Here is a 220701-nt window from a genome sequence, read left to right as displayed (position 1 = left end):
GGCGGAGTGGCTGTTCGAGCCGGCGGATGTGCCCGACCTGCAGGCCTTCCTGCGCGATCTTCCGTCCGACGTGCCGGTGATGGCGCTCGGCCTGGGGTCCAACCTGATCGTTCGCGATGGCGGTGTGCCCGGCGTCGTCGTCCGGCTCGGCAAGCCATTCGCGACGGTCGAGCGGGTCGATGACGTGACCCTGCGCTGCGGCGGCGGCGCGTCGGGAATCCTGGTCAGCTCGACCGCGCGGGATGCCGGGATCAGCGGGGTCGAGTTCCTTCGCTCCATCCCGGGAACGGTCGGCGGGTTCGTCCGGATGAATGGCGGTGCCTATGGGCGCGAGGTCAAGGACGTGCTGGTCGAGGCGGACGTAGTACTTCGCTCAGGCGAGCGGGTGACGCTGTCCAATGCCGACCTTGGCTATACCTACCGTCATTCCGACCTGCCGGAGCAGGCGGTCGTTGTCTCTGCCACCTTCAAGGGAGCGCCCGGCGAGCCTGAAGCGATCCAGGCCGAGATGGACCGGATCGCCGCCAGCCGCGAAGCGTCCCAGCCGCTGCGCAGCCGCACCGGCGGCTCGACTTTCAAGAACCCGCTGCCGCACAAGGCATGGGAGGTGATCGACGCCGCTGGTTGCCGTGGCCTGACGCGTGGCGGAGCGCAGGTCTCGGAAAAGCATTGCAACTTCCTCCTCAACCTCGGTAGCGCGACCAGTGCCGACATCGAGCAGCTGGGCGAGGACGTGCGGACACGCGTTCGCGACCACAGCGGTGTCGAGCTCGAATGGGAAATCCAGCGCGTGGGAGTGGCTGAGTGAATAGGGACCTCCACGTCGTCGTGTTGATGGGCGGCTGGTCGAGTGAGCGCGAAGTGTCGCTCATGAGCGGCAAGGGTGTCGCCAATGCCCTGCGGGAGCGGGGCTGGAGTCGGATCAGCGAGCTCGACATGGGCCGCGACGTCGCCGAGCGGCTGAACCAGCTGAAGCCCGACGTCGTGTTCAATGCGCTGCACGGCCATCCGGGTGAGGACGGCACGGTTCAGGGCATGCTTGAATTGATGGGCATCCCCTACACCCACTCTGGCGTCACGACCTCCGCCATCGCGATCGACAAGGAGCTGACCAAGCTGCTGCTGGTGCCCGCCGGCGTGCGGATGCCCAAGGGCGTGATGGTCAGGAGCGAGACCCTGCACGAGCGCGATCCCCTGCCGCGCCCCTATGTGCTGAAGCCGGTGAACGAGGGGTCCTCCGTCGGCGTGGCGATCGTCACCGACGAGAGCAATTATGGCCAGCCGATCGCTCGGGAATCAAAAGGACCGTGGCAGGAATTCGAGGAACTGCTGGCCGAACCCTTCATCGCCGGTCACGAACTTACCGTGGCGGTGCTGGGCGATGAGGCGCTGTGCGTGACCGAACTGAAGCCCAAGGTCGGCTTCTACGATTTCGACAGCAAATATACCGACGGGCTGACCGAGCATGTCTGCCCGGCCCAGGTGCCCGACGAGATTGCCCAATCCATGCTCGACATGGCGCTGACCGCTCACCGGGCGCTCGGCTGCAAGGGCGCGAGCCGGTCCGACTTCCGCTGGGACGATGCCCAAGGCGAGGCGGGTGTCTATGTGCTGGAGGTCAACACCCAGCCGGGGATGACGCCCTTGAGCCTGGTGCCCGAGCAGGCGCGGCAGCGCGGAATAGACTATGGCGAGCTGGTCGAGCGGCTGATCGCGGAGGCGTTGCCATGAACGCACAGACGGTCCGGCGTGGCGGGAACGGGGCTCGCAAGGGCGGCCGCAAGCCCGCGCGCCAGGCCGCCGCGTCGGCCAGGGCCAAGCGCGAGATCGGGAAGCTCGCCGGATGGGGCATCGGACTGTTCGTCGCGGCGTTGCTGGTCGGGGTCGGCTTCGCGCTCGACCTGCCGGCGAGGATCGGCCGGGCGGCCGGCGAAGCGACCGGGGCCGCGGGTTTTTCCGTCGCCGGCTATCAGATCGTGGGCATCAAGCGGATGGATCGCCGGCTTGTCGATGAGGTGGTGACCGGCGAGCTTCACCGCGCCGCCGAGCTGTCGGAACGGGAGGATCGGCCTGCGCAGGCACTGGTGAGCGCAAGCGCGATCCGCGACCAGCTGATGCAATATGGCTGGGTCCGCGATGCGCGCGTCTCGCGGCGGTTGCCCGACCAGCTGGTGATCGACATCGTCGAGCGCAAGCCGGCGGCCGTGTGGCAGAACAAGGGTCAGTTGAGCCTGGTCGATTCCGAAGGCGTGGTGCTGGCTCCGGTCCCTCTCGACAAGATGCCGGACCTGCCGCTGATCATCGGCCAGGGCGCGAACGCCCATTCGACCGAGCTTGCCGACCTGATGAAGGACGTGCCGACCCTGAAGCCGCAGCTCGCCTCGGCGACCTGGATCGGGGGTCGGCGGTGGGACCTGGCCTTCACCTCGGGCGAGACGCTGGCGCTCCCGGAAGGGGCGGGTGATGCGGCGACCGCGCTCAAGCGCTTCGCCAAGCGGGACCGCACGCAGGGCCTGCTCGGCCGCGGGTTCAAGCGCTTCGACCTGCGCGTACCGGGCAAGATGATCGTCCGCCTCCCCGAGCCGCTGCCCGCCCCTGAGAAAACCCCGGAACAGCCGAGCTGATGGCCGCCCCGCAAACGACCCCGCTGATCGGGGCCCTCGATATCGGTTCGTCCAAGGTGTCCGCGCTGATCTGTACCAGCGACGCGGACGGACGGCTGCGCGTGCTCGGCACCGGGCAGCGTGAGAGCCGGGGGGTGAAGCGCGGCTTCATCACCGACATGGAGGCCAGCGAGGTCGCGGTGCGCGAGGCGGTCGAGCAGGCTGAGCGGATGGCGGGGCAATCGATCGACGACGTGTGGGCCAGCTTCGGCGCCGGCGGGCTGACCAGTGACCTTGCCATGGTCGAGGTGTCGCTGGGCGGTCACCAGGTCGAGCAGTCGGACGTCGAGGAACTGCTGGCCGCGGGGCGGCAGGCGGTCGATCGGCAGGGGCAGATCGTGCTCCACGCCAATCCGGCGCTCTACACGCTGGACGATGTTCAAGGGGTCAAGCACCCGGTTGGCCTGCATGCCGAGCGGATGGGCGTCGACATCAACGTCATTGCCGCCAACGCCGGTCCGCTTCGGAATGTCGACCTGACCATTCGCCAGGCGCACCTGGGCGTGAAGGCGATCGTCGCGGCTCCCGTCGCCACCGGCCTTGCGGTGCTGAGCCAGGAGGAGCGCGACCTGGGTGTGGCGCTGGTCGAGCTGGGCGCCGAGACGACCAACGTATCGCTTCACGCCGGCGGGATGCTGGTCGGCCTTCGTTCCATTCCGCTGGGTGCGCGCGACATCACCGACGACATTGCCTGCGCCTTCGGGGTCAGCCGCCGTGATGCCGAGCGGATGAAGTGCTTCCATGGCTCGGCGATGACGTCCCCGCGCGACAATCACGAGATGATCGAAGCGCGCGGGCAGGGCGGCGACGAACACGCCGAGCCGATGCGCATCAGCCGCGCGCAGTTGATGACGGTCATCCGCCAGCGGGTCGAAGAGATCACGGGCGAGATAGAGAAGAGCCTGAAGGAGCTGGGCTTCACCGGTCCGGTCGGCCGGCAGGTGGTGCTGACTGGCGGCGGCGCGGAGCTCAAGAACATTGCCGACTACATGCAGGGCGTGCTCGGCCGCGCGGTTCGGGTCGGGCGGCCCAAGCAGATCACCGGCCTGCCCGACGCGCATTCGGGGCCGGGCTTCTCGACCCTGGTGGGCCTGGCGCTGATCGGCCACGGCGGGCCCAACGACATTCGCGACATCGCGCTGGGGCAGGTCGGGCAGCGCCGCAAGGCCGCGAGCGGGGGCATGTTCAGCCGGCTGATCGCCGCGATGAAGGGCGATTCCGCCTGAACCCTGTGCCGTTCTGAATCAGGTTGAGTCCGTTCGGCCACATTCCGCCTTCTTTTCGTCGGACTGGTTAACTTTTCCGCTTGTGCGCGGGACTCCGGCGATTCATAGATTCGGGTTGAGGGTTCAACGCGCTAGGCAGCGCCACTGGGGGACATCCGAATGAGCATCGACTTCATCCGTCCGGCCGTCGACGAGCTTCGTCCCCGGATCACGGTGATCGGCGTCGGCGGTGCGGGCGGCAACGCCATCGCCAACATGATCCGCCGCGACGTTCAGGGTGTCGACTTCCTGGTCGCCAACACGGACGCGCAGGCGCTCAACCACAGCCTGGCCGACCGCCGGGTGCAGCTGGGGCCGAAGATCACGCAGGGCCTGGGGGCGGGATCACGGCCGGAGATCGGCCGGGCCGCGGCTGAAGAAACGCTCGACGAGCTCGACCGCCTGCTCGAGGGCGCGCACATGTGCTTCATCGCGGCCGGCATGGGCGGCGGCACCGGTACCGGTGCGGCGCCGGTCATCGCCAAGGCAGCGCGCGACCGCGGCATCCTTACCGTTGGCGTGGTAACCAAGCCGTTCGCGTTCGAAGGTGCGCGCCGCGCCCGTGCAGCGGAGGCCGGCATCAATGAGCTGCAGGCCCATGTCGACACGCTGATCGTCATCCCGAACCAGAATTTGTTCCGCCTCGCCAACTCGGACACGACCTTCAAGGAAGCGTTCGAAATGGCGGACGAGGTGCTGCAGCAGGGCGTCCGCGGGATCACCGACCTGATGGTCATGCCGGGCCTCATCAACCTCGACTTCGCCGACGTTCGTGCGGTGATGGGCGAAATGGGCAAGGCGATGATGGGCACCGGCGAAGCGTCGGGCGAGAATCGCGCCATCGAGGCGGCCGAGAAGGCGATCAGCAACCCGCTGCTGGACGGCGTCAGCATGAAGGGCGCCAAAGGCGTCATCGTGTCGATCGTCGGCGGCGAGGACATGCGCCTGATGGAAGTCGACGAGGCCGCCAGCCACATCAAGGAACTGGTCGACGCCGACGCCAACATCATCTGGGGCTCGGCCTTCAACAACGATCTGGACGGCAAGATCCGGGTCTCGGTGGTCGCCACCGGGATCGAGGCGGAGGAGGCGTCCAAGCCGACCACGACCTCGACCACCACCAGCAGCACGGCGCCGACCAAGGTGTTCAGCTTCCCCGGTGCCGGCCGGAACGCCAGCGCCACCGCCGCTGCGCCGGCCGCCACGCCCGCTCCGGCCGCCGCGCCCCAGGCCTCGGTCGAGCCGCTCGACCTGGGCGCCGACGAGGATTCGGACGAGTTGCTGCTCGACAGCGACGACATCCTGACATCGCCGGTCGGAGCCCCGCCGGTTCCGCCGCCCGCCGCCGAAGTGGAGGAGCCCGCCCGGCCCAAGCTCCAGCGCGACAGCGGCACGCTGTTCGAGCGGATGAGCAACATCGCGCGCGGCGCCGGCAAGATCGATGAAGAGCCGGCCCCGACCATTCGCCGTGAGCCGCTGGACATCCCGCGTTTCCTCAACCGGCAGAACAATCAGTAAGCGCCATCGGCGGCTTTGCTGACGACGAAGAACCCCGGCCTCGGTCGGGGTTCTTTTCGTTCAACTCACCTGCTCCTCACCACGCCCCGTCGCTCGGCCCCCTTCCGGCAAGCTGCGGGCAAGCTAACCCCTTCCACAGGGTGGGAATGATCCGGATCAGCGTGCTTGGAGCGTGTGCGGCGGCGATGGTGCTGCCGGGATCGGCGCGTGCGCAATATATCGGTGGCAACGCGCCGCCGCCGCCGGCCGCGCCTCTACCCGGACAAGTGGAGACGCCGGGTGCCGCGCTGGCGCGAAACATCCGGATACTCGCTGGTGACCCGCGCAATTATCAGGCGCTGCTCGGCGCCGGGCAGGCCGCCCTGGCCAGCGGCGATGCCGAAGCGGCGATCGGCTTCTTCGGCCGGGCCAGCGAAGTGAATGCCGCCAGCTGGGTTCCCAAGGTCGGCCAAGGCGCGTCGCTGGTCCAGCTGATGGATCCCAATGCAGCGATGCAGGCATTTGCCGAAGCGCAGCGGCTTGGCGCCAGTCAGGGCGCGATCGCACTGGACCGGGGCCTGGCCTATGACCTGCTGGGCGATCAGGCTCGGGCGCAATCGGACTATCGCGTTGCCCTGAGCGGGACCGACCCCAACGAAGCGCGGCGGCGGCTGGCGCTCAGCCTGGCGGTGAGCGGGCGGCGCGCCGAAGCGCTGGCGGCACTTGATCCCTTGCTGGCGCGGCGTGATCCGGGAGCCTTGCGGGCACGGGCGTTCGTCCTTGCGCTGACCGGCGACACCGGCGGTGCGCTCAGTGCCGTGAATGCCGCGCTTCCAGGTCTTGCGGGGAGCATGGATCCTTTCCTCCGCCGCCTCTCGACACTTCAGCCAGCGGAGAAGATCGCGGCGGTTCACTTCGGCGTGATGCCGGGCAATGGCGTCAGCGGCGGCCCTGCTGCGCGGATTGCGCAGGCGCCGGTCGAGGACCGGCTCGGCGACATCGATCGCTTGCTGCATCCGGCCGAGCCGCAAGCGGCCGCTGCGCCACAGCCCGGACCCATTCCCGCTGGTCCTCCTGCCGGGCGGCTTTCACCGGTTCCGACGGTGGTGCCCGGCGGGCCGGCCGTGCCCGCCGTGTCGCAGCCCGTTCCGGCCGCAGCGGTCCAGCGCTCGCGCATCTGGCTCCAACTCGCCAGCGGCACCGATCCCAACGCCTTGCCCGAGCAGTTCCGGCGGCTGGTGAACCGCAACCGCGACCTGTTCGAGAACATCAGCGGCTATGTGGCCGAGGAGAATGGCCGTAGCCGCTTGCTCATCGGCCCCTTCAAGAGCACGGCGGACGCCCAGACCTTCGCCGAGGACCTTTCAAGCGTGAACATCGACAGTTTCAGCTGGACCAGCGCGCCCGGCCAGGTGGTTCGCAAGCTGCCGCAATGAGCGCGTTCGCGGCGCTCGCCGCTCGGCCCGACCAGTCACGGGGGCGGCTGTTCGCCGAACCCGACCAGGGCCCGCGCGGTCCGCGTGACCTGTTCCAGCGCGACCGCGACCGGATCGTCCATTCCGTCAGCTTCCGCCGTCTGCGCCACAAGACGCAGGTGTTCGTCGCGCCCGACGGCGACCATTACCGGGTCCGGCTGACCCACTCGATCGAGGTCGCCCAGATCGGGCGGACCATCGCCCGAGCGCTGGGCCTAAACGAGGACCTGACCGAGACTTTGTGCCTGGCGCATGACCTTGGCCATCCGCCGTTCGGCCATGCCGGCGAGGACGCTCTCAATGCCGCGTTGAAGGAGTGGGGCGGGTTCGATCACAACGGCCACACGCTTCGATTGGTGACCTGCCTGGAGGCGCCCTATCCGGAGTTCGACGGGCTCAACCTCAGCTGGGAAGCACTCGAGGGTCTGGCCAAGCATAATGGCCCGATCGCGGAGCCGCAGTGGGCGCTGGCGGAGGTCGACCGCGCGGTGGGGCTGGAGCTGGCGAGCTGGCCGAGCCTCGAAGCGCAGGTCGCGGCGCTCGCCGACGACATCGCCTATGACAATCACGACATCGACGATGGGTTGCGCGCCGGGTTGCTCAGCCTTGAGGCGCTACTCGAACAGCCGTTCGTCCGGCGGCATTGGGAGGCGATCGAGCGGCGCCATCCCGACCTTGCGATCGACCGCAAGCTCAAGGCGCTGGTGCGCGACCAGATCGGCACCATGGTGGGCGACCTGATGAGCGAGACACGGCGGCGGATCGTAGCCGCGGGGGTCGAGACCATCGCCGATGTTCGCGCCGCCGGGCAGCCGCTGGTCGCCCTCTCCGACGAGCTGGCGGCGGACGAGCGGTCGCTCAAGCGCTTCCTCTACGCCAACCTCTACAATGCACCGCCGCTGCAGCCGGTGCGGCGCGAGGCCCAGCGCGTGGTGGGCAATCTGGCGCGGGCCTACTTGGCAGACCCTCGATTGCTGCCGGACAGCTGGGCAAGAGGGGAGGAAGACGCCACCGCGAGGGCCCGCACGGTGGCCGATTACGTGGCCGGGATGACCGATCCATTCGCGATCCGCCGCCACCAGGAGCTGTGCGGCAAAGTTCATCTTCCAGACCGCTTCTAGTCAGTCAGCGTTCAGTCGGATTGGCGGATTTCCGCTGCCACCAGACTGACGGGAGCGGCGTTAGATGACGGATCTTGCCTTTGCCATGAACCGCTTCGGCCTTGGGCCACGCGGGGATCAGCCGGTGGCCGGGCGCGACGGCCGCGAGTGGGTGGAGGCGCAGCTTACCCAGAAGCTCGCTGCTCTGCCGAACGTTCCGAGCCGGGCCGAGGCAGCGGAGGCGCTGACCGCTTATCGAACGGAGCGGCGCGACGTGAAGGCCGGCGGAATGATGATGCCGGCCAGCATGCCGATGGCGCCCGCCACTTCGCCGCCGCCGGCGGCTGACGACAAGGCCATGCGACGGGCGGCCCGGCCGCCCGAACTGGTCGAGGCGCTGAAGGATCAGCGCGCATTGTACCTGCGGGCGGTGGACGCACGGATGAGCGCGGCACTGTCGACGCCAACGCCGTTCCTGGAGCGGATGGCACATTTCTGGGCCAACCATTTCGCGGTGGGTGCGACCAAGGCGACCACCGTCGGCTATGCCGGGCTGCTCGAACTGGACGCCATCCGGCCCAACTTGACCGGCCGCTTTACCGACCTGCTGCTGGCGGTGGAGCGGCATCCGGCAATGCTGCTCTACCTCGACCAGGCGCAGTCGGTGGGACCGAACAGCATGGCCGGCCAGCGCGCGGGTGCTCGCGGCCGCAACATCGGTTTGAACGAGAACCTCGCGCGGGAGATCATGGAGCTGCACACGCTGGGTGTGCGAACCGGCTACAGCCAGGCCGACGTGACCGAGTTCGCGCGGGCGCTGACCGGCTGGACCGTGGCAGGGCTGGGACGCGGGCCGATGCAGCGGTTCCTGACCGGTCCGCCGGGAGACTTCGCCTTTGCCGAGGTACTGCATGAGCCAGGCACCCGGACGATCTTGGGCAAGCGCTACGGCATGGATGGCGAAGCGCAGGCGCGCGCGGTCCTCATGGATCTTTCGGTGCATCCGGCGACCGCGCGGCATATCGCCACCAAGTTGACCCGCCACTTTGTCGCCGACGATCCGCCGCCGGCGGTGGTCGCCAAGGTCGAACATGCCTTTATCGGCAGCGGCGGTGACCTGCCGACCGTCTATCGCGCGCTGATCGCCTCACCCGAGGCGTGGCAGCCGGACAGTCCGAAATTCCGCAATCCGTGGGATTGGACCGTGGCGAGCCTGCGCGCGCTGGACGTACCAGCGCCGCCGGCGCAGCGCACGGTTGGACTGCTTCAGGAGCTTGGAATGCCAGTCTGGCGGCCGACGTCGCCGGCCGGCTTCGACGACATCGCCGCCAGCTGGGCCGGACCCGATGCCCTGGTGCGAAGGGTGGAGGCGGCGCAGCGCTTTGCCACTGCGGCCGGGCAGGGAAAGGACGCACGGGCGCTTGCCCCGAGGGTGCTTGGCGCTCGCCTAACTGACGCCACCGCCACTGCCATCAGCCGGGCCGAAAGCCCTGCGACGGGACTAGCGCTGCTGCTGGTGTCCCCCGAATTTCTGAGGAGGTAGTCATGGACCGCCGCACCTTCCTGTCGACCGGCGCCGTTGGCATCGCCGCCACCACCTTCGCTCCGCGCCTGGCCTTCGCGAAGGCGGCGACGGACCGCCGCTTCCTGTTCGTGATCCAGCGCGGCGCCGCCGACGGGCTGGCGATCCTCGCGCCTACGGGCGATCCGAATTACGCGCGCCTCCGCCCGCAGCTGAGCGCGGATGTGGCCGGCGGCACGAAGCTCGATCCCATGTTCACGCTACATCCCGCGCTGAAGCAGGTGGCGGCGATGACAGCCGCCAGGCAGGCGCTGCTGGTCCATGCGGTCGCGTCGCCCTACCGCGACCGCTCGCATTTCGACGGCCAGAATGTGCTCGAGACCGGCGGCGCGCTGCCGTACCGGCTGCAGGACGGGTGGATGAACCGGCTGCTCCGGACCATGCCGGACGATCCGCAAGCCATCGCCTTCGCGCCGACGGTTCCGCCGGCCTTGCGCGGTCCGGCGCAGGTGGCGTCCTATGCGCCGTCCAACCTGCCGCAGGCGGGCGACGACCTGATGATCCGAGTTGGGGACCTTTATGCCCGCGATGCCCAGCTCGGGCAGCTGTGGAACGAAGCACTGCAGGCGCGGAGCACGGCCGGCGATCTCGCCGGAGGCAAGGGCGCGGCGGCCGCCGGCGCTCTGGCCGCGCGGATGATGAAGGGGCCGGCCGGTGCCCGCATCGGGATGATCGAGACCGACGGCTGGGATACGCACACGGCGCAGAAGGGGCGGCTGAACGCGCAGCTCAACGGCCTGGACGCGATGCTTGGCGCCTATCGCGATGGTCTAGGTGAGGATTGGAAGAACACGCTGGTGCTGGTTGCGACCGAGTTTGGCCGGACGGCGAAGGAGAATGGCACGGGCGGCACCGACCATGGCACCGGCTCGACCGCCTTCCTGCTCGGCGGCGCCGTCAACGGGGGCAGGGTGCTGAGCGATTGGCCAGGCCTCGCCGACGCCGCGCTTTACGACGGGCGCGACCTCAAGCCGACGATCAGCCTGGATGCGCTTGTCGCGACGGCCCTGGCCCAGCATTTCGGGCAGGACCCGGCGCGAATGGCGGGGATCCTGTTCCCGGATACGGGTTCCGCGCCACTTCGGCAGACGCTCGCCATTGCGTGAAGCGAGCAGCCAGCATCGAAGCTGGACTTGCGCGGCGGTCGTGGCAAGCTGCCCGGACCTGCAGACACCGGGGGATTGAACATGGATGGATTGTCGAGGTTCGCTGGACCGGCGCACGCCTTGCTGCGGATCATGGCCGGGCTGCTGTTTCTCGAGCACGGGATGCAGAAGTTCCTGTCCTTTCCACCCGGAGAATATTCGGGAGCGGGCTGGGCGCTGAACAATCCGATCGCCTTTGCGGGCGTAGTCGAGCTGATCTGCGGCTTCCTGATCACCATTGGCCTGCTGACCCGGCCGGCGGCATTCATCGCCTCGGGCACCATGGCTGTCGGCTACTTCATGGTTCACGCACCGAAGAACTTCTTTCCGCTGAACAATGGCGGGGACGCGGCGGTACTCTACTGCTTCGTCTTCCTGTTTCTGGCGGCAGCCGGCGCGGGTCCTTGGAGCATCGACGGTCGCCGGCGCACGGTCGTCAGCGACGTTCGCGACACTGCGGGCTGAGGGCATGAATAAGGGCCCGGCGCCATCAAGCGCCGGGCCCTCCTTCAGACCGCTATGCGATTAGTAGCGGTTGTGGATCACCCGCAGCACGCGGCCGTTGCGGGCATTCACCAGCAGCAGGTCGTCGCCGTAGCGCACCCAGCGCTGGTTCACGCCCGGACGGGCGAGGTTCCAGCGGCCATAATCGTTGACAACGTAGCGGTTGCCCCAGAAGGCCGGACGCAGCTGGTAGCCGACCACGACCGGGCGATAGCGCCAGCCCGCATAGGGTGCGACATAGGCCGAGCGGCGGTCGCGGCGCATCTCGCGCTGGTCACGGCGCAGTTCGCGGCGGTCCTGACGAAGCTCGCGGCGATCCTCGCGGACCTCGCGCCGGTCGTGGCGGATTTCCTGACGCGCCTGAGCGTTGGCAACGGTCGGAACGGCGGTGGCCGCCATCAGTCCGAGCAAGATCAATTTACGCATGACATTCTCCTCTTTCATGCCCCAAGGCCGCCGAAACGGCCCCGCAATGGACAGGCACTACGAGCGGGCGGGTGAATTGTGCCGGAACGCGCCGTTCATCGGGCGACAAGCGGTTGGGCGAAAAGGGTGACGCGTGGGCCGGTGCGCGCTAGACGCGCGGCATGTCCTTGTTTGCCCGCTTCTCCGATCACCTGACCACCATCCTTGACGCCATGACGGCAGCGGGGGAGCTTCCGGCCGACCTCAATCGCAAGGCGGTGGCGGTCGAGCCGCCGCGCGATCCGAGCCACGGCGATCTCTCGACCAATGCGGCCATGGTGCTGGCCAAGCCCGCGGGCACCAATCCGCGCGCGCTGGCCGGGCTGCTCGCCCCTCGCCTGGAACAGGTGCCGGGGGTGACCGCCGTCGAAGTCGCGGGGCCGGGGTTCATCAACCTTCGCCTCGATCCCCGTCTCTGGCGCGAGGAACTGGACACGATCTTGCGCGAGGGCGACGGATACGGCCGTCGCGACCTCGGCCAGGGCAGCCGGGTCAACGTCGAATATGTCTCGGCCAACCCGACCGGGCCGATGCACATGGGCCATTGCCGGGGCGCGGTAGTCGGCGATGCGCTGGCCAGCCTGCTCGAGGCCGCGGGGTTCGTGGTCACCCGCGAATATTACGTCAACGACGCCGGCAGCCAGGTCGACACGCTCGCCCGCTCGGCCCACCTGCGCTACCGCGAGGCGCTCGGCGAAGAGATCGGCGACATTCCCGAGGGCCTGTATCCGGGCGATTACCTCATGCCGGTGGGAACCCTGCTGGCGGCCGAGTTCGGCAGCCAGTATGTCGATCGGCCCGAAGCCGAATGGCTGCCCATCTTCAAGCAGAAGACGGTCGCCGCGATGATGGATCTCATCCGTCACGACCTCGCGCTGCTCGGCATCCACCACGACAAGTTCAGTTCGGAGGCCGAGCTTCAGGCGAGCGGCGCGCCGCAGCGGGCGATGCAGGTGCTGCGGGACAAGGGCCTCGTCTACGAAGGCGAGCTGGAACGGCCCAAGAGCCTGGACGAGCATGACGAGTGGGAGCCGATGGAGCTGACGCTGTTCCGTTCCACCCAGTTCGGCGACGACCAGGACCGGCCGATGAAGAAGTCGGACGGCAGCTGGACCTACTTCGGCGCCGACGCCGCCTACCACCTGCAAAAGGCGGAGAGCGCCGATCACCTGGTCAACATCTGGGGCGCCGATCACGCGGGCACCGTCAAGCGGATCAAGGCGGCGGTGACTGCCCTGACCGACGGCAAGGTCGATCTGGACGTCAAGCTGGTGCAGATGGTTCAGCTGCTCCGCGCCGGCGAGCCGATCAAGATGAGCAAGCGGGCCGGCAATTTCGTCACCCTGGCCGACGTGGTTGGCGAGGTTGGCAAGGACGTGGTCCGCTTCATGATGCTGACCAAGCGGGCGGACACGCCGCTCGATTTCGATTTCGCGAAGGTGGTCGAGGCGTCCAAGGACAATCCCGTCTTCTACGTGCAATATGCCCATGCGCGGATCGCGTCGCTCGGCCGCAAGGCCGTAGAAGCGGGGATCGCGCGTGACAGTGCCGCCAATCTCGACCTGCTCGATGCGGAAGAACTGGCGCTGGTGCGTCAGGCCGCGCAATATCCCCGGGTAATCGAAGGCGCCGCCCTTGCCCATGAACCGCACCGCGTCGCATTCTACCTTTATGAGCTGGCGGCGCAGTTCCATGCCCTGTGGAATCGAGGCAACGACGATCCCGGCCGGCGCTTCCTGCTCGAGGACCAGCCGGAGCTCAGCCGGGCACGGCTTGAGCTGGCGCGGGGCGTGCAGCAGGTGATCAGATCGGGCCTCAAGATGATGGGCGTCGAAGCGGCGGAGGAGTTGCGGTAGCGATGGCCGAGCCGGCGCGACAGACTGACGACCGGCTCCCGTGGGTCACTGGTGCGCCGCAAGACGCACCGCCGCCCCCAAGCCCCGCGCGCAAGCCGCGTTTGCCGCTGTTGGCGGTTCTGCTCGGTGCCGCATTCGCGCTGATCGCGATCGGCGCATACTGGCTCGGTTCGCGACCGGGCACCGGGTCGGCCTCGGGCGAGGCGGAGACCGAGCGTCCGGGCATGTCCGCGCAGGTTGCCACGCTGGCCGAAGCGGAGGCGCAGGAACAGGAGCAGGCGCGGGAGAATGCCTCCCGCTCAGGCGAGGGCGACACTGGTGCGCCGGCAGTCGAGAGGCAAGGCGCGCCTTCCACGACCGACGCCCGTTCCTCGGCTCCCGAGCGCTCGCGCGTGGTCGAGCAAGCGTCGCGGCAGCCGATCGCTTCGTCTCGGCGGAAGTCGCTGCGGAGGAAATCGACTGGCGAGGGCGCCAGCGAGCTGGCGCCGATGTCGCTGCAGCCGGTCGTTCGCGGGCGGCTCATCCAGACCGGCGCCTTCCCAAGCCGGGATGAAGCCGAGCGCGCATGGGCGGTGATGGTTCGCAGATGGCCTTACCTGGCGACCAAGCCGCGGCTGATCTCACCGCTAGAGGTGCGTTCGACCGATGGGCGGGCGACACAGATGTTCCGGGTGCAGCTCGCGACCGCTTCGCAAGCCCAATCGGTTGTCATATGCCAGCGGCTGGTAGCGGCGAAACAAAGTTGCGTGGTGGTGTACTGAGATGGCGGCGCAGGAACAGAATTTCCCCTGGCTCGAAGCGGTCGACGACGAGGACGACGGGCCTCGCTGGTCCGCCGGGCGGATGCTCATGGCAGTGGTGCTGGCGCTACTCGCGGCCGCGCTGATCGCCGGCTCGATGTTCTGGCTTGGCCGGCGCAATGCGGAAGGTGCGGGCCCACCCGAGCTGATCAAGGCCGACCCGCGCCCCTACAAGGTCAAGCCGGCCGATCCGGGCGGGCTCGACATCACCGGTGAAAGCGGCACGGCCTACGCGACCAGCGCCGGTGAGCAACCCGACGCGCAACTGGACCTGAACGCGGTGCCGGAAGAGCCGGTCGCCCGACCGAGCAAGGCGGCTCCCGCTGCGCCGCCGCAAGAGGCTGCGAGCACACCGGCCAAGCCGGAGCCTGCCGCGCCCGCGGGGCCGGCGGGGAGCACCATTCAGCTTGGCTTCTTCCCGAGCCAGGCGTCCGCCAGCAAGGTCTGGGATTCGCTGTCAGGTCGTTTTCCGGCAGTGGCCGGTGCGACCAAGCTGATCGTGCCCTATCAGCAGGGCTTCCGCCTGCGCGCCAGCTATCCGTCCGCTGCCGAGGCAGGGCAGGCGTGCCAGCTGCTCAAGGTCGCGGGCGAAGCCTGCTTCGTGGTCCGCTAGGATGCAGGCTGCCATCTATTCCCTGGCAGGGCCGGCACTCAGCGCCGACGAACGGGCGTTTTTCGCCGACGTCGATCCTGCCGGCTACATCCTGTTCCGTCGCAATTGCGAGAACCGCGCGCAGCTGAAGGCGTTGACCGACAGCCTGCGCGAGATCCACGGCCGGCCCGAGCTGCCGATCCTGATCGACCAGGAAGGCGGCCGGGTGGCACGGATGCGGCCGCCGGAATGGCCGTCCTTTCCGAGCGGCGAGGCATTCGACAAGCTTTACCAGTTGGCGCCGTCTTCGGCGATCGAGGCGGCGCGGATGAACGCCCGCGCAATCGCGCTGGTGCTCGCCGAATGCGGGGTCAATGTGAACTGCCTGCCGATGCTCGACGTCCGGCAGCCAGGCGCGACCGACATTGTCGGGGACCGTGCTTATGGCGGCGAGCCGATGCAGGTGGCGGCGCTCGGTCGTGCGGTGCTTGACGGCATGGCGACGGCCGGGGTGCTGGGTGTGCTCAAGCACATGCCCGGTCACGGTCGCGCGCTGGTCGACAGCCACAAGGAACTGCCGATCGTCACCGCCTCGGACGAAGCCTTGGCTGTCGACCTGGAGCCGTTCGAGCGGCTGGCGGCGGCGCCCATGGGCATGGTCGCCCATATCGTGTTCACCGCCTGGGACGCCGAGCGCCCATCGAGCCAGTCGCCGACGGTGATCGAGCGGATCATTCGTCAGCGGATCGGCTTTGGCGGCTTCCTGATGACGGACGACATCGGCATGGAAGCGCTGCAGGGCACGCCCGGCGAGCGCTCGGCGGTGGCCATCGCGGCGGGTTGCGACGCCACCCTGCATTGTTCCGGCAAGCTGGAGGAGATGCTCGACGTCGCCGCCCGTGTCGGTGCGCTGACGGCGGAGGCCGACGCTCGGCTGGCGAGGGCGATGGCCGGGTTGATGCTGGAAGGCGAGGGACCCGACCTTGCGGAAGTCACCGCCAAGCGCGACGAGCTGCTGGCCCTGGTGTGACCGCCGAACTCCCCCTGCGCCATGACGATGAGCTGACCCTCAGCCTTGGCGCGTGGGAGGGGCCGCTGGACCTGCTGCTGAACCTCGCGCGGACGCAGAAGGTGGACCTGGCACAAATTTCCATCCTGGCGCTGGTGGAGCAATATCTCAGCTATTTGAACGGGGCGCGGGCCCTGAGGCTGGAAATCGCCGCCGACTATCTCGTGATGGCGGCGTGGCTGGCCTATCTGAAATCCTGCCTGCTCCTGCCCAAGGACCCGCAGGCCGACCCGAGCCCCGAGGAACTCGCGGCCCGGCTGCAGCTGCGGCTTCAGCGTCTCGACGCCATGCGGGAGGCGGGAGCGCGGCTGATGGGCGGCGACCGCATCGGCCGGGACGTGTTCCTGCGCGGGGCGCCCGAAGGCCTGCGGCTGGTCCGCAAGGCGGCGTGGCAGGCGACCGCTTTCGACCTGTACGCGGCCTATGGCGCCATTCGCGCCCGGTCCGCGCCGGTCGTGCACATGATCGCTCGGCGCGCAGTGCTGACGTTGGAGGAAGCGATCGAGCGGGTTTCGGCCCTGGTCGGGGCCCGGCTGGAGTGGAGCCAGTTGGAAAGCTTCCTGCCGGCCACACAGGATCCCGTGTTCCGCCGGAGCGCGCTGGCCTCCTCCTTTGCAGCGACACTGGAGCTGGCGAAGAAAGGGCAGATCGAACTGCAGCAGGGCGGACCGTTCGAACCGCTGATGGTGCGCGCGCGGGCGGCGAACAGCTGATGATCGACGAATTCCTCCGAGCGGTCGAGGCGACCCTGTTCGCCGCCGAAACGCCGCTGACGCTGGACGACATCGCCGTCCAGGTCGGCGAGGGCGACGTGAAGGCGGCGCTGGCTGAACTGGCCGACCATTATGCCGGCCGTGGCGTCCAGCTGGTAGAGCGCGGCGAGCGTTGGCACTTCCAGACCGCGCCGGACCTCGCGCACCTACTTCGCCGCACCCGCGAGGAGCCGCGCCGCCTAAGCCGCGCGGCCACCGAGACGCTGGCCATCATCGCCTATCACGAGCCGGTCAGCAGGGCCGAGATCGAAGCAATCCGCGGAGTGCAGATATCGAAGGGCACGCTCGACGTGCTGATGGAGGCGGGCTGGGTCAGGCCGGCCGGACGGCGCGAAGCACCCGGCCGACCGCTGCTCTATGCCACCACCGCCGAGTTCCTCGGGCACTTCGGTCTGGGCTCCCGTCGTGACCTGCCGGGGATCGACGACCTGCGGGCGGCCGGGCTGCTCGACCCGGTCGACCTCACCGTGAACCAACTGCAACTGGAAAGCGCCGAGGAAGAAGACTAGATAGCCCCCAGATTAGGAGTAGTTGGTCATGGGCGGCTTCAGTTTCTGGCACATTCTTCTGTTCGCGCTGCTGGTGCTGCTGCTGTTTGGCGGCAATCGCTTTTCCGCGATGATGGGAGACGTCGCCAAGGGCCTCAAGAACTTCAAGGCCGGCATGGCCGACGACGAGGAGGACCAGCGCCGCCGCCACGAGCAGCAGCAGCGGGATCAGAGCCGGCTGGGTAGCCCGGAGCGCCCGATCGACGTGACCGCTCATCCGCGTGCGGCCGATCCTGTCGCCCCGCCGCCCCCGCCGCCGCCGGCGCAGGACCCGCGCGTTTAAGCGCCAGGGCACGCGCCGATGTTCGGCGTCGACAGCAGCGAACTCTTCATCGTCGCCGTTCTGGCGCTGATCTTCATCGGCCCCAAGGAACTGCCGGCCACCATGCGCACGGTCGGGCGCCTGGTGGGCAAGGTGCGCGCCCATGCCCGGCACTTCACCGCGGGCATCGAGAACATCATGCGCGAAGCCGAGCTGGAGGAGATGGAGAAGCGCTGGAGGGAAGAGAATGAGCGGATCATGCGGCAATTCCCGGTCGATCCACTCGGCTTGACGGCGACTCCGCAGGACATTCCCGGGCCGGTAATGACTTCGCTTCCACCACCCGCGGAACCGCCGCTGCCGTCGCCGGAGACGCCCGCCGACGAGCCACGATTGCCGCTGGGCGAACCCGACCATACGGGACGCCCGCTGCCGTGAAGGACATCGACGACACCAAGCAACCGCTTCTCGAACATCTGATCGAGCTTCGACGGCGGCTGCTGATCAGCCTGGTGACGCTGATCGCCGCTTTCTTCCTGTGCATGTATTTCGCCCGGCCGATCTACTCCGTGCTGTTGCAGCCACTGGCCCGCGCCGGGCAGGCCAAACTCATCTACACCGACGTGTTCGAAGCGTTCTTCTCCGAAGTGAAGGTAGCGCTGTTCGCGGCCCTGATGCTCTGCTTCCCGGTATTCGCGACACAGGCGTGGCGGTTCATCGCGCCGGGCCTTTATGTGAAGGAGAAGAAGGCCTTCTTGCCCTTCCTCCTCATGACGCCCTTTTTCTTCGCCGCCGGGGCACTGTTCGCTTTTTACGTGGCGATGCCGTGGGCGCTGAAGTTCCTGCTGGGCTTCGACGGGCAGATCGGCGGGGTGCAGCAGGAGGCGCTGCCCGGCGTCGGCAATTACCTCAATTTCGTCACCCGTTTCCTGTTCGGCTTTGGCGTCGCCTTTCTCACGCCTGTGCTGCTGATGATCCTGGAGCGGGCGGGCATCGTCACCCGCGAGCAGCTGGCCAGCCGCCGGCGGCACGCGATCGTCGTCTGTGCCGCGGTCGCCGCCGTACTGACGCCGCCGGACGCCGTGTCCATGCTGCTGCTGCTGGTGCCGCTCTACGCGCTGTATGAATTCGCGCTGCTGGCGATCCGGATCACGCACTGGCGCGCCGCCCGCAAGGCCGCTGCCGCGCCGGATCCTGCCGCCTGAATTTCTCTGATTTCTGCTGCCCCAGACACAAGTGGGCCCGGAAGCGCTACCGGGGGGGGGGAGGGTAAGCGGTTCCGGGCCCATGTAAGCGGACAGCGAGAGCGGGGGGGCAAAAGGTCGCTATCCGAAGAGTAGAACGACAATCCCGGAGGCTTGTTCCGGCGCACCTCAACTTTTTTCGGGCAGCACCGATTTTTCTTCTTCCCGGTAATCGCGCGGCGGAAACACGGGACAGATCACGCTGTAACTGCCGGGCTCGCGTTCGAGCGGCGAGCGCAATTGCTTGGCGAGCCCGCTGATGATCCGTTCGAACTGGGGGCGTTCGTCGACGGTCGCCGGGTCCAGCAGGGTGGCCGCGATGGTATAGCGCGCCGACAGGTCGTTGATCCGCTCAAGGGTAAGGCGGACCGCGTCGTTCGGGTGCGTCAGCATCGCGCATTCAACCACTTCGGTGGTGAAAAAGGCGAGTGCGACGGCGGAGTCCTGGGTGGTGTTGAGTGTGTCCAGCTGCAGGTCGATGTTGAAGCGCCGGGCACTGTCCGGTGCGCTTCCACGCAAGCTGGAGGCAAGCTCGCTGATCAGCGGACGTAGCGAGATGCCGCGATTTTCCTCGAGCTCGGCATAATGATTGCGGTGGACAACGGCGAGCGCATCCACCCGGCGGCCGATCGATGCATACGCATCGCGCGCCTCCGGGGCGGCGGTGGTTCGACTGTGGATGTTGAGCAGCGAGGCGATGACCTGCAGGTTGTTCTTCACGCGGTGATGAACTTCACGAACCAGGCGGCGCTGCCCTTCGAGGGCCACGGCCATGTCTTTTTCCGACTGCTCGATCCGGACAACCGCGCGGCTGAAGCTGGCGGCGAGTTCCTGGATCTCCGTCGCAGAGCCGAGCCGTTCTGGCAGCTTGAGGTCACCGCTGCCGGGTTCATAACTGCTGACCGCGCGCTGCACCCGGCGAAGCGGGCGGATGAGGAAGCGGCTGACCATCAGCCAGCTGAGCAGGGCGGCGAGGATCCACATCACCAGCGGAAGCAGGATCACGCTGCGCTCGCCCGCCGTAATCCGGCGCACATAGGCCGCGGTGTGAACCGACAGCTGGTTGCCAGCGATCGTCCAGTCACGATCGATCAGCTGGAGGTCGGCGTCATGGCGAGGAAGTTCGACGGGCGGGTCCGCAGCCGCGTTTTCGTCGTCGATCAGGGTGGCAGTGGTCTGACGGTCGGAGATGGTGAGCCGACGCAGCGTGTCGGTGGAGGTCAGCGCGGCATCGCGCAATTCTTCCCGGGAGAGGGTTCCGGTGCCGATCCCGCCAAGCACGCCGACGCGATAGTAGAGCACGTTTCCGCTCGGTGAGAGCCACAAGCGGACCTTGCCGGGGGCGATAAGCGCACCCTCATTCGGTAGCTGGATGGTGCCCACCGTGCAGAGCAGTTGGCCGTTCGCATCCTGCAGGGCGAAGCTTCCCGCTACATTGGGCGAAACGCTGAGCGAGCGCTTGGCAAGTGCGCAGGCGTCGTCGCCCGGGGTGCGGAGCGCCGCAGTGGCAGCGATTCGCAGCGCCAGGACATTGCGCGACAGCAGGCTTTCAACCGCGCGACTGGCGCCGCGGCTGCGGGTTTCCGTCTCGGAAATGAGCGCCTGATTGGCGCGGTTGATACTGGTTGTTGCCGCCCAGACCAGGACCAGGCCCAGCGGAAGAATGGCCGCGGACAGGATGATCAGCAGCTTGCCAGGGGTGGGCAGGCGACGGAACCAGCCGAGCAGTCCGTTCATGCCGCTACGCCAATGGCGCGAGAACGGTCAGCTGAGCTTGCCGAGAAGGTCGAGGAAGTCGTTGGGCACTTCTTCACGGAGAGTGTCGTCATAGACGGTCTTGAGCGCGCGCCCGACCGAACCCGGCGGATCGGTGCGGCGGCGCTTCTTCGGCGCCTCGCTCCGCTCTCTTGGGGGAGGGCGGTTTTCCGCATCGTTGTTCGCACTCAACCTTTCGTCCCCCGTAACGCCGACATTGCCATGGCGCAAAATACTCGTGATCTCATCTGGAAAGCGCAGAGACTGCACGAAACGCCCCCCTAGAAGTCGAGCAGCCGCCTCGTCAACGAGATGCGGTCAGCCTCGGCACGGAAACCTTATTGCCCGCTGTTTGTTCCGGGCTCGCGATAAGAAAAATGCGCCCTGTGCCGCAGGGTTGCACATTGCCGTTGCGGCTTCCAATAGGGGGCCAAATGTCGATCATGGAGAATTAGCCGAATATGTCGCTGGGCCAGGAACTCGCTCCGCATCTGCCATTTCTGCGCCGGTATGCCCGTGCGCTGACCGGCAGCCAGACTCATGGCGACGCGTTCGTCCGCGCAACGCTGGAGGCGATCGTTGCCGCCCCGGACAGTTTTCCGCGCGACGTCGAACCGCGGCTTGGCCTTTACAAGACATTCCACGCCATCTGGTCGACCGCCAACATCGAGGAAGGCGAGGACGGCTTTGCAGGCGACCTCGGCAATCCGGAGAGCATCGCACAGGCACGCCTGTCGCGGGTCACTCCGCTGTCGCGCCAGGCACTGCTGCTGACCGCGCTTGAAGGCTTCTCGTCCAACGATGCCGGTTACTTGATCGGCGCCAGTCCGGACGAGGTCGAGAACCTCGTGTCCGAAGCGATGGAGGAAATCGAGCGGCAGACCCATGCCGACGTGCTCATCATCGAGGACGAGCCGATCATCGCGATGGACATCGAGACGATCGTTCGCGACCTCGGCCACAATGTCACCGGCGTTGCGGTGACCCGCGACGAGGCGGTGGCGCAGGCTCGCGCGCACCCGCCGGGCCTGGTGCTGGCCGACATCCAGCTGGCCGATGACAGCAGCGGAATTGACGCAGTGCGCGACATCCTGGTGGAATTCGCGGTGCCGGTGATCTTCATCACGGCCTTCCCGGAGCGGCTGCTCACCGGTACCCGTCCGGAGCCGACCTTCCTCATCACCAAGCCGTTCCAGCGCGCCACGGTGAAGGCGGCGATCGCGCAGGCCCTGTTCTTCGACGCGGCGACGGTTCCGGCAGGTTAATCCGCCGAACCGAGGGAACTCCGGTTCCCAGCGTTGCGTTGGCTTATCAAACGCATCGTCGGGGAACGTAGCATCATGGAACAGGATCGGCCGGAACATCTGACCGGAACGGAGGCGCGCGCGGGTACCACGCCGCACATGGCGCGGGTGGCGCTGTTCGGTGGCCTGGGTCTGGTAATCCTGATCTTCGCCATCATTATATGGGTAGGCGGCCGTTAAGGCCGTGGACTGTTTGTCTCAGCCAAAGCTGTCTAATGAGGTTCCGGCCGCGCAACGCGCCGGTAGTGGCGAGTGGGGGAATTTGAGCGCTCACGAAGATATCGACGACTTGGACGAAGTGGAGGCCCCCAAGCCGGAGCCGATTCCCCTTTCCGATCCAGAGTTCAAGGACCAGCTGGCGCAGGTCATTCCGCACCTTCGCGCCTTCGGCCGCTCGCTTTCTGGCAGCCGTGACCTGGCCGATGACCTTGTCCAGGAAACCCTGCTCAAGGCCTGGGCAGCACGCAAGCGCTTCCAGGCCGGCACCAACATGCGCGCCTGGACCTTCATCATTTTGCGCAACCTGTTCCTGAGCCAGATGCGCCGAGCTCGGTTCAAGGGCGAGTGGGACGAATTGACCGCCTCCAAGTTGCTCGCGGCACCGGCCAGCCAGGACAGGCACGTGGAACTGGGCGACATGCAGCGGGCGCTGATGCACCTGCCGCAGCCGCAGCGCGAAGCGCTGATCCTCGTCGGTGCCGGCGGTTTCGCCTATGAAGAGGCGGCCGAGATCTGCGGCTGCGCGGTCGGCACCATCAAGAGCCGCGTGGCGCGTGGGCGAGTGGCGCTGGAGCAGCTGCTGTCAGGCGGAAAGCTGCCGAGCCGGCGTCAGCACAAGACCGATCCGAACGTTTCCGCATTGTCGCAGATCATGGGCGAAGTCGACGAGCTCGCGCGCGACCGGGACTGACGAACCCCAAGAGAATCACAGCGAAGCGGGCCAGTGTCTCTCAAGGAGGCACTGGCCCGCTGCTTTTGTGTGGGACGCGGGCTCAGCCCAGGCGCGCGAGGAGGTCGTCGAACTGGCGGTCCTCGCCGGTAGTCGACGCTTGTGCGAACGCGCGCCGCAAAGCGGCGGTCACACCGGCATGGGCGGGCGGAAGCTCGACACGAATGACTCGTCGATCCATGTTGCGCTCACTTAGACCCGCCGCCTTCTTGGCAGTTTCTGAAACCATTTGTTTCTTCAACGCGGTAAGTGGCGTGGAGTTTCGTCGGACCAGCCATTGGAACGGTCAGTGATCATGCAAGGCGCTTCGGAGTTGCTTATCCGCGACACTGCACTGCAGCGCGCGCGAAGCTGCTCGCCGTTCCTTGGTGAGGCGATCGAGCGCTGTGCGGACGTGGTTGGCGACTTTCGCGAGCACGGACCGGAAGCGGCAGTCGCCACAGCGTTGCGGATCGGCGCTGACCTTCCGCTCGCGGAACGGCTTCGCCGTCAGCGCCTGCGGCTGGCGCTGGCGACCGCCCTTGGTGACCTGTCCAGCGAGTTCGCCCTCGAGCAGGTGACCGCCGCACTGTCCGACTTCGCCGACGGTGCGATCGATGCAGCGCTTCGGCAGGCGGTGACCGAGCGGATGGGTGACGAGGTACCCTTCGCCGGATTGACGGTGCTTGCACTAGGCAAGCTCGGCAGCCGTGAGCTCAACTACAGCTCGGATGTGGACCTCATCCTGCTGTTCGATCCGGACACGCTGCCTCGGCGCGGGCGCGACGATCCAGGGGAGGCGGCTGTACGGTATGGCCAGCGGCTGATCGAGCTGCTCCAGCGCCGCGACGAGCATGGTTATGTGGTGCGGGTCGACCTGCGACTGCGGCCGTCTCCCGAGGTGACCCCGATCGCCCTGTCGGTGGGCGCGGCCATCTCTTATTACGAGAGTTCGGCGCTGCCGTGGGAACGGGCAGCGTTCATCCGGGCGCGCGCCTGCGCTGGCGACATAGACCTCGCCCGCTCCTTCCTTGGCGCGATCCAGCCGTTCGTCTGGCGACGGAGCCTGGACTTCGGCGTGGTGGACGAGATCCGGGCGATCTCGACCCGCATTCGTGACCATTACAGCCAAGGGCAGGAACTTGGTCCGGGGTACGACCTGAAGCGCGGCCGCGGCGGCATTCGCGAGGTCGAGTTCTTCGCCCAGATCCAGCAATTGATCCACGCCGGTCGTGAGCCGGCACTGCGGACGCCGGCAACGCTCGACGCGCTTGGCGCGCTGCGAGACGCGGGAAAGCTCAGCGAAGCGGATGCGAACGCGCTTTCCAGCGCCTACCGGGCACTTCGCACCGCCGAACACCGGGTGCAAATGATCGCGGACGCGCAAACGCATCTGCTTCCCGCGGCGGGCGCTCCGCTAGACCAGGTGGCGACTTTGCACGGGCTCGCCGATGGCGCGGCGCTGCTCGCGTGGCTGCGCCCGCACGTGAGCGCGACCGAGCGATTGTTCGGAGAACTCGCCGACGATCGGGGCGGCCGGCTCAGCAACGATCCGCAGATTCTCGGCGACGAGCTGAAGCGCATGGGGTTCGTGGACCCCCAGCTGCCCGCGCGGCATGTGGCGGACTGGCGATCGGGCAGGGCACGTTCGCTGCGCTCGGCGACAGCACGCGATGCTTTCGAGGCCATGCTGCCGGCCCTGCTCGGTGCCATCGCGCAAGGGCCAGACCCGGCCGCGGCGCTCAACCGGCTCGCGGATCTGGTCGAACGGCTATCAAGCGGAGTGAATTTCTACCGGCTGATCGCGGCGCAACCGGAGTTGGGGGCGCTGCTCGCCACCATCCTCAGCCATGCGCCGGCGCTCGCCGCGCAGCTGGGGCGGCGACCGGAGCTGCTCGACGGGCTGCTCGATGCCTCCAGCTTCGCGCTCCCCCCCTCCGCGGGGGAGTTCGCCGAGCGGCTGTCCCGGGCCGTCGCTGGACTGCCGTACGACGCGGCGCTCGACCGGGCGCGGGCGGTGGTCGGCGAGCGGCGCTTCGGGCTTGGCGTGCAATTGGTCAGCGGGCACCGCGATCCGATCGCGATCGCCGAAGGGTATAGCGATGTCGCCGAAGGAACGGTGATCGCGCTGGCGGCACTGGCGCAGGCCGATTTCGAGCAGAGCCATGGCACGGTGCCCGGCGGCGAGCTGGTCGTGCTGGCCCTTGGCCGGCTGGGCGGGCGGGCGCTGACCCATGCCTCCGACCTCGATCTCATCTTCATCTACGACGCCCCGGACGGCGCGCAGAGCGACCACGCCAAGCCGCTTACCCCGGCCGATTATTACAACCGGCTAGCACGCCGGGTCGTCGCGGCGCTCAGCGTGCCCACGGCCGCGGGACCGCTTTACGAAGTCGACACAAGGCTTCGGCCGCAGGGCGAGCAGGGCATGCTGGCGGTCAGTCTGCAGGCATTCGAGGCTTATCAGCGCGGTGAGGCGTGGACCTGGGAGCATATGGCGCTGTGCCGCGCGCGTCCGCTGACCGGCTCGCCAGCCGCGCGGGAGGCGGTGACGGGGGCGATCCGTGACGTTCTCGCCATGCCCCGCGATCCCGCCAAGGTGCGCGCGGATTCAGCGGCTATGCGAGCGGACATGAGCCGCCACAAGCCGGCGTGGGGACCGCTGGACGTCAAGCTTGGAGACGGCGGGCTGGTCGACCTGGAGTTCGCGGTGCACACGCTGCAGCTGTCGACTGCGCGAGGGCTCGATGCGCGCCTTGAGGTCGCCATCGAGGAGCTTGGGGAGGCCGGGTTGCTCGACGCGCCCCAGGTCGATGCCGACCTCCGCCTGCTGTCCCGAATCCTCGTCTGCCTGCGGCTCCTCGCGCCCGGGCAGGTCAAGCTTACGCCGCCAACCCAGACCCTGCTTGCACGGCTTTGCGGACAGGGTGACTTCCCCGCGTTGCTTGCGGCAATGAGCGCCGCGCGGCAGAGGATCGCGGCTTTATGGGCACGGGTGAAGGAGGGACAATGATCGAGGAAGGGCAGCGCGCACCGGCGCTTGGCGTGACAACGACGGATGGCGCCAGCGTGGACCTAGCCGCGCCGGGGAAGAAGATCGTGCTGTATTTCTATCCCAAGGACGACACCTCGGGGTGCACCAAGGAAGCGCAGGATTTCACCGCCCTGGCGGACGAGTTTGCAGCCGCCGGAGCAAAAGTCATCGGCGTGTCCCGCGACAGCGAGAAGAGCCATGAGAAATTCATCGGGAAATATGAGCTGAAGGTACCGCTGGCGACCGACGATGGCGCCATCAGTGAAGCGTTCGGCACCTGGGTCGAGAAGTCGATGTACGGCCGCAAGTATATGGGAATGGAGCGGGCGACGTTTCTGATCGGTGCCGATGGAACGGTCATCAGGGCATGGCGCAAGGTCAAGGTGCCCGGCCATGCGGCCGCCGTGCTCGAGGCCGTCCGGGAGCCTTGAGTGCTACCGACCTAAGTCCCGGCTGCTCCGGGCTTTTCTTTGGCCCTCCGCGCGCCTAAGTCGCCCCCAAGCTTCACGAGGATTTCATGGCCGAGTTCACGCTTCCGAAGAACAGCGTCATCAGCAAGAAGGGCAAGAGCTTCAAGGCTCCGCCCGGCGCCAACCGCGTGAAGTCGTTCAAGGTCTATCGCTACGACCCGGACACGGGGCAGAACCCGCGCTACGACACCTATGAGGTGAACCTTGACGAGTGCGGGCCGATGGTTCTCGACGCGCTCATCAAGATCAAGAACGAGGTCGATCCGACCCTGACGTTCCGGCGGTCGTGCCGCGAGGGAATCTGCGGCAGCTGTTCGATGAACATCGCGGGTCGCAATGGCCTCGCCTGCACCACCGCCATCGAGGACGTGAAGGGCGAGGTGCGCATCACCCCGCTGCCGCACTGCGACGTGATCAAGGATCTGGTCCCCGACTTCACCCACCTTTACGCCCAATATGCTTCCATCCAGCCGTGGCTGAAGACCGCGACACCGGACCCGAGCGGCAAGGAGCGCCTGCAGAGCCCCGAGGATCGGGAAAAGCTCAACGGGCTGTACGAGTGCATCCTGTGCTTCTGCTGCTCGACCAGCTGCCCAAGCTACTGGTGGAACGGCGATCGCTTCCTCGGGCCGGCGATCCTGCTCCAGGCTTATCGCTGGCTGGCGGACAGCCGCGACGAGATGACCGGCGAGCGTCTGGACCAGCTGGAGGATCCGTTCCGGCTGTATCGCTGCCACACGATCATGAACTGCGCCAACGTCTGCCCGAAGGGGTTGAACCCGGCCAAGGCGATCGCGGAAACCAAGAAGCTGATCGCCGAGCGCGCGGCCTAAGCGGGCGGCTTTCGCGCCGGTGGCCGCCGGCGCATATGTTGCACCCGCTCACAACGGCGGTTAACCCCCGCGGCGATGGACGCACCTGAAGATCTGCCAAACCGCCCTTCCGGCGCGCGCGAGGACCCCGAGCATCCCGGCTGGTACAGCTGGGTCGACCTGCCGCCCGACAGTTTTGCGGCCCAGGTCGGCAAGATGATCTTCCGTCCCGATGGCGAGGGCCGGGCGGTGGTGCGGATGTTCCCGACAGAGAAGCACCTCAACCTCGGCGGCTCGCTTCACGGCGGCATGGTGATGAGTTTCATCGACATGGCATTGTTCGGCGGCGGACGTTGCGCCGGAATGGCGCGCGCCCATTATGTGACGCTGGACCTCACCACCCATTTCCTCGCGCGGGGCGAAGCGGGCAAGCCGCTCGACTGCCATGTCGAACTTATCCGGCAGACTCGCGGTCTGGCCTTTCTGCAAGGCGTGGTGCGGCAGGACGGAGACGCTTGCTACAGCTTCACCGGAACGTTGAAGAAGTTGCGCGAGCGGACATGACCGGTCCGGTTGCGGCCGCGTACAGGGCTCTGCTGACCGCTGGTGAACTGAAGGCCGACCCCGACCAGGCGCGCGCTGTCGCCGCGCTGGACCGGCTGGCGGCCGACCTGCAGCAGCCAGCGCCAGGTCTATTGTCCCGGCTGTTCAAGCGGCAACAGCAACCAGCCTGTGGCGTCTACCTGTGGGGCGGCGTGGGGCGCGGCAAGTCGATGCTGATGGACCTCGCCTTCGAGCATGTGCCGGTCAGTCCGAAGCGCCGGGTCCATTTTCACGCCTTCATGCTCGACGTGCACCAGCGCATTCGCCGCTCCCGCGAGGAGCAGCCAGGTGATCCGATCCCGCCGGTCGCCGCCAGCATCGCTTCCGAGGCCAAGCTGCTCTGCTTCGACGAGATGGTGATCAACAACACCGCGGACGCGATGATCCTCTCGCGGCTTTTCACGGCCTTGCTGGAACAGGGCGTGGCGGTGGTCACAACGTCGAACCGGCCTCCTCAGGACCTCTACAAGGATGGGCTCAATCGCGAGCTGTTCCTGCCGTTCATCGATCTTGTCGAGCAGCGGATGCAGGTCGTCCCGCTCAATGGCCCCGTCGATTACCGGCTCGACCGGCTGGAAGGGGTCGAGACATGGCATGTGCCAAACGGGCCGGCGGCAACCGCCGCGCTCAGCCGCGCCTTCTTTCAGCTGACGGACTATCCCGTCGAGGATCGCGCCAAGGTCCCGACCGAGGAACTGGACGTTGGCGGCGCTCGGACCCTGCACGTGCCCAAGAGCCTGAAGGGGGTGGCGGTTTTCTCGTTCAAGCGGCTGTGCGGCGAAGCGCGGGGCGCGGCGGACTATCTCGCGGTGGCGCAGCGGTTCCACACGGTGATCATCGTCGGCATTCCGGTCATGGGTCCCGACAAGCGCAACGAGGCAGCGCGGTTCGTTACGCTGATCGACACGCTGTACGAGCACAAGGTCAAGCTGCTCGCCGCAGCCGATGCGGAGCCAGAGGAGCTTTATACGGCGGGAACGGGTGCATTCGAATTCCAGCGCACCGTCAGCCGTCTTCAGGAGATGCGCTCGGCGGAGTATCTGGCCCAAGGACACGGGATCAGCTGAGCGGCACAAATTGACGGCGGCGGCGATGGTTGGGCGAATGACTCTCAACAATGAGGCATTCGCCCAACCAGCGCAGCCGCCGACGCTCTGCTCACCGAGGCCAAGAGCCTGGTCGAGCAGGCGCGAACGTGCAAGTGGGACCGGCGAGCCCGCGACATCCCGGTGGCGGTGGACCGGCGTGGGAATAAGGGACGCACCGACAACGGCAGCGCCTGGACCAGTCAGCCGCACCTCGTTGCGGCCGAGTAGGCGAACGCCGGCGGCTCAGCCTGTTCACAAGGGCGTGCGACAGGCGTTGAGGCTTGCTCCGGGGGGATGGAGCCGCCACTTGAGTCCGGATGCCCCGCAAAACCACTGCCCCCGGACTGCCTAGCCGCCAGCAGATCCTCGTCTTCATCACCTCGTCCGGACAGCCCGCCGGAAAGCGTGAGATCGCGCGGGCCTTCGGGCTCCACGGGCACGACAAGATCCTGCTCAAGGCGCTGCTCAAGGACATGGCCGACGAGGGGCTGATCGACTCGGCACCAGGGCGCGCCTTCCATAAGTCAGGCGGGGTGCCCAAGGTCACCGTGCTTCGGGTGGTCGAAGTGGGCGACGGCGCCGTGGCCGTACCGGACAACTGGCAGGGAGATGGACCGCCGCCGAAGCTGCGGGTGCTGCAGCAGGGGCGGCGCTCGGCGCTGGCGCTGAACGACCGGATCCTGGCGCGCACCGAGGAGCGCGGAAACGGGCATGTCGCACATCTGATGAAGAAGCTGCAGCGCTCGGCTGACCTGATCCTGGGCGTGGTGCATGAGGATGAGGACGGAAGGCGCTGGTTGAAGCCGGTCGACAAGCGCGAGAGGCGCGAGCTGCCGATCAGTGAATTGGGCGAGGCGCAGACGGGCGACCTGGTGCTTGCGGAGCCGAGCGGGCGGCCGCCGCGCGTGTCGGCACGGGTGGATGCGGTGCTGGGCGATCCCTTCGCTCCGCGCAGCTTCAGCCTGATCGCGATCCACAAGCACGGGCTGCCGCACGAATTTCGGGATGAGACCATCGCCGAAGCGCGCCAGGTTTCGACCCTGGCGCTGGGACAGGATCGAGAGGACCTGCGGCATCTGCCGATCGTCGCGATCGATCCGGCGGACGCGCGCGATCACGACGACGCGATCTGGGCTGCCCCCCGCGAAAGCGGCGGGTGGGACGCGATCGTCGCCATCGCGGACGTCAGCTTTTACGTTCGACCGGGCAGCAGCCTCGACCGCGAGGCGCGGCGACGCGGCAACAGCGTCTACTTTCCCGATCGCGTTGTCCCGATGCTGCCGCACGAACTGTCGAGTGACATCTGCTCGCTGAAAGAAGGCGCGGACCGGGCGGCGCTTGCCTGTCACCTGCAGGTCGCTGCGGACGGTAGCTTGCGCACGTGGCGGTTCAGCCGGGCGGTGATCCGGGTCGCGGCGAACATTGCCTATGAGGATGCGCAGGCCGCCATCGATGCTTCGGGCGAACAGCGGGTGGAGGTCAGTTCGTCACCCTGCTCCATGCCGGAGGTGGAGGGCGCCGTTCCGGCCGAGCTGGTGCGGACGGCGTTGCGACCACTGTGGGCCTGCTGGCGAGCATTGCTGGCGGCGCGGGAGCGACGTGAACCGCTGGAGCTGGACCTGCCCGAGCGGCAGGTTGTGCTTGATGAGAAGGGACGGATCGCGTCGGTGGCACCACGCGAGCGGCTCGACGCGCACCGGTTGGTCGAGGACTTCATGATCGCGGCGAACGTCGCGGCGGCGAAAGCGCTCGAGGCCAAGAAGGCACCCGTCATGTACCGTGTGCACGAGACGCCCAGCCGCGAGAAGCTGATTGCGTTGAAGGACTATCTCAAGACGTTCGACCTGGAGTTCGCGCTTGGCCAGGTGGTGCGACCGGCGACCTTCAATCGGGTAATCGAGCGCGTGGGGGACAGCGACGCCCGACCGGAGATCATGGAGCAGCTGCTGCGCACGCAGATGCAGGCCCGCTACGCGCCGGACAATCTTGGCCACTTCGGGCTGTCGCTGGGCAGCTACGCCCACTTCACTTCCCCGATCCGCCGCTATGCCGACCTGCTGGTGCACCGAAGCTTGGTGCGGGCCTATGGCTTGGGCGAGGGGGCGCTGCCAGCGGACGACGTCGAGCGGTTCAGCGAGATCGGCGAGCAGATCTCGATGCTGGAGCGGCGGGCGATGGAGGCGGAGCGCGAAACCATCGATCGCTATGTCGCGGCTTATCTCTCGGACCATGTGGGGCAGCTGCTCGACTGCCGGATCACCGGCGTGCAGCCGTTTGGATTCTTCGCGACGGTTGATGGGCTCGGTGGGGACGGCCTGGTCCCGGCGGCTCAGCTGGGGACGGAATATTACCGCTACCAGGAGGATGCGCGGCAGCTGATCGGCGAGGAGAGCAGGGAAACCTACCGGGTCGGACAGCGGCTGCAGCTGCGGCTGGCGGAAGCGAACCCGGTGAGTGGCGCGCTCAAGTTCGAGTTGCCGGAAGGGAACTATGGGCGTGGTCCCGGGCCGCGCAAGGATCGGGTGCGGCGGCCGCCGCCAATGGGGAGGCGCGGGCGGCCGGCCAACATTCGGCATCAGGGTCGCAAGAAGCGCTGACCTTGCCGAGCGCGGCTGCGCGCGCGATAGCTTGCTGCAGCGAACAGGAGACGAGATTTGGCCAAGGAAAAGAAGAGCGGAAAGGCCAAGGCCCCGAAGGCGGCCAAGGGCGCCAGGAAGAACGATCGGCTTGAAGTGGTCGACGGCGGTGACGGCAAGAAGAAGGGCAAGAAGCACAAGGGCGGCGAGCACGGGCTGGAGGCGATTGCATCCAAGGTGCTCGATCACCCGCTTGTGAGCGATCTGCTTGCCGTGGGTGCGCTGGCGGCGGTGGCGGCCATTGCCGAGAGCGGAAAGGCCGATCCGGCCAAGGCCAAGAGCAAGGATGCGGTCAAAGCGGCGGGCAAGGCCGCGGCCGCAGCGATCGGAACCAGGCTGCTGAAGGAAGTGACCGGCGGCGGCGCCAAGAAGGCTTAAGCTGGCCGCCGCAGCAAGGTCAGGCGAGCGCGGCCGGTGTCGCGCTCCCCCAGGAGTTCATACTGGCTCGCGTCCACCGAGTCCCCGCGCTGCGTTTCGATCGCCAATATTCCTCCTTGGGCAAGCCACCCGCCCGCAGTGACGGCGTGCGCGACTTTCGTGCCCGAACCTTCGCCATAAGGAGGGTCCGCGAGGACGAGGTCGAAAGGTTGCCGCGGCGGTAGGCGCTCGGCGGAAGTCGCCAGCAGTTCGATGCTGACGCTGAACGTCTGGCTGTTACGTTCAATGGCCTTTCGCGCGGCGCTGTCCGTCTCGACGAACAGCGCGGTCGCTGCACCCCGCGACAGCGCCTCGAAGCCGAGCGCGCCAGAACCCGCATAAAGGTCCGCGACGCGCAGATCGTCGAAGCTCCCGAGCCTGCTCGTCAGCATGCTGAACAGGGTTTCGCGAGTCCGGTCGGCGGTCGGGCGGGTCGTGGCGCCCGCTGGTGCGAGCAGCGGGCGTCCGCGCCACTTGCCAGCGATGATCCTCACTTCAGCGAGGCGCGGAAGCGGAACAGGTCCTCACGCGGTACTTCAGCGACCTGGCCCGGCTCCAACTCATCGAGCGCGAGTGGACCGTAGCTGGTTCGGATCAGCCGGGAGACCTGCATTCCGAGCCAGGCCAGGACGTTGCGAACCTCCCGGTTCTTTCCTTCGGTCAGAGCCATCTCGATCCACACGTTGGCGCCGGTGCGCCGCTCCAAATTGGCGTCGATGCTGCCGTAGCGGACCCCCTCGATCTCGACGCCTTCGCTCAACCCTTCGAGCTGTTCCTGCGTCACGTCGCCAAACGCGCGGGCGCGGTAGCGGCGGACGACGCCGGTCTTCGGGAGTTCGAGCTGGCGCTTGAGCTCACCGTCGTTGGTAAGCAGCAGCAGTCCCTCGGTCATGAAATCGAGCCGGCCAACCGGCATCACTCGCGGCAGCCCGGGTGGGAGGCGGTCGTAGATCGTCGGGCGTCCCTTGGGATCGTTGGCGGCGGTCAGGCAGCCCGCGGGCTTGTAGAATCGCCACAGCCGCGCGCTCTCCGGTGGGCGGACGGGCTTGCCGTCGACGGTCACGCCGTCCAGCGCTTCGAGGATCGTGGCAGGTGTATTCAGCACGTTGCCGTCCAGCGCGATTCGCCCTTCCGCAATCATCCGTTCGATTTCCCGGCGAGAGGCGACCCCTGCGCGAGCGAGCAGCTTGGCGATGCGTTGCGGTCCGGCACTCGGGACGGACGGCTTGCCGCTGGGCCCAGCGGCTGCCGAACCGCCCTTTTTCTGTGTCCGCTTTTGCGGCACAGGTGCGGCTCTCGTTCGTTCCGGGGGCAAGTTCAATTCCTTGAGACAGGGGTGCCTGGGTGCTGTTCAGCAAGCGCAAGCGGATCGTCAAGCGCATCCTCATCGTCGAGGACGAGCCGCTGGTCGCGTTCGACAACGAAACAATGGTGACGGACGCCGGTTACGACGTAGTCGCGACCATTGATACGCATGCCGAGGTGCTGCGGGTCCTCGACAGCGAGTCCGAGCGGCTTCCGTCGGGCGGCGACGAGGACGAGGACCCGCGCGGCGTCGACCTGATCCTTACGGACATCAGCCTGGCAGGCGACCAGGATGGCTATGCTGTCGCGCGCGAAGCCCGCAAGCGCGGCATTCCGGTGCTGTTCGTCAGTGCCACGCCGCCCGAAGGCGCGGAGGAGATCGCGCTTGGCTATATGCTGAAGCCCTATCAGGAGCGAACACTGCGGGCTGCGCTTCGCGAAATCGAAAAGCGGCTTGCCGGCGAGCGCACCAAGAAGGTCGATGGAATGGTGCTCTACGACGCGGCGCCGGGGCCGGTTTAGTCGAGCGCCTCGTCAAGCAGGCGGTGGAAGTCCGCAATGCCGGACTCGAGCGTGCCGAGCGTCACCTCCTGGATCAGCCCCGATGCGAGGCCTTGGTGGCATAGCGCGGCCGCGCGAAAGTCCTCGGCCCCGAAGGTGCCGCCATCGAGCAGGTCCCAGCTCTTGCGCCAGTGCGCCTCGGCTTCGTTGGTCTGCGGTGGCTCCGGAATCAGCATGAGATCCTCGACCCGCGTGTGCCCGACGTCCTGCGGATAGCAGAGCAGGACGTTGATGTAGTCGGGCGAGACGATGATCACGCTGTTCGGGAAGAGGTGGTAGGTAAAGGTCGCGGCGCGGCGGATCTGCGCCCAGTCGTCCGGGTCGAGGCGCGCGAGATAGTCGGTGCGGCCGACGACGGCGCGCTGGTGGCGACCGATCCGGTCGGCCACCGTGATTCCGTCGGCGAAGAAGGTCGCGATGGTTGCGGCGTGAAGACGCTGGACATGGTAGCTTTCGAGGAAGGCGTCGATCACCAGCTTCCAGTTGGCGGCGACCTCATGCGTGCGTCGCTGGTAGAGGTGCAGGCCGGACAGCCCGAAGGCCTCCATGTCCGCCTCGAGCACGCTCACTCCGGAGAAATCGCAATCAGGATTGCGCGAGAACCAGATCAGGCCGCCGCTTTCCATCGCGGCGAAGCGGGCGAGTGGCATCGTTTCCTTGACCAGCCCCGGGAAGCAGTCCGGGCGAGGCACGGCGGCAAGGCGGCCGTCGGCGCGATACGCCCAAGCATGATAAGGGCAGACGATACGGGCGGCGGGGACCGGTTCGTCGGCTTCCAGCAGGCGCGTGCCGCGATGCCGGCAGACGTTGGCGAGCACGTGCACCTGTCCGTCACCGTCACGGCTGACGATCAGCGGAAGGCCGTAGTCGTCATGGGTGACCGCCATGTTGGCACGCGGCAACAGCGCCGAGGGACCTAGCAGCAGAGGCTCGTTTGCGAAGACGGTGGACTGCTCGCGCCGGAAGCGGTCAGCGTCGGTATAAAGGCTGGCCGGAAGACGCTTGACGCCAGCGCCGAGCATGGCCTCCCCGCGAGCGAGCTGGCCCACCAAGTCGTGCTGGCCGGCGGTCGGCCGCGATGAACGGAGCGGTGCATCCATCGCAACGGACAGTGCGCCTGTTGCACGGCCCATGCAAGCGGGTAGGGTCGGAGCCGATTTTTCGGGAGGTGACTGTGGCGGGTGCGGCAACAACGGCGGACGGGAAGCCGGAGAGGCCAAAGGGCTGGCGACTGCTCAAGATCGCGCTGTCCAATCGCAAGTCCGCCACCATGCTGGTGTTCGGCTTTTCCTCCGGCCTTCCCTTTGCCCTGTTGATCGGGACGCTGAATGCCTGGCTTGGTGAAGTCGGAGTCAAACTGGCGACGATCGGCGTGCTCTCGTGGATCGGGCTGAGCTATTCGTTCAAGTTCCTCTGGTCGCCGCTCGTAGACCGCTTTCCGCTGCCGGGGCTTGATCGGCTGGGGCAGCGCAAGAGCTGGATCCTGCTCTGCCAAATCCTGCTGGTGCTGTCCTTCGGGGGGCTGTCGCTGACCGACCCGACGACGGCGATCGGCAACTTTGCCCTGTTCGCCTTCATGGGGGCGCTCGCTTCAGCGACGCAGGACATTGCCATCGACGCCTGGCGGATCGACCAGGCGGACGAGGAAAGCCCGATCGAGTTGATGTCCGCGCTGAACCAGTTCGGTTTTCGCACGGCGTCGATCGTCGGCGGAGCCATCGCACTGGTGCTGGCCGCGCGGATGAGCTGGCCGAGCGTCTATCTGGTCATGGCGGGCCTGCTGCTGCTCGCGGCCTTCGTCACACTGCGCGCTCCCGACAAGCAACGTTCCGAGCGTTCGGCCATGTATGCCGCCCTTGCGGAGCCGGGCGCGCTGAGCCCCGCCATGCGCGGCCTGGCCATCGGTATCGTCGGGGTCAGCTGGGCCTGGGCGATCCTGTCGGTGGTCCGTTTCATGGTCTCGATGTTGAGCACGCCCGCGGGGACAACGCCCCCGTCTGTGTCCGACTTCACCAAGGCTTATGGCCCGTGGATCATTGTTGCCACAGTGTTCGTGCCGCTGCTCGTCGCCGCGACCAACAACTGGATGAAGGCAAACAGCCGCGGGGTCCTGACCAGCGCGGACACCCGGACCGGCCCCGGTCGAACCGTCGCCAACCACCTCTACTCGGCGCTGGTCGCGCCGCTGGCGGAACTGTCAGGCCGGCTTGGCATGGGCACCCTGATCATCATCGGGTTCATCCTGACCTACGCCCTTTGCTACAACATCTGGGCGAGCTTCGCTTACCCCTTCTACCTCGATCACCTCCACTACACGAAGGATGAGGTGGCGTTCGCGTCCAAGATCTTCGGCATCGTCATGACGATGCTGGGCATCGCGCTGGGCGGCGTTCTGTTCGCGCGCATCGGCCGATTCCCCACCGTCTTTCTGGGCGCGCTACTGCCGCCGTTGGGCAACCTGCTTTATGCCGATCTGGCCGAAGGCAGCCCGATGATCGATGCTTTCTCCCGCCTCGTCGGGCTCGATGCGCTTGCGGTGGCGCTGGGCAGTAATGAGCGAATGGTGCAGCTGCTGGTCGCGATCTGCTACGAGAACGTGACCACCGGCTTGGCCCTGACTGCGTTCGTCGCTTACGTGTCGAGCATCGTCAGCAAGGAATATGCGGCGGTGCAGTACGCCCTGCTATCCTCCCTGCTGTCGCTGGTGGGCACCTTGGGTCGCGGCGTGACTGGGGAAGCGTTCGACCGCTTCGGCTATCCGCTGGTATTCCGCTGGACCGCGGCCACGGCAGTTCTGTCGGTGCTCTTCGTGGTGCTCGAATGGGCGCGGGTCAGCGCGCGCGAGCGTCGGGAGCGGGCCGAGCTGCAAGGTGACGAAGGCACGAAAGCGACCGAGGCGCTTGGCGAAACGGGGGAGCCTGCCCGTTAGTCGGGAAGTTCTCCGTTGAGTGCGAGTACTTCGCCAGCGAGGTAGAGGGAGCCGGCAATCAGGATCGGCTCATCGGCAGGAATCGACGCGATCGCAGCGGTGACGTTCGGGAATGCTTTGGCAGCAAGACCCAGATCGCGGGCAATGGTGGCGAGCACCTCCGGATCCTGAGCCAACGGGTGGCTGAAACCGACGCTGTGCACGGCCACTGCCACCTCACGAAGAGGTGAGAGCAGGCCAGCCGCGTCCTTGGTGCTCAGCACTCCGGTAATGAGGTGAAGCGGCCGACCGGCCGTCAGACCGGCCATGCTGGTCGCCAGCACTTGTGCCGCCTGCGGGTTGTGACCGCCGTCGAGCCAGACCTCGCGGGTGCCGATCAACGGGCCTGGAGCCAGGAGCTGGAGCCGCGCCGGCCATCGTGTGTCCCGCATGGCGGAGGCGAGCGCGTTGTCGTCGATCCGAAGGCGGCGCTGGTGCCGGAGCAGCGCGATCGCCAGTCCAGCGTTCATCAATTGATGTTCGCCCGCCATAGTGGGCAGCGGCAAGGTCAGTGAACCGGCGCCGTCGCGGTAATGCAGTAGCTCAGCCTCAACCCCGATGTGCCAGGCCTCACCTTGGGCCAGCACCGGCGCGCCCGCGGAGCGCGCGACGGCGGCGATGCGCTCACGGACGGGTGCATCGTAGGCAAGCGTCACCAGCGGCACGTCCTTTTTGGCGATGCCTGCTTTTTCGCCCGCGATATCTGCCAGCTTGTCGCCCAGCCATTGCTGATGGTCGAAGCCGAGGGCGGCGATGCCCGTGATCAGCGGATGGCCTATCAGGTTGGTGGCATCGAGCCTGCCGCCCATCCCGACCTCCAGCACGAGCGCGTCAGCTTGTGTCCGAGCGAAGGCGAGGAAGGCGGCGGCGGTGGTCACCTCGAAGAAGCTCGGCTCAATGCCCTGGCTCGCGTCCAGCACCTCGGCGAGCAGCGCCGCCAGAGCGGCGTCTTCGATCAGCTTTCCAGCCAGTCGGATGCGCTCGTTGAACCTGACCAGATGAGGCGAGGTGAAGACGTGGGTGCGATGCCCCGCCGCTTCCAAGGCTGTGCGGAGGAAGGCGCAGGTCGAACCCTTGCCGTTGGTGCCTGCGACATGGAAAACGGGTGGCAACCGGTCCTGCGGGCGCCCAAGACGGTCGAGGAGGGCGCTGATCCGCTCCAGGCCGAGGCGGTCGCCGCCGGGGCTGAGCGCCGCCAGCCGATCTAGCTGCGCCTGCACGCCCGGATGGTCCGAGCGGGCACCGTCGGCCATCAGGCGGCTTCCTGCTCCGGTGCCAGATAGGTGATGAGCCTGGCGACGGTGTCGCGCAGTTCGCCACGCGGCACGACCATGTCGACCATGCCGTGATCCCGCAAATATTCGGCGCGCTGGAAGCCTTCCGGCAATTTTTCGCGGATGGTCTGTTCGATCACTCGCTGGCCGGCGAAGCCGATCAGAGCGCCGGGCTCTGCCAGCTGGACGTCTCCGAGCATCGCATAGCTGGCGGTGACTCCACCGGTGGTGGGGTCGGTCAGCACGACGATGTACGGCAGGCCGGCCTCTCGCAATTGAGCGAGCGCGACCGTGGTGCGCGGCATCTGCATCAGGCTCAGGATGCCCTCCTGCATGCGCGCACCGCCGGCGGCGGTGAACATGACGTAGGGCGCGCGCGCCTGAAGCGCGGCTTTGACGCCGGCAACGAAGGCCGACCCTACGGCGACACCCATCGACCCGCCCATGAAGGCGAAGTCCTGCACGCCGACGATGGCCTCACGCCCGCCGATTGAGCCGCGGGCGTTGAGCAGCGCGTCCCGCTCGTCGGTCGACGTGCGGGCGGCCTTGAGCCGATCGACATAGCGCTTGGTGTCGCGGAACTTGAGAGGGTCCTCGCGCACCTCAGGGGAAGGGAGAAGCTCATACTCTCCATCGTCGAACAGGATGGAAAAGCGCTGGTTGGCGCGGATTCGATCGTGGTGATCGCAGCGCGGACATACCCAGAGATTGTCCTCCCACTCCTTGATGAAGACCATCGTCCCGCAGGTCTTGCACTTGTGCCACAGGTTCTCGGCCGCCTGCCGCTTGGGCAGGAAGGAGATGCTGTTGCGGACGCGGGTGAGCCAACTCATGGGCAAAATCTCTGTTTCAACGGTTGCGGCGGACTAACGCCGCTGGGGGTTAGAGGGAAGCGGCGATCGCCTTGGCGGCGGCGCCGGGATCAGTCGCTCCAGTGATCGGACGGCCGATGACAAGCATCGACGCTCCGGCGGCAAGCGCATCGGCCGGGGTCATGACCCGCTTCTGGTCGCCCGTGTCGCTGCCCACTGGACGGACGCCTGGAACGACGAAAAAGCCGCTCGGCCAGGCCGCGCGTGCTGCGGCGACCTCGGCCCCGGAGCAGACGATCCCGTCGCAACCGGCCGCCCGGGTAAGCTCCGCCAGGCGGCGGACCTGCTCGCCCGGTACACCGTCGACCCCGATGGAGGTGAGATCGCCTTCATCGAGGCTGGTGAGGACGGTAACCGCAACCACCTTGGTGTCAGCCGGAGCTGCGGCCCGGGCGGCCTCGAGCATCGCCTTGCCACCGGCCGCGTGCACGGTGAGCACGGCTGGGCGCAGCGGCGCGAGTGCCTCGACTGCCTTGGCGACGGTGTTGGGAATGTCGTGCAGCTTGAGGTCGAGGAAGATGGGGAGCCCCTCGACAGCAAGACCCCGCACGCCGCCGGGCCCGTTCGCAGCAAAGAATTCGAGGCCGAGCTTGATGCCGCCGACGTGCGGACGGGCAGAGCAGGCAATGCGCTGGGCACGTGCAAGGTCGGGCGTGTCGACCGCGACGAAAATCGGGCTGGTCATGCTGCGGTGAGGTCGTCGGTGGTGCCGGGGGCGGGCGGGTTGACGATTGTCTCGGGTGGACGTTGGGCGACGGCGATCCGCCGCTTCAGCGCCCAGATGCGGCCGCGCAGGACCAAGAATGTTGGAAGGAAGCCGATGAGGAAGGTGATCAGGATCAGCAGCGGGATCTTGATGTCCGCCTGAAACGGTCCCCACAGGTTGAGGGTGACGTCCGACCAGTTGTTTCGTCCGAGGATCGCCAGGAACACGGCGACGACCACCCAGAATAGCGTGCGCAGGAACTGCATGGCTTGGCTTCCTAGGACAGCCGTGGGGTCTTTTCCAGCTTCAGTGCGTTCGTCGCTGCAACCTGTCGCCCTGCCGCAGCCGTGCGGCGGGCCCGTTGAGCGTTTCCCACCTGACCGCCAAGAGATTGGTTCCGGGGAGGAATATACACTGAAGAAGACTAGCCTGCTGGGGGCGAGTGCGGTGCTGCTGGTCGGCGCCGCCATCGCCAGTGTCCGGGTCGTTGACAATGGCGCGGCGGCGCACGGGCGCGGCTCGCCGCCGGTTGCCGCGGCGAATCTGGCGCTCGCCAAGGTCTCGCCGGAGGCGCGGCGCGACATCAATTACGCGCAGCTGGATGCGCGACTGAAGCAGTTGGTGACCAAGCCTGGCATGGTCGGGCTGGCGGTCGGAATTGTTGAGAATGGCCGCATCACCTTCGTGAACGGCTATGGCGAGACCCAGGCGGGCACTGGCGACAAGGTCACTCCGCAGACCGTCTTCCGCTGGGCGTCGTGCAGCAAGGGCGTTGCCGCCACGATGGTCGCCAAGCTGGCCGAGCAGGGCAAGGTCAAGCTGGACGCGCCGGTCGTCAACTATGCGCCAGGGCTCAAGCTGCCCGCCGCCGCCGAATATCGGGCGACCGTCAGCGACCTGCTCAGCCACCGGCTCGGACTGCCCAAGCACAGCTTCGATAACAAGCTGGAAGAAGGCGAGCCGGTGCCGATGCTCAAGGCGCAGCTTGCGACCATCGGCCTTGGTTGTGCGCCGCACAGCTGTTGGAGCTACCAGAATGTCGCTTACGACGGCGCCAGCGACATTGTCGCGCGGGCGACTGGCAAGTCTTATCAAGAGACGGTTCGCGAGCAATTGTTCGGACCGATCGGAATGACCTCGGCCAGCATGACTCGTGAAGGGCTGATGTCCTCGCCCAGCTGGGCCCGGCCGCACAGCATCGGCCGCCGGCCGCTAGAGGTGACCGAACCTTACTATGACGTGCCCTCAGCAGGCGGGGTCAACAGCAACATCAAGGACATGGCGCTGTGGATGATCGCCCAGACGGGCGCGATGCCCAGCGTATTGTCGCCGCGGGTGCTGAACGCGCTGCACGCGCCGCTGGTCAAGACGCCGGGTGAGCGCGCGCGAATGCGCAAGTTTCTGGAGCGGCTGGGCGATGCCTATTACGGCCTAGGCTGGCGCAGCTATGACTATGCCGGGCACAATATCGTCGGGCACCGGGGCGGCATCAACGGTTATCGCTCCCTGATCCTGTTCGATCCGGCCAAGAAGAGCGGCGTCGTGGCGCTGTGGAACAGCAACACCAACCAGCCCGGCGGCCTCGAATTCGAGGTCATGGACATGCTCTACCACCTGCCGTTCCGCGACTGGCTGGAGCTCAGCAAGACACGCAGCCGATTGGTCGAACCGACGGACGACACCGAGGACAGCGGCAGCACGCAGGTGGCGTCGCGCAGTGGCGGCGGTCTCAGCCGGAGCCGCTGAGCCTCAGCGACCAGTTTGCTCTTGTAGTCGCTGGATCTGCGCACGCTGCCGGCGGCTCTCGATCCACCGCAGCAGCATGCCGACGATCGAGGCTGCCATTCCCGCGATCAGGGCTGGACGATGCCAGGAGGGGTCATTGGGCTTGGGCCAGGCGACCAGGCCCAGCAGGATCACGCTGACGATGGAGATAAGGTAGCCGATGCCGCGCATTGCTGCTCCCAATGTGACATCCATGTGAAAGGTTCGTCAGCGGAACAAGCGAGCGTGGGCGCCGGTTTCAACGGCTCGTATTCCAAGGAGGCCTGAATGCCCGACGCCGTCACCCTGCTCAAAGAAGATCACCGCAAGGTCGAGGATCTGTTCAAGCAATTCGAGGAAGCCAAGGGCGACGGCCGCAAGCGCAAGATCGCCGAACAAATTGCCGCCGAGCTGATCGTCCACACTCAGATCGAGGAAGAAATCTTCTATCCCGCGTGCGAGGGGAAGGTCGAGGACGCCGACATCAAGGAGGCCTATGTCGAGCACGATGCGGCCAAGGTCCTGGTCGCGGAGATCATCGCCGGCGGTCCGGATGACGACTATTACGAATCCAAGGTGCACGTGCTGCAGGAAGAGATCGAGCACCACGTGAAGGATGAGGAGCGCTGGCTGACCGGCGTGTTCAGCCAGGCCAAGCGGCACGGCGTAGACATGGACAAGCTCGGCGACGAGCTCGCGGCCCGCAAGGCCGATTTGATGGGCGGAATCGAGAAGAACGGCCTGCCCGAGATCAAGCTGTCGACGATGGAAGACGTCAAAGTCTAGTCGACGGGGTCGAGGTCAGGTTGCTGAACAGATAGGCGAGCGGCACGGCCAGGTAGGTGGCGGCGAGCGGCAGGAGCAATACCTGCCCGCCCGCTGCGATCATCATCACCAGCGGTGGAATGCACAGCAGCAGCAACATAGTCAGGACCAGCGGCCCGGACCCTTCGCGAATGGTGTCGGACAGACGCTCGCGCTCTCTGAACAGCCGGGTCAGCAGTGCGACCATGCAGCTGGTCGACCGACGGCAGAAAGCCGGAACCATGGCATGGATCAGGCAGGCAATGGCCGCCGCGAGCAGCAAAACGGACACGAGCGCCGCAAAGCGGAGGTGCTGGAAGTAGCTTTCACCGGCCTCTTGCAGGTGCTCGCGACTGATTACGACAACAGGAACACGGTCGCTCATTCCGCAATGCAATGCGGAAGACGGTGCCCGGGCAAGCCTCTGGGCGACAAGCGGGCGCAGCAACTCTCCCGAATGAAGCCGGCGCCGCGCGGGGGAGCGCGGCGCCGGCGGGTCGCGGCGGCAAGGGGGAGGGCCGTCGCTTAAGCTGCATCAGGCGCCGATAAGAACGGGCGTCCCGACGCTGGTCACCTGATAAAGCTTGGCCGCGAACGCGCTCGGCAGACGCACGCAGCCGTGGCTGGCGGGTTCGCCCGGGTTGCGGCCAGCGTGCAGTGCAATTCCGTAGGTATCGATCCGCTGCATGAACGGCATGGCGGCGTTGTCGTACTTCTTGCTGCGGTACATCGGCTGTTTTTCCAGCACGTTGAAGATGCCGGTCGGGGTGTCCTTGCCGGGCTTGCCGCTCGAGATGGTGGTGACTCCGACCAGGCGATCACCGCGATATACATATGCCATCTGGTCGGTCAGGCTGACGACCACGCGGGCGGGCCCGCTGCCAGGGTCGTTCGCCCAGACATATTGCCCGGGCTTGAGGACCTTGGGTCCGAAGGTGTCCATCATGTCCATTCGAGCGGTGTCGGCCGCACTGGCCGCCGCCATCTTAGCTTCTTCCGTTTCCATCGAGGCCGAGGCGGCAGTGGGAATTGAAAGGGCGAGCATCCCCGACGCCGCCAGCGCAATCGCTAGCTTGTTCATCTTTACACCTGCAAAATTCAGTTGACTTCTTTTGAAAGTAGAACGGAGCAGGTGCGCGACTGTTCCTGTGATGACGCTTGCGGAACGGAGATTCTCGTTGGAATGCAAGGAAAAGCCCCGCTTCCAAAGGGTGGAAGCGGGGCTTTTGAGAAACCAGTGCCGATTCGGATCAGACGTGGGCGCTCAGGAACTTCTCCAGCTCGGCACTGCCGCCGATCTGCTCTCCATCGACCCAGATCAGCGGTGTGGTTGCGACACCGTGCTCCTGCTTGAAGTCCTCGACCTCCTCACGGCTGGAAAGGATATGCTCTTCGACGTCGAACCCGTTCTCGTCGAGCAACTCCTTGGCGCGACGACCGAACGGACATTCGTGGTCAGGCAGGATCATTCGGTAAATGACGGCGGACGGCATAACGGGCTCCTTGATGGATTATCCCTATGCAGCGCGTCATCGCCGCCGCGGTTCCGTCAGCCCACGCTGACGAAGCTGTCGAGCACGCGCTTGCGGCCGGCGTGCTCGAAATCGATCTCGAGCTTGTTTCCTTCAATGAGCGCAATGGTCCCGTAGCCAAACTTGCCGTGGAACACGCGCTGGCCCAGCGAAAGGTCGTCGCGTCCCTTGTTGCCGAGGCTGACGGCGCTCGCGCGGACCTCCACGGGCGGTCGGACCACCCCCGCGCGGTGCGCTGGACGCCCAGTGCGGTCGTCGAGCTGGGCACGGAAATCCGACGCAGCGCGCTGGAAGCCCGGGCCCCGCGAGCTTGCACGGGCGACATGGGCGAACGGGTCGCCATACTCGCTCCACTGCGCCCGCCAGAGTGACTCACCGCCAGTCATGGTGGTTTCCTGCTCGACATGATCGGCCGGCAATTCGCTGATGAAACGGCTGGGGATGGAACTGGTCCATTGGCCATAGATGCGGCGGTTCGCGGCGTGGAAGATGGTCGCCTGGCGCCGCGCCCTGGTGATCGCGACGTAGGCAAGGCGTCGCTCCTCCTCCAGGCTGGCGAGGCCGCCCTCGTCAACGGCGCGCTGAGACGGGAAGACGCCTTCTTCCCAGCCAGCGAGATAGACGATCGGGAATTCCAGGCCCTTGGCGGCGTGGATGGTCATCACAGTCACCTTTTCACCGCCGCGGTTGGAGTCGTTGTCCATCACCAGGCTGACGTGTTCGAGGAAAGCGGAGAGATTTTCATATTCCTCCATCGCGCGGGCAAGCTCGGCGAGGTTTTCGAGCCTGCCCGCAGCTTCGGCGGAACGTTCTGCTTGAAGCATGGCGGTGTAGCCGGATTCCTCGAGCATCAGGCGGGCGAGTTCCGCATGCGGGGCTGAGCGGTTGGCGTGGGGTTCGGCCGGCACGTTTGCGCCGTCCGTCGCCGTGGAGAGATGCATTTGCCGCCAGCGCGCGAAGTCACCAACGAACCTGCCAAGACTGCGGCGCGCCTGCGGGGTCATTTCGTCGGAGTCGAGCATCTGCGCGGCGGCGAGCAGCAGCGGAAGGCCCGCGCCTCGGGCGTGGCGATGGATGGCGGCTACCGCCTTGTCGCCCAGCCCGCGCTTGGGTGTGTTGACGATCCGCTCGAACGCAAGGTCGTCGGCGGGCGACTGGATCAGTCGCAGATAAGCGAGCGCGTCGCGAATCTCGGCGCGCTCATAGAAACGGAAGCCGCCGACGATCTGGTAGGGGAGGCCGATGGCGATGAAACGCTCCTCGAATTCGCGGGTCTGAAAGGACGCGCGGACGAGGATGGCGACATCGTCGGGACTGCCGCCCGAACGCTGGTGGGCCTCGACGTCCTCGCCGACGCGGCGGGCTTCTTCCGGGCCGTCCCAGACGCCCACCACCTTCACCTTGTCGCCGGCGTCGACCTCGGTCCACAGGGTCTTGCCGAGGCGGCCGCTATTGTGGGCGATAAGGCCGCTGGCGGCACCCAGGATGTGCGGGGTCGAGCGATAGTTCTGCTCAAGTCGGATCACCGCCGCTCCGGGGAAATCCTGCTCGAACCGCAGGATGTTGGCGACCTCCGCGCCGCGCCAGCTGTAGATCGACTGGTCGTCATCGCCGACGCAGCAGAGGTTCCGCCGCGGTTCGGCCAGCATCTTCAGCCACTCATACTGGACGGCGTTGGTGTCCTGATATTCGTCGACCAGTATGTAGCGAAAACGCTCCCGATACTGCTCGAGCACGTCCGCATGGGTGCGGAACACCGTCAACATGTGCAGCAAGAGGTCGCCGAAGTCGCAGGCGTTGAGCGTTTTCAAGCGCTCCTGGTACTGGGCGTAGAGCTCACCGCCGCGACCATTGGCGAACGCCTCACTTTCGCCCGCGTCCACGTCGGCGGGGACGAGGCCCTTGTTCTTCCAGCGGTCGATGCAGGAGGCGAGCTGGCGGGCAGGCCAGCGCTTCTCGTCGAGGTTCGCAGCCGTGATGAGCTGTTTCAGCAGCCGCAGCTGATCGTCTGTGTCGAGGATGGTGAAGTTGCTCTGCAGCCCAGCCAGTTCGGCATGGATGCGCAGCATCTTGGCGCCGATCGAATGGAAAGTGCCGAGCCAGGGCATGCCCTCGATCGCGCCCCCACTGATACGGCTGACCCGCTCCTTCATCTCGCGGGCGGCCTTGTTGGTGAAGGTAACGGCAAGAATCTGGCTCGGCCAGGCGCGGCGCGTGGCGATCAGGTGCGCGAGGCGGGCGGTCAGCGCTGCCGTCTTGCCGGTGCCCGCCCCGGCGAGGACCAGCACTGGACCATCGGTGGTCAGCACGGCCTCACGCTGCGGCGCGTTCAGGCCTTGCAGGTAACCAGGCTCGGGTTGAGCGGCGGGAGCGAGTACGGGTTCGGACACTTTGCCGAGGTAGGGCGCGCGGAACGAAACGGCAACTTGCGAGAAAGTTATGGGAGCGGCATGTTACGCCCAATTTCCCCGTTATCCACAGCCTTGGCGCTTTCGATTCCGCTTTGCGCGACTCGGAAAGAGGGTCATCTTACAAGGGTGATCGGGGGCAGCAGCCCCGGCCGGAAGGGCCCGGAACCGCAAGGAACCGGAAACAACTGGAAGGGGACCAAGCATCCGATCTCCGCCGGCGAAGGCGCCGGAGTGGAATTCACGGGCACGAAGGCTTCCCCAGGATGCCGCCGGTCCCGAGGAGGATCTCCGGAGAGCGATGTCGGCAAGAGGCGCCGGAAGAGATGGTCTTCTTCGCTTCGCACGAATGACCGGTCTTCGGATCGAACAGGACGGCGAGACGAGCGATCATCCCAAGAAGGGCCGCGGAACGACAGGCGATGGTCTGGTGGTCGCAAGACGCCAGGCTCGGTCCGAGGCTCCGGCAAGTCTGGGTTGGACACCGCAAGGTCGAAGATCCGGACGGCAGGAGATGAAGACAGCCGAAGCGAAGTCACCACGCCGCAAGGAGAGGTGGCCGCAAGAAGGGCTTTCGCAAGGAAGCCTGGTAGGCGAGCGACGGCAGAACCGATTTCGACAGGGCAGCCTTTCGCAAGGGGGGCAGGCCAGTCGGGGCGGGGAGAAGGGCTTCCGATGAGGAAGCGACGCTTGAAACGAACGCGACGCCTGAGCTGGTATGCAAGGATCGTGAAAGGGGAGGGTCCCAAGGCCCAACCGCGAAGCGAACACCGGCTGATCCAAGACTCGGCGCAGTGGGGGCTGGCAGCGATGCCGGCCCCCATTTCGCGTTGTGGGTCCCCGCAGGCGGATGAGCGCGGTCGAAGTCGTGATAGCGCGAGCAACTACAGCCCGCAGGAGAGCCGGAATCTTGGGCGGCACTAACGATAAGGGCGGCGGCATCGCTGCCACCGCCCTCACCACACGCTTAATTTGACGAGGACCTAGTCCAACATGCTTTGCGGCACCTTGCCGCCATTGGCAGCGAGCTGCTTCATTGTTGCCTTGTGCAGCCAGATGTTCATCTCGGCACTGCCGTCGAGCTGGCCGGTGTAGCCGAGCTCCTTCGCCAGTTCCTTGCGGTTATCGAGGCTGGAATCGATGCCGAGCAGCTTCATCAGGTCGACGATCGACGTCTTGTAGTTGAGCTGCGGATTGCCCTTCTCCTGGGAAATCTGCTGCAACACCTGGTCGACATCGACCTGCTGTTGCTGCGGCTGCTGTGCCGTCGCGACTCCACCCTGCTGCTGCTGCTGCTGCGCCGGGGGGCCGCCAGCCATGCCGGCGGGGATCTGCGGACGCTCGGTCGGGGCGGCCGCCTTGTGACCGAAGATGGCGTCCTTGATCTTGCCAAAGAGGCTCATGGCTCAGGCCTCCATGCCGTGCTTGAGCGAGCTGACCTTGTCATGGCCCTGGCGCACCGACTGATAGGCGCGCTCGATCGCTGAGCGGCTTTCGGTTGGAAGATCGTCACTTTTGAGAGCGGCTTCGAACTTCTCCTTAAGATAGTCCTCGCCGCGCTCGACCTCGTTGATGATCGCCTTGTCGTCGCGTCCGGTGACGGCGGCCTTCAGGTCCAGGAAGCGCTGGTGGGTCGAGCCAAGAAAGCTGCCGTCGTCGGGCGGGTTGCCGCCAAGCCGTCGGATCTCCGAACGCAGGTTTTCGACGACCTGGCTGCGATCATCGGCCATCGAGCGGAACAGCTGCTGGAAGTTGCTGGACTCCGCGTTGCTCGCCGCATCGCGATAGCCGTTGATGGAGTCGATGAGGGTGGTGGTGAGGGTCTCGAGGGTCGTGGTACCGGTCTCGGCCATCATTATTCTCCTTACGTGAGTGATTGGCCTGCAAACGCACGGTACCCCCGTGGGGTTCGGCTGCCCTGGATTAAAAGCGATGGGGTGCCTGAGAGGCGCGGTGAGGCCGAGCCTTCCGAGCAAGTGGCAGGGCCGCGGCGGGCGTGCCACAATCATCCTGGCGAGTTGAAGGGCAGGGCTCGGGTTCGTCGCGACATTCGCTGTTCCTTCTGGCGGCGAGTGGCGCCGTGCTGCAGCCGGCCTTCAATTGGCTGGCCGGCGGGACATGCTGGAAGGTTGCTGGCTACCGGGCTAGGCAAGGGACAATAGGGAGGAATATTCGATGCGCAGTTTTCGATTGCTGACAGCCGCGGCCTTGCTTGGCGGATTGGCGATGGCGCCGCTTGCTGCCGCTCCGAACCCGACCATCGCCCAAGCCGTGGCGGCGACCGCCAACCGCAGCGCCGACAATGTCGCGCTCGACGCCGGTCGCAAGCCTGCCGAGTTGCTCAGCTTCTTTGGCGTTCGACGCGGAATGCGTATCCTCGATATGTTCGGGCTCAACGGATATTGGGCCGAGATCAATGCGCCGGTCGTCGGCCCACGGGGCCTGGTCACGGTCTGGCAGCCAACCCAATTTTATACCCAGCACGGGCTCGACACCTGGCAAAAGGGTGCCGGGCGCCTGAGCAACGTGGCAGTGATCGTCAGCCCCTTCGAAGCGCCGGTATGGCCAGATCGGGCTTACGACTTCGCGCTGATCAACCTGGATTACCACGACACCTACTGGCAGAGCGCCCAGCGCGGTATTCCGCGGATGGACCCGAACGCCTTCGTCCAGAAGCTGTTCGCGGCGATAAAGCCCGGCGGAGTGGTCGGCGTTGTCGACCATGTCGCCGTGGCTGGCAGCGATCCACGCCAGAGCGTCGAGGCGCTGCACCGAATCGATCCGGCGATCATCCGTGCCGATTTCGAGCGGGCGGGGTTCAAGCTGGAGGCGGAGAGCCCGTTGCTCCGCAATCCGGCCGACGATCACAGCAAGCTGGTGTTCGACAAGAGCATCCGCGGGCAGACCGATCGCGTCGTCTACAAGTTTCGCAAGCCGCGATGAGCGTCGCGCCGCGCGCCGCAGGAAGTGAGTTGGCGCCAGCCAGCAGCAGCCGGGGTGCTTGGCTGATCCTTGGGGCATTGTTGGTCGGGCTGGTGCTGGGCGTGCTGGTGGGCAAGTCCGGCGATGGCTGGCGCGAGCCGGTGGTACAGGTCGCCAGCCTGGTCGGCGGATTGTGGCTCGACGGGTTGCGGATGACGGTCATTCCGCTGGTCATCGCCTTGCTGGTGAACGGCATCGTCGGCAGCGCGGACGCCGCCCGCGCCGGTGGCATCACGGCCAAGGCCATCGCCTGGTTCATGGGCTTTTACATCTTTTCCTCCGCGGTGGGCGGCTTCGGCATGAAGCTGCTCACCGACCTGTTTCCCTTGCCCGCGCAGGGCGCAGCGGCGCTCAGGGCAGGGCTGGCCGGGATCGACCAGAGCCAGACCGCGAACGCGGTGCCGACGGTTGCCGACTTCTTCAAGTCGATTATCCCGCCGAACCCCGTGGCAGCGGCGGCAAACGACCAGATCCTGCCGCTGGTCGTGTTCACGGTGATCTTTGCCTTCGCGCTGGCGAAGGTCGGCAGCGACAATCGTCGAGTGGCCCTGTCCTTCTTCCAGGCGATTGGCGATGCGATGCTGCGCGTGATCGGCTGGGTCCTGTGGCTCGCGCCCGCCGGTGTGCTGGCGCTGGCGTTCACCGTTGGGGCGGGGGCCGGTGGTTCGGCGTTGGGCGCGGTGGCGCATTATGTGGTGCTCGTGTCCTTGCTGGGCGTGGTGGTGACTCTGGCCGCGCTGGCAGTAGGGTTGCTGCTCGCACGCGTGCCGCCTGGGCGCTTGCTGAGCGCCATGGTCGGCCCGGCCGCGGTCGCTATTTCGACCCGATCGTCACTTGCCTCCCTGCCCGCCATGCTCGAGGCCGCGCGCCGGCTTGGGGTGGACGAGGGCAAGGCGGACATCCTGCTGCCAATGGCCGTGGCGCTGCTGCGGGCGACCGGGCCGGCCATGAACGTTGGCGTGGCCGTCTATGTCGCGCACTGGTTCGGCATTGCCCTGCCGCTGCCAGCGTTGATCGCAGGCATTGCCATTGGTGCGCTGGCCTCGATCGGTGCGGTGAGCCTTCCGGGACAGCTTAGCTTCTACACCTCGATCGCGCCGATCAGCCTGGCGATGGGGGTGCCGATCGAGCCGCTGGCACTGCTGATCGCGGTCGAGACCATTCCCGACATTTTCCGGACATTGGGCAACGTCATCGCTGACGTGTCGGTCACCGCCGCCATTGCCCGGTCGGAGGGCGATGACCTAACTGCCGAGCGGCCGTTGGACGATGGAGGAACGCCGTTGGTCGACCTGCCGAGCGTATCCGAAGGCCGGTAGAGTCGCGGTTCGGCTTGCAGCGGCCCGATGCTAGCTCGTCAGTGACGGAGCGAGGGCAGGACCCTGCTCAGGTCTTCTGACCGGCAGGGACTCGTTCCGTCACCTCTTTCCCGAGGGTATCCAAGTCGGTCGCCGATCCACCCGGATCAGCGGCCGGCGATGGCGCGCACGCTGTCCGCGTAAAGGCGCCCGACGGCTTGCTCCGTCCCGTCTGCAAGGCGGGCGATCCACCGGCCGGAGGGATTGCGCAGGAACCCGGTGATGAAGTCCCGCCGAACGATGGCGGAGCGATGAAGCCGTACGAACAGCTCGGGGTCGAGCCCATCCTCCAGCGCCGCCATGCTGTGATGGATGAGCCAGCTGCGTGGACCGACGTGCAACCGCATGTAGTCCCGCTCGGCCGAGACGCGGTCAATGTCCTTCACGGCAATGCGGACCAGGCCGCTCAGGTCGGAGGCCCAGAATTCCTCCAGGTAACGGCCCCGGTCAGCGGCTTCCTGGCCTGCATGCGGCGCGGCAGCGATACGGCGGACGTGGTCTCGCGCGCGGTCCAGCGCCCGCTCAAGGCGAGCAGGGTCAACCGGCTTCATCAGATAGTCGACCGCCTCAACCTCAAAGGCGGCCACCGCGAACTGGTCAAAGGCGGTGACAAAGACGACGGCCGGGGCGGGCCGTCGCTCGGCCAGCGCTCGAGCAACGTCGATGCCGTCCAGCCCGGGCATGGCGATGTCCAGCAGCAGAAGGTCGGGCGCAAGCGCCTCGCTCATCCGCACTGCGCCCTCCCCGTCGGAGGCGGTGCCGACGAGGTCGACGCCATCGCAGCGGGCGAGCAGCAGTTGCAGGCGTTCGGTGGCGAGCGGCTCGTCGTCGACGACGAGCACTCTCAGGGCTTGGTCATCCATCCTTGCCGGAATCATTCGTCATCGGGAGGGTCATCACTACTCGATAGCCACCTTCGGCCAAGGGGCCAAATACGCAGCGGGCTTCAGACCCGAACCGAACGGCGAGCCGCTGGCTGACGTTGGTCAGACCCACACCGGTGCCATCGGGCTGGGTCCGCTGGCGCGGTGATTTGAGGGCCACGCCGCCCCGATTGGTGATCTCGATCTGCAGCTGGCCTGGCTTCGGCTCGGTTGCGGCGATGCGCAACGTCACCTTGTCGCGGGTCGCCGAGACGCCATACTTGATCGCATTCTCGACGACCGGCTGCAGGATCAGGGCCGGCAGCAGGGCATGGCTGAGCTGCGCGGGGACGTCGATGTCGACCTTCAAACGGCGCGGAAAGCGGGTCTTCTCGATGTCGAGATATAGCCGCTGGAGCTCAATCTCCTCCGCTAGCGTGACGTCGGCGGTCGGATTAAGCGACAAGCTGGTTCGGAAGAAGGTCGATAGCTTGAGGATCATCGACTCCGCTTCCTGCGCCCGCCCGGCCATGACCAGCGAGGACAAGCTGTTCAGCGTGTTGAACAGAAAGTGCGGATTGACCTGATAACGAAGCGCCCGGACCTGCGCCGACTGCGCCGCGCTTTCGGCCTGAGCGGCGCGGCGTGACAAGGCCAGCGCCTGCCGCTGGCTCACCGAGGCGAGATAAAAGGCGCTCCAGGCGATGAAGAAGAACAGCCAGACGACGGTCGTGTCGGCCGTGAACCGCAGGCGGTCGCGTTCGCTCAGCTCGTTCATGCGCGGCGCGGTCAGAATGACCGGGTCGGTGGCGCGGCGTTCGATGCGGACCTGATCGCCTTTCTGCACAACCACGAAGCCTTCGCGGGTCTGGAAGCGGGTCTCCTCCTTGCTGCTCTTCAGATGGCCCTCCGTCGCGACCAGCAGCGTGGCAAGGGCGGCGGCGGCAAGCACGGAGCCGAGTAGCGCCACCACCGCCTTGCGGCCGAGGCCAGGACCCGGCGCGAAGAACTGGATGGCGCAGTAGACCGTGAAGGTCAGGACCATGCCGGCGGCCAGGGTAACCAGCTTGTTCTCGAGCACGGTTAGCGGATCGTCGCCAAGGAAGGCCCGCGCGACCACCGTCAGCGCATAGGCCAGCCAGAAACCGACAATCAGGAGGATCGCGCGCTTGAGGTCGCCAAAGCGGCGGGCGCCCGGTGGATCGAGCGATTCGATCGGAATGTCGACGGCGGAGAGCATGTTCATCGCCCGGCAATCTGCGCTTGCCTTGCGGGCCATGCAACGCCCGCTCGTCCGCCTGCCGAAATGAGGGGCCGACTGGTCGAACGGAACGGCGGTGCGCACGCGTTCGTTACGGTTGCAAAATTCCAGGAGAAGAGCGGATGTCCAACAACCAGCAGACGAGCACGCCTCCCGCCACTCTGTCCGGCGACCCGGAGCGAGAACTCGAGCGGAAGCTGCGCAAGAACCCCGACGACCTCGACGCCAAGGCCGATGTTGGCAGCGATGAATCGATGGACGCGTCCGATCCGCCGGCCGCGGCGCAGCCGGGACAGAATGATGATCCGGTGCCCTCGTCCGGTTTTCCCGGGTGAGAAGGTGGTCAAGGTGAAGTGCTGACGCGTTGCATTTGAGTGACGGTTCCACGGCTTGCGATGAGCTGCTGCGATCGCTCCTTGATGAAGACCCATGCCTCTGATTCAATGTGAGTGGGGATGGGATCTTGGTTAAGCATTGCGCAACCAGATGTGCCGCAAGGTCCCGACAGGCGTAAAGGAGTCGGGGTGATGAGCACGCGGAACAGCCAACCTGCTGGCGGTGCGCTGCTGTTGAGCGAGATCAAGGAGTTCGCCGCCTTTCCAAAGGCGACGCAGCGCTACGTACGCCGTTCGCTCGATGTGGCTTACGGCCGCCGTGACGCGCTTGGGTGCTGGGCCCGGGATGAGGGCGAAGCCGCTTCGATCCGTGCCCAGAGCTGCATCTACAAGCAGCTCGAAGCGCTCCGCCTCCAGATTCCTGATGACAGCGGTCTCGATACGATCGACCCGTTCATGGGCGCGCTGATCACGGTTGCGGCATTCGACCTCGGCCAGGATCGCCTGCTCAATTTCGCGGCATTCCGCTTCCTCTATGAGCGCTTGCTCGGCGCGAGCGTTCGGCCGTGGCTGCCCGCAGCCTTCTGCGCGGCCGCAGCGCTGCCGCACCTCCATCCCGACCGGCGCCGCAGCCTGCTGCAGTCGATCAGCGAAAGTGCGGCCACTGCGCCGGGCTGGTCGAACCGCGAGCCGGTGTTCTGGCCGGAGTGGGTCGAGAAGATCGACATCGCCGCCGCGGCCTGAGCTCAGGCGGGCATCTCAATCGACGGGTAGAAGCGGGCGAGCTCTCCAAGGCTCGTCCGCGCGTTTGTGTGGTGGATGAAGATGCCGCCGGCATCCTCCCACTTGGCACGGTGCCGCAGCGTGTCGTCGACCAGAATGTCGGCGCCGGTCATGTGACGGTACTTGTCACGAGCCATGCAGGTGATGATGGGCACGCCGGGAAAATGCTCGGCGGCCCAGGCGACCTTCTGCGGCGCCGCCCAGTTGCCGAGCGGCAGGCCGGTGAGAATGGTGGGCTTGAGATGCTTCACCGCATCGAACAGCAGCATGGCGTCCGGCATCAGTGGCAGCGTTGCGTAGAAGTCGGGCGTCTTCGCCAGCCGGCCCCAGAAGCGATTGGGACCGTATCGCCGCTCATAGGACTTGAGGTCCATGCCCAACGCCTCGCACGCACCGGCCTCGAAATCGGCCAGGACGCCATCGCAATCCAAAAACAGGTGCGGTTCCGCCATCAGAAGCGCGCGGGCGTGAGTGTCACCGGAATGGGATGGTCCAGTTCCTTCCAGCCCCGCTCCTTCAGGACGTCATTGCTTTCGCGCGCATCGCGCCCGTCGGCCAGCGACCAGGTGATGTGGTAGATGGACCCGTCCGGACGGTCGACGCTGCCGTCGATCGCGACCACCATTGCCTCAACGCCGCTCTCGTCGTCGATTCGGCCAACAATCGATGCCTTCACCTCGTGCGGGGCGAGGTTGAACGGCTTGAGAGTGACGTGGTCAGCCACCGCCTTGGCGTAACGCGGCGGGTGCTCCGCCAAGAGCCGCTCACGTTCGGTTCGATCGAGTTTCCACCCTGATATCCTCATGCGGGCACAATCAGGAGCGCGCGGCGAGGTTCCCGACAAGGTCGGCGGCGAATTCGCTGAGCGTGTCATCGCGAGCACCAAGGATGGCGATCGTGTCGCCGTTGCGGGCTTCGGCCAGCAGCCGTGCGGCAATGTCGGGTCGCGCCGCGATGTGCTCCGCTTCGCCGCCCGCCCTTCGGATGGCTTCGGCAAGCCAGTCCGATCCGCGCGTCCGGTCGACGGTGCCGCCCTGGTAGACGGGGTCGCTCAGGATCAGCAGGTCGCCAGCACCAAGGCCCTGTGCGAATGTCGCGGCCAGTTCGTCGCCCATCTTCGCCAGCGGACCGTATCCGTGCGGCTGGAAGACGACCAGCTTGCGCCCCGAACGCGACGCGAGAGTCGCGAGGGTGGCGGCGATCTTGTCGGGATTGTGGGCGAAATCGTCGATCACGGTCACGCCCCCGCCGGTTCCGACCGTCTCCAGACGCCGCTTCAGCCCCGCGAAACGGCCGATGACCTCCGCGGCCTCGGCGAGCGGGACACCGAGCGCGCGCACGGCCGCCAGCGCCGCCAGGGCATTGGAGGCATTGTGCCGCCCAGGCACGGACAGCTGCACTGGCCAGCGCTGGCCGTCCGCCTCGACCATGAAGGTCGAGCCATCGGAGCCAAGCTGAAGGTCGCGCCCGATTACAGCCGCGCCAGGGCTGTCGAAGCCGTACCCCGAAGCATTGCCGAGCTGCTCGCCAAGCATCCGCGATTCCGGATCATCAAGGTTGACCACGGCGACCCGGGCCCGGTGAAGGAACCCGCCGAAGAGATGGCGCAGCTCGTCCATTTCCTTGTGGTCGAGGCTGACGTTGTTGAGGACGGCGACCTCGGGCCGATAAAGAGCGATGGAGCCGTCGCTTTCGTCGACCTCGCTGACGAACAGCTCTGGATCGCCGACCAGCGCGCTGGCGAAGGGAGCTGAAGGGGCAACGAAGTTCTTCATCACCGCACCGTTCATGACGGTTGGTTGACGGTTGAGCGCGAACAGGATCCAGCCGATCATGCCGGTGACGGTCGACTTTCCGCTGGTTCCGCCCACCGCGACGCTGCGCTGGGCGGCGTTCAGCAACTGGGCGAGCAGCTGAGGCCGGGTGAGGTGCGCAAGGCCAAGCTCCCGGGCGCGGATCACGTCGGGAATGGTTTCTTCCACGGCGGCTGAGGTGACGAGGATCATGCCTTCGGTGAGGCCCGAGCCGTCCTGGCGGAACAGCTGGATGCCGAGCGAACGCAGGAAGTCGAACTTGGGCGCAAGTCGACCGGCATCAAGCGCGCGGTCCGAGCCTGCGACGCGGTGACCCTGAGCGCGAACGATGCAGGCGAGCGGCAACATGCCGCTGCCCCCGACCCCACAGAAGAAGTAGCTGGATTGACTCATGTCCGCAGCCCTATTGGTGAGGGCGTCGCAAGACAAAGGAAAAGCCATGCGGATCGCGCTGGTCGCGCCGAGTTGCCCATTGAAGCGAGAAGCGGCCGAGCGCGTCAGCGCGCTTGCGGCTGCGCGCGGCGATTGCGAGCTGCTGATCCATCCGCAATGCTTCCTGACCGACGGTCATTTTGCCGGCTCCGACTCTGAACGGCTGGAGGCCGTGCGCGAGGTGATGGCTAACCCCGCGGTCGATGCCGTGTGGTTCGCGCGCGGAGGATACGGTTCCAATCGGATCGCTGCCGCCGCCGTTCGCGACCTTCCGGTTGAGGCCCGGTCCAAGGAATTCCTCGGATATAGCGATGCGGGCTTCATGCTCGCGGCGCTCCACCGCGCCGGATGCCAGGTGGCGCATGGGCCAATGGCGCAGGACGTGCTGCGGGTGGGGGGCGAGGCGGCGATCACGCGGGCGCTCGACTGGCTGGTGCGGGACGACCCATCGTCTCTCGAGCCGGGGCTCTCCCGACCAAGCATGGCGTTCAACCTCACGGTTCTCTCCTGCCTGCTTGGCACAGCGGTCGAGCCGTCCTTCACGGGCCGGGACATCCTCATCGAGGAAGTGGACGAAGAGCATTACCGCATCGACCGGATGATGTTCCACGTCACCTCTTCCCAGACGGTGCGAAGCTGCGGCGGAATCCGCCTCGGCCGCTGCGCCGTACCGGAAAATGATCGGCCGTTCGGAGCAGAGGAGGAGGCGATCGTTCGCGACTGGTGCGGGCGCTCCGGCATTCCTTACCTTGGCCGTGCGGACATCGGTCATGATGCCGACAACAAGGTCGTCCCGTTTCCAGTCGCGGGACGCTGATTTCCCCTCTTGTGAACAGCTATTGCGCGGCGCTTCGCTTTGCGCTCTACCGAGAGAGGAACAACAGGAGGGCCTCATGGCTAAAGAAGCGAGCGGGACTGGGCGTAAAGCGGGGGGCGGCCTGGCTCGCCCGGTAACACCGTCGAAGGATCTGGCGGAAATCGTCGGCAGCAACCCGCTGCCGCGCAGCGAAGTTGTCTCGAAGGTGTGGGATCACATCCGGAAGAACAATCTGCAGAACCCGCAGAACAAGCGCGAGATCGTCGCCGACGACAAGCTGAAGAAGATCTTCGGCAAGGATCGCTGCACCATGTTCGAAATGAACAAGCACTTGTCCAAGCATCTGTCGTAAGACAGACCGGCGTATTCGAACAAGGGACCTGCCCGGGGCCGGGCAGGTCCCTTTTCTTTTGCGCGGCTTAGGGCACGCGGGGCGCTATTCAGGCTGATTTCAGCCTCGCATGGCCGAACTCAACCGCTCCCGAGTTACCGGATAGCCAAGGTGATCCGGGATTCGCAGCCACTGCTCACCCTCCGCATCCTCGATCCAGGGACTGATCGTTTGCACCGGGTGCGCCGCGGCGTGGGCGGCTGCTTCATCGAAGGATCCGAACTGCGCCAGCCGCTCGAGATTGCGGATGGTCGGGAAGATGGCGGCGGCACGGCCCGCCGCCACCCGTTCCAGCACCTGCGCTGCGCTGACCCATTCGGCACTCTCGCACTCGCCGGCCTGGGGGCGAAGGTCGCCCACCTCTGCGGGCGCGCGGGCAAGGAAGAACAAGGTGTCAAACCGGCGAGTGTGTTTGAAGGTCGGCTTCCACCGCGCGAACGGCACAAGCGCCTGAAGGTCGAGCCCGACACCATGCTGGTTCAGCAGCGCTGAGAAAGGCCTGCCGGCGTGAAGCTCATCCTGCAGCGAGTCCGGCGGGTTGTCGACAAGGCCGACGTGCACCCCGGTCTCCTCGATCGTCTCGCGGATGGCGCAAACCCGGGCGGCATCCTCATGAGAGTCGGCCAGCTCGCGGTCCGCGGCGTCGATCCGGCCACCTGGAAAGACCATGGCGCCGGCGGCGAACGCCATGCGGCTGGTCCGCGTGACCATCAGCAGCTCGGGCGGCCCGCTCGCCATGTCGCGCATCACCACCAGGGTGGCGGCCGGGATCGCGTCGTCTTCCATCGCATCCGACGTAGACCCCCGATCCCCAAAGAAAAAGGCCGGCCCGCGAGCGGACCGGCCTTTCCATCTGTCGCCGAGGCGACGGATTACATCGCGTTGACGGCCGCAGCGGCTTCGGCGCTGTTCTGCGCGTTCACGTCGGCATCGTCGATCGCGTCCGCCTTACGGTCACCCTCGGCCTTGAGCGCGTCGGCCTGGTTGTGCAGCGAGTCGGCCGCATTCGCGTCGGCGGTGTTGTCCGCCATCATGTCGAGGTTCTCGGCGGCGTTGTCGTAATTGGCCTGAACGTTGTCGCCCAGCTTGTCGTCACCCTTGCCACCGCAGGCGGCGAGCGCGAGCGCGGCGGCGCCGACAACGGCGAAAGTCAGCTTCTTCATGGAAATAGTCCCCTTCGTATCTGCTCGTTAAGCGGAGTGCTCTTACCCGCTTGGCGCGGCACAACGCCAGACCGTCCGCGCGGTTCCGCTCAAGCTTATTCACTGCCGTGCTTGAGAAGCGGGCGCCAAAGGCCTACATATGAGGGGCCGGGCAACCGGCTATGCTGGTAGATCGCCTTCTGGAATAGGCACTTCGGACCCGGGGGGCAGTACCCCGGCGCCTCCACCACCAGCGACGGGAAACGTCGTTGCTGATGGGGGCGAAACAGGATCGACGGGTGCAATAAAGATTGGGCTGCCAGTCGGCGTGAGCGAGCCGTAAAACCGTTCTTCACACAAGTGCCAACGATAACGAGGCTCTTGCGATTGCCGCGTAACAAGGTCTCAACGGACTAAGTTACAAGGACAAAAGCGCGGTTGGACCCCACCGGGCAACAGAAGGGGATTCCAGCGGCACGGGAGGCGCCGGGCAACAGAAGCCTCCCACCTTCCCTAAACGGCGGATAGCTGCCACTCTTCGCTTCATCTCAAGGGGGATGAAGCGATGGTGAAGAAGCTTGTTTGCGCACTGCTGCTGGCGGGCGTCTCGGTCACGGCCTCCGCCGCTCCGGCGACCAAGGACCAGTTGCTGGTTCCCCCGCCGACCGCGCGCCATTTCACTATCTCTTCCAAGGCCGGCAAGCACGGCGACAATTGGGTCTGGACACTGCCGGACGGACGCATTGCCTCGCGCATGTCGATGTCGCTGCGTGGCTGGATCACCGAGGTGGACGAGGTCACGACCTTGGGGCCCGACGGCCGGCCGGTGGCGATCGACGTTCGCGGCTACACCGACTCCGGTGACGCGACCGAACATTTCAGCGTCGATCCCGCGGGCATCGCGCACTGGCAAACCTCCGTCGACAGCGGCTCCGCACCCTTCGGGACCAAGCGCTACAGCAGCTACGGTGGCCCCTGGTTCGATGGGGTCGATGACGCCTCGGCACTGCTCGCCGCCGGTGAGCGTGGGGTCGAGCTGCTGCCGGGCGGAAAGGGCCGGCTGCGGATCGTGCGCTCGGTGGAAATCACCGGCCCCAAGGGACCGGAGACGATCAAGCTTGGCTTCACCGAAGGGTTCGGTTTCGCGCCGCGACCCTATTGGTTGACGGCCGACAACAAGTTCTTCGGTTCGGCCGGGCAGATCAGCCTGCTGCCAGAAGGATATGAGGGCAATGCCGAGCGGCTGAAGGCAATCGGCGAGGAGGAGACCGCCAAGCTGGTGCGTGACGTTTCTCACCGGTTCCTGGCCTCGGCCAATGCCGCCCCGACCCTGTTCGACCACGTGAAGCTGTTCGATTCGGTGGGCGGACGATACCTCCCCGACCGCGCCGTGCTGGTGACCGGCGGGAAGGTGGCGGCGGTCGGAGCGGGCGGGTCGCTCCGTGCTCCCGCAGGCGCACGCGTGATCGATGGGCGCGGGAAGACCCTGCTTCCGGGCCTGTGGGATTCGCATCGCCATGTCGGTGGTGACGACTTCGAGCTCATCCAGAATGTCGCCACCGGGATCACCAATTACCGCAGCCCCGGATCGCTGATCGAGGACGCGCAGAGCATCTTCAAGCGGCGGGCGGCCGGAGACCTGCTGGCGCCCGACGGCAAGGTGTCGGTGATCGTCGATCGCAAGGATCCGCTGGCGGCGCAGGGCGCGCTGACGGTCAACAGCGCGGAGGAGACGATCGCCGCGGTGCGCAAGATCAAGGCCGCGGGCATGTGGGGCGTGAAATTCTACACCTCGATGAATCCGGCGTGGATCGCTCCGGGCGCTGCCGAGGCCCACAAGCTGGGTCTCCACGTCCACGGCCACGTACCGGCCGGCATGCGGCCGCTCGATGCGGTGCGCGCCGGTTATGACGAGGTCACCCACATCAACTTCATCATGATGCAGGCCATGCCGCAGTCGGTGGTCGACAAGGCCAACACCGCCGCAAGGCTGGAGGGGCCAGCCCAGTATGGCAAGGATGTCGATCTCGACTCGCCGGCGATGAAGGCCTTCTACGCGGAACTGGCGAAGCGGAAGACCATCGTCGATCCCACGCTCACCGTGTGGGAGCCGCTGATGACCTCGGACGGCAGCGCCATCTCGCCCGAATATGCCCCTTATGCCCCGGTCGCTCCGCCGGCCGTGGCGCGTGGCTGGAAGATCTCCGGCTATCCTCTGTTCGCCAACCTCACCCGCGACGATTTCCGCAAGAGCTTCGCCAAGATGGTCGGCCTGGTGGGGCGGCTTCACCAGGCGGGCGTCCGGGTCGTCGCCGGCACCGACGGTTATGGCCTGGAGATTGTCCGTGAGCTTGAGCTCTATCAGCAGGCCGGCCTCACCAACGCCGAAGCGCTGCAGACCGCGACCATCATCCCCGCACGGATGACCGGCATGGATGGCCGGGTCGGCTCGGTGGCGCCCGGGAAGACCGCCGATCTCATCCTGGTCGATGGCGACGCGGAGGCGAACCTCGGTGCGCTGCGGCAGGTCGACAAGGTGGTGCTAGACGGGGTGCTGATGGACGGCGACGCGCTTCGGGAAGCGGCGGGCTTCAGCGGACGACCGGTCGTCGCCAATTGAAAGCGCAAAGTGTGTCATCTATCTAAGGCACCTTGGAAGTTTCAGGGGACCATGGACAGATGACCGCACTTCGCCGCTTCGGCCTTGCCGCGCCGCTCGCCGCGCTGACCCTCTCGGCATGCGGATTGAACTCGATCCCGACGTCGGAAGAGAAGGTCAACGCCAAGTGGGCCGACCTTCAGGCTGACTATCAGCGCCGTTCGGACCTGATCGGCAATCTGGTCTCCACCGTGAAGGCCGCCGCCAAGCAGGAAAGCACCGTGCTGATCGGCGTCAGCGAAGCGCGGGCGAAGGCGACCAGCGTGAACCTCAGCCCGCAGGACCTGTCCGACCCGCAGAAGGTGCGCGCGTTCGACGCGGCGCAGGCGCAGGTCACGGCCGCCGTTCGGCCGCTGCTCGGCCCGATGATCCAGGAGCGTTACCCCGAACTGAAGAGCCTGCAGAACTTCACGGACCTGCAGACCCAGCTGGAAGGGACCGAGAACCGGATCGACTTCGCCCGGCGCGATTATAACGAAGCGGTGCGCCAGTATAACACGACGATCCGCACCTTCCCCGACGCGATCGGCGCCAAGATTTTCTACGGTGCCAAGCCGAAGGTGCCGTTCGAGGCATCGGCTGGCGCCCAGAACGCGCCCAAGGTCGACTTCGGCGCCTGATCGTCCGCCCGTGCCGCTGACGGCACCTTTGCGGCGCTGGTTCGCCCTCCTGTTGCTGGCGCTGCTCGCGGCACCGGCGCTGGCGCAGTCTTACCCCAAGCAGACGGGGTGGGTGACCGATGAGGCCAACCTCCTGTCACCCGCCGACGAGCAGGCGCTCACGGCGCAGCTTTACCAGCTCAAGCAGCAGACCGGGCGGCAGCTGGCGGTCGCGACCGTCAACAGTCTCGGCGGGCAGGACATCGACACCTATGCACCCCTGTTGTTCCGCGAGTGGAAGCTTGGCAGCAGCGAGGCTGACGACGGCGTCCTGCTGCTGGTGGCGCCCAACGAGCGGCGGGTGCGCATCACTACCGGTTATGGAGCGGGTGGCTTTCTCACCGACCTCGTGGCGGGGCGGATCATCCGTGAGCAGATCACGCCGCGCTTCAAGGGCAACGACTATCCTGGCGGCATCAAGGCGGGCGTCGGCGCGATCGCCCAGTTCATGCAGTTGTCGCCGGAAGAGCAGCAGCGGCAGGCGGCCACGATTGCCCAAGAGCAACGGCAGCAGCAGAGCACTCCGCAAGCGGGTGACTTGGCGCCGCTGGTTGTGTGGGGAATGGTCATCCTGTTCGTGCTGCTGTCCTTCACCCGCCGGCTCGGTGGCCGCCGCTATCGTGGCCGCAGCGGCGGCGGGATCAGCCCATGGGTGGTGCTGTGGGGGCTGGATGCCCTGAGCCGGGGCTCGCGAGGCGGCGGCTGGGGTGGCGGTGGCGGCTGGGGCGGCGGAGGCGGCTTCGGCGGTGGCGGCGGCTTCGGTGGTTGGGGCGGCGGCGGCGGCTCGACCGGCGGCGGCGGAGCGAGCGGTTCATGGTAAGCATTGCCATCAGCGAGGCCGACCGGGAACGCGTCAGCGCCGCGGTGACCGCCGCCGAGGGAGCAAGCGCGGGCGAGATCGTCACGGTCGTGACCGAGCAGTCCGACCCTTATCATGACGTCGCCCTGCAATGGGCGGTGCTGACGCTGGTCCTGGTGCTGGCCTGGGCGGCCGCTTTCCCTAATTGGCTGCTGTGGTGGCGCGAGACGTTGCTTGGGAGCGACTGGACAGGCACGCCGAGCCTTCGGGCGACGCTGTTCTTCCTCATGGCGCTGTGTCTGCTGAAGTTCACCGCGGTGCTGCTGATCCTGCGCTGGCGACCACTGCGGCTGGCGCTGACGCCGGGCGTGACCAAGCATCGACGGGTCCGGCGCCGCGCCGTGGCGCTGTTCAAGGCCTCGGCCGAGCGGCGCACCGAAGGTCGCACCGGCATTCTCATCTACCTGTCGGTGGCGGAGCGACGGGCCGAGATCGTCGCCGACGAAGCGATTATGGCGGTGACTACGCCCGAGACCTGGGGCGAGACGATGACGGCGCTTACCGCCGAGATCCGGCAAGGGCGGCCCGCCGACGGGCTGATCAAAGCGGTGGAGCTGGTCGGCGGGGTGCTTTCCGCGCATTTCCCGCGTTCGGCCGATGATCACAACGAGATACCCGACAAACTGATCGAGCTTTGACCGACCCCGATTACACCGCGCCGCTGGAGGTCCAGTGGAAGGGCCGCTTCGTCCAGGCCTGCACCCGCGGCAAGTGGGAGTTCGCCGGCCGGGTCGGCGGCATCCGCGCCGTCGTCATCCATGCCGAGATCGATGGCCAGCTGATCCTGGTCGAGCAATATCGCGTTGCGGTCGGCGGCCCGTGCCTGGAGCTGCCGGCCGGGCTGGTCGGCGATCATGACCCCAACGCCACGGTGGAAAGCACCGCTGTCGCCGAGCTTGAGGAGGAGACGGGCTTTACCGCGGGCCGGATCGAGCGACTGGGCGACTTCCATGCGTCGCCCGGAATGCTCAGCGAGAGTTTTACCCTGGTCCGCGCGCATGACGTGCGCCGGGTCGGGCAGGGTGGGGGCGTCGCCGGCGAGGAGGACATCACCGTTCGGCTGGTACCCAGGCACGAGCTGGCAGCGTTCGTCGCCGCTCGCCGCGCCGCCGGCGTGGCGATGGACGTCAAGCTGCTCCTGCCGCTGGCAGACGCCCTGCTGGGCGGCGCCTAGGCTAGTTGGCGGCGTAGGCCGTGGTGGTGCTCAGCGCGTCGAGCTGGGTCATGCAGCCGTTCTGGATCAGCGTGCTGCCAAGGTCCGCGAAACTGGCGCCGGCGGCGATCTGCTTCATCACCGTTTCGGCGGTTCCAATCCGGTAGCGATTGCCACTCACCAGTGGGACCGCCGACGGCCACTCCACAATCTGCTGCGCTGCAGCGAACCGCACTGGGGCAGTCTTGCCGGTTGCAAGGTCCGACACAGTAATCGTCTTCGCGTCAGCGATGTTTTCGCGCCGGATGAGCACGCCGCTGGGACTGACGAAGCAGAAGGTCTCCGACTTGTCGCTGCTGGCCTGCCAGAGCTGGCGTGGCTGGGGCGGCGGGCGAACCGCTCCAACTCTGCCGCGGCGCCCGCTGGCCGAGGCCATCAGTGCGCTGAAGCTGCTGACGCCAGCGCCGCTGCCGTTCGCGGCAGCCGGGAAGATGCCGGGTCCCTTGAGCGTGCGGGAGCCCTTGGCATCAAGCAGAACGAGCGTGTCGCCACCCCGCAGGCGCACCGAAGCACCGTCAGGTAGCGACTTGCCGACCGGATATTGAGCGGCACTGGGTCCGACGGCGCGGACGACAATGATGGCGGCGGACGCGGACGAGGCGGCTGTCACAAGTAGCGCGCCGAGGAGTATCCTCGAGAATTTCACCCCTATTTCTCCCGCAGTTCGAAAAACCCTCCCGGGCCGGACTGAGCGAGCCGATACACGAAAAACTGGAAAGCCGCATCATCTGGATAATGCGAAGTTAATGATTGCAGTTCCTCAAGCGCGGCAAGGTCGCCGCCATCGAACCGCGACCACAGCGCGGTAAGCCTCTCGCGCTCTTCCGCCGGCATCTGGGCGGCAGGCTCCCACACTTCGAGCGGGGTTGCCCGCCCGGATAGGACGATGCGGCCCATCGGCCGGAACAGGTCACTTCCGCCGAGCGATCGGGCCTGCTCGCTGATGAGGCCACAGGTCTTGAGCGCCTTGTTCGCTGATTCCAGTCGCGCGGCGGCGTTCATTACATCGCCGAGCGCGGTATATTGAAAGCGGTCCCGCCCTCCGAAGTTGCCGACGATCGCCTCGCCATGATGAACGCCGACGCGGGTTTGGCCGAGGCGCGGCTGGTCGTCATTGCCATCGCCACCACTGAACTCGCGGGCGAAGACGACCATGTCGAGCATGGCGGCGGCGACGCGGTCGCCGTCATCCTCGCGTGCGATGGGAGCGCCCCACAGGGCAACGATGGCGTCGCCGACGAACTTGTCGATCGTGCCGCCGTGCCGCAGCACGATCTCGCACATGCCGTCGAGATAATCGTTGAGCAGCGGGGCGACCTGCTCCGCGGGAATTTGGTGGGATAGCCGGGTGAACCCCTCGAGATCGGTGAAGAGGGCGAAGATCGGCCTCTTTTCACCCGACAAAGTGAGCTTCTCGGGATCGCGCAGGATCTGCGCCGCAATGTCGCGCGGGAGGTACTTGCCCAGCGCCGCGGTCGCGAAACGGCGCTGTTCCGAGCTTAGCACCCGCACCGCCGCTTCGGTCGTGAGGAAGGCGATGAACCAGGCGACGATCCAGCCCACGGCCGGCAGGTCACGCGTATCGACGCCGATGGTCTGGAGCCAGAAGGGGGTCACCACGAAGAAGACCAGCTGTCCGACCAACACCAACCCAAGCTTCCATCCAGTCACGTCCAGCATGGCGGTGAACCCGCCCGCCAGAACCACCAGCCAGGCGAGCGCCCAGAGCGCCAGCGAACCAGTCGGAACGGGGGTGCGACCGTCGAGCCATTGCGCGAGCATGGTGGCGTGGACTTCAAGGCCAGAGATATTCTCCCGGAACTGCCGACCGAGCGCGCTGCTGGAATTGGCAAGCCGCCCCTCGGGGGTCACGAACCGGTCCGAGTCGGGCAGATCGCCGCCAATCATCACGATCCGGCCGCGCACCTGGTCCGCCATGGCGCTGGCGGTTGCCGGATCGGCGAACAGGTCGATCGGCAGGGAAAGAAATACCTGCCGTTCCGGGTCGGCCGGCATGCGGTAGCGGATGCTGCCCTGATAGGGCTGGGCGTTCGGCGTGCCGGCGAGCGCCAGCGGAAGAAACGGCGGAAGGTCGGGTGAGACGATCGGCCAGTTGCGCATGGCATTGTCGCCGTCCGCGTCGATGTGGATGCTGGCAGGACGCACCTGGGTGCCGCGCAGGCTCTTGAACAGCGCGTCGAGCCGCGTCTGTTGCCACGGCTGCATGTCGTCGCCGTTGTGCTCGGCGCTGGCGTAGGCGAGCCACGTTGGCGTGCGCAGGGTACGAAATGCGGCGAGCAGCTGAGGGTCGTCGGGTTGCGGCTGGTCGATCAGTATGTCGATGCCGATCGCCCGCGGGTGCAGGCGGTCAAGGTTGACCAGGGCCTTGGCAAGAATCGCACGGTCGAGAGGCGACCGTTTGCCCGTCGCCTCCTGAGTGGCCTGCGTATAGGGTACGAGCAGGATCCGGCTGTCCTGCTTTGCGGGATGATAGAGCGCCGCCTGCAGGGAACGGACATCGAAGGCCACCCGCTCGGCGAAGCTGGTCATCGGCAGGGTCCAGGAAAAGCGCGCCACGAGCACTGCTATTCCAAGCAGCAGTGCGGTCAGCGCCACCCGCACCACGGGTACGCGCTTCAGTGTGCGGCCGACGTCCTCCAGATTGGACGCGCTGCCAAGGGGATCGGACGAGCCACCCTGGCGAACCGCGTCCATCCGGCCCTCAGAGCCGCGCCTGCCGGGCTTGCGCCCAGGCGAGGTCGGCCAGCGGTTCCAGTGCGCGGACCGATTCTTCGGCATGCGCGCTCGACGCATTGCCGCGAACGAGGCGACCCTTGATGCCGTGGATGATGGCGGCCAACCGGAACAGCGAGAAGACCATCAGATAGTCGAATGCCGGAATGGCCTCACGGCCGGTGCGACGGCAGTAGGCTGCGACATACTCGTCCTCGCTCGGGATGCCGAGCGACGGGAGGTCGAGGCCGGCGAGGCCGGTGAACATGCCGGCGGGCATCCGGTACATCATGCAATGGTAGACAAAGTCCGCTTCCGGGTCACCGAGGGTCGACAGCTCCCAATCCAGCACCGCGCGAACTTGCGGTGCGTCCGCGGCGAAGATCATGTTGTCGCAGCGATAGTCGCCGTGAATGACCCGACTTTCCCCCCGATCGGGCGGGAGATGCTTGCCGAGCCACTCGACCAGCTTGTCCATCGCTTCAACGCGTCCCGCCTCCTCATCGCCGAGATATTGCCGGGACCAGCGCGACACCTGCCGTTCGACGAACCCGCTCGCGCGGCCGTAGTCGCCAAGTCCGATGGTCGCTGGATCATAGCTGTGCAGCCCGGCCATGGTCGCGTTCATCGCATCGAAGTGAGCGGCACGGTCGGCTGGTTCGAGGCCGGGGAAGCTGGCTTCCCAGATGATCCGCCCGGCAACCATGTCCATTACGTAGAAGGCGGTCCCGATCACGCCCTCGTCCTCACACAGGGCGTGCACGTGCGGCACGGCGAAGCCCTGTGCGCCAAGGGCGGAGAGCACCCGATACTCGCGGTCGATGGCATGGGCGCCGGGCAGCAGTTTGCCGGGCGGCTTGCGGCGGAGGACATAATCGCCGGACGCGGCGCACAGCTGATAGGTGGGATTGGACTGGCCACCCTTGAACTGCCGGACGCTCAGCGGACCGCGAAAGCCGGCCACATTCGCTTCGAGCCAGGCATTGAGCGCATCCTCGTCGAAGCGCAGCCGCTCGGTGACGTCGCGGGTACCGGAATTGGCCTGAGTACGATCCATGACGGCACTTTGCCCATGATCACCACTGAAACAAGTTCAGCATGCGGCAGTTGACTGGTGATGGCGCGTCTTGTCCACTTGTCGGACCTCCACTTCGGAGCTCACGACCCTCAGATCGTCTCCGCCGTCGAGCAGGAGGTTGACCGCGCGCGGCCGGACCTGGTGGTGGTCAGCGGAGATTTCACGCAGAGGGCGAAAACCGAACAATTTCAGGAGGCGTGCCGGTTTCTGGCGCGCCTGCGGGATGCAGGGCACGAGGTGCTGGCGGTTCCGGGCAACCACGACGTGCCGTTGTACGACGTCCTTCGCCGCTTTTTGTCGCCGCTTACCCGCTATCGCAAGTATGTCGACGAGACGCTGTGTCCCTTTCACCGCTTGCCCGGTGCTGCCGTGCTTGGCCTCAACACCGCGCGTTCGTTCACGATCAAGGACGGCCGGCTGAACCGCGAGCAGACCGAGTTCGTCTGCTCCGAATTCGGGCGGGTACCCGAGAGCGACGTCCGGATCCTGGTCACGCACCATCCGCTGTTCGCCCTTCCGGTCGACGACACGGGCCTGCTCGGCAAGCCGCTGGGCCGGCAGGAACTGGCGCTCGATGCCATTCAGGACGTGGAGGTCGACCTGCTGCTTGCGGGACATAACCATCGCGCCTCGACCCATCGCGCCAGCGACCTGGTGACCCGCGCCGGCGGCACTCTGGTCGTGCAGGCGGGCACCGCCACCTCCGTCCGGCTGCGCGAGGAGAAGCAGAGCTTCAATGTGATCGACATCGCCGAGGGCAAAATGACCTTGGCGCTGATGCGGTGGACGGGCGAGCGCTTCGAAACGGCCGTCCCGACGCAGTTCGTGCGCGATGCGGACGGGTGGAGCGAGGCGAGCCTGGATGCTGCGGAGGCCGATTCGCCGGTCTGAGCTTGTGAGCGCCGAGCCACGATCCTAACGAGGCGGCATGCTTCCTTCCGACTTTGATCTGGCTGACTTCGTGACGCGCGTCCTTGCCGAGGACCTCGGTTCTGGCGGTGACGTCACCTCGTCTGCGTGCATCGACGAGAGCGCACGCTTCCGTGCCGAGATGAATTGCCGCGAGCCGATTGCCGTCGCGGGAATCGAGATCGCGGAAGCATTCTTTCGCCGGCTTGATGCCGACGTCGGGATCGAGAGCTTCGTGCGTGATGGCCACAGGGTGGAGGCAGGAGCCATCCTCATGCGCCTGGAAGGCAATGCGCGCGCCATGCTTACGGCCGAGCGTTCCGCGCTGAACACGCTACAGCATCTGTCGGGCATTGCGACCATGGCACGGCGGTTCGTCGACGCGATCGCCGGCACGGGGGCGGTGCTACTCGACACGCGCAAGACCATTCCGGGCCTTCGTGTGCTGGAGAAATACGCGGCCCGGATGGGGGGCGCGCACAACCACCGCATGCGCCTCGACGATGGCGTGCTGATCAAGGACAATCACGTGGCGGTGAACGGAGGGGTCGCCGAGGCTGTTCGGCGGGCGAAGGCTGCGGAGGCGGGGTTGCAGATCCAGGTCGAGGTCGACCAGATCGCGCAGATCGAACCCGCCCTGGCAGCCGGTGCCGAACGCCTGTTGCTGGACAACATGACCAATGACGAGTTGCGCGAGGCAGTCCGGCTGGTCGACGGGCGGGTGCCGCTGGAAGCGTCGGGTGGGGTCAATCTGCAGACGGTCCGGGGCATTGCTGAAACCGGAGTCGACTTCATCTCGGTCGGGCGAATCACGCAGTCGGCGCCGGCAGTCGACATTGGCCTGGACTTCGCGCTGATCCCTTAACCTCAGCAAACGACGCATTCAGGACAACGTCAATGCGGGTGGTGCATTCATGGCGTCATCAGCAAGGAGTTTCCCATGTTCAAGAAAGCCTTACTCGCCGCATCGGCGCTGGCCATGGTCGCAATCCCGGGCGTCGCCGAGGCCCGCCATTACGGGTATAACGGTGGCTACAGCAGCAGCTATTATCCGCAGTACAATCCCTATTACGGGAGCGGCTACGGCTACAACCAGGGCTACAGCGGCTACGGCTACGACCGTGGCTACAGCAACTACGGTTACAATAACTACGGCTACGCGCAGCGCGGCTATTACGGCAACAGCTACTACGGCCGCAGTCGTTGCAGCGGCACCACCGGCACCATCGTCGGCGGCGCGCTGGGTGCGGTGGTCGGCAGCCAGGTCGGTCGTGGCCGCGACTATTACGGCTATCGCCGTGGCAGCGGTACCACTGGTGCGATCATCGGCGGTGCGCTGGGTGCCCTCGTCGGCAACCAGGTGGCCAAGGGCAACTGCCGCTACTAAGTCCTGACGGACGGCAAACGAGAGGGCCGCCGGTACCACCGGCGGCCCTTTTGCGTTTTGCTGGCAATTGTCGTGCTACCATCTGTATAGGCGCCGCGAACCGACAGGAGAGAGACGTTGTTCAAGGGCCTTCAGCCCATCATGTACGGCGGCAGGGAAGTTTGGCCGCTGGTCGAAGGCGGCAAGGGTGTTTCCGCCACCAATCACGCGAGCTCCGGTGCCTGGGCTGCGGCCGGCGGAATCGGCACGGTCAGTGCGGTCAACGCCGACAGCTATGATCCCGAAGGCCGCATCGTGCCGCAGGTCTATAGCGGCATGACCCGCCGCGAACGGCATGAGGAACTGATCCGATACGCGATCGACGGAGCCGTCGCGCAGGTCCGCAAGGCCTACGACATGGCGTCGGGCCGCGGGGCCATCAACATCAACGTGCTGTGGGAGATGGGCGGCGCTCAGCATGTCCTCCATGGCGTCCTCGAGCGGACCAAGGGCCTTGTGGCTGGCGTGACCTGCGGCGCCGGCATGCCGTACAAGCTGAGCGAAATCGCCGCGCAATATGGCGTCAGCTACCTGCCCATCGTAAGCTCCGGCCGAGCCTTCCGCGCGCTCTGGAAGCGCGCCTACAGCAAGGTCGCCGAGCTGCTTTCGGCGGTGGTCTATGAAGACCCGTGGCTAGCCGGCGGCCACAACGGCCTCAGCAACGCGGAGGATCCGCGCGCTCCGCAGGATCCTTATCCGCGCGTCGCCGAACTTCGTGCCGTGATGCGTGAAGGTGGTATTCCGGACACGGTTCCGATCGTCATGGCGGGCGGTGTGTGGCGGCTGGACGAGTGGGAAAACTGGATCGACAATCCCGAGCTCGGCGCCATCATGTTCCAGTTCGGCACCCGGCCGCTCCTGACCCAGGAGAGCCCGATCCCGGTGGAATGGAAGCAGCGGCTGATGACCCTCGAGGAGGGCGACGTCCTGCTGCACAAGTTCTCGCCGACCGGCTTTTACTCCTCGGCCGTCCGTAACCCGTTCCTGCGCAACCTGGAGGGCCGCAGCGAGCGGCAGATCGCCTTCACCAAGGAAAGCATCGGTGACCATGCGTTCGAGCTGGACGTCGGCATCGGCACCAAGAAGAATTACTGGGTGACGAAGGGCGACTTGCAGCACGCTCGGCAGTGGTTTGCCGAGGGCTACACCAACGCGATGAAGACGCCGGACGACACGCTCGTCTTCGTCACGCCCGAGGAAGAAAAGCTCATCCGCAAGGATCAGGCCGATTGCATGGGCTGCCTCAGCCAGTGCAGCTTCTCCAGCTGGGCGGACAATGAGAAGAACTCGACCGGGCGGCTCGCAGACCCGCGCAGCTTCTGCATTCAGAAGACACTGCAGGATATCGCGCACGGTGGGCCGGTCGAGCAGAACCTCATGTTCGCCGGCCATGCGGCGTTCCGCTTCAAGACCGACCCGTTCTACTCCAACGGGTTCGTGCCGACGGTGAAGCAGCTGGTCGACCGCATCCTTACCGGCGCCTGAGCGGGCGTCAGCGCTCGCTCGTGCGCAGGGGCCAGAAGAAGATGTCGGCGAGGCTTCGCGGCGTCTTCATCAGTCCCGTCGCCGGAAAGCCGGTCGGGCGGTGATAGGAGCCGGTCAGCACGTCGAAAATCGGGAAGAGGCTGGCGTAGTTCGAGTTGAAATGCTCGGGCTGCGACGAATGGTGGCGGCGGTGATAGGCCGGGCTATTCAGCAGCCACGACCAGCGGCCAAAGTCGATCCGCAGATTCGCGTGCACCAGATAATGGTAGATGCTGATGACGGCATAGGTCGTCGTGATGGCCGGGCTCGGGCTGGTCACCACCAGGCAGAGCGGCCAGATTGTTGCTGACTTGATCAGCGGCTCCGCCCAATAATGGCGGGAGGTGGTCGCCACGTTCATATTGGGGTCGGAATGATGCAGCGCGTGCATACGCCACAGCCAGGGAATCTTATGCTGGGCGCGGTGGAAGAGGAACTCGCCCAAATCCATCAGGATGGTGAAGGCGGCAAGGCCGAGCAGGAAGGGCCAACTTGCCAGATCAACCAGCCCGTTCGCCACGTGCGGGGCAATCAGTGGCAGCAGAATCAGGCCCGAAGCGGAGAACAGCAGGTAAGCCAGGATGTTGATGCGCAGGGATGTCTCTTCGTTCGACGCCGCCCAGCGCCGCTCACACAGCATCAACGCCAGCACGACGCACAGCGTCAGGCCCGTGTAGGTGAGGAGAGACATGGGGCGGCCCTAACCGCCGCATGGTTTAGGGCGCGTAAATTGCGGGTGCTCGCGGGCGTCTGCGTTGCTCTCGTCGCCGCGCCAGCGTCGGCGCAGGAAAAGACGCCGCCTTATTGGGCCTCCATCGCGAGCGGCCAGGCGATGATGCGAACCGGACCTGGTCGAAACTTTCCGGGCGTCTGGCTCTATCAGCGCCGCGACCTGCCCATCCGCGTGCTCAAGATCTATCCAAACTGGCGTTACATCGAGGACCCGGACGGCGTTCGCGGATGGATGCTCGTAACGCTGCTCAGTGACCGGCGCACGGCAATCGTGCGCGGCAATCAGCCGCGACCATTATATGCCAGAGCCGACGAAAGCAGCCGCCTCAAGTACAAGGTGGAGCCCGGTGTGATCGGCCGTGTCGACAAGTGCAGCGCCGGCTGGTGCCGGCTGAATGTCGCGGGTGACCGCAGTGGCTACGTGCACCTTACGGACATCTGGGGCGTGAGCGACGGCGAGGCGGTCAAATGACCTCGCCACCCCCAGCAGGCGGCTAGACCAGCTCGACGGCCACGGCGGTCGCCTCGCCGCCGCCGATGCAGAGGCTCGCGATACCGCGCTTGAGACCCTTCTGCTTGAGCGCATTGAGCAGCGTGACGATGATCCGCGTACCGCTGGCGCCGATCGGGTGACCGAGCGCGGTGGCGCCGCCGTGGACGTTGATCCGGTCGTGACTGATGCCGAGGTCCTTCATCGCGAACATGGCAACGCAGGCAAAGGCTTCGTTCACCTCGAACAGGTCGACATCCTCGACCTTCCAACCGGCCTTCTCCAGCACCTTGTGGATGGCGCCGATGGGGGCAATGGTGAACTCGGCCGGGGCTTGGGCGTGCGCTGCGGTGGCGACGATGCGGGCCACTGGCTGCAGGCCCTTCGCCTGCGCCACCGACTCACGCGTCAGCACGACGGCCGCGGCGCCGTCCGAGATGGAAGAGCTTGTGGCCGCCGTGATGGTGCCGTCCTTGGCAAAGGCGGGCTTCAGCAGGGGGATCTTGTCGGGACGGCCACGACCGGGCGCTTCATCCTTGTCGACCACCGTCTCGCCGGCACGGCTTTTCACCGTGACTGCCACGATCTCGTCGGCGAAGCCGCCATTGTCCATTGCCGCCTTCGCGCGGCTGAGGCTCTCGATGGCATAGTCGTCCATCGACTCGCGGGTCAGCTGGTAATCGTTGGCAGTGTCCTGCGCGAAAGTGCCCATCGCGCAACCTTCCTCATAGGCATCTTCCAGGCCATCCAGGAACATGTGGTCATAAGCGGTGTCGTGGCCGAGCCGAGCGCCCGACCGGTGCTTCTTGAGCAGGTAAGGCGCGTTGGTCATCGACTCCATGCCGCCAGCGACGATCAGGTCGGCGTTGCCAACGGCAAGCGCCTCGGAACCCATGATCACCGTCTGCATGCCAGAGCCGCAGACCTTATTGACGGTGGTCGCCTGCACAGAGGTCGGCAGGCCGGCCTTGATCGCCGCCTGACGCGCCGGCGCCTGGCCGAGCCCGGCCGGGAGCACGCAGCCCATGTAGATGCGGTCGATGTCCGCGCCGTTCACGCCAGCCCGCTCGACCGCTGCCTTGACCGCGGTCGCACCCAGCTCGGTGGCGGACACATCGGCCAGTGCACCCTGCATGGCACCCATCGGCGTACGGGCGTAGGAGAGGATGACGACGGGATCGGAAGCGGCAGTGGCCATGTGATGCTCCAGTGTTCGAGCGGAAGATTGTTGCAGTGCACATAGGCCCGAGGGCTGCCTTGTGGAAGATGCGCACGCTCTGCTAGCGCGGGCCCATGTCCGCACCCACCCTAGAGTTCGACCTTGGCGAGATGGCCGACACCATCCGCGATTCCACCCAGCGCTTCGCGACCGACAAGATCCAGCCCCTGGCGGTCGAGATCGACCGGGATGACCGCTTCCCGATCGAGCTCTGGCCGCAGATGGGCGAACTCGGCTTGCATGGGATCACGGTCGAGGAGGAATGGGGCGGGCTCGGGCTCGGCTACCTGGAGCATGTGGTCGCACAGGAAGAGATCGCACGGGCGTCGGCTTCCGTAGGCCTGAGCTACGGTGCCCATTCCAACCTGTGTGTGAACCAGATCCGCCGCTGGGCGAATGACGAGCAGAAGCGCAAATACCTGCCTGGCCTGATCGACGGCACCAAGGTCGGCGCGCTTGCGATGAGCGAAGCAGGGGCGGGGTCCGACGTCGTATCGATGAAGCTCCGCGCGGAGAAGAGCGGCAACGGCTATCGCCTGAACGGAACCAAGTTCTGGATCACCAACGGCGCTTATGCCGACGTGCTGGTGGTCTATGCCAAGACTGCGCCGGAAGAGGGTAGTCGGGGGATCACCACCTTCCTGATCGAGAAGGGAATGGAGGGTTTCTCCATTGGCCAGAAGATCGACAAGGTCGGAATGCGCGGTTCGCCCACCTCCGAGCTGGTGTTCGACGATTGCTTCGTTCCGGCCGAGAACATCATGGGCCCGGAGAACGGTGGCGTCGGCGTGCTGATGAGCGGCCTCGATTACGAGCGCACCGTGCTCGCCGGAATCCAGCTCGGCATCATGCAGGCGTGCCTGGACGTGGTCATCCCGTTCGTTCGAGTGCGCAAGCAGTTCGGCAAGCCGATTGGCAGCTTCCAGCTGATGCAGGCCAAGATCGCCGACATGTATGTCGCGCTCAATTCGGCGCGCGCCTATGTGTACCAAGTGGCCAAGGCATGTGACGCAGGCAAGACCACGCGGTTCGACGCGGCGGGCGCAATTCTGCTCGCCTCCGAAAGCGCCGTGAAGGTCGCGCTGGAAGCGGTGCAGGCGCTGGGCGGCGCGGGCTACACCAAAGATTGGCCGGTGGAGCGCTTCATGCGCGACGCCAAGCTGCTCGACATTGGTGCCGGCACCAACGAGGTGCGGCGGATGCTCATCGGCCGGGAGCTGATCGGCGCCTAACCGGCGGCCTGCTGCTTGCCGATGACCTTGTCGTAGGCGTGCAGCACCTTGTCGCAGGCGGACCGGACCACCGCCTCAATGCCGACACCTTCCGCTGATGCCGCGACGGCGCCAAGGTTCTCGGGTCGGACTTCGATGGAGCAGCGGAACTCGGGATTGTTGGTGCGGCTTTCCTTGACGTGTCCGATGTGGACCTCGGCGCTGGTGACCCGGCCAGCGATCCGACTGAGCCGGCGATTGACGATTTCCTCGACTTGCTCCTGCGAGGCTTCGCCCTCGCTCACCTGATTGTCTCGGTTGAATTCAACGAACACACTGGCCTCCCACTAGGCCAGGCAACGAACGCCCGCCATGTCCGCCCGGTTGCGAGCTATTTGCCGGCGAACAGAAAGGCGACGGCGCCCATCAGGCAGGCGAACGCGGCGAAGTGACGCCAGTGCAGCGGTTCGCCCAGCACCAGAATCATGAAAGCGCCGAAGACGGTCAGCGTAATCGCCTCCTGCACGATCTTGAGCTGCGCGCCGCTCCAGCCCTGCGCATAGCCGATCCGGTTGGCAGGAACGGCGAAGCAATATTCGACCAGCGCGATAGCCCAACTGATCAGGATGACCACCAATAACGGTTTGGTCATCCCGCCCTTGAGGTGCCAGTACCAAGCGACGGTCATGAAGATGTTGGAGCAGATGAGCAGCAGGACCGTCGGCATGGCGACCTGCTAACCCATCTGCCCGCCCGGGGGGAGTTACCAGATCTTCACGCGCTGATTGGGTGCGAGATAGAGCTTCTGACCCTGCTGCACTGCAAACGCCGAGTACCAGGGATCAATGTTGCGTACTGTCAACGCACGGAACTGACCGGGGGCATGGCCGTCCGTAGCAATCCGCCCGCGAAGCGCCTCTGGCCGCATCTTGGTCGCCCAGCTTTGCGCGTAGGCGATGAAGAAACGCTGATCGCCGCTATACCCGTCGATCACCGGCGCGACCTTGCCGGCAAGGGATGCGTGATAGGCATCGTATGCCGCGGCTAGGCCGCTCACGTCGGCGATGTTCTCACCGAGTGTCAGCTTGCCGTTCACGTGCAGTCCGGGCAGGGCTTCGTAGCCGTCATATTGCTTGGCCAGCGCCTGACCCGCAGCCGAGAAGCGCGCGAAGTCCTGCGGCGTCCACCAGTTGCGCATCGCGCCGGTGCTGTCGAACATCGCTCCGTTGTTGTCGAAACTATGGCTGATCTCATGGCCGATCACGGAGCCGATCGCACCATAGTTGAAGGCAGCGTCGGCCGACGGATCGAAGAAGGGCTTCTGCAGGATCGCAGCCGGGAAGTTGAGCGCATTCTGAACCGGCAGGTTCACTGCGTTCACCAGCTGCGGTGGCATCCACCATTCGCTGCGGTCCATCGGCTTGCCGATCTTTCCAATCTGGTGGCGGTATTCAGCGAGCCTGGTCTGATTGAGATTGTCGTAAGCGCTGGCACCCAGGTTGAGGGAGCCATAGTCGCGCCAGCTGTCGGGGTAGCCGACGCCGACCACGATCGTTTCGACCTTCTTGAGCGCTTCCTGCTTGGTCGAGGGCGCCATCCAGTCGATCGCCTGAACGCGCTTCGCGAACGCCGCCTTGATGTTGGTGACCATCTGCTGGACCTCCGCCTTCGCCGAGGCAGGGAAGTAGCGGTCAACATAGGCCTTGCCGACGGCGTCCTGCAGCTGACTGCTGACCGCATTGAGCGCCAGCCGGTCGCGCGAGAGCTGTTGCGGCGTGCCGTTGAGAGCCGTGCCGAAGAAGGCGAAGTTGGCGTCGCGGATCGGCTTGGGCAGGACCGACGCCTGCTGGTTCAGCGTGTGGAATGCCAGCCAGTCCTTCCAGCTTTCGAGCGGTTCGGATCCGACCAGCGCGGCGAGCTTGGGAATGGCGCCGGCGTGATAGGCTTCGAACTTTTGCGCGCCGCCGAGTTGCGCCGCCTCGAGCAAAGCTCCCCAGTCGAGGCCGGGGGCCTTCTGTTCGAGCTCGGCGCGGGTCCAGACCCCCGCGCCCTTGGTGAAGTCCTCGCTCTCTTCGCGCGTGGCGTGCGCCTGCGCGATCTTTGTCTCGAGCGCCATGATGCGGTCGGCGGACGCCTTGGGGTCGGCCGCGCCGGCCGCCTTCATGACCGTCTCGATGTAGTTGCGGTACTGCGGGCGCAGGGCCGCCATCTTCGGATCAGCGGAGAGATAATATTCGCGCTCGGGCATGCCGAGGCCGCCCTGCAGGATATAGGGCAGCGTCTCGCCCGGTGTGCTCAACCCCTGAGTCACGAAGATGCCGAATAGATTGTCGGTCTGGAACTTGGTGGCGTTCATCGGATCGACGTCGGCCCGCAGCGTCCTGCCGATCGCGGTCGCGAGCGCCTTCTTGTCGGCAATACCGGCAATCGCGGCGAGGTCCGCCTGCGCCGGTCGCATGCCCGCCTGGTCAATGGCATTGGTGTCGAGGTAGGCCTTGTAGAACGCGGCGATGCGGCCGTCGTTGGTGTTGGCCGCGGGATTGGCCTTGAGGATCTGGTCCAGCATCTCACGGGTCTGCCGCTCGCGCTGCTGGTCGGCGATGTAGAAGCCGCCTACGCTCGACCGATCAGCGGGAATCTGCGTCTGCTTCATCCAGGTGCCGTTGGCGAACTGGTAGAAGTCGTCCCCCGGCTTGACCGACTTGTCGAGCGAGCCAAGCGCGATGCCGGCGCCGGTGCCCTGAGCGGGCCTGGCGGCATTGGCCTGATTGGCATCGTTCGACGCCATGCTGCAGGCGCTCAAGGCGGCGGCGGAAACGGCAAGAAGCAAGAGGCGAGACGTCATGTGGGCCCTTTCGTTTGAGCTGCTTTGCAAGCTTTGTCGCAGCCGCTAGGCGAGCGGGAAGGCTTTTCGACGAACGGACCTGATATCCGCATGAGTGCCCCGCGCATCGACACCAAGGTTCAGCTCGACAGCGCGGAGGCCCAGGCCCGGGCGCGCCATAATCGCGCGCTTGCCGATAAATTACGGGCCGATGTCGCCCAGGCGGCGCTTGGCGGGACGGAGAAGAGTCGCGAGCGGCACGTCAGCCGGGGCAAGCTTCTACCCCGCGATCGCGTGGAGCGGTTGCTGGATCCCGGCTCACCCTTCCTTGAGATCGGGCAGCTTGCGGCCAACGACCTGTATGATGGCGAAGTGCCTGGCGCGGGCATGATTGCCGGCATTGGCCGCGTCGCCGGTCGGCAGGTGATGATCGTCTGCAACGACGCGACGGTGAAGGGCGGGACCTACTATCCGCTGACCGTCAAGAAGCACCTCCGCGCGCAAGAGATCGCGCAGGAGAACCGGCTTCCCTGCATCTACCTGGTCGACAGCGGCGGTGCGAACCTGCCGCATCAGGCCGAGGTCTTCCCTGACCGCGACCATTTCGGCCGGATCTTCTTCAATCAGGCTAATATGAGCGCGCTAGGCATTCCGCAGATCGCCTGCGTGATGGGCAGCTGCACGGCGGGCGGGGCCTATGTCCCGGCGATGAGCGACGAGAGCGTGATCGTTCGCAATCAGGGCACCATCTTCCTCGCTGGTCCGCCCCTGGTGAAAGCCGCGACCGGAGAGGAGATCAGCGCGGAGGATCTGGGCGGCGGCGACCTTCACGCGCGCAAGTCGGGCGTGGTCGATCACCTCGCTGAAAATGACGAGCACGCGCTGACCATCGTGCGCGACATCGTATCGACCCTGCCTATGCAGCAGCCCCTGCTGCAGGTGCGCGAGCCCCGCTCGCCGGCGTTCGACCCAGAAGAGCTTTACTCCATTATCCCCGAGGACGTTCGTGCGCCTTATGACGTGCACGAGGTCATCGCGCGGATCGTCGATGCCTCCGAGTTTCACGAATTCAAGCCGCTTTACGGCACCTCGCTAGTTTGCGGTTTCGCGCACATCTGGGGAATGCCGGTGGCAATTCTCGCCAACAACGGCGTCCTGTTCAGCGAAAGCGCGGTCAAGGGCGCGCACTTCATCGAGCTCGCCTGCCAGCGCCGCGTGCCGCTGCTGTTCCTGCAGAACATTTCGGGCTTCATGGTCGGCGGCAAATATGAGGCGGAGGGAATCGCCAAGCATGGCGCCAAGCTGGTCACCGCTGTCGCCACGGCGAGCGTGCCGAAGGTCACCGTGCTGATCGGCGGCAGCTTTGGCGCGGGGAATTACGGCATGGCCGGGCGGGCTTACAGCCCACGGTTTTTGTTCAGCTGGCCCAACAGCCGGATCAGCGTGATGGGCGGCGAGCAGGCGGCCAGCGTTCTCGCCACCGTTCACCGCGACGCCGACAAGTGGACGCCGCAAGAGGCCGAAGCCTTCAAGCAGCCGATCCGCGACGATTACGAAGCGCAGGGCAATCCCTGGCACGCAACCGCGCGGCTGTGGGACGACGGCATCATCGACCCCGCCCAAACGCGCGACGTTCTCGGCCTCGCCTTCGCCGCCTGCTTAAACGCACCCATTCCGGAGCGTCCGCAGTTCGGCGTGTTCCGGATGTGATCAGACCTATGCGTACCGACTGGACCCGCGCGGAAATCGCGCACCTTTTCGATCTCCCCTTCACCGACCTCGTCTTTCGAGCGGCCGAGATGCATCGCAAGCATCACGCAGCGGGCGAAGTGCAGCTGTGCACCTTGCTGTCGATCAAGACGGGCGGCTGTCCCGAGGACTGCGGTTATTGCTCGCAGTCGGCGTTCGCCCAATCCGGGCTCAAGGCCGAGAAGTTGATGGACGTGGACGCGGTGCTCGCCGCCGCTGCCGACGCCAAGGCTGCGGGCTCACAGCGCTTCTGCATGGGTGCGGCGTGGCGGGAGCCGAAGGACCGCGACATGGCCTCGGTCTGCTCGATGGTGGCGGGCGTGAAAGCGATGGGACTTGAGACCTGCATGACCCTTGGCATGCTGACCGGCGAGCAGGCGCGCGCGCTCAGGCAAGCCGGCCTCGACTATTACAATCACAACATCGACACCTCGCCCGAACATTATGGCGAGATCATCTCGACCCGGACCTTCCAGGAGCGGCTCGACACGCTGGAGGAAGTGCGCGAGGCGGGCATCAGCGTGTGCTGCGGCGGTATCGTCGGAATGGGTGAGCGGCGCGAGGATCGGGTCGGCTTCCTCCACGCACTCGCCACCCTGCCGCGCCATCCCGAGAGCGTGCCGATCAATGCGCTGGTACCGGTTAAGGGCACCGTGCTGGGTGACATGTACGCCGGTGAGCGGCTGATCGACGACATCGAGTTCGTCCGCACGGTGGCGGTGGCGCGGATCACCATGCCACGGTCGATGGTTCGGCTGTCCGCCGGCCGCGAAAGCATGAGCGAGGCGACCCAGGCGCTCTGCTTCCTGGCGGGCGCGAACAGCATCTTCACCGGTGAAAAGCTGCTCACCACGGCGAACGCCGGCGACAGCAAGGATGCTGCCCTATTCGCCAAGCTGGGGCTGCGGCCGATGCAGGCACAGGAGCCGATGCGCGCATTGGAGGCGGCGGAATGATCACGTCGCTCCTGATCGCGAACCGAGGCGAGATCGCCTGTCGCGTGATCCGCACGGCGCGCGAACTCGGCGTGCGCACGGTGGCGGTCTATTCGGATGCGGACGCTAAGGCGATGCACGTCCGAATGGCGGACGAAGCGGTGCACATCGGACCGAGCCCCGCGCGCGAGAGTTATCTCGTCGGAGAACGGATCATTGCCGCCGCGAAGGAAACGGGGGCCGAGGCGATCCACCCAGGCTACGGCTTCCTGTCGGAGAATGCGGACTTTGCAGAGGCGGTGATCGACGCCGGCCTGATCTGGGTCGGACCGAAGCCGGCGAGCATTCGCGCCATGGGGCTTAAGGACGCTGCCAAGAAGCTGATGAGCGCGGCCGGCGTGCCGGTCACGCCCGGCTACCTTGGCGAGGACCAGAGCCCTGATCGGCTGCAGGCCGAGGCAGACGCAATCGGCTATCCGGTGCTGATCAAAGCGGTCGCGGGTGGCGGCGGAAAGGGCATGCGGCGCGTCGATGCGGCGGCGGACTTTCTGGACGCCCTCGACAGTTGCAAGCGCGAGGCGGCGAGCAGCTTTGGCGACGATCGCGTGCTGCTGGAGAAGTACATACTCTCGCCTCGCCACATCGAAGTGCAGGTGTTCGGCGACGCTCACGGCAACGTCGTTCACCTGTTCGAACGCGACTGCTCGCTGCAGCGCCGCCACCAGAAGGTGATCGAGGAAGCACCCGCGCCCGGCATGGACGAGGCCACTCGAGAGGCAGTGTGCGGGGCGGCGGTGCGGGCGGCGCAGGCGGTCGATTACGAGGGCGCCGGAACCATCGAGTTCATCGCCGACGCCAGTGAAGGGCTGCGCGCCGATCGCATCTGGTTCATGGAGATGAACACCCGGCTGCAGGTGGAGCACCCCGTCACCGAGGAGATCACCGGACAGGATCTGGTCGAATGGCAGCTGCGGGTGGCCAGCGGCGAGCCGCTTCCCCTTAGCCAAGACGAGTTGGTCATCGACGGCCACGCGGTGGAGGCCCGGCTTTATGCCGAGGACCCCGCGCGCGGCTTCCTGCCGAGCACCGGCGTGCTCGAGCATTTCGATCTTGGCGAGAGTGAGCGGATCGAGACAGGCGTGGAAGAGGGCGACGCGATTTCGCCCTTCTACGATCCGATGATCGCCAAGCTAATCGCCTGGGGTGAGGATCGCGACGAGGCAATCGACCGGCTGGCGGAGGTGCTGGAGGGCGTGGAAGTCTGGCCGGTGAGAACGAACGCGGGCTTTTTGGCCAATGCCCTGCTCGACGAAGAGTTCATCGAGGCTCGGCTCGACACTGGCTTCATCGAACGCAAGCTGGACGAACTCGTGCCGACCGGCGAGGCGGACGATAGCATTCGCGGCGCGGCCGCTGTCGTCGCGTTGGCGCAGGCCGAGGCTGACCAGGACTTTTCTGGGCTCGCGGGCTTTCGGCTCAACGCCGCACCGCGCTTTCGCGTTGCGCTGGGGCAAGGCGGCACCTTTGTCGAAGCCGATCCGGCCAACGCATCAGAGCTGGTGTCGGGGTTCCGCGACGAGGAACGGATCGTCATCTTCCATGAAGGCGAGGCTCATGAGTTCGCGCTCGCCGCTCGCGGATCGGTGGGTGCGTCGGCGGGTTCGGGTGCCCTGCTTGCTCCGATGCCCGGCAAGGTCACCAGCGTCGAGGTGAGTTTCGGCGAGTCGGTGACAAAGGGTCAGCGCTTGCTCACGCTCGAGGCCATGAAGATGGAGCATGCGATGCTTGCGCCGTTCGACGGGAGAGTGACCGAACTGAATGTCGCAGCTGGGCAGCAGGTGCAGGTCGATGCGGTGCTGGCGAAGGTTGAGGCCAACGCTTGATCGCACCTCGACCGTTCGCTGACGGCGCGATGGGCTTGATCCCGGGCCCTGCAACCTTCTAGCGGCGACGGAAGATAACCAGCCGGATGCCGGACCCGTCCGGCTGACGAGGAGAGTGAGATGAATATCAACGGCATTGCGGCAGTCGTCACTGGCGGAGCATCGGGGCTTGGCGAAGCAACGGCGCGAGCGCTTGCCGCCAAAGGTGCCAAGGTCGCCATCTTCGATCGCAATGCCGAGCAGGGCGAGAAGATTGCGGCCGAGCTTGGCGGAATTTTCTGTGAGGTGGACGTCACGAACGACGAGACGGTCGCAGCGGGGTTTGAAAAAGCGCGGGCGGCTCACGGACAGGAGCGGGTGCTGGTCAATTGTGCCGGGGTCGCCAACGCGGTGAAGACGGTCGGCCGCGATCGTGAGACCAAGGCCGTGAAGAAGTATCCGCTTCATCAGTTCGAACTGGTGATCGGCATCAACTTGATCGGAACCTTCCGCTGCATTGCGCACTGCGCCGCAGGCATGGTGGATGCCGAGCCGCTGGAGGACGGGGAGAAGGGCGTCATCATCAACACCGCTTCCGTTGCAGCTGAGGACGGCCAGATCGGACAGGCGGCCTACTCGGCGTCCAAGGGCGGCGTTCTGGCGATGACCCTGCCAATCGCGCGCGACCTGATGAACGAAGGCGTCCGCGTGAACACCATCCTGCCCGGCGTCTTCAAGACGCCGATGGTCGCGATGATGCCGCCGCAGGTGCAGGATGCGCTCGGCGCCCAGGTTCCCTTTCCCAAGCGGCTTGGCCGCCCGGAAGAGTATGCGCAGCTGGCGGTCTTCATGATCGAAAGCGGCTACATGAATGCCGAGCATGTCCGGCTCGACGGCGGCATTCGCATGGCCCCGAAATAAGGTGGACAGGGGTGCGCTCCTCGACGCCCTGTGCGAGGCGGCCTGGGAGGCGGGTGAGGCAATCCGGGCCGTCCGGCGCCGCGGGTTCGAGGTGGTTCACAAGAGCGACTCTTCGCCTGTCACCGAAGCGGACCACGCGGCCGAGCGGATCATCCTCGACGCACTCGCGCGCGTCGCACCCGGCGTGCCGGTCATCGCCGAGGAAGAGGTCGCAGCCGGGAGGATCCCCGCCCACGACGACCTCTATTTCCTCGTCGACCCGCTCGACGGGACCAAGGAGTATGTTCGAGGCGGCGACGACTACACCGTCAACATTGGCCTGATCGAAGCGGGCCAGCCGACGATGGGGGTCGTTCTCGCTCCCGAGCAGGAGCGCCTCTTCGCCGGCCGGGTCGGGGAGGGCGCGTGGGTCGAGGGGCAGCGGATGGCTGTTCGTGCGCCGCTGCTGGTGCGCGCTCCAGGCGCGGAACTGTTCGCGGTCGCCTCAAAGTCGCACTTCACGCAGGACACTGCGGACTATCTGACAAGCCTGCAGCAATCCTTTCGTCAGCTATCGGTCGGGTCCAGCCTCAAATTCTGCATCGTGGCGGAGGCGGAGGCTGACATCTACCCTCGCCTCTCGCCGACCAGCGAGTGGGACACGGCCGCAGGCCATGCAGTGCTGTTGGCGGCCGGTGGTCACGTCGCCGCACCCGACGGGACGCCGCTGAGCTACGGCAAGCCCGCGTTCCTCAACAGGGGTTTTCTTGCGACCGGTGCCTGGCAAGCTCCGCCGATCCTGCCATTCATGACGCCTTTCGGTGGAGGTGGTGACCTTCCTCAAGGCGTTTGAGGTCGGAAGCAATTGCTGATGAACGCGACTGCCCTTCGAGCAGGTCGACCTCGGCCCTGATCGCCGCGAGCCGGTGCAGAAGTGCCTGCGCAGGGACCCCTACATCGGCATCGCGGCTGAGCGCGGTTGCGACTTGCTCGGCGGTTGTAATCGCGGCCCGTATTCCGCTCGCCCAAGTCCGCCGATGTACGGAATGCGATAACTGGTGTGCGTTGGTCATGCGCCATTTGGGGCTGATAGCCTTGTGCCTTTCTCCTCCAAATGTCCGTTATCGACCGAAAAAGAGGGGCTAGGCCAATCTGGCTCGGCATTGTAAGCCGTGCTTGCTCGGCACTGTGATTTGGAATTCCACCATGGCCGGAGCACCATCAGCTTACCAGAATCTGGATTATGGCGCCTCGCGTCAGCGTGTGACGCTGGTTGCGGATGGCGAGGTCGCCCTGCGGCGAGCCCGCCGCCTTCTGGAGGAGGACGACAGCTTCGCAATCCAGACCCTGCAGTTGCCGGAACTCAACTCGGTTCGGGCGTCCGGAGACCTGCTGTGGGTGGAGTTGGCGGACGCTCCGCCAGCCGAGGCCGTCGAACTTCTTGATGCAGTTCAGCAGCACGCCGCCAGTCGATCTGCAAGCAGCGTCGTGTCAGCGACTGAGGAGTGGATCGACCTCATCGCGGCGCGGATTGTTTCACCGGACGTCACTGTCCTGATAACGGCGAACGACGTTGACCGGATCGCGGCGCTCGGCTTGGCGACGGCTGTGCAGACGAGTGGGGTGCGCGACAACAGCGCCGATCGTAGCGAGGGCCGCCTCAAGCAGCTCAGCGAGGAAGTGAACCGGATCGCGATGGCGCTTGCGCGGCTGTCGGACACTCCCCTCTCGCAAGATACGATGCGTCCGGTTCAGCCTGGCGAGGGGCCCGCGGTTTCGGCTGAGCTGATCAGGTCAATCATCCGCGCCCGCCGTTTACGAGATCAGTTCATACCCGGGAATCTCTTCGCTGATCCGGCCTGGGACATTCTGCTCGACCTGCTCCAGGCGGAGATCATCCAACATCGGGTGCCGGTCTCGAGCCTCTGCATTGCATCTGCTGTGCCTGCCACGACCGCCCTGCGTTGGATCAGGACGATGACGGACCGTGGCATGCTGCTTCGCCGCGAAGACCCGCATGACGCACGCCGCGTCTTCATCGAACTGGCGGCGGAGACAAGCACCGCCATCAGGCGCTATTTCGACAAGGTTGGATCGGCGGCCGTCGTTTAAGCGGCGGGTTGCCCACTGCTGCCGAAACTGGCAGCAGGCGCAACGCGGGCGCTTAGCTCAGTTGGTAGAGCATCTCGTTTACACCGAGAGGGTCGGCGGTTCGAGCCCGTCAGCGCCCACCATTCTCCCCGTTGCGGATCGCCTCAGAGCGACCGAATGAGCCGAACGGGAAGAGCGGCCCACGCGGGATCGGTGATCACCGCCTGCCGAGACCCCGCACCAGGCGGCTGCAGATGTAGCTTTCCGCCGTCACGTGCCAGCAGGCGACCAAAGATAAAGCGGCCCGCAGGACGGGGAATGAGGATGTCGCGGTTGAGCGCACGTCCGAAGTCTTCCGGATCTAGTCGATCACACCACAACTCATCTCCGGTGCGGTAGTCGCCGACTGCTCCTGTAACCAGAATGGCGACTTGGCCGGCCGCAGGAGTTGGCGGCACAACTTGAGAATGACGACGGGGCGCGTTTGCGCCGTCGATTGAGAGGTGGGCAAGCACATCAAGATCGCTGCGATCAGGGTGGTCCACAAGGTCAGCTGCGGTCACGCCAAGCGCGTCCGCAATCCGGTTCAACCATCCTACGGAAACCGTCCTGGTTCCCGTCTCGAGGCGTCCGATAGTCTGTGGCGTTGTCGGTGGCTTACATGCACCAGCAACATCCTCAAGGGTCATCCGCTTGGCCTTCCGAACCTCCCTTATGCGCGTGATCATCGTTGCCCCCTTCCAAAATTCGAACCTCTCTAACCTAAGAGGTTACAGAGCTGTCCTACATTTTGGCGTTTATGGCAAGTGGGGTGCGACTCAGGAAAGGATCTCACATGACCGACGCACTCAGGATGATGAACGAGGTTGCACTGCCCGGAAGTGCTCCGGCGGCGAAAGGCCAGAGGGCGGCGCGCACCGTTTCGGTCAATACTGTCGAGTCACCATTGGGATGGCTGCGGGCGCGTGGTCACCTTACCCAGCGGCAATACGACGCGGGAGAACAGTTGCGCAACGACTGGGAAGCTTCGCAGCTGGCGCCGCGCGTCACCATGCGGTGGGATCCTGCTCCGATCAGGTCCGGGCTCTCCGGAGGTTCGAAGCTCGAGCCTGGGGAGCGGCAGCTGAAGGCCAAGCAACGGTTCGACGCCGCACTTGCTGCCGCCGGAACAGGGCTTTCAGACATCCTATGGCGAGTGGTCTGTGCGGGTGAGGGGATGCGGGATGCTGAAACCGCGCTTGGCTGGCCAGCCAGGGCCGGCAAGCTGGTGCTTACGATCGCGCTCGACCGGGTGGCGGATTACTATCGGATGCGCTGATAAGGGAAAGGCGCCCCCACGCTGCACGTGGACGCGCCCTTCCCCACATTCGTAATCTTTAACCTTGGCCGATTCCCGGTTCGCGACCCTGGCTACGCTCGACCTTGATGTCGTCGGTGCCTGACTGGTTCGCGCGATCGCGGCTCGCGGTCGTGGACTCACCATCCAGAGCGCCCTGACCTTGCGATGCGAAGTCCTGGTCAGCTGATCCATCCTGCTGACGCATGGAATTCGACGTGCTGGCCGATTGGCCGTCCGTCCTCGCCTGCTCAGCCGGGGAGCCGCCCTGGCTGGACGAGCCGATATCATTGGCATCAGCCTGTGAGCCGATGAAGCCGCCTGTGGCGCCCTGGCTGTTGGCTTGGCCCATGTCGCTTTCCTGGCCGAGGTCCGAACGGTTCTGGCTCTGCATCGTCCCCGATTGGCCGCTGTTGCCGTAGGAAGCTTGGCCCGTATCCGTCGCGCTCGCTTCCCCAGTGGAACTGCCGCTGGTCATGGTCGTGCCCGTACCGCCGCCACTGTCATTGCCACCAATAGGTTGACTGTTGCGCTCCTGGCCGGAAGTCTGCTGCTGGCCTTGCGGCTTGGTCGGATCTTCACTCTGGCCGTAGCCCTGCTGACCAGTCTGCTGCTTGTCGTCCATGTTGTCCTCCTCAGTCTGTCGAAGGTTCAACAGTGGGAAGGGCCGCTACGTTCCGGAGTCTTAAGGCCGTATGCGGTTGGAGCGAGGGGCGGCTGGCAAACGAAAAGGGGCCGCCGAACGTGTCGGCGACCCCCCTTTTTCGATGCTGAGTTGATCAAGCTGCGACGTCGTCGCCGGTCGTCTCGTCAGCGGGTGCTTCGGCCGTGGCGCCGGGCTCGGCGTTCGGATCATAGTCCTCGGTGAAGCCCGCATTATCACGCTCAAACATCTGAGCCATGACATCGACACCCTGCGCCTGCAGGTCAGCCTCTTCAGGCGAGCGGGCCACGTTCACCTTGACGGTCACATTGACCTCCGGGTGAAGCGAGATGCGAACCTCGTGCATGCCGATCGCCTTGATCGGGCGATCGAGGATGACCTGGCTCTTGGTCACCTTCGCGCCGTCAGCGTCGAGCGCGTCGATGATGTCGCGAGCGCTGACCGAGCCGTAGAGCTGGCCGGTGTTCGACGCCTGACGGATCAGCTGAACCGTCTTGCCATCGATGCCCTTCGAGGCTGCTTCGGCGCCAGTGCGGCGCTCGGCGTTCTCGGACTCGATGCGGGCGCGGTTCGCCTCGAACACCTTGCGGTTGGCTTCATTCGCACGAAGCGCCTTCTTGCGGGGCAAGAGATAGTTGCGGGCGAAGCCGTTCTTTACCGTGACGACATCCCCGATGCCGCCCAGCTTCTCGACACGCTCGAGCAGGATAACTTCCATGGCTCGCGCTCCTTACTTGACGACGTAGGGGAGCAGGCCGAGGTGGCGGGCGCGCTTGATCGCCTTGGCCAGCTCACGCTGCTTCTTGGTGCTCACCGCGGTTATGCGGCTCGGGACGATCTTGCCACGCTCGGACACGAAGCCCTGCAGCAGACGAACGTCCTTATAGTCGATCCGGGGGGCGTCCTTACCCGAGAACGGGCACGACTTGCGGCGACGGAAAAAAGCACGGGCCATCGGTTAGGCTCCCATCTCTTCGCGGGCACGCTCGGGGCGATCGCCCCGGCCGCCGCGGTCACCACCACGATCGCCGCGGTCACCACGATCACCGCTGCGCTCACGGTCGCGTTCCGAACGGCGCATCATCGCCGAAGGGCCTGCCTCGTGCTCGTCGACGCGGACGGTCATGAAGCGGATCACGTCCTCGTTGAGGCCGGTCTGGCGCTCGAGCTCGGCAACGGCTGCGGCGGGCGCGTCGATGTCGAGAAGGACGTAATGCGCCTTCCGGTTCTTGGCGATGCGATAGGCAAGGCCGCGAAGGCCCCAAGTTTCCGTCTTTACGACAGAACCGCCGTTGTCCGTCAAAATCTTGGTTGCGTTTTCCGCGAGTGCATCGACCTGGGCCTGCGCCAAGTCCTGCCGCGCGAGAAACACATGCTCATAAAGCGGCATGTTTAGCTCACATGTTGGCCGATCGCTGACGGGCGCCCCATGCGCACCGCCCCTCCGGCTGTCGTCTTCGTTGTGGAAGTTGAACGAGGCGAGCCCCGGATCAACTCCGCGGCGCCTATGGTCGAAACCGGCGAGAATGGCAAGTCAGACGCAGCCAGGCAAAAGATGTGACTACATCACCTAACCCATATGGAACAAAACCATTGACATCGTCACGCTCATATGGCAAAGATATGAACACTGGCCGAATCGCCGGATGAGCCCACCGGGCGAGTCTCCGGCAAGGCCAACCTCTGACATTGGAACCTAGATGAATTGGTTTGGTCGTAAGTCGGCGCCCGCGCCGGCTACGCTTCCGGCGTGGTCAACCTACGCCTGTGCGAGTGATTCAGATGCAAGTCCACGAAGCTACCAGGCCAGGATCAGCGAGGTCTTCCTGAACAACCCCGTGGGCCAGCGGTCCGTCAGACTGGTCGCCGGTACCGTGGCGGCCCTGCCGATCGACCAAACCGAGGGCAATCAACAGGCGGCCAGCCTGGCACTCAAGCCAAGGCTCCTCGAGACTATCGCAACCCACCTGCTGCTTCAGGGCAATGCCTACCTCTACTGCGTGGAAGGGCAATTCGGTCTGACCGAGCTGGTGCCGCTCCGTCCCGAGAAGGTCAGCATCACAGTTGACGAAAGAGGCTGGCCTGCTGGGTTCGTTTACCGCGGCGGAAACGGGGGTGTGGTTCGTTACACAGCGCGCGACGGGCTCGGCCGGCCGCAGATCATCCACCTTCGGGCGCTGAATCCCACAGATGATCATCTGGGTCTTGGGTGCATGGACGCTGCGATTGCTGCGGCTTGCCTGCATAATCGGGCGACGCGCTGGAATCGTTCACTGCTGGATAACGCCGCTCGTCCGTCCGGCGCCATGGTCTATGATCCACCAGACGGATCGACCCTGACGGGCGAACAGCTGAGCCGACTTCGCGAGCAGATCGATCAGCATTTCGCGGGTGGACTGAACGCGGGACGGCCACTGCTGCTTGAAGGCGGCCTCAAATGGCAGGCGCTTGGATTGTCACCGAACGACATGGACTTTGTGTCGCTGAAGGAGGCGGCCGCGCGAGACATAGCGCTGGCGTTCGGCGTGCCGCCGGTGCTGCTCGGCCTTCCTGGCGATACCGCTTATGCCAACCTGCGTGAGGCCGGACGAGCGCTGTACCGGCAGACGGTCCTGCCGCTGGCGGAACGTATGCTCGAGGCGCTTACCGAAGGGCTGCACGACTGGCTCGGTCCCATCAAGTTCGCAGTCGATCTGGATCGTGTCAGTGAGTTGACCGAAGACCGTGAGCGAATGTGGCAACGGATCGAAGCAGCGAACTTTCTTTCGCGTGCAGAGAAGCGGGAGCAACTTGGCTTCAGCCCGGACATTGCCGCGTGAACCCAGCTGCAATCACGGCCGACGCCCTCCTGACCCAGCTGCTGAGCCAGACGGACGGCCGCGTCCTGGACATGGTCACGATGCGCGCTTTGGTGGAGGAGGCAAGCCAATCTGGCGCACAGCGGGCGTTGGCCAGCCTCGGTCTCGACGACGAGAATGCGCGGCGTGACATGGGTGAGTTGCGCGAGCTGCTAAGCGCCTGGCGAGACGCCAAGCGTAGCGCATGGCAGGGCATGGTTACCTGGATCGTCAGGGTCTGCCTTGCGGGATTACTGGTCAGCATCGCCGTTCGTCTTGGACTTGCCGAGCTGGTCCATGCCGGTTCCTGACACAAGCCACGTCAAGGTCAGATTCGCGGGCTATGCGGCAGTGTTCGATCTCCTCGACCACGGAGGTGACATTGTGAAGCCGGGCGCATTCAGGCGCTCGTTAGCCGGCGGCCGCACGATCCCGCTCCTCTGGCAGCATCGAACGGGAACCGTGATCGGCAGGATCGAGCGGATCGAGGAGGACCGCCGCGGCCTGCGGGTGATTGGCTCGATCAATTGCAGCGAGAGCGGAGCCAATGCTGCCCGCCTGATAAGCTCACGCCGGATCGATGGTCTGAGTTTTGGTTATCGAGTGCAGTCTTCTGAGCAATCCGAAGGAGCGCGACTCCTCAAGGATGTGGACCTGCTGGAGGTCAGTGTCGTGACACGGCCGATGCAGCCAAAGGCAAGAATTCACGCGGTCCAGGAAAGCTGAGCCGACGCATCTGCAAAAATTTCAAAACAACAGAACGGTTCACCTTTTCGGTGGACCGCCTGTCACTGTGGGAGTTCGTTATGGAAGTGAAAGCGGATGCACTCGAACAGTCGTTCGAAAGCATGGATTACGAGGAGAATGCGATTTCGCTCAAGGAGGAACTGAACTTGCTGAAGAGCCGACTGGCGGAAACTCAGATCGCGAGCCAGCGGCCACCACTGGATGGCGTCAAGTCGGTCGAGAACTTCGCATTCGTGGACCGGTTTCTGCGGCGCGGGATCGACACTGATCTTGAAGCCAAGTCCGCCGATAATTCGTCCGGCGGAGCAGGAGGTTATGCAATCCCGCGCGACATCGACGAGCAGATTGATCGAACGCTCGTTGCGCTTTCCCCGATCCGGGCGATCGCCAACGTCGTCAAGGTTGGCAGCTCGAACTACCGCAAGCTCATCACGACGGGTGGCGCTCCTTCGGGATGGGTAGGCTTCGAGGCTAGCCGCGCGGAGACTGCCACCCCGACTTTCACGGAAGTCGTACCGGCCAGCGGAGATTTGTATGCCAATCCCGCAGCTTCACAGCATATGCTGGATGACGCCATGTTCGATGTGGAAGCGTGGCTGTCCAACGAGATCGCGGTGGAATTCGCACGGGCCGAGGGCGCAGCCTTCATCAAGGGGACCGGTGTCAACCAGCCGCTTGGCTTCCTGAATTCGCCGAACGCGGCGACTGCCGACGCGGCCCGCCCGATGGGAACGCTGCAGACCATTTCGACGGGAGTCGCCGGTGGTTTCCCGGCCGCCAATCCTGCGGACAAGCTTGTCGATCTGATCCAGAGCCTGCGGCAGCCCTACCGGCAAGGTGCCGTGTTCGTCATGAACAGCGCGACGGCGGCAACCATTCGCAAGTTCAAGACCGCCGATGGCGCTTTCATCTGGCAGCCGGGCCTCACCGCCGGCCAGCCTTCGACGCTCCTGGGTTATCCTGTGATCGAGGCTGAGGACATGCCGGACGTGTCGGCCAACAGTCTGTCGGTCGCGTTCGGTAATTTCAAGGCGGGTTACATCATCGCTGAACGGGGTGAAACGAGCATCCTGCGTGATCCCTACACCAAGAAGCCGTACGTCTACTTCTACGCAACCAAGCGAGTTGGAGGTCAGGTCGTGAACAGCGAGGCGATCAAGCTCCTCAAGTTCGCCTGATCGGCACCGAGCCTGACCAACCAAATCATCTAAAAAGGGGAAGCCATGCCGGCGGCCTTCACGCCCAGGTTCATCGACCTGGTGCGAACCACCACGACTACGCAAGGCACTGGGCCCATTGTGCCCGGCACCGCCGTGCAGGGCTTCTCCAGCTTCTCCGAGAGCCTGAGCGCCGGAGACCAATTCTATTACTGTGTCCAAGGCGTCGACAAACCCCAGGAAAGAGAGGTCGGTCGCGGAACGCTTCAAGCGAATGGGTCGATTGCTCGTCAGGCGCTTGGTGGAACGCTCACCGATTTCAGCAGCGGGCAGAAGACTGTCAGCTTGGTGACCGCCGCCGAGTGGTTCGCACAGCAGCAGGCAACAGCATCTGGTGCAATGGTCAGCGTAATCACGAGGTCGGCACTTGCCGCCGTGAGTGGTGGAACGCCCAATCACGGTGACCTGGTCTACCTTCGCGAGAGCGGTCGCGAGGGGCATTTCATCTTTGACGGCAGCGACTTGCGTGCCCTTGTCACGAGTGATCCGCGGCAGGGCTTCAGTGTTGCGCCTTCAGCGAACACAACGGGCTCGGCGGGAGCCTGGGTGCGGAAGGTCGAAGCATCGGTCAACGTTCGTTGGTTTGGCGCGGCCGCCGACTTCGTGACCGACGACCTGGGTGCTTTCACTGCCTGCCGGGATGCTATCCTGGCGCGCAAACAGGGGCCGTTCGCAGGCAACCGGACCATGCTCATTCCGGCGGGTCGATACTACCTGTCCGACCGGTTCGACACCAAGGGCCTGCGGGTCGTTGGCGAGCACAGCGGGCAACCATCCGGCATTTCGAGCCTCCTCCGTTTCGGCAAGAACAAGTCCGGGGTGCGCCTGACCAGTGGCGCCGACAATAGTGCGTCGTCACTGGAAGGGCTGCAGATCTGGGGCGGCGGCGTGAACGTTGACGCCACTGGGACGGTGACCAGTTACGCGGCTGGCGACAGCATTACTGGCAATGGCGTGGAGGTCGCCTGCGACTGGGGCTCCTGCACTGACGTCTCTGTCGCGTTTTTCGGAGGTGATGGCTTCTCGGCGAACTCGGCCGTGGGCAACTGCAACAGCTTCTTCCTCGAGCGCTGCCAGTCGCAATATCAGCGCGGCTGTGGGTACTTGATCGGCGGCACCGATGCGAACGCTGGTACGACCATCAGCTGCTCCGCCATTTCATGTGGCGGATCGGGGATCAAGGACTACAGTTTCCTCGGTAACACGCACATCCAGGCGCACGTCCGAGACTGCGGCTACCTGGACCCTACGGGCAGTAACGGACCTGTCGGCGCCTGCCAGTATGGCAGCAATCCAACCCGCTATTATTATGTGGTCGCGGGCCGCGAAGCGCAGGCCTCGACCGAGCAGCCTGGAAGTATCAGCAACGGGACGGAAGCCTGGCGCGAGTATCGCGGACCGGCGCCGAAGCGATGGTCAGCAGGCCTGACCTGGTCGAGCGCGTCGCCTTATCAGACCAATCCTTCAAACCTTAACGCCAGGAACGTCTTCGTAGGCTGCTATGCGGAGGGTAGTCAGGCTCCGTGTCAAGCAACCGCTCCATCTGTCTTCCTCGGCGGGCTACTGGACGAAGTGGGATTCGACGGAAGCAGCTCGGGTCTTTGGTTGCGCAATGAGTCACGCGGCGGACTGGTTGTCCCGGGTCTCTCTACTTGGCGGCCGGGCACGGCAACCAATCTGGTCGGAGGCGATCCGCTTCAGATCAGCGCCGTCAATCGAAAGTGGGACCCCGCTGCGCTCGGCTCGAAGCAGGGGAGCGTTCACCTGTCACACTCCGTCGCGGACGGGCAGGGGCCTGCAATCACCTTCGGCACCGCGCAAGGCGATGGTGCAGAGGCAGGCGCGGGCATCTACGTGTTGTCGAGCGCTGGCTACGGTACGCGTATGTACCTCGCCACCACGGATACCTTCGGAGCCGTCAAGAACGCTGTCAGCATCGGCGAGGGCGGAAATGTGGTCATCGAACGCGGTGCTTTGCAGGGCCACGCCCCACTGAATGTCAGGACTGTCACCGCCTACACCGCGGCAATGCAGGACCGAGATTCTTACCTGCGGTTCCTGACATCTTCAGCCGCTACGCTGACGATTCCATCGAGCCAAGACGTTAACTTCCCCATCGGAACGACGCTCACGATTGAGCAGGGGGGAGTTGGAGATGTTATTCCGACTCCAGGTAACGGCGTCACCATCAACTGCCGTGGCAACGTCACCAAGACAGCAGGTCAGTTCGCAGTGGCGTTGCTTACAAAGGTCGATGGCGACGTCTGGACCTTGACCGGCGACCTCGCGTGACGAGTTGCGCGCTGATTGCCTCTGCAAGGCGCCGTGGCAGCACTTCAGGGCCGGCCGTGTTCGGTGGCGTCGCCACGTTATTTTCAGCGCGGCAGAAAGGCGGCTACTACGACTTCACCGATCTTAGCACGCTTGCCGCAAATTCGGACGGGTCTGGTAGCGCGGTCGCGATCGGCGGTGACGCGCGCTGGTGCAGAGACTTGAGCCCCAACGGCAACCACCTTCGGAATATCATTTCCTCAGTGGTGGTCCAGCCACATGGCGTCGCAACCAGCGGGACCAACTATGGCCTGTTCAACATGCCAGGCTTCGGCAATTGGCCAATGATCGCCGAGCCAATCACTATGGTGGCTTGCTTCGAAATTCTCAGCTTCGGCGCGACTGACGACCGGCTGATCGGAAGCAGCGGTTCTGGTCAGATCCTCCAGGGCACCAGAGCCGGCTCGATCAGGCTCTTCAGCAATTACTCGCCAGAAGTTGTGCCTGGCCTAAACCGTGAAGTCGTTGTTACGGGCGTCTGGAACGGTCCGAAAAGTTCGATCGCCCTCAACCGCGATACGCCGATTACCTGGACGAGTTCCGGCGGGGCAATGAACGCGCTTTGCATCGGTAGCGCGACGGGCCCGGGTCCCTGCGCAGCGGTCAGGTTCAAGCGTCTGTTCGTGCGCGAGGGTCTCTTGAGCACGACTGACCGAGACGGCGTCCTGAGTTGGGCCGGTGCCTGATCGCCGGCCAATGCGCCCTACACTTCAAGCGGAAGGCAGCAATCGATGAGCATCGCCGCTTTTGCGGTGGCGGGAGCCACCTTGGGCCAGTCGCAGGGGGCTTCCTCGACGGCGAAAACACCGACACCTCGGATCGTGACAGCATTGGCCGATCCCAAACCTGCTCCCGAATCTCGATGAGCGCGCCAGTAGGAGAAGACCCATGTCACTGATGCTGAAAGATCCATCGGCGGTCCTAGACTACGCCATCGATTGGGGACGCCAATATCTGGATGGCGACACGCTGGTCGCAAGCGAGTGGTCGACGTCTCGGACCGACCTCGAGGTTGCAAGCTCGAGCTTCGACGATCGGATCAGTCAGGTGAAGCTAAGGGGTGGGATCGCGGGCAAGGTTTACCGCGTCAGCAACCATGTAACCACCAGCGCTGGCCGCGAAGATAGCCGGTCTTTGGTCCTGCGGGTCGAGGTTCGATGATCGGCTCTGCGGACGTCCTGCCAATTGTCTCTCTAGCGGAAGTGCAGGGCTTTGTTCGGGTGGAGACGGGAGACGAGGAGGCACTGCTTGCCGGCATGGTGAGAACTGCAAGTGCCTACTGCGAAAGGTTCCTGAACCAGGTCGTGATTGCCAGGCCATTTGCCGAGGTGATCCGCGGTGACGGTCTGTGGCAGAGACTGGAAGTGCGGCCAATCAAAGCGATCACATCCGTCCACGCTGGCGATCAGCTGCTCGCGAGCGAGCAATTCAGCATGGACGTCGATCCAGCTGGAGCAGGTTGGGTGAGAGTTCCAGCCAGCCTTCTTTGCACGGTGGCAGGACTTGCCGGCTTGGCCGGCGACGAGAATGACGTGCCCGAGCCTATTCGCCAGGGCGTGATCAGATTGACTGCCCACCTCTACAGTCATCGAGACGGTACGGCCGGCGGTGAACCGCCCGCCATCGTTACCGCACTCTGGCGTCCGTATCGGCGTCTGGTGCTGGCATGATGGATGAGTTTGCGGGCACCCTGACGCAACAGATCCAGATCGAAGCCCTCAATGAGGATCGAACCGAAAGTGGCCTGACCAGTAGCACTTGGATCCCAGTTTTCAGCTGCAGGTCGTGCGTCGTCCCTGAGGGTGCGGGCGCCGAGGCCGAGGGGATGGCTTTCAGCGGAATGCCGCGAATGCGTTTTCTGGTGAGGAGGAGCCTGGCCGTTGCTGTTCAACAGCGGGTGAGATGGCGCGGCCGCTTCTTCATGATCAGGCAAGTCTACGAGGATCCGCGTCAACCAGAACGTATCGAACTTCGCTGTGAGGAAATCCGCGCATGAAAGAGCTCGAGACTGGCGTGATGCAGAAAGTTGATGAGGCAGTGCGGGCTCGTCGAGTGCAGATTTTGGCGGCCTTTCGACGTGAACTTGGGAATGCTCGGGTCACCGAGGAAGGCGAAGATATCGTGGTAACCGGAACTGAGTTGCTGCGGGACTGGCTGATGAACGCCGAACTGCGAAGCGTGAGCGCTCCTCAATGAGCGCCGGCTACTCTCTTCAGACTGCGCTTGTTGCTCGTTTGCAAGGCGTATCCGACCTTACCGGTGTCTATGATGGGCCGCCTGCAAGGGCCGCGTATCCGTACCTCGTCGCGGACTGTGGTGCCGAGCAGGATTGGAGCGCCAAGGACTTCGTGGGCCGCGAGGTCGCAGTGGCGCTGACTTTGTGGGACGACCAACCAGCGCGTCTGCAGCGCGTCGCTAACGTGGTGGAGAAGACACTCGACACTGAGTTGCTCGTAGACGGGTGGACCATCGCAAGCTGGCGCTTCCTGCGCCGGCGCACCCTTCGTGATGTCGCCGGCCCGTGGGCCACGGCTATCGATTTTCGCGCGCGCCTGCTCGCGCAACCCTGAAAGGATCTCCCATGCCTGCTGAACGAGGAAGTGCATTCTTGTTGAAGCTTGGGTCAGGCGGCGACCCGGTCAGTTACACGACGGTTGCGGGTCTCAAGACAACCCAGGCTGCAATCAATGGCGATCCCGTTGCGATTACCAACAAGGGCAGCGACGGCTGGCGGGAATTATTGTCAGGCGCCGGAGTCCGATCGATGTCCGTGACGGCGACTGGCATTTTCACTGGCAGCGAGGCTGAGGTCGCTATGAAGGGTCTGGCACTCGACGGTCGCCTGGCCCCGTACCTTCTGACCTTCGAAGGCGGAGAGCGGATGGCGGCGCAGTTTCTGATCACCAAGCTTGAGTACGCCGGCGACTTCAATGGGGAGCGAAACTACAGCATCTCCCTTGAGAGTTCTGGCCCGGTAATCAGCGCGTGATTGCGAACGCATTGCGCGGTGAGTGCATGATACGTGTCGCTGGTCACGATGTGCTTATTCGCTCGACTTTTTCCGCCCTTGTGGCAGCAGAGGAAGAGCTTGGGTCCTTGATCAACCTGATCGACCGTGCGGGCAAATCCGAGCTCAAGCTGGCCGAAATTGCTACCCTGTTCGACCATCTTTCGACCGATCGTCAGCCGGAGATCAGTCGCGACGCCATCGGCCGTTCGATGGTTGTGATGGGTCTCAGCAAGGTGACGCCGATGCTGCGGACGATTTTTTCCCAGATATTGCAAGGCGCGGCGGATTGACGTTCGCCGAGAGTGCCCAGCGATGTTGGCGGCTCGCCGCTCATGTTCTTGGATGGTCGCCCAGCGAGTTCTGGAACTCCACTCCTGCTGAACTCGCGCAGTCGTTGCCCTTCAGCCCAATGAGTGACGTCGGCGTCTCGAAGAGCGACTTGCAGGCACTTACCGCGCGCTTTCCCGACTCTAGGAACTGATGATGCAAGACCATATTGAGCAGCTTGTCATAAGAGTTCGCGCAGATACGGCCGCTTTCTCGCGAGACGTTGATGCGATGCGCGGAGAGCTGGCGACGCCACTGACTAGCAGTGTCCTCCAACCAAGCCGAGCTATCGAAGCCGCGCTGAGCAAGGCTGTGGTCGGTACTAACGGCGGCCTTGGTGGAGGCGCCGGTGGGATGGCGGCGCTGGCGCCGGACCGTGCGCGCGGCATTGAGGGGGTGGCGAGTTCCAACTCTGTTCATGTCACCTTGAATCTTTCGGCGCCCGCAGGCGAGGAGGTCCGAGCATTGCGCCAATCCAGCAAGCAGATTGCTCGCTCGCTGCGTAAAGCCATCATGAGTGCGCAATGATACGGCACTGGTTCACACGCGCCGACGCTCCACTCACCACAGGTTTCGTAAAGCGGTTCGACCCGCGCCACTTCACAGTGGACTTCCCCAGAGGTGCGATCGCGAGCGCCGTGCTGGGGCCCCAGACCAATAGTCTCAGGGTTACTGCGGAATTTGTCCGCCGCAATGATCTGGTTGGATTGATCTACGAAAGCGATGATCACCGTGCGCACCCGGTCAACCAGCGGGAGCTCAATCGTGACTATCGTCGCTGCAGGCTGAAATTCCGCTGGAAATCGCAGGGGCTTCCCGGCCTGGACGGCGTCAATGGCGCGACGCTCACCATCGAGGGCAGGGACAGAACTGGAGCTCCACGGACCTGGTATGTCCGGCTTTGGAATTACGCGTCGGGGACTCCTGCGGACGCGGTCATTCAGCTGAATTTCGACGATCTGCGCGGTGGGTTTAATCTCGATACTGGCGCTGATCCTGTCGAGGCTCAGGCTATAGACCGAATGTTCTTCAGCCTCGTTCCCGAGGAGTATGCCGATGGCGATCACTCGTCCTTTGATCGGGTTCGTGAGGCGGTTCTGGAAATCACGGAGCTGGCGTGCGAGGGCTCCGGAAGCGTCCTGCGCGTCAACGACGCCATGGTACCGGAACACGCACTGCGGATGTGCACAGGTTACGACGATCTCTACAATCTTGTTCCTGAACGAGTGATCGAGTCTGTTGAGCGGCTCGGCTATCGCAAATTAATCAACCATTACATCGGGATGAGCCACCACCAGCGGCTCACCGGAAGCGGCCTGGTCGATCCCGGTAAGCCTTTAAATTCGGCGGCAGTCGCTTGGCACTCGGCGTTCGCCAACGCCGCGCGAAACGCCGGATTCGATGTCATATTTTCCTTATCATTCGAGATCACCGCCAGCGCTTGTCCGCAGCACTGGAAGCAGCGGACGTTTGATGACGAGGAGGCGCTTACCGCGTATGATCCGCCATCGTCGCTCATCTCTCCAGCGAACGAGGAGGCGGTTGAATATCTTTCTCGGACCGCAGTGGCACTCGCCGAGATTGCGGACAATGCGGGCCTTACACCGCGTATCCAGATCGGGGAGGCATGGTGGTGGGTCACCACAGACAACCGGCCGTGCCTGTATGACGAGGCAACTCAGGCAGCTTTGGGCACTCAGGTTGTGCGGATCGACGACGTCCGCGCGGCTGAGGGCAATCTCCAACTCGATTTTTTAGATCAGGTTGGGCGGTTGCTCTCGACAGCAACCGCCAAGATTACCGCGGCTGTGCGAAGGTTCCGAGCCGACGCTCAGTTGTTGTTGCTCGTCTACACACCAACAATCTTCGCGCCTGATCGCCCGGAGTGGCATCGGGCCAACCTTCCCGCAGGTTGGTCTTTTCCAGCGTTCGATATCCTTCAGCTGGAGGATTATGAATGGTTGACCGCGGATATGACCACGAGGTCGCAAGCAGCAGGAACCTTCGTCGATGGCCGACTGGGATATCCGAAAAGCAAGCAACACCACTTCGTTGGTTTCGCGGCTGAGGGGACGATGAAGCGGGATTGGCAGCGCATAACAAGTGGTGCTCAGCGCGCGCTCGAGAGTGGCGCTGCCGAAGTGATGGTCTGGGCACTTCCCCAGATTTTACGCGATCGGGTGACGATCTTTGACGACGGAGAAGAATGCATGGACGCCTTTGCGGACGTTCTCTTTCCGATAGAGATTGGCGCCGAAGCGAGCGTTATTCCTGGTTTCTCCACGACTGTTCTGACCAGCGCCAGTGGTCACGAATTTCGAAATGCGAACTGGAGCCAGGCCAGACTTCGCTTTGATGCCGGGCCAGGCGTTCGGGGGGACGAAGAGCTCAACGAACTCATCACCTTTTTTCGCGCCAGAAGAGGCAGTGCCCAAGCCTTTCGCTTTCGTGATCCCTACGACTTCAGCTCGCGAAAGATGAATCACGAGCCAACGATGCTTGATGAGCTGATCGGTGTTGGCGACGGTGAAACAACGACCTTCCTGCTCTCGAAGAGCTATGCGGGTGGAGAGGTCAGGAGGATCACCCGACCGGTACCAGCCAGCGTCAAGATCGCGTTGAACGGAGTCGAACAACAACTCAACTGGAAGACCGAAAGTCTCGGATCAATCGTCTTTGAACAACCGCCAGAGGCGGGCACCAGAATAACGGCAGGCTTCCTGTTTGATGTTCCGGTGAGGTTCGCAACCGACCAGATTGAGATCACTCGCGCGACCTTCCTTGCCGGGGAAGCACCAAGTGTCCCGCTCGTCGAAATTCGTGAGGAGGTGTCGTGACCACCTTCGAGGGTAACCTGACAACGATTTGCGTGTGCTGTATGCTTGAGAGATCCGACGGCACCGGATTTGCGATTACCAGTCATAATCAAGATGTGACCATGGGTTTGGAGACCTTCCGGCCTGCTGCGGGGTTTCTGCCTAATGCCCTCCAGCAGGGCGACTCCAACCATCCCACGACTGAATTCAGCAGTGCGCTGAACACGGGTTTCTTGAGGGACGAAGACCTTAAACTTGGCAGATGGGATCATGCCCGGGTGACGCTCCGCGCTGCAGACTGGGAGTCGCCTGAGCAGAACGCGGAGCTTTCCGTGGGCCAGTTTGACGAGGTGGAATTGCATGACGGCAATTTCACTGTGGAGGTTGCAGGTGCCGCACCCCTGCTCCAACAAGCAGTCTGCCCAGCGACCTCCCCGGAATGCCGAGCCTCGCTCGGCGACAAGCAGTGCCGCGTTGATCTGGCGCCGCTCAGACTAAGGGCGTCGATTACGGGAACGCGTGGATCGTGGCTTGATCTAGACAGCGCTACCGGCAGTGATTTCCAGTTCGGCAGTTTACGTTTTCTCGGAGGTTCTCTTTGCGGGCTGACGCAGACAATTGTGGATACTGCAGACCGCAGTGTCAGGGTTCGCGACGATCTCTCGTCAAAGCTGAGCGTGGGCACCGGGGTGCAACTCTTGCAAGGATGCGACAAGCGCCCTGACACTTGCCGTACACGGTTCAGGAATATGCTGAATTTTCGGGGTGAGCCTCATGTCCCCGGCGCGGACTTCCTGATGCGCTATCCAGGCGCATGAGCGATGCCACAAGACGCGCCAAAGCCCTGATCGGCACACCTTTTCGGCTTCAGGGACGCGATCCCGGCATAGCCCTGGACTGCGTCGGACTGGTGCTCTGTGCTTTTGAATTGCCACACGACACAGTGTCACGCTGCTACGGTCGTCAACGGCACGATCTTCACTTGGTCGACGTCGGCTTCGCGAAGCACTTCCGCAGAGTCTCACCGAAGGCGTCTCAAACTGGGGATGTACTCGTTTTTCGCTGCGGTCCGAACAAGCTTCACCTTGGCGTCGCTAGCGAAGGAGGGCTGATTCATGCCGATGCCGTCCTTGGCCGAACGGTTTGTCGTCCCTGGCCCACAGAATGGCCGATCGCCCGCGTCTACCGCAGGCGCAAGCGGAGAAAATAGATGGCAACGCTTCTACTCAGCGGCCTTGGCAGTGCTGTCGGCGGGGAATTTGGCGCTTTGGCAGGCGCCATGTTGGGTCGGTCAATCGACGAAAGTCTTTTCGGCCGCGGTCGATCCAGAAACAAAGAAGATCTGACGGTTCAAACCGCCACTTACGGACGAGCGATACCGAAGATCTTCGGTACTGTGAGGGTCGGCGGGTCGATAATTTGGGCCACTGACCTGCAGTCTCAGGCACAGGCGACGAGCGGTAAGCTTGGAGCCGGTGCGACGGGTTATTGGGCGCATTTCGCTGTTGCACTTTCGTCCAGAACGGCGCGGCAAGTCGGGCGCATCTGGGCTGATGGCAAGCTCATCCGCGGCGTCGAAGGCGACTTCAAGATTCCGACCAAGTTCCGCTTTTATACTGGTGACGAAGACCAATCGGCTGACCCCTTGATTTCCTCTATTGAAGGAGAGGATGCCGCACCAGCATTCCGGGGTTTAGCCGTTGCGGTCTTCGAAGAATTTCAACTGGCCGACTTCGGTAACCGAGTCCCGTTCCTCACCTTCGAAGTTCAAGCGGACGATGAACACTTTACCGTTTCTGAGATCGTCAGTGAGCTTTCTGGTGAAATTGTGCCAGTCGATCCCAGGCATGGCTCCCCTAAGGGTTTCGCTGCCTTTGGCGACAGCGTTGGCGAAGCGTTGAAGTCCCTAGCGGAAGTCTATGACTTGGAGGGAATTGGGACCGATCGCCGTCGGGGACCGAATGGCCGAACCTTTCAAATCGAAGCACACGAAATGGGCTGCACAAGCAGTGATCACGTCGGGACAGCAGATGTGCGTCGGATTGCCTCGGCGAAGCTGCCCAGCCAAGTGCGGCTGGGATACTTCGACATTGAGCAAGACCTGCAGGCTAGTGAGCAGAAAGTTGCCTGGCCAGATAGCGGTTTAGAGTCTCGCATTGAGTTGCCGGCACTTCTTACGGCCGGAGACGCCAAGACGCTCGCGCAAGCGGTTCTGGTTCGGAAGTGGGCGCAGCGAGAGCGCCGAACAGTTCGGCTCCCACAAAGATATGTCGCTTTACGACCCGGCGATCGTCTCGACGTACCGGAGGTCGGAGAGATGGTCGTTGACCAGGTCGTTATCGAAGAATTGTCCGTGGTCGCTGAGTGCCGCCGAAATCATGAAGTTGGGCCGAGTCTTCTCGCCAATCATGGCCGCAGTCTTTCGAGCTTGGATGGCCGATCATCCCCGAGTGAGGTTTTCCTCCTCGATCTCCCTGCGTTCGATGCGGCGCCCGTGATTCCAAGTCTGGTAGTTGGCGCCCGTGGAGGAGCGGAGCCCTGGCGCCGGATGCCAGTGACGCTCACAACCACGGATCGTGGAAGTGATAACATCCTTATCGAAAGTCCGGCAGTTGCTGGACTCTCGAGAACGGTCCTGGGAATTGGCTCCGCCGAGCTTGTCGATCGAAAGAACTCCGTCGTCGTAGAGCTTTGCGATGATGGCTGGCTCGAAAACTGTTCCCTTGAGGATATCCTGAACGGCGCCAACTTGGCGCTTCTTGGCGACGAGATCATTCAATTCTCGGACGTGCAGCCGTTGAGCAATAGAGTCTTCAAGTTGGGAAGTCTTCTGCGCGGCCGCTACGGTACAGAATATGCCATCAGCGCGCATTCTGAAGGCGAGCTGTTCTTTCCTTTAAACACTGGCAATCAGCGACGGATTGAACTTCCGATGGTAAGTATTGGATCGGTCATCAGGGCCGAAGGCCGAGGCTTGGGTGACCAACTCGGCGCTAGCGAAACCGAGCTCTTCTACCAGGCTGAGGCGCTTCGTCCGCCTTCACCAGCACATTTGTCTGCGCGTCAACGGCCGGACGGGTCGCTTCTGGTGACGTGGGTGCGTCGCAGTCGATGCGGGTATCACTGGTTCGATCGTGTCGATGCCCCTCTCGCCGAAGAACAAGAACGCTATGTGGTAACGGTAACCGGTAGCGCAGGGCACCTCGAAGTGCTCACCGGCGATGCAAAGTGCATCATAAGTCGCTTCCAAGTAGACACGCTTGGTCGTGGAGATACTCGTGTCGAGGTCTCGCAACTAGGAAGCGCTATGCCCTCGAGAGCCTCTTATATTCAAGTCAGGATATAGAATGACGACAGCGCGTTTTTCTCTGCCCCTACTACAAGTCGGGCAATCTCAGAAAGAAGTCACACACAACGAGAGCTTTCAGGCCCTTGAGAGTATCGTACAGCCAATCGTCGAGGGTGCGCCAAGCAATTCTCCTCCGACTGCCACACCGGACTTCGGCCGCCAATACCTTGTGGGCGCCGCACCGGAAGGCGCATTCGCCGGTTACCCCGCGAGCTTGGCTACGTGGACCGAGGCGGGCTGGCGCTTTACCCAACCTTGCGACAAGCTCACCGCGATTGATCGGCTTACAGGCCTCTCATGGACGTTCGACGGCGGCGATTGGCACGCTGGCATTATTCGGGCAGCTGAGGTTCGGGTGGGCGGATTGAAGATCCTCGGAGCCCGGCAACCGGCAGTTGCTTTGCCAAGCGGCGGTAATGTCATTGATCAGCAAGCGAGGACGGCGCTTGGCGCGATCATCAATGCATTAGCCGAGCACGGGATTATCGGAGCTAGTTAAAACTGCGGCGGGCATCACGCTTTGACCCTATGCGGATAGCTCTGTTAGCTCTAAGCTCCTTGCCGCGCGTCCCGCGCAGGTCACACGGAAAGGGGTCCCATGCGGAAGCTCGCTAGTGCCGCCCTTTTGCTCGCAACAATGGCCTCTCCGGCTTGGGCGAGTGAAGGTGCTTGGTACGCAGGTTTGGAGGGCGGTGCTCTCAAGGCTCGTAACGCTCATCTCGATTACACGCGCGGCGCGCTGCGCCAGAACAACGTCATTAACATCGATTACAAGACTGGCTTGGATGTTGACGGGCTGATCGGTTACGACTTCGGTGCGCTTCGGGCCGAGGCGGAGGTCGGGTACAAACGAGCAACCGCCGACAGCGTACTCGTGAATCTGACGGGGCCGGTCGTGATCCCTCCAGCGAGCGTGAATTACACCGGCCGGACTCGTGTCCTCTCCAGTATGTTCAATCTACTGGGTGACTTTGGCACCGAGCGCTTCAGTTTCTACGGTGGTGGTGGCATTGGGCTGGCACGGACCAAGGTCCGAGCGAACCTTTCGCCTCTCACTTTTGGGGGGCAGCCGGATCTGGTTGATGGCACCGATCGTAAATTCGCGTGGCAGCTCATTGCCGGCGTTCGTGCCGCCGTTACAGACCATGTGGATGTGGGTCTCAAGTACCGGTATTTCCGAACGAAGTATCGGTTTGAAGATCTTGCCCCAAACGCTGTTCCTGAGCAGATCGATGGGCGATTCCGCTCACACTCGTTGCTGGCAAGTCTGATCGTAAATTTCGGGACGCCTGCAGTCGTACCCCCGCCACCTCCTCCTCCTCCCCCGCCTGCGCCGCCACCACCGCCGCCGCCGGCAACACAGACTTGCCCTGATGGATCGGTGATCCTGGCGACGGATCAGTGCCCCGCGCCGCCGCCGCCGCCGCCACCGCCCCCGCCCGCACCGGAGCGCGGCTAGAAAGAGAGCGGGCTGGCGCGTAAGCGTCGGCCCGTTGCCTTTTCAACTCATTGGGACTCCGCAGAACTCGACCTCTCGTGTCCGCCTGACTAGGGCAACGCAATGCATTACCCATTGAGACTGCGCTGCAGCCGCGATGCGCTGCAGGCGAACTATCGTTGGCTCCAGTCTCAAACCGCAGCTTCAGTGGGCGCCGCGATCAAGGCGGATGGCTACGGGCTGGGAGCAAGGCAGGCAATGGAGGCGCTTGCGCCGCTCGGTTGCCGCGACTTCTTCGTTTCGACTTGGTTCGAAGCATCTCAGCTTTGTGAGCTAGGAAGCGCTTCGACCTTATCCGTACTTCACGGGGTCGGTCGCGACGACTTGCCAGCCGCGCTTGAGCTTCCGGCACGGCCCGTCCTCAACTCTGTCGAGCAGGTCGTTCGATGGAAGGAGTCCGGTCAAGGCAGAGCGTGCGACGTCATGGTCGACACCGGAATGAACCGACTAGGTCTCCGTCCTGACCAGATTTCATGCCTTGATGGGCTTGAGATTAATACCCTTCATAGTCATCTCGCATGCGCTGACGAAAACCACATATTCAACGAAAAGCAACGGAGCTGTTTCGAGACTCTAGTCGGTGCGGTTCCGGCCAGTCGCTATAGCTTGGCGAACAGCGCTGGGATCCTGCTTGGTCCCGAATATCACTTCGACTTGGTTCGCCCAGGCCTTGCCCTTTACGGTGGAATGCCAAGGGCAGAAGCTGCGGGCCACATCCACCAGGTAGCCTGGCTCGAGGCGCAAGTGGTGCAGCGCCGACTGATAGGGGCAGGGGAGAGCTGCGGTTATTCTGCGACGTTCGTTGCGCAGCGTGACGTAGAAGCCGCGGTATTAAACATCGGCTACGCCGATGGTTATTGGCGAGGTTTCTCGTCGCGAGGAGAGGCTGCGTTCGAGGGCATCGATCTTCCCGTCATCGGGCGCGTTTCGATGGATCTAGTCATCCTCGATTGCAGCGCCGCGCCGGACTTGCGGGAGGGAGATTGGGTGAACGTGGACTTTGACCTGCCGCACGCGGCAGAGCAATCTGGCATGTCGCAGTATGAATTACTGACTGGGCTCGGCCAGCGCTTCGAGCGGAAGTGGTACTGATGTCTTCGGAGCCTGGGTCTTTGGCTTAAAGCGGCAGAGGTCGCTTACAGGGCATCGCCAGCACTCCGGCTTCCTGGCCTTGCAGATGTAGCGGCCGTGCAGAATGAGCCAGTGATGAGCGTGCAGCTTGAAGAGCGCTGGAGTGACTTTCTCAAGCTTCTCTTCAACGGCAAGCGGTGTCTTGCCAGGCGCGAGCCCCGTTCGATTGCTGACACGGAAGATATGGGTGTCGACCGCAATGAACGGCTGACCGAAAGCGATATTCAGCACAACGTTGGCGGTCTTTCGTCCTACCCCGGCCAGGCGTTCCAAGGCCTCTCTATCCGCTGGCACCTCGCCATCGAATTCATCCACGAGCTGCCGCGCCATGAGGATGACGTTCTTGGCTTTGGTATTGAACAAGCCGATCGTCTTGATGAGTTCGCGAACTTTATCTTCTCCTAAAGCAAGCATCTTCACCGGCGTATCCGCAACGGCGAAGAGTTTGCGCGTGGCAATGTTGACGCTCACGTCGGTCGCCTGTGCGGAGAGGGCGACTGCAACCAGGAGCGTATATGGGTTTACCCAATCGAGTTCGCCTTGCGGCTCGGGGTTTAGCTCGGCAAGCCGACGATAAAATTCAAAAACGGCTTCTTTCTTCATGCCGTGTGGATGACGTCAGCCATCGAATAGAGGCCGGGAGCTCGCCCGACGAGAAACCGTGCGGCAGCCAAGGCGCCGCGAGCGAACACAGCACGGCTCTCCGCCCGGTGCGACAGGATCAACCGCTCTTCTTCTCCAAGGAAGTAGACATCATGATCGCCCGCAACGGTACCTCCGCGCAGCGCCGCATAACCGATCTCGCCGGTAACCCGGCTAAGCCCGGTTCCTGACCTTCCAATGTGCGCTGCTGCTGCCTGGCCCCGGCCACGAGAAACAGCGTTACCAAGGGCGAGCGCCGTTCCCGAGGGCGCGTCAGCCTTTCGCCTGTGGTGAATCTCGGCGATCTCCACATCCCACTCTGGCCCAAGCACTCGCGCAGCGCGCTCTACCAGATCATTGAGCAAGGCGATGCCGAGGCTCGTGTTGGCTGCCTCGACAATCGCGATCTCGCCAGCTGCCTCCTCAATGCACCCCTTTGCGAGTTCATCCAGACCTGTGGTTCCGATTAAAAGCGGGACCCCGGCAGTACGGGCATGGTGGAGGGTTGCCGGAAGAGCCAACGGGACTGAGAAATCGATCAGGACATCGGGGTGGTTTTGGTCGATCGTAAACGAATGGTCCTCGCCAACGACAGCAGCAATTGCGCGTCCCATTCGTCCGTTTGGCGCAACCAGGCTCAGGCGAATGGGGGCTTCAGGACGCATCCCCCGATGATGGCGCATGGGTCAGGAGCGCGCAATGCCAAGCAGGTCCTGCAAGGCAAGCGCGGCCTGAGGTGCCTTGGCCTTCGCCCCGTTGATCATGAACACAAAGGCGTCCTTGCCACCGTCTACCTGCAGTCTCGCTCTGTCGGCGAATTGACGAAGGCGGCTTGCGGAGTAGCCGGTCGGGCAGTCCCCCTTCATCCGCTGCAGCCTCGAGTAGGTGAAATCAGCCGTGTTGAGGTCGATACAGGGGAAATCATCGTCATCGCCGAAGACCACCGCGGCATTGTGGTCGCGTGCAAGTTGCTCGAAGTGTTCGTCCCGGAAGCTCTCGTGCCGAGGCTCAATGGCGTGGCGCAATGGTAGTCCGTTCAGTGATGCGGGCAGCAAGTCGAAAAAGCGCGCGATGTCCTCGCGGTCGAATGCGCGGCGAGCGGCGAACATCCACAGGATAGGTCCAAGCTTCGGACCAAGTGCGTCCAGACCCTGGTTGAGAAAGTTGAGGACGCCTTCACCCGCGTCGGCAAGCTTCGGCCGAGTGACACAGTAGCGGCTACCCTTCACCGTGAACTGAAAGCCGTCGGGCACGGACGCGGCCCACTTCTCCCAACTTGTCGAGCTCTGGCGACCGTAGAAGGTTGCGTTGATTTCGAGGGCGCCGAACGTTTGCGCCGCGAACGGCAACTCGCGGCTCTGGGCTAGCCCTTCTGGATAAAACGATCCTCGCCAAGGCGGATAGGTCCAGCCGCCGATGCCGACCCGGACCTTCCCCCGCCCGCTCACGCAGACGGCATAAAACGGCTGACGATGTCCTTGGCCAGACGGGCTGGACGCATGGAGCCCGCATCAAGGCAGCACCAGGTGCTCTTCACTTCAGCAAGGACGTCCTCGCCCCGGCGGATCACCGTCGTGAACAAGGCCCGGGCGCCCTGCACCTGTTCCGCGATCACATCGGCAACGACATTGTCCTCAAGGAATGTCGGCCGGCGAAATTCAATCTCATGTTTGAGAGCGACCCAGAGGTGCTTGGTGACGGCTTCGCTGGGCGCCACCTTCTCCCAATAGCGAACCACCGCCTCCTGAACCCACTTGAGGTAGACGCTGTTGTTGACATGACCCATGTGGTCGATGTCGTCGGGAACAATTCCAATTGCGTGGCGGTACATCGTAAGCCTCATGTCGGCAGCGTGGTCGCTGCTGACAATAGTGTCAACAATCAGGTTGCCGGATGGTTGCGTCAGCTGAACGAAACGGAGGCAACCTGGTCATCCTGACCGGCGCGGGGATCAGCGCCGATAGCGGCGTGCCAACATTTCGGGCCGCCGACGGCTTGTGGGAAGGCCATCGTGTCGAAGACGTCGCCACACCCGAAGCATTCGATCGCAATTCCGCCCTCGTTCACCAATTCTACGATGCCCGTCGCGCTCACCTGGACAATGTCGTGCCCAACGCAGCGCATGAGGCGCTGGCGCGGCTTGATGCCGAATGGCCCGGCGAGTTGCTCATCATCACCCAGAATGTTGACGACCTTCATGAGCGTGCGGGAACCAAGCGCTTGCTGCACATGCATGGCGAGCTGAAAAGCGGCTGGTGCCGACATTGCGATGGGCGCACTCGCTGGAGGGGAAAAATGGGCGTACAGGCGAAATGTCCGGCCTGCAACGCCATCGGGAAGGTCCGTCCCGACATCGTCTGGTTCGGCGAGATGCCGTACGACATGGAGCGGATCGACGCGGCCCTTCAGGAGTGCGACCTCTTCGTTTCCATCGGCACATCGGGAGCGGTCTACCCGGCAGCCGGCTTCGTCCAGACCGCCCGCTATCGTGGTGCGACCTGCCTTGAGCTCAATCTTGAGCCAAGTGCCGGCAGCATCTTCTTCGACGAGACGCGGATTGGGCGCGCCGTGGATTTGGTGCCGGCCTGGGTCGGTGAGATGGTGGGGTCCTAATCCGCCCAGTCGAGTCCTATTTCACGATAAAGGCCCCGATCCTCATCCCAGCGCGGGTTGACCTTCACGTGGAGGAAGAGGTGGACCTTGCGCTCAAGGTGCTCTCCAATCGCTGCCCGGGCGGCAGCGCCAATCTCCTTCAGTCGCGAGCCTCCCTTGCCGACGATGATGGCCTTCTGGCTGTCGCGCTCAACCAGAATCTGTTGGTGGATGACGGTTGAGCCGTCCTTGCGGTCCTCCCACTTCTCCGTTTCCACCGCCGACGAATAAGGCAGCTCCGCATGTAGCTGCAGATACAATTGCTCACGGGTCAACTCGGCCGCGACCATCCGGTCGGTGGCATCTGAAAGCTGGTCTTCAGGGTAGTGCCACGGGCCTTGCGGCATCGCCGCGGCAAGGTGGTCACGTAAATCTTGAACCCCGTCGCCATTAGTCGCCGAGATCATGAACACGGCCTCGGTCCTTAGCCGGTCAGACAGCTGCGCCGCCAAGCCGAGCAGTTCCTCCTTGCGGGCAAGATCGACCTTGTTAAGCACCAGCACCTTCGGCTCCGGGCGCTGCTCGACGCCTTCGAGTACTTGCTCGACACGCGCGCCAAGCTTGGCGGCGCTGTCCACCACGAGGAGCACCCGGTCGGCATGTTCGGCACCTTCCCAGGCTGCCTTGACCATCGCCCGATCAAGCCGCCGCCGAGGAGCGAAGATGCCCGGTGTGTCCACCAGCAGGATCTGGCTCGCGCCTGCAATGGCTATACCCATCAGCCTGGTTCGCGTAGTCTGCGCCTTGGGGCTGACGATGGCGACCTTCTGCCCAACCAGCGCGTTGACCAGCGTCGACTTGCCGGCGTTGGGTGCCCCAAGGACGGCGACCAGCCCACAGCGCTCCGTCACAAATATTTCTCCATCAATGCCGCCGCTGCGGCTGTTTCGGCGTCCTGCTTGCTAGCGCCATCCGCTTCCGCCTCGCCGAGCCCGCGAACGCTGACCTTTACCTTGAAGGTCGGCGCGTGGTGCGGGCCTGAACGCCCGACCAGTTCGTAGTCGGGTGGTCGATGGCCCTTTGCAGCGGCGAACTCCTGTAGCCGCGACTTGGGGTGTTGCGGTGCCCTCTTCTGGCTGTCGAGGTAGGGGGCCCAGAGGCGGCGGATGAATGCGTCGGCCCGATCGAGCCCTCCGTCCAGCAGCAACGCGCCAAGCAGCGCTTCCACCACATCGCCGACGACATTGTCGCTTCCGATCGCGCCGTCCTCGCGCGCCTGCTTGCCCAGGCGAATCTGCGCCGGCACGCCGATTTCGCGGCCGATTTCTGCGCAGGTCTCACGTGCCACCAGCACGTTGTAGCGCCGGCTCATCTGCCCTTCGGGCTCGTCGGGAAAGCGCTCGTATAGCCATCGGGCGATGGTCAGCCCGAGAACCCGATCACCCAGGAATTCAAGCCGTTCATAGCTTTCGCGTGCCGCACTGCCGTGCGTGATCGCTCGTTCGAACAGCTTGAGGTCGCGAGGCGCATACCCAAGCGCCTGTTGGAGCCAGCCGGTCAATCCGCCGCTCAATGCAATTCGCCGATGCGCTGTGCGCGAAGTGCGCTGAACCAGGTCCACGGCTTGACCCACTCCGCGCTGCCGTCGGTGGACCAGAAAGTCACCAGCGCTCGGCCGACCAGATGGTCGAGCGGAACGAATCCCATGCCCCCCTCGGCTGGCGAGAAGCGGCTGTCCGCGCTGTCATCCCGATTATCGCCCATCATGAAGACGGTGCCCTGCGGGACCACCACCGGACCGAAATCATCCGCTAGCGGGTTACTGACCTGGTCCAACACGACATAGCTGCGGCCATTCGGCAAGGTTTCACGGAAAGCGGGGTACCTGCACTCTGCACCAGAGACATCGGGGGCCTTGGGCGGCACGGTTCGGCAGGGAGAATTCGGCGAAAGGTGTACGGGCAGCAGGCCCAGCGCGGCTTTCGGTACTGCCCGCCCATTTAAGATCAGCACACCGTCGCTAGTCGCGATCGTATCGCCTGGCAGACCGATCACGCGCTTGATGATATCGTCTCCCTTAGGACCCTGGAACACGGCCACGTCACCGCGCTCGGGAAGACGCGAGAAGATCTTTCCTTGCATCGGAGGGAAGCCGAACAGGAAGCTCGCCCGACCATAGCCATAAGGCCATTTCGCGACGATCAGATAATCGCCGATATAAAGGCCCGGAAGCATTGACCCTGAGGGTATGCTGAAGGGCGCGATGACCAGGCTCCGCAGCAGCCAGGCGAACAGCGCCAGCCAGAGGAGGCTGCGCCAGTTCCCATTCCCTGCTTCTCTTCTGTCGGCCTTGATATCGCTCACCGGGCGCTTCTTCCGGGCAGGTGGCGCAAGGTCAAGCAATCCTTACCGATTAGTTCCGGGCCGAGGGTGGCAAAATCGGCCATGCTTATTATGAGGCTGAACATGCCTCAGCCCGCGTCTCTCCCCGACCTACGTCAGCTGTTCGCCGAGGATCCGCACCGCGCGTCGAGTCTGAGCTGGCAGCTCGGCGGCATGACCTTCGACTGGTCGAAGCTGCATCTTACCTCGGAGTGGCTCGGCACCCTTCAGTCGCAGGCTTCGGATGCCGGCTACGGCGAGGCGATCGACCGGCTGTTCGCCGGAGAGGTGATCAATACGACCGAGGGCCGAGCAGCTGAGCATCTCGCCGAACGCGGCTCGGGCTCCGACGACTCGGTTGCACTCGCCACCGCCCGCCACCGCCGCATGTTCGGTCTGATCGACGCCGTCGAAGCCGGCGCCTTCGGCGACGTGACCGGAGTCCTGCACATCGGCATCGGCGGGTCGGCACTTGGCCCGGCTTTGCTGGTGGACGCACTTGGCCGCCGCGAACGGCGCTACAAGGTTCGGGTGGTCGCCAATATCGATGGCCAAGCCCTCGATGAGGCAATCTCCGACCTCGACCCCGCAACCACCATCGTAGCGATTGCGTCCAAGACCTTCACTACTACCGAAACGCTTCGAAATGCGGACTCGGCGATCGCCTGGTTGCAGGAAAATGGTGTCGAAGACCCTTTCGGACGCCTCATAGCACTGACCGCCGCACCTCAGAAAGCGGTCGAGTTCGGGATCGACGAAACCCGCGTTCTTCCCTTCGCCGAAAGCGTTGGCGGCCGCTACTCGATGTGGTCCTCTATCGGCTTTCCCGCCGCACTCGCCCTTGGCACGGAGGCATTCACGCAGTTGCTTGAGGGGGCGGCGCTGGTCGATGCGCATGTGCGGGAGGCGACACCGGACGCCAACCTGCCGTTCATCGCTGCCGCTGCCGACCGGCTTTATGCGGAGCGATATGGCGCCGGGACGCGGGCGATCTTCGCTTATGACGAGCGCCTTCGGCTGCTCACTCCATATCTCCAGCAGCTCGTGATGGAGTCGAATGGCAAGTCGGTCAGCGTTCAGGGCGAGGCGCTGCATGTGCCTAGTTCCGCCATCCTCTGGGGCGGCACCGGTACCGACGCACAACATGCGGTGTTCCAGTTGCTGCACCAGGGTACCCACCTGAACCCGGTAGAGTTCATCGCTGTCGCCCAAGGTGCCGACGACCAGGACGCGGCCCATCATCGTGCCCTGCTTCTCAACGCCTTCGCGCAAGGGGCGGCGCTGATGGCCGGCAAGGAGAGCGACGACCCGCACCGCCGCTACTCGGGCAACCGCCCGTCAGCGACCATCCTGCTTGACCATCTCGATCCGCAAACCATCGGGGCCTTGATCGCCTTCTACGAGCATCGCACCTTCGCCGAAGCCGTTCTGATAGGCATCAACCCCTTCGACCAGTTCGGAGTGGAGCTGGGGAAGAGCATCGCGAGCGCGATCGACGATCCGGAAGGGCGCGAAGGCTTTGATCCGTCAACGCGGGCACTGATCGAGAAGGCTGGACTGTGAGCAACTTCGATTTCGACCTGTTCATCATCGGCGCGGGTTCGGGCGGTGTTCGCGCTGCTCGTATCGCCGGTGCATATGGCGCTCGCGTGGCGGTGGCCGAGGAGCATCGGGTCGGCGGCACCTGCGTCATCCGCGGCTGCGTGCCCAAGAAGCTGCTCGTCTACGGCTCGCATTTCGCCGAGGACCTCGACGACGCCGCCATGTTCGGCTGGGACGTACCGGAGAAGCGCTTCGACTGGGCAGTGTTGCGCGACAATGTTCTGGGCGAGGTCTCCCGCCTTGAAGGGCTTTACGGCGAGACACTGGGTAATCACGACGTCCAGGTCTTCAAGGATCGGGCGGTCATCACCGGTCCAAACCAGATCCGACTTGGCAGCGGTCGCACGATGACAGCGGGCAAAATCCTGGTCGCGGTCGGCGCTCGTCCGGCACTGCCTGATGTTCCGGGCGTGGAGCATGCCATCACCTCCAACGAAGTCTTCCACCTGGAACGCATGCCCCGGCGCGTGGTCATCGCGGGCGGTGGATATATTGCCAACGAGTTTGCCGGTATTTTCCACCAGTTCGGGGCTCATGTCACGCTGGTGAACCGCTCCGACACGATCCTGCGCGGCTATGACGAGCAGATCGTCGATCGCCTAGTGAAGATCAGCATCGCCAAGGGCATCGACATGCGCTTCAACTCCGCTTTCTCGGCGATCGACAAGCAGGAGGACGGCAGCCTGATCTGCCGGATGAATGGCTGTGATGACATCATCGCCGACGAGGTACTGTTTGCCATCGGTCGTACGCCCAACACCGAGGGGCTCGGGCTTCAAGAAGCCGGCGTGAAGCTGAGCGACAATGGCGCCATCATCGTGGATGATGAATATCGCTCTTCGGTTCCGACCATCTTCGCCGTTGGCGACGTGACCGATCGCATCCAGCTGACGCCGGTCGCCATCCGGGAGGGCCAGGCCTTTGCCGACACTCAATTCGGCGGCAAGAAGATTCGCGTGGACTACGGCTGCGTCCCGTCGAGCGTCTTCTCGCACCCACCCATAGCTGCAGTCGGCCTCACCGAAGGTCAGGCGAAGAACCGCCTCGGCACGGTTCGCACCTACACCTCCGATTTCCGGCCGATGAAGAATGTGCTGGCGGGCCGAAACGAGCGCTCGCTATACAAGCTGGTCGTGGATGATGGCTCCGACGAGGTAGTCGGAGTGCATCTGATCGGCCCGGACGCCCCGGAGATCATGCAGGCTGCCGCGATCGCTGTGAAAGCGCGCTTGAAGAAGGCCGATTTCGACGCCACGGTCGCGCTGCATCCCACGATGGCCGAAGAGCTGGTGTTGATGCGCTAGGCGCTTCGCGGCGCCTGTCGGGAGGGCACGTGAGTTACGACGCGATCATTATCGGGGCCGGGCATAATGGCTTGGTCTGCAGCTACTACCTTGCCCGCAAGGGCCTCAAGGTCGCGATCCTTGAGGCGCAGGGGCAGGTGGGTGGCGCGGCCGTGACCGACGAGTTCCTGCCAGGCTTCCGTAACTCGGCCGCGAGCTACACGGTCAGTCTGCTGCAGCCGAAGGTCATCCGCGACATGGCGCTTGAGCGGCACGGGCTCAAAGTGGTGCTTCGCAAGATCGACAACTTCCTTCCTGGGGACGGCAATTATCTACTCGGCGGTCGAAATGGCCTCACCCGGAACGAGATCGTTCGCCACCATGCCGCGGACGGCGATGCCTACGACCACTACATGGCCGAGCTTGAGACGGTCGTCCCGCTCATCCAGCGCTGGGTCTTGAAGGCACCGCCAGAAGCGGGCGGGGGGCTCAGCGCACTGCCGTCGATGCTCAGCCTGGCGAAGGACCTGCGGGGCCTCAGCACGAACGAAGTTCGCACCGTCCACGAATATGCGACCAAGTCGGCTGGCGACATTCTCGATCGTCACTTCAAGGGTGACCTTGCCAAGGCCCTGTTTGGCTTCGACGGAGTGGTCGGAAACTTCGCATCGCCGTACACTCCTGGCACCGCCTATGTACTTCTCCACCATCTGTTCGGAGAAGCGGCGGGCGTGCCGGGCGCCTGGGGTCATGCCATCGGCGGCATGGGTGCGATCACTCAGGCGATGGCCAAAGCCGCGCGTGAGGCCGGTGTCGACATCCTGCTGAACACTCCCGCCGAAGAGATCATCGTCGAGCGTGGCAAGGCAGTGGGCGTGGTCGCGGGCGGAAAGGCGTGGCGCAGCGGTACTGTTATCGCGGGTGTCAATCCGCACTTGCTGTTCGACAAGCTTGTTCCCCCTGGCGCGGTGCCTGAGACAGTCCAACGCCACATGGCCAACTGGTCGTGCGAAAGCGCCACCTTCAGGATGAACGTCGCGCTGTCGGAGTTGCCGCGCTTCACCGTACTCCCCAATCCGGGCGACCATCTCACCGCCGGCATTATCATGGCACCAAGCCTCGATTATATGGACCGCGCCTTTACCGACGCGAAGCGTGACGGCTTGTCGAAGCAGCCGATCATCGAAATGCTGCTGCCTTCGACCCTTGATGCCAGCCTGGCGCCCAAGGGCAAGCATGTAGCCAGCCTCTTCTGCCAGCACTTCCGCTTCAACCTGCCTGGCGGAAAGAGCTGGGACAAGGTCAAGGAAAAGGTTGCGGACCAGATCATCGCGACCGTTGACAGTCACGCGCCTGGCTTCGCCGCGTCGATCATTGGACGTCAAATCCACTCTCCGCTCGACCTGGAGCGCCGCTTCGGACTGATCGGCGGTGATATCTTCCACGGCAAGATGGGCCTCGATCAGTTGTTCAGCGCACGTCCCATGATTGGCGCCTCAAACTATCGCATGCCGTTGCCCGGCCTTTACCTTTGCGGCTCTGGTGCCCACCCGGGGGGCGGCGTGACCGGCGCCCCCGGCCACAACGCCGCCAAGGCAGTCCTCAGCGACCGCAAGGGTCTTCTGAGCCGCCTCCGTCGGTCCGCATGAAGCCGTTAGCAGGCGTAAAGGTCCTCGACCTGTCGCGTGTGCTCGCCGGACCGTGGTGCACGCAGCTGCTGGCAGACTTGGGCGCGGACGTAATCAAGATAGAGCGGCCGGGGGAAGGCGATGACACTCGCCATTGGGGGCCGCCATGGGCAGGAGAGGGCGAGGCTGAAATCGCCGCCTACTTCCTTGCAGCGAACCGTGGCAAACGCTCGGCAGCGATCGACTTCGGAAAGCCCGAGGGGGCCGCCGTGGTTCGCCAGCTTGCCGGTCGTGCGGACGTGGTGGTCGAGAACTTCAAGGTCGGCGGACTTGCAAAATTCGGACTGGATGCCGCGACCCTGCGGGCGGCGCACTCACGGCTGATCGTCGCCTCCATAACCGGCTTCGGTCAGGACGGACCCTATGCCGCCCGCGCGGGCTACGACTACATCATCCAGGGCATGAGCGGATTCATGAGCGTCACGGGCCGTCCCGACGGCGAGCCCGGTGGTGGACCGATGCGTGCGGGCGTAGCGGTGGTCGACCTTTTCACCGGCATGTACACCGCCAATGCCATCCTTGCCGCGCTGGTCCGCCGCGGAGTGAGCGGCGAGGGCGCCCACATTGACAGTGCCCTGTTCGACGTCAGCCTTGCCGTGCTCGCAAATCAGGCGAGCAACTATCTCGCCAGCGGGCGCGAGCCGGGTCGCCAGGGTGTCGGCCACCCGAACCTCGTACCTTACCAACCGTTCGAAACGGCCGACCGCCCACTGATCATCGCGGTAGGCAACGACCGCCAGTTCGCAAAGCTGGCCGAATTGCTCGGAGCACCGGAGTGGGCCGGGGATCCGCGGTTCGCCACCAATCCCGCCCGCGTCAGCAACCGCGACCTTCTTATCCCCATGATCGAGGAGCGGTTGAGCAAGCGTGACGCGCTCGAATGGTCCGCGCAACTGGACGCGGCCGGCATTCCCGCTGGCCCGATCAATGGGATAGGTCAGGCGCTTACGGACGCTCAGGCAGTTCATCGCGGGATGACCCGCGAGCTCGGCGGTTATCGAATGTCAGGCTCACCCCTCCGCCTCGATGGCGAACGGATGGAGTCCGACATGCCGCCGCCGCGGCTTGGCCAGCACACCGATGGCGTGCTTGCGGAACTGGGAGCGACCCGTGCAGAGATCGATCAGTGGCGATCGGCGGGCGTCATCGGCTGAACTACCCCACCATCGCAGTTCAGCCCAGCGCAACCCGGCTGCTGGCAAGGCGTTCGACTGATTGGAACCCGTTGGGAGTGCGTCGTCACCGCGGCGCGATGCTTGTGAAGAAGACTATTTTAGTGACCTTCGGCGGGCTCGCGCTCGCTGCTGCGATGCCCGCCAACGCTCAGAACATGCCGCGGGGAGACGAGCCCGTCGCCGTGCCGCGCACGATCAAGCAGGGAATCGACTTCGTCTACGTCGATCCTCAAATGAGCACGGTGGCGCGCCGCAAGCAGCGTCCGCAGAACTGGTTGTCGCGGATGTTCAATCCGGCTTCCAGCAGAGGCAACCAGCCGAACCCCATCTTCCTCGAGCTCGCACGCGGGCTGCAGCAGTATCAGGACACCTGGGGTCGCCTGCCACAGGTAAAGATCCCCGCCGGAGCTCCTCTGAAGCCAGGCGCGACCGGCCATCGGGTGAACATCCTTCGCTCACGCCTGGGTTTGGGGCCGGGCAGTTATGATCAGGCCTTGGTGCAGGCCGTCTCGACGTATCAGCGGGTTCATGGCCTTGGTAAGCCCGACGGAGTCGCCGGGCGCGGCACCATTGCTTCGTTGAACCGGGGCGCTGGCTATTACACCCGCATCATCGCCATCAACATGGAGCGGGCCTTCCGCCTGCCGACCACTCGCACCTTCGATCGCTATGTGGTGGTCGACAGCGGCGGTGCCGAAGCGCTGCTGTTTGATCGTGACCGCATTGCCGACGGCATGCGCGTGGTGGTCGGAAGTCCGAAGACCAAGACGCCGATGATGGCGGTGCTGATGCGGAACGCCAAGGCGAATCCTTATTGGCACGTTCCGCCAGAACTGCTGCGGACCCTCACCGCCAAGAAGGTGAAGGAGCAGGGTCTCTCCTACTTCCAGAACTTCCACTATGAGGTCCTGAGTGACTGGGGTCCCAACGCCCAGGTCGTCGATCCCAAGACGATCAACTGGAAGCAGGTTGGAGCCGGCAAACTGACGCCCATGGTCCGGCAAATGCCTGGGCCGTGGAACAGCATGGGAGCCATGAAGTTCGAGATGCCCAACGACTTCGGCATCTACCTGCACGACACGCCGCATAAGGAGCTGTTCGCAGCGGACGAGCGCCATTTGTCCAACGGCTGCGTCCGTCTGCAGGACTATCGCCGCTTCGCCGGCTGGGTCTTCGGCGGAGTGCCGCAGGCCAGCCACCCAGAGCAGGTCTTTGAGCTGCCGAAGGCCATTCCCGTCTACATGACCTACCTGACGGTCCAGGCGGGCCCCAACGGCGTACTCTTCCGGCCGGACCCTTACGGTTTTGACGCGCTGGCAATGCCGCAGATGTTCGATTCAGGTCAGCAACTCGCCTTGGCCGGTTGATTGCGCGACCCAGTCCCTGATGAGCAGCGGACACGAAGCGTGTGCGACGTTGGCCGGGGTTGCGCAGAGCCTACGGTCAGCTGGCGGGCGGCGGGCCGATTTCCTGTCCGTAGCGGGACTGAATGAAACGCCCCTGAGTTTGAAAGGCGTCGAGGTCGCGCTTGGCGAGCCGCTCGCCGATTTCCTTTAGAGCGCTACGGCTGGCCTCCAGGCTCTCGACCAAGCGCTGGTCGACGGACTTACCCTCGGCGTCGACTTCTGCCCGATAAGCCTTGGGGACGTTGGCGTAGCGCTCAACGAGGCCCGGCAGATGAACGCTCATCAATCGCCGTGCATCCTGCGCGTCGGGATCGAGTGCATCGATCCGCTCGAGCGTGGTCTTGAGCGTACCGAGATTGGCGCTGATCAAGTCCGCAACCTGTTGCGCGGCGGCGGGAAGCGATCTCCGCGCCTGATAAAGGTAGCTGTCGAAACGCTGCACCATTTCGCCGTTCGGAAGGTCGTGAGGCACGGTTTCTACGGTGGAGCCGCTCAGATCGTGGGCGAGGATCAATGCCGCAATGCCAATGGCCAACGCGATGGCGGCGATGAACCCAATGATTCCGATCGGCGCCACGAACAAGCCAACCGCAATGGTAAGCACGCTGACGACCAGCACCGCCAGCGCTGAGCGCGACAGTGCCCGGCCATACCGCTCCATTGTGCGCTGACGCTCACGACGGGCTTGGCTCGCGACAGGCCCGCGCTTCTCGTCCACAACCGCCATCACCCGGTCGAACCGGGCAAGTGCGCGATCGACCTTGCTGTCCGTGTCGGTCACTTCACCTCAAGCGGTGACAGAGGGGAAGGACCCTCGAGGCGAGCCTGACCCGCGCCTTCCGCTCGGGCGATGTAGCCGCGCGACTTCTCGACCTCGTTGCCCAATGTGTTCACCGTCTGCTTCATGTTTTCGAGCGCCTTCAGCTTGAACGCATCGATCGAGTCCATGGTGTCGTAGATGTTCTGAAAGGCACGCTGCAACGTCTCCAGAGGAATGGTGGAGCTCGCCGCCTGCTCATGAATGGCGGCAGATTGCGTGCGCAGCATCTCGCCCGTCGTATCGATCATTCCCGCCGTAGTGCTGTTCAGCGCTCCAATCTGCTCCAGCACCAGCTTCTGATTGGTCAGGGCCTGGGCGACCGTTACCGCAGTGCGCAATGCCGAGACCGTGGTCGTGGACGCTCGGTCGACGCCCTTCACCAGTTCGACGTTGTTCTTCTTGACGAGGTCCAGTGCCAGATAGCCCTGCACCGTGACGGCCATTTGCGTCAGCAGGTCCGTCGTCCGCTGGCGCGTGTAGAACAGCGCCGTCTCGCGGATGGCCTTGGCCTTGGCCGGATCGGTCGCATCGAGCTCGTTTGCGGTCTCTTCCAGCTTGGCGTCGAGCGACTTGGAGATATGCGTCATCTGCTCGAGGCGATGCATCGTCTTCCACAGATTAGCGCGTTCGGTGTCGATCGCTGCATTGTCCATCAGCAGCTCGTCCTTGCCGTTGGCGAGGCTGCCCAGGATCTTCTGAATGTGAGTCTGCGAGCTGCGGTACTTGTCGAAATAGCGATCGACCCGATTGCCGAACGGAATGATGCCAAGCAGTTTCTTGGGCTTGCTCGCGCCTTTGGGGTCAAGCGACTCCACTGTTCGGCGCAGCTCGGTCAGGTCGGCGCCGATGCCGCTGTCACGATCGATTGCCTTGACCGGCCGATCCAGGAACCGATTGGACGCGCCCGCCGCTTCCGCGATCTCCTTTCGGCCCATCGCCGTCAGCTGATCGACCTTCTTCCCGAACTCCGGGCTGTTCGCATCCAGCGCAACAAGCTCGCCAACGAACTGGTCCACCTTCTCGTCAAGCTGGCTGCGCTCGCCTTCCTTGAGCGGGACGAGGCCGGCGGCTTCCTGGGGCACTACGGGCTGAAGCACTTCGGGCGGGTCGAGCTTCAGCTTGGTCGCGGTGGCCGTGTCGGGGTTGGTCGCCATGTTCTTCGTCCTTGTCGCTGCCGCGCCAGCATGGCCAGAGGGGCATACGGGCGCAAGACATTGAGGTGTATTGTAAGGATCACACACCTCCTCCGCAAGTCCCACGGCGGGATGCGCTTAGTGCATCGTTAACCACATACTTGAGGCAATTCCTCACCCTGTTCGCGCTAGTCGCCGATCCCAAGAGTGCGCGTGACACCGCGAAAGGGAGAGGGAGCAAGCCTTCCAATGATGAGCTTTCTCAGGAAACTGCTGCACAACGAGAGTGGAAACACCCTCATCTTGACGGCAGCGGCCATGCCTTTGCTGATCGGCTCGGCCGGTCTGGCCACCGACACCGTGGAATGGGCGCTTTGGAAGCGCCAGCTGCAGAAAGCCGCCGATTCGGCGGCCGTTGCGGGCGTCTATGCGCGCATGGCTGGTCAGGATGTCACCAAAGCCGTCTGCTACGACGTGGACCCGACGACCATTCCAAGCGGGATGCTGCCAACGGGCTGCTCGGCAACGGCGAACAGCAATGCGCCCAACAACAACCGCACTGGCTTGACGCTGCTCAAGGCACCGGTGATCGATACTGCGGCCACCGTGCCAGCAAACTGCACCGGCTGCGACCATGCTGTATCCGTGCAATTGCAGGTGAAGAAGGCGCTGCCATTCAGTTCTTTCTTCATGTCGGCCGCGCCGGTGATCACGGCAAACGCCACCGCGGCCGCGATCAACGCGGGCAACTACTGTGTCGTCAGTCTTGAGAACACGAACACCACGGGGATCACCGCCGGCGGTAACACCAGCGTCGACTTCGGCTGCGGCATGATCACCAACTCGACCTCTCTTGACGCGGCCATTGCGTTCGGCAGCTCGTCGGTCCGCGCCACCCCAGTTGCCGCGGTCGGCGGCCTCGACACCACGGACAATTGGGCTTCGGGAACCACGTTGCTCCCTTATACCGTGGCGCAGCCCGACCCGTTTGGGACCGTCAATCCTCCTGCGATCCCAGCGACGTGCAGCAACGTAAACCTGGGTCCGCAACAAGCCGCAACCTACGGACCGGCCACGTCGGGCGCGGTAACCTGCTTTTCGGGCATGGACGTGCGCGGCACCCTTACGCTCCAACCGGGAACCTATGTCGTCACCGGTGACGTTTCCTTCGGCTCTCAGGCGACCGTCAGTTGCACGGGTTGTACGATCATCATGACGAACGCGAATCCGGCAAACACTGGCACGCTGACGATCAACGGTGGTGCCAGGGTCAACATGAGCGCGCCGACCACCGGCGATTACCACGGCATTCTCTTCTACCAGGATCGTGCCGCGAGTTCATCGACCAGCAAGATCAATGGCAACAGCCTGAGCAACTACTCTGGCGCCTTCTACTTCCCCAATACCAATGTCGAATATACCGGAACCTCGGGGCTCGTGTTCGATTGTGTGAAGCTGGTCGTCCGCCGGGTTACGTTCATCGGCAACTCCAAGCTCAATAACAATTGTCCGCCCGGATATTACGGCGACGAATTCAATGGCAATCACGTCCGGCTGGTGTCGTAACCATGAGCGGCTTCTTCTCACGCGTTCGCCACAGCGAACAGGGCACGGCAGTCCTCGAATTGGGGCTGGCCATTCCGCTTGTCTTCGTGCTGCTGCTCGGCATGATCGACGTCGGCAAGGGCTTCTCCATGAAGCTGCAGCTGGAGCAGGTCGCCCAGCGCTCGGTCGAGAAGGTCATGAACGGCCAGGCCGATCGCAGTCAGCTCGACGCGATCAAGAACGAAGCTGCGGCGGCCGCAGGTGTATCGACATCCGCCGTGACAACGTCAGCCTGGCTTGAATGCTCGCCAACCAATGGCGGGACGCCCACCTACAATTACTATCCGAACGACTCGGGCCCATGCGCGAACGGGCAAGTCTCCCGCCGGTACCTGCGGGTGACTATCAACAAGTCCTTCACGCCGATGTTCGCTGTTGGCTGGGCTGGTGTCGACGCCAACGGCAATTACAACCTCACTGGCGCAACCTCAGTGAGGACGCAGTGATGCTTGGTCGTCTGCACCGCCGGCGGCGTTCGCTGAGCCACAACGAAGACGGCGTCGCCGTCGTCGAGTTCGCCTTTGCGATGCCGATTCTTGTCATGTTCATCTGGGGCATTTCCCAGTTCGGCATGATCATGGCGGCCGATGCCGGCATTCAGAACGCTCTCGGCGAAGGGGCGCGGGTCGCAACGCTGTTTCCGACGCCCGACAGTACCACCATAAACCAGCGGATGACCGATTCTCTCTTCGGGCAATTCCTTGGCAGCTACACCGTGACCAACTCCGGCGTGACCGACATTACTCAATCGACCACCAGCGGCGGAGTCACCACGACCAAGGTCGTCGGCAAGTGCATTGACCTCAACATCACATACACGGTGACGCCCAACTTCCTGTTCTTCAACGGACCGGTCATCACGATGCCGCGCTCCAAGCGCGTTTATATCAGTACCTGATCAGCTCTTCGCTGCACGGGCGGCGAAGAAGCGAGTGATGGCTTCGCGGACCTCGTCCGACTTGAGGCGTTCGGAGAAATGGCCGTTCTCCCATTCCATCCGGTTGAGGACCTCATCGTGGTCGCGCCCGCGTAGGAGTGACTGGGTAAGACGAAGCGCTTGCGGCGGTTTGGCAAGGAGGTTGACGACGACCGCCTCCAGCCGATCCTCGAGCCCGCCTGCATCGGCGCGGTGGCTGACGAGGCCATAGCGTTCCGCCTCCTCGACGGTGAACGGCTCTCCCAGCAGCAGGTGCCGAGCCGCGACGCGCCTGCCCGCCATGCGCGGGAGCAGCAGCGAGCTGGCCGCTTCCGGGACGAGGCCCAGGTCGGTGAACGGCATGAGGAAGCGGGTGCCCTCCTCGGCAATGACCAGATCGCAATGGAACAGAAGCGTGGTCCCGATGCCCACCGCATTGCCGTGCACCGCCGCGACCAGCGGCACCATGTTGCGCGCCAGCGCCCGCAGCAGCCGCCACACCGGTACATCCTGCTGTCCGTCCTGCGGTAGCTCGTTCATGAAATCGGCGAGGTCATTGCCGGCCGTGAAGTCCACCCCTCGACCTTCGAGCGTGATGACCCGGATCGCCGGATCGTCAGCCGCCGCTTCGATCGCATCGGCAAGGGCCGCATACATTGCCACGGTGATGGCATTGCGCCGCTCGGGCCGGTTGAGGGTCAGGGCCAGGCGTTCTCCTCGGCGCTCGACAAGGACTTGGGTGGTCATGGACGCTGTTGTGACGGCGGGCTAAGCGGCGTGCAACCCGCCATTTCAGCCACGCTTCGGAGCGACCACCCATGAAGTTCTTCGCCGACACCGCCGATGTTTCCGAGATCCGCGAACTGGCAGAGACCGGCCTGCTCGACGGGGTCACCACCAATCCATCGCTGATCCACAAGGCCGGCCGCAACTTCCTCGAAGCGGTCAAGGAAATCGCCGCCATTGTGCCGGGGCCCGTGAGCGCCGAAGTGGTCGCACTCGACTACGACGGCATGATGCGTGAGGCCGAGGTGCTTCGCGCCATTGCCGACAATGTCGCCATCAAGGTTCCGCTGACCCCCGCCGGCCTCAAGGCCTGCCGGGCGATCACCGGTGACGGAACGATGGTCAACGTTACCTTGTGCTTTTCCGCCGCGCAGGCCCTTCTCGCCGCCAAGGCAGGGGCGACCTTCATCTCGCCATTTGTCGGGCGGCACGACGACGTCGGCTTCTCCGGCATGGAGCTGATCGCGGACATCCGCCTCATCTACGACAATTACGACTTCCCGACCCAAATCCTGGTGGCCTCCGTCCGTTCGCCCATGCACGTGGTCGAAGCCGCCAAGATCGGCGCAGACGTCATGACCGCCCCGGCCAAGATCATACACCAGCTCTTCAACCATCCGCTGACCGACCTTGGGATCGCCAGCTTCACCAAGGACTGGGCGGCGACCGGTCAGACGATCGCCTGATCGATCGGCTCTCGTCATCGGCGTCCGAGCCACTGGAAATTAACCATTGGCTGCGACACACTGCGGTCATGGCGAAGGTCATCCAGTTCGAAGATCATGCGTTGAAGCGGTTGCGTGCGCGGGTTGCGGCCGCCGAGGAGGCCAACCAGGACCTGATCGCGTTCGCACGGGGCCACTCGGGCGCGGTTTCTTCCATCCACTCGGCCGTTCTGGCCGCAATGGAGGCCGACAGTCTTGAAGGCCTGCTGCATGTGGTGGTGCAGGAATGGCCGCTGATCCTTGGCCTGGACGCCGTGGCGCTGGCGCTGATCGCCGGGGACAAGGGCTTTCGTGTCGATTCGTCGGGCATCCAGCTGGTTGATCCGGCCATGTTGCAGCGCTCCCTGATCCAGGTGGACGGCGTGGTGTTGCGGACGGTTGAGCGTGGCCATCCCTTGTTCGGTCCGGCCTGCGACCTGATCAGGGCCGAGGCGCTCATCCGGCTCGAAGGCGACGCGCCGGCCGGGCTGATCGCTCTTGGTCAACGGACCGTGCAGCCGCTCGACGGCCGTCACGGCAGCGAACTGCTGCACTTCCTGGGCCGCGGTTTGTCGGCTATGATTCAGCGGTGGATCAGCGAGATCTAGCCGCCGAGCCGACGCAGCTCGCTGTCCGTTTCGGCGCCTTCCTCGCCCATGATCGCCGTCGGAGCGCGCACACGGTGCGGGCCTATCAGGCGACGGCGCATCGCTTCATTGCGTTCATGAACGGCTACCGCGGCGAGCAGATCGGCCGTTATGCCCTGCTTACCATCCAGCCCACCGACCTTCGCTCATTTCTCGCGCAACGGCGCGGGGAGGGACTGGGCGCGGCGTCGGCGGCGCGCGAATTGTCGGCGGTACGCGCTTTCCTCAAGTTCGTGGCGGAGGACATGGGCGAGCAGCCACAGCTGCCGAGGACCCGCGCCCCGAAGCGGCCGCGAACATTGCCCCGTCCAGCATCACCGACCGACGTGGTTGCCTTGGCCGAAGAGGCTGGCGACGCCGCGCTGCTGCCCTGGGTAGGGACGCGCGACCTCGCGATCCTGCTGCTGCTTTATGGCTCCGGCCTGCGCATTTCCGAAGCACTGGGCCTGACCGGCCGCGCACTGCCGCTTGGCACCACGCTGCGGGTTACGGGCAAGCGCAACAAGACGCGGGTGGTGCCGCTGGTCCCGGCCGTGCGCGATGCCATGCAGGACTATCTCAGCCAATGCCCGTGGCCCGTGAGCGGTGACCTGCCGCTCTTCGTGGGCGTTCGTGGCGGACCGCTCAATCCTGATCTGGTGCGCCGCGCCGTCGCGGGGGCTCGGCAGCGGCTCGGCCTGCCCGACAGCTTGACCCCGCATGCCTTGCGGCACAGCTTCGCCACGCATCTGCTCGCGCGCGGCGCGGACCTGCGCTCTCTGCAGGAACTGCTTGGTCACGCCAGCCTGTCATCGACCCAGATCTATACTGGCGTGGACGCCGCGCACTTGCTTGACGTTTACCGCCACGCGCACCCGCGCGCCTAATCGCGTCCACGCGGGCGGAATGTCACCAAGCGCCAGCCGTAACCCAGCACCATGATGACGAGGATGGCGTTGCTCACTGGGCCGAGCCACTCGTCCACCTCGCCGAACCGTTCACGCAACTTGTAGCCGGCAACGGCAAGCAGCGTGGTCCATCCGGCGGTCCCGATGGTCGAGAAGAGAAGAAAGGTTGTCACACGCATCTGCAGCAGCCCGGCTGGAACCGACACCAGGCTGCGGACGGTGGGCAGCAGGCGACCAAGGAATACGAAGAAGCCGCCGTATTTGCGGAACCAGCGCTCGGCCCGTTCGACCTCGGTCCAGCTCAGCGTCAGCCAGCGGCCGTGACGATCGATAACTGGCCGCAGCCGGACGATGCCGAGCGTTCGCGCAGCCAGATACCAGACACTGTTACCGAGCATGGCGCCCGCGGTCCCGCTGGCGATTGCACCAAGCAGGCTGAGCTGGCCCTTGGCAGCCGCGACCCCGGCCACCGACATGATCACCTCCGACGGAATGGGCGGGAACACCGTCTCGAGGAACATCAGAAACGCGACGCCAAGATATCCCGACTCCTCGATCAGCCGGATGACCCAGTTCGACATGATCCGTTACCCGCCGAGCTTGCGCTCGATGGCGTCCCAGATAAGGCCGGCGCTGTTGATCCCGTCGAAGCGGTCGAGCGCGACGAGGCCGGTTGGCGAGGTGACGTTGATCTCGGTGAGATGGCCGCCAATCACATCGATGCCGACAAACAGCAGGCCACGCTCGCGCAGGTGGGGGCCGAGGGCGGCGCAAATCGTGCGTTCGCGGGAGCTCAGCTCCGTCTTTACCGCGGTTCCGCCAGCGGCAAGGTTGGACCGGATCTCGCCTGCGCCTGGAACGCGGTTGATGGCGCCAACAGGCTCTCCGTCGACCAGGATGATGCGCTTGTCGCCTTCGCTGACCGCCGGAAGGAAGGCCTGGGCGATGTAGGGCTCTTTCCAAACGTCGCCAAACAGCTCGGCCAGGGCGCGCAGGTTAGTGCCATCGTGGCCGATGTGGAACACCGCAGCGCCCGCGTTGCCGTGCAGCGGCTTCATGACGATCTCGCCATGCTTCGCGTGAAAATCGCGCAGCTCGTCGATGCTGCGGGTGATGAGCGTGGATGGCATGAACTCGGCGAAGTCGAGCACGAAGAGCTTCTCGGGCGCATCGCGGACCGAGCGCGGATCGTTGATAACCAGCGTCTTGCCACGCAGCCGCTCCAGCAGGTGCGCCGCGGTGATGTACGCAATGTCGAATGGTGGGTCCTGCCGCATCAGGACAACATCGACATCGTCCGCGAGATACAGGCCGACGGGGTCCTGTGCGGTGAAGTGGTCACCCTCGACGCGCTGCACCCGGACCTCCGCCGCGAGGGCGCGCACGTGGCCATCCTCATAAGTGAGGGCGTCGGCGGCATAATGGAACAGCCGATGCCCGCGCTCCTGCGCTTCGAGCATGAGGGCGAAGGTGGAGTCGCCGGCAATGGCGATGCTCTCGAGCGGGTCCATCTGGACGGCAACGGTCAGCGGCATAGCCAGCCGACTAGGGGACCTTACCGCGCTTGTCACTCGCTCCAAACGTCGGGCACGTGGCGCGGCCATCGGCCGGGCACGATGAACAGGGCGTCCACCCGAATGACGGCGCAACCCTGTCCGTAGCGCGCGCTGAGGCGTTCGGCCGCGACCGCCACCCGCCGCAAGCGGTTGCGGTCGAGCGCGAGCCCGGCGGCATGCTCGTCTTTCCGGTTCTTGACCTCGACGAACGCCAGGGTGCGCCCTCGTCTTGCCACCAGGTCGACCTCGCCACCGGGTACGCGGGCGCGCTGGGCGAGGATCCGCCAGCCGTGCAAGCGAAGCCACCAGGCGGCAATTACCTCGGCCCGCCGACCCCGTCGCTCGGCCGCTGCGCGCCGGTTCAACGGCTAAGCTCCAGTGCTCGAGCATAGGCTCGCTTGCGCGGCACCCCCAGCCGCTGTGCGATGTCCGCCGCTGCTCGCGAAGGACTGGCGTCCGCCATGGCAGCGATGAGTGCGGCGTCGAGTTCCTCGTCGCTTGCCTCAGCCCGTTCGGCTGGCGGGCCGACGACGACTACGATCTCCCCGCGCGGCGGGCGGTCCATCACCTGTTCGACCAGTTCCGACAAGCGGCCCGCGAGACATTCCTCGTGGAGCTTGCTGATCTCCCGCACCACCGCCGCATCCCGATCGCCCAGGCCCTCGCGCAAGGCCGCGAGGCATTCGGCGATCCTGCTGCCACCTTCGTAGAAGACCAGGGTAGCACGTACCCCAGCAAGTTCCGTGATCGCGTCGGCACGAGCCTTCGCCTTGGGCGGCAGGAAGCCCGCGAACAGGAACCGATCGGTTGGTAGGCCCGCCAGTGTCAGTGCCGCGATCACAGCCGAAGGACCAGGCAGCGTGTGCACTGCAAGCCCCGCCTCGCGGGCCGCCCGCACGAGCTTGTAGCCTGGGTCGGAGATCAGCGGAGTGCCCGCGTCGCTGACCAGCGCGACGGCTTCGCTCGCCAGCCTCGCAAGGATGGCAGCGCGGTCCGCTTCGCTTGAATGATCGTGATAGGCCTGCATTCGCGCTCGAGCACCGATGTGGGCGAGCAGCTTGGCCGTCACACGCTTGTCCTCGGCGAGGACCAGGTCGGCCGAGCGCAGCACCTCGGCCGCACGGGCGGTGAGGTCGCCCAGATTGCCGATCGGGGTCGCAACGATGTACAGGCCGGGCGAGAGCGTGGTCGTGTCCATATGGGAGCCAGCCTGATGACACCCTCGAGCCCATGGCGGCAACCCCGGCAAGCCTCGATGGTCCGCCGCGCCTTGCTGACATCGTCGCTGGCCGCGCTGGTGCTAGCGGCCTGTTCAACGAGTACGTCCACCAGGCCGGGTCAGCCGCCGACCGGAATTGCGCGCAACCGGGTCGCGGTGCTGGTTCCGACCAGCGGGGCCGATGCCGCCGTTGGGCAAGGGATTGCAAACGCCGCGCGGCTGGCGCTCGTCGACAGCGGCAGCGACGCGGTTGAACTCACCACCTACAATACCGCCGAAGCAGGGGCCTCTTCCGCCGCTCAGCGAGCGCTGGCGGGTGGCGCGGGACTTATCCTCGGGCCACTGCTGGGTGAGCAAGTACGCGCGGTTGCGCCGCTTGCCAGGTCAGCCGGGGTGCCCCTGCTTGCCTATAGCAATGACGAGACGGTCGCGGGTAGCGGAACGTACATCCTCGGCTTCGTGCCCTCGCAGGCAGTCACGCGAGTCATCGCGGAGGCCCGCCGTCAGGGCGCCAGCCGCTTCGCCGCGCTGGCACCTCAGTCAACCTATGGCGAGCGCGCCAGCGAAGGACTTGAGCGAAGCGTGGCTAAGAGCGGAGGTCGGCTGACCGGGCTCATCCGCTACAGCAGCCTGGCCCAGGCGCGGGCGGGGCTGCGGCGGCTGAACGATGGTGGCTACGATGCGGTGCTGATCCTTGATGATGGAGAGGTGGCGGCGGCACTGGCCCCGCTCGTGCCCTCGGGGCGGCGCATTCTTGGTCCCGACCTGTGGGCCAGCGAGCGCCAGCTTGGCCGGGTCGCGCGGCTGCGGGGAGCGCTCTATGCGGCGCCGTCCGACACTCGCTTTCAGCAATTCGCCGCCCGCTACAGGGGCCGCTTCGGACAGGTTCCACCGCGCCTCGCCAGCCTTGGTTATGACAGCGTTCTGCTGACGGTCCGGGCGGCCCGGCAGTGGGAGCCGGGCCGACGCTTCCCGCTGCAGAGCCTGCGCGACGACGAGGGTTTTCTTGGTGTCGACGGCGTGTTTCGCTTCACTCGGGGGGGTGTCGCCGAGCGCGGGTTGGAAGTGCGCCAAGTGACCGCGGCCGGCAGTCAGGTCGTTTCCGCGGCCCCCGGCCATTTCTGATCCGCCGGGACCTCCAGCACGGCTTCATAGCTGGCGCCCACCCGGGTCAAATGACTTTCGAACAGAGTTACGCGATCGACGGTCCACGGGGGAGTGGTAAGCTCTGAGTGACGCTCGACCGAGGCGCTGACCGACGGCGGCTCTGCGCCGGTCCAGCGGGCGAGCGTCAGATGCGGGTGGTAGGCGCGATGCTCGGGTGCGAGGCCGATGCCCTGGCACAGCCGGTCCAGCCGCCCGGCCAGCACCCGGAGCGGCTCCTTCGGTGCGACGGCCGCCCACAGCGCCCCTCCGCGCCGACGGGCGAAGCGGCCGACGCCGGCCAGCGCGAGTTCGAACGCCGAGAATTGGAAGCGCGCTAATGCTGCCGCCAGATCCTCCGCCACGGGTCGCTCCACCTCGCCGATGAAGCGGAGGGTGACGTGGAGCTGTTCCTCGTCCTGCCAGCGGACCGGGAGGCCGTCGTCCATCAGGTCGAGCGCCTCGTCGCGGATGGCGGCGGGCGGGGTCAGGGCGACGAACATTCGGTGCATGGCCTGCTTGTAACGCCCTGTTCCGCTACGGGTCACCGGTTTCGCTTGAAGCGGGACGAGCAAAGCCCGATATAGCAATCTGCTCGGGGAGTGTCGTCGAGGCCCCCCGGAAAAGGAGAGAAAATGTCGAACTGGTCTGACCCGCGCACGACGACCGCCGCGCAGCCTGCCGTTTCGGTAGGTGTTCCGCGCGCCGCCCGCGACGTGGGCCTGCGGTCCTACATGCTGAGCGTCTACAACTACATGGCCTCGGGCGTGCTGCTCACGGGCATCGTCGCCTACGCGCTTGCCGCCAGCGGCATCGCCGAGGGAATCTTCTTCAACGGCGGAATCCTCCGCTGGGTGGTCCTGTTCGCGCCGCTGATCATGATCATGGTCATGGGCGTCCGGATGCAGCGCATGTCCACCGGCGGGGCGCAGGCCTTCTTCTGGGCCTTTGCCGCCGTGATGGGCGTGTCGATGTCGGTCATCCCGCTGATCTACAGCGGCACCAGCATCGCCCAGACCTTCTTCGCCACCGCGATCGCCTTCATGAGCCTGAGCCTGTGGGGCTATTCGACCAAGAAGGACCTGTCGGCCTTCGGCACCTTCCTGATCATGGGCGTGGTCGGCCTGATTGTCGTCATGCTGCTCAACATGTTCATCCGCTCCGACGCGCTGAGCATGGTCATCAGCGCCGTCGGCGTGCTGCTGTTCGCGGGCCTGACCGCCTACGACACGCAGAAGATCAAGAGCATGTACGCCTACGTGGCGGGCACCGACATGATGGGCAAGACGGCCATCATGGGCGCGCTGACGCTCTACCTGGACTTCATCAACATGTTCCAGTTCCTGCTGAGCTTCATGGGCGATCGCCGCTAAGGCGCCGTCTCACCGACGTTCGGACGGACAGAAGGGCCCGGCGGAGCGATCCGCCGGGCCCTTTTTCGTGTCGGGCACGGCGCGAACGGATGCGGGCGAAGTTTCCATGTTTCCCTGGTGCGGGTGTGTAGCGGCCTCAGAAGTTTCCAAGTTTCCCTGGTTCGAGGGTGCAGGGCCCCCGCAAGTTTCCAAGTTTCCCTGGTTCGGCCCTTCCAGCGCGGCCGGCGCCGGCACGGGCGCGGCCTCGAGCGTGCTGACCGGGCGAGCGCGGGCGGGCAGGGCGCGCTGCTTCTGCCAGCGCTCCACCTCGTCGATCGGCGCGTAGTTCAACGGATCGCGCACGCGCAGCAGGTACATCAGCAGCCGGTCGTGATGAACGGTGCGATGCCCGACGACCTGGCCGTTATGGTAGACCTCCGTCTCCGTCCCGAAGCGGGCGCGGTGAAAGGCGGTCTCGGCCAGCACGGAGACGGATTCCTGAAGCGCTGCGTCCCAGGCGGCGCGGAAGGCGGGGGCGCGGCGGTAGAGCTTGCGCGCCGACTGCCGCGACAGGCCGACGGAGGCGGCGGCCTCCAGCACCGAGCAGGTGTCGGCCAACCGCTCCAGGAACAGCTCGCGCCGGGCCAGCGTCCAGCCGTCCTCCCTCTGGTCGGCCGGCACCTCGGCGGCGAGCCGCGCGCGGTCCTCCTCGTCGCGGTCGAGCAGCTTGGGATGGAGCCGGTCCTCCCGGTCGCACAGCGTCTCGCGCTTGTGCTCGTCAGGACCGTCGGGACGCCAGGCGGCGAGCTCCTCCGGAGTCTCGATCGGGTGATGGTCGGAGTCGTCGGGATCGAACATCCGCTCCATCCACGAACGGAGCGGGCTGACGCTCCCGTCCGGCTGCACTTCCATGAGTGCCTGCTGCTTCGGATCCCAGTAATAATCGCCCGGTTGATGTCGCTTAGCCATTGCGAGTGTGGAGCAAGGGAAGTCCTATTGTTCAAGGCCCCGAGCGCAGCCGAGCGATTGCGAAGCAATCGGGAGGCAGCGCGAAGAGAGGCCGCGAACCGGCCAGCGGCCGCCGCAAGAGCGGCGGGCCGACTGACGTCACGGATTTATTCCGTGACGGCCCTTCCTTCCTTTCTCCACAGCTTTCGCTGACGCCCATGTTCCCGCTCTGTTCCCCACGCGTTATGCAGCGGTCATGTCCGCCAAGCACATCCGCACCACCGCCGACCTGGTCCGCTTCAACGCCGCCATCCGAATCGACTGCCCGCACTGCGCCGCGGCGCGGACGCTGAACGGGGCGCAGGTGGTGCAGCTGCTCGGCGTCTGCGGCTTCGAAGCCGCCGAAGCGCGCCTGCGCTGCGGGCGGTGCGGGGGGAAGGGGGCGCGGGTGACGGTGTTGCCGCCCGTCTAGGCGCCGAGGGCAATGGAGCGGTTGCGCAGCAACCGTGAGCTTGGCCGAGAGACGCCGCAGACCGGCCGACAGGTGGGCGGCACGCCCAGCGTGATCGACCCTCACGGATTTACTCCGTGGCGGCTCCTCACCTCCGCAAGGTCGCTTTTACCGCAGCAACCACGGTCCGCAGTTCTGCAAAGGAGGTTGCGGCGGCGAGCGCCCGCACACCGGTGAGGCCGAGCGAGCGTTGATGGGGCAGCAGCGAGGCCGGCACGACATAGAACCGCCACTGCTCGGGCTCGCGGTGGTCGGCAATGGCCGGATCGAACACGGGATGGTGGGCGAAGACGTAGAGCGCGGCGGCGCGACCGGGGGCATCCACCCACGTTGCGCCTTCCCAGCGCCCGGTCCGTGAGGCGATATCGAACCTGCCGATGCAGGGGCGGGAGCGGTCGTCGTGCCAGTCCTGTCGTGCCGCCGACTGCTTTACCTCGAGGCCAGTTCCGTCGGCGGCGACGAAGTCGAATGAGGCCCACCCTTCCGCGCACCAGCGCCACTCGGGCTCCAGCGCCTCGGCCACAATGGCTTCGACGAGCGTTCCCCGGAACGCGTTGCCGACGAGCGGCTTACCCAGCAGGGTCTCGATGAGTCGTTGCCGGAGAGCCTCTTGCATGAAGTGAGGCTAGAAGCCGACGGCGAAGGCGTCGAGTTCATCCTCGTTCAAGCTAATGAGAGGAAGGCACTGGATTGCGGCGCTTCGCTCGCAATGATGGACAGGCAGCGCCTAGCCTACGACGGCGGCGAGGTTGGGGACTTTGCCGGCGGCTTTCTTGCGGCCCATCGACCAGTTGGCCTGGAGCCGGACCTGCGGGTTGGGGACGCACCACACCTCGCCGCCCTCGTCCATGCCGGTAACCCAGAGGAGGTCGAACTCGGGCCCATAGTCGATCACCGCAAACGCCATCCCGCTCCCGCGGTCGAGGACATGGACGGGCATGGGCGGATCAAGCTGGGTGAAGGCCATGGGGGAAGAACGGGAAAGTGCGGGACGCGTTCCGCTGGGGCTTTGGGCGGTATGGGTGAGGCGCCGGGCAGCCGGAATGCACCATCCGGTTCTCCGATAGACGTTCCCAACAACGCTCAAACTAGAGCTTTGCTGCCTCCCCGCGATGCTCCATTAACTCAGTATGCGCACGAGCCGATTCACCGACTTCGTCACGATCCGCCAAGCGATAGCCGCCGCGGGTCTTCTCACACTATCGAGCAGTACTCTGGCTGTGGGTCGGCCTATTACCAGAACACTGACGAAGACTATCACCGTTATGAGCACCTGCTCTACTCAGTTCTGGAAGGATTTCGCTTCTCTGCTCGCAAGTGTGGCGTGGCCATTAGCGCTCGTAGTCACTGCGATGATGTTGATCAGGAATATAGAGAAAATAAAGGGAGCAGTCAGGGACGCTCCGCTTGTGCGAAGATTCGCATTCGCAGGTTTTGAAGTTGAACTTGATAGGACGACACTCGACCGGATCAAACGCGACACCGAAAAAACTTTCACAAGTCTCATCAAAGAAACCAACAGCGAGATCAAGGTTTTTTCTGAGGGACTATTTATCGCGGATAGGCTTGAATCAGCCGCTTGGGCGATCATCAATTCGTTCTTTGGCCAAACGCCAATCCCACCGGCTTCTCAATTACGTTTCACAGTCCATATACCAGACGTAATTTTTCAGGACTTTCTGTACCAGTTGACTGAGTATTTTCACCCAGCGAGCACAGCAGGTGGCCGGAAAGCAGGACGACGATTCTCCTCAAGGTACGGCATAATCGGGCTTGCTTGGAGAACTTTTACATCTCGCGGCGTAGGGGCGGCGTTTCAAGGGAGCGCCCAACGAACTCAACAGTTGATTGAGCATTGGAGCATGACGCCAGGAGAAGCTCAGGAAGCTAAGAAAAAACCCTCTTGTATTGCCGTCATGGTGAAAGACGAAATTTTTAAAAAACCTCGTGGCCTTATCTACTTCGACTCTGAATTGGTGAACTTATTTGGTAATGATCAACAGGCGGCAGCATTCTCTTCGCGCTGTGAGTCCATCCAAGAGGTTGTAGAACTCGGAAATGCTCTACTTGAACTGGAGCGGTTTAGTTCCCAACTAAAAATTGGCATCAACTTAGCGGAACTTGTTAACAATGAACACAATAGCTAATTACGATGCTGTGGCTCACGAGTACTACGACCCGGACGCCCACCCAACATGTGATAACTTTAGGCAGCTAAGCAGAAAATTTATAGGTGCACACCTCCATTTGTCTAAAACCGTACTTGAAATAGGGGCAGGTCGCTCTGTCGTTGCAGAAATATTGGAAGAGCACGGGAGAAGTCTTCTCGGCTTAACAGTTCAAGATAAATCCAGAGAGATGCTAGAGTATTCTTCTCATTGGTTCCCATTTCTATCAAATCATTTCATCTCAGATGCGCACAAGACTCCCTGTCGCGACTCATTCTTCGACACTATTGTTTCCTCGCTAGGTGATCCGTACAACAATTTAGAAACAATGACCGAAGTTCATCGGATACTCGCATCAGGGGGGCGTTATCTGATCACGCTCCCGGATCACGAATGGGCTGTATCATTCCGAAATGACGAGCAGACGAAATATGCCGAATTCTTGACAAGAAGCGGCGAGAAGTTGCTTGTCCCATCGTTAACAATGGCATTTGACGAGCAAGTAGAACTTGCAAATGAGGCAGGGCTGTCGCTCGATCTGCATCAACGACTAACCTTAGACGGAGTTAGAGGTCGAATCTCGCCCAAATTAAGCCGTGACAAGTACGTGCTTGAGTGCTTCGTCTTCAGAAAGCACCGAAGCTGAGCTTTACTCCGCAGCCACCTCATGAGTAGCCTCTGCGACTTCACCCGTAACCTTCTTCCGCCGCACCTTCAACTTGGCTGCCGCTGATTTCTCCTCGTCAAACAACTCGCTATCTGCGCTCGCAAGAGCGCTCACCTGAACCGCACGCTCCAGCAGCGGCTTGAGATAGTGCCCCGTGAAGCTGCGCTCCTCCTGCACCACCTGCTCGGGCGTACCTTGCGCGACGATCTCGCCGCCGTTGACGCCGCCGTCGGGTCCTAAGTCGAGGATCCAGTCGGCGGTCTTGATGACGTCGAGGTTGTGCTCGATCACCACCACGGTGTTGCCCTGCTCGACCAGCGCGTGGAGGACTTCGAGGAGCTTGCGGACGTCCTCGAAATGGAGGCCGGTGGTGGGCTCGTCGAGGATGTAGAGGGTGCTGCCGGTGGCGCGGCGGCTGAGCTCCTTGGCGAGCTTGACCCGCTGCGCCTCGCCGCCGCTCAAGGTGGTCGCCTGCTGGCCGACCTTGACGTAGCCCAGGCCCACTTCCTGCAGCATCGCCATCTTGTCACGGATGCCGGGGACGGCCCTGAAGAACTCGACCGCGTCCTCGACCGTCATGTCGAGCACGTCGGCGATGCTCTTGCCCTTGAACTTCACCTCGAGCGTTTCGCGGTTGTAGCGCTGGCCGTGGCAGACGTCGCAGGTGACGTAGACGTCGGGGAGGAAGTGCATCTCGATCTTGAGGAGGCCGTCGCCGGTGCACGCCTCGCAGCGGCCGCCCTTGACGTTGAACGAGAAGCGCCCTGGCTTGTAGCCGCGCTCCTGGCTTTCGGGGAGGCCGGCGAACCAGTCGCGGATCTGGGTGAAGGCGCCGGTGTAGGTGGCCGGGTTGGAGCGCGGGGTGCGGCCGATCGGCGACTGGTCGATGTCGATGACCTTGTCGAGCTGGTCGAGGCCGGTGACCTTGTCGTGCTTGCCCGCGAGGATGCGGGCGCCGTTCAGGTGGCGCGCGGCGGCGGCGTAGAGGGTGTCGATGGTGAAGCTCGACTTGCCCGAGCCCGAGACCCCGGTCACGCAGGTGAAGGTGCCGAGGGGAATCGAGGCGGTGACGCCCTGCAGGTTGTTGGCCTGGGCGTTGTGGACGGTGAGCTTCTTGCCGTTGCCCTTGCGGCGCTTGGGCGGAAGCGGAATGGCGCGGCGGCCGGAGAGATAGTCGGCGGTGAGGCTGCCTTCAGTGGTCAGCAGGCCGGCGAGGTCGCCCGAATAGATGACGTCGCCGCCGCGCACGCCCGCGCCGGGGCCCATGTCGATGACATGGTCGGCGGTGCGGATGGCGTCCTCGTCATGCTCGACCACCAGCACGGTGTTGCCGAGGGATTTCAGGCGCTGGAGGGTCTCGAGCAGGCGGTCGTTGTCCTTCTGGTGAAGGCCGATCGAGGGCTCGTCGAGGACGTAGAGGACGCCGGACAGGCCGGAGCCGATCTGGGAGGCGAGGCGGATGCGCTGGCTCTCGCCGCCCGACAGGGTGCCGCTGGTCCGGTCGAGGTGGAGATAGTCGAGCCCGACATTGTGGAGGAAGCCGAGGCGCTCGTTGATCTCCTTGAGGATGGCGCGAGCGATTTCCTGCTGCTGCGGCGTGAGCTTCGGTTCGAGGCTGCCGAACCAGGCGTGGGCGTCGGCGACTGAGCGGCGGACGGCTTGGCTGATGTCCTCGCCGGCGATCTTGACGCTCAAGGCTTCGGGCTTGAGGCGGGCGCCGTGGCAGACTTCGCACGGGTGCGAGGCCTGGTAGCGGGACAGCTCCTCCTTCATCCAGGCGCTTTCGGTCTGGAGGAGGCGACGGTTCAAGTTGCCGATAACGCCTTCGAACGGCTTCTTGACCTCATAGCTCTTGCGGCCGTCGATGAACTTCAAGACGACGGGCTTGCCGCCGGTGCCGTGGAGGATGACGTGGCGGTGCTCGTCGGCGAGCTGCTCCCACGGGGTCTGCAGGTCGAAGCCGTAGGCGCGGGCGAGGGAGGCCAGCACCTGCATGTAATAAGGTGAGGGCGGCTGCGACTTGGCCCAGGGCACGACGGCGCCCTTGGCGAGGCTGAGGGCATGATTGGGGACGACCAGATCCTCGTCGAACTCCATCTTCTCACCCAGGCCGTCGCAGCCCGGGCAGGCGCCCTGGGGGGCGTTGAAGGAGAACAGGCGCGGCTCGATCTCGGCGATGGTGAAGCCGCTGACGGGGCAGGCGAACTTTTCCGAGAAGCAAATGCGGCCTGGAGGAGCGTTGCTGGCAAGCACGGCGCGGTCGGCAGCCTTGTGCAGCGCTTCGGCAACGCCGGTATTCTCGGTGCCCGCGGGCTCGGCCGGCGGGTCGGCGGGATCGAGGAAGGCGAGGCCTTCGGCGAGCTTGAGCGCGGTTTCGAAGCTGTCGGCGAGGCGGGTCTGAATGCCATCGCGCACGACGATGCGGTCGACCACTACCTCAAGATCATGCTTGTACTTCTTGTCGAGCGCGGGCGCGTCATCGATGTCGTAGAAGGTGCCGTCGATGCGGACGCGGGTGAAGCCGGCGCGCTGCCACTCGGCGAGCTCTTTCCGATACTCGCCCTTGCGCCCGCGCACGACGGGAGCGAGCAGGTAATGGCGGCTGCCTTCGGGCATGGCCATCACCCGGTCGACCATCTGGCTGACCTGCTGCGCCTCGATCGGCAGGCCGGTGGCGGGGGAGTAAGGAACGCCGACCCGCGCCCACAGCAGGCGCATATAGTCGTAGATCTCGGTCACGGTGGCGACCGTCGAGCGCGGGTTGCGCGAAGTCGTCTTCTGCTCGATCGAAATGGCGGGCGAGAGGCCGTCGATATGCTCGACGTCCGGCTTCTGCATCATCTCGAGGAACTGGCGCGCGTAGGCGGAGAGCGACTCGACGTAGCGCCGCTGCCCTTCGGCATAGATGGTGTCGAACGCGAGGCTCGACTTGCCCGAGCCCGACAGGCCGGTGATCACCGTCAACTGGTCGCGAGGGATGTCGACCGAGACGTTCTTGAGGTTGTGCTCCTTGGCGCCCCGAACGCTGATGTGGGTCAGCATACGGCAAGCCTATGCTTCAGGATATGAGTCAGCATGGAGTGAGTTTGTTCCGTTTTCGTTCTGGAGGCAAGCGCGGGCGCCAGGCGAGGAAACGAGATGGGGATCAGTCGCGGATTGGCAAGGCGGATCGATCCGAACGTCGCAGCGTCCGTTCCGAGGTGTCGCTCTGGGTTACTGTCTCGTCCTCGGTCAGACTTGGTTGATCCAAGATAAACAACTGGAGGTATTAAACTTGATGTCGATTTGAGTTTGGAACATGTTCCCCTCACGAACCGGGGGGAGAGTAACGCGTGCCTATATCAACTCAGCCGGATGGCGCCCTGCGCATTCTGGGAAGCAATGTCGTCTCTGACACGGCCTTCTCGCCAGATGGGACTTACCTTTATACTGCCAGCGGCAGTTCGATCACCGTCTACAGCACCGCAACCGGCAATTTCCTCGCTTCCTGGGGGCTCGGTGGACCCATCGGCGCCATCGATATCTCGGCCGACGGGCGCTACATCGTTGCGCTTGGCACAGCAGCGGTTTCGACGTCGGGAGACCAATGGTCACGCACCGCTGATTACAACGTCTACCGTCTCGATACGGTTACTGGCGCCACGGAAACCTTCGTCAATCACGCCACTGGCTACGATGGCGCCTTCTATGACGTGAGCTATCTTGCAAACGGCACGGTGCTCATGTCCCAGAACTTCCTGGGCTCGGGTTGGGAGCCGCTCACCACCCTTGATTTCAGCACCGGTGTCTTCACGCGGGGCACGGCCACTTACGCGCAAGACGGAACGCTGAACTCCACGCCGGACGACCGCTATGTGGCCTTCTCGCCGCACAACATCTCGGACGCGCCCGTTTACGTCTACACATCGGGGACCGGTGTGACGGCCAGCCATGGCCTGTATGCCGACGATGTTTCCGGTTTCAACAGCGGCGTTCAAGCAATTTCGCCCGACGGAAACCTTGTCTTCGAGGGCGTCGGACTGAACGTCTACAACCGAAGCCTCGTCCGCCAGGTCTCGCTCATCACGCTTTACCCCGAGATCGGCGGGGTTATCGGTGCTGCCTTCAGCAGCGATGGCACGAAGCTTTACCTGCTTCGGCCCGAGGGGACGATCCTGGCGCTGTCGACGGCGGACTGGAGCCTGAGCGGCAGCTACAGCACCAGCGTGACGCTGTCCTCCTACGGATACAGCGGGTACGGCAACGAATTGGCGACCTCGCCCGACGGCCATTACCTTTCGGTGATCGGGGCCTCCGGTGTGCAACTGGTGGATCTCACCAAGATCGTCTCGTCTCCGGGAACCTCGGGCGACGATGTCATCGCCGACGTCACCAGCCCGTTCGTCTACGGCTTCGCCGGGAACGACACGATTTCCGTGACCGGAGTCACGTCGTTCGTGCGGGCGGGATCGGGTAATGATCTCATCAACTTCACCTGGAATGGCGCCGGGTCGGGATATTATTATTCAACCTCACTCATCGACGGTGGGTCAGGTGATGACACGCTGAACCTCAGCGGCGCTCCCGGAGCGCAGATCCAGGTGGCAGCCGGTGGCTTCACCATCACCCTGGGCAGCGGCTATTACGGCAACGTCTATACTGTCACCGGTATCGAGCATCTGCAGCTCGGCAGCGCCAATGACACGGTCGCCTTTCCCTCAAGCGACATGTCGACCTTCGAATTGCGGGGCGGGGCGGGCAACGACACGTTGCAGGGCGGGCCCAACATGGTGCTTCGCGGCGACGAGGGTGACGACGTCTTCTCCATCACCAGCCGCACCGGTGCCGCGACCAGCGGCGTGATCGACGGCGGGGCTGGAAACGATACTCTCTACGCGGCCACCGGCTTCACCATCGACCTGGCCGCGCACACGGCACAGGGTGGTTCGGCGAGCTACATCGTCACCGGCATCGAGAATGTCGTGGTCACGACGGCTGGCAGCGCAAGCACGGTTTCCGGCGACGATAACGCCAACACGCTGAGCGTGAACGCTTATCGTGACGACGGAACGGTCGGAGTCATCTTCGACGGACGCGGCGGCAACGACGTGCTGAACGGCGGCGCCGGCAACGATCAACTGACGGGCGGCGCCGGCGATGACATCCTGCACGGCGGTGCCGGCGCGGACACCATGGTCGGGGGCACCGGCAACGACATCTACGACGTCGACAACGCCGGCGATATCGTCACCGAAGTTGCGGACCAGGGCATCGACGAGGTCCGGGCGACCATCGACTACACGCTGCCGTCCAACGTCGAAAATCTCAACATGTCGGGCGGAACGCAGGTCAACGGTACCGGTAACGCCCTCAACAACGTGATCACCGGCAACGCGCAAAACAACGTGCTCACCGGCGGTCTGGGCGACGATACCTATGTCGTCGACAATGTCGGCGACGTGATTCGGGAACTGGCCGGCGAAGGCAACGATACGATCCAGGCGTCGGTCAGCTATGCGTTGAGCGCCAACGTCGAGAATCTGGTGCTGACCGGCACCGCGAACATCAATGCGACCGGCAACACCGGCAACAACATGTTGACGGGAAATGCCGGCGCGAACGTGCTCGACGGCGGAACGGGCGCGGACTCCATGGCCGGCGGTCAAGGTAACGACACCTACGTCGTGGACAATGCCGGCGACGTGGTGGTGGAGCGGCCGGGCGAGGGTACCGACCTTGTTCAATCGTCGATCAGCTATCAGCTGACGGCCAATGTCGAGCAGCTGACGCTGACCGGCAGCCTTGCCGCTTATGGCACCGGCAACGAACTCGACAACGTCCTGATCGGCAATGCCCAGAACAACGTTCTCAGCGGACAGCAGGGCAACGATCGTCTGGAAGGCGGCGAGGGCAACGACACCCTGATCGGCGGCGCCGGGAGCGACACGCTGAACGGCGGCAGCGGGTTCGATACCGCCATCTACTCCGGGCTGTTCCGCTCCTATGCCGTGCAATATCAGAGTGGTTCGGGAACGGTGGCGGGCGGCCCCGAGACCGGGACCGACGCGCTGACCGGAATCGAGCGGGTTCAGTTCCAGGACGGCACGCTGATCTTCGATCCCGATGGCATCGCCGCCGAGATTACGCGGCTGTACGACACGGTGCTCCACCGCCAGCCAGACGCCCTCGGTCTCGATCAATGGGTCGATGCCGTCGAGGATCATGGGACGACGTTCAAGCAGGTCGCCGCGGCGTTCCTGGCGAGTGCGGAATTCCAGGCGAGGACCGGCAGCCTGAGCAACGCGGATTATGTCGAGTTCCTCTACCAGTCCGCGTTAGGGCGCCCGTCGGACGCCGCCGGCAAGAGCTATTGGGTTGGTCAGCTCCAGGCCGGAGCCGACCGCGCCGACCTGCTGATCGGCTTCTCGGAATCGCAGGAGCATCGGGCGCTGACCGCCGATATCGTCAACAAGGGCTACTTCAACACCGACGACACCTATCAGGCGGTGGCCTTACTGTACGACGGTTTCGCCAATCGCCATCCGGACGCGAGCGGCCTGATCTATTGGTCCGAAGCCATCCACAGCGGCACACTGAGCCTTCAGCAGGTGGCGAATGGCTTTGCCGCTTCACCCGAGTTCAGCGGGCTGACCGCCAGCCTCAGCAACAGTCAGATGGTCGAGTACATGTATCACAACACGCTGGATCGCGGGTCGGACACTGCCGGGCACGACTATTGGACGGCGCGCCTGGATGCCGGAATGAGCCGCGGCGACCTGCTGCTGGCCTTCTCTGAATCGCAGGAACATATGGTCCTGCTTGGTGCCGACATCACCAACGGGATCAGCATCATCTGATCCCGCCGGCGTTTGGTGACGAGGACAGAGAGTATGCGTGTAGCGATGTCCATGCTGGCAGCGGCCGCGGTGGTGATGAGCTCAGCCGTGGGAGCGAAAGAACCGCCGGTCGCGCGGGCGACCAGCGGCTGGCAGGTCGACTTCGGTGACCAGCGCTGCCTGGCGATGCGGCAGTATGATGTGGCGGGACAGGTTGTGGTGTTCGCCATCGAGCCGGACCCGAACGGGCTGGGCGCGCGACTGACCTTCCGGATCGACGACAGCCGGGAGAAAGTCGGGCTTGGCTGGCGCAAGGCCCAGCTGACGGTCGGCAGGCGCGAGCTGGACGATCGCGTGTCCGTCATCCCAGGACTTGCGCGCGGGGCGCTGATCCTGGGCGGGTACAGGATCAAGCACGGCGAGGCGCAGCCGCTGTCCGGCGCGCAGCCGCTGACGCTGCGCTCGACCGCGCTGACGGCGACCCTGCCGTTGGGGCCCATCGACCGGATCAACGCGCTGCTGGCCGAGTGCAATGCCGGGCTGCTCGACAGCTGGGGTTTCAGCCGGGCCGAGCAGGCGAGGATAGGAACCATGCCGCAAGGCGAAGTGCGCCCGGGCACGGGAAGCTGGGACTATCCCCCCGATGCGGCGCGCGACCGCCTGTCGGGCGAAGTATCGGTGCGCTACTGGGTGGATACGCGGGGCAAGGCGAGCGACTGCCAGCTTCGGCGAAGCAGCGGCGTCGCGAGCCTGGACCGGGCGACCTGCCGCTTCGTCAACGAGCGGGTGCGGTTCACGCCGGCGAAGGACAAGGCGGGAAGGCCGATGGCGGTGATCGACACGGCCCGGGTCAGGTGGGTCGCTCCAGAGCATTGATCCGCGAGCTGTCCGGGCTCTGAAGGGCCCCGCACAAGCGGCGGCGGCTACTAGCATTTTTCCTTAGGGAACAATGCGTAAGGAAGTCGGATCGGGCGGCGCCTATCTGGGCCTCACAGCCACTTGGATGGCTGGCCAAACCCGGAGTTATCGTCATGCTCGCCCCCTTCATCGACCTGTCCATCCATCATCGTCCGACCAACCTGTCCGACCGCGTGGCGCTGGGCTTCACCAAGGCGCTGCGGTGGACGGCCGATACCTTCTTCGCGGAACGTTACGGTCACCGCGCGGTGGTGCTGGAAACGGTCGCGGCGGTGCCCGGGATGGTCGGCGCGACCATCACCCACCTCCATTCGCTGCGGCGGATGAAGGACGACAAGGGCTGGATCCGCACGCTGATGGACGAGGCGGAGAATGAGCGCATGCACCTGATGACCTTCATCGAGGTGGCGCAGCCGACCTGGTTCGAGCGGGCGGTGATCATCGGCGCCCAGTGGGTGTTCTACCTGTTCTTCTTCGCGCTCTATCTGGTCAGCCAGCGCACCGCTCACCGGGTGGTCGGCTACTTCGAGGAAGAAGCGGTGATCAGCTACACCCACTACCTTGCCGAGATCGACGAGGGGCGCTCGCCCAACGTCCCGGCGCCGGCGATCGCCAAGCGCTATTGGAACCTCCCGGAGGACGCGACCCTGCGCGACGTGGTGCTGGTGGTGCGGGCCGACGAGGCACATCATCGCGACGTCAACCACGGCTTTGCCAATGAGCTGAATGGGCTGGAAGCCGGTGCTGTCGCGCCTTGCCCGCCGCACGTGGAGCTGGTGCCGAACTGGAAGAAAGCGGCCTGATCGAAAGGATCCGGAGGGCCGTGGCGGAAGCGCTGCGGCCCCTCTGGTCAAAGCGGCACATAAGAGTCATTCTGCGACCGTAACGGGAGGAGGAAGTCGATGTTATCGCTTGTTCTGCTTGCCTTTGCCGCTGCTCCGGCCGGTGGTGCGGCGCCCAACACAGCCGCGATCGATCGCAACCGGGCGGCCTATCGCAGTTGCCTCACCAGCGCCGTCGCGGCCGCCAAGCCGCCGGCGGTGACGGCTGACAAGTTCGCCGACTTCGTCCGCGCGCAGTGCGCCGCGCAGCAGCAGGCGCTGACCGACGCGATGATCAGCTTCGACATGCGCAACGGGGCGTCCCGCAAGTCGGCGACCGAAGGGGCCAACATGGCGGTCGATGACTATATGGAGACCGCCAAGAACAATTGGGCGGCGCATAATCCGTAAGCGTCAGGCGGCGACCTCGGCCAGGATCCGGTCGAGGACAAGGCGGCCGGCCGGAGTGACACGCAGGCGCTCGGGCGACTGATCGAGGAGCCGGAGCTGCGCCAGGCGGAAAGCAGCGGCGGCGTCGATGAGCGGGCGGCCGAAGCGGCGCTGCAGCGCGGCGGGATCGATCCCTTCGGCGAGACGCAGGCCCATCACCAGCGCTTCGTGCGCGGATTCTTCCGATGAGAGCGGCTCTTCCTCCACCATGCCGTGGCCGTTCCGGGCGAGCGCGGCGAGGAAGTTCTCCGGCTTCTTGTGGCGCACGGTACGAAGGCCGTTGCGGCGGCCGTGGGCTCCGGGACCGATCCCGGCATAATCGCCATAGCGCCAGTAAGTGAGGTTGTGCCGGCTCTCCTGTCCCGGGACGGCGTGGTTGCTGATCTCGTAGGCGGGTCGGCTGGCGGCGTCCGTCATCTCCGCCGTCAGTTCGAACAGGCCGGCGGCGCTGTCCTCATCCAACGGCGTGAAGCGACCGGCGGCGTGGAGGGCGGCGAACTTGGTCCCGGGCTCAATCGTCAGCTGGTAGAGCGAGAGGTGGCCAGTGCCGAAGCCGAGAGCGCGGGTGAGCATGGCCTGCCACTGGTCGGCGGTCTGGCCGGGGAGCGCATAGATGAGATCGATGCTGACCCGGCCGAAGTGCCGCTGCGCGGTGTCGAGGGCGGCGAGCGCTTCCTTCGTGTCGTGGGCGCGGCCGAGGAAGCGAAGGGCGTCGTCGTCAAGCGACTGGAGGCCGAGGCTGACCCGGTTGACGCCGGCGGCGGCGAGGTCGGCGAAGTTGGCGGCCTCGACCGAACTGGGGTTGGCCTCAAGGGTGATCTCGAGGTCGGACGTCGCGGGCCAGTGGCGCTGGGCGGCCTCGATCACGGCGGCAACGGTGGCGGGGTCCATCAGCGAGGGGGTGCCGCCGCCGAAGAAGATACTGCCCAGGGAGCGGCCCGGGAGCAGCGCGGCCTCATAGGCGAGGTCGGCGAGGAGGGCGTCGCGCCAGGCCTGCTGGTCGATGGACGAGCGGACATGGCTGTTGAAGTCACAATAGGGGCATTTGCTGACGCAGAACGGCCAATGGACGTAGAGCGCGAGCGGTGAGGCTTCGTTAACCGGGAGGGGCGAAAGTGCGGAGGCCATGATCCGCGCCGCGCTTAGCCTGCTGTTCCTTGCCGCGCCATGCACGGGCCTGGCTGCCGCGACTTACGTGCCGGTCACGCCGGTGCGGCCGAGTGCCAACTGGCCCGAACCGGCGTGGCGCGGGGACGCGCTGCTGAAGGCGGCGGCGTTGGCCCTGCACAACCGGGCGCGGGCGGATTTCGGCGTTGCGCCGGTCACCTGGAACGACGGGCTGGCGGCGGCGGCGAAGGTCTATGCCGAGCAGATGGCGACGACCGGCATCTACCGTCACGACCCGACGCCCGGTCGGCGCAAGCTGATGGGCGAGAATCTGTGGAAGGGGACGCGCGGGGCGTTCGATTATGCGGTGATGGTCGGCGTCATGGTCGACGAGCGTCAGCTATTCCGCCCCGGCGTGTTCCCGAACGTCAGCGCGACCGGCGACTGGGAAGCGGTGGCGCACTGGACGCAGATCGTGTGGCCGAGCACGACCGAGATCGGTTGCGCCTTGGCCTCGAGCGCCACGACCGATTACTTGGTCTGCCGTTACGCGCCCACCGGCAACAAGGACGGGCTGGCGATGGGGCTCGGCGCACCGGTGCAGCTGGCGGGCGGGCGCTAGGAGCTCAAGTCAGGCCGGCCAGGCGGTGCTCCATCAGGAGCCGCATCTTGGTGAAGGCTTCCTCGCTGAGGGATAGGTGGACCCGGCGGCTGTCGAGCGGGTCGTTGCGGCGGGTGAGGATGCCGCGCCGTTCGAGCAGCTTGGCCCAGCGCAGGCCAGTGGTCGCTGGCACCCGGCTTCCGGCGCAGGCGGCGGAGACGGAAATACGCTGCTGGGTCAGGTCGCACATGAAGATTTCCAGCATCATGTCCCAGGCGGGATCGGCGAACAGCTGACCGCCGAACATCTCATTCCTTAGGTCGCGGAAGCGCAGGATGCGCTTCACCGCACGGCTGAGGTCCTGGCTCGTCTTGCTGAGCGTGTTGTCCAGGCCTTCGATCAGGTCGCCGCCGGCCCCTTCGTTCAGCAGGCGGTCGACCGTGTCCCTGATCCGGCGCAGTTCGGAGGCATAGACGTCTTGTTCAACACTCATGAGTTTACGCTTGCACTCAGCTGTACCGACCGTGGCAGTAGCCCGCGGGCGGCGTCATTCGCTGTTCGGCACGCTATCGGCTGCGGCGTTGTGCTCAAGGATGTGCGGCCGACGATCGGATCCGTTTTGGACGTAACGCTAAGGATATCGGTTTCACTTCGGGCACTTTTCCTGCAGCCAGCAGTGATGATGGGGCGAGTGGGCAATGAGGCCGCGGAACACGCGGGGCAGCTGGGCAAGAAGGTCGCTGGCAACGACACTGGCGGGGCCGGTGCGCGCCAGCGCGTGCTATCGATGCTGCGAGATGCCCTGACGATCATCGACGAGGAGCTCGACGAGGGTGTGGTCGGCGCCAAGCTCAGCGAGTGCATCGAGCTGTTGGCCGAGCCTCAACCTGCGAGACGCCGAGGTTCAAAACGGACCTATTAGACGCTCAGGGTCACTCCGGGTTGCCGCTGGTTCCGTGCCGCCGGCGGCGAGCGCCGCGAATCGTCGACCTCCTAGCGGGCGGCCTGCGCCTTCAACCAGCGTGTGAGCCCGCTGAAGTAAGTCTGCTGGTCATCGTACATGGCCATGTGACTGCCATTGGTGGCGAGCAGGGTGCCGTGGGGTAGCCGCTTCGCCATCGCCGCCATGTAGGCCGGGTCCATCGTGTCATGCTTGCCGGAAATGACCAGCGTCGGGACCGTGATGCGCTTCAGGTCATTGAATCGGTCCCAGTTCACCAGCCGCCCGCTGGCGCCCATTTCGCTGGGCCCCTGCATGGTGACGTAGAAGCGCCGGTTCATGTTCTTCTGCGCCAGGTCGAGCGTCACCGGCCACTGCGCGGCCGGGCGGCGCAGCAGGTGCTGTTCGTACCAATGGGGGATGAGCAGGGCCATGTAGCCTGGCTGCTCGGTCTGGCCGGCTCGCTCCATTACCAGGATCTGCCGGAGGGCGGCCTGGTCCATCCTGGGTTCGAGAACATCGGTGGCGTAGCGGTTATAGGCGGGGATGGAGGCCATCATGTTGCTGATGACCAGGCACTTCATGTCGGACTGGTGGGTCAGCGCATATTCCATGGCCAGCAGCCCGCCCCAGCTGTGGCCGATCAGGCAGAAGTTGGACTTGTTGCCGCCGATCTGCCGGCGGACCTGATCTACCTCATCGACGTAACGGGCGAGGGTCCACAGGTCGGGATCGTCGGGCCGGTCGCTGTCGCCGGTCTCGAGCTGGTCGTAGTGGTAATATTCGACGCCGGCCTGCGGCAGGAAGCTGTCGAACACGTCCATGTAGGCGTGGCTGAGGCCGGGGCCGCCGGTGAGCAGCAGCAGCTTGAGGCGCGGGTTGTTGCCGACCCGCTTGATCCAGACCTGATGCGGTCCCTTCGGGGTGGAGATGGTGAGCTTACGCTGACCGCCGCTCCACGCGTCCGGATGGGCGGAGTTGTCGTAAAAGGAGGCGGGAGGGGTGGCAGGCGGCGCGGAAGCGCCGGCCGGGACGGCGATCGAAGCCGCCAGCGCCATCATCAACGTTGAGCCCATCTTCGCCATGCCGTCCTCCTGCGATTGGGAGGAGGCTGGCACAGGCGTCGGGGAGTGGAAAGAGGCCTCTAGCCCAGCGCTGCGACCAGCTTTTCGAATGCCTTGGCTCGGTGACTGATGGCGTGCTTGGCGGCCGGATCCATCTCCCCAAACGTCAACGCGCCGCCGACGGGCAGGAACATGGCGTCGTAGCCGAAGCCATTCTGCCCGCGCGGCGGCCAGACCAGGCTGCCGAGGACCTTGCCTTCGAAGCTTTCAACCGTGCCGTCGGGCCAGGCGAGCGAGAGGACGCAGGTGAAGTGGGCGTCGCGGCCGGCGTCGGGGCCGGCCTGCTGCAGCGCAGCTTCGACCTTCTCCATCGCATGATCGAAGTCCCGCCGTCCGCTTTCATCCTCCGCCCAGCGGGCAGAGTGGATGCCCGGCTCCCCATGCAGCGCGTCGACGCTGAGGCCGCTGTCGTCGGACAGGGCGGGGAGGCCGGTGAGGTCGGCGGCGGCCCGGGCCTTCAGCTCGGCATTGTCGACGAAGGTGACACCGGTCTCCTCCGGCTCGGGCAGATCGAGTTCGGCCGCGCCGAGGCACTCGATGCCAAAGGGGGCAAGGAGTTCGCGGATCTCGCGCAGCTTGCCGCTGTTGTGGGTCGCGATGACCAGCTTGGGGCCGACCGCCTTCATCGGCCGACCGCCTGGCGCTGGGCCTCGAAGATGTGGGCGCAGCCGATGCGCGCGAGGCGCATTAGGCGGAGCAGGCCTTCCTCGTCGAACAGCGCGCCTTCGGCGGTAAGCTGGGCTTCGACGATGTTGTTGTCGCCGGTAAGGACGAAATTGCCGTCGCTGTGGGCGTTTGAATCCTCGCGATAGTCGAGGTCGAGGACGGGCGTGCCCTCGTAGATGCCGCAGCTGACCGCCGCGACCTGGGTCTTGATCGGGTCGGCGGTCAGCTGGCCCATGATGCCATCGACGGCCAGGCGAAGTGCCACCCACGCGCCCGAGATGGCCGCGGTGCGTGTGCCGCCGTCGGCCTGGATGACGTCGCAGTCGAGCGTGATCTGGCGCTCACCCAGCAGCTTCATGTCGGTGACCGCACGAAGCGAGCGGCCGATCAGGCGCTGGATTTCCTGGGTGCGGCCGGACTGCTTGCCCTTGGCGGCCTCGCGCGCGCCGCGCGTGTGGGTGGCGCGGGGGAGCATGCCATATTCGGCGGTGACCCAGCCCTGGCCCTTGCCGCGCAGGAACGGCGGGACCTTTTCCTCAAGGCTGGCAGTGACCAGCACGCGGGTGTCCCCGAAACTGACCAGGCAGGAGCCTTCCGCATGCTTGGTGAAGCCGGGCTCGAACCGGAGTTCACGCATCTGGTCGGGGGCGCGGCCGCTGGGGCGCATGGGCAATTCTCCTTGAGGTCTGATTTGGCGGCTCCCTAGACCCTGTCGCCCGCCAATCCTAGATGAATGGCATGTCGCTCCCCATCACCGAACTGACCGACCGGATGCGCTCGATCTTCGGGCTGGTCGTGGAGGCCTATCTGGAGCGCGGGCAGCCGGTGGGATCGAAGATCCTCGCAGGGTCGATGAACTTGTCGTCGGCCTCCATCCGCTCGGTGCTGGCGGAGTTGGAGGAAAGGGGGCTGCTGACCCACCCGCATACCAGCGCGGGGCGCATACCGACCGAGACGGGGTTGCGGCTGTTCGTCGACGGGATCATGCAGTCGCACCTGCCCGGGCGCGACGAACGGGCGGCGATCGAGGCGCAGCTGCGCGACCGGCCGATCGAGGAAGCGCTGGCCAATGCGACGGCAGCCTTGTCCGGGCTGTCGGCCTGCGCCGGGGTGGTGGTGGCGCCAAAGCTGGAGCCGCGGCTGAAGCAATTGTCGTTCGTCCCCCTGGGACCTGCCCAGGCGCTGGCGGTGCTGGTGGGAACGGACGGAAGCGTCGAGAACAGGGTGATCGACCTGCCGCCGGGCACCAGTGCGATGGCGCTGGCGGAGGTCGGCAATTTCGTCTCGGCGCGGCTCACAGGGATGACTTTGGGCGAAGCCGAAGGCCGGCTGCGGCAGGAGATGATCGAGCGGCGGCAGGCGATTGACGCGGCGGCGGCCGAACTGGTGGCGCAGGGGCTGGCCGAGTGGCGCGAGGACAGCGCGCGGCGGCCGATTCTGATCGTGCGCGGGCAGGCGCGGCTGTTGGACGAGCACGCGGCCGCCGACCTCGACCGGGTGCGGCGGCTGCTGGAGGAACTGGAGGACCGGCAGGAGATCGTGCGGCTGCTGGAAAGCGCGCGCGAAGGGCAGGGGTGCCGAATTTTTATCGGGTCCGAGAACCGCATGTTCGCGTTGTCGGGGTCGAGCGTGATCGCCGCGCCCTATCGCGACATGGCCGGCGAAGTGGTCGGAGTCGTGGGCGTGATCGGGCCAACCCGGTTGAACTATGCGCGGGTGGTGCCCATGGTGGATTACACAGCACAAGCACTTACGAGATTGATGGGATGATGGACGACAAGCTTCACGACGAGGCCGCCGAGCTGCGCGCCGACACCGCCGCCGATGCCCCCGAGCTGCAGGAGCACGACCGCGTGGCCGAGCTCGAGGCGCAACTCGAGGAGGCGAAGAACAAGGCGCTCTATGCCGCCGCCGAAGTGCAGAATGTGCGCCGCCGGCTGGAAGGCGAGCGCGACCAGGCGGCGGCCTATGCCTCGACCGGCTTTGCCCGCGACATGCTGGCGGTGCGTGACCACCTCGACCGCGCGCTGGCCCATGTGCCGGTCGGCACGGACGAGAATTTCGTGAACGGCATCCAGGCGACCCTGCGCGAGCTCGACACGGTATTCGGCCGGCACGGCGTGGTGCGGGTCGATGCCAAGGGCCAGCCGCTCGACCCCAACAAGCACCAGGCGATGATCGAGGTGCCTTCGGCGGATGCCGAGCCCGGGACGATCGTCGAGGAGATGCAGGCGGGCTATATGCTCAAGGACCGGCTGCTGCGTCCGGCGCTGGTGGCGGTGGCGAAGGCGGGCTGAGCCGGCGGTAAGCGAGCCGATACGGTCCAAAGCCCTAGCCGTCGCACTTTGCTTGATTGCTCAACAACTTAGCGGTTTTTCGCGCTTTCTGTCGAGCGGAACGAAGGCGTTGACCATGTTTTTGGTTAACGCGTGCTCTCCGCTGCGGCGGATCATTGGCACGTCCTCTTCTCATGGAGATTGGCATGCCCACACTTCGTTCGCTCTTTACCACTGCCGCGCTGGCAGTCACGGCCATGGTCGCATCACCGGCGTCCGCGGCCAACATCATCGGCGGCTCCACATCGGTCACGCTCACTTCGGCTCCGGTGCTCACCTCCGCAGGGCTGACCGTCGGCACGACCGGCACGGCGACTGTGGCGCTCAATGGCGATGGCCTGCCGGTCGCAACCTTTCCGATCACCGGCGGGTCGACCAACGATCAGACTGGCGCGGCGCTCATCTCTCACGACGGATCGGGGCTGAGCTTCAGCAACGGGTTGGGGGCGCTGCTCAACATCGGCAACTTCGTAATCGACACGAGCGCGCTTACCGTTAACGGCTACGCCAGCGCGAACGGCGGCGCGGCTAGCAACCTCACCTTGTTCAATCTCGGTTCGGGTAACACACTGCTGCTGAGCAGCGGAGCGGCCAGTGCGTTCAACTCGGTATTCGGGCTGAACCTGGCGGCGGGCACGCAGATTGGTGTGGCACAGGTCAATCCGATCACCGCCGCTGCGGCGGTCCCCGAGCCCAGCACTTGGGCGCTGATGCTGTTCGGCTTCGGTGCGGCGGGCGTAGCAATCCGCCGCCAGCGGCGAATGGCCCTCGCCGCGGCCTGAGCAAGCCTCGCGTCCCCCACTACAGGTCGGCGCCCCATTTGAGTGGCGCTGGCCTGTACGCGCACTCGCCGCTCAAGCGGACCTCCCGATCGAAGCGAGCGTTGACGGTGTAGACGGCGTTCAGGAGGATGAGGGTCATGAGCTTGCTTGATGGGTTGATGCAGAACGGCGCGGTGGAGGCGATCAGCCGAGAGCTGGGTGTCGACCAGCAGACGGCGCAGAGTGGGCTGACCGCGCTGCTGCCGGCGGTGGCCGGCGGAATGCAGAACCAGGCGCAGGCTCAGCCTCAGGGGCTGGGCGGATTGGCCGGGATGCTGGGCAGCCTGGGCGGCGGCGGGCTGATGGACAATGTCACCGGTCCGCAGCCGACCGACGTCGGGCAGGGCAATGCGCTGCTGGGGCAGCTGTTCGGCAGCAAGGACACCAGCCGTGCAGTGGCGGACCATGCATCGCAGCAGAGCGGGGTGAGTCCCGACCTGCTCAAGAAAATGCTTCCGCTGGTGGCGATGCTGGCGGCCGGTTACTTCGCCAAGCAGGCGCACGGGCAAGGCGGCGGCGCGAGCCAGGAGGGTGGCCTTGGCGGGCTGCTGGCCGGAGCGACGGGCGGCGGCATGAGCGGGATGCTCGGCTCCATCCTCGGCGGCGCCATGGGTGGTGGCCAGGGTGGCGGCGGCAGCCCGTTGGGCGGCATGCTAGGCGGGCTGATGGGCGGTAATCGGTAACGTTGCGGGACGCTGTCGTCGCTCACCCCGCCGCCGAGCAGCACTCCGACGGACTGCCTCTACCACGGCGCTACTGGTCGGCGGCGGCCATCTGGCTGGCGCTGGCGATGGCGGTGCTCGACGGATCCATCGCCAACGTCGCGCTTCCTACCATCGCACGGCAGATCGGCGCTACGCCGGCGACGTCGGTGTGGGTGGTCAACGCCTATCAGCTGACGATCACCATGCTGCTGCTGCCGCTGGCGGCGCTGGGTGACGCGATCGGCTACCGGAAGGTGTATCTTCCGGGACTGGTGCTGTTCACGATCGGCTCGTTCGGCTGCGCCATGGCGCATGGGCTGAGCGGCCTGATCGCTGCCCGGGTGTTCCAGGGTGTGGGCGCGGCGTGCATCATGAGCATGAATGCGGCGCTGGTCCGGGCGACCTATCCGACGAAGATGCTGGGACGGGGCATCGGCTATAATGCGATGGTGCTGTCGGCCTCGGCCGCCGCCGGCCCGACGCTGGCGGCCTTCATCCTGGAAGTCGCGAATTGGCCGTGGCTGTTCCTGATCAACCTTCCGATCGGTGTGGCTGCGGTGATCGTGGGGCTGAAGGCGCTGCCCAGCGCCGGCGGGCAGGGGCGGCGGCCGGACTGGGTATCGGCGCTGCTGAGCGCGGCCATGATGGGCGGCGTGGTGTTCGGCGCCGAGATGCTGGCGCGGACCGGAAGCATGAGCGGCCTGGCGATGATCGCGGGCGGGATCGTCGCGGGCGCGTGCCTGGTGCGGCGCGAGTGGGGAGACCCGGCGCCGCTGTTCCCGGTCGATTTGCTGCGCAACCGGATCTTCGGGATGTCCATCGCCACATCGACGGTCAGTTTCGCGGCGCAGATGCTGGCTTATGTCACGCTGCCTTTCATGTTTCAGATGGTGCTTGGGCGCAGCGCGTTCGAGACCGGATTGCTGATGACCCCCTGGCCGCTGGCGCTGGGCGTGGTGGCGCCGATTGCCGGACGATTGTCCGACAAGGTGCGCGCGGGATTGCTCGGCGGGATCGGGCTTGCCGTCTTTGCCGCCGGGCTGTTCAGCCTGTCACGGCTGGGAACGCACCCGGCCACATGGGACATCGCCTGGCGAATGGCGCTGTGTGGGGCAGGGTTCGGGCTATTCCAGTCGCCCAACAACCGCACCATCGTCAGCGCGGCACCGCGTGAGCGATCGGGCGCCGCCGGTGGAATGCTGGCGACGGCGCGATTGCTTGGGCAGACCACGGGTGCGGTGGCGGTCGGGGCGGCCTTTCACCTGTCGGGCGTGGGGGCCGGGCCCGGGCTGTTGCTTGCGGCAAGCATGGCCGCGCTGGTCGCGGCCGGGCTCAGCCTGCTGCGGTTGAGGGCGCCACGGACACCACATCGGCTGCCGGAGGCGGCGCTGGATTGAGGTGCTTGCAATGGCCCAGAACGGGACATTTCCGGGCTTAGGCTTGACTCCTCTGATTGCAATCAAAGTTAATTTCGTGTTAATCCTCGTGAACGGCTTTCCGTTAGTCGTTCACTAAAAGGGGTTCGCCCATGTCGAAGTCGCTCCTCCGCGTCGCGCTCGGTGCATCAGCGCTTGCCTTGTTCAGCACGCCAGCGATGGCCGCGGACCAGTCGTTCACCGGAACGCTGTCCGATCCTAACCAGGTGTTGTTGTTCAATTTCACGGTTGGCAGCCCGTCCAACGTCACGCTTCGGACCTGGTCCTACGCCGGCGGGGTGAATGCGGCCGGCGCCACCATCGCACGCGGTGGCTTCGACCCCATCCTGGCGCTGTTCGACTCAACCGGGGCGATCATCAATCAGAACGACGATGGCGGAAGCAACGTCGCCGCCGACGCCGTTACCGGTCAGCGTTACGACACCTTCCTTACCGCGCTGCTCAATCCGGGTACGTACACCGTCTCGGTGATGGCCTTCTCAAACTTCGCGACCGGGCCGAACCTTTCGAACGGGTTCAGCGGGGGCGGAAGCTTCACGGACGTCACCGGCAACCGGCGCACCAACGCCTGGGCGTTCGATGTGCTGAACGTCGCCTCCGTAACGCAGGTCGGCGGTGCGGTGCCGGAGCCGGGCACCTGGGCGCTGATGCTGATCGGCTTCGGCGCCGTTGGCTGGTCAATGCGCCACCGGCGTACTGCGAAGGCCGTTCAGCGGCTCGCCTGAACCGATATTAAAGGAGTCTTGAGGCAGCCTCCCGGAAGGAGGCTGCCTCTTTCTTTTACACGGTCGGTGATCCGCTGCCGGCTGCATTGCCGTTCGCTCGAAGCACGGGCATGGCGAGGTCATGCATCACGCGGTGAGCCATTGGGTCGAGCAATATGGGGTGCTCGGCGTGTTCCTGGCAGCCTTCATCGAGGGCGAGATCGGCGTGGTGGTCGGGGGCGCGATGGCGCACCTGGGCAAGCTCAATCCGCTGTACGTGGTGCTTGCGGCGTGGAGCGCCGCGGTGCTGTCCGCGCAATTCTTCTTCGTGGCCGGACGTTCGCAGCGCGAGGCTAGATGGGTGCACAAGGTCACCGACAAGCGTGCGTTCGCGCTGGCCATCAGGTGGATCGACCAGCATCCGACCCTGTTCTGCATCGGCTACCGTTTCATCTACGGAATGCGGGTGGTGGGACCGGTTGCGATCAGCCTCAGCCAAATGCCGGCCCGGCTCTTCCTCGCCTACAACCTGTGCACCGCCTTCCTCTGGGCGTGCATCGGCGCGGGACTGGGCTGGTGGTTCGGACCGGAGCTCGCGCATCTGGTCCGCCGCTGGTTTACCTGGCAGCGGTTCGGCATCGCCAGCGTGGTCGCACTCGCCGTGTTCGTCGGCGTGATCGCCTGGCGCGCGCGGCGTGAGGGCCAGCGCCGGGCGGAGGCGCTCGGCCTTGACGATGTAATGGACTAGCTCGTCACGGACGAACGACGGTGAGCCGGGTGACCTGACGCACCGAACGGGCAGCCCGGATGTCGCCGCCCACGATCAGGCGCAGGGGCCCGGCCGTGGAGTCGAGCGGCTGGCCGTTGCAGTTGCTGGCGAGGACGGCCTCGGCCTTGCCCAGTGAGCCGTCGAGCTCACCCAGGCTGAACAGCACGCGATAGCCGTCGCGGGCGACGACCAAGATGCCAGTGGCGAGCGCGGCGCCGCGGAGAGCCTCGCCTTGCGGCAAGCCGGCGCGGGTCAGCAGGGCCGGCAGGGGCACCCCGGTGCAGCGCACGGACTTGCCATGGTCGGTGCGGCTTACGGTTGTCTGCGGCAGTTTGGCCAAGGCAGCGGAGTCGAGCACGAGCGGCGTTCGGCCGGGGCCATCGATGGTCAGCACCGGTGCGGCGGGGGTCCCTGCGGCGAGGAGCAGGGCGAGGATCATCTGGTCGGAGCCGGGCAGGTCACCGCGCCCTTCGAGATGGTGCAGGGTATGTACCGGTCCTTGGCGGCATCGAGCCGGCTGACGGAGACGGGAAGGCGAGTGACCCGGAAGCGGTCGCGCACGGTCTCGACCTCGTCATCGCCGCCGCACTTATAGTCGTGGACCTCGCGAACGGTGATGTCGAAGCGGCGCGAACTGGTCTTCTCGGGCGTGATCGACAGGCAGACAAGCGGCGTGGTGGGGTCGATCCGCTTCATCGCGTCACTGACCAGTGCGACCGCCCGGCCCTGTGTCACCGGGGCGGCTGTGGCCAGGAACAAGGCAAGGATCATCATGCGACGCGGGCCCGGCGGATATAGTCGTCAACGTTGAGGGCGAGCACGTCCATCGGCACGTTGCCGCCGAGCACCACGGCGTCGTCGAAGTCGCGCAGGTCGTAGCGAGCGCCCAGCGCCGCCTTTGCCTTGTCGCGCTGGCGGTTGATCTCCTGATGCCCGACTTCATAGCCGCAGGCCTGGCCGGGCCAGCTGCAATAGCGGTCGACTTCACTGGCCACCTCGAGCGGATTGGAGCCGTTGCGCTCGACGAAGAACTGGACGCCTTGGCTTCGGGTCCAGCGCTTGGCGTGGATGCCGCTGTCGACCACCAGCCGGCAGGCGCGGAAGGCAATGGACTGCAGGTAGCCCAGGCGGCCGACCGCGAAATTGTCGTAGACGCCCAGCTCGTCGGCCAGCTGCTCGGCATAAAGCGCCCAGCCTTCGGAGTAAGCGTTGAAGGCGAGCAGGGTGCGGATCAGCGGCAGCGAGAAGGTGTATTCGCCCTGCCAGACGTGGCCGGGGATCGCCTCGTGGTGAGCGAGGTCGGGCAGGCTGTACTTGCTGTGCAGCTCGGTGGTTCGGAGGTTGATCCAGAACTTGCCCGGGATCTTGCCGTCGGGTGAGCCGGGACCGCCATAGGCCCCGGGTGCGCCGGGCTCTTCCTCGGGCGGGAGGCGCTTCACCTCGAGGTTGCCCTTCACCAAAGTGCGGAAGGCGCGGGGCAGCTGGGCCCGGATGATCCTCAGCCGCTCCTGAATGAAGGCCATGATCTCGGCGCGGCCGGGGTCGCCTTCGGCAAATTTGTAGGCTGGGTCCTTGGCCAATGCCTGCATCCGCTGGCCGACGGTGCCTTGCGTATAGCCGAGCTGACGCAGGATCGGGTCCATCCGCCCGTGGAGCGTATCGAGCGTGTGAAGGCCGAGCTGGTGGATCTCCTCGGGGCTGAGGCTGGTCGTGGTGCTCGCGCGGAGGGCGTAGGCGTAATAGGCTTCCCCATGCGGGCGCGACCAGATGCCGGCGACGTCGGTGGCGCGGGGACGCTGGCGCTGGAACTCGTCGATCTGGCGGGTGAGGGCGGGCGCGACCTGGTTCACCGCGATGGCGCGGGCGCGGCGGTCCCAGTCGCCGGGGATGTTCTTCTCGCGGGTACGGTTGACGAGGCTGCTGACCAGCCCGCCCCCTTTTGCCGCATCGTCGCGGCTGCGCGTCAGCTGGGCGAGCGTCTTGTCGATGAGGAAGCCGGGCGGGACCAGGCCCTTGGCGGCGGCGGCCTTCATTCGGCCGAGCTCGCCGTCCAGTTGCGCCGGATATTCCGCCAGGCGGGCGAGATAGGCTTCGGCGTCGGGCGCGGTTTCGACCAGGTGGTCGGTGTCGAGGAACTTGGGCGTGTCGAGGTAGGCGCCGACGTTCTGGATCACGACGTAGGGCGTATTGCGGTAGCCGCCGACGGCGACGTCGCCATAGGGGAGCGCATAGCCCTGAAGGCCGGTGCGATAGGCGCTCTTGATGACCTCCAGCGTGGTGCGGGTGGAATGGGTGAGCTGTGACAGGTCGTAGCCGCTAACCTGCGCAAGGTCGCTGCGGATGGTGGCGGCGAAGCGGTCCTGGCCGGCCTGGCTGCGGTCGGAGAGGCGGCGGCGCAAGGGTGCGTAGGCGCCCTTGTCCACGTTGTTGCTGGTGGCCGACTCCGGGGTGAGTGCGAGCAGATGGTCGGTGACGGTCTGGATCAGGCGCTTGGCGCCGGCCTCGTCGAGCGGGCGCTTGGCCACGACCTTGGCGGGAACGGCGACGGCAGGAGCGGCGGCGGTTGCGGCAAGCGCGCCGAGGGTTTGGCGGCGGGTGAGAGGGGACAAGGTCAAGCGATACTCCTGGCGAAAATCAGGCGGGCGGCAGGCTGCGCTCGATTTCCACGCGCAGGCAGTTGCCGTCAACGCCGGTGATGCGGACCTGGTCGCCAGCGGCAGCGGGGCCACCCCGCGCGCTCCATTCGCTGTCACCGACGCGAACCCGGCCGTGGCTCGCATCGATGGGTGAGGTGGCGGTGACGACCCGGCCGATCAGCCGCGCGCCTCGATCGTTGAGCAGCGGGTCGGGACTGTTCACCGCCTGGTTGGCGTAGACCTTGCGGCCGATCAGCACCGCCACCGCGGTGTAGAGGGCGAAGAGGGCGAGGGCGGGCGCTAGGCCGAGGCCGAACAGCAGCACGAACACGCCCGTGATCATCGCCGCCGCACCGATGAACAGCAGGAACACGCCGGGCGCGATCAGCTCCGCCATCAGCAGCAGCAGGCCGCCGATCAGCCACAGCCAGCCCGGCGCGATACCGTCGATCATGACGGCCTAGCCCTCGATGCGCGGGCTGGCGGGGACGCCTGACGGCGGCGGACCCCGTTCGGCGCGCAGCTCGGTCCGGGGCGGCGGGGTGGGGGCGGTCGGCTTTCCCTCACCGCTGAAGACTTCCTTGGCAAGCTCCCCGATGCCGCCGAGCGTTCCGATCAGCTGGGTCGCCTCGATCGGGAAGAGGATGGTCTTGGCGTTGGGCGAGGTGGCGAACTGGCCGATCGCCTCGACGTACTTCTGGGCGATGAAATAGTTGATCGCCTGGCCGCTGCCGGCCTCGATTGCGTCGCTGACCGCCTTGGTGGCTGAGGCCTCGGCCTGGGCGGCGCGTTCGCGGGCTTCGGCTTCGCGAAAGGCAGCTTCCTTCAGGCCCTCGGCCTGGAGGATCTTGGCCTGCTTCTCACCCTCGGCGCGCAGGATCTCCGACTGGCGCAGGCCCTCGCTCTCGAGGATGTTCGCGCGCTTTTCACGCTCGGCCTTCATCTGGCGGGTCATGGCGTTGACGATGTCGGACGGCGGGCGGATGTCCTTGAGCTCGACGCGCGTGATCTTGACGCCCCAGGCCTCGGTCGCGTGATCGACGACCTGGAGCAGGCGGACGTTGATCTCGTCACGCTTGGACAGGGTCTCGTCGAGGTCCATCGAACCCATCACCGTGCGCAGGTTGGTGGTCGAAAGGGCCATGATCGCGGTGTAGAGGTCGGACACTTCATACGCGGCCTTGGCCGGGTCGAGCACCTGGAAGAAGACGACGCCGTCCACCGCCACCATGGCGTTGTCCTTGGTGATGATCTCCTGCCCCGGGATGTCGAGCACCTGCTCCATCATGTTGATGCGGCGGCCGACGCGGTAGAAGAAGGCGGGCATGAAGTTGAACCCGGGTTCTGCCACGCGGACGAACTTGCCGAAATGTTCGATGGTGAAGCGGTAGCCCTGGTGAACGATCTTGATGCTCATCATCGCATAGAGCACCACCAGCAAGGCCAGCGCGGCAAGGAAGGTCGTCAGCATGGAATCCCCCAATTCATTGTCGCGGCATCATGCCCTTGGGCTGGCTTCAAGCGAAGGGAAATCGGCGTGAGCGTGAATCTGTTCGGCAGGAGGTCGGCGCTGTTCCTTCCGGCGAGCAATTCACGGGCGATTGCGAAGGCGCGCGAGGCTGGAGCGGACCTGGTGATCCTGGACCTGGAGGACGCGGTGAAGCCGGCGGACAAGGACAGCGCACGGGCCGCGGCGGTGGTGGCAGTGGCGGAAGCCTGGCCTTGCCCGGTGGCCATCCGGGTCAACGGGTTCGCGAGCGATTGGCACGGCGTCGATGTCGAGGCGGTGGCGGGCTCTGCCTGCGATTTCGTGGTGGTGCCGCGGGTCGACGGCGCCGCCGTGATCGAAGAGGTGCTGACGGTCACGGGCAAGCCGGTGGCAGCGATGGTCGAGACGGCACTGGGCGTGCAGCGCGCGGCCGACATCGCGGAAGCGGCGGCGGCCCTGATCGCTGGGACGAACGACCTCGCCAACGACCTGCGGCTGCCCGAGGGCGAGCGGCGGCCGGCCTTGCAGACGGCGCTGCAGATGGTCGTGCTGGCAGCGCGCGCGGCCGGAAAGCCGTGCTTCGACGGTGTTTATAACCGGCTGGAGGATGCAGACGGATTCGCGGCCGAGGCGGCAGAAGGACGTCGGTGGGGTTTCGATGGCAAGACCCTGATCCATCCCAATCAGGTCGCCGCGTGCCATGCCGCTTTCGCGCCTTCTGCAAACGAAGTGGCGCGGGCCGAACGGCTGGTCGCGGCAGCACAGGGTGGCGCGCAACGGTTCGAAGGCGAGATGATCGAACGGATGCATGTCGAGGCGGCGGAACGGCTGCTGGGGCGGTAGAGGCTTGCCGAATCGGCTCTCTCCGGCCAAAGGCGCGCATGGCCGACCTCCTCTCATCTCCTGACATTCCGCTGGGCCTGACGTTCGATGACGTCCTGCTCCAGCCTCTCGCTTCCAGTGTCCTGCCGAGCCAGGCGGATACCTCCACGTTCCTGACCCGCGACATCCGGCTCAACATCCCCGTGCTGTCGAGCGCGATGGATACGGTGACCGAAGCCGACATGGCCATCGCCATGGCGCAGCTGGGCGGAATCGGCGTGCTCCACCGCAATCTGGATGTCGAGGCGCAGGCCGCCGCGGTGCGGCAGGTGAAGCGGTTCGAAAGCGGGATGGTGGTCAATCCGATCACCATGACCCCCGACCAGACGCTGGCCGAGGCGCTCGAGCTGATGCGGGTCAACAAGATCAGCGGCATTCCTATCGTGGAGCGGTCAGGCAAGCTGTGCGGCATCCTGACCAACCGCGACGTGCGCTTTGCCGAGAACCCGAAGCAGCCGGTGTCCGAGCTGATGACCCGCGACAATCTGGCGACCGTCCGCGAGGGCACCAGCCAGGAGGAGGCGCGGCGCCTGCTGCACCAGCGGCGAATTGAGAAGCTGCTGGTGGTGGATGACGGCGAGCATTGCGTCGGCCTGATCACGGTCAAGGATATCGAGAAGGCGGTTGCGACCCCCAACGCCACCAAGGACGCCGAGGGCCGCCTACGCGTCGCGGCGGCGAGCACGGTTGGCGACAAGGGCTATGAGCGTAGCGCGGCGCTGATCGACGCGGGCGTCGACTGCATCGTGATCGACACCGCGCACGGTCACAACGTCGACGTGGCGGCAGCGGTCGGGCGGGTGAAGAGCCTGTCTAACCGGGTGCAGGTGATCGCTGGCAATGTCGCCACCTCCGCGGCGACCAAGGCGCTGATCGATGCGGGCGCGGATGCGGTGAAGGTCGGTATCGGTCCGGGATCGATCTGCACCACGCGGATCGTGGCCGGGGTCGGGGTTCCGCAGCTGACCGCCGTGATGAGCGCGGCGGCGGCGGCGCGCGACGCCGGCGTGCCGGTGATTGCGGACGGGGGCATTCGGACCAGCGGCGACATGGCCAAGGCACTGGCGGCGGGCGCATCGACAGTGATGGTCGGATCGTTGCTGGCGGGGACGGAGGAAGCGCCGGGCGAGGTGTTCCTCTACCAGGGACGCGCCTACAAGAGCTATCGCGGGATGGGCAGCGTCGGCGCGATGGCCCGCGGCTCGGCAGACCGTTACTTCCAGCAGGACATCAAGGACCAGATGAAGCTGGTGCCCGAGGGGATCGAAGGACAGGTGCCGTTCAAGGGTTCGGTCAGCGCCATCGTCCACCAGCTGGTCGGCGGCGTGAAAGCGGCGATGGGCTATACCGGCTCGACCACCATTCCCGACTTGCAGGAGCGGGCCCAGTTCGTCCGGATCACCAATGCAGGGTTGAGCGAAAGCCATGTGCATGACGTGGCGATCACCCGGGAAGCGCCGAATTATCCGGCGCGCTAGCCAGTGACTCCCCCGGCGCGCGCCCAGGCCGCGATCGAGATCATTGATCAGGTCATCGCATCGGCGCGCGACAACGGTCCGCCGGCCGACGTGCTGGTCACGGCTTACTTCAAGATACGTCGCTATGCCGGGTCGAAAGACCGGCGGACGGTGCGGGAGCTGGTGTTCCAGGCGATCCGCCATGCGGCCGATCCTCCGGTGAATGGGCGGTCGGCGCTGCTGGCGGTCGCTCCGGAGTTGTTCGACGGCTCAGGACATGGGCCCGCGGCGGCGACAGAGGGTGAAGCGGCCGCGGCGGCCGGAGTCGTGCCCGCGTGGCTGCTTCCCGAACTGTCGGCGCTGGTCGAGGTGGACGGGCGGCTGGTGGAGCGAGCGCCGCTCGACCTCCGGGCCAAGCCGCCGCGTGAAGCGGTGCTGGCGGAACTGGCGGACGCAGTCGTTAGTCCGCTCAGCCCGTGGGGGCTGCGCCTGCCGACGGACGCGAACGTCACGGGGTTGCCGGCATTCACCGAAGGCCGGCTCGAAGTGCAGGATGAGGGCAGCCAGCTGGTCGCGCTTGCCGCGCTGCCCGAAGCGGGGTCGCTGGTCGTGGACCTTTGCGCGGGTGCGGGTGGCAAGAGTCTGGCGATTGCCGCTGCCCAGCCGGGGGCGCGGATCGTCGCCTGCGACGTGAGCCGGGCGCGACTGGCGCCGCTGGCGGCGCGGGCCGAGCGGGCCGGTGCCACGATCGAGACGCGGCTACTGAATACACCGCGCGAGGCCGAGGGCCTGAGCGACCTCGCCGGCCGGGCCGACGTGGTGCTGGTTGACGCGCCCTGCTCGGGATCGGGCACGTGGCGGCGCAACCCGGAGGGGCGCTGGCGGCTCAACCCCGAGCGGCTGGATCGGTTGACCGAATTGCAGGCGCGGGTGCTGGACCTGGCGGCGCCGCTGGTGAAACCGGGCGGAACCCTGGTCTATGCCGTCTGCTCCCTGTTGCGCCGAGAGGGTGCGGGCCAGGCAGCGGACTTCCTCAGCCGTCATTCAGGGTTTCAAGCGGAGGATACAGGCTTGGCCGCCGGGCGTTTGGACGGGGTGGGAAAACTTCTCACGCCGGGACATGACGGGACCGACGGCTTTTTCATCGCGCGGTTCCGGTCTAAGCGATGACCCGGGCCGAGTGGCTGGAGATTGTGATGCGAGTGACGCCGATTCTTGGGGCAGTGGGGTTGATGGCGGCGCTGATGGCCAGTTCGGGCCAGAGCCAGACGCCGGACAATCAGTTGAACCCGACCTCGGTGCAGCTGCTCCGGCAGGGTGAGGCGGCGCTTGCGGCAGGCAATTTCCAGGCCGCCGACGATGCGCTGGAAACCGCGCTCGCCGTTGATCCGCGCAACCGCCCGGCCTTTGTCGCGCTGGCCAAGGTGGCGACCCGGCAGAAGCTCTACGGACAAGCGATCCGTTACACCAACAAGGCGCTGCTGCTCGAGCCGACCGACCGCGATGCGATCGCAGTGCAGGGCGAAGCGATGGTCGAGATGGGCGCGACCGCGCGGGCGCAGCAGAATCTCGCCAAGTTGAAGCAGCTATGCGGCACTGGCGCGTGCCCGCAGGCGACCCAGCTGTCGATGGTCATCGCGCGCGGACCGGCGGTCGCGCAGAAGACCACACCGGCACCGACTACCAAGCAGAATTAAGCCGACAGCGCTTTCGCGAGCGCGACAAACTCGGGCACGCTCACGGTTTCGGCGCGGCGTTCCGCGGCGATGCCGAGCCTGGCGAGGGCGTCCAAAGCGTTCGGCACGGCCTTTAAGCTCTGGCGGAGCATCTTGCGCCGCTGGCCGAAGGCGGCGGCAGTAAGCTGTTCCAGCACCTGCGGGTCGACACCTTCCGGCTGCGGCGCGGGAACGATGTGAACGACGGCCGAGGCGACCTTGGGCGGCGGCGTGAAGGCCGAGCGGTGGACCGGCAGGGCCAACCGGGGCGTTGCGCGCCATTGGGCGGCGATGGCGAGGCGGCCGTAATGGTCACCGTCGGTGGGGGCGACGATCCGTTCGGCGACTTCCCGCTGGAACATGAGTGTGAGGCTTCGCCACCAGGGCGGCCAGGGTCCGCCCAGCCAGCGCAGCAGGAGCGCGGTGCCGACATTGTATGGCAGGTTGGAGACGATGTGCGCACCGTCGCCGACGATCGCCCGCTCGTCGATCTTCAGGGCGTCGTCCTCGATCACCGTCAGGTGCTCCGGGAAGGCGTCGCCCAGTTCGGCGAGGGCGGGAAGGCACCGGCGGTCGCGTTCGACGGCGATGACGTGCGCGCCTGCTTCGAGCAGCGCGGCGGTCAGGCCACCGGGACCAGGGCCGACCTCATAGACGGTCTGGCCTTCCAGCGGACCAGGGATGGCGGCAATCCGGGCGAGGAGCTGGCGATCCAGGATGAAGTTCTGGCCAAGCGCCTTGGAGGCGCTGAGGCCGTGACGGGCGATGACTTCGCGGAGCGGCGGCAGGCTCACGCGGCGGAGGCGGCCCGGCGGGCGGCGCTGCTCGCGGCCAGGCGGATGGCCGCGGCCATGGCGCGAGGGTCGGCCCGGTCCTCGCCGGCGATGTCGAAGGCGGTACCGTGATCGGGCGCCGTCCGGACGATCGGCAGGCCCAAGGTGACGTTCACGCCTTCTTCGAAGTGCAGCGCCTTCAACGGGATGAGCGCCTGGTCATGGTACATGCACAGCGCGGCGTCGTAGCGTCCACGGGCGGCGGCGTGGAACATGGTGTCGGCCGGGTGGGGGCCCGTGACGTCCCAGCCTTCGGCGCGAAGGGCCTCGATCGCCGGCTGGATTACCTCGATCTCCTCGGTGCCGAGCGCACCGCCTTCACCCGCATGCGGGTTGAAGCCGGCAACGGCGAGGCGCGGTTCCGGAATGCCGAAGTTGCGCTGGAGGCCGCGCAGGGTGGCGCGGCCACGCGCCTCGATCAACGCGGCTGTCAGCCGGTCTGCGACCTCCCGCAGGGAAAGGTGGGTGGTGACCGGAACGGTTCGGAGCGTCGGGCCGGCAAGCATCATCGCGACATTGCCGGGCGCCACGCCGCAGCGCTCGGCGACGAATTCGGTCTGCCCCGGATGGGAAAAGCCGATGGCGTAAAGCTGCTGCTTGCTGACCGGGCCGGTGACGACGCCCGATACCGATCCCGAACGGGCGAGGCCGACCGCTATCTCGAGGCTGTCGAGCGAGCAGTGGGCGCCGGCGGTGGTCGGGCAGCCGGGAACACTCGAACCCGAGGCGGGCACCGGGATCAACGGCAGGCCACGATGGAAGACCTCGGCGGCGAGGCGCGGCTCGTCAATGATCGCCAGCTCGCCGTCCCAAACCTGCGCAAGGCTGCGCGGATCGCCGACGGCGACGAATGGCGGAAGGCCGAAGGACACCCGCTGGTCCCAGCATTTGGCGACCACTTCGGGCCCAATCCCGGCGGGATCACCTAGCGAGACGGACAACGGCGGTAGGGACGGGGCCATCGGAAGACGACTAGCGGCTGGGCCGAGGTACGTCACCCCGGCCGGCGGCCCTAGCGATAGTCGATGACCGCGTCACGGCGAAGGTCGCGCAGGTAGCGGCGGGCGCGGAGGTTCACCCGCTCTTCGGTGAGCTGCTGCTGCACCTGCTCGGGATTGACCGTGTCGTTGCTCGCTCCTTCGTCGCGGCCGCAGATGACGAGGACTCGGACGCCTTCCTCGATGTTGCCGAACGGCTGGGTGGCCTGGCCGACCTGCATCGGCAGCATCATCTGCTGCAGCACCGGCGGCAGGTCGCGGAGCTTGACCTGATCGCTGCTGACGACTTCGCCATGGAAGTCGGCGGCGAGCTTGTCGGCGCCGCCGCAGCCGCCAACCGCGCGCGAGGCAGCGGTGAAGCGGGCAAGGACCGGCTCGGCGGCCTCACGGGTGGTGCCCTTGGGGAAGCTGATCGAAACCTGCTTCAGCGCTAGTTCGGCGTTGCGCGGATCGGCGGTGAGGACCTTGCGCGTGTCCTGCACGGCGAGGATGGAATAGCCGCCGGCAACGCGGATCGGCTGGCTGATCGCGCCGGGACCCATCTGGCGAAGCACGGCAGAGAGCTGCTCCGGCAGCTGCTCCGGCCGGACCCAGCCGAGGTCGCCGCCGACCGCCGCCGTGGACGCTTCGGAGAATTGCCGGGCATAGCCGACGAAGCTGCCGCCCTGCTGGATGGCCGCGATGATCTTCTGCGCATTGGCGAGCACCTGCGCGTCGTTGGTGCTGTTGGCCGCGAGGTAAATCTCGCCGACGCGATATTCCTCGGTGCCCTTGGCGGCGTTCAAGCGGTCGATGACGGCCTTGACCTCGTCCTCGCCGACGTTGACGCCGCTCTCGATCTTGGCGCGCTGCAGGCGCTGCCAGGCGATCTCGCCCTCGATCTGGCGGCGCATCGAACGGATCGAGCTGCCGTTCGCTCTCAGGTACGTGGCGAGCCCGTCGGGGGTCTGCTTCACGTTCTGGGCGACGCGCGCGATGGTCTTGTCGATGTCGGCGGCGGGCACCTTGATGTCCTCGCGCCGGGCGGCCTGGATCTGCAGCGTCTCGTCGATCAGGTTGCTGAGCACCTGGGCGCGCAGCCGCTCGACCTCATTGTCGGGGATCTTGCCGCCCTGGCTGATCGCCAGCAGGGCCAGGCGCTGGTCGATATCGGTCTGGGTAATCACTTCGCCGTTGATGATGGCGCTGGCCTTGATCACCGAAGGAATTGCCGTGCCGAAGACGGTGACCTGAGAGGGGATGCGCAGGTTGGCGGTGCTGTTGGGCCGGGAGGGATCGGCTGCCGCCGCCGCGGCAGGCTGCTGCTGCTGAGCGGGTGCGGTACGAGCCGGGACGGGGCGCTGCACGACCGGCTTGCGCGGCGCAGGGCGCTGGGCGGCGATGGCCATGCTCGCCCCGGCGCAGAGCGCCACGGTGCCGAGAAACTTGCTGAAGCGCGCTTCCACTGTGCTCATAATCCCTTGTAAACCTAATGAAAACGCCCTGCCCAAGCCGCGCTTAACGGCTGATGAGCGGCTTAGCGGCCGAGTCCCTTGAGGACCAGCCGAAGCTGGAACGTATTCCCCTCCCGCAGGAAATTGACGCGGTCATAGTCGCGCCGCCAGGAGATTCCAATTGCCAGGCACGGGTCTTCATAGTCGATGCTGAGGCGATGGCGCACGGGCTCGAACCCGTTCGAGGCCGACAAGGGGTCCTCGGCGCGGCTGGTGAGGTCGAGCACGGTGGCCCCGAACACCGACCAGTAGCGGGCGAACTGCCAGCGCCCGGCGAGCCGCAGTTCCTCCTTGTCGCGCAGATCCTCGACCGACGTGTCGACGTTTCGGTTGAGGCGCAGGTAGCCGACCCGCGCGTAGGTGAGGTCGGTGCCGACCGTCAGGTCGAGTTCGTTGCGGCGGACCGCGAAGTTGCCTTTGTCGAGCCGGAAGCGGTGGGTGACGTCGAGGAAGCGCCCGAACTGAACCCTGGTACGGCCAACGATGTCCGAGAAGCGTTCGCTGAGCCCCGTGCCCTGCGGAAAGATGCTGAGGTCGCGGTTGAAGCGGTAGCTTTGGCCGATGGTGGTCGAGATGGCGATGTTCGGCCGGTCGTAGTTCCAGTCGAGCCCGTAGGTGATGCGGCTGCCGTCTTCCCAGCGGTCGTAGCCGGGGAAACGGTTGAGCGAGAAGAGGTTGCTTGCCTCAAGGTCGATCGCGCGGCTGTCCTCGTTGGGGATGGCCAGGTTGCGGGTGGGCGCGTTGGCGACGAACTGGATCCGGGGGACCAGGCGCTGAACACCGCCGAACAAGGGGCCGATCAGCGGCCAGCGCGCCTCGGCGGCAGCGGCGGCGATGACTCGGCCGTTCCAGCCTTCCTCGCCGCGGTAGAGCAGGGTGCTGGTCGAGGCGGTGTCGCTGGTGTGGTAGATGTCGCCGCGCACCAACCCGGTCAGTACCAGCTCCTGCCCGAGGGGAGTGAGGAAGCGACGGTCCCAGCGGGCCGAAGCGAAGGCGCGCTGCGTGTCCTGCCCGTCGCGACGGAGGATGGCGAGGGTATTGGCCTCCAGTTCGACCCGGCCGCCGATGGTCGGCGGGACCAGGCGGAAGCGAGCGTCGAAGGCGGGCATGGCGAACGGGATGGCGGCCTGGCGGTCGGTCGAGCGAAGGCCCTGGAAGGACCAGGCGGCGAGGCTGACGTAGCTGTCGAGGTCGATCCGCTCGAGGTTGAGGAAAGACCGAAGCTTGTCCTCGCGGGTGATGTCGTAGCGGCGCGTCACGGTCTTGTCGGTGGCGCGGCGGATCTGGCCCGTCAGGCTCCACAACGGATCGAACTGCAGCTTGCCGCTGGCGTCGATATAGCCGCGGATCGGGCGTCCGCTCTCCGGATCGGTCGCCTTGTTGTCGCCGACCGTGATGAAGCCCTGCACCTGGTAGGCGCCAAGCTTATTGACCTCACGATAGTTGGCCTCAACCGATGGAAGCGCCTCGGTGTAGATCCGCGGCGTCACGGTCAGGTCGCGATTGCGGGCGAGTGCGACGTGCAGGGGAACGCCGATCTCGAACCCGTTGCGGCCGGAAATCTTGAAGTCGGGGAAGAGGACGCCGGTGATGCCTTCGTCACCGCGCCCCGTGCTGACGGCGAAGACCGGGAGCAGCGGCAGGGTCAGGCCGAAGATGCTGAACCGTCCCCGCTCGAACCGGACCCGGTTGCGGACTGCGTCGTAACGGACCCGGGCAGCGGTGACCTTCCAGCTCGGCCTGCGCGGGTTGCAGCCGTCGGCCTGCGTTACCGGGCACGGCGTGTAGACCGCGTTGTTGAGCGTCGTGATGTCGCCGTCGCGGGTGGCGCTGCGGGCCGCGAGGCGGGCACCGCTTTCGAGCACCACCAGCAGGTTCTGGACGGTAGCTTTCTTGATGTCGTCGGTCAGGACGGCGCTGTCGCCGACGAACTTGTCACCTTGCGGATTCACCGCGACGACGTTGCCGGTGGCGACGACCTGGCCGGTTGCGCGGGTCCACGTGACCTTGTCGGCGGCGACGTAATTGCCATCGCGAGCGAGGCGGACGCGCCCTTGCGCGGTCAGCACGTCCTGCTGGTCGTCATAGGTGACGATGTCTGCGCTGAAGTCGACTGGCGGCTGCGGCGCCGCGGCCGGAGCGGGGGTCGCCGCGACAACGGGTGCGGTGGGTGCCGCCACGCTCTGGGCGGCCGCGGGCACCGCAAGCACGAGGATCAGCGGCAGCGCCGTCCAGCCGATCTTGCCCAAGCTCAAAGGTTCTGCCGCCCGCGTGTTTCTTGCCGAAAGGAGAGGCGGCCTATCGCACCTCGTCCGCCAAGCGGCAATGCCTTGCATCGGATGCCCGAGTGCCTAAAGCCCTTGGCCGTTCCCTGATCCAAACACGTGAGAGTTCATTCATGCAGATCCGTTTTGCCGCTTCGCGTCCCGAGGGCAGCCATGCCCTGGTTCTGCCGGTTGCCGGTCTTGATCGCAGCGGGCTGGAATCGCTCGGCGGTTCGCGTGCGGCGGTCGAGGCGGCAGCCCGGCTCCAGCGGTTCGATGGCGAAGCGGGCGGTGCGGCCGAAAGCTTCATCGATGACAACGGCACGGCGCGGCGCGTCGTGCTGGTGGGCATTGGCAGCAAGGGCGAAGAATCGGCCGAGAAGCTGGGCGGGACCGCGGTGGCGCGGCTGCTGACTTCGGGCGAGACGCGGGCGGTGATCGACCTGTCGGGCCTGGGCTACAGCGCCGATGCAGCCGGAAAGGTGGCGCTGGCGGCGTCGCTGCGCGGCTGGCGCTATGACAAGTACCGGACCAAGCTCAAGGACAAGCAGAAGCCGACCCTGACCGAATTGGTGATCGTCGGCGCGGCCGACGGGGCGGAAGCTCGCTGGACCGAGCGGTACGAGCCGGTGTTGAAGGGTTCGTCACTGACTCGTGAACTGGTCACGGAGCCAGCCAACATCATCTATCCCGAGAGCTTCGTCGAGCGTTGCCGCAAGGCGATGGAGGGCACCGGCCTCGAGATCGAGGTGCTTGACCAGGCGCGGATGGAAGAGCTTGGCATGGGCGCGCTGCTTGGCGTGTCGCAGGGTTCCGTCCGCAAGCCGCAGCTGCTGATCATGAAGTGGAACGGTGGGGCCCATGGCGAAGCGCCGGTGGCGCTGATCGGCAAGGGCGTGACCTTCGATACCGGCGGTATCTCGATCAAGCCGGCGGCCGGCATGGAATCGATGAAGTGGGACATGGGCGGCGCGGGCGCGGTGGCCGGTGCGATGCTCAGCATCGCCGCGCGCAAGGCCAAGGCGAATGTGGTCGGCCTGTGCGGCCTGGTCGAGAACATGCCCGACGGGAACGCGCAGCGCCCGGGCGATGTGGTCACCAGCATGAGTGGCCAGACGATCGAGGTGATCAACACGGACGCCGAGGGGCGGCTCGTGCTGGGCGACGTCATGACCTATGCGCAGCGGACGTTCGGGCCGAAGCGGATCGTCGACCTGGCGACGCTGACCGGCGCGATGGTGATCAGCCTGGGCCATGAATATGCCGGCGTCTTCTCCAACGACGATGGGCTCGCCAACGAGCTCATCGCGGCGGGGACGGCGACCGGCGACAAGTTGTGGCGGATGCCGATCGGCGAAGCCTACGACCAGCTGATCAACTCGCCCATCGCCGACATCAAGAATGTCGGTCCGCGTGAGGGTGGCTCGATCACCGCGGCGCAGTTCCTGCAGCGCTTCGTCGATGATGGGGTCAAGTGGGCTCATCTCGACATCGCGGGCGTGGCCTGGAGCGAGAAGGCCAGCAGCACCTACGACAAGGGCGCCACCGGCTATGGCGTGCGCCTGCTCGACGCCTTCGTGGAAGCGACGGCGGAGAAGTAGGCGCGGCCGGGCCCATGCGCGTCGATTTCTACCAGCTGGGCGAGGCGCCGCCGGACGGAGTGATCGCGACGCTGGCGGCCAAGGTGCTAAGTGATGGTGGCCACCTGCTCATCGTGGCCGAGGACGAAGGGCAGCTGTCCCGGCTGGACCGCTTGTTGTGGGATCAGCCGGGTGCCAGCTTCCTGCCGCACGGGATTGCCGGCGGAAGTGACGACGCGCGCCAGCCGATCCTGCTGTCGACCACCCCCGACGCGCCCAACCTCGCCCGCAACCTGCTGATTGCCGATGGCCAGTGGCGGGAGGCCGCGCTGGCGTTCGAACGCGCCTTCTATCTGTTCGACGAGGCGACGCTGGAAGGCGCGCGGCTGGCGTGGAAGCTGCTGTCCGGACGTGAGGGCGTGGAGCGGCATTATTGGGCGCGCGAGGACGGGCGCTGGGGAATGAAAGCGAGCGGCTGACTTGCCACCTGAGGCGCCCACCGCTACGGGCGCGGCCAATTCCAACCACTTTTGCACAGGAGACCGCGGGGCCATGGCCGTGACGCGCACCTTTTCGATCATCAAGCCCGACGCCACCCGCCGCAACCTGACGGGCGCGGTCACCAAGATGCTGGAGGAAGCCGGCCTGCGCGTCGTCGCTTCCAAGCGCATCCACATGAGCCGGGAGCAGGCCGAAGGCTTTTACGGCGTTCACCGCGAGCGGCCGTTCTTCAACGACCTGGTCGGTTTCATGATCTCCGGCCCGGTGGTCGTGCAGGTGCTGGAAGGCGAGGACGCCGTGAAGCGCAACCGCGACATCATGGGCGCGACCAACCCCGCCAACGCCGAGCCGGGCACCATCCGCAAGGAGCTGGCGGAATCGATCGAAGCGAACTCGGTCCATGGTTCGGACAGCGACGAGAATGCCAAGATCGAGATCGATTTCTTCTTCAAGCCGGAAGAGATCGTCGGCTAAGCCATTGGCCGGACGAGTTTTTGAAAGGCCGCCGGAGCGATCCGGCGGTCTTTTTTTTTGGCAGATTACCGGCGTTTAACGGAACCGCTCGCGCCGCCTGTTCGTAACCTGCTTATGGTCGAACAAGTTCTGCATGAGGGCGACGATCGTCCTCGCTCCACCGCCAAAATCTTCGGGCACCCCATCCACCCGATGTTGGTGCCGTTTCCGATCGCCTTCTGGATCGGAGCGCTGATCACCGACATCATTTATTCGCGCACGGCCGATGTGCAGTGGACGAATTTCTCGCAGTGGCTGCTGTTTGGAGGACTGGTCTTCGGCGCACTGGCCGCGGTGGCCGGGATCACCGACTATCTCGGCGACCGGCGAGTGCGGTCGCATGCAGCAAGCGCGCACGGCGGGATCAACATCGTCGTGTTTATCATCCAGATCTTCAACAGCTTCGTTCATGCACGCGACGGCTGGACGTCGGTCGTGCCGACCGGCCTTACCCTGTCGATCATCGCGGTCCTGTTGCTGGCCGTGAGCGGATGGCTGGGGGGCACCCTGGTCTACAAGCAAGGCGTGGGGACTCCGCGATGAATGCTCGCACTCTACTTCCCATCCTGCTGGCGGGAACGCTAGCTGCCTGCGGCTCGGCCGAGGCGGTCAACCCGGACGAGCAGCTCGGCCCCAATCCCAAGCTCCCCGCGGCTCAACAATATCTGATGCCGCCGATGAAGGTCGGCAGCGTGCTTGGCTGGAAAGATGGCGAGCATCCGACGGCGCCGCCCGGATTCACCGTGCAGGCGTTCGCGACGCGGTTGAAGAACCCGAGGTTCCTTTACCCGCTGCCGAACGGCGACGTGATCGCGGTCGAGAGCATGGATCCGGGCCTGGAGGGCAAGCAGCGGCCAAAGGACTTCCTGATCAGCTACTTCCTCGGCAAGGCACATGGCGACGTGCCCGGCGAGGGGCCATCCAACCGGCTGGTGCTGCTCCGTGACGCCAATGGCGACGGCGTGGCCGAGGGCAAGTCGGTGCTGATCGACCATGTCTTCTCGCCGTTCGGCGTGACTTATTCGGATGGTGCGCTGTACGTCGCGGCCACGGATGGGGTGCTGAAATATCCCTTCACGCCAGGGCAGACGCATATCGACGCCAAGCCGACAATGCTGACCGAGCTGCCGGGCGGGCCCATCGACCATCACTGGACCAAGAGCCTGACGATCAGTCCGGACGGGTCGAAGCTGTATGCGACGGTCGGATCGAACAGCAACATCGTCGAAAACGGGTTCGAGGCCGAGAAGGGCCGCGCGGCGGTGTGGGAGATCGACAAGCAAAGCGGCCGGGCGCGTGTCTTCGCGACGGGGCTGCGCAACCCGAACAGCCCGACCTTCTACCCGGGGACGAATACCTTCTGGGTGGTGGTGAACGAGCGTGACGAGCTCGGCCAGAATCTGGTGCCTGACTACATGACCTCGGTGAAGGATGGCGGCTTCTACGGCTGGCCGTACAGTTACTACGGGCAGCACGTCGACCCGCGGGTGCGTCCGCAGCGGCCGGACATGGTCGCGAAGGCGATCTCGCCCGATTACGCGCTGAGCAGTCACGTCGCGGCCCTGGGCCTGACTTTCTACACCGGTGCCAGCTTCCCGGCGCAGTATCGCGGCGGCGCGTTCGTCGGCGAGCATGGCAGCTGGGATCGCGATCGCTTCAACGGCTACAAGGTGGCGTTCGTGCCGTTCAGCGGCGGTAAGCCGAGTGGCAAGGCGCAGGACTTCCTGACCGGCTTCATCGCGGGCGATGGCGATAACGTGCACGGCCGGCCGGTCGGGGTGGCGGTGGACCGTACCGGTGCGCTGCTGGTCGCTGACGATGCCGGGAACACGATCTGGCGAGTGGCGCCGGCGGGTGCCCCGGCGGCGCGTCCGCAGCAGGTGGCCGCGCGCTAGCCAGTCAGTCGCGGGCGACCCGGAAGCCGACGCCGCCACTGCGGTAGTTGGCGACCGTGGAGCCAGGCTCTGGCGGCGGCGCGAAGCTGCGTGCGGCAGGACGGATCCAGCGGCGCTGGTCACCCCAGCTGCCACCGCGCACCACCCGGAAGTCGCAGGTCGGCATCCCGTTCAGGTCCTTCAGATCGCCCGTCGCGACGATCGGCCGCTTGGTGGTGAAGGCGCTGCCATCCGTCGGCAGGCCGGCATAAGTCGGTGAGAAGCAGTCCTCGACGAATTGCAGCACGTTTCCGCCCATGTCGTGCAGACCGAAGGCGTTGGCGGGGAAGGCGTCGCCCGGAGAGGTGAACTGCCATCGATCGCGACCTTCGGCGAGCCCCTTGCAGCACGTCTCCGTCCCATGGTTGGCGCGATCGTGGGAGGGTGCGTCATCCCACCACCAGGCTGTGCTCGTGCCCGCACGTGCGGCATATTCCCACTCAGCCTCGCTGAGTAGGCGGTAGTGATGGCCCGTCGTGCGGCTCAGCCAGCGGACGTAATCCTGCGCATCGTTCCAGGTGACACAGACCACCGGGTCACGCCCGGTCTGGGGAAAGCCGAGGTCATTCCAGCTTGCAGTCTGGTTGCCGTCGGCCTTCCCGGTCCACTGGCAACCTTTGACGGTGGGGCGCTGGGTCGCACGCGCGAACGTCGCCCATTCATCGCGGGTGACGTCCAGGCGGCCAGCCCAGAAGGCGCGGACCTTCACTTCGTGCTGCGGAGTCTCGAGCGAGTCGTGGAGCGGATCCTTGTCGGCGGAGCCCATCAGGAAGAGTCCGGCGGGAATGCGAACGAGCTCGGGGCAATTCTTGCAATCCCGCTTCACGTGCGGGGCGGCGGCGGCAGCGGTGGAAGCGGCGGCAAAAAGAATCAGTGCGGCGAGCAGCCAGCGAGCGGTGAATGGCATGACGGCTCCAAGGGCGCGAGCATGGCGACTCGCCGGGGGCAGGAACGCGTACGGCCACGTGCTGAGCCGAGTGTAGCAGCCCTTGGAAGCGGCTAGAAGTCGTCGGCTGCCCGCAGCAGGCGGGTGAGTCGCGGTGGTGCCGCGGTGCGCCAGCTGCGTTCGAGCCAGTCACTGACCTCGTCCCAGTCCACATCGCGGCGGTTGAGCTTGAGACCGAGCCAGCCGCTCGCGCCGTAATATTTGGGCCAGTAGTAATGCTCTGGGCGGGCCTCGATCAGCCCCGTCATCTCATCGGCGCCGCTGGCCTTCACGAGCAGGCCGACCGCTTCTTCTCCGTGATGATGGTCGGCGATGATGGCGAACAGCTTGGCCGTCTTCTCAGGGCCGACCGCCCAGCCGGGCGAGCCGTGGCTGGTCTTGCGGGTGACCTCGGCCAGGCGGCGGGCGAGCGCATCGACTCGTGTTTCGATCCAGCCGGCGTCGAGCGGGCGTGAGACGTAGTCGGCGAGGATGCGCGGGTAGAGCTGGTGCTCGGCGATGCGGACCCGCGCCGCGAGGCTGTCGGGCGTATCGCCAGTGAGAATGGCGACCGCGACCTGGCCGAGGACTTCGCCAGAATCGACCTCGGGCGTGACGAGGTGAACGGAGCAGCCGCCGTGCGGGTCGCCGGCCTCTAGCGCCCGGGCGTGCGTATCGAGGCCTCGATACCTGGGCAGCAGCGAAGGGTGAATGTTGAGGAGCTTGCCCGACCAGCGTTCGACGAAATCGGCCGGCAGGATCCGCATGAAGCCGGCGAGGGCGACCACGTCGACATCGGCGGCCTGCAGGGTCGCCTCAAGCTGGGCGAAGAACGCCGGGCGGCTGTCTTTGGTGGGCTTCGGCAGGCGGGTGACGGCAACGCCTTCGGCTTCGGCGAGAGCCAGGCCGGGGGCGTCCGGATTGTCACCGGTAACGAGTGTGATTTCGTAGGGGCAGGATTCCGCACGTGCGGCATAAATGAGGGCGGCCATGTTGCTGCCAGTCCCGGAGATGAGGATGGCGACTCGGGCGCGTTCAGCCATGATTGTGGGTGGCGGACCATGGAGTGCGGGCGCTCCAGGTCTCGGTGCTGCCGGTCACGGTGCAGCCGCGCGGCCCGGCGGTGATCTGGCCGATCGTGTGGACCTTTTCGCCAGCGTCGGTCAGCGCCGCAGTGACCGCCTCGGCCTGCTCGGCGGCGACAATCGCCACCATGCCGATGCCGCAGTTGAAGGTGCGGGCAAGCTCGGCCGGCTCGATGCTGCCACCGGCCTGGAGCCAGGCGAACAGCGGCGGGAGAGTCCAGCGGTCGGCATCGACGGCGGCGTGGGCGCCCGCGGGCAGGACGCGCGGGATGTTCTCGAGCAGGCCGCCACCAGTGATGTGCGCCAGACCCTTGATGCGGTCGGCACGAATCTGAGGCAGCAGGCTCTTCACGTAGATCCGCGTGGGTTCGAGCAGCAGGTCGCCAAACAGCCGGTCCGCGTCGAAGCGGGCGGGCCGGTCGAGCTTCCAGCCATTGTCGGCGACGAGTCGCCGGACGAGGCTGAAGCCGTTGGAGTGGACGCCGGAACTGGCAAGTCCGAGGATGACGTCGCCAGCTTCGATCGTCTCTCCGGTCAGCTGCTGGCCTCGCTCCACCGCGCCGACGCAGAAGCCGGCAAGGTCATAGTCGCCATCGGCATACATGCCTGGCATCTCGGCGGTTTCGCCGCCGATCAGGGCGCAGCCGGCCTGGCGGCAGCCGTCGGCAATGGAAGCGACCACCACTTCGGCAACGGCGTTATCGAGCTTTCCGGTGGCGAAATAGTCGAGGAAGAACAATGGCTCGGCGCCCTGTACGACCAGGTCGTTGGCGCACATGGCGACGAGGTCGATGCCGACGCCATCATGGCGGCCCGTGTCGATCGCGAGCTTGAGCTTGGTGCCGACGCCGTCGTTGGCGGCGACCAGGATGGGATCGGTGAAGCCCGCCGCCTTCAAGTCGAAGAAGCCGCCGAAGCCGCCGAGTTCGGCGTCCGCGCCGGGCCGGCGAGTGCTTTTCGCCAATGGTCCGATCGCCTTTACCAGCGCGTTGCCCGCGGCGATGTTCACGCCGGCTTGTTCGTAGGTCAGCCCCATAGCCGAGCGCACTAGCCGAGAAGCCGCTTGGAAATCCACCGAACAGTCGCCAGAAGGCGGCTCATGCTGCGTCGGGGCCTTGTTCGATCGTTCCTCCTCGTGCTCGCGGTCCTTGGGATGGCCGGGGGTGCGGTGCTGTATGCCCAGCTGGAGAGCGGTGACCGCGGAATCCTCCCGCTGGACAGCTCCAACACGCTGGAGATCGGCGGAATCAAGGTCGATACGACAGGCAAGACCGCCGACGAGGCGCGTTATGCCGGGTGGCGGATCGCCCAGCGCGAGGGGTTCAAGGCGCTGTGGGCCAAGGCGCATGGGGCACCGTTGAGCGCCGCGCCGAACCTGCCCGACAGCACGCTGGACGGGTTGGTGAGCTCCATCATTGTCGAGTCGGAGCAGATCGGACCGACCCGCTACATCGCGACCTTGGGCGTGCTGTTCGACCGGGCGCGGGCGAGCGAGTTGCTGGGAATGGCGGGCCCGGTGCGCCGGTCCGCACCGCTGCTGCTGGTGCCGATCACGGTCACGGGCGGCAATGCCACCAGCGTTGAACTGCGCAACGCCTGGCAGCGGGCATGGGCCGAGTTCCGCACGTCCAACAGCCCGATCGATTATGTCCGCGTCTCCGGCATGGGGATGGACCCGCTGCTGGTGAACGCGGCGCAGGCCGACCGGCCGGGCCGCGGCTGGTGGCGCAACATCGTCGATCAATATGGCGCGGCCGACATCCTCGTGGCCGAGGTGCAGTTGCGGCGGGTCTACCCAGGTGGACCTGCGACGGGCACCTTCAGCGGCTATTTCGGGGCCGACCGCAAGCCGCTCGGGAGCTTCACGCTGACGGCGCAGAACAGCGCCGGCCTGCAGGACATGATGAACCGCGGAGTCGCTCAGATGGATGCGCTGTTCGCCCGCTGGCAGGCCGCCGGCGAACTGGCGCCCGATCGCAGCCTGCTGCCGCCACCGCTGCCGCCGCCTCCGGTCGAGGAAGAAGCGCCGGTCGCCAAGCCGGTCGAGCAGACCACCCGGGTAATCCAGATCTTCGTCACCAGCCCCTATTCACCGGTCGCATGGCTGCGCTCCATCCCCGGGGTGACCAACGTGCAGGAATTTGGCGCCAAGGTGCTGGCGGTGACCTACAAGGGAACCCAGGGGCAGCTTGCCGCGGCGCTCAATGCACGTGGTTGGCAGACCGACACGGCGTCGGACGGCGTATTCAGGATCACTGGCTACAAAGGGCAATTGGTGAAGCCGCAGCCGGCACCAGCCGCTCCTGCACAGCCCGGCAACACAGTGCAGCCCGCGCCCAACAGGCCGGGGGAGGACTGATGCGCGCGGCCGACCAGATCGCGCTTCCGCTCGACTGGCCGCCAGGAAGCGACGACAGCCGGTTCATCGTCGGTGAGCCCAACCAGGCGGCGTTTGACCATTTTCAGCGCTGGAGCATGTGGCCGGTGAGGGCCACGATCCTGACCGGACCGCGCCGTTCGGGCCGTTCGCTGCTTGCCCGAAGCTTCGTCGCGCGGGTGGGCGGGCGGCTGTTCGACGATGCGCAGCGGCATGACGAGGAAGCGCTGTTCCACGCGTGGAACCAGGCGCAGGAGAGCGGGCGGCCGCTGGTGCTGGTCGCGGACTCGGCGCCGCCAGCATGGGAGCCGAGCCTGCCCGATCTTCGAACAAGGCTGGCCGTCACCCCCGTCATTGCAATCCAGCCGCCCGATGATGCGCTTTTCGCGGCGCTGATCCAGCGGCTGTTCGCCGATCGCGGGCTGCATCTTCCGACCGAGGCGCTGCGTTACGTGGTGATGCGGGTCGCGCGCGATTATTGGACCGCCGAGCGGGTGGTGGAGGCGATCGACCGGTTCGCCATCGCTGAGCGTGCGCGGCTGAGCATTCCCACGGTGCGGCGGGCGCTGGTCAGCGCGGGCCTGATCGACGGAGCGGCGCAGTGAACGCCCTGGCCGAGATCGCGGTCGAACCGCCCCCGCCGGTGAAGGAGCGCCGCTACTTCAACCGCGAGCTTAGCTGGCTCGCGTTCAATCGCCGGGTGCTAGAGGAAGCGGCCAATCCGAGCCACCCCCTGCTGGAGCGGCTGCGGTTCCTCTCGATCAGCGGCTCCAACCTCGACGAATTCTTCTCGGTTCGCGTGGCGGGGCTCAAGGAGCAGCAGCTCGAAGGGGTGGAGCAGCTGAGCTATGACGGGCTGACCGCCAGCGCGCAGCTCGAAATGGTTCGGGTCGAGGCGGATTCGCTTGTCGCAGAGCAGCAAAGGACCTGGCTGGAACTGCGCGGCCTTCTGGCCAAGGAGAAGGTCGAGGCGGTGGCGCCGGCGGACCTCACCGAGGATGAGCACGAGCATCTGCGCAATTATCTGCGCGAGCAGATCTTCCCGGTCCTGACACCGCAGGCGATTGATCCTTCGCACCCGTTCCCGTTCATTCCCAACCTCGGGTTCAGCCTGGCCTTCTCGATGATCGACACGGCCGATGGAGAACCCGTCAACGAGGTGGTGATGATCCCCGCCTCGGTCCCGCGCTTCATCCGGTTGCCGGGCAAACGGATGCGGCTGATCGCGATTGACGACGCGGTGGGAGCGCACCTCGACCTGCTGTTCCCGGGCTTCGTGCTGGTCGGGGCCGGCGCTTTCCGGGTGCTGCGCGACACCGACATCGAGATCGAGGAGGATGCCGAGGACCTCGTCCGCACCTTCCGCTCGGCGATCAAGGAGCGGCGACGCGGGCGGGTGATCCGGCTGGAATTCTCTTCGGGGACGCCGACGGACCTGGAGGACATCGTTCGCGCAGGGCTGAAGGCCGAGCACGCGATCATCGCGGAGAGCAGCGGCTTCATCGGCGTCACCGATCTGGAGGCGCTGGTCAACCTGGACCGGCCGGAACTCAAGTTCGAGCCCTATGTCCCACGCCTGCCTGAACGCATCCAGGAGCATGGCGGCGACTGCTTCGCGGCGATCCGGGCCAAGGATCTCGTCGTCCATCACCCCTACGAAAGCTTCGACGTGGTCGTCGCTTTCCTGCGCCAGGCGGCGGCCGACCCGGACGTGGTGGCGATCAAGCAGACGCTGTACCGGGCAGGCAAGCAGTCGGCCATCATCGACGCGCTGGTGGCGGCGGCCGAAGCGGGGAAGTCGGTGACAGCGGTGGTCGAGCTCAAGGCCCGCTTCGAGGAAGAGCAGAACCTGTTGTGGGCGTCGCGGCTGGAGCGGGCCGGCGTTCAGGTGGTCTATGGCTTCGTCGAGTGGAAGACGCACGCCAAGGTGTCGATGGTGGTGCGGCGCGAAGGCGGCCTGTTCCGAACCTACTGCCATTTCGGGACGGGCAATTATCACCCGGTGACCGCGCGGGTGTACACCGACCTCAGTTTCTTCACCGCCAGCCGCCGGGCCGCGCGCGACGCGGGCAAGTTGTTCAACTTCATCTCGGGCTATGTTGCGCCTAAGGGACTGGAGCTGCTGTCGCTGAGCCCGCGCGGCCTGCGCGAAAAGCTGGACGGCCTGATCGGCACCGAGATCGCCAATGCGCAGGCGGGCAAGCCGGCGGCGATCTGGGCCAAGATGAACAGCCTGGTCGACCCGCGCATCATCGACCGCCTGTATGAGGCAAGCCAGGCGGGCGTCAGCATCGACCTCATCGTGCGCGGTATCTGCTGCCTGCGACCCGGAGTGTCCGGCTTGTCGGAGAACATCCGGGTCAAGTCGATCATCGGCCGCTTCCTGGAGCACAGCCGGATCTGGGCGTTCGCGAATGGCGCTCGACTGCCCCATCGCAAGGCGAGGGTCTACATCTCCTCGGCCGACTGGATGCCGCGCAACCTCGACCGGCGGGTGGAGGTGGCGGTGCCACTGGAGAATGCGACGGTGCACGCGCAGGTCCTCGACCAGGTGATGGTCGCGAATCTGATCGACAATGAGCAGAGCTGGACGCTTGATGCGAGCGGCAAGTACACGCGGGTCAAGCCGGGGCGGAAGGCCTTCAACCTCCACACCTATTTCATGACGAATCCTTCGCTATCGGGCCGCGGCCATGCGCTGGAGGGCCGCAAGGTGCCCAAGCTGCGGCTGGATCAGGGGGGCTGATGCCGCTGTCGACCTTCGGCCCGGTGGGCATCATCGACATCGGGTCGAACAGCGTCCGTTTCGTCGCGTACGGCGGCTCCGAGCGGGTCCCGTCCATGCTGTTCAACGAGAAGGTCATGGCGGGTCTGGGGCGCGGCCTTGCGGAGACGGGTGAGCTTGGCGAGGGGGCGATGGACGCCGCGATCGAGGCGCTGGCCCGCTTCCGGCTGCTCGCCAAGGAGATGAAGCTGGTCAAGGTGCACGCGGTGGCGACCGCCGCCGTGCGCGACGCCAGCAACTCCGGCGTGTTCCTGGCGCGGGCCAAGAAGGCCGGCATCGAGCCCAAGGTCATCCCGGGCGAGGAGGAGGCGCGGCTTTCGGCCCTGGGGGTCATCTCGGCCATTCCGCAGGCGCGCGGGGTCGTTGCTGACCTTGGCGGCGGCAGCCTCGAGCTGACGCCGATCGCGGACGGTACGCCGGGAATCGGTGTGTCGCTCCCGATCGGTGTGCTTCGGCTCGGAGACAAGGCGAGCGCGCGGGCGATCGTCACCACCTTGAAGCGCGGTGTTCCACAGGCGATCGCCGAAGCGGCGCGGGGACGCAATCTGTACCTCGTTGGCGGGTCGTTCCGGGCGTTCGCGCAGCTTGATCTCAAGCTGTCCGAGCATCCCCTGCCGATCGTTCACCAGCATGGGATGACGCCGCAGCGGGTGCGCGACCTGCGCAACCTGGTGCGCTCTACGCCAATCGACGTGCTGCGGGCCCGGGTCGGGGTGTCCACCTCACGCCTGCAGACCTTGCCGGCGGCCGCGGCGGTGCTCGACGCGGCCTGCCGGGTGCTGCAGCCGGCGCGGGTGGTGACCAGCGCCTTCGGCCTTCGTGAAGGCATCCTCTACGACGACCTCGCGCCGGCTCAGCGGGGCGAGGACCCGTTGCTTGTGGCGGCGCTTGAGGTCGGCGCGCGGCTTGGACGCTTCGGTGATCATGGAGCGTTGCTCGACCGCTGGATCGCGCCACTGTTCCCGGACGACAGCGAGGTCGCGGCACGGCTGCGGCTGGCGGCTTGCCTGCTCGCCGACGTGGCCTGGAATGCCCATCCCGATTTCCGCGCTGAATGGGCCGTGGACATGGGGCTGCATGGAAATTGGGTCGGCATCGACGCGGAAGGACGGACGGTCCTTGGCCGGACCCTCAACAGCGCGTTCGGCGGCGAAATATTTGACGCGGCTCTTTGCGAGCTGGTCGAGGAACGCGTGCTGGAACATGCGGACCGCTGGGGCGCCGCGATCCGCCTCGCCCAGCGGCTGAGTGGCGGGACGGCAAGCCTGCTGAAGCGCGCCAGGATCAGCGCCAGCGAGGGGCATTTGGTACTGACGCTGAAGAGAAGCGACTCGAGCCTTTACTCGGACGCGGTGCGCAAGCGGTTTCGGGCGCTGGCCGCCATGGTCGGCCTCGATCCGGTGCTGGAGCTCGCCTAACCGCAGTTTGCGGACGCTACCTTGTTATCGGGACCGAGGCGGACGCGCAGCCGGTCGGCGCGGAAATCCATGGTGACCATCTGGCCGGGCTGGATCCACTGCAGGATCTTGGCGCCGGACGCCTGCATGATGTCCTCGCCCAGCTTCGCGGTGGCGGGCTTGCCGATGTAATCGGTAAGCTCGTCGGCCGAGCAAACCGGCTGCGGCGCGGCGGGCTTTCCCAGGGTGGCGCAACCGACGAGCAGCAGCGCCCCGGTGGCGACAAGCGGCGTGAGACGGGTCATTCGGCGGTCTCCAGCGTACGGGTCATCTTCAGTTTGCCATTCTCGGTGGCGAAGGCGAGCCGACCCTCGACGAGGTCCAGCGCGTCGCGCCCGAACTCCTCGAACCGCCAGCCGGAGAGGATGGCGAGGTCCTTCCGAACGCCGGCGGCCAGCGCCTCCAGCTCATCAGAGCGGGCAATCAGCTTGGGCGCCACGCCAGCTTCCTTCGCACGGATCTTGAGCAGCAGCTTCAAGAGGTCACTGACCAGCGCCGCGTCCTTGGTGAGGCCTGGCCGGCGCGGTTCACGGTCCGGCAGCTCGTCGGGCTCGAGCGGCTTGGCGGTCGTGATGGCGTTCATCAGCCGCGCGCCGATGTCGTTGTTGCGCCATCCGGCGGACAGCCCGCGAACCTTGCCGAGGTCGTCCTGCGTCCGAGGCGGATGGGCGGCAAGCTCGTTGAGCGTGTCGTCCTTGATGATCCGGCCGCGCGGCAGGTTCTTGCCCCGGGCTTCCACCTCGCGCCAGGCGGCGATCGCCTTCAGGCGGCCGAGCACGACGGGGTTGCGGCTCGGCAGCTTGAGGCGCTTCCACGCTTCTTCGGGCGCGAAGACAAAGGAGGAGAGGTCGGCCAGGCGCTCCATTTCCTCGTCAAGCCATTGGCCGCGGTTGGTGCGGCGCAGCTTGGCGACCATCTTGGGGAAAATGGTGGCGAGGTGGGTGACGTCGCCGATGGCATAATCGATCTGGCGCTTGTCGAGCGGGCGGCGACTCCAGTCGGTGAAGCGCGCACCCTTGTCGAGCGTGTGGCCGAGCATGGATTCAATGAGGTTCGAATAGCCGACCTGCTCGCCATAGCCTAGCGCCATGGCGGCAACCTGGGTGTCGAACAGCGGGTGAGGCACCTTGCCCGTCATGTTGACGACGATTTCGACGTCCTGACCGCCGGCGTGGAAGACTTTCAGCACGTCTTCATTGTGGACCAGCAGGTCCCACAGCGGCTGGAGGTCAAGGCCGTCGGCCTTCGGATCGATCGCGGCGGCTTCCTCCGGGGAGGCGATCTGCAGCAGGCAGAGGTCGGGCCAGTAGCTGTTCTCTCGCATGAACTCGGTATCGACAGCGACGAAGTCGTGGGTCGCGAGGCGCTCAATCAGGGCGGCGAGGCTGGCGCTGTCGGTGATAAGTGGATGAATCTGCATGTTGTGGCCGCTCTAGCCGGGTGCGCGCGGGTTGACAAAGCGAAGACGGAAGGGGAAGCGCGGCCCGCTTTTCCCGGGCCTTTCCGACACAGTGAGCCAATGACCATGCACGCCTATCGCACCCACAGCTGCGGCCAGCTTCGCGCCGAAAACGTCGGCGAGGAAGTTCGCCTGTCGGGCTGGGTCCACCGCAAGCGCGATCATGGCGGCGTGCTGTTCGTCGACCTGCGCGATCATTACGGCATGACCCAGGTGGTGGCCGACAGCGACAGCCCCGCGCTGCCGATCCTGGAGCGGTTGCGGGTGGAGTCGGTGGTCACCATCGACGGGCTGGTCAAGAACCGCGCGCCGGGTACGACCAATGCCAACCTGCCGACCGGGGACATCGAGGTATTCGCACGTAGTGTGACGGTGCAGAGCGCGGCGGCCGAGCTGCCGCTGCCGGTGGCGGGCGAGCAGGAATATCCGGAGGATATCCGCCTCAAGTACCGCTATCTCGATCTGCGCCGTGAGCGGCTGCACGCCAACATCCTGCTGCGTTCGAACGTGATTGCGTCGATCCGCCGGCGGATGGTCGAGCAGGGCTTCACCGAATTCCAGACCCCGATCCTGACCGCCAGCAGCCCCGAGGGCGCACGCGACTATCTGGTGCCGAGCCGGGTGCATCCGGGCAAGTTCTACGCGCTTCCGCAGGCGCCGCAGATGTTCAAGCAGCTGCTGATGGTGGCAGGCTTCGACCGTTACTTCCAGATCGCGCCCTGCTTCCGCGACGAGGACGCGCGGGCCGACCGGAGCCCGGGCGAGTTCTATCAGCTCGACTTCGAGATGAGCTTCGTCACGCAGGATGACGTGTTCAACGCGATCGAGCCGGTGCTTGCGGGCGTGTTCCGTGAGTTCGCGGATGGCCGCAGCGTCACCGAAGGGGCTTTCCCGCGCATTCCTTACCGCGAGTCGATGCTGAAGTATGGCAACGATAAACCGGACCTCAGGAACCCGCTGATCATCAGCGACGTCGGATCGCACTTCGTCGGCTCAGGCTTCGGACTGTTCTCGAAGATCGTCGATGGTGGCGGTTTCGTCCGCGCCATTCCGGCGCCGAACACGGCCGACAAGAGCCGCAAGTTCTTCGATGACATGAACGAGTGGGCGCGCGGCGAAGGCTTCGCCGGGCTCGGCTACGCCACCCGGAAGGGCGGCGAGTGGGGCGGGCCCATCGCCAAGAACCACGGCACCGAAGGCATGGACCGGCTGGCGGACGAGCTGGGCCTTGGGCCGGACGACGGCATCTTCTTCGCGGCGGGCAAGGAAGCCGAGGCAGCCAAGCTCGCCGGCCTTGCGCGGACGCGGGTTGGGCAGCAGCTCGGCCTCATCGACGAGAACCGCTTTGAATTCTGCTGGATCGTCGACTTCCCGATGTTCGAATATGACGAAGAGGCCAAGAAGGTCGACTTCAGCCACAACCCCTTCTCCATGCCGCAGGGCGAGCTGGAGGCACTGGAGACCAAGGATCCGCTCGACATTCTGGCGTGGCAGTATGACATCGTCTGCAACGGGGTGGAGCTGTCGAGCGGCGCGATCCGGAACCATCGCCCGGACATCATGTACAAGGCGTTCGAGATCGCCGGCTACACCCAGCAGCAGGTGGACGAGAACTTCTCGGGCATGATCAACGCCTTCAAATATGGCGCGCCGCCGCACGGCGGGTCAGCGCCGGGCATTGACCGCATCGTCATGCTGCTGGCGGGCGAACCCAACATCCGCGAGGTGGTGGTCTTCCCAATGAACCAGAAGGCCGAGGACCTGATGATGAACGCCCCGGCACCGGTGACCATGAAGCAGCTGCGCGAGCTGTCGATCCGGGTCGTGGGGGAGAATGCAGCGCAGCCGATCGGCTAGGTGCCGGGGTAGCTGATCGCGGTTACCTCGTAGCTCTTCTCGCCGGCGGGCAGGCGCACGACCCGCTCGTCGCCGACCTTCGCCCCAACCAGGGCGCGCGCGATCGGTGAGTGCCAGCTGATCCGGCCGGCGGCGGCGTCGGCTTCGTCGTCACCGACCAGGGTGAGGGTGCGCCGTGCGTCGTCCTCGTCGGCGAGTTCGACGGTGGCTCCGAAGCGGACCTGTCCCTGGTCGCCCTGCCTTGCCGGGTCGACGACCTTGGCGGTCTTCATCACCTTGGCGAGATAGCCGAGCCGCCGGTCGATTTCCCGCAGGCGCTTGCGGCCGTAGATGTAGTCGCCGTTCTCCGAACGGTCGCCATTGCCGGCTGCCCAGCTGATCACCTCGACGAGTTTGGGCCGTTCGGTCCCGAACAGCTGGTCATACTCGGCGCGGATAGCCGCGAAGCCCTGCGGCGTGATGAAGCGATCTCCCATCCGGGAGTCTTAGCCGAGACGATCCTTGCCGAGGAAGTAGCTGAGGTAACGCGGCTGGTTCGCCGGTTGCGGGTTCAGGCGGTCGTAGACCACCGTATTCTCCAGCACGCGTTGCACGTAGCCGCGGGTTTCGGTGAAGGGGATGTCCTCGATCCACGCGACGATGTCGCCGCCGGGGCGGCGCGGGTCGCCGTTGTTGGCGATCCACTTGGCGACATTGCCTGATCCGGCGTTGTAACTGGCGATCGCCAGCGGATAGTTGCCGCCCCACCGGTCGACCAGCCGGCGGAAGTAGGCCGATCCGAGCATGACGTTATAGGCCGGGTCGCTGGTGAGTCGGCCGCCATCATAACCATAACCGAGCTTGCCAGCCTGTTCGGCCGCGGTGCCCGGCATCAACTGCATCAAGCCCCGTGCGCCGGCGCCGCTCACCGCCGAGCGATCGAACGAGCTTTCCTGGCGGGCGATGCCGTGGGCGAGGCTCCACAGGCTGGGGTCCGCGATGGCGTGGCTGACCGTCGGATAGCCGAGGCGATTATAGAAGGCGCTGCCGTCGTTACGGGCCGAGCGCACGGTCCACACGGCCAGATCGGGCCGGCCGATCTGGTTGCCTAGCTCGATGGCGAGCTGGCGGTCGGAGTCGGAGTGAACCGATTCGCTGATCGCCCGGACGAACAGCGCGGCTTCCTGGCGGTATCCCCCGGCATCGAGCGCCTGCAATGCGCGGACTAGCCGCCGCGATTGGAAGGCCTGCCGCTGAAGCGGAGTGGGATAGGCGAGAGAAGTGGCCGGAACCGGCACCTGGCGGCCGAGGCGTTCCAGCGCGAGCTGCCCGTAGAACAGTTCCGGATAGGCGGCGGCGCGGCTGAAGTAGGAGGTGGCCTGTGCGTACTGGCCCGCTTGGGCAGCGGCGCGACCCGCCCAATAAGCGCCCTTGGAGACGACCTGGAGCGAGCGTCCGCCCTGCGAATAGCGATCGAACATCGGCACCGCGTCGGCGGGCCGGTTCATGCCGCGCAGAGCGCTGACGCCGGCCAGCCATGTCAGCGATGTATAATCGTCCCGGACGCCATAGGCCTGAAGCGCGAGCTGGGCACCGGCGGGGAGAGCGTCGTCGACCTGCCGGGCGATGTTGTAAGCAGTGGTGAACTGGCGATCGCGCGCGGCGCCCTGGGCTGCCGAGAGCAGCAGCTCATACCACTTCTCGGCGTCGACGGGCCGAGTGGTGAACTGGTGCGGACGGGCAAGCAGCTGCCTGAAGGCGGGGTCCCAGCCCGCATCGCGCAAGTAGCGGGCGCGATCCTGCATGAGGCCAGCGTCGCTGGTGACCTGGCCCATCACCTGATTGTAGAGCAGCTCCGTGTCGGGCGAGCGTTGAAGCATCGCCACGCGGGCAGCGAAAGCGGGCCGGCGCGCAGCGCTGGCGGAGACGAGGAGCCGCTGCGCGTTGGTCGCATCCTTCTCCAGCAGCAGGCGATCGATCCGGCGATCCATGTCGGCCGCGGTGAACTGGCTGCCGAAGCGCTGGTAAAGCGACATTTCGTCAGTGCTGCCGAGATCGGAACCCGCCCAGGCTTCGCGAGCGGCGGAGAGGGCTTCGGCGGAACGGCCCTGCGCAGCCAAGCTTTCGGCCAGGCGAGCCCAGCCGTTGCCGGTGGTCGGCTTGTCGGTGCGGAAGAAAGCGACAACGGTGGCGGCATCTTCGCCGGGGCGCATCTGCTTCTCCGCGGCGCGGCGCATGGTTGTTTCGCCGGGCCAGCCGGGGTTGGCGAGCAGGAAGCGGGCATAATCTGCGAATGCATAGCCGCTGGACTGCCGCAGGCGGCGCCAGTCGCTGATCGCACCGTTGACGTCGCCGGCATAGGAGTATGCCGCGGGCGACACGACCGGCGCCTGCTGGACCGGAACCAGAAGCTGCGAGGAACCGGCAATCGCCGCCGACGCCAGCATACCAGTCAGTGCAAGGCCCATTCGTCTCATGCTGGACATTATCGGCCCCCAGTCCTTATCGTCTGCTGAACGCTATTAACCTCCGTTCTACAGGACCGGGTGAATCCCGGTGAAGGGGCAAGTCCATGTTTTCCGGTTCAATCCCCGCGCTGGTGACACCGTTCACCGCAGGCAAGCTCGACGAGGCGGCATTCCGAGAGTTCGTTGAATGGCAGATCGGGGAAGGGACCCATGGGCTGGTGGCCTGCGGAACGACGGGCGAAGCGGCCACGCTCAGCTTCGAAGAGCATCGCCGCGTGGTCGAGCTGACGCTCGAGGTGGCGGCCGGACGGGTTCCGGTGATTGCTGGTTGCGGGGCGAATGATACGGCGCATGCGGTTCGGTTGACTCAGATGGCGGCCGAATTGGGCGCTGCCGCGGCTTTGCACGTGCCGCCTTATTACAACCGGCCGAACCAGGACGGCATTTACCTGCACCTGAGCCGGGTGGCAGAGGTCGGGATCCCGATCGTCCTCTACAACGTGCCGGCACGAACGGTGACGGACATATCGGTGGAGACCATGGCGCGGCTTGCCGAGCTGCCGAACGTCGTGGCCGTCAAGGACGCGACCGGAGCGATTGCCCGGGTCTCTGCCCAGCGCGCGGCATGCGGCGCGGACTTCGTGCAGCTTTCCGGCAACGACGACATGGCCCTGGCGTTCAACGCTCATGGCGGGCGCGGCTGCATCAGCGTGACGGCCAATGTCGCACCAAAGCTCTGTGCGGAGTTTCAGGAAGCGACCCTGCGCGGCGACTACCAGGCGGCGCTGGCGCTGCAGGACCGCCTCTTTCCGCTGCACAGTGCGCTGTTCACCGATGCGTCGCCCGGACCGGTCAAATATGCGCTTGGGCGGGTGCGGCCAGGCTTCCCGCAGGAGTTGCGGGCGCCGATGACCCCGGCGGGTGAGGCCAGCCGGCGAGCGGTGGACGCCGCGCTCGCACACGCCGCGCTGGTCTGACGCTGGTAAAAGGCGCCGGGCCACTCTACCTGCGTCGCCAGCATGGGCCGTCCGCTTCCTCCCACCTTCGACAAGCAGACCGTCGTCGCCGAGAACCGGCGGGCGCGGTACGATTATTTCGTCGAGGACAGGTTCGAAGCCGGGATCGAGCTTAAGGGCACCGAGGTGAAAGCGCTTCGGGCGGGCGAGGGGTCGATCGCGGAGAGCTATGCAACGGTCGAGGGCGAGGAGATCGTCCTGATCAACTCGCACATTCCCGAATATAAGAACGGCAGCTACATGAACCACGAGCCGCGGCGGAAGCGGCGGTTGCTGCTGCGCAAGCGCGAGATCGACAAGCTGAACGGGGCGGTGACCCGCCAAGGCCTGACGCTGGTGCCGCTGTCGATCTACTTCAACTCGGCCGGGCGCGCGAAGCTCGAACTGGCGCTGGCGCGTGGCAAGAAGACCCACGACAAGCGCGAGACGATCAAGGAGCGCGACTGGAAGCGCGAGCAGGGGCGGTTGCTGCGCGCGCATGGCTGAGCGCGTTGGCTTCATCCAGCGACTGGCGGCCAAGGCGACCCCGTCGCGCGAGCAGGTGCTGGAGAGCCGTTGGCTGAAGCCGTTCGGATCACGCATCCGCCATTCGCAATTCTGGCGTTTCAGCCGGCGCTCCGTGCCGCGGGGAGTATTCGCTGGGCTGTTCGTCGGCATCTTCCTGATGGTGCCGGGACTGCAGATCGTCGGCGCGGCGCTGATGTGCGTGCCCCTGCGGGGTAATATCCCGGTGGCCGCGGCGATGACCTTCCTGTCCAATCCGGCGACAACGCCTTTCTTCGTCGCGATGGCAATCCTCGTCGGCAACAGGATGGGCTTCCATGCCGACCTTGCGACGTTCGAGGCGCTTCTCCAGCGTGGCGCGGGTATCGGCGAATGGTCGCGCTGGCTGCTGTCCGATGCGGCGCCGGCAATGATCAGCGGTCTGTTTGTGATTGCCGCCGCCGTGGCGTTAGTCGGCTGGGCCATGTCGATTGTCGTTTGGCGATGGCGCATCGGGGCCAAGTGGCGCAGGCGCGCGCGGACCTGATCGTTCATCGTTGATCTCTGAAAAGGTGGGAAAAAACACATGAAGCGTTGGCTGATTCTCCTTGGTGCCACCACTGCGCTGACCGGATGCTTCGCGCCGCCGTCGCCGCAGGTCGAAGCCGCCGCCGCGGCCGAGGCCGCCGCGACCGCGACCCCTGATGTGGCGGAGGCCGCACGGCCCAAGCCAACCTATGGCGATTACGGGTTCGACACGGCCGGCATGGACCAGACCGTGAAGCCGGGCGACAGCTTCTACAACTACGCCAGCGGCACCTGGCAGAAGAACACGTCCATCCCCGCCGACAAGGCTGGTTATGGCTCGTTCAACGTCCTCGATGACCTGTCCAAGACCCGCACTCGCGGGATCATCGAGGAGGCCGCCAAGGACCCGAGCAGCAAAATCGGTGCGGCCTACGCCAGCTTCATGGACGAGGCCGGGATCGAGGCGAAGGGCCTGGCCCCGCTCAAGCCGTTCATGGACGAGGTGAAGGCGCTCAAGAGCAAGGCCGACTATCCGGCGCTGCTGGGCCGGACCAGCAGGGTCGGAGTGTTCGGGCCGGTGATCGGCTTTGTCGGCGTCGATGACAAAGTGAACACGCAATATGCGCTGACCGTCTATCAGGGCGGGCTCGGGATGCCCGACCGAGACTATTATCTGAAGGACGATCCCAAGCTGGCGGCCATCCGCACCGCTTATGTCCAGCACCTGACCAACATGCTCAATCTGGCGGGCGAGCCTAATGCGGCCGCGCGCGCCAAGGCGATCATGGCGCTCGAGACGGCCATCGCGAAGGCGCACTGGACCCAGGTCCAGAGCCGCGACGCGACCCTGACCTATAACAAGATGACGGTGGCGGCGCTGAACCGCCGGGCGCCGGGCTTCGACTTTGCCAAGATGCTGCGCTCGGAGGGCGTCAACGTCGGCGAAGTTATCGTCAGCCAGCCGAGCGCGATGACCGGAATTGCGAAGGTCGTCGGCGCTGCGCCGCTGAATGTCCTCAAGGATCAGCTGCTGATCCGGGCGCTCGACAGCTATGCGAGCTACCTGCCCAAGAAGTTCGACCAGGAGCGGTTCGCCTTCTTCGGCACGACCCTGTCCGGCGTTCCGCAGCAGGAGCCGCGGTGGCGTCGCGCGGTGAACTTCACCACGGGTGCGGTCGCCGACGAAGTCAGCAAACTCTACGTTGCGAAGTATTTCCCGCCCGAAACGAAGGCGGCGGCGGACCAGCTGGTCAAGAATGTCATCGACGCGATGGGGCGGCGGATCGACGGGCTGGCGTGGATGGCGCCGGAAACCAAGCGCCGCGCGCGGCTGAAGCTGGCGAACTTCAACGCCAAGATCGGCTATCCGAGCCAGTGGCGCGACTATAGCGGGCTGGAGGTGCGGCCTGACGACCTTCTCGGCAACGCCATGCGGTCCAACGAGTTCGACACGGCTTACGAGCTTGGCAAGCTGGGCGGCCCGGTGCGCAAGTGGGAATGGGGCATGACCCCCATGACCATCAACGCGTACGCCAATTTCGGCATGGCCGAGGTGGTGTTCCCGGCCGCGATCCTGCAGCCGCCTTTCTTCGATCCGAACGCCGATCCGGCGGTGAATTATGGCGGTATCGGCGCGGTGATCGGGCATGAGATCAGCCACCACTTCGACGACCAGGGCTCCAAGTATGACGAGACCGGGCAGCTGCGCGACTGGTGGACTCCGCAGGACCTCGCGGCCTTCAAGGCGGCGACGCAGAAGCTCGTGGCGCAGTACGATGCCTATGAGATCTTCCCCGGCGCTCACGTGCAGGGCGCGCTCACGCTCGGCGAGAATATCGGCGATCTGGCCGGCCTGACGGTCGCCTACGATGCCTACAAGCATTCGCTTGGCGGTCAGGAAGCGCCAGTGATCGACGGCATGACCGGCGACCAGCGCTTCTATCTTGGCTGGGCGCAGGTGTGGCGCGGCAAGTATCGTGAGGCGGCCATGCGTCAGCGGCTGATCACCGATCCGCACTCGCCCAACGAGCAGCGCGTCTCGGTCGTCCGTAATCTCGACCCGTGGTACAATGCGTACTCGGTTCAGCCGGGGCAGAAGCTTTATCTGGCGCCCGAGCAGCGCGTCCGCGTATGGTAGGCTGATGCTGCACTCCAGGCTTGCTACGCTCGACGCTGAACCGCTCGGACGTGGCGAGCCTTGGCTGGTGCCCGCGCTGATCGCCGCCGCGCTGTTGAGCGGGGCGGCGATTGCGTTTGTCACGGGTTCGCCGCTGGTTGCCGGGCTGCTGGCGCTCGGAACGCTCATTGGCGTCGCAATTGCGTTGTTTGCAGCAGGGCGCACAGGGGCGGCGGTTCCCGCACCCGTGGCGGCCACCGACTTCGCTCTCGTCGGGTCGGCCCTGTCCCTGTCGCCCGATCCGGCGGTGATCACGGACGGCGAGGGCAAGCCGGTCACGGTCAACCTTTCCTATCGTCAGCGCTTCTCCGACGCTCCGTCGCCAGCTGACGTCGGCGCGGGGGCGGAAGCACTTCAGGCGCTTGCTCAGGCGCGGACGGTCGCCTGGCGGGACGGGCGAAGCAGCGTGGCCGCGGTGGAGACCGCGTCGGGACCGGTGACAGTCGAGGTGGAGCGGGTCGGAGTGCGGGGAGACCTGCTGCTCTGGCGCTTCCCCCGCGCTCGCCGCGATCCCGTCCACATTCTCAAGGCGCGCATGGATGGTGCCGAGGGCGAGATCCTGGCCAAGACCGGGGTGCTCGCGGCAGTGACCGATCCGCGCGGTGAGCTTATTGCGGTCAACCGGCTGCTGCGCGAACGCGCCGGCTTGGCGGAGGATGTTGCTGGAATCCCCATCGGCGATCTGCTGAGCGGGGGCGAGAATGAGCGGGTGCAGCTGCTTGCGGAGGGTGAAACGGCCCGCCCGCTCCGCCTGCTGCACATTCCGGTCGATCCGGAGAGGATGGGGCGGGCCGGGCTGACCCTGATGTTCGACACCGCCGAGGCGGCCTCGTTGAGCAACAGCGCCAATCTGCAGGCGCTGCTCGATATTCTGCCGGTTGGCCTGGCGCTGGTGGATCGTGACGGGCGGTTCATTACCACCAACAAGGCCTTCCGCACCGCTGGCGGCATCGGCGAGGACGGCACGCCCGCCTATCCCGGCGACCTGGTCGTCAAAGAGGACAAGGGCGCGGTTGCGGACGCCGTGAGGCGCAACACGCGCGGGCCGGCAATGTCGACCGATCTGGCGGTCAGGCTCGTCCACCAGCCCGCCGAACCGGTCGCGCTGACCATCGCGGGGCTGCGCGGGCTTGGCGACGCGGCGGTGCTGCTGCTGCTCAAGGATAATAGTGAGGAAGCCAAGCTCAAGCGGCAGATCGCCCAGGCGACCAAGATGCAGGCGGTCGGCCAGCTTGCCGGCGGCGTAGCGCACGATTTCAACAACATCCTGACCGCCATCATTGGTCACTGCGACCTGATGCTGATGCGGCACACACCCGGCGACAGCGATTACGACGACATCCAGCAGATCAAGTCGAACTCGAACCGGGCGGCCGGCCTGACGCGGCAGCTGCTGGCCTTCTCGCGCCAGCAGACCCTGCGACCGCAAGTGCTGCAGCTGCCGGACGTGGTCAGCGAGGTCTCGCACCTGCTCAAGCGATTGCTGGGCGAGACCGTGACCTTGCAGGTGAAACATGGCCGCGACCTCGGCTCCGTTCGAGCTGATCCCGGGCAGCTGGAGCAGGTGATCGTCAACCTGGCGGTGAATGCGCGTGACGCGATGGCGGCCAGCGGCGGTGGGCAGCTCACCATCCAGACTTATTCGGTGCGCGCCGACCAGGTGGCGGAACTGGGCAGCGAAATCCTGCCGGTGGCCGACTATGCCGCGCTGAGCATTTCCGACACCGGCTGCGGCATCCCGGCGAGCGTCCTGGGCAAGATCTTCGAGCCTTTCTTCACCACCAAGGAAGTGGGCAAGGGTACGGGCCTGGGCCTGTCGACGGTTTATGGCATCGTGAAGCAGTCCGGCGGCTACATCTTTGCGGACAGCAAGGTGGGCGAGGGGACCAGCTTCGTCATCTACCTGCCGGTCTATCGCGAGGAGCCTGGCAAGGAGCCAGCGCGCAAGGCTGCAAAGCCGGTACAGGAGGAGCTGTGGGGGTCCGGCAACGTCCTGCTGGTCGAGGACGAAGCCATGGTCCGCACGGTGGCCGAGCGCGCGCTTACCCGCCAGGGCTATACGGTGGTGACCGCCAGCAACGGCGAGGAGGCACTCGAGATCGTCAGTCGGGGCGACGCGATCGACCTGATGATCAGCGACGTCGTGATGCCGCTGATGGACGGTCCGACCATGGTCCGCGAAGCACGCAAGTTGCGGCCCGAGATACCGGTGCTGTTCATGTCGGGATACGCCGAGGAACAGCTGCGAAAATCGATCGATATCGACAATGTGGCCTTTCTTCCCAAGCCCTTTTCGGTTCAGGAACTTGCGGAGGCCGCGCGTAAGGCGTTGGCGCAAAAATAGATTTGCGCCCGGGCCCCGGGCTGCCTATGCCCCGTTTCGTGAATAACGGGCGTGCCATTCTCGTCGTTGAAGACGAACCGCTGATCGCGATGATGCTCGAGGATTTTCTCGAGACGCTCGGTCATTCCATCCACGCCAGCTGTGACAGTGTCGGCGACGCGCTCCTGCAGGCAGAGGCCGGCGGATTCGATTGCGCCATTCTGGACGTCAACCTGAAGGGCGAGGCCGTGTGGCCGGTGGCCAAGAAGCTTCAGGAGATGGGCGTTCCCTTCATCATCGCCACCGGCGGTCATGTCGAGCCGCCGCCCGCAGCCTTCGCGCGGGCGCCGATGCTTGAAAAGCCCTACACCATCGACCGCATTACACCGGTACTGGAGCAGGCGGTCGGCTAAGCGCCGCTGTTGGCGTCGCCTCCGGTTGGCGGTGACGACAGCGTGCTGTCAGCCTAGCCTGCGTCAGTCAGATTCGCCGGGCCAAAACCGTGCGGGATGAGGTCGGCGATGCGGTGGATTTCGTGAGCCGAGCCGTCTCCGCTGGCGCAGACGATCTCGATGTCCGTGCTTCCCAGCTGCGCAGCCTCAAGGATCGCCTGGCGGCAGCCGCCACACGGCGTCGCCACGCCGTCGCCGGTGAGCGATCCCTCCGCCGCTCCTCCGCCCGCGACCGCCATCTTCACGATGTTCTCGAGCCCGAAAAGGTGCTGAGCGGTGGTCAGCGCGCTCTGCTCGGCACAGATGCCAAGCCTATAGCAGGCGTTCTCCATGTTCGCGCCGGTGACGAGCTGGCCGTCCCGCGACAGGATCGCGCAACCCACGTGAAAGCGGGAGTAGGGCGCATAGGCCTTGAGGGCAGCTTCGCGAGCGGCGGCAATCAGTTCATCGTTGGTCATGGGACGCCTCTAGCCTAAGCAGGAGCGATGACCGAGGGGGTAAAGAAGGTCGGGGCCGAGGCGCTGCACGGGCGGCCCTTGCGCTGGTACGACATCGTGATGGCGGCGTTCGTCGCCATTTTGTTGCTCAGCAATGTGCTTGGGGCCGGCAAGGTCGCACTGGTCGATCTGCCCGGCATTGGTCCCTGGCCGTTCGGCGCCGGCATCCTCTTCTTCCCCTTGTCCTATGTGATCGGCGACGTGCTGACGGAGGTCTACGGCTACGCCCGGGCGCGACGCTGCATCTGGGTGGGCACGGCTGCGCTGCTGTTCATGGCCTTCATGAGCTGGGTCGTGGTCAAGCTTCCGCCCAGCCCAGAGTGGGGCGGTCAGGCGGCCTATGATCAGGTGTTCGGCCAGGTCCCAAGGATCGTTTTTGCCTCCATCGCGGCGTTCTGGGGCGGAGAGTTCGTCAACAGCTTCGTGCTGGCGCGGATGAAGATCTGGACCGCTGGAAAGTATCTGTGGACCCGGACGATCGGCAGCACGGTGGCCGGGCAGGGCGTCGACAGCCTGATCTTCTACCCGCTGGCATTCTGGGGCGCGGCGGGGTTCAGTCATGATCTCGTCATCAAGCTGCTGTTGACGCAGTGGGCGCTTAAAGTGTCTTGGGAGGCATTGCTGACGCCAGTCACCTATCTGGTGGTCGGTGGGTTGAAGCGTGCCGAGGGTCTGGATGTCTACGACGAACATACTGATTTCACGCCGTTCGCTGCTGGCGTGTAGCGCCGCAGCACTGCTTGCCGCCTGCTCCGCCGCGCCGCGGCTGGCAGCGGTCTCGGCAGTACCGGTCGAGGTTCAGATCCTCGGTATCAACGACTTCCACGGCAATCTGGAGACCCCGCCGGGAACGGTGGCTTACGCCCAAGTGGGCGGAGCCAAGGCGAGCGAAGCCTTAGGCGGCGCGGCGCCGCTGGCGGCTTCGCTGCAGCAGTTGCGAGCCGGTCACCCGAGCGTGACGGTGGCGGCGGGCGACCTGATCGGCGCGTCCCCGCTCACATCCGCTTACTTCCTGGATGAGCCGTCGATACGTGCCCTTAGCATGGCAGGGCTCGAACTCGCCTCGGTCGGGAATCACGAGTTCGACAAGGGCGCCAACGAGTTGCTTCGGATGCAGCGGGGCGGCTGTGCGAAATATACGACAAGGGTGCCGTGCCGGCTGGAGCCGTTCACGGGCGCTGGCTTCACCTACCTTTCCGCCAACGTTTTCACGGGCGACGGAAAGACGCTGTTCCCGGCCACCGCCGTCAAGCAGGTCGGGCCGATGCGGATCGGCTTCATCGGCATGACGCTGCGCGACACGCAGACTCTGGTGACCCCGGCGGGCGTCGCCGGACTGCGTTTCGCCGATGAGGCGGCGAGCGCCAATGCGCTGGTCCCGCAGCTGAAGGCAGCGGGCGCGGATCTGATCGTGTTGCTGATCCACCAGGGTGGCCGGGTCAGCGAAACCTACCGGCTTGGGGATTGCGACGGACTGTCCGGCGACTTGCTGCCGATCCTCGACAAGCTCGATCCGGCGGTGGCGGTCGTGGTGTCGGGGCACACGCACAACGCCTATGCCTGTCATGTGAACCAGGGTGGGGTAGACCGCTTGCTGACCAGCGCCGGCAAGAACGGCTATTTCATCACGGATATCAGGGTCAGCTACGATCCGGGCGCCAGGCGGCTGCTCGCGGCACGCGCGGAGAACCTGCCGGTGAAAGGGAACGCCGCCGACCCGCAGGTGGCCGCACTGGTTCAGCGCTATGCGACTGCCGCCAAGCCCGCGGCCATGCGGCCGGTAGGCAAACTGAACGGCCCGGCCCTGAAGGATGAGCATGATGGCGAGAGCACGGCCGCGCGGCTGATCGCGGATGCCCAGTTGGGCGCGACCAGGGCAGCGGACCGTGGAGCAGCGCAGCTGAGTTTCATCAATGCGACCGGTGTTCGAACGGACCTAAAGCCCGCTGCGGATGGAACGGTCACCTTCGGCGACATCTTCGCCCTGCAGCCGTTCGGCAATAACCTCGTGGTGAAGACGCTGACCGGCGCGCAGCTGAAGCGCCTGCTGGAACAGCAGTTCGGTGATGAGCGTGGGGTCGGGCGGCTCAAGTCGCTGCTGGTGCCGTCCGCCGGATTCGCCTTCGGCTACGACCTGACGCGTCCCGCCGGTGACCGGATCACCAGCATCAAGCTGAACGGTCGACCGATCGATCCTGCCGCGCGTTATCGCGTCACGGTCAACAACTTCCTGGCAAGCGGCGGCGATGCCTTCTCGGTGTTCAACGAGGGGACCGACGCATTCGATGCCGGCCTCGACCTCGATGCGCTCGAAGCGTGGCTAGGGACCGATCCGGCCGTCCCGACCGATCGGCGGACCGCCGCCGCCAAATAGCTCTAGCGGAACGGCGGTTCGTCGAAGCTGCGAAGCTTGCGGCTGTGGAGGGCGTCGCCTTCCTCGCGCAGCAGTTCCAGGCTGTGGATGCCGATCCGCAGGTGCTGGCTGATCGCGCGCTCGTAGAAGGCATTGGCCTGGCCGGGCAGCTTGAGCTCGCCGTGCAGCGGCTTGTCCGACACGCACAGGAGCGTGCCGTAGGGGACGCGGAAGCGGTAGCCCTGGGCAGCGACCGTGGCAGACTCCATGTCGATGGCTACTGCCCGGCTCTGGTTGAAGCGTAGCGCCGACTGAGTGTAGCGAAGCTCCCAGTTACGGTCGTCCGTGGTGATCACCGTGCCGGTGCGGAGGCGCTTCTTCAGGCTGTCCTCGTCCTCGCCGGTCACCCTGAGCGCGGCGTTGTGCATGGCCGTCTGCACTTCGGCGATAGCCGGGATCGGGATCTCCACGGGCAGCACGTCGTCGAGTACATGGTCGTCGCGCAGATAAGCGTGGGCGAGAACATAGTCGCCGATGGTCTGGCTCGGGCGGAGGCCGCCGCAGTGACCTATCATCAGCCATGCCTCTGGCCGGAGCACGGCGATATGATCGCAGATGGTCTTGGCGTTGCTGGGTCCGACGCCGATGTTGACCAGAGTGATGCCATCGTCGCCGTTCGGGCCGATCAGGTGATAGGCCGGCATCTGGAAGCGGCGCCAGCTGCCTGACGCGATCTCCGCCTCCGCATTCTCCAGCATGCCCCGCTCATAACGGCCGCCAGGCACCGACAAGCCCTGATAGGGCGTGTCGTTCTGGCGGAGAGTGTCGGCGGCGTAGCGGACGAACTCGTCGACATAACGGACGTAGTTGGTGAACAGCACGTAGCGCTGAAAATGCGCTGGCGGCGTGCCCGTGTAGTGGCGCAGGCGGGCCAGGCTGAAGTCCGTGCGTGGCGCGTCGAACAGGGCGAGCGGGCGCCCGGCGTGAGCGGACAGGTCCCAGGTCCCGTCGGCAATCTCGTCGCCGATGTGGACGAGCTCGGTCGTCGGGAACCAACGGCCGAGCTCAGCCGACTGGATGCCGCCGAGTTGCAGGTCGTCGCCGAGGTCAAGGACATAGGGATAAGGGATTTCGCTCGCGGAGCGGCCGACCGAGATGTCGACGGCGTAATCGCGCAGCAAATGCTCCAGCTGGCCGGTCAGGTAGTCGCGGAATAGTGCCGGCCGCGCGATGGAAGCGACGTAGAGGCCCGGCTGGTTGAGACGAGCGAAGGCGCGGTTGGGCAGCACCGGAGGAGTGGCCGCATCATAAGCGATCCGCAGCTCCGGGTAGGCGAAGTGGCCGGACGCCCGCGCCTCCGAATGGGGGCGAACCCCGTCCTTCACATAAGCGGCGATGGCGCGGCGCAAGTTGCCTGCGGACTCGTCGTAGATCCGGGCAAGCTGGTCGAGGATGTCGGGAATGTCGTCAATCTGGGTCATTGACGATGGGTCTCTGGGCCAGTCGGCGTCAGCTGGCAAGCCCGAGCAGTCAGGCCGAACACAAGCCTGCGAACAGCTGTTGAATTAATAAGCACACTTACTATATGCGAACTCATGCAAATGCTTGCTTGGGAAATTGGAGAAACGTCGCACGCGCTGCGCCGTGCATTCGACCGGAAGGCAACCGAGGTCGGGGTGACGCGGGCGCAGTGGCGGGTGCTTGCACATCTGGATCGGGTGCCCGGTCAGCGACAGGTCGAACTGGCGGAGCGCATGGAAATCGAGCCGATCACGCTGTGCCGAATGGTCGATCGCCTCGAAGAGGGCGGCCTGGTCGAGCGGCAACGCGACCCGGCCGACCGCCGGGCATGGCGCCTTTTCCTGACCACGAAAGCGGAACCATTGGTTGAGCGGCTGCATTCTCTCGCTGCCGACCTGGCGGCTGACGCCTTCGCCGGTCTCGACCAATCCACCATCGACGCCGTTCGTGCCGCTCTGGCGCGGGTGCGCGCCAACGTCACGACATCGCCCAAAGGAAGGGCAACCGCATGAACAAGATGAACAGCGAGCCCCTGAGCGGCCAAGAGATCACCGGCGAAGAACTGCAGGAGACCGTCAAGCCCAAGCGCAATTGGCTGCGCCTGGTACTGATGCTCATCGTCCCCGCGCTTCTTCTCGGGGTGGGTGGTTATTGGTGGCTGACCAGCGGTAAGTCGGTGTCCACCGACAATGCCGCGGTGAAGCAGGACATCACCTCGGTCGGGGCCCAGGTCACTGGCCCGATCTCGGAAGTCTTCGTCAAGGAAGGCGACAAGGTGAAAGCGGGACAGCTGTTGTTCCGCATCGACCCGGCGCCCTACCGCGTCGCGCTGGCCCAGGCGCAGGCCCAGTTGGCCGCCGCTCAGCTTGCCGAACGCCAGGTGGTGACGCAGGCGGCCGGCACCAGTGCCGATATCACTGGCGCGCAGAACCAGCTTTCCATCGCTCAGCGCGCCCTTGCACGTCAGGCCGAACTGCTGAAGCGGGGCTTCACCACGCGGGTCAGCTATGATGAGAAGCTGGCCGCCGTCCGTAATGCCGAGACCGCTCTGGCCGATGCCCGTGCTCGCGCCGCCAACGCCCACGCGGCCGTCGCCCCCGGCGGAGAGCAGCCGAGTGAGGCCGCCGCGCGCGCCGCCATCGCCAAGGCGCAGCTCGACCTCAGCCGGACCGACGTCCGCGCACCGGCGAGTGGCACCGTCGCCAACGCCGACCGGCTGCTGCCGGGTCAGCAGGCGGTGCCTGGGATCGGAATGTTGAGCCTGGTCGGCAGCGAGCAGGCCTGGCTCGAGGCGAACTTCAAGGAAAAGGACCTTGCTCGGATGGTTCCTGGCCAGCGCGCGACGATTGAGGTCGACGCCTATCCGGGCCGCAAGTGGGCTGGCCATGTGTCGAGCATCGGTGCCGGAACCGGCAGCGAATTCGCCATCCTTCCGGCGCAGAATGCCAATGGCAACTGGGTCAAGGTGACACAGCGCGTGCCCGTGCGGATCAAGTTCGACCAGGTTCCCGACAAGCCGATGATCGCAGGCCTGTCGGCCACCATCACCGTCGAGCTCGGAAGCTAGGGTCAAGCCATGGCCGATACGACGGCCCCGCCAACATCAACCGTGCTGCCATCGGGTGAGCGCATGCTGGTCACCATTGCGGTGATGCTGGCGGTGCTGATGCAGGTGCTGGACACCACCATCGCCAACGTGGCCCTGCCGCACATGCAGGCGAGCCTTGGCGCGACCCAGGACAGCATCAACTGGGTGCTGACCAGCTATATCGTGGCAAGCGCAATCGCGATCCCCATTGCGGGGTGGCTGAGTGAATATATCGGCCGCAAGCGCCTGATGCTGATTGCGGTGATCGGATTCACCATTTCATCGCTGCTGTGCGCCATTGCGACGAGCCTGCCGGAAATGGTGCTGTTTCGCTTGCTGCAGGGTGTCAGCGGCGCCTTCCTGGTGCCACTGGCGCAGGCGACCATGTTCGACATCAACCCGCCGGAGCGGCACGGCCAGGCAATGGCGCTGTTCGGCGGCGGAATCATGATCGGACCGATCCTTGGGCCGGTACTGGGCGGCTGGCTGACCGACAGCTTCGACTGGCGCTGGGTATTCCTGGTCAACTTGCCGGTCGGCATTCTTGCCGCGTTGATGCTGTGGCGGACGATGCCGGTAACCAAGCCCTTCAAGCGGCGGATCGACCTGGCAGGCTTCTTCATGATCGCGATCGCCATTGGCTCGTTGCAGCTGTTCCTTGACCGTGGCGAGACCAATGACTGGTTCCAGAGCTGGGAAGTGACGATCGAGGCTGGGCTCGCGATTGGTTTCTTCTGGATGTTCGTGGTGCATACCATCACCGGGCGCGAGCCGATCTTCGAGAAAGGCATGTTCGCCGATCGCAACTTCGCCACCGGCCTGCTGTTCATGGCGGTAACGGGCGTGCTGCTGCTGGCCGGTCTCGCGCTGCTGCCCCCATTGTTGCAGCGGCTCTATGGCTACTCCGTGCTGCAGTCGGGCTTCCTGACCGCCCCACGCGGCGTCGGCACGCTCATCTCCATGCTGCTGGCGGGCAAGCTGATCGGCAAGGTGGATATGCGTTTCGTCATTGCCACTGGCATTGCGCTGATGGGCATCAGCCTCTGGATGATGACCGGCTTCGCGCTCGATCAACCCGCAAAGCCCGTCATCCTGAGCGGGTTGGTGCAGGGACTTGGCCTTGGTTTGATCTTCGTGCCGCTGCAGACGCTGGCGTTTGCGACATTGGCTCCGCGCCTGCGCACCAACGCCGCGAGCCTGCTCAACCTTGCCCGCAACATCGGTGGATCGGTCGGAATCGCGGTGGTGAGCTCGGAGCTGGTGCGCAACACGCAGATTTCCCATAGCGACCTTGCGAGCCACGTCACCGAGAGCGTCATTCCCACACTCGGCGGGGGATTGCTGGAGCAGATCGGCGGCCAGGGTGATATCGCGCTGGCCGTGATCAATGCCGAGGTGACCCGCCAGGCCTTGTTCATCGCATACCTCGACGACTTCAAGCTGATGATGCTGGTGACGTTCGCGGCCCTGCCGCTCGTCCTGCTGATGAAGAAAGCGAAGCCAGGCGCTGCCGACGGCCAGCCCGTGCACATGGATTGATCGATCGAATTTTCAGGAGTGAGTGAAATGCAGCGTCGTCGTCTTGGCCCAAACGGTCCCGAAATCTCCGCCATTGGCCTTGGCTGCATGGGGATGAGCGAGTTCTACGGTAGCGGAGACGACAGCGAGAGCATCGCCACCATTCACCTCGCGATCGAGCGGGGCATCGACTTCCTCGACACCGCCGACATGTACGGGCCGTTCAAGAATGAGGAGCTGGTCGGGCGTGCGATCTCCGACCGACGCGACAAGGTCTTCCTGGCCACCAAGTTCGGCAATGTGCGCGGCGAAAACGGCGAGTTCCTCGGCGTGCGTGGCGACCCCGCCTATGTGCGGTCCGCGTGCGAGGCGAGCCTCAGGCGGCTCGGGGTCGCGACCATCGATCTTTATTACCAGCACCGCGTCGACCGCAACGTGCCGATCGAAGAAACTGTTGGAGAAATGGTCCGCCTGAAGGAGGAGGGGAAGGTTCGTTTTCTCGGCCTCAGTGAGGCCGCGCCGGAGACGATCCGCAGGGCGCATGCCGTCCACCGGATCACCGCACTGCAGACAGAATATTCGCTGTGGAGCCGCGATGCGGAAGACGCCGTGCTGCCGACGGTGCGGGAGCTTGGCATCGGCTATGTCGCTTATTCACCGCTTGGCCGCGGATTCCTGACTGGGCAGATCACAAAGCCGGAAGACTTTCCCGAAGGCGACACCCGCCGCAATCACCCGCGCTTCCAGGGCGAGAACTTCAGCAAGAACATTGCGCTGGTGCATGAGCTGGAGCGGCTGGCGGATGGCAAGGGCTGTACGGCCGCGCAGCTCGCACTGGCCTGGGTGCTGTCCCGGGGCAATGACATCGTGCCGATCCCCGGCACCAAGCGCCGTCGGTATCTGGAGCAGAACATCGCCGCGACCGAGCTCCAGTTGAGCGAGGAAGAGCTGCGGCGGCTTGACGAGATATTGCCGCCCGGCGCCGCTGCCGGCGACCGCTACCACGCCCCCGGAATGGCAAGCATCAACGGCTAGATTCGAGCAAGTGCCCGGTCGAGGTCGGCGATGAGGTCGGCCGGGTCTTCCAGTCCGATGTGCAGGCGGATGGCCGAACCTTCGAGCGGGTCGGCGACAGTCCTTATGCCCTTCAGCTGAACGGGGCACACCAGGCTTTCGAAACCGCCCCAGCTGTATCCAAGCCCGAACAACTGAAGCGCGTCGATGACCGTGTCGCGTTCGGTCGCAGTGGCGTTCAGCACGATACTGAACAGCCCGCTGGCACCGCTGAAATCGCGGGTGAAGAACTCATGGCCGGGGCAGGTTTGCAGCGCCGGATGGAGGACGCGGGCGACCCGCGGATGCTCAGCCAGCCAGCCCGCGACGGCAAGCCCGTTGGCTTCATGCCGGCGCAAGCGCACGTCGAGGGTGCGAAGCCCCCGCAAGGCGAGCCAGGCGTCATCGGGGCTGACCGCCACGCCCCACTGGCGAACAACCTTGTCGAGCGCGTCGAAGCGGTCGGTCGAGGCAGTGACGGCCCCCAACATGACGTCCGAATGGCCGCCGATGTACTTGGTGCAGGCGGTGATGGAGAGGTCGATGCCGTTGGCGATGGCGGGGAAGAACAGGCTGGTTGCCCAGCTGTTGTCGAGCAGCGTGACGAGCCCAAGCTCATGCGCCGCGGAAGCGAGACCCGGCACATCCTGCACTTCGAAGGTCAGGGAACCAGGGCTCTCGAGAAACAGGGCGCGGGTTTGCGAAGTGACCAAGGCGCGAAGCTCATCGGACGAGAGGCCGGGCGGGTAATAACGGGTGGTGACGCCAAGGCGCTTCAGCTCACCGTCGCAGAAATGACGGCTTGGACCGTAGACGCTGTCCACCATCAGCAGGTCGTCGCCGGGCTGCAGGACGCTGGTCAGCGCCATGGCGACGGCCGCGGCGCCGGACGGGAACAGGCGGGTGCCGGCGGCGCCAGGCTCCAGCTCGGTCAGGGCCTCGCTCAGCGCCCACTGGCTGGCCGTGCCGTCACGGCCGTAGCGGTAGCGGCCGTCCGCGGGCGCATAGGAGGAGCGCATGTCCGCCAAATTGTCGAACAGGATCGTCGACGTGCGCTCGGGGGGAACGTTGACCAGTTTGCCCCGCCATTCGCGGCGACGACCGCCGTGGACGAGGCGGGTGGCGGTCTGCTGGGTCGGTTCGGTCATTGCCGGGAGGGCTTAGACCGGTACCGACCGTCCCTCAACGGCGGCGGCGGCGGCTGCGCCAGAAGTCGAGGGCGACGTCGGCTTCAAGCGGACGGGCGTAATAGAAGCCCTGGCCGAGGTCGCAGCCGAGCGCTCCGAGGGTGGCTGCCAATTCGCGGGTCTCGATACCTTCGGCCGTGGTCTTCATGTTCAGCGCTTCGGCCAGGCTGAGCACCGCTCTGACAATGGCGACGCTGTCCGGGTCGACCATCAGCGCGGAAACGAAGCTGCGGTCGATCTTGAGCACGTCGATCGGCAGTCGCTGGAGGTAGGCCAGGCTGGAATAGCCGGTTCCGAAGTCGTCCATCGCCAGAGTGGTGTCGAGGCTCTTCAGCGCGTCGAACACGCGGGTGGCTCGGCCAGGGTCCTGGACGATGCAGCTTTCTGTCAGTTCCAGGCTGATGCGCTCGCCGCCGATCTTGGCGCTGCGCAGGGCGTCGTCGACGACCTTGGCAACGTCGTCACGGGCGACCTGGATGGCGGACAGGTTGACCGCAACCTTGACCGGCAATTTCTCGCCCGCCGTCGCATCCCACTGAGCGAGACTGGCGGCCGCGCGGTGCATCGCCCAGCGACCGAGGGAAAGGATCAGGCCGCTTTCCTCGGCAACCGGAATGAACTCGTTGGGGCTGATCTCGCCCCGGTCGGGGTGGTTCCAACGGGCCAGCGCCTCGAAACCAGCGACCTCGCCGGTGTTGAGGTCGATCAACGGCTGGTAGGCAAGATCGAGCTGGTCGCGGTCGAGCGCGCGGCGAAGCTCCGTCTCGATCGAGAAGCGGCGGCGGGCGGCGCTTGCTTCCCCCGGCTCGTAAATCTCGGGACGGCCGCTGCCCTTGGCCTGCTTGCATGCGAATTGGGCGTTGCGGAACAATTCCTCGGCGTCGGCGCCGGCAGTGGCAACGGCCACGCCGATCGCGCACTCGACTCTTATCTCAAGCTCGGACAACCGGAACGGGGTCGAGATCGTCTCGAGGATCCGGTCGGCGGCCCGGTTCGCATCCGCGACCCCGCGGCGAAGCGCGACGATGATCCCGAACTCGTTGCCGCCCGTACGGGCCAGCCGGTCACCGGCGCGAAGGGCGGAGATAAGCCTCCGGGCGAAAGTGATCAGCAGTTCGTCACCGGCGAGGCTGCCCATGCTTTCGTTGATTCGGCTGAACCGGGCCAGATCGACCACCAGCACGGCGTGGCCCCCGCGGCCATCGCCCTTGTCCAGCGTGGCCGCCTCGATCATCTCACTGAAGGCCACGCGGTTGGGGAGGCCGGTCAGGCTGTCGCGCAGCATCTCCTCGCGCAGTGACCGTTCGGTGCGGACCTCGGTCGTGCGGTCGACGACCGACAACAACGCGCGGGACCGATCCAGCGCGGCATTCGGCAGAAGGGCGAGACGAAGGCGGTAGTGACGGGCTTCCAGGCCCCAGCCGTCGCGGAAGTCGAGTTCGTCCGAATTGCGGCCGTCGAACCAGCCCTGGAGGTGATCGTGAAGCAGGCCGTCACGAAGACAAGTCTCGGTGACCTTGTCGAAGCCCGGAACGGTGGATTGCGCAACCGCGTCTTCGAACCGATTGTTATGGGCATCAAGCGTCAGCGTGCCGGTGCAACCGCGGCTGATGACAGCGGCGGCGATTGGCAGGGCGTCCAGCAGCACACGATCCTGGGCCGTCGAAGAAGACGCAGGGAACTGAGCCTCGGGTGGAGGCCGGCGCGTTGCGGCAGATGCCATGGCGAGCGCTATGCGGGCGGAGGCGTTAATTGTCTGTTGCCACCCTGATGGTTGATGCCCGGCCGTTCGCTTGCGGTTCAGGCCGCCCGTGCCAAGGGGGCTCGCAATGAGACAGGGACTGAGCTTCATTTTTGCCGGGCTGCTGCTGGCCGCCGCACCGGCTGGGGCGACCGGGCAGGGCGATCAGGACGATCCCTATTCGCTGCCCAAGGGCGGTGAGCAGGGTCTCGACATGGCCGTCGTTGACGAGGACGCGATGCCTCAGGAGCCGGAGCAGGCGGCGGACGGTCTTCGCGAAGCCGTGCCCGACGAGCAGTGGAGCGGAGCTCCGGTGGACCTCGTCCAGGCGGTGAACCCACTCTACACGGAGCTGCGCCGCGCTTACGTTCGCTACAAGCTGGAGTGGGGCGGCCTTCCGCGGGTCCTGATCGGGGAAAGCGGGCCGGTCCTGGCGAAGGGCGCGACGGGCGAACGGGTCGACGCGTTGCGCCGGCGGCTCGGCCTGCCCGTGCCGGACCCGCTGCTTCCGACCGGCTTCGATGGGGCGCTTGAGCAGAAGCTCAAGGACTTCCAGGCGGCGCACGGATTACCGGCTGACGGAAAGGCGAACGCGGAAACCGTCCGCCTGCTGAATCGCGGCCCCGACTATTACGAGCAGTTGCTGCTGCTCAACATGGAGCGGGCGCGTCGCCTGCCCGCGCCCGGAACGGCCAATGCCAAGAAGTACATTCTGGTCGACGCGGCTGCGGCGCGGCTGTGGATGATGGACGACGGCAAGGTGGCCGGCACGATGAAGGTGGTGGTCGGCACTCCGGCCTCGCCGACGCCGATGATGGCCGCGCTGATGCGCTACGCCAACGTGAACCCTTATTGGAACATCCCGCCCGACCTCGTCCGCAAGTCGATCGCTCCGGCAGTGCTGGCGCAAGGCCCGGCCTACCTCAAGGCGAAGCGGTACGAGGTGCTCGACAGCTGGGAGGATGATGCCAAGGTCGCCGATCCCGCAACGGTGGACTGGAAGGCAGTGGCGGCGGGGACGACCGACCTGCGAGTCCGGCAGCTGCCCGGCCAGGGCAATTTCATGGGCAACATCAAGTTCATGCTGCCCAACCATTATGGCATCTACCTGCACGACACGCCGGCCAAGGCCCTGTTCGGGCAGGATGATCGGCATCTGTCGAATGGCTGCGTCCGGTTGGAGGATGCCCGGGCGCTGGCGCGCTGGGTCTTTGGCGAGATGCCGCGCGCGACGTCAGCGGACGCGGAGCAGCGGGTGGAGCTCAAGCAGCCCATCCCCGTCTACATCACCTACCTGACCGCCGGGATCACGCCTGACGGCAAGCTCGCCTTCGCGCGCGACACGTACAGCCGGGATCAGAAATTGCTGGCGCGGTTCGATCCGCTGGGGCCATTGACCAGCGGCGGCGGCAGATGACGGCAGCGGTCGGGGCCGCTATCGCTCCTTACGTGACCGACCTTCCAAGCCTGACCACCATCTACGAAGACTATGAGCTGCTCGACGCCGAGGAGCGCTATCGGCTACTGATCGACCTTGGCCGGTCACTGGAGCCGATGCCGGAGGCCCTGAAAACCGAAAGCACCAAGGTGCGCGGCTGTTCGGCTTCGGTGTGGGTCTATCCGACCCGGCGCGAGGATGGGCGGCTGCACTTCCTGGCCGACAGCAATGCCGCGATCACCAAGGGCATCGTCGCGCTGGTATTGGCGGCCGTGCAGGACCGGGAGCCCGGGGAGATTGCCACGACCGACATCGCCGCCGAACTGGCGCCTTTCGAGCTGGGCCGACAGCTGTCGTCCAATCGGACCCAGGGTATTCCCAACATGATCGCGCTGGTGCGCCAAACGGCCGAGCGGCTGGCATGAGCGACGGCTTCGATCCCGAGCGCTTCTTCAAGCTCGCTCGAACGGTCGGCCATGGCCGCGCGCTGGGCCTGGGTTATCGGGCGCATGGCGACGATTGGGTCGAGCTCGCGCTCCCCTGGCGCGAGGAACTGGTGGCCGTGCCGGACGAGGGGTTCATGGCAACCGGCGCGATTGTCAGCCTGCTCGACACCTGCGCGGGCACGTCCATCTGGTGCAAGCTTGGGCGGTTCCGGCCGGCGGCGACGATGGATTTGCGCATCGATTATCTCCGTCCCGCACTTCGTGGCGAGGAAGTGATCGCGCGCTGTGTCTGCTACAAGGTGACGCGCAAGATCGCCTTCGTTCGCGGGCAGGCGCATGGCGGCGATCCGGAGCGTCCGGTGGCGCATGTCGCCGCCACTTTCATGCTGATGGACTAAGCCGAGGCGGTGCGCCGCTCTTCGGCCTTGCGCAGCACTTCATAAGCTGCCTGGACCTTCTGGAAGGTGGCGGCGGCAGCATCGTCACCCTGGCGAAGGTCAGGATGGTTTTCCTTGGCAAGACGGCGGTGCGCGGCCTTGATCTCATCGAAGCTGGCGTCGCTCTCGAGGTCGAGCGTTTCCAGCGCGCGCATCTCATCGCGCGAGCGGGTGCCATCGCCCGGGCCACCCCAGCTCCAGTGCGCACTCGAGCGGAAGCCATTCGCCTGCGCCCGTTCCGCGCGCTCCCTGTCCGCCGCCTCGCCCGCACCCAGATTGGCGAAATAGTCCCAGTTCTTGTTATATTCGGCGGCGTGGCCTTCGCAGAAATACCAGCGTTCCGGATTGTTCGGAGCCTTGGGGGCGGGGCGGTCACCAGGCAGGTCGCAGCCTTCGCGATCGCATAGCCGTACGCGCGCCGCCTCGCGCCCTTTGGCGCCATAGGAGCGCCAGCGCGGAAAGCCCCAGTCATCGGATCGCGTCGAACGTGCCATTGGGCCCTAACTAAGTGTGTTCTCCGATCATTGCGAGCCGCAGACCATGCCGCGGGTCGATGAACGGAGATGTTTGCCAGAGGGCCTGTAAGCCGGGTTCTGTCCTCTGCCGATAAGCAGATGGGCGACCATTCCTCTAGGCCCGTCCTTGCGGAGGGGCTCAAGCGACCAACCCGGGCGGCGGGCCGGAACAGGCCCATGCGCCACCCCTATTCGGTCTTGCACCCGGTGGGGTTTGCCGTGCCGGTTCCGTTGCCGGTCCCGCGGTGCGCTCTTGCCGCACCCTTTCGCCCTTGCCGTGCCGAAGCACGGCGGTCTGCTTTCTGTGGCACTGTCCCTGACCCCGCGTCCGAAGACGAAAGGCCGCCGGGCGTTACCCGGCACCGTCGTTCCGTGGAGCCCGGACTTTCCTCGGCGGGACAAATCCCGACGCGGTCGCCCGGCCCTCTGGCGCGGACGCTCTAGCCTAGTCCCGAGCGTTCGTCACATCTCCCCCATCGGGCGGGGGAGCAAGAGGGCAAGGAGCTTAGCGCGGCATTCCCCGTCGACGATTCCGTCAATGCGATCAGGGCGGAAGCGGCGCTGAAAGGCGACGGTCGCCTTCCACGGATCGGTCACGTCATAACCGAATCGCTCCAGAGCGAGGTGAAACGCGGCGTCAGACCAGTAAGGGTCGATCAGGTTGCGGGTCGGGCTGGGCAAGGCGAGCCGGCGTTTCGCAAGCGCTTCCCAGGGGAACAGCTCGCCCGGATCGTCCTTGCGGACGGGGGCAATGTCCGAATGGCCGACCACATTGCCGCGGCCGATGCCGTACCGGTCCTTCAATTCCGCGACGAGCGGGATGAGCGCGGCGATCTGTTCGTCGGCGAAGGGGCGATAGCCGAATTCGTGGCCAGGATTGACGATCTCGATCCCGATGGAGGCCGAGTTGATATCGCGCACTCCGCGCCAGTAGCTCTTGCCGGCATGCCAGGCGCGGCGTTCCTCATCGACGAGCCGATAAACGCTGCCGTCTTCATCGATGCAGTAGTGCGAGGACACCTTCGCCTCCGGCGAGGTAAGCCGGTCCAGCGCGCCCTGGCAGTCAGGCATGCCGGTATAGTGAAGCACGATCATCGACACAGGCAGGGCCCGCTCGTCATGATTGGGCGAGGGCAGGTCGATCATGGGCACGCTCCGCAATGGGACATGGCGCGGCGCTTCGGTCAAGCCATTCTGATCAGACGAAAATGGCCACGGTCTGGCGAGCGTCGAACAGGCGCCGCCCCGCCGCGTCCCACAATGTCATGGACTGGCGGGAGTAGCCGTCGGCGGTATCCTCCGCGACCGAGCGCTGAAGGAACCAGGAGTCAGCGTCCTGCGGCAATGCATCGACCTCGATACTCCATGTCATGGAGGAGATGACGGCCGGCTGCGGAAAGCTGACCATGGCGGCAGGCGGAAGAGCGTCGGCAAGCGCAATGAGGCCTGTGAGGGCGTCGACCGCTTGCGAGCGGGTGAAGCGGGTCCAGCAGGTGAACATCGGCTCCCCCTGGCCGCGCGGCGGATTGCCCGCCGCCAGGCGCATATCGAAGTTTCGCGCGAAATCCGGACCGGGCGCACCGCCGAACAACGGGGGGCAGGCGTCCGGAGCTAAGACGTCCGGCGCCGACGCTGCGGTGTGGCGGATGATGCTGTCGCGCGGCGCGCCACAGGAGAAAAGACATTCGGCCGCTGGGCCTGCGTCGCCTGCCACGCTGACGGCGACGAAAGCGGCGGAGCGCCCCCGGCGGATTAGGCGCGGGGTGATAGTGAGTTGGCCTGACGCCGGCCCGACGAACGCAACTTGCGCCGAGCGCAGCGGCGGCAGGTCGGCGTGCGAGCGAGTGGCCATCGCCCAGGCCAACGCGGCGGTCATGCCACCGTAGAGCGTGCGCCCCTGCGCCCAACTGAGCGGCGCTTCGCCCTTCCACACGCTTCCGGCCTGGGTGAACTGCTCCAGCACGTCGCCGAGCACGGGATGGTCGATCGAGGTCATCCTGTTGCACTAGCCAAGCAAGCCCGAAACGCCAGATGGGGCGTGGCCTTTGAGTCACTCTGGCGACTCAGCTGCACCGCTCGTGGCCCGGTTCACTTGCCCGACAGGGCGTGAAGCCTAGATGGGAGCAATATTGTCTCGGTTAACGGGGTAGCCCACGTGAACAAGTTCCTGCTTTCGGTCAGTCTCGCCAGCCTTGTGGCCGTTCCCGGCGTTGCCGAAGCCAGGCGCCAGCCGCCACCTCCGCCGCCTGCGCCGGTGCGGATCGCGCCGACTGATCCGGTGGAGCTCTACTATTACAGTCACGCCGACGCGCCGATCTGGACCCGCTCGGCCGACACCAAGGCTGCGCTGCCGGTGCTGACCGGCATTCTGCGCCGCGCCCGGATCGAGGGCCTGAATGAAGGTCCGCAGCTGGCAGATGCGATCGACGCCGCCATGAGCCGTGCCGCCGCAAGCAACAGCCCGGCCGATAATCAGGCCCTGGAATATACTGCCAGCCGCGGGCTGGTCGCCTACGTTCAGCTGCTCAAGAAGGCGCCGGCCGGGATGCTGTTCGGCTATTCCTACCTGGCGCCGCAGGGCAGTCGTCCGGATCAGATCCTGCTGACCGCCGCGGCCGCGCCGAGTCTGGTGCAGTACCTCCAGAAGGCCAGCAGCCCCAATCCGACCTACGCCTCGCTGCGTGACGCGGGATGGAAGGCGATGGAGAGCAATCCGTCCGGCCCGGTCGATCCGCGCCTGTTGTCCAACCTGGAACGGGCGCGCGTGCTTCCCGCCGGTGGCCGCTACATCATGGTCAACAGCGCCGATGCGCGTCTGACCATGTACGAGAACGGACAGCCCGTCGACAGCATGAAGGTCGTGGTGGGCATGACCAAGTTCCCGGACGGCAAGCCGAACTACCTGCCGACCCCGCTGATCGCGAGCGTCATCTATTATGTCACGTTCAATCCTTACTGGAACGTGCCGCAGAACCTCATCCTCAAGAACATCGGGCACAAGGCGCGCGATCAGGGGGAATCGTACTTGAAGGCCCAGGGCTTCGAGGTGATCAGCGATTGGAGCGAGAATGCGACGGTGGTGCCGTACGACCAGGTCGACTGGAAGGCCGTTGCGGCCGGCACCAAGACGGTCCGCATTCGCGAGCTGCCGGGCAAGCTGAATTCGATGGGACGCTACAAGTTCAACTTCCGCAATTCGGAAGACATCTATCTCCACGACACGCCTATGCGGGAATATTTCAACCGGGACGTGCGGACGCTGTCGAACGGCTGCATCCGGCTCGAGGACGCGAAGCGGCTAGCTCAGTGGCTGCTCGGACGGGACCCGACGCCGCCCAGTGACAAGCCGGAGCAGCATGTTCAAATCCCGGCCGGCGTTCCGGTCTATGTGACCTACCTGACGGCCAAGGTCGGGTCGGATGGGCAGATCGCTTATTCGAACGATTACTACGGCTGGGATGGTAATCCGCAGAAGCAATTGGCGGTCACCGGGAGTGGGGTATCGCGTTCCGAGTAACTTCCGCCGACATTGCGGACATGAAGACAGGCCGCTCCGGGTGACCGGGGCGGCCTTTTTTGTGCACGGACGGATGGGATGCCGTGGAGACAACGAAAAGCCCGCGGAGGTTTCCCCCCGCGGGCTGATCGTTTGCACTGCCTGATCCGTCACCGAAGCGACGGATCACACAGCCGCTAGCGCTTAGCCACGCTCCGGAGCGGGCGGCGGCGGCGGCGGCGGCGGCGGCGGAGCCGGGCACGCGTCGGTCGCCAGGATCACCGAACCGTCCGGGCACGTCTGCGTCGCCGGAGGCGGCGGAGGCGGCGGGGGCGGCGGCGGGGGCGGGGGCGGCGGCGGCGGCGGCGGAGCCGCGAAGTTGAAGATCAGCGAGGCCAGCAGCGAGTGCGAGCGGTAGCGACCGCTGAAATCGTTGTTGGCAGTACCGATGAGGAAGTTATCCTCCACCTTCTTGGCGTTGAAGAAGCGATACTTCAGGCCAAGATCGATGTTCTGTGTGATCGGGAAGCGAATGCCCGCAATCGCCTGCCAAGCGAAACCGCTCTTGCTGAGATTGAAGTCGGTCGTCGTCGCGACGTTGTCGGCATAGCTGACCTTGACGCGAGCGATACCGGCGCCACCGCCGACATAGCCCTGAACGCCATTGTCATCACCGAAGTCGAGCAGCACGTTGCCCATCAGCGACAGCGCGCTGGTGTGGCCATTGCCGTTCAGGCCGGTGGTGTTGGTGCCGACATACGGGCCGGTGTAGTCGTCGTGAGCCGCACGCTTGTAGCCGACTTCGGCTTCAGCGCGGACCGGACCGAAGTCGTAACCCGCGATCGCGTCGACGTCATAACCCGTCGAGTGATTGATGATCAGCGCGTCGGCAGTGTTGGTGGTGCCAACGGTGCGGCCGAGGTGAAGATCCTCAACGATCATGGCACCGCCTTCGATGCCAACATATGGTGAGTGATCGCGGGCCATTGCTGGCGTCGCGATGGCGGCGGCTGCAACAGCCGCCAGGAGGTAATTGCGCATGCGTTCCCCTTTTCAGATTGGATGGCGCACCTAACCTCTAGAACAGGTGGCAAGTTGCCGTCTAGGCGGGCCATGGGACAGGAATGACGAAATCGTTGCATCCATGTCACACTTCGCTCGTTGCGCCCACGAAAAGTGTGTCCGGCTACCCTCGCGTGATGTCCGAGCAGGTGATAATGCCGGAGCCACTGAAGGAAGGGCAGGGCTTGCGTGCTTGATGATCGCGCCGACAGGATGCTGCTCGACAGCGTGGGACTAAGTCCCATTCCCTATGTCGTGAGTAACCCCAGACTGCCCGACAATCCCCTGGTGGTTGCCAACGAGGCCTTCTGCTCGCTTACGGGCTATGCCGAGAATGAGGTGGTCGGCCGAAATTGCCGCTTTCTCTCGGGCGCCAGCACCGAGCCGTGGCTGACGGACCGGATCCGGGATGGCGTGCGGGCCCATCGGCCGGTCCTGGTCGACATCCTCAACTACAAGAAAGACGGGACGCCTTTTCGCAACGCGGTGCTGGTGACCCCCTTGTTCGGCGAGGGCGGACAGCTTGAATGGTTTCTGGGCAGCCAGGTGGAATTGCCTGATGACCAGTCGTCGGCCGTTTTCACTGGTAGGCGCGAGAAAGCCGTACTGGCGGTGAAAGGCCTACCCAATCGCCAGCGCCAGGTGCTCGAGCTCATCGCCAAGGGATTGCTCAACAAGCAGATCGCCTGGGAGCTGGGGATCAGCGAGAAGACGGTGAAGATGCACCGCGCGCTGCTGATGGAGCGACTGGGCGTGCCAACCTCGGCCGACCTTATTCGGCTTGCGGTCGAAGCGGGGCTGTAAACGAATACGGCCTCACTGCCGTATCGTTCTTCCCGGCCCCACCAACTAGCTAGTGGTAGTCCGGATCTTTCTTCCCTGCTTTGGTCCGGACAAACGCTGCGTTCCCCTTGCAGCAAATGTCCCTGGAGACCGGACTAGCCCCCGGAACCCTGACGCCCGCAAACCCTGCTCAGCGGGCGGACTTGAGCGCCTCGTCCACCAGCTGGGCGAGGCGCTCTTCGTTGGGAAAGCCTTCCTCGACCCAGCGCTGCTCGATCTGTTTCAACGTGGTGGCCACGATCGGACCCGGCTTGAGGCCGCGGCGGATGAGTTCGCCGCCTCCGACCGGAAGCCGCGGCACGACAAAGTCGTGCAAGCCGCGGACCTCCGCCGCCCGGCCGGCCAGCAGCAATCGGTCCTCTGCGCCCTCCTTGCCAATGGCGTAAGCGAGCGCTCGCGGATGACCATTAAGGTCCTGCTCCGCTGCCAGCGCCAGACGCTTGCGCAGCTTGTTGGACAGCTTCAGGCGGGCCGCGACCTTCTCGGCGGTCAGGGGCTCTGCTGGAAGCAAAGCCGACAGTCGGCGGGCGGCATCGGCTTCGACATCTGCCACGCGCTCGGTGGCGATGAGGTGGTCTAGGCGCTCGCATCCCGTGGCATCGATTTCCGGCAGCACGGGCGCGAGGATGCCGTTCTCGACCATCAGCCACAACGTGGGAGCCGGATCGGGCAGCGCCAGCAACTTGAGCAGTTCGTCCGCGATGCGTTCGCGAGACAGCGCCATGAGATCGTTGGCTCGGGCAACGCAGGCCGCAAGGCTCGCCTTGTCCAGCTCGCCACGGCCGAACCGTGCCTGGAAGCGGAAAAAGCGAAGGATCCGCAGGTGATCCTCGGCGATGCGCGTAAGCGGCTCGCCAATGAAGCGGACCAGGCCAGCGGCGAGGTCGTGCTGCCCTTCGAAATAGTCGGTCAGGGTGGCGGACGCCGGGTCCCAGTAGAGCGCATTGATGGTGAAGTCCCGGCGCTCCGCATCCGCCCGCCAGTCATCGGTGAAGGCCACGGTGGCGCGTCGTCCATCGGTGCTGACGTCGGCGCGCAAGGTGGTGATCTCGACCGGCTGGCGTTCGACTAAAGCAGTCACCGTGCCATGTTCGATTCCCGTCGGGACGGTACGGATGCCGGCCGCGCCGCAGCGCCGCATCACCTCATAAGGCGTGAGCACGGTTGCCAGATCGACGTCGACCACCGGCAGCCCCAGCAACGTGTCGCGCACGGCCCCGCCCACGAAGCGGCAGGTTCCGGAGCCGAGTGCGTCCAGCAGAGGGGCCATGCCCGGGCGCTGGGCCAGGGCTTCGAGCGCGCTCAGCTCCATTGCAGCCGTCGGCTGAGGTTGACGAGCATGGCGGCAGTCGCGCCCCAGATGCGGCGGCCCTCCCAGTCGATCTGATAATAAGTCCGCATGCGCCCCTGATATTCGGCGGTGATCGCGCGCTGATTGGCGGGATCGAGCAGGAAGGCAAGCGGCGCCTCGAACAGGTCGGCGACTTCGCGCTCGTGTGGGACCAGCGGCAGGTCGGACGGCACCGATCCAAGCACCGGAATGACGGAGAAGTTCGTCACCGTGACATAAGGGTCGGCGACTCCCCATACGTCGACGAGGGCAGGATCGAGCCCAACCTCCTCTTGCGCCTCCCTTAGTGCGGCATGGGTCACGCCAGCGTCCGCCGAATCGACCCGGCCGCCCGGAAAAGCGACCTGGCCGGCATGGGTGCGAAGGTCATCCCGGCGTACGGTCAGGATCACTCCAGGCTCGGAGCGGCGCGTCACCGCAACCAGCACCGCGGCGGGCACGGGCTGGCCGGCGGTACCTTCGACCAGATCACCGGGCAGCAGGCCGACTGGCGGAGGAAAGTCGAGCGCGGCCCGAAGCCGCTCCGCCAGGGTCATGAGCTTAGCGGAAAGAAGATGCCATCGCTCCAGACGCCGGCCGGATCAGCCCCCTCCGTCAGCGCGATCTCGGCCAGTTCGTAATAGACCGGACGGGCGAGCAGGGCCTCGAGCCTGTGGCGAACAGCGACAAGGGGCACGCCGTCTTCCGTGATGCGCAACGGATGGTGGGGCCCGAGGATCAAGGCATCGCCGCTGTTGAGCAGCAGTGCGACCCGGCGGTTTCGGCCTTCACCTTCGCTGGTCAGGGCAGTGGCAACAAAGGCGGCGAGTTCAACGTCTATGGTCAGTTTCTCGCCCGGCGTGACCAGCACATAGCTACCATCGGGTTCACGGCGGAGGATACGGGAGAACTGGCGCACCAGTGCGGGGCGACGGATCTCCGTTCCCTGGTGGTACCATCGGCCATCGCGCGCGATGCGCATCTCGCTGTCGCCGCAATGGTCCGGATGCCAGCGCTCGACGGGGGCGGGTGTCCGCCCTGCGATGTCCGCGGCGATCTCCGCAATACTGCGGCCAGCAAGGTCGATCGGGGCAAGGCTCTCGGGCATTGGAGCCATGTAGGGAGATGGGCGCGGTTGCGCGAGGGCAGGGCGCGCCGGTAGGCTGCGACCGATGAGTGCACCACTTGCAATCGTAACCGGCGGCGGAAAGCGCGTGGGAGCAGTGCTGGTCGAGCGCCTGCTTAAGTCGGGCTGGGCCGTTCTGGCTCACGTGCATCGGCCTGCTGACGAGGTCCCGGCGGGCGCAATGAAGGTCGCCGCCGACCTTGCGGACCCCGGCTGCGCCGAGATGATCCTTGGTGCTTGCCCAGAACCGCCACGATTGCTGGTGAACAACGCCGCACGGTTTGCGCCGGATGTTCTGGGCGGCTTCAATGCCGGGGAATTGGCGGCGCACATGGCGGTGAATGTCGCCGCGCCGGCGTTGCTGACCAGCGCTTTCGCCCGCGCCGGGGCAAAGGGAGACCGGTTGATCGTCAACATCCTGGACGCCAAGCTCTCCGCGCCCAATCCGGACTTCCTCAGCTATACGCTGTCCAAGGCGGCACTTTCCGCGCTGACCGAGCTATCGGCCCGTGCCCTTGCCGGGGAGGGCATCCGTGTGAACGGGATCGCGCCCGCGCTGATGCTTCAGTCGCCCGGTCAGAGTGCGGCAAACTACGCCAAGGCGCACGCCTACAATCCGCTGGGGCGTGGAATTGACCCTGAGCACGTCTGGCAGGCGTTGCGCTTTCTGCTGGACTCGCCCGTGGTCACCGGCGAGGTGCTCACCCTTGACGGGGGGCAGCGCTTCATGGGCCTGCCCCGCGATGTGCAAAACCTTGATCTGTAAGCGAAAGAGAGCGCTTTGAGCGACGTCCTTCCATTCACGCCGCGCCTTGATGGCATGGTCCCCGAATCGCTTGCGGTGCGATCGACCAGAATTCACCTCGATTCGGTAGAGGTGAGCGCCGACATCGGCTTTCACGACTTTGAGGTCGGCACGCCGCAGCGGTTGCTCATCACCGTCGACGTCTGGCTGAACCATCCGCTTCCGACCGACGACCAGCCTGAGAGTGCCTGGAATTATGATCACCTCAAGCAGGAGATCGAGCGGATTGCCGGCGCGCGCCGGTTCAATCTCCAGGAAACATTATTGGCGGAAATCTACGACTGGATTGCTTCCCGGGATGGAGTGAAGGCGCTTCGGGTGGAAACGTGCAAGCCTGACGTCTATCCGAACGCTCGAGGCGTTGGCGTTGAAATCGCCTCGTTTTGCGGCGCAGTCCCTTGACGGTGCGGTTTGCCCGAGCGTCAGCAAGGAACATTATCATTGCGCCGCCATTATGGCCTTATTAAGGAAGCGCCCCGGCCTGCCGATGATATGTTGATACGTCGGCTTGCCTCACCAGTCGGAGCGGCGCACGACATCGCCGTTTCGAGAGGTGAGACTCCGGGGCCCGCTTAAGGAGAATTGCGGCAGAATGTCTTACGCCAATCGCAGGCAGATGAGCGGAAACAAGACGGTCGCGATCGTGATCGTTGGACTTCTGCACGTTCTGATCGGTTACGCCTTGATCACTGGTCTGGCGTACAATGTCATCAAGAAGGCGGCCGAGGATCTGAAGACGTTCGACGTCGAGGATCAGCCCCCGCCTCCTCCCGAGGAACCGCCGCCCCCGGAGCAGAAGCAGGTTGAGACGCCGCCACCGCCGGTTGTGTCCCCGCCGCCGCTGGTTCGCAGCAACGTTCAAACCCCGATCATCCAGACGGCGCCGGTTGCGCCGCCGCCGGTGATCACCCCGACCGCCCGTCCGGCACCGCCGGCGCCCCCGGCGCCGCCGCCCCCGCCGCCGCCAAGGATCAGCCAGGCCGCTCAGGCTCGCGGCTCGCTTCCTGGCCTGTTCTCGACCGACGACTATCCGCAGGACGCCATTCGTAACGAGCAGCAGGGCACGACTTCCGTGCACCTGACGATCGGCACCGATGGCCGCGTGTCCGGCTGCGATGTCACCGGTTCGAGCGGCTCCAGCAGCCTCGATCAGGCGACCTGCCGGATCATCCGGTCCCGCGCCCGCTACACGCCGGCCAAGGACCAGAATGGTGCCCCGATCGCCGGTACGGACAACGCTCGCATTCGTTGGGTGCTGCCGTCCGAATAAGCTTACTGCCCACTGAGATACACGTTTTAAGCAAGGAACCGCACTATGAGCTTCGTGACTGTGCTGACCGCTGCCGCCGGTGCACCGGCCGCTGCCGGCGACAACCCCTACGGCTTGTTCCAGGCCCTGAAGGAAGGCGGCGTCATCAGCTGGACCGTCTTCATCATCCTG

General features: G+C 65.3%; 233 protein-coding genes, 1 tRNA gene and 2 other RNA genes (2 of these 236 cut by a window edge). 146 read left to right on the top strand and 90 right to left on the bottom strand.

The annotated features are described in order from the left end of the window. From murB to M8312_RS07325, 10 genes are all read left to right on the top strand, one after another. Positions 1-808, top strand: the 3' portion of a protein-coding gene (gene murB / locus M8312_RS07370; protein ID WP_250117080.1) for a UDP-N-acetylmuramate dehydrogenase. 89 nt of this gene lie to the left of the window's left edge; the window shows 808 of its 897 coding nt (coding positions 90-897); its start codon lies off the left edge, out of view; the stop codon is at positions 806-808. Then, entirely contained in the window at positions 805-1731 is a 927-nt protein-coding gene (locus tag M8312_RS07365; protein ID WP_250117079.1) for a D-alanine--D-alanine ligase, read from the top strand. Before murB ends, M8312_RS07365 begins: the two co-directional genes overlap by 4 nt. Continuing rightward, the gene (locus M8312_RS07360; RefSeq protein ID WP_250117078.1) at positions 1728-2624 is read left to right on the top strand and encodes a cell division protein FtsQ/DivIB; all 897 of its coding nucleotides are present in this window, start codon (positions 1728-1730) and stop codon (positions 2622-2624) included. Before M8312_RS07365 ends, M8312_RS07360 begins: the two co-directional genes overlap by 4 nt. Continuing rightward, on the top strand, positions 2624-3889 hold the full coding sequence (ftsA, locus tag M8312_RS07355; RefSeq protein ID WP_250117077.1) for a cell division protein FtsA: 1266 nt from the start codon (positions 2624-2626) through the stop codon (positions 3887-3889). The genes M8312_RS07360 and ftsA overlap by 1 nt, the downstream gene beginning before the upstream one ends. Before the next feature lie 159 nt (positions 3890-4048). After that, positions 4049-5446, top strand: a complete 1398-nt coding sequence (gene ftsZ, locus M8312_RS07350; RefSeq protein ID WP_250117076.1) for a cell division protein FtsZ — start codon at positions 4049-4051, stop codon at positions 5444-5446. Between the two features lie 146 nt (positions 5447-5592). Continuing rightward, complete coding sequence (locus M8312_RS07345; protein ID WP_250117075.1) at positions 5593-6861, top strand: tetratricopeptide repeat protein; 1269 nt, start codon at positions 5593-5595, stop codon at positions 6859-6861. Then, the gene (locus tag M8312_RS07340) at positions 6858-8021 is read left to right on the top strand and encodes a deoxyguanosinetriphosphate triphosphohydrolase (RefSeq protein WP_250117074.1); all 1164 of its coding nucleotides are present in this window, start codon (positions 6858-6860) and stop codon (positions 8019-8021) included. Before M8312_RS07345 ends, M8312_RS07340 begins: the two co-directional genes overlap by 4 nt. Before the next feature lie 64 nt (positions 8022-8085). Next, a complete protein-coding gene (locus tag M8312_RS07335) occupies positions 8086-9543 on the top strand; it encodes a DUF1800 domain-containing protein (protein ID WP_250117073.1) in 1458 nt (485 codons plus the stop codon). 2 nt (positions 9544-9545) lie between these two features. Next, entirely contained in the window at positions 9546-10688 is a 1143-nt protein-coding gene (locus M8312_RS07330) for a DUF1501 domain-containing protein (protein WP_250117072.1), read from the top strand. An 81-nt stretch (positions 10689-10769) separates the two neighbouring features. Beyond that, positions 10770-11192, top strand: coding sequence for a DoxX family protein (locus M8312_RS07325; RefSeq protein WP_250117071.1), 423 nt, complete (start codon positions 10770-10772; stop codon positions 11190-11192). Positions 11193-11252: 60 nt separating this feature from the next. Here M8312_RS07325 and M8312_RS07320 read toward each other — a convergent pair whose 3' ends face one another. Beyond that, a complete protein-coding gene (locus M8312_RS07320; protein WP_250117070.1) occupies positions 11253-11657 on the bottom strand; it encodes an RcnB family protein in 405 nt (134 codons plus the stop codon). 161 nt (positions 11658-11818) lie between these two features. Here M8312_RS07320 and argS point away from each other — a divergent pair, with 161 nt between their 5' ends. The 9 genes from argS to tatC are packed head-to-tail and all read left to right on the top strand — an operon-like array spanning position 11819 to position 18801. Further along, entirely contained in the window at positions 11819-13552 is a 1734-nt protein-coding gene (gene argS, locus M8312_RS07315) for an arginine--tRNA ligase (RefSeq protein ID WP_250117069.1), read from the top strand. Between the two features lie 2 nt (positions 13553-13554). Continuing rightward, positions 13555-14313 carry an SPOR domain-containing protein gene (locus M8312_RS07310; RefSeq protein ID WP_250117068.1) on the top strand — a complete coding sequence of 253 codons (759 nt, stop codon included), beginning with the start codon at positions 13555-13557 and terminating at the stop codon, positions 14311-14313. A gap of 1 nt (position 14314) precedes the next feature. After that, a complete protein-coding gene (locus M8312_RS07305; protein WP_250117067.1) occupies positions 14315-14965 on the top strand; it encodes an SPOR domain-containing protein in 651 nt (216 codons plus the stop codon). 1 nt (position 14966) lies between these two features. Continuing rightward, positions 14967-15974: a beta-N-acetylhexosaminidase gene (gene nagZ / locus M8312_RS07300; protein WP_250117066.1), complete on the top strand. Its 1008-nt coding sequence runs from the start codon at positions 14967-14969 to the stop codon at positions 15972-15974. Next, a complete protein-coding gene (locus M8312_RS07295) occupies positions 15971-16726 on the top strand; it encodes a segregation and condensation protein A (protein WP_250117065.1) in 756 nt (251 codons plus the stop codon). The genes nagZ and M8312_RS07295 overlap by 4 nt, the downstream gene beginning before the upstream one ends. Beyond that, positions 16726-17295 (top strand): SMC-Scp complex subunit ScpB, encoded by a 570-nt coding sequence (gene scpB / locus M8312_RS07290; protein ID WP_250117064.1) that lies wholly within the window; start codon positions 16726-16728, stop codon positions 17293-17295. Before M8312_RS07295 ends, scpB begins: the two co-directional genes overlap by 1 nt. 28 nt (positions 17296-17323) lie before the next feature. After that, positions 17324-17617 (top strand): twin-arginine translocase TatA/TatE family subunit, encoded by a 294-nt coding sequence (locus tag M8312_RS07285; RefSeq protein WP_250117063.1) that lies wholly within the window; start codon positions 17324-17326, stop codon positions 17615-17617. A gap of 18 nt (positions 17618-17635) precedes the next feature. Then, the gene (locus M8312_RS07280) at positions 17636-18034 is read left to right on the top strand and encodes a Sec-independent protein translocase subunit TatA/TatB (protein ID WP_250117062.1); all 399 of its coding nucleotides are present in this window, start codon (positions 17636-17638) and stop codon (positions 18032-18034) included. Then, a complete protein-coding gene (tatC, locus tag M8312_RS07275; protein ID WP_250119696.1) occupies positions 18031-18801 on the top strand; it encodes a twin-arginine translocase subunit TatC in 771 nt (256 codons plus the stop codon). The genes M8312_RS07280 and tatC overlap by 4 nt, the downstream gene beginning before the upstream one ends. 168 nt (positions 18802-18969) lie before the next feature. Here tatC and M8312_RS07270 read toward each other — a convergent pair whose 3' ends face one another. After that, a complete protein-coding gene (locus tag M8312_RS07270) occupies positions 18970-20577 on the bottom strand; it encodes a sensor histidine kinase (protein WP_250119695.1) in 1608 nt (535 codons plus the stop codon). A 27-nt stretch (positions 20578-20604) separates the two neighbouring features. Beyond that, positions 20605-20865: a NepR family anti-sigma factor gene (locus M8312_RS07265; RefSeq protein WP_250119694.1), complete on the bottom strand. Its 261-nt coding sequence runs from the start codon at positions 20863-20865 to the stop codon at positions 20605-20607. A gap of 191 nt (positions 20866-21056) precedes the next feature. Here M8312_RS07265 and M8312_RS07260 point away from each other — a divergent pair, with 191 nt between their 5' ends. From M8312_RS07260 to M8312_RS07250, 3 genes are all read left to right on the top strand, one after another. Further along, positions 21057-21860, top strand: coding sequence for a response regulator (locus M8312_RS07260; protein WP_250119693.1), 804 nt, complete (start codon positions 21057-21059; stop codon positions 21858-21860). A 75-nt stretch (positions 21861-21935) separates the two neighbouring features. Continuing rightward, positions 21936-22079 carry a hypothetical protein gene (locus tag M8312_RS07255; RefSeq protein WP_250119692.1) on the top strand — a complete coding sequence of 48 codons (144 nt, stop codon included), beginning with the start codon at positions 21936-21938 and terminating at the stop codon, positions 22077-22079. Positions 22080-22161: 82 nt separating this feature from the next. Continuing rightward, complete coding sequence (locus tag M8312_RS07250; protein ID WP_502957446.1) at positions 22162-22809, top strand: sigma-70 family RNA polymerase sigma factor; 648 nt, start codon at positions 22162-22164, stop codon at positions 22807-22809. 82 nt (positions 22810-22891) lie between these two features. Here the strand turns inward: M8312_RS07250 and M8312_RS07245 are convergent, their stop codons facing one another. Further along, positions 22892-23077 carry a hypothetical protein gene (locus M8312_RS07245; protein WP_250119691.1) on the bottom strand — a complete coding sequence of 62 codons (186 nt, stop codon included), beginning with the start codon at positions 23075-23077 and terminating at the stop codon, positions 22892-22894. A gap of 66 nt (positions 23078-23143) precedes the next feature. Between M8312_RS07245 and M8312_RS07240 the strand changes: the two genes are divergently transcribed. The 7 genes from M8312_RS07240 (at position 23144) to M8312_RS07210 (ending at position 31848) form a co-directional block, all read left to right on the top strand. Then, positions 23144-25840: a bifunctional [glutamine synthetase] adenylyltransferase/[glutamine synthetase]-adenylyl-L-tyrosine phosphorylase gene (locus tag M8312_RS07240; RefSeq protein ID WP_250119728.1), complete on the top strand. Its 2697-nt coding sequence runs from the start codon at positions 23144-23146 to the stop codon at positions 25838-25840. Further along, entirely contained in the window at positions 25837-26292 is a 456-nt protein-coding gene (locus tag M8312_RS07235) for a peroxiredoxin (protein ID WP_250119690.1), read from the top strand. Before M8312_RS07240 ends, M8312_RS07235 begins: the two co-directional genes overlap by 4 nt. Positions 26293-26378: 86 nt before the next feature. Beyond that, the gene (locus tag M8312_RS07230) at positions 26379-27164 is read left to right on the top strand and encodes a succinate dehydrogenase iron-sulfur subunit (RefSeq protein ID WP_250119689.1); all 786 of its coding nucleotides are present in this window, start codon (positions 26379-26381) and stop codon (positions 27162-27164) included. 75 nt (positions 27165-27239) lie between these two features. After that, complete coding sequence (locus M8312_RS07225; protein WP_250119688.1) at positions 27240-27707, top strand: PaaI family thioesterase; 468 nt, start codon at positions 27240-27242, stop codon at positions 27705-27707. Then, positions 27704-28813: a cell division protein ZapE gene (gene zapE / locus M8312_RS07220; protein WP_250119687.1), complete on the top strand. Its 1110-nt coding sequence runs from the start codon at positions 27704-27706 to the stop codon at positions 28811-28813. Before M8312_RS07225 ends, zapE begins: the two co-directional genes overlap by 4 nt. A 338-nt stretch (positions 28814-29151) precedes the next feature. Then, positions 29152-31431, top strand: coding sequence for a ribonuclease R (gene rnr / locus M8312_RS07215; protein WP_250119686.1), 2280 nt, complete (start codon positions 29152-29154; stop codon positions 31429-31431). 57 nt (positions 31432-31488) lie between these two features. Further along, the gene (locus M8312_RS07210; protein ID WP_250119685.1) at positions 31489-31848 is read left to right on the top strand and encodes a hypothetical protein; all 360 of its coding nucleotides are present in this window, start codon (positions 31489-31491) and stop codon (positions 31846-31848) included. On the opposite strand, the gene rsmD is transcribed toward M8312_RS07210, so the two are convergent. Together rsmD and M8312_RS07200 are read right to left on the bottom strand one after the other, a co-directional pair. Continuing rightward, positions 31845-32381: a 16S rRNA (guanine(966)-N(2))-methyltransferase RsmD gene (gene rsmD, locus M8312_RS07205; RefSeq protein WP_250119684.1), complete on the bottom strand. Its 537-nt coding sequence runs from the start codon at positions 32379-32381 to the stop codon at positions 31845-31847. The two genes, M8312_RS07210 and rsmD, sit on opposite strands and share 4 nt — an antisense overlap. Next, positions 32378-33172, bottom strand: coding sequence for a pseudouridine synthase (locus M8312_RS07200; protein ID WP_349773297.1), 795 nt, complete (start codon positions 33170-33172; stop codon positions 32378-32380). The genes rsmD and M8312_RS07200 overlap by 4 nt, the downstream gene beginning before the upstream one ends. 59 nt (positions 33173-33231) lie before the next feature. Here M8312_RS07200 and M8312_RS07195 point away from each other — a divergent pair, with 59 nt between their 5' ends. Further along, a complete protein-coding gene (locus M8312_RS07195) occupies positions 33232-33714 on the top strand; it encodes a response regulator (RefSeq protein WP_250119683.1) in 483 nt (160 codons plus the stop codon). Here the strand turns inward: M8312_RS07195 and M8312_RS07190 are convergent. Continuing rightward, positions 33711-34853 (bottom strand): aromatic ring-hydroxylating oxygenase subunit alpha, encoded by a 1143-nt coding sequence (locus M8312_RS07190; protein ID WP_250119682.1) that lies wholly within the window; start codon positions 34851-34853, stop codon positions 33711-33713. The two genes, M8312_RS07195 and M8312_RS07190, sit on opposite strands and share 4 nt — an antisense overlap. A 68-nt stretch (positions 34854-34921) precedes the next feature. Here M8312_RS07190 and M8312_RS07185 point away from each other — a divergent pair, with 68 nt between their 5' ends. Then, complete coding sequence (locus M8312_RS07185; protein WP_250119681.1) at positions 34922-36682, top strand: AmpG family muropeptide MFS transporter; 1761 nt, start codon at positions 34922-34924, stop codon at positions 36680-36682. On the opposite strand, the gene M8312_RS07180 is transcribed toward M8312_RS07185, so the two are convergent. Genes M8312_RS07180 through M8312_RS07165 form a run of 4 tightly spaced genes read right to left on the bottom strand, consistent with a single transcriptional unit; the run spans position 36679 to position 39839 of the window. After that, positions 36679-37974 carry a bifunctional folylpolyglutamate synthase/dihydrofolate synthase gene (locus M8312_RS07180; RefSeq protein ID WP_250119680.1) on the bottom strand — a complete coding sequence of 432 codons (1296 nt, stop codon included), beginning with the start codon at positions 37972-37974 and terminating at the stop codon, positions 36679-36681. The genes M8312_RS07185 and M8312_RS07180 overlap by 4 nt on opposite strands. Next, entirely contained in the window at positions 37974-38828 is an 855-nt protein-coding gene (accD, locus tag M8312_RS07175) for an acetyl-CoA carboxylase, carboxyltransferase subunit beta (RefSeq protein ID WP_250119679.1), read from the bottom strand. Before accD ends, M8312_RS07180 begins: the two co-directional genes overlap by 1 nt. Positions 38829-38877: 49 nt before the next feature. Then, positions 38878-39552, bottom strand: a complete 675-nt coding sequence (pyrF, locus tag M8312_RS07170) for an orotidine-5'-phosphate decarboxylase (protein WP_250119678.1) — start codon at positions 39550-39552, stop codon at positions 38878-38880. Next, positions 39549-39839 (bottom strand): LapA family protein, encoded by a 291-nt coding sequence (locus M8312_RS07165; RefSeq protein ID WP_250119677.1) that lies wholly within the window; start codon positions 39837-39839, stop codon positions 39549-39551. The genes pyrF and M8312_RS07165 overlap by 4 nt, the downstream gene beginning before the upstream one ends. 43 nt (positions 39840-39882) lie before the next feature. Here M8312_RS07165 and M8312_RS07160 point away from each other — a divergent pair, with 43 nt between their 5' ends. Continuing rightward, positions 39883-41319, top strand: a complete 1437-nt coding sequence (locus M8312_RS07160) for a serine hydrolase domain-containing protein (protein ID WP_250119676.1) — start codon at positions 39883-39885, stop codon at positions 41317-41319. A 3-nt stretch (positions 41320-41322) separates the two neighbouring features. On the opposite strand, the gene M8312_RS07155 is transcribed toward M8312_RS07160, so the two are convergent. Continuing rightward, positions 41323-41553: a hypothetical protein gene (locus M8312_RS07155; protein WP_250119675.1), complete on the bottom strand. Its 231-nt coding sequence runs from the start codon at positions 41551-41553 to the stop codon at positions 41323-41325. Between the two features lie 72 nt (positions 41554-41625). On the opposite strand from M8312_RS07155, the gene M8312_RS07150 reads away from it, so the two are divergent. Beyond that, entirely contained in the window at positions 41626-42123 is a 498-nt protein-coding gene (locus tag M8312_RS07150) for a hemerythrin domain-containing protein (RefSeq protein ID WP_250119674.1), read from the top strand. Here the strand turns inward: M8312_RS07150 and M8312_RS07145 are convergent. The 6 genes from M8312_RS07145 to M8312_RS07120 form a co-directional block, all read right to left on the bottom strand. Beyond that, a complete protein-coding gene (locus tag M8312_RS07145) occupies positions 42113-42526 on the bottom strand; it encodes a DUF6356 family protein (protein ID WP_250119673.1) in 414 nt (137 codons plus the stop codon). The genes M8312_RS07150 and M8312_RS07145 overlap by 11 nt on opposite strands. A gap of 150 nt (positions 42527-42676) precedes the next feature. Next, positions 42677-43222 carry a L,D-transpeptidase family protein gene (locus M8312_RS07140; RefSeq protein WP_250119672.1) on the bottom strand — a complete coding sequence of 182 codons (546 nt, stop codon included), beginning with the start codon at positions 43220-43222 and terminating at the stop codon, positions 42677-42679. A gap of 169 nt (positions 43223-43391) precedes the next feature. Further along, a complete protein-coding gene (locus M8312_RS07135) occupies positions 43392-43634 on the bottom strand; it encodes a glutaredoxin domain-containing protein (protein ID WP_250119671.1) in 243 nt (80 codons plus the stop codon). A 56-nt stretch (positions 43635-43690) separates the two neighbouring features. After that, positions 43691-46063: an ATP-dependent helicase gene (locus tag M8312_RS07130; RefSeq protein WP_250119670.1), complete on the bottom strand. Its 2373-nt coding sequence runs from the start codon at positions 46061-46063 to the stop codon at positions 43691-43693. A gap of 1001 nt (positions 46064-47064) precedes the next feature. Then, positions 47065-47484, bottom strand: a complete 420-nt coding sequence (locus M8312_RS07125; protein ID WP_250119669.1) for a DUF3597 domain-containing protein — start codon at positions 47482-47484, stop codon at positions 47065-47067. A gap of 3 nt (positions 47485-47487) precedes the next feature. Beyond that, positions 47488-47937 (bottom strand): ferritin-like domain-containing protein, encoded by a 450-nt coding sequence (locus M8312_RS07120; protein WP_250119668.1) that lies wholly within the window; start codon positions 47935-47937, stop codon positions 47488-47490. Between the two features lie 319 nt (positions 47938-48256). On the opposite strand from M8312_RS07120, the gene M8312_RS07115 reads away from it, so the two are divergent. Then, positions 48257-49024 (top strand): class I SAM-dependent methyltransferase, encoded by a 768-nt coding sequence (locus M8312_RS07115; protein WP_250119667.1) that lies wholly within the window; start codon positions 48257-48259, stop codon positions 49022-49024. Further along, a complete protein-coding gene (locus M8312_RS07110) occupies positions 49021-50382 on the top strand; it encodes a dicarboxylate/amino acid:cation symporter (protein ID WP_250119666.1) in 1362 nt (453 codons plus the stop codon). Before M8312_RS07115 ends, M8312_RS07110 begins: the two co-directional genes overlap by 4 nt. 146 nt (positions 50383-50528) lie before the next feature. Here the strand turns inward: M8312_RS07110 and M8312_RS07105 are convergent, their stop codons facing one another. Further along, a complete protein-coding gene (locus M8312_RS07105; RefSeq protein WP_250119665.1) occupies positions 50529-51284 on the bottom strand; it encodes a LytR/AlgR family response regulator transcription factor in 756 nt (251 codons plus the stop codon). Then, entirely contained in the window at positions 51277-52530 is a 1254-nt protein-coding gene (locus M8312_RS07100) for a sensor histidine kinase (RefSeq protein WP_250119664.1), read from the bottom strand. Before M8312_RS07100 ends, M8312_RS07105 begins: the two co-directional genes overlap by 8 nt. A gap of 137 nt (positions 52531-52667) precedes the next feature. Here M8312_RS07100 and M8312_RS07095 point away from each other — a divergent pair, with 137 nt between their 5' ends. Together M8312_RS07095 and M8312_RS07090 are read left to right on the top strand one after the other, a co-directional pair. Further along, positions 52668-52880, top strand: a complete 213-nt coding sequence (locus tag M8312_RS07095; RefSeq protein WP_250119663.1) for a hypothetical protein — start codon at positions 52668-52670, stop codon at positions 52878-52880. Positions 52881-53072: 192 nt separating this feature from the next. Then, entirely contained in the window at positions 53073-53624 is a 552-nt protein-coding gene (locus M8312_RS07090; RefSeq protein WP_250119662.1) for a hypothetical protein, read from the top strand. A 2-nt stretch (positions 53625-53626) separates the two neighbouring features. On the opposite strand, the gene M8312_RS07085 is transcribed toward M8312_RS07090, so the two are convergent. From M8312_RS07085 to M8312_RS07075, 3 genes are all read right to left on the bottom strand, one after another. Next, the gene (locus tag M8312_RS07085) at positions 53627-54037 is read right to left on the bottom strand and encodes a 5' nucleotidase, NT5C type (RefSeq protein ID WP_250119661.1); all 411 of its coding nucleotides are present in this window, start codon (positions 54035-54037) and stop codon (positions 53627-53629) included. A gap of 77 nt (positions 54038-54114) precedes the next feature. Beyond that, the gene (locus M8312_RS07080; protein WP_250119660.1) at positions 54115-54468 is read right to left on the bottom strand and encodes a hypothetical protein; all 354 of its coding nucleotides are present in this window, start codon (positions 54466-54468) and stop codon (positions 54115-54117) included. A gap of 10 nt (positions 54469-54478) precedes the next feature. Further along, entirely contained in the window at positions 54479-55870 is a 1392-nt protein-coding gene (locus M8312_RS07075) for a Mur ligase family protein (RefSeq protein WP_250119659.1), read from the bottom strand. A 46-nt stretch (positions 55871-55916) separates the two neighbouring features. On the opposite strand from M8312_RS07075, the gene M8312_RS07070 reads away from it, so the two are divergent. Both M8312_RS07070 and M8312_RS07065 read left to right on the top strand, forming a co-directional pair. Continuing rightward, positions 55917-56726, top strand: a complete 810-nt coding sequence (locus M8312_RS07070) for an LD-carboxypeptidase (RefSeq protein ID WP_250119658.1) — start codon at positions 55917-55919, stop codon at positions 56724-56726. Positions 56727-56802: 76 nt separating this feature from the next. Next, positions 56803-57078, top strand: coding sequence for an SWIB/MDM2 domain-containing protein (locus tag M8312_RS07065; protein WP_114228722.1), 276 nt, complete (start codon positions 56803-56805; stop codon positions 57076-57078). Positions 57079-57177: 99 nt separating this feature from the next. On the opposite strand, the gene M8312_RS07060 is transcribed toward M8312_RS07065, so the two are convergent. Further along, positions 57178-57903: an NUDIX hydrolase gene (locus M8312_RS07060; protein WP_250119657.1), complete on the bottom strand. Its 726-nt coding sequence runs from the start codon at positions 57901-57903 to the stop codon at positions 57178-57180. 86 nt (positions 57904-57989) lie between these two features. Continuing rightward, positions 57990-58280 carry a hypothetical protein gene (locus tag M8312_RS07055; protein ID WP_250119656.1) on the bottom strand — a complete coding sequence of 97 codons (291 nt, stop codon included), beginning with the start codon at positions 58278-58280 and terminating at the stop codon, positions 57990-57992. 107 nt (positions 58281-58387) lie between these two features. On the opposite strand from M8312_RS07055, the gene ssrA reads away from it, so the two are divergent. From ssrA to M8312_RS07025, 6 genes are all read left to right on the top strand, one after another. Continuing rightward, positions 58388-58729, top strand: a transfer-messenger RNA (tmRNA) gene (gene ssrA / locus M8312_RS07050). Between the two features lie 95 nt (positions 58730-58824). Then, positions 58825-60879, top strand: coding sequence for an amidohydrolase family protein (locus M8312_RS07045; RefSeq protein WP_250119655.1), 2055 nt, complete (start codon positions 58825-58827; stop codon positions 60877-60879). Positions 60880-60938: 59 nt separating this feature from the next. Beyond that, positions 60939-61538 carry a LemA family protein gene (locus tag M8312_RS07040; RefSeq protein WP_250119654.1) on the top strand — a complete coding sequence of 200 codons (600 nt, stop codon included), beginning with the start codon at positions 60939-60941 and terminating at the stop codon, positions 61536-61538. 16 nt (positions 61539-61554) lie between these two features. Beyond that, a complete protein-coding gene (locus M8312_RS07035; RefSeq protein ID WP_250119726.1) occupies positions 61555-62397 on the top strand; it encodes a TPM domain-containing protein in 843 nt (280 codons plus the stop codon). After that, entirely contained in the window at positions 62391-63074 is a 684-nt protein-coding gene (locus tag M8312_RS07030; protein ID WP_250119653.1) for a TPM domain-containing protein, read from the top strand. The genes M8312_RS07035 and M8312_RS07030 overlap by 7 nt, the downstream gene beginning before the upstream one ends. Further along, complete coding sequence (locus M8312_RS07025) at positions 63071-63610, top strand: NUDIX hydrolase (protein ID WP_250119652.1); 540 nt, start codon at positions 63071-63073, stop codon at positions 63608-63610. The genes M8312_RS07030 and M8312_RS07025 overlap by 4 nt, the downstream gene beginning before the upstream one ends. A 1-nt stretch (position 63611) precedes the next feature. Here the strand turns inward: M8312_RS07025 and M8312_RS07020 are convergent, their stop codons facing one another. Genes M8312_RS07020 through M8312_RS07010 form a run of 3 tightly spaced genes read right to left on the bottom strand, consistent with a single transcriptional unit; the run spans position 63612 to position 67439 of the window. Continuing rightward, positions 63612-64259, bottom strand: a complete 648-nt coding sequence (locus tag M8312_RS07020; RefSeq protein WP_250119651.1) for a ferredoxin reductase domain-containing protein — start codon at positions 64257-64259, stop codon at positions 63612-63614. A gap of 38 nt (positions 64260-64297) precedes the next feature. Then, entirely contained in the window at positions 64298-66364 is a 2067-nt protein-coding gene (locus M8312_RS07015; RefSeq protein WP_250119650.1) for an adenylate/guanylate cyclase domain-containing protein, read from the bottom strand. A gap of 7 nt (positions 66365-66371) precedes the next feature. Then, complete coding sequence (locus M8312_RS07010; protein ID WP_250119649.1) at positions 66372-67439, bottom strand: phosphotransferase; 1068 nt, start codon at positions 67437-67439, stop codon at positions 66372-66374. A 60-nt stretch (positions 67440-67499) separates the two neighbouring features. Here M8312_RS07010 and M8312_RS07005 point away from each other — a divergent pair, with 60 nt between their 5' ends. From M8312_RS07005 to M8312_RS06990, 4 genes are all read left to right on the top strand, one after another. Next, on the top strand, positions 67500-68351 hold the full coding sequence (locus tag M8312_RS07005; RefSeq protein WP_250119648.1) for a metallophosphoesterase family protein: 852 nt from the start codon (positions 67500-67502) through the stop codon (positions 68349-68351). Positions 68352-68388: 37 nt separating this feature from the next. Continuing rightward, on the top strand, positions 68389-69234 hold the full coding sequence (nadC, locus tag M8312_RS07000) for a carboxylating nicotinate-nucleotide diphosphorylase (RefSeq protein WP_250119647.1): 846 nt from the start codon (positions 68389-68391) through the stop codon (positions 69232-69234). 75 nt (positions 69235-69309) lie between these two features. Then, positions 69310-69756: a glycine zipper 2TM domain-containing protein gene (locus M8312_RS06995; protein ID WP_250119646.1), complete on the top strand. Its 447-nt coding sequence runs from the start codon at positions 69310-69312 to the stop codon at positions 69754-69756. A gap of 117 nt (positions 69757-69873) precedes the next feature. Beyond that, a complete protein-coding gene (locus tag M8312_RS06990; protein WP_250119645.1) occupies positions 69874-71280 on the top strand; it encodes an NAD(P)H-dependent flavin oxidoreductase in 1407 nt (468 codons plus the stop codon). Positions 71281-71287: 7 nt separating this feature from the next. On the opposite strand, the gene M8312_RS06985 is transcribed toward M8312_RS06990, so the two are convergent. Next, on the bottom strand, positions 71288-72010 hold the full coding sequence (locus M8312_RS06985) for a sterol desaturase family protein (RefSeq protein ID WP_250119644.1): 723 nt from the start codon (positions 72008-72010) through the stop codon (positions 71288-71290). A gap of 45 nt (positions 72011-72055) precedes the next feature. Here M8312_RS06985 and M8312_RS06980 point away from each other — a divergent pair, with 45 nt between their 5' ends. Then, entirely contained in the window at positions 72056-72523 is a 468-nt protein-coding gene (locus tag M8312_RS06980) for an SH3 domain-containing protein (protein ID WP_250119725.1), read from the top strand. 22 nt (positions 72524-72545) lie between these two features. On the opposite strand, the gene M8312_RS06975 is transcribed toward M8312_RS06980, so the two are convergent. Then, entirely contained in the window at positions 72546-73739 is a 1194-nt protein-coding gene (locus M8312_RS06975) for a thiolase family protein (protein ID WP_250119643.1), read from the bottom strand. Between the two features lie 95 nt (positions 73740-73834). Here M8312_RS06975 and M8312_RS06970 point away from each other — a divergent pair, with 95 nt between their 5' ends. Next, a complete protein-coding gene (locus M8312_RS06970) occupies positions 73835-74992 on the top strand; it encodes an isovaleryl-CoA dehydrogenase (protein ID WP_250119642.1) in 1158 nt (385 codons plus the stop codon). On the opposite strand, the gene M8312_RS06965 is transcribed toward M8312_RS06970, so the two are convergent. Genes M8312_RS06965 through M8312_RS06955 form a run of 3 tightly spaced genes read right to left on the bottom strand, consistent with a single transcriptional unit; the run spans position 74989 to position 77816 of the window. After that, the gene (locus tag M8312_RS06965) at positions 74989-75306 is read right to left on the bottom strand and encodes an HPF/RaiA family ribosome-associated protein (RefSeq protein WP_250119641.1); all 318 of its coding nucleotides are present in this window, start codon (positions 75304-75306) and stop codon (positions 74989-74991) included. The two genes, M8312_RS06970 and M8312_RS06965, sit on opposite strands and share 4 nt — an antisense overlap. Positions 75307-75362: 56 nt before the next feature. Further along, positions 75363-75698: a DMT family protein gene (locus M8312_RS06960; RefSeq protein WP_250119640.1), complete on the bottom strand. Its 336-nt coding sequence runs from the start codon at positions 75696-75698 to the stop codon at positions 75363-75365. Between the two features lie 36 nt (positions 75699-75734). Beyond that, positions 75735-77816 carry a M13 family metallopeptidase gene (locus tag M8312_RS06955; protein ID WP_250119639.1) on the bottom strand — a complete coding sequence of 694 codons (2082 nt, stop codon included), beginning with the start codon at positions 77814-77816 and terminating at the stop codon, positions 75735-75737. 90 nt (positions 77817-77906) lie between these two features. On the opposite strand from M8312_RS06955, the gene M8312_RS06950 reads away from it, so the two are divergent. From M8312_RS06950 to M8312_RS06920, 7 genes are all read left to right on the top strand, one after another. Further along, positions 77907-79505 (top strand): carboxyl transferase domain-containing protein, encoded by a 1599-nt coding sequence (locus M8312_RS06950; RefSeq protein WP_250119638.1) that lies wholly within the window; start codon positions 77907-77909, stop codon positions 79503-79505. Positions 79506-79513: 8 nt separating this feature from the next. After that, positions 79514-80500 (top strand): biotin synthase BioB, encoded by a 987-nt coding sequence (gene bioB, locus M8312_RS06945; protein ID WP_250119724.1) that lies wholly within the window; start codon positions 79514-79516, stop codon positions 80498-80500. Then, positions 80497-82362: an acetyl/propionyl/methylcrotonyl-CoA carboxylase subunit alpha gene (locus M8312_RS06940; RefSeq protein WP_250119637.1), complete on the top strand. Its 1866-nt coding sequence runs from the start codon at positions 80497-80499 to the stop codon at positions 82360-82362. Before bioB ends, M8312_RS06940 begins: the two co-directional genes overlap by 4 nt. 120 nt (positions 82363-82482) lie before the next feature. After that, positions 82483-83262, top strand: coding sequence for an SDR family oxidoreductase (locus M8312_RS06935; protein ID WP_250119636.1), 780 nt, complete (start codon positions 82483-82485; stop codon positions 83260-83262). A gap of 1 nt (position 83263) precedes the next feature. Next, the gene (gene cysQ, locus M8312_RS06930; protein WP_250119635.1) at positions 83264-84094 is read left to right on the top strand and encodes a 3'(2'),5'-bisphosphate nucleotidase CysQ; all 831 of its coding nucleotides are present in this window, start codon (positions 83264-83266) and stop codon (positions 84092-84094) included. A gap of 353 nt (positions 84095-84447) precedes the next feature. Further along, positions 84448-85353 (top strand): hypothetical protein, encoded by a 906-nt coding sequence (locus tag M8312_RS06925; protein WP_250119634.1) that lies wholly within the window; start codon positions 84448-84450, stop codon positions 85351-85353. Between the two features lie 46 nt (positions 85354-85399). Beyond that, positions 85400-85475 (top strand) — tRNA-Val (locus M8312_RS06920). 21 nt (positions 85476-85496) lie between these two features. Here M8312_RS06920 and M8312_RS06915 read toward each other — a convergent pair. Then, complete coding sequence (locus M8312_RS06915) at positions 85497-86060, bottom strand: helix-turn-helix domain-containing protein (protein ID WP_250119633.1); 564 nt, start codon at positions 86058-86060, stop codon at positions 85497-85499. A 125-nt stretch (positions 86061-86185) separates the two neighbouring features. On the opposite strand from M8312_RS06915, the gene M8312_RS06910 reads away from it, so the two are divergent. Next, complete coding sequence (locus tag M8312_RS06910) at positions 86186-86650, top strand: DUF6456 domain-containing protein (protein WP_250119723.1); 465 nt, start codon at positions 86186-86188, stop codon at positions 86648-86650. 58 nt (positions 86651-86708) lie between these two features. Here the strand turns inward: M8312_RS06910 and M8312_RS06905 are convergent, their stop codons facing one another. The 4 genes from M8312_RS06905 to rpsF all read right to left on the bottom strand — a co-directional run bounded on the left by M8312_RS06905 (position 86709) and on the right by rpsF (position 88722). Beyond that, positions 86709-87293: a hypothetical protein gene (locus tag M8312_RS06905; RefSeq protein ID WP_250119632.1), complete on the bottom strand. Its 585-nt coding sequence runs from the start codon at positions 87291-87293 to the stop codon at positions 86709-86711. Between the two features lie 154 nt (positions 87294-87447). After that, a complete protein-coding gene (gene rplI / locus M8312_RS06900) occupies positions 87448-88050 on the bottom strand; it encodes a 50S ribosomal protein L9 (protein WP_250119631.1) in 603 nt (200 codons plus the stop codon). A 12-nt stretch (positions 88051-88062) separates the two neighbouring features. After that, on the bottom strand, positions 88063-88287 hold the full coding sequence (rpsR, locus tag M8312_RS06895; RefSeq protein WP_114228749.1) for a 30S ribosomal protein S18: 225 nt from the start codon (positions 88285-88287) through the stop codon (positions 88063-88065). Between the two features lie 3 nt (positions 88288-88290). Continuing rightward, positions 88291-88722 (bottom strand): 30S ribosomal protein S6, encoded by a 432-nt coding sequence (rpsF, locus tag M8312_RS06890; protein ID WP_250119630.1) that lies wholly within the window; start codon positions 88720-88722, stop codon positions 88291-88293. A 310-nt stretch (positions 88723-89032) separates the two neighbouring features. Between rpsF and M8312_RS06885 the strand changes: the two genes are divergently transcribed. From M8312_RS06885 to alr, 22 genes are all read left to right on the top strand, one after another. Further along, a complete protein-coding gene (locus M8312_RS06885; RefSeq protein WP_284070210.1) occupies positions 89033-90151 on the top strand; it encodes a phage portal protein in 1119 nt (372 codons plus the stop codon). Continuing rightward, on the top strand, positions 90148-90480 hold the full coding sequence (locus M8312_RS06880) for a DUF6127 family protein (RefSeq protein ID WP_349773295.1): 333 nt from the start codon (positions 90148-90150) through the stop codon (positions 90478-90480). The genes M8312_RS06885 and M8312_RS06880 overlap by 4 nt, the downstream gene beginning before the upstream one ends. Further along, positions 90467-90895: an HK97 family phage prohead protease gene (locus M8312_RS06875; protein WP_250119628.1), complete on the top strand. Its 429-nt coding sequence runs from the start codon at positions 90467-90469 to the stop codon at positions 90893-90895. Before M8312_RS06880 ends, M8312_RS06875 begins: the two co-directional genes overlap by 14 nt. Positions 90896-90975: 80 nt before the next feature. Further along, on the top strand, positions 90976-92094 hold the full coding sequence (locus tag M8312_RS06870; protein ID WP_250119721.1) for a phage major capsid protein: 1119 nt from the start codon (positions 90976-90978) through the stop codon (positions 92092-92094). 327 nt (positions 92095-92421) lie between these two features. Further along, positions 92422-94425, top strand: coding sequence for a hypothetical protein (locus tag M8312_RS06865; RefSeq protein WP_250119627.1), 2004 nt, complete (start codon positions 92422-92424; stop codon positions 94423-94425). A 56-nt stretch (positions 94426-94481) separates the two neighbouring features. Further along, positions 94482-95150, top strand: coding sequence for a hypothetical protein (locus M8312_RS06860; RefSeq protein WP_250119626.1), 669 nt, complete (start codon positions 94482-94484; stop codon positions 95148-95150). Positions 95151-95352: 202 nt separating this feature from the next. After that, entirely contained in the window at positions 95353-95625 is a 273-nt protein-coding gene (locus M8312_RS06855; protein WP_250119625.1) for a phage fiber-tail adaptor protein, read from the top strand. Then, positions 95622-96134 (top strand): head-tail connector protein, encoded by a 513-nt coding sequence (locus M8312_RS06850; protein WP_250119624.1) that lies wholly within the window; start codon positions 95622-95624, stop codon positions 96132-96134. Before M8312_RS06855 ends, M8312_RS06850 begins: the two co-directional genes overlap by 4 nt. After that, positions 96131-96460 carry a phage head completion protein gene (locus M8312_RS06845; protein WP_250119623.1) on the top strand — a complete coding sequence of 110 codons (330 nt, stop codon included), beginning with the start codon at positions 96131-96133 and terminating at the stop codon, positions 96458-96460. The genes M8312_RS06850 and M8312_RS06845 overlap by 4 nt, the downstream gene beginning before the upstream one ends. Continuing rightward, positions 96457-96660 carry a hypothetical protein gene (locus M8312_RS06840; RefSeq protein ID WP_250119622.1) on the top strand — a complete coding sequence of 68 codons (204 nt, stop codon included), beginning with the start codon at positions 96457-96459 and terminating at the stop codon, positions 96658-96660. The genes M8312_RS06845 and M8312_RS06840 overlap by 4 nt, the downstream gene beginning before the upstream one ends. Next, entirely contained in the window at positions 96657-97034 is a 378-nt protein-coding gene (locus M8312_RS06835; protein ID WP_250119621.1) for a DUF3168 domain-containing protein, read from the top strand. The genes M8312_RS06840 and M8312_RS06835 overlap by 4 nt, the downstream gene beginning before the upstream one ends. Positions 97035-97045: 11 nt before the next feature. Continuing rightward, entirely contained in the window at positions 97046-97453 is a 408-nt protein-coding gene (locus tag M8312_RS06830) for a phage tail tube protein (protein WP_250119620.1), read from the top strand. Between the two features lie 26 nt (positions 97454-97479). Then, complete coding sequence (locus M8312_RS06825; RefSeq protein WP_250119619.1) at positions 97480-97764, top strand: GTA-gp10 family protein; 285 nt, start codon at positions 97480-97482, stop codon at positions 97762-97764. Then, positions 97761-97955 carry a phage tail assembly chaperone gene (locus M8312_RS06820; protein WP_250119618.1) on the top strand — a complete coding sequence of 65 codons (195 nt, stop codon included), beginning with the start codon at positions 97761-97763 and terminating at the stop codon, positions 97953-97955. Before M8312_RS06825 ends, M8312_RS06820 begins: the two co-directional genes overlap by 4 nt. Further along, positions 97955-98329 (top strand): hypothetical protein, encoded by a 375-nt coding sequence (locus tag M8312_RS06815; protein WP_250119617.1) that lies wholly within the window; start codon positions 97955-97957, stop codon positions 98327-98329. The genes M8312_RS06820 and M8312_RS06815 overlap by 1 nt, the downstream gene beginning before the upstream one ends. Further along, positions 98326-100638 (top strand): DUF2460 domain-containing protein, encoded by a 2313-nt coding sequence (locus M8312_RS06810; protein ID WP_250119616.1) that lies wholly within the window; start codon positions 98326-98328, stop codon positions 100636-100638. Before M8312_RS06815 ends, M8312_RS06810 begins: the two co-directional genes overlap by 4 nt. Next, a complete protein-coding gene (locus M8312_RS06805; protein WP_250119615.1) occupies positions 100635-101435 on the top strand; it encodes a phage/gene transfer agent baseplate hub protein in 801 nt (266 codons plus the stop codon). Before M8312_RS06810 ends, M8312_RS06805 begins: the two co-directional genes overlap by 4 nt. Beyond that, positions 101432-101827, top strand: coding sequence for an NlpC/P60 family protein (locus M8312_RS14510; protein ID WP_502957444.1), 396 nt, complete (start codon positions 101432-101434; stop codon positions 101825-101827). The genes M8312_RS06805 and M8312_RS14510 overlap by 4 nt, the downstream gene beginning before the upstream one ends. Then, complete coding sequence (locus M8312_RS06800) at positions 101828-103963, top strand: phage tail protein (RefSeq protein WP_250119614.1); 2136 nt, start codon at positions 101828-101830, stop codon at positions 103961-103963. A 1-nt stretch (position 103964) separates the two neighbouring features. Continuing rightward, positions 103965-104465, top strand: coding sequence for a DUF2793 domain-containing protein (locus M8312_RS06795; protein ID WP_250119613.1), 501 nt, complete (start codon positions 103965-103967; stop codon positions 104463-104465). A gap of 99 nt (positions 104466-104564) precedes the next feature. Beyond that, entirely contained in the window at positions 104565-105425 is an 861-nt protein-coding gene (locus M8312_RS06790; protein ID WP_284070209.1) for an outer membrane protein, read from the top strand. A gap of 102 nt (positions 105426-105527) precedes the next feature. After that, positions 105528-106556: an alanine racemase gene (gene alr, locus M8312_RS06780; protein ID WP_250119612.1), complete on the top strand. Its 1029-nt coding sequence runs from the start codon at positions 105528-105530 to the stop codon at positions 106554-106556. Here alr and nth read toward each other — a convergent pair. The 4 genes from nth to M8312_RS06760 are packed head-to-tail and all read right to left on the bottom strand — an operon-like array spanning position 106512 to position 109080. Beyond that, positions 106512-107198 carry an endonuclease III gene (nth, locus tag M8312_RS06775; protein WP_250119611.1) on the bottom strand — a complete coding sequence of 229 codons (687 nt, stop codon included), beginning with the start codon at positions 107196-107198 and terminating at the stop codon, positions 106512-106514. The two genes, alr and nth, sit on opposite strands and share 45 nt — an antisense overlap. Further along, positions 107195-107920, bottom strand: a complete 726-nt coding sequence (gene dapB, locus M8312_RS06770) for a 4-hydroxy-tetrahydrodipicolinate reductase (protein ID WP_250119610.1) — start codon at positions 107918-107920, stop codon at positions 107195-107197. Before dapB ends, nth begins: the two co-directional genes overlap by 4 nt. Positions 107921-107923: 3 nt before the next feature. Then, complete coding sequence (locus M8312_RS06765) at positions 107924-108685, bottom strand: DUF72 domain-containing protein (RefSeq protein WP_250119609.1); 762 nt, start codon at positions 108683-108685, stop codon at positions 107924-107926. Then, positions 108682-109080: an acyl-CoA thioesterase gene (locus tag M8312_RS06760; protein WP_250119608.1), complete on the bottom strand. Its 399-nt coding sequence runs from the start codon at positions 109078-109080 to the stop codon at positions 108682-108684. The genes M8312_RS06765 and M8312_RS06760 overlap by 4 nt, the downstream gene beginning before the upstream one ends. Before the next feature lie 50 nt (positions 109081-109130). Here M8312_RS06760 and M8312_RS06755 point away from each other — a divergent pair, with 50 nt between their 5' ends. After that, on the top strand, positions 109131-109850 hold the full coding sequence (locus tag M8312_RS06755) for an NAD-dependent deacylase (RefSeq protein ID WP_250119607.1): 720 nt from the start codon (positions 109131-109133) through the stop codon (positions 109848-109850). Here M8312_RS06755 and era read toward each other — a convergent pair. From era to lepB, 3 genes are read right to left on the bottom strand one after another with little or no spacing between them, the layout of a single operon-like run. Beyond that, positions 109847-110740, bottom strand: coding sequence for a GTPase Era (era, locus tag M8312_RS06750; RefSeq protein ID WP_250119606.1), 894 nt, complete (start codon positions 110738-110740; stop codon positions 109847-109849). The genes M8312_RS06755 and era overlap by 4 nt on opposite strands. Then, positions 110737-111390, bottom strand: a complete 654-nt coding sequence (gene rnc / locus M8312_RS06745; RefSeq protein WP_250119605.1) for a ribonuclease III — start codon at positions 111388-111390, stop codon at positions 110737-110739. Before rnc ends, era begins: the two co-directional genes overlap by 4 nt. Before the next feature lie 8 nt (positions 111391-111398). Further along, positions 111399-112193, bottom strand: a complete 795-nt coding sequence (gene lepB / locus M8312_RS06740; RefSeq protein ID WP_349773294.1) for a signal peptidase I — start codon at positions 112191-112193, stop codon at positions 111399-111401. 102 nt (positions 112194-112295) lie between these two features. Between lepB and pgi the strand changes: the two genes are divergently transcribed. The 5 genes from pgi to M8312_RS06715 all read left to right on the top strand — a co-directional run bounded on the left by pgi (position 112296) and on the right by M8312_RS06715 (position 119326). Next, on the top strand, positions 112296-113774 hold the full coding sequence (gene pgi / locus M8312_RS06735) for a glucose-6-phosphate isomerase (RefSeq protein ID WP_250119604.1): 1479 nt from the start codon (positions 112296-112298) through the stop codon (positions 113772-113774). After that, complete coding sequence (gene gorA, locus M8312_RS06730) at positions 113771-115117, top strand: glutathione-disulfide reductase (RefSeq protein ID WP_250119603.1); 1347 nt, start codon at positions 113771-113773, stop codon at positions 115115-115117. Before pgi ends, gorA begins: the two co-directional genes overlap by 4 nt. A gap of 29 nt (positions 115118-115146) precedes the next feature. Continuing rightward, on the top strand, positions 115147-116745 hold the full coding sequence (locus M8312_RS06725) for a phytoene desaturase family protein (RefSeq protein WP_250119602.1): 1599 nt from the start codon (positions 115147-115149) through the stop codon (positions 116743-116745). Then, entirely contained in the window at positions 116742-117938 is a 1197-nt protein-coding gene (locus M8312_RS06720; RefSeq protein WP_250119601.1) for a CaiB/BaiF CoA transferase family protein, read from the top strand. The genes M8312_RS06725 and M8312_RS06720 overlap by 4 nt, the downstream gene beginning before the upstream one ends. 77 nt (positions 117939-118015) lie before the next feature. Beyond that, positions 118016-119326 (top strand): L,D-transpeptidase family protein, encoded by a 1311-nt coding sequence (locus M8312_RS06715; RefSeq protein ID WP_250119600.1) that lies wholly within the window; start codon positions 118016-118018, stop codon positions 119324-119326. Positions 119327-119402: 76 nt separating this feature from the next. On the opposite strand, the gene M8312_RS06710 is transcribed toward M8312_RS06715, so the two are convergent. After that, positions 119403-120146, bottom strand: a complete 744-nt coding sequence (locus M8312_RS06710) for a hypothetical protein (protein ID WP_250119599.1) — start codon at positions 120144-120146, stop codon at positions 119403-119405. Then, the gene (locus tag M8312_RS06705; RefSeq protein ID WP_250119598.1) at positions 120143-121339 is read right to left on the bottom strand and encodes a toxic anion resistance protein; all 1197 of its coding nucleotides are present in this window, start codon (positions 121337-121339) and stop codon (positions 120143-120145) included. Before M8312_RS06705 ends, M8312_RS06710 begins: the two co-directional genes overlap by 4 nt. Positions 121340-121567: 228 nt before the next feature. On the opposite strand from M8312_RS06705, the gene M8312_RS06700 reads away from it, so the two are divergent. The 3 genes from M8312_RS06700 to M8312_RS06690 are packed head-to-tail and all read left to right on the top strand — an operon-like array spanning position 121568 to position 123821. Then, a complete protein-coding gene (locus M8312_RS06700; RefSeq protein WP_250119597.1) occupies positions 121568-122884 on the top strand; it encodes a pilus assembly protein TadG-related protein in 1317 nt (438 codons plus the stop codon). 2 nt (positions 122885-122886) lie between these two features. Further along, a complete protein-coding gene (locus M8312_RS06695) occupies positions 122887-123369 on the top strand; it encodes a TadE/TadG family type IV pilus assembly protein (protein WP_250119596.1) in 483 nt (160 codons plus the stop codon). After that, positions 123369-123821, top strand: coding sequence for a TadE/TadG family type IV pilus assembly protein (locus tag M8312_RS06690; RefSeq protein ID WP_250119595.1), 453 nt, complete (start codon positions 123369-123371; stop codon positions 123819-123821). The genes M8312_RS06695 and M8312_RS06690 overlap by 1 nt, the downstream gene beginning before the upstream one ends. Here the strand turns inward: M8312_RS06690 and M8312_RS06685 are convergent, their stop codons facing one another. Next, a complete protein-coding gene (locus tag M8312_RS06685) occupies positions 123822-124586 on the bottom strand; it encodes an enoyl-CoA hydratase-related protein (protein WP_250119594.1) in 765 nt (254 codons plus the stop codon). A gap of 71 nt (positions 124587-124657) precedes the next feature. Here M8312_RS06685 and fsa point away from each other — a divergent pair, with 71 nt between their 5' ends. From fsa to M8312_RS06670, 3 genes are all read left to right on the top strand, one after another. Then, complete coding sequence (gene fsa / locus M8312_RS06680; protein ID WP_250119593.1) at positions 124658-125311, top strand: fructose-6-phosphate aldolase; 654 nt, start codon at positions 124658-124660, stop codon at positions 125309-125311. A 68-nt stretch (positions 125312-125379) separates the two neighbouring features. Beyond that, entirely contained in the window at positions 125380-125937 is a 558-nt protein-coding gene (locus M8312_RS06675) for a DUF484 family protein (RefSeq protein WP_250119592.1), read from the top strand. Then, a complete protein-coding gene (locus M8312_RS06670) occupies positions 125919-126842 on the top strand; it encodes a tyrosine recombinase XerC (protein ID WP_250119591.1) in 924 nt (307 codons plus the stop codon). Before M8312_RS06675 ends, M8312_RS06670 begins: the two co-directional genes overlap by 19 nt. On the opposite strand, the gene M8312_RS06665 is transcribed toward M8312_RS06670, so the two are convergent. Genes M8312_RS06665 through rsmI form a run of 4 tightly spaced genes read right to left on the bottom strand, consistent with a single transcriptional unit; the run spans position 126839 to position 129617 of the window. Beyond that, positions 126839-127444 (bottom strand): DedA family protein, encoded by a 606-nt coding sequence (locus M8312_RS06665; RefSeq protein ID WP_250119590.1) that lies wholly within the window; start codon positions 127442-127444, stop codon positions 126839-126841. The two genes, M8312_RS06670 and M8312_RS06665, sit on opposite strands and share 4 nt — an antisense overlap. A gap of 6 nt (positions 127445-127450) precedes the next feature. Then, positions 127451-128398 (bottom strand): glutathione synthase, encoded by a 948-nt coding sequence (gene gshB, locus M8312_RS06660; protein ID WP_250119589.1) that lies wholly within the window; start codon positions 128396-128398, stop codon positions 127451-127453. Between the two features lie 32 nt (positions 128399-128430). Further along, positions 128431-128784 (bottom strand): YraN family protein, encoded by a 354-nt coding sequence (locus M8312_RS06655; protein ID WP_250119588.1) that lies wholly within the window; start codon positions 128782-128784, stop codon positions 128431-128433. Beyond that, the gene (gene rsmI, locus M8312_RS06650; protein ID WP_250119587.1) at positions 128781-129617 is read right to left on the bottom strand and encodes a 16S rRNA (cytidine(1402)-2'-O)-methyltransferase; all 837 of its coding nucleotides are present in this window, start codon (positions 129615-129617) and stop codon (positions 128781-128783) included. The genes M8312_RS06655 and rsmI overlap by 4 nt, the downstream gene beginning before the upstream one ends. 57 nt (positions 129618-129674) lie before the next feature. Between rsmI and M8312_RS06645 the strand changes: the two genes are divergently transcribed. Continuing rightward, positions 129675-130763 carry a penicillin-binding protein activator gene (locus tag M8312_RS06645; protein WP_250119586.1) on the top strand — a complete coding sequence of 363 codons (1089 nt, stop codon included), beginning with the start codon at positions 129675-129677 and terminating at the stop codon, positions 130761-130763. On the opposite strand, the gene thpR is transcribed toward M8312_RS06645, so the two are convergent. Further along, on the bottom strand, positions 130730-131284 hold the full coding sequence (thpR, locus tag M8312_RS06640; protein WP_250119585.1) for an RNA 2',3'-cyclic phosphodiesterase: 555 nt from the start codon (positions 131282-131284) through the stop codon (positions 130730-130732). The genes M8312_RS06645 and thpR overlap by 34 nt on opposite strands. A 132-nt stretch (positions 131285-131416) precedes the next feature. Between thpR and M8312_RS06635 the strand changes: the two genes are divergently transcribed. Beyond that, a complete protein-coding gene (locus M8312_RS06635; RefSeq protein ID WP_250119584.1) occupies positions 131417-132154 on the top strand; it encodes a Bax inhibitor-1/YccA family protein in 738 nt (245 codons plus the stop codon). Positions 132155-132163: 9 nt separating this feature from the next. Here the strand turns inward: M8312_RS06635 and M8312_RS06630 are convergent, their stop codons facing one another. After that, positions 132164-133102, bottom strand: a complete 939-nt coding sequence (locus tag M8312_RS06630) for a hypothetical protein (RefSeq protein WP_250119583.1) — start codon at positions 133100-133102, stop codon at positions 132164-132166. 235 nt (positions 133103-133337) lie between these two features. Here M8312_RS06630 and M8312_RS06625 point away from each other — a divergent pair, with 235 nt between their 5' ends. Beyond that, a complete protein-coding gene (locus M8312_RS06625) occupies positions 133338-133553 on the top strand; it encodes a hypothetical protein (RefSeq protein WP_250119582.1) in 216 nt (71 codons plus the stop codon). Positions 133554-133680: 127 nt separating this feature from the next. Here the strand turns inward: M8312_RS06625 and M8312_RS06620 are convergent, their stop codons facing one another. After that, positions 133681-134208 (bottom strand): hypothetical protein, encoded by a 528-nt coding sequence (locus M8312_RS06620; protein WP_250119581.1) that lies wholly within the window; start codon positions 134206-134208, stop codon positions 133681-133683. 111 nt (positions 134209-134319) lie between these two features. Beyond that, positions 134320-134559, bottom strand: coding sequence for a hypothetical protein (locus M8312_RS06615; RefSeq protein WP_250119580.1), 240 nt, complete (start codon positions 134557-134559; stop codon positions 134320-134322). Positions 134560-134944: 385 nt separating this feature from the next. On the opposite strand from M8312_RS06615, the gene M8312_RS06610 reads away from it, so the two are divergent. Together M8312_RS06610 and M8312_RS06605 are read left to right on the top strand one after the other, a co-directional pair. Continuing rightward, positions 134945-135739 (top strand): hypothetical protein, encoded by a 795-nt coding sequence (locus M8312_RS06610; RefSeq protein WP_250119579.1) that lies wholly within the window; start codon positions 134945-134947, stop codon positions 135737-135739. Continuing rightward, a complete protein-coding gene (locus tag M8312_RS06605) occupies positions 135723-136406 on the top strand; it encodes a class I SAM-dependent methyltransferase (RefSeq protein WP_250119578.1) in 684 nt (227 codons plus the stop codon). The genes M8312_RS06610 and M8312_RS06605 overlap by 17 nt, the downstream gene beginning before the upstream one ends. Before the next feature lie 3 nt (positions 136407-136409). On the opposite strand, the gene uvrA is transcribed toward M8312_RS06605, so the two are convergent. Beyond that, positions 136410-139469, bottom strand: coding sequence for an excinuclease ABC subunit UvrA (uvrA, locus tag M8312_RS06600; RefSeq protein ID WP_250119577.1), 3060 nt, complete (start codon positions 139467-139469; stop codon positions 136410-136412). A 290-nt stretch (positions 139470-139759) separates the two neighbouring features. Here uvrA and M8312_RS06595 point away from each other — a divergent pair, with 290 nt between their 5' ends. The 4 genes from M8312_RS06595 (at position 139760) to M8312_RS06580 (ending at position 145392) form a co-directional block, all read left to right on the top strand. Further along, positions 139760-143263: a DUF4214 domain-containing protein gene (locus M8312_RS06595; RefSeq protein ID WP_250119576.1), complete on the top strand. Its 3504-nt coding sequence runs from the start codon at positions 139760-139762 to the stop codon at positions 143261-143263. A gap of 33 nt (positions 143264-143296) precedes the next feature. After that, on the top strand, positions 143297-144118 hold the full coding sequence (locus tag M8312_RS06590) for an energy transducer TonB (RefSeq protein WP_250119575.1): 822 nt from the start codon (positions 143297-143299) through the stop codon (positions 144116-144118). A gap of 155 nt (positions 144119-144273) precedes the next feature. Further along, entirely contained in the window at positions 144274-144963 is a 690-nt protein-coding gene (locus M8312_RS06585) for an alternative oxidase (RefSeq protein ID WP_250119574.1), read from the top strand. Positions 144964-145062: 99 nt separating this feature from the next. Then, the gene (locus tag M8312_RS06580; protein ID WP_250119573.1) at positions 145063-145392 is read left to right on the top strand and encodes a hypothetical protein; all 330 of its coding nucleotides are present in this window, start codon (positions 145063-145065) and stop codon (positions 145390-145392) included. A gap of 3 nt (positions 145393-145395) precedes the next feature. Here the strand turns inward: M8312_RS06580 and hemW are convergent, their stop codons facing one another. Continuing rightward, positions 145396-146559, bottom strand: a complete 1164-nt coding sequence (hemW, locus tag M8312_RS06575) for a radical SAM family heme chaperone HemW (RefSeq protein WP_250119572.1) — start codon at positions 146557-146559, stop codon at positions 145396-145398. Here hemW and M8312_RS06570 point away from each other — a divergent pair. Beyond that, positions 146558-147160: a CAP domain-containing protein gene (locus M8312_RS06570; protein ID WP_250119571.1), complete on the top strand. Its 603-nt coding sequence runs from the start codon at positions 146558-146560 to the stop codon at positions 147158-147160. The two genes, hemW and M8312_RS06570, sit on opposite strands and share 2 nt — an antisense overlap. Positions 147161-147164: 4 nt before the next feature. On the opposite strand, the gene M8312_RS06565 is transcribed toward M8312_RS06570, so the two are convergent. Beyond that, on the bottom strand, positions 147165-147632 hold the full coding sequence (locus M8312_RS06565) for a helix-turn-helix domain-containing protein (protein ID WP_250119570.1): 468 nt from the start codon (positions 147630-147632) through the stop codon (positions 147165-147167). A 186-nt stretch (positions 147633-147818) separates the two neighbouring features. Here M8312_RS06565 and M8312_RS06560 point away from each other — a divergent pair, with 186 nt between their 5' ends. Continuing rightward, the gene (locus tag M8312_RS06560; protein ID WP_250119569.1) at positions 147819-148061 is read left to right on the top strand and encodes a hypothetical protein; all 243 of its coding nucleotides are present in this window, start codon (positions 147819-147821) and stop codon (positions 148059-148061) included. A 71-nt stretch (positions 148062-148132) separates the two neighbouring features. On the opposite strand, the gene M8312_RS06555 is transcribed toward M8312_RS06560, so the two are convergent. The 3 genes from M8312_RS06555 to rph are packed head-to-tail and all read right to left on the bottom strand — an operon-like array spanning position 148133 to position 150536. Next, complete coding sequence (locus tag M8312_RS06555; protein ID WP_250119568.1) at positions 148133-149164, bottom strand: proline iminopeptidase-family hydrolase; 1032 nt, start codon at positions 149162-149164, stop codon at positions 148133-148135. 59 nt (positions 149165-149223) lie between these two features. Then, positions 149224-149829, bottom strand: coding sequence for an RdgB/HAM1 family non-canonical purine NTP pyrophosphatase (rdgB, locus tag M8312_RS06550; RefSeq protein ID WP_250119567.1), 606 nt, complete (start codon positions 149827-149829; stop codon positions 149224-149226). Next, positions 149826-150536, bottom strand: coding sequence for a ribonuclease PH (rph, locus tag M8312_RS06545; RefSeq protein WP_250119566.1), 711 nt, complete (start codon positions 150534-150536; stop codon positions 149826-149828). Before rph ends, rdgB begins: the two co-directional genes overlap by 4 nt. A 71-nt stretch (positions 150537-150607) precedes the next feature. On the opposite strand from rph, the gene hrcA reads away from it, so the two are divergent. The 7 genes from hrcA to M8312_RS06510 all read left to right on the top strand — a co-directional run bounded on the left by hrcA (position 150608) and on the right by M8312_RS06510 (position 156618). Next, complete coding sequence (hrcA, locus tag M8312_RS06540) at positions 150608-151639, top strand: heat-inducible transcriptional repressor HrcA (protein ID WP_250119565.1); 1032 nt, start codon at positions 150608-150610, stop codon at positions 151637-151639. Continuing rightward, positions 151636-152166: a nucleotide exchange factor GrpE gene (gene grpE, locus M8312_RS06535; RefSeq protein ID WP_250119564.1), complete on the top strand. Its 531-nt coding sequence runs from the start codon at positions 151636-151638 to the stop codon at positions 152164-152166. The genes hrcA and grpE overlap by 4 nt, the downstream gene beginning before the upstream one ends. 185 nt (positions 152167-152351) lie before the next feature. Continuing rightward, a complete protein-coding gene (locus M8312_RS06530) occupies positions 152352-152987 on the top strand; it encodes a PEPxxWA-CTERM sorting domain-containing protein (protein WP_250119563.1) in 636 nt (211 codons plus the stop codon). 137 nt (positions 152988-153124) lie between these two features. Next, positions 153125-153709 carry a DUF937 domain-containing protein gene (locus M8312_RS14425; protein WP_284070208.1) on the top strand — a complete coding sequence of 195 codons (585 nt, stop codon included), beginning with the start codon at positions 153125-153127 and terminating at the stop codon, positions 153707-153709. Between the two features lie 2 nt (positions 153710-153711). Next, on the top strand, positions 153712-155127 hold the full coding sequence (locus tag M8312_RS06520; RefSeq protein ID WP_250119562.1) for an MFS transporter: 1416 nt from the start codon (positions 153712-153714) through the stop codon (positions 155125-155127). A 131-nt stretch (positions 155128-155258) separates the two neighbouring features. Next, entirely contained in the window at positions 155259-155891 is a 633-nt protein-coding gene (locus M8312_RS06515; RefSeq protein ID WP_250119561.1) for a DVUA0089 family protein, read from the top strand. Between the two features lie 121 nt (positions 155892-156012). Next, complete coding sequence (locus tag M8312_RS06510) at positions 156013-156618, top strand: DedA family protein (protein ID WP_250119560.1); 606 nt, start codon at positions 156013-156015, stop codon at positions 156616-156618. Positions 156619-156622: 4 nt separating this feature from the next. Here the strand turns inward: M8312_RS06510 and M8312_RS06505 are convergent, their stop codons facing one another. The 5 genes from M8312_RS06505 to M8312_RS06485 are packed head-to-tail and all read right to left on the bottom strand — an operon-like array spanning position 156623 to position 160746. Next, a complete protein-coding gene (locus M8312_RS06505) occupies positions 156623-157078 on the bottom strand; it encodes a molybdopterin-dependent oxidoreductase (RefSeq protein WP_250119559.1) in 456 nt (151 codons plus the stop codon). After that, positions 157075-157413, bottom strand: coding sequence for a hypothetical protein (locus tag M8312_RS06500; RefSeq protein ID WP_250119558.1), 339 nt, complete (start codon positions 157411-157413; stop codon positions 157075-157077). Before M8312_RS06500 ends, M8312_RS06505 begins: the two co-directional genes overlap by 4 nt. Then, the gene (locus tag M8312_RS06495) at positions 157410-159254 is read right to left on the bottom strand and encodes a DUF885 domain-containing protein (protein WP_250119557.1); all 1845 of its coding nucleotides are present in this window, start codon (positions 159252-159254) and stop codon (positions 157410-157412) included. Before M8312_RS06495 ends, M8312_RS06500 begins: the two co-directional genes overlap by 4 nt. 19 nt (positions 159255-159273) lie before the next feature. Then, on the bottom strand, positions 159274-159729 hold the full coding sequence (locus M8312_RS06490; protein WP_250119556.1) for an NfeD family protein: 456 nt from the start codon (positions 159727-159729) through the stop codon (positions 159274-159276). A gap of 6 nt (positions 159730-159735) precedes the next feature. Beyond that, entirely contained in the window at positions 159736-160746 is a 1011-nt protein-coding gene (locus tag M8312_RS06485) for an SPFH domain-containing protein (RefSeq protein ID WP_250119555.1), read from the bottom strand. Between the two features lie 72 nt (positions 160747-160818). On the opposite strand from M8312_RS06485, the gene M8312_RS06480 reads away from it, so the two are divergent. Genes M8312_RS06480 through M8312_RS06465 form a run of 4 tightly spaced genes read left to right on the top strand, consistent with a single transcriptional unit; the run spans position 160819 to position 164800 of the window. Then, the gene (locus M8312_RS06480) at positions 160819-161607 is read left to right on the top strand and encodes an HpcH/HpaI aldolase/citrate lyase family protein (protein WP_502957454.1); all 789 of its coding nucleotides are present in this window, start codon (positions 160819-160821) and stop codon (positions 161605-161607) included. 38 nt (positions 161608-161645) lie between these two features. Next, entirely contained in the window at positions 161646-163124 is a 1479-nt protein-coding gene (gene guaB, locus M8312_RS06475; protein WP_250119553.1) for an IMP dehydrogenase, read from the top strand. A 3-nt stretch (positions 163125-163127) separates the two neighbouring features. Continuing rightward, positions 163128-164273 carry an RsmB/NOP family class I SAM-dependent RNA methyltransferase gene (locus M8312_RS06470; RefSeq protein ID WP_250119552.1) on the top strand — a complete coding sequence of 382 codons (1146 nt, stop codon included), beginning with the start codon at positions 163128-163130 and terminating at the stop codon, positions 164271-164273. After that, the gene (locus M8312_RS06465; protein WP_250119551.1) at positions 164270-164800 is read left to right on the top strand and encodes a tetratricopeptide repeat protein; all 531 of its coding nucleotides are present in this window, start codon (positions 164270-164272) and stop codon (positions 164798-164800) included. The genes M8312_RS06470 and M8312_RS06465 overlap by 4 nt, the downstream gene beginning before the upstream one ends. On the opposite strand, the gene rsmA is transcribed toward M8312_RS06465, so the two are convergent. The 4 genes from rsmA to M8312_RS06445 form a co-directional block, all read right to left on the bottom strand. Next, positions 164797-165612, bottom strand: coding sequence for a 16S rRNA (adenine(1518)-N(6)/adenine(1519)-N(6))-dimethyltransferase RsmA (gene rsmA, locus M8312_RS06460; protein WP_250119550.1), 816 nt, complete (start codon positions 165610-165612; stop codon positions 164797-164799). The genes M8312_RS06465 and rsmA overlap by 4 nt on opposite strands. Further along, a complete protein-coding gene (pdxA, locus tag M8312_RS06455) occupies positions 165609-166613 on the bottom strand; it encodes a 4-hydroxythreonine-4-phosphate dehydrogenase PdxA (RefSeq protein ID WP_250119549.1) in 1005 nt (334 codons plus the stop codon). Before pdxA ends, rsmA begins: the two co-directional genes overlap by 4 nt. A 50-nt stretch (positions 166614-166663) precedes the next feature. Beyond that, positions 166664-168103 (bottom strand): peptidylprolyl isomerase, encoded by a 1440-nt coding sequence (locus tag M8312_RS06450; protein ID WP_250119548.1) that lies wholly within the window; start codon positions 168101-168103, stop codon positions 166664-166666. A gap of 62 nt (positions 168104-168165) precedes the next feature. Beyond that, entirely contained in the window at positions 168166-170478 is a 2313-nt protein-coding gene (locus M8312_RS06445) for an LPS-assembly protein LptD (protein ID WP_250119547.1), read from the bottom strand. A gap of 62 nt (positions 170479-170540) precedes the next feature. On the opposite strand from M8312_RS06445, the gene M8312_RS06440 reads away from it, so the two are divergent. From M8312_RS06440 to M8312_RS06420, 5 genes are all read left to right on the top strand, one after another. After that, on the top strand, positions 170541-172007 hold the full coding sequence (locus tag M8312_RS06440) for a leucyl aminopeptidase (protein ID WP_250119546.1): 1467 nt from the start codon (positions 170541-170543) through the stop codon (positions 172005-172007). Between the two features lie 14 nt (positions 172008-172021). Further along, the gene (locus M8312_RS06435) at positions 172022-172465 is read left to right on the top strand and encodes a DNA polymerase III subunit chi (protein WP_250119545.1); all 444 of its coding nucleotides are present in this window, start codon (positions 172022-172024) and stop codon (positions 172463-172465) included. Between the two features lie 73 nt (positions 172466-172538). Further along, positions 172539-172961, top strand: coding sequence for a nucleoside-diphosphate kinase (ndk, locus tag M8312_RS06430; RefSeq protein ID WP_250119544.1), 423 nt, complete (start codon positions 172539-172541; stop codon positions 172959-172961). 114 nt (positions 172962-173075) lie between these two features. Beyond that, positions 173076-173543 (top strand): DUF2231 domain-containing protein, encoded by a 468-nt coding sequence (locus M8312_RS06425; protein WP_250119543.1) that lies wholly within the window; start codon positions 173076-173078, stop codon positions 173541-173543. Continuing rightward, positions 173540-174895 (top strand): PQQ-dependent sugar dehydrogenase, encoded by a 1356-nt coding sequence (locus M8312_RS06420; RefSeq protein WP_250119542.1) that lies wholly within the window; start codon positions 173540-173542, stop codon positions 174893-174895. The genes M8312_RS06425 and M8312_RS06420 overlap by 4 nt, the downstream gene beginning before the upstream one ends. 4 nt (positions 174896-174899) lie before the next feature. On the opposite strand, the gene M8312_RS06415 is transcribed toward M8312_RS06420, so the two are convergent. The 3 genes from M8312_RS06415 to purM form a co-directional block, all read right to left on the bottom strand. Further along, complete coding sequence (locus M8312_RS06415) at positions 174900-175841, bottom strand: formylglycine-generating enzyme family protein (RefSeq protein WP_250119541.1); 942 nt, start codon at positions 175839-175841, stop codon at positions 174900-174902. A gap of 92 nt (positions 175842-175933) precedes the next feature. After that, a complete protein-coding gene (purN, locus tag M8312_RS06410; protein ID WP_250119540.1) occupies positions 175934-176902 on the bottom strand; it encodes a phosphoribosylglycinamide formyltransferase in 969 nt (322 codons plus the stop codon). Next, positions 176895-177980, bottom strand: a complete 1086-nt coding sequence (gene purM / locus M8312_RS06405; RefSeq protein ID WP_250119539.1) for a phosphoribosylformylglycinamidine cyclo-ligase — start codon at positions 177978-177980, stop codon at positions 176895-176897. The genes purN and purM overlap by 8 nt, the downstream gene beginning before the upstream one ends. A 63-nt stretch (positions 177981-178043) precedes the next feature. Here purM and M8312_RS06400 point away from each other — a divergent pair, with 63 nt between their 5' ends. The 4 genes from M8312_RS06400 to M8312_RS06385 are packed head-to-tail and all read left to right on the top strand — an operon-like array spanning position 178044 to position 183524. Next, positions 178044-179303: a heavy-metal-associated domain-containing protein gene (locus tag M8312_RS06400; RefSeq protein WP_250119538.1), complete on the top strand. Its 1260-nt coding sequence runs from the start codon at positions 178044-178046 to the stop codon at positions 179301-179303. Further along, the gene (locus tag M8312_RS06395) at positions 179303-179926 is read left to right on the top strand and encodes an HdaA/DnaA family protein (protein WP_250119537.1); all 624 of its coding nucleotides are present in this window, start codon (positions 179303-179305) and stop codon (positions 179924-179926) included. The genes M8312_RS06400 and M8312_RS06395 overlap by 1 nt, the downstream gene beginning before the upstream one ends. Continuing rightward, positions 179923-182067: an RNA degradosome polyphosphate kinase gene (locus M8312_RS06390; protein WP_250119536.1), complete on the top strand. Its 2145-nt coding sequence runs from the start codon at positions 179923-179925 to the stop codon at positions 182065-182067. Before M8312_RS06395 ends, M8312_RS06390 begins: the two co-directional genes overlap by 4 nt. Beyond that, positions 182067-183524: a Ppx/GppA family phosphatase gene (locus tag M8312_RS06385; protein WP_250119535.1), complete on the top strand. Its 1458-nt coding sequence runs from the start codon at positions 182067-182069 to the stop codon at positions 183522-183524. The genes M8312_RS06390 and M8312_RS06385 overlap by 1 nt, the downstream gene beginning before the upstream one ends. Here M8312_RS06385 and M8312_RS06380 read toward each other — a convergent pair. Further along, positions 183521-183808: an I78 family peptidase inhibitor gene (locus M8312_RS06380; protein ID WP_250119534.1), complete on the bottom strand. Its 288-nt coding sequence runs from the start codon at positions 183806-183808 to the stop codon at positions 183521-183523. The genes M8312_RS06385 and M8312_RS06380 overlap by 4 nt on opposite strands. Next, positions 183805-184983 (bottom strand): ribonuclease D, encoded by a 1179-nt coding sequence (gene rnd, locus M8312_RS06375; RefSeq protein ID WP_250119533.1) that lies wholly within the window; start codon positions 184981-184983, stop codon positions 183805-183807. Before rnd ends, M8312_RS06380 begins: the two co-directional genes overlap by 4 nt. Before the next feature lie 105 nt (positions 184984-185088). Between rnd and aspS the strand changes: the two genes are divergently transcribed. Continuing rightward, the gene (gene aspS, locus M8312_RS06370; protein ID WP_250119719.1) at positions 185089-186879 is read left to right on the top strand and encodes an aspartate--tRNA ligase; all 1791 of its coding nucleotides are present in this window, start codon (positions 185089-185091) and stop codon (positions 186877-186879) included. Here aspS and greB read toward each other — a convergent pair. Then, positions 186876-187355: a transcription elongation factor GreB gene (gene greB / locus M8312_RS06365; RefSeq protein ID WP_250119532.1), complete on the bottom strand. Its 480-nt coding sequence runs from the start codon at positions 187353-187355 to the stop codon at positions 186876-186878. The two genes, aspS and greB, sit on opposite strands and share 4 nt — an antisense overlap. Before the next feature lie 9 nt (positions 187356-187364). Continuing rightward, a complete protein-coding gene (locus M8312_RS06360; RefSeq protein WP_250119531.1) occupies positions 187365-189344 on the bottom strand; it encodes a lytic transglycosylase domain-containing protein in 1980 nt (659 codons plus the stop codon). A gap of 86 nt (positions 189345-189430) precedes the next feature. Here M8312_RS06360 and dapA point away from each other — a divergent pair, with 86 nt between their 5' ends. The 6 genes from dapA to M8312_RS06330 are packed head-to-tail and all read left to right on the top strand — an operon-like array spanning position 189431 to position 196265. Further along, positions 189431-190303, top strand: coding sequence for a 4-hydroxy-tetrahydrodipicolinate synthase (dapA, locus tag M8312_RS06355; protein ID WP_250119530.1), 873 nt, complete (start codon positions 189431-189433; stop codon positions 190301-190303). 42 nt (positions 190304-190345) lie between these two features. Next, on the top strand, positions 190346-190828 hold the full coding sequence (gene smpB, locus M8312_RS06350; protein WP_250119529.1) for an SsrA-binding protein SmpB: 483 nt from the start codon (positions 190346-190348) through the stop codon (positions 190826-190828). Then, on the top strand, positions 190821-191372 hold the full coding sequence (locus M8312_RS06345) for a DUF2062 domain-containing protein (protein ID WP_250119528.1): 552 nt from the start codon (positions 190821-190823) through the stop codon (positions 191370-191372). The genes smpB and M8312_RS06345 overlap by 8 nt, the downstream gene beginning before the upstream one ends. Positions 191373-191411: 39 nt before the next feature. Continuing rightward, a complete protein-coding gene (locus tag M8312_RS06340; protein WP_250119527.1) occupies positions 191412-193490 on the top strand; it encodes a M13 family metallopeptidase in 2079 nt (692 codons plus the stop codon). Between the two features lie 4 nt (positions 193491-193494). Then, the gene (locus tag M8312_RS06335) at positions 193495-195873 is read left to right on the top strand and encodes a hybrid sensor histidine kinase/response regulator (RefSeq protein ID WP_250119526.1); all 2379 of its coding nucleotides are present in this window, start codon (positions 193495-193497) and stop codon (positions 195871-195873) included. Between the two features lie 38 nt (positions 195874-195911). Beyond that, complete coding sequence (locus M8312_RS06330) at positions 195912-196265, top strand: response regulator (RefSeq protein ID WP_250119525.1); 354 nt, start codon at positions 195912-195914, stop codon at positions 196263-196265. 53 nt (positions 196266-196318) lie between these two features. Here M8312_RS06330 and M8312_RS06325 read toward each other — a convergent pair whose 3' ends face one another. Further along, the gene (locus tag M8312_RS06325; RefSeq protein ID WP_250119524.1) at positions 196319-196762 is read right to left on the bottom strand and encodes a cytidine deaminase; all 444 of its coding nucleotides are present in this window, start codon (positions 196760-196762) and stop codon (positions 196319-196321) included. A gap of 27 nt (positions 196763-196789) precedes the next feature. Here M8312_RS06325 and M8312_RS06320 point away from each other — a divergent pair, with 27 nt between their 5' ends. Continuing rightward, the gene (locus M8312_RS06320) at positions 196790-197527 is read left to right on the top strand and encodes a queuosine precursor transporter (RefSeq protein ID WP_250119523.1); all 738 of its coding nucleotides are present in this window, start codon (positions 196790-196792) and stop codon (positions 197525-197527) included. Next, positions 197478-199175 (top strand): bifunctional metallophosphatase/5'-nucleotidase, encoded by a 1698-nt coding sequence (locus tag M8312_RS06315; RefSeq protein ID WP_250119522.1) that lies wholly within the window; start codon positions 197478-197480, stop codon positions 199173-199175. The genes M8312_RS06320 and M8312_RS06315 overlap by 50 nt, the downstream gene beginning before the upstream one ends. Positions 199176-199177: 2 nt before the next feature. Here the strand turns inward: M8312_RS06315 and M8312_RS06310 are convergent, their stop codons facing one another. Beyond that, complete coding sequence (locus M8312_RS06310) at positions 199178-200635, bottom strand: AMP nucleosidase (RefSeq protein ID WP_250119521.1); 1458 nt, start codon at positions 200633-200635, stop codon at positions 199178-199180. 114 nt (positions 200636-200749) lie between these two features. Here M8312_RS06310 and M8312_RS06305 point away from each other — a divergent pair, with 114 nt between their 5' ends. From M8312_RS06305 to M8312_RS06290, 4 genes are read left to right on the top strand one after another with little or no spacing between them, the layout of a single operon-like run. After that, entirely contained in the window at positions 200750-201187 is a 438-nt protein-coding gene (locus M8312_RS06305) for a MarR family winged helix-turn-helix transcriptional regulator (RefSeq protein WP_250119520.1), read from the top strand. Continuing rightward, positions 201184-202242: an HlyD family secretion protein gene (locus tag M8312_RS06300; RefSeq protein ID WP_250119519.1), complete on the top strand. Its 1059-nt coding sequence runs from the start codon at positions 201184-201186 to the stop codon at positions 202240-202242. The genes M8312_RS06305 and M8312_RS06300 overlap by 4 nt, the downstream gene beginning before the upstream one ends. Before the next feature lie 9 nt (positions 202243-202251). Next, positions 202252-203802, top strand: coding sequence for a DHA2 family efflux MFS transporter permease subunit (locus M8312_RS06295; RefSeq protein WP_250119518.1), 1551 nt, complete (start codon positions 202252-202254; stop codon positions 203800-203802). Between the two features lie 27 nt (positions 203803-203829). Beyond that, positions 203830-204816 carry an aldo/keto reductase gene (locus M8312_RS06290; RefSeq protein WP_250119517.1) on the top strand — a complete coding sequence of 329 codons (987 nt, stop codon included), beginning with the start codon at positions 203830-203832 and terminating at the stop codon, positions 204814-204816. On the opposite strand, the gene metC is transcribed toward M8312_RS06290, so the two are convergent. Then, a complete protein-coding gene (metC, locus tag M8312_RS06285; RefSeq protein WP_250119516.1) occupies positions 204813-205982 on the bottom strand; it encodes a cystathionine beta-lyase in 1170 nt (389 codons plus the stop codon). The genes M8312_RS06290 and metC overlap by 4 nt on opposite strands. A 34-nt stretch (positions 205983-206016) precedes the next feature. Beyond that, positions 206017-207669 carry a putative bifunctional diguanylate cyclase/phosphodiesterase gene (locus tag M8312_RS06280; RefSeq protein WP_250119515.1) on the bottom strand — a complete coding sequence of 551 codons (1653 nt, stop codon included), beginning with the start codon at positions 207667-207669 and terminating at the stop codon, positions 206017-206019. 181 nt (positions 207670-207850) lie between these two features. Between M8312_RS06280 and M8312_RS06275 the strand changes: the two genes are divergently transcribed. From M8312_RS06275 to M8312_RS06265, 3 genes are read left to right on the top strand one after another with little or no spacing between them, the layout of a single operon-like run. Then, positions 207851-209179, top strand: coding sequence for a L,D-transpeptidase family protein (locus M8312_RS06275; protein ID WP_250119514.1), 1329 nt, complete (start codon positions 207851-207853; stop codon positions 209177-209179). Then, a complete protein-coding gene (locus tag M8312_RS06270) occupies positions 209176-209625 on the top strand; it encodes a SufE family protein (RefSeq protein WP_250119513.1) in 450 nt (149 codons plus the stop codon). Before M8312_RS06275 ends, M8312_RS06270 begins: the two co-directional genes overlap by 4 nt. Next, positions 209622-210044 (top strand): PaaI family thioesterase, encoded by a 423-nt coding sequence (locus tag M8312_RS06265; protein ID WP_250119512.1) that lies wholly within the window; start codon positions 209622-209624, stop codon positions 210042-210044. The genes M8312_RS06270 and M8312_RS06265 overlap by 4 nt, the downstream gene beginning before the upstream one ends. Here M8312_RS06265 and M8312_RS06260 read toward each other — a convergent pair. From M8312_RS06260 to M8312_RS06245, 4 genes are all read right to left on the bottom strand, one after another. Beyond that, the gene (locus M8312_RS06260; RefSeq protein WP_250119511.1) at positions 210041-210577 is read right to left on the bottom strand and encodes a J domain-containing protein; all 537 of its coding nucleotides are present in this window, start codon (positions 210575-210577) and stop codon (positions 210041-210043) included. The two genes, M8312_RS06265 and M8312_RS06260, sit on opposite strands and share 4 nt — an antisense overlap. Positions 210578-210649: 72 nt before the next feature. Next, positions 210650-211028, bottom strand: an RNA gene (gene rnpB, locus M8312_RS06255) — RNase P RNA component class A. Positions 211029-211060: 32 nt separating this feature from the next. Further along, positions 211061-211744 carry an N-acetylmuramoyl-L-alanine amidase gene (locus M8312_RS06250; protein ID WP_250119510.1) on the bottom strand — a complete coding sequence of 228 codons (684 nt, stop codon included), beginning with the start codon at positions 211742-211744 and terminating at the stop codon, positions 211061-211063. A gap of 52 nt (positions 211745-211796) precedes the next feature. Then, the gene (locus tag M8312_RS06245; RefSeq protein ID WP_250119509.1) at positions 211797-212594 is read right to left on the bottom strand and encodes a thioesterase family protein; all 798 of its coding nucleotides are present in this window, start codon (positions 212592-212594) and stop codon (positions 211797-211799) included. Positions 212595-212753: 159 nt separating this feature from the next. Here M8312_RS06245 and M8312_RS06240 point away from each other — a divergent pair, with 159 nt between their 5' ends. Next, complete coding sequence (locus tag M8312_RS06240; protein WP_250119508.1) at positions 212754-214115, top strand: L,D-transpeptidase family protein; 1362 nt, start codon at positions 212754-212756, stop codon at positions 214113-214115. A gap of 183 nt (positions 214116-214298) precedes the next feature. On the opposite strand, the gene M8312_RS06230 is transcribed toward M8312_RS06240, so the two are convergent. Further along, positions 214299-215135 carry an outer membrane protein gene (locus M8312_RS06230; RefSeq protein WP_284070207.1) on the bottom strand — a complete coding sequence of 279 codons (837 nt, stop codon included), beginning with the start codon at positions 215133-215135 and terminating at the stop codon, positions 214299-214301. Positions 215136-215369: 234 nt separating this feature from the next. Between M8312_RS06230 and M8312_RS06225 the strand changes: the two genes are divergently transcribed. Further along, positions 215370-215960 (top strand): LuxR C-terminal-related transcriptional regulator, encoded by a 591-nt coding sequence (locus M8312_RS06225; RefSeq protein WP_250119718.1) that lies wholly within the window; start codon positions 215370-215372, stop codon positions 215958-215960. Between the two features lie 169 nt (positions 215961-216129). Here M8312_RS06225 and M8312_RS06220 read toward each other — a convergent pair whose 3' ends face one another. The 3 genes from M8312_RS06220 to M8312_RS06210 are packed head-to-tail and all read right to left on the bottom strand — an operon-like array spanning position 216130 to position 218437. Next, entirely contained in the window at positions 216130-217311 is a 1182-nt protein-coding gene (locus tag M8312_RS06220) for a CCA tRNA nucleotidyltransferase (protein ID WP_250119507.1), read from the bottom strand. Next, the gene (locus M8312_RS06215) at positions 217302-217886 is read right to left on the bottom strand and encodes a CoA pyrophosphatase (protein WP_250119506.1); all 585 of its coding nucleotides are present in this window, start codon (positions 217884-217886) and stop codon (positions 217302-217304) included. Before M8312_RS06215 ends, M8312_RS06220 begins: the two co-directional genes overlap by 10 nt. Beyond that, the gene (locus M8312_RS06210) at positions 217883-218437 is read right to left on the bottom strand and encodes a DUF1285 domain-containing protein (RefSeq protein WP_250119505.1); all 555 of its coding nucleotides are present in this window, start codon (positions 218435-218437) and stop codon (positions 217883-217885) included. Before M8312_RS06210 ends, M8312_RS06215 begins: the two co-directional genes overlap by 4 nt. 64 nt (positions 218438-218501) lie before the next feature. On the opposite strand from M8312_RS06210, the gene M8312_RS06205 reads away from it, so the two are divergent. The 4 genes from M8312_RS06205 to M8312_RS06190 form a co-directional block, all read left to right on the top strand. Then, a complete protein-coding gene (locus M8312_RS06205; RefSeq protein WP_250119504.1) occupies positions 218502-219221 on the top strand; it encodes an SDR family oxidoreductase in 720 nt (239 codons plus the stop codon). A 15-nt stretch (positions 219222-219236) separates the two neighbouring features. After that, the gene (locus M8312_RS06200; protein WP_250119503.1) at positions 219237-219662 is read left to right on the top strand and encodes a dihydroneopterin aldolase; all 426 of its coding nucleotides are present in this window, start codon (positions 219237-219239) and stop codon (positions 219660-219662) included. 190 nt (positions 219663-219852) lie between these two features. Beyond that, a complete protein-coding gene (locus tag M8312_RS06195; protein WP_250119502.1) occupies positions 219853-220530 on the top strand; it encodes an energy transducer TonB in 678 nt (225 codons plus the stop codon). 45 nt (positions 220531-220575) lie between these two features. Then, on the top strand, positions 220576-220701 hold the beginning of the coding sequence (locus tag M8312_RS06190; protein WP_250119501.1) for a MotA/TolQ/ExbB proton channel family protein. The gene runs 759 nt beyond the window's last position; only the first 126 of its 885 coding nucleotides appear in the window; its start codon is at positions 220576-220578; the stop codon falls past the right edge of the window.

The sequence above is a fragment of the Sphingomonas sp. KRR8 genome (assembly GCF_023559245.1).
Lineage (GTDB): Bacteria > Pseudomonadota > Alphaproteobacteria > Sphingomonadales > Sphingomonadaceae > Sphingomicrobium.
The sequence above is the reverse complement of the archived record's forward strand: the minus strand, read 5'-3'. Positions and strand labels throughout refer to the sequence as shown.

Excerpts from the sequence above, each read along its gene's own strand:
- M8312_RS07310 (WP_250117068.1), top strand. The coding sequence starts at position 13,555 with ATGGCCGAGCCGGCGCGACAGACTGACGACCGGCTCCCGTGGGTCACT.
- M8312_RS06290 (WP_250119517.1), top strand. The coding sequence starts at position 203,830 with ATGCAGCGTCGTCGTCTTGGCCCAAACGGTCCCGAAATCTCCGCCATT.
- M8312_RS07360 (WP_250117078.1), top strand. The coding sequence starts at position 1,728 with ATGAACGCACAGACGGTCCGGCGTGGCGGGAACGGGGCTCGCAAGGGC.
- M8312_RS06245 (WP_250119509.1), bottom strand. The coding sequence starts at position 212,594 with ATGACCTCGATCGACCATCCCGTGCTCGGCGACGTGCTGGAGCAGTTC.
- dapA (WP_250119530.1), top strand. The coding sequence starts at position 189,431 with ATGTTTTCCGGTTCAATCCCCGCGCTGGTGACACCGTTCACCGCAGGC.
- hrcA (WP_250119565.1), top strand. The coding sequence starts at position 150,608 with ATGTCGCTCCCCATCACCGAACTGACCGACCGGATGCGCTCGATCTTC.
- M8312_RS07070 (WP_250119658.1), top strand. The coding sequence starts at position 55,917 with ATGCGGATCGCGCTGGTCGCGCCGAGTTGCCCATTGAAGCGAGAAGCG.
- M8312_RS06635 (WP_250119584.1), top strand. The coding sequence starts at position 131,417 with ATGTCGAACTGGTCTGACCCGCGCACGACGACCGCCGCGCAGCCTGCC.
- M8312_RS06975 (WP_250119643.1), bottom strand. The coding sequence starts at position 73,739 with ATGGCCACTGCCGCTTCCGATCCCGTCGTCATCCTCTCCTACGCCCGT.
- M8312_RS07060 (WP_250119657.1), bottom strand. The coding sequence starts at position 57,903 with ATGGAAGACGACGCGATCCCGGCCGCCACCCTGGTGGTGATGCGCGAC.
- M8312_RS06515 (WP_250119561.1), top strand. The coding sequence starts at position 155,259 with ATGTCGAAGTCGCTCCTCCGCGTCGCGCTCGGTGCATCAGCGCTTGCC.
- M8312_RS07065 (WP_114228722.1), top strand. The coding sequence starts at position 56,803 with ATGGCTAAAGAAGCGAGCGGGACTGGGCGTAAAGCGGGGGGCGGCCTG.
- M8312_RS06315 (WP_250119522.1), top strand. The coding sequence starts at position 197,478 with ATGTCTACGACGAACATACTGATTTCACGCCGTTCGCTGCTGGCGTGT.
- M8312_RS06250 (WP_250119510.1), bottom strand. The coding sequence starts at position 211,744 with ATGATCGACCTGCCCTCGCCCAATCATGACGAGCGGGCCCTGCCTGTG.
- M8312_RS06305 (WP_250119520.1), top strand. The coding sequence starts at position 200,750 with ATGCAAATGCTTGCTTGGGAAATTGGAGAAACGTCGCACGCGCTGCGC.
- guaB (WP_250119553.1), top strand. The coding sequence starts at position 161,646 with ATGGCCGACCTCCTCTCATCTCCTGACATTCCGCTGGGCCTGACGTTC.
- M8312_RS06320 (WP_250119523.1), top strand. The coding sequence starts at position 196,790 with ATGACCGAGGGGGTAAAGAAGGTCGGGGCCGAGGCGCTGCACGGGCGG.
- M8312_RS07110 (WP_250119666.1), top strand. The coding sequence starts at position 49,021 with ATGAGCGTCGCGCCGCGCGCCGCAGGAAGTGAGTTGGCGCCAGCCAGC.
- M8312_RS06440 (WP_250119546.1), top strand. The coding sequence starts at position 170,541 with ATGCAGATCCGTTTTGCCGCTTCGCGTCCCGAGGGCAGCCATGCCCTG.
- M8312_RS06300 (WP_250119519.1), top strand. The coding sequence starts at position 201,184 with ATGAACAAGATGAACAGCGAGCCCCTGAGCGGCCAAGAGATCACCGGC.
- M8312_RS06690 (WP_250119595.1), top strand. The coding sequence starts at position 123,369 with ATGCTTGGTCGTCTGCACCGCCGGCGGCGTTCGCTGAGCCACAACGAA.
- M8312_RS06700 (WP_250119597.1), top strand. The coding sequence starts at position 121,568 with ATGATGAGCTTTCTCAGGAAACTGCTGCACAACGAGAGTGGAAACACC.
- nth (WP_250119611.1), bottom strand. The coding sequence starts at position 107,198 with ATGAAGAAAGAAGCCGTTTTTGAATTTTATCGTCGGCTTGCCGAGCTA.
- M8312_RS06940 (WP_250119637.1), top strand. The coding sequence starts at position 80,497 with ATGATCACGTCGCTCCTGATCGCGAACCGAGGCGAGATCGCCTGTCGC.
- argS (WP_250117069.1), top strand. The coding sequence starts at position 11,819 with ATGTCCTTGTTTGCCCGCTTCTCCGATCACCTGACCACCATCCTTGAC.
- M8312_RS07140 (WP_250119672.1), bottom strand. The coding sequence starts at position 43,222 with ATGAACAAGCTAGCGATTGCGCTGGCGGCGTCGGGGATGCTCGCCCTT.
- rpsF (WP_250119630.1), bottom strand. The coding sequence starts at position 88,722 with ATGCCGCTTTATGAGCATGTGTTTCTCGCGCGGCAGGACTTGGCGCAG.
- rdgB (WP_250119567.1), bottom strand. The coding sequence starts at position 149,829 with ATGAAGGCGGTCGGCCCCAAGCTGGTCATCGCGACCCACAACAGCGGC.
- M8312_RS06260 (WP_250119511.1), bottom strand. The coding sequence starts at position 210,577 with ATGGCACGTTCGACGCGATCCGATGACTGGGGCTTTCCGCGCTGGCGC.
- M8312_RS06845 (WP_250119623.1), top strand. The coding sequence starts at position 96,131 with ATGATGGATGAGTTTGCGGGCACCCTGACGCAACAGATCCAGATCGAA.
- M8312_RS06875 (WP_250119628.1), top strand. The coding sequence starts at position 90,467 with ATGCCGGTTCCTGACACAAGCCACGTCAAGGTCAGATTCGCGGGCTAT.
- rplI (WP_250119631.1), bottom strand. The coding sequence starts at position 88,050 with ATGGAAGTTATCCTGCTCGAGCGTGTCGAGAAGCTGGGCGGCATCGGG.
- M8312_RS06530 (WP_250119563.1), top strand. The coding sequence starts at position 152,352 with ATGCCCACACTTCGTTCGCTCTTTACCACTGCCGCGCTGGCAGTCACG.
- metC (WP_250119516.1), bottom strand. The coding sequence starts at position 205,982 with ATGACCGAACCGACCCAGCAGACCGCCACCCGCCTCGTCCACGGCGGT.
- M8312_RS07080 (WP_250119660.1), bottom strand. The coding sequence starts at position 54,468 with ATGAGGATATCAGGGTGGAAACTCGATCGAACCGAACGTGAGCGGCTC.
- M8312_RS06985 (WP_250119644.1), bottom strand. The coding sequence starts at position 72,010 with ATGTCTCTCCTCACCTACACGGGCCTGACGCTGTGCGTCGTGCTGGCG.
- M8312_RS07095 (WP_250119663.1), top strand. The coding sequence starts at position 52,668 with ATGTCCAACAACCAGCAGACGAGCACGCCTCCCGCCACTCTGTCCGGC.
- M8312_RS14425 (WP_284070208.1), top strand. The coding sequence starts at position 153,125 with ATGAGCTTGCTTGATGGGTTGATGCAGAACGGCGCGGTGGAGGCGATC.
- M8312_RS06265 (WP_250119512.1), top strand. The coding sequence starts at position 209,622 with ATGAGCGACGGCTTCGATCCCGAGCGCTTCTTCAAGCTCGCTCGAACG.
- M8312_RS06610 (WP_250119579.1), top strand. The coding sequence starts at position 134,945 with ATGATGTTGATCAGGAATATAGAGAAAATAAAGGGAGCAGTCAGGGAC.
- accD (WP_250119679.1), bottom strand. The coding sequence starts at position 38,828 with ATGAGTTGGCTCACCCGCGTCCGCAACAGCATCTCCTTCCTGCCCAAG.
- M8312_RS07075 (WP_250119659.1), bottom strand. The coding sequence starts at position 55,870 with ATGAGTCAATCCAGCTACTTCTTCTGTGGGGTCGGGGGCAGCGGCATG.
- M8312_RS07260 (WP_250119693.1), top strand. The coding sequence starts at position 21,057 with ATGTCGCTGGGCCAGGAACTCGCTCCGCATCTGCCATTTCTGCGCCGG.
- M8312_RS07340 (WP_250117074.1), top strand. The coding sequence starts at position 6,858 with ATGAGCGCGTTCGCGGCGCTCGCCGCTCGGCCCGACCAGTCACGGGGG.
- M8312_RS07045 (WP_250119655.1), top strand. The coding sequence starts at position 58,825 with ATGGTGAAGAAGCTTGTTTGCGCACTGCTGCTGGCGGGCGTCTCGGTC.
- M8312_RS07015 (WP_250119650.1), bottom strand. The coding sequence starts at position 66,364 with ATGGACGCGGTTCGCCAGGGTGGCTCGTCCGATCCCCTTGGCAGCGCG.
- nadC (WP_250119647.1), top strand. The coding sequence starts at position 68,389 with ATGCTTCCTTCCGACTTTGATCTGGCTGACTTCGTGACGCGCGTCCTT.
- ftsA (WP_250117077.1), top strand. The coding sequence starts at position 2,624 with ATGGCCGCCCCGCAAACGACCCCGCTGATCGGGGCCCTCGATATCGGT.
- M8312_RS07190 (WP_250119682.1), bottom strand. The coding sequence starts at position 34,853 with ATGGATGCACCGCTCCGTTCATCGCGGCCGACCGCCGGCCAGCACGAC.
- M8312_RS06840 (WP_250119622.1), top strand. The coding sequence starts at position 96,457 with ATGAAAGAGCTCGAGACTGGCGTGATGCAGAAAGTTGATGAGGCAGTG.
- M8312_RS07270 (WP_250119695.1), bottom strand. The coding sequence starts at position 20,577 with ATGAACGGACTGCTCGGCTGGTTCCGTCGCCTGCCCACCCCTGGCAAG.
- M8312_RS07090 (WP_250119662.1), top strand. The coding sequence starts at position 53,073 with ATGAGCACGCGGAACAGCCAACCTGCTGGCGGTGCGCTGCTGTTGAGC.
- M8312_RS06960 (WP_250119640.1), bottom strand. The coding sequence starts at position 75,698 with ATGCCGACGGTCCTGCTGCTCATCTGCTCCAACATCTTCATGACCGTC.
- M8312_RS06915 (WP_250119633.1), bottom strand. The coding sequence starts at position 86,060 with ATGATCACGCGCATAAGGGAGGTTCGGAAGGCCAAGCGGATGACCCTT.
- M8312_RS06950 (WP_250119638.1), top strand. The coding sequence starts at position 77,907 with ATGAGTGCCCCGCGCATCGACACCAAGGTTCAGCTCGACAGCGCGGAG.
- M8312_RS07100 (WP_250119664.1), bottom strand. The coding sequence starts at position 52,530 with ATGAACATGCTCTCCGCCGTCGACATTCCGATCGAATCGCTCGATCCA.
- bioB (WP_250119724.1), top strand. The coding sequence starts at position 79,514 with ATGCGTACCGACTGGACCCGCGCGGAAATCGCGCACCTTTTCGATCTC.
- fsa (WP_250119593.1), top strand. The coding sequence starts at position 124,658 with ATGAAGTTCTTCGCCGACACCGCCGATGTTTCCGAGATCCGCGAACTG.
- M8312_RS06295 (WP_250119518.1), top strand. The coding sequence starts at position 202,252 with ATGGCCGATACGACGGCCCCGCCAACATCAACCGTGCTGCCATCGGGT.
- grpE (WP_250119564.1), top strand. The coding sequence starts at position 151,636 with ATGATGGACGACAAGCTTCACGACGAGGCCGCCGAGCTGCGCGCCGAC.
- scpB (WP_250117064.1), top strand. The coding sequence starts at position 16,726 with ATGATCGACGAATTCCTCCGAGCGGTCGAGGCGACCCTGTTCGCCGCC.
- M8312_RS06420 (WP_250119542.1), top strand. The coding sequence starts at position 173,540 with ATGAATGCTCGCACTCTACTTCCCATCCTGCTGGCGGGAACGCTAGCT.
- M8312_RS07155 (WP_250119675.1), bottom strand. The coding sequence starts at position 41,553 with ATGGATGTCACATTGGGAGCAGCAATGCGCGGCATCGGCTACCTTATC.
- alr (WP_250119612.1), top strand. The coding sequence starts at position 105,528 with ATGCATTACCCATTGAGACTGCGCTGCAGCCGCGATGCGCTGCAGGCG.
- M8312_RS07180 (WP_250119680.1), bottom strand. The coding sequence starts at position 37,974 with ATGGCCGACGGTGCCCGCTCGGACCATCCGGGCGTGCAGGCGCAGCTA.
- M8312_RS06835 (WP_250119621.1), top strand. The coding sequence starts at position 96,657 with ATGAGCGCCGGCTACTCTCTTCAGACTGCGCTTGTTGCTCGTTTGCAA.
- M8312_RS06445 (WP_250119547.1), bottom strand. The coding sequence starts at position 170,478 with ATGCAAGGCATTGCCGCTTGGCGGACGAGGTGCGATAGGCCGCCTCTC.
- M8312_RS06935 (WP_250119636.1), top strand. The coding sequence starts at position 82,483 with ATGAATATCAACGGCATTGCGGCAGTCGTCACTGGCGGAGCATCGGGG.
- M8312_RS07120 (WP_250119668.1), bottom strand. The coding sequence starts at position 47,937 with ATGATGGCCGAGACCGGTACCACGACCCTCGAGACCCTCACCACCACC.
- nagZ (WP_250117066.1), top strand. The coding sequence starts at position 14,967 with ATGCAGGCTGCCATCTATTCCCTGGCAGGGCCGGCACTCAGCGCCGAC.
- M8312_RS06675 (WP_250119592.1), top strand. The coding sequence starts at position 125,380 with ATGGCGAAGGTCATCCAGTTCGAAGATCATGCGTTGAAGCGGTTGCGT.
- M8312_RS07305 (WP_250117067.1), top strand. The coding sequence starts at position 14,315 with ATGGCGGCGCAGGAACAGAATTTCCCCTGGCTCGAAGCGGTCGACGAC.
- M8312_RS06325 (WP_250119524.1), bottom strand. The coding sequence starts at position 196,762 with ATGACCAACGATGAACTGATTGCCGCCGCTCGCGAAGCTGCCCTCAAG.
- M8312_RS06565 (WP_250119570.1), bottom strand. The coding sequence starts at position 147,632 with ATGAGTGTTGAACAAGACGTCTATGCCTCCGAACTGCGCCGGATCAGG.
- M8312_RS06695 (WP_250119596.1), top strand. The coding sequence starts at position 122,887 with ATGAGCGGCTTCTTCTCACGCGTTCGCCACAGCGAACAGGGCACGGCA.
- M8312_RS07225 (WP_250119688.1), top strand. The coding sequence starts at position 27,240 with ATGGACGCACCTGAAGATCTGCCAAACCGCCCTTCCGGCGCGCGCGAG.
- M8312_RS07115 (WP_250119667.1), top strand. The coding sequence starts at position 48,257 with ATGCGCAGTTTTCGATTGCTGACAGCCGCGGCCTTGCTTGGCGGATTG.
- M8312_RS06685 (WP_250119594.1), bottom strand. The coding sequence starts at position 124,586 with ATGACCACCCAAGTCCTTGTCGAGCGCCGAGGAGAACGCCTGGCCCTG.
- hemW (WP_250119572.1), bottom strand. The coding sequence starts at position 146,559 with ATGGCCTCCGCACTTTCGCCCCTCCCGGTTAACGAAGCCTCACCGCTC.
- M8312_RS06905 (WP_250119632.1), bottom strand. The coding sequence starts at position 87,293 with ATGGACGACAAGCAGCAGACTGGTCAGCAGGGCTACGGCCAGAGTGAA.
- greB (WP_250119532.1), bottom strand. The coding sequence starts at position 187,355 with ATGGGAGATCGCTTCATCACGCCGCAGGGCTTCGCGGCTATCCGCGCC.
- M8312_RS06435 (WP_250119545.1), top strand. The coding sequence starts at position 172,022 with ATGCGCGTCGATTTCTACCAGCTGGGCGAGGCGCCGCCGGACGGAGTG.
- M8312_RS06645 (WP_250119586.1), top strand. The coding sequence starts at position 129,675 with ATGGTCCGCCGCGCCTTGCTGACATCGTCGCTGGCCGCGCTGGTGCTA.
- M8312_RS06450 (WP_250119548.1), bottom strand. The coding sequence starts at position 168,103 with ATGAGCACAGTGGAAGCGCGCTTCAGCAAGTTTCTCGGCACCGTGGCG.
- M8312_RS06970 (WP_250119642.1), top strand. The coding sequence starts at position 73,835 with ATGTCCGCACCCACCCTAGAGTTCGACCTTGGCGAGATGGCCGACACC.
- M8312_RS06590 (WP_250119575.1), top strand. The coding sequence starts at position 143,297 with ATGCGTGTAGCGATGTCCATGCTGGCAGCGGCCGCGGTGGTGATGAGC.
- rnr (WP_250119686.1), top strand. The coding sequence starts at position 29,152 with ATGCCCCGCAAAACCACTGCCCCCGGACTGCCTAGCCGCCAGCAGATC.
- M8312_RS07240 (WP_250119728.1), top strand. The coding sequence starts at position 23,144 with ATGCAAGGCGCTTCGGAGTTGCTTATCCGCGACACTGCACTGCAGCGC.
- ndk (WP_250119544.1), top strand. The coding sequence starts at position 172,539 with ATGGCCGTGACGCGCACCTTTTCGATCATCAAGCCCGACGCCACCCGC.
- M8312_RS06335 (WP_250119526.1), top strand. The coding sequence starts at position 193,495 with ATGCTGCACTCCAGGCTTGCTACGCTCGACGCTGAACCGCTCGGACGT.
- M8312_RS06195 (WP_250119502.1), top strand. The coding sequence starts at position 219,853 with ATGTCTTACGCCAATCGCAGGCAGATGAGCGGAAACAAGACGGTCGCG.
- M8312_RS06555 (WP_250119568.1), bottom strand. The coding sequence starts at position 149,164 with ATGGCGAAGATGGGCTCAACGTTGATGATGGCGCTGGCGGCTTCGATC.
- zapE (WP_250119687.1), top strand. The coding sequence starts at position 27,704 with ATGACCGGTCCGGTTGCGGCCGCGTACAGGGCTCTGCTGACCGCTGGT.
- aspS (WP_250119719.1), top strand. The coding sequence starts at position 185,089 with ATGCACGCCTATCGCACCCACAGCTGCGGCCAGCTTCGCGCCGAAAAC.
- M8312_RS07230 (WP_250119689.1), top strand. The coding sequence starts at position 26,379 with ATGGCCGAGTTCACGCTTCCGAAGAACAGCGTCATCAGCAAGAAGGGC.
- M8312_RS06850 (WP_250119624.1), top strand. The coding sequence starts at position 95,622 with ATGATCGGCTCTGCGGACGTCCTGCCAATTGTCTCTCTAGCGGAAGTG.
- gshB (WP_250119589.1), bottom strand. The coding sequence starts at position 128,398 with ATGCCGCTGACCGTTGCCGTCCAGATGGACCCGCTCGAGAGCATCGCC.
- M8312_RS06955 (WP_250119639.1), bottom strand. The coding sequence starts at position 77,816 with ATGACGTCTCGCCTCTTGCTTCTTGCCGTTTCCGCCGCCGCCTTGAGC.
- M8312_RS06760 (WP_250119608.1), bottom strand. The coding sequence starts at position 109,080 with ATGAGGCTTACGATGTACCGCCACGCAATTGGAATTGTTCCCGACGAC.
- M8312_RS06230 (WP_284070207.1), bottom strand. The coding sequence starts at position 215,135 with ATGCGCAATTACCTCCTGGCGGCTGTTGCAGCCGCCGCCATCGCGACG.
- M8312_RS06615 (WP_250119580.1), bottom strand. The coding sequence starts at position 134,559 with ATGGCCTTCACCCAGCTTGATCCGCCCATGCCCGTCCATGTCCTCGAC.
- M8312_RS07135 (WP_250119671.1), bottom strand. The coding sequence starts at position 43,634 with ATGCCGTCCGCCGTCATTTACCGAATGATCCTGCCTGACCACGAATGT.
- M8312_RS06425 (WP_250119543.1), top strand. The coding sequence starts at position 173,076 with ATGGTCGAACAAGTTCTGCATGAGGGCGACGATCGTCCTCGCTCCACC.
- M8312_RS07280 (WP_250117062.1), top strand. The coding sequence starts at position 17,636 with ATGTTCGGCGTCGACAGCAGCGAACTCTTCATCGTCGCCGTTCTGGCG.
- M8312_RS06705 (WP_250119598.1), bottom strand. The coding sequence starts at position 121,339 with ATGGCGACCAACCCCGACACGGCCACCGCGACCAAGCTGAAGCTCGAC.
- M8312_RS07235 (WP_250119690.1), top strand. The coding sequence starts at position 25,837 with ATGATCGAGGAAGGGCAGCGCGCACCGGCGCTTGGCGTGACAACGACG.
- M8312_RS07325 (WP_250117071.1), top strand. The coding sequence starts at position 10,770 with ATGGATGGATTGTCGAGGTTCGCTGGACCGGCGCACGCCTTGCTGCGG.
- uvrA (WP_250119577.1), bottom strand. The coding sequence starts at position 139,469 with ATGCTGACCCACATCAGCGTTCGGGGCGCCAAGGAGCACAACCTCAAG.
- M8312_RS06270 (WP_250119513.1), top strand. The coding sequence starts at position 209,176 with ATGACGGCAGCGGTCGGGGCCGCTATCGCTCCTTACGTGACCGACCTT.
- rsmI (WP_250119587.1), bottom strand. The coding sequence starts at position 129,617 with ATGGACACGACCACGCTCTCGCCCGGCCTGTACATCGTTGCGACCCCG.
- M8312_RS06490 (WP_250119556.1), bottom strand. The coding sequence starts at position 159,729 with ATGATCGACGGTATCGCGCCGGGCTGGCTGTGGCTGATCGGCGGCCTG.
- M8312_RS07335 (WP_250117073.1), top strand. The coding sequence starts at position 8,086 with ATGACGGATCTTGCCTTTGCCATGAACCGCTTCGGCCTTGGGCCACGC.
- M8312_RS06210 (WP_250119505.1), bottom strand. The coding sequence starts at position 218,437 with ATGCCCGAGAGCCTTGCCCCGATCGACCTTGCTGGCCGCAGTATTGCG.
- M8312_RS06580 (WP_250119573.1), top strand. The coding sequence starts at position 145,063 with ATGTTATCGCTTGTTCTGCTTGCCTTTGCCGCTGCTCCGGCCGGTGGT.
- M8312_RS06485 (WP_250119555.1), bottom strand. The coding sequence starts at position 160,746 with ATGCTGACGACCTTCCTTGCCGCGCTGGCCTTGCTGGTGGTGCTCTAT.
- M8312_RS07320 (WP_250117070.1), bottom strand. The coding sequence starts at position 11,657 with ATGCGTAAATTGATCTTGCTCGGACTGATGGCGGCCACCGCCGTTCCG.
- rnd (WP_250119533.1), bottom strand. The coding sequence starts at position 184,983 with ATGCAGATTCATCCACTTATCACCGACAGCGCCAGCCTCGCCGCCCTG.
- M8312_RS06400 (WP_250119538.1), top strand. The coding sequence starts at position 178,044 with ATGCTGCGTCGGGGCCTTGTTCGATCGTTCCTCCTCGTGCTCGCGGTC.
- M8312_RS07285 (WP_250117063.1), top strand. The coding sequence starts at position 17,324 with ATGGGCGGCTTCAGTTTCTGGCACATTCTTCTGTTCGCGCTGCTGGTG.
- purN (WP_250119540.1), bottom strand. The coding sequence starts at position 176,902 with ATGGCTGAACGCGCCCGAGTCGCCATCCTCATCTCCGGGACTGGCAGC.
- M8312_RS07150 (WP_250119674.1), top strand. The coding sequence starts at position 41,626 with ATGCCCGACGCCGTCACCCTGCTCAAAGAAGATCACCGCAAGGTCGAG.
- M8312_RS06220 (WP_250119507.1), bottom strand. The coding sequence starts at position 217,311 with ATGGAGCTGAGCGCGCTCGAAGCCCTGGCCCAGCGCCCGGGCATGGCC.
- M8312_RS07040 (WP_250119654.1), top strand. The coding sequence starts at position 60,939 with ATGACCGCACTTCGCCGCTTCGGCCTTGCCGCGCCGCTCGCCGCGCTG.
- M8312_RS06790 (WP_284070209.1), top strand. The coding sequence starts at position 104,565 with ATGCGGAAGCTCGCTAGTGCCGCCCTTTTGCTCGCAACAATGGCCTCT.
- thpR (WP_250119585.1), bottom strand. The coding sequence starts at position 131,284 with ATGTTCGTCGCCCTGACCCCGCCCGCCGCCATCCGCGACGAGGCGCTC.
- M8312_RS07005 (WP_250119648.1), top strand. The coding sequence starts at position 67,500 with ATGGCGCGTCTTGTCCACTTGTCGGACCTCCACTTCGGAGCTCACGAC.
- M8312_RS06630 (WP_250119583.1), bottom strand. The coding sequence starts at position 133,102 with ATGGCTAAGCGACATCAACCGGGCGATTATTACTGGGATCCGAAGCAG.
- rpsR (WP_114228749.1), bottom strand. The coding sequence starts at position 88,287 with ATGGCCCGTGCTTTTTTCCGTCGCCGCAAGTCGTGCCCGTTCTCGGGT.
- pyrF (WP_250119678.1), bottom strand. The coding sequence starts at position 39,552 with ATGACCAGCCCGATTTTCGTCGCGGTCGACACGCCCGACCTTGCACGT.
- M8312_RS06395 (WP_250119537.1), top strand. The coding sequence starts at position 179,303 with ATGCGCGCGGCCGACCAGATCGCGCTTCCGCTCGACTGGCCGCCAGGA.
- M8312_RS07245 (WP_250119691.1), bottom strand. The coding sequence starts at position 23,077 with ATGGTTTCAGAAACTGCCAAGAAGGCGGCGGGTCTAAGTGAGCGCAAC.
- M8312_RS06885 (WP_284070210.1), top strand. The coding sequence starts at position 89,033 with ATGAATTGGTTTGGTCGTAAGTCGGCGCCCGCGCCGGCTACGCTTCCG.
- M8312_RS06560 (WP_250119569.1), top strand. The coding sequence starts at position 147,819 with ATGATGGGGCGAGTGGGCAATGAGGCCGCGGAACACGCGGGGCAGCTG.
- M8312_RS06310 (WP_250119521.1), bottom strand. The coding sequence starts at position 200,635 with ATGACCCAGATTGACGACATTCCCGACATCCTCGACCAGCTTGCCCGG.
- M8312_RS07010 (WP_250119649.1), bottom strand. The coding sequence starts at position 67,439 with ATGGATCGTACTCAGGCCAATTCCGGTACCCGCGACGTCACCGAGCGG.
- M8312_RS07030 (WP_250119653.1), top strand. The coding sequence starts at position 62,391 with ATGGTAAGCATTGCCATCAGCGAGGCCGACCGGGAACGCGTCAGCGCC.
- M8312_RS06510 (WP_250119560.1), top strand. The coding sequence starts at position 156,013 with ATGCATCACGCGGTGAGCCATTGGGTCGAGCAATATGGGGTGCTCGGC.
- M8312_RS06225 (WP_250119718.1), top strand. The coding sequence starts at position 215,370 with ATGCTGCTCGACAGCGTGGGACTAAGTCCCATTCCCTATGTCGTGAGT.
- M8312_RS07105 (WP_250119665.1), bottom strand. The coding sequence starts at position 51,284 with ATGGATGACCAAGCCCTGAGAGTGCTCGTCGTCGACGACGAGCCGCTC.
- M8312_RS06505 (WP_250119559.1), bottom strand. The coding sequence starts at position 157,078 with ATGATCCTCGCCCTGCTCCTCGCCGCAGGGACCCCCGCCGCACCGGTG.
- M8312_RS06340 (WP_250119527.1), top strand. The coding sequence starts at position 191,412 with ATGAAGCGTTGGCTGATTCTCCTTGGTGCCACCACTGCGCTGACCGGA.
- M8312_RS07085 (WP_250119661.1), bottom strand. The coding sequence starts at position 54,037 with ATGGACCTCAAGTCCTATGAGCGGCGATACGGTCCCAATCGCTTCTGG.
- rph (WP_250119566.1), bottom strand. The coding sequence starts at position 150,536 with ATGCGCCCCAGCGGCCGCGCCCCCGACCAGATGCGTGAACTCCGGTTC.
- M8312_RS06830 (WP_250119620.1), top strand. The coding sequence starts at position 97,046 with ATGCCTGCTGAACGAGGAAGTGCATTCTTGTTGAAGCTTGGGTCAGGC.
- M8312_RS07330 (WP_250117072.1), top strand. The coding sequence starts at position 9,546 with ATGGACCGCCGCACCTTCCTGTCGACCGGCGCCGTTGGCATCGCCGCC.
- M8312_RS06215 (WP_250119506.1), bottom strand. The coding sequence starts at position 217,886 with ATGACCCTGGCGGAGCGGCTTCGGGCCGCGCTCGACTTTCCTCCGCCA.
- ftsZ (WP_250117076.1), top strand. The coding sequence starts at position 4,049 with ATGAGCATCGACTTCATCCGTCCGGCCGTCGACGAGCTTCGTCCCCGG.
- M8312_RS06585 (WP_250119574.1), top strand. The coding sequence starts at position 144,274 with ATGCTCGCCCCCTTCATCGACCTGTCCATCCATCATCGTCCGACCAAC.
- M8312_RS06870 (WP_250119721.1), top strand. The coding sequence starts at position 90,976 with ATGGAAGTGAAAGCGGATGCACTCGAACAGTCGTTCGAAAGCATGGAT.
- M8312_RS07145 (WP_250119673.1), bottom strand. The coding sequence starts at position 42,526 with ATGAGCGACCGTGTTCCTGTTGTCGTAATCAGTCGCGAGCACCTGCAA.
- M8312_RS06665 (WP_250119590.1), bottom strand. The coding sequence starts at position 127,444 with ATGTCGAACTGGGTCATCCGGCTGATCGAGGAGTCGGGATATCTTGGC.
- M8312_RS07345 (WP_250117075.1), top strand. The coding sequence starts at position 5,593 with ATGATCCGGATCAGCGTGCTTGGAGCGTGTGCGGCGGCGATGGTGCTG.
- M8312_RS06385 (WP_250119535.1), top strand. The coding sequence starts at position 182,067 with ATGCCGCTGTCGACCTTCGGCCCGGTGGGCATCATCGACATCGGGTCG.
- M8312_RS06345 (WP_250119528.1), top strand. The coding sequence starts at position 190,821 with ATGGCTGAGCGCGTTGGCTTCATCCAGCGACTGGCGGCCAAGGCGACC.
- M8312_RS06570 (WP_250119571.1), top strand. The coding sequence starts at position 146,558 with ATGATCCGCGCCGCGCTTAGCCTGCTGTTCCTTGCCGCGCCATGCACG.
- pdxA (WP_250119549.1), bottom strand. The coding sequence starts at position 166,613 with ATGGCCCCGTCCCTACCGCCGTTGTCCGTCTCGCTAGGTGATCCCGCC.
- M8312_RS06800 (WP_250119614.1), top strand. The coding sequence starts at position 101,828 with ATGGCAACGCTTCTACTCAGCGGCCTTGGCAGTGCTGTCGGCGGGGAA.
- M8312_RS06995 (WP_250119646.1), top strand. The coding sequence starts at position 69,310 with ATGTTCAAGAAAGCCTTACTCGCCGCATCGGCGCTGGCCATGGTCGCA.
- M8312_RS06925 (WP_250119634.1), top strand. The coding sequence starts at position 84,448 with ATGGCCGGAGCACCATCAGCTTACCAGAATCTGGATTATGGCGCCTCG.
- M8312_RS06825 (WP_250119619.1), top strand. The coding sequence starts at position 97,480 with ATGATACGTGTCGCTGGTCACGATGTGCTTATTCGCTCGACTTTTTCC.
- M8312_RS06720 (WP_250119601.1), top strand. The coding sequence starts at position 116,742 with ATGAAGCCGTTAGCAGGCGTAAAGGTCCTCGACCTGTCGCGTGTGCTC.
- pgi (WP_250119604.1), top strand. The coding sequence starts at position 112,296 with ATGCCTCAGCCCGCGTCTCTCCCCGACCTACGTCAGCTGTTCGCCGAG.
- M8312_RS06380 (WP_250119534.1), bottom strand. The coding sequence starts at position 183,808 with ATGACCCGTCTCACGCCGCTTGTCGCCACCGGGGCGCTGCTGCTCGTC.
- M8312_RS06415 (WP_250119541.1), bottom strand. The coding sequence starts at position 175,841 with ATGCCATTCACCGCTCGCTGGCTGCTCGCCGCACTGATTCTTTTTGCC.
- M8312_RS06465 (WP_250119551.1), top strand. The coding sequence starts at position 164,270 with ATGACCCGGGCCGAGTGGCTGGAGATTGTGATGCGAGTGACGCCGATT.
- M8312_RS07125 (WP_250119669.1), bottom strand. The coding sequence starts at position 47,484 with ATGAGCCTCTTTGGCAAGATCAAGGACGCCATCTTCGGTCACAAGGCG.
- M8312_RS06625 (WP_250119582.1), top strand. The coding sequence starts at position 133,338 with ATGTCCGCCAAGCACATCCGCACCACCGCCGACCTGGTCCGCTTCAAC.
- M8312_RS06275 (WP_250119514.1), top strand. The coding sequence starts at position 207,851 with ATGAGACAGGGACTGAGCTTCATTTTTGCCGGGCTGCTGCTGGCCGCC.
- M8312_RS14510 (WP_502957444.1), top strand. The coding sequence starts at position 101,432 with ATGAGCGATGCCACAAGACGCGCCAAAGCCCTGATCGGCACACCTTTT.
- dapB (WP_250119610.1), bottom strand. The coding sequence starts at position 107,920 with ATGCGCCATCATCGGGGGATGCGTCCTGAAGCCCCCATTCGCCTGAGC.
- M8312_RS06605 (WP_250119578.1), top strand. The coding sequence starts at position 135,723 with ATGAACACAATAGCTAATTACGATGCTGTGGCTCACGAGTACTACGAC.
- M8312_RS06755 (WP_250119607.1), top strand. The coding sequence starts at position 109,131 with ATGGTTGCGTCAGCTGAACGAAACGGAGGCAACCTGGTCATCCTGACC.
- M8312_RS07165 (WP_250119677.1), bottom strand. The coding sequence starts at position 39,839 with ATGCAGTTCCTGCGCACGCTATTCTGGGTGGTCGTCGCCGTGTTCCTG.
- M8312_RS06620 (WP_250119581.1), bottom strand. The coding sequence starts at position 134,208 with ATGCAAGAGGCTCTCCGGCAACGACTCATCGAGACCCTGCTGGGTAAG.
- M8312_RS06205 (WP_250119504.1), top strand. The coding sequence starts at position 218,502 with ATGAGTGCACCACTTGCAATCGTAACCGGCGGCGGAAAGCGCGTGGGA.
- M8312_RS06360 (WP_250119531.1), bottom strand. The coding sequence starts at position 189,344 with ATGTCCAGCATGAGACGAATGGGCCTTGCACTGACTGGTATGCTGGCG.
- M8312_RS07255 (WP_250119692.1), top strand. The coding sequence starts at position 21,936 with ATGGAACAGGATCGGCCGGAACATCTGACCGGAACGGAGGCGCGCGCG.
- M8312_RS06910 (WP_250119723.1), top strand. The coding sequence starts at position 86,186 with ATGATGAACGAGGTTGCACTGCCCGGAAGTGCTCCGGCGGCGAAAGGC.
- M8312_RS07055 (WP_250119656.1), bottom strand. The coding sequence starts at position 58,280 with ATGAAGAAGCTGACTTTCGCCGTTGTCGGCGCCGCCGCGCTCGCGCTC.
- smpB (WP_250119529.1), top strand. The coding sequence starts at position 190,346 with ATGGGCCGTCCGCTTCCTCCCACCTTCGACAAGCAGACCGTCGTCGCC.
- M8312_RS06815 (WP_250119617.1), top strand. The coding sequence starts at position 97,955 with ATGATGCAAGACCATATTGAGCAGCTTGTCATAAGAGTTCGCGCAGAT.
- M8312_RS06500 (WP_250119558.1), bottom strand. The coding sequence starts at position 157,413 with ATGATGATCCTTGCCTTGTTCCTGGCCACAGCCGCCCCGGTGACACAG.
- purM (WP_250119539.1), bottom strand. The coding sequence starts at position 177,980 with ATGGGGCTGACCTACGAACAAGCCGGCGTGAACATCGCCGCGGGCAAC.
- M8312_RS06795 (WP_250119613.1), top strand. The coding sequence starts at position 103,965 with ATGACGACAGCGCGTTTTTCTCTGCCCCTACTACAAGTCGGGCAATCT.
- M8312_RS06810 (WP_250119616.1), top strand. The coding sequence starts at position 98,326 with ATGATACGGCACTGGTTCACACGCGCCGACGCTCCACTCACCACAGGT.
- M8312_RS06855 (WP_250119625.1), top strand. The coding sequence starts at position 95,353 with ATGTCACTGATGCTGAAAGATCCATCGGCGGTCCTAGACTACGCCATC.